This is a genomic window from Streptomyces flavovariabilis (genome assembly GCF_000725785.1).
Taxonomy (GTDB): domain Bacteria; phylum Actinomycetota; class Actinomycetes; order Streptomycetales; family Streptomycetaceae; genus Streptomyces; species Streptomyces hawaiiensis.
In genome coordinates, this window is the sequence record NZ_JNXD01000007.1 from 109,509 (window position 1) to 285,929 (window position 176,421).

At 71.7% G+C, this 176,421-nt stretch carries 156 protein-coding genes, 1 tRNA gene and 4 pseudogenes (1 of these 161 cut by a window edge); 92 read left to right on the top strand and 69 right to left on the bottom strand.

Annotated elements, in window-relative coordinates; translation table 11 throughout:
* Window positions 1–243 carry the 5' end (the start) of an aldo/keto reductase gene (locus IO24_RS0115060; protein WP_031135937.1) on the bottom strand. It extends 750 nt beyond the left edge of the window, so only the first 243 of its 993 coding nucleotides appear in the window; it begins with the start codon at window positions 241–243; the stop codon falls past the left edge of the window.
* Window positions 244–334: 91 nt separating this feature from the next.
* Window positions 335–1,009 (bottom strand): SGNH/GDSL hydrolase family protein, encoded by a 675-nt coding sequence (locus tag IO24_RS0115065; protein ID WP_031135939.1) that lies wholly within the window; start codon window positions 1,007–1,009, stop codon window positions 335–337.
* Between the two features lie 133 nt (window positions 1,010–1,142).
* Here IO24_RS0115065 and IO24_RS0115070 point away from each other — a divergent pair, with 133 nt between their 5' ends.
* Entirely contained in the window at window positions 1,143–2,114 is a 972-nt protein-coding gene (locus tag IO24_RS0115070; RefSeq protein WP_031135940.1) for a thiol-disulfide oxidoreductase DCC family protein, read from the top strand.
* Here IO24_RS0115070 and IO24_RS42975 read toward each other — a convergent pair.
* On the bottom strand, window positions 2,038–2,607 hold the full coding sequence (locus IO24_RS42975) for a MarR family winged helix-turn-helix transcriptional regulator (RefSeq protein WP_078899280.1): 570 nt from the start codon (window positions 2,605–2,607) through the stop codon (window positions 2,038–2,040). The two genes, IO24_RS0115070 and IO24_RS42975, sit on opposite strands and share 77 nt — an antisense overlap.
* Window positions 2,608–2,687: 80 nt before the next feature.
* Between IO24_RS42975 and IO24_RS0115080 the strand changes: the two genes are divergently transcribed.
* Window positions 2,688–3,146: an ester cyclase gene (locus IO24_RS0115080; RefSeq protein WP_199808836.1), complete on the top strand. Its 459-nt coding sequence runs from the start codon at window positions 2,688–2,690 to the stop codon at window positions 3,144–3,146.
* Between the two features lie 9 nt (window positions 3,147–3,155).
* On the opposite strand, the gene IO24_RS0115085 is transcribed toward IO24_RS0115080, so the two are convergent.
* Complete coding sequence (locus tag IO24_RS0115085) at window positions 3,156–3,929, bottom strand: TetR/AcrR family transcriptional regulator (RefSeq protein WP_031135945.1); 774 nt, start codon at window positions 3,927–3,929, stop codon at window positions 3,156–3,158.
* Between the two features lie 109 nt (window positions 3,930–4,038).
* Here IO24_RS0115085 and IO24_RS0115090 point away from each other — a divergent pair, with 109 nt between their 5' ends.
* The 5 genes from IO24_RS0115090 to IO24_RS0115110 all read left to right on the top strand — a co-directional run bounded on the left by IO24_RS0115090 (window position 4,039) and on the right by IO24_RS0115110 (window position 10,069).
* Window positions 4,039–4,998: a daunorubicin resistance protein DrrA family ABC transporter ATP-binding protein gene (locus IO24_RS0115090; protein ID WP_031135947.1), complete on the top strand. Its 960-nt coding sequence runs from the start codon at window positions 4,039–4,041 to the stop codon at window positions 4,996–4,998.
* Window positions 4,995–5,816: an ABC transporter permease gene (locus IO24_RS0115095; protein ID WP_031135949.1), complete on the top strand. Its 822-nt coding sequence runs from the start codon at window positions 4,995–4,997 to the stop codon at window positions 5,814–5,816. Before IO24_RS0115090 ends, IO24_RS0115095 begins: the two co-directional genes overlap by 4 nt.
* A 136-nt stretch (window positions 5,817–5,952) precedes the next feature.
* Window positions 5,953–7,473, top strand: a complete 1,521-nt coding sequence (locus IO24_RS0115100; RefSeq protein WP_031135951.1) for a cellulase family glycosylhydrolase — start codon at window positions 5,953–5,955, stop codon at window positions 7,471–7,473.
* A 226-nt stretch (window positions 7,474–7,699) separates the two neighbouring features.
* Window positions 7,700–9,310 carry an alpha/beta hydrolase gene (locus tag IO24_RS0115105; protein WP_031135952.1) on the top strand — a complete coding sequence of 537 codons (1,611 nt, stop codon included), beginning with the start codon at window positions 7,700–7,702 and terminating at the stop codon, window positions 9,308–9,310.
* 81 nt (window positions 9,311–9,391) lie between these two features.
* The gene (locus IO24_RS0115110) at window positions 9,392–10,069 is read left to right on the top strand and encodes a formylglycine-generating enzyme family protein (protein ID WP_031135954.1); all 678 of its coding nucleotides are present in this window, start codon (window positions 9,392–9,394) and stop codon (window positions 10,067–10,069) included.
* 11 nt (window positions 10,070–10,080) lie between these two features.
* Here the strand turns inward: IO24_RS0115110 and IO24_RS0115115 are convergent, their stop codons facing one another.
* Complete coding sequence (locus IO24_RS0115115) at window positions 10,081–10,677, bottom strand: TetR/AcrR family transcriptional regulator (RefSeq protein ID WP_031135956.1); 597 nt, start codon at window positions 10,675–10,677, stop codon at window positions 10,081–10,083.
* Window positions 10,678–10,803: 126 nt separating this feature from the next.
* On the opposite strand from IO24_RS0115115, the gene IO24_RS0115120 reads away from it, so the two are divergent.
* Window positions 10,804–11,679, top strand: coding sequence for an NAD(P)-dependent oxidoreductase (locus tag IO24_RS0115120; RefSeq protein ID WP_420823211.1), 876 nt, complete (start codon window positions 10,804–10,806; stop codon window positions 11,677–11,679).
* Between the two features lie 59 nt (window positions 11,680–11,738).
* Here the strand turns inward: IO24_RS0115120 and serC are convergent, their stop codons facing one another.
* Window positions 11,739–12,857, bottom strand: coding sequence for a phosphoserine transaminase (gene serC, locus IO24_RS0115125; protein WP_031135960.1), 1,119 nt, complete (start codon window positions 12,855–12,857; stop codon window positions 11,739–11,741).
* A gap of 72 nt (window positions 12,858–12,929) precedes the next feature.
* Window positions 12,930–14,279 (bottom strand): glycoside hydrolase family protein, encoded by a 1,350-nt coding sequence (locus IO24_RS0115130; protein WP_031135962.1) that lies wholly within the window; start codon window positions 14,277–14,279, stop codon window positions 12,930–12,932.
* A 209-nt stretch (window positions 14,280–14,488) separates the two neighbouring features.
* Between IO24_RS0115130 and IO24_RS0115135 the strand changes: the two genes are divergently transcribed.
* The 8 genes from IO24_RS0115135 (at window position 14,489) to IO24_RS0115170 (ending at window position 24,998) form a co-directional block, all read left to right on the top strand.
* Window positions 14,489–15,508 (top strand): LacI family DNA-binding transcriptional regulator, encoded by a 1,020-nt coding sequence (locus IO24_RS0115135; protein ID WP_031135964.1) that lies wholly within the window; start codon window positions 14,489–14,491, stop codon window positions 15,506–15,508.
* A 108-nt stretch (window positions 15,509–15,616) separates the two neighbouring features.
* Complete coding sequence (locus IO24_RS0115140; protein ID WP_031135966.1) at window positions 15,617–16,960, top strand: ABC transporter substrate-binding protein; 1,344 nt, start codon at window positions 15,617–15,619, stop codon at window positions 16,958–16,960.
* 94 nt (window positions 16,961–17,054) lie between these two features.
* Window positions 17,055–18,047: a carbohydrate ABC transporter permease gene (locus IO24_RS0115145; RefSeq protein ID WP_031135967.1), complete on the top strand. Its 993-nt coding sequence runs from the start codon at window positions 17,055–17,057 to the stop codon at window positions 18,045–18,047.
* Between the two features lie 7 nt (window positions 18,048–18,054).
* A complete protein-coding gene (locus IO24_RS0115150) occupies window positions 18,055–18,897 on the top strand; it encodes a carbohydrate ABC transporter permease (RefSeq protein WP_031135968.1) in 843 nt (280 codons plus the stop codon).
* Window positions 18,898–18,957: 60 nt separating this feature from the next.
* The gene (locus IO24_RS0115155) at window positions 18,958–21,885 is read left to right on the top strand and encodes an FAD-binding and (Fe-S)-binding domain-containing protein (protein ID WP_037667878.1); all 2,928 of its coding nucleotides are present in this window, start codon (window positions 18,958–18,960) and stop codon (window positions 21,883–21,885) included.
* A gap of 111 nt (window positions 21,886–21,996) precedes the next feature.
* Entirely contained in the window at window positions 21,997–23,130 is a 1,134-nt protein-coding gene (locus IO24_RS0115160) for a lipid II:glycine glycyltransferase FemX (protein ID WP_031135972.1), read from the top strand.
* A gap of 160 nt (window positions 23,131–23,290) precedes the next feature.
* Window positions 23,291–24,268 carry an EamA family transporter gene (locus tag IO24_RS0115165; RefSeq protein ID WP_031135974.1) on the top strand — a complete coding sequence of 326 codons (978 nt, stop codon included), beginning with the start codon at window positions 23,291–23,293 and terminating at the stop codon, window positions 24,266–24,268.
* A 127-nt stretch (window positions 24,269–24,395) separates the two neighbouring features.
* On the top strand, window positions 24,396–24,998 hold the full coding sequence (locus IO24_RS0115170; protein ID WP_031135976.1) for a DinB family protein: 603 nt from the start codon (window positions 24,396–24,398) through the stop codon (window positions 24,996–24,998).
* Between the two features lie 178 nt (window positions 24,999–25,176).
* Here IO24_RS0115170 and IO24_RS0115175 read toward each other — a convergent pair whose 3' ends face one another.
* Window positions 25,177–25,869 carry a hypothetical protein gene (locus IO24_RS0115175; RefSeq protein WP_234335213.1) on the bottom strand — a complete coding sequence of 231 codons (693 nt, stop codon included), beginning with the start codon at window positions 25,867–25,869 and terminating at the stop codon, window positions 25,177–25,179.
* 297 nt (window positions 25,870–26,166) lie between these two features.
* Here IO24_RS0115175 and IO24_RS0115180 point away from each other — a divergent pair, with 297 nt between their 5' ends.
* The 8 genes from IO24_RS0115180 to IO24_RS0115215 are packed head-to-tail and all read left to right on the top strand — an operon-like array spanning window position 26,167 to window position 36,225.
* Complete coding sequence (locus tag IO24_RS0115180; protein ID WP_031135979.1) at window positions 26,167–26,961, top strand: TIGR03084 family metal-binding protein; 795 nt, start codon at window positions 26,167–26,169, stop codon at window positions 26,959–26,961.
* Window positions 26,958–28,625: an acyclic terpene utilization AtuA family protein gene (locus tag IO24_RS0115185; protein ID WP_031135981.1), complete on the top strand. Its 1,668-nt coding sequence runs from the start codon at window positions 26,958–26,960 to the stop codon at window positions 28,623–28,625. Before IO24_RS0115180 ends, IO24_RS0115185 begins: the two co-directional genes overlap by 4 nt.
* The gene (locus IO24_RS0115190; RefSeq protein WP_031135983.1) at window positions 28,622–30,220 is read left to right on the top strand and encodes an acyl-CoA carboxylase subunit beta; all 1,599 of its coding nucleotides are present in this window, start codon (window positions 28,622–28,624) and stop codon (window positions 30,218–30,220) included. Before IO24_RS0115185 ends, IO24_RS0115190 begins: the two co-directional genes overlap by 4 nt.
* Window positions 30,221–30,227: 7 nt before the next feature.
* A complete protein-coding gene (locus IO24_RS0115195; RefSeq protein ID WP_031135985.1) occupies window positions 30,228–32,069 on the top strand; it encodes an acetyl/propionyl/methylcrotonyl-CoA carboxylase subunit alpha in 1,842 nt (613 codons plus the stop codon).
* Between the two features lie 44 nt (window positions 32,070–32,113).
* Window positions 32,114–33,244, top strand: coding sequence for an acyl-CoA dehydrogenase family protein (locus tag IO24_RS0115200; protein ID WP_031135987.1), 1,131 nt, complete (start codon window positions 32,114–32,116; stop codon window positions 33,242–33,244).
* A gap of 25 nt (window positions 33,245–33,269) precedes the next feature.
* The gene (locus IO24_RS0115205; protein WP_031135989.1) at window positions 33,270–34,838 is read left to right on the top strand and encodes a 4-coumarate--CoA ligase family protein; all 1,569 of its coding nucleotides are present in this window, start codon (window positions 33,270–33,272) and stop codon (window positions 34,836–34,838) included.
* Entirely contained in the window at window positions 34,835–35,569 is a 735-nt protein-coding gene (locus IO24_RS0115210) for an enoyl-CoA hydratase family protein (protein ID WP_031135990.1), read from the top strand. Before IO24_RS0115205 ends, IO24_RS0115210 begins: the two co-directional genes overlap by 4 nt.
* Window positions 35,557–36,225, top strand: coding sequence for a TetR/AcrR family transcriptional regulator (locus tag IO24_RS0115215; RefSeq protein WP_045296182.1), 669 nt, complete (start codon window positions 35,557–35,559; stop codon window positions 36,223–36,225). The genes IO24_RS0115210 and IO24_RS0115215 overlap by 13 nt, the downstream gene beginning before the upstream one ends.
* Here IO24_RS0115215 and pdxH read toward each other — a convergent pair.
* A complete protein-coding gene (gene pdxH / locus IO24_RS0115220; protein WP_031135993.1) occupies window positions 36,215–36,883 on the bottom strand; it encodes a pyridoxamine 5'-phosphate oxidase in 669 nt (222 codons plus the stop codon). The genes IO24_RS0115215 and pdxH overlap by 11 nt on opposite strands.
* A 286-nt stretch (window positions 36,884–37,169) precedes the next feature.
* Between pdxH and IO24_RS0115225 the strand changes: the two genes are divergently transcribed.
* Window positions 37,170–38,270 (top strand): citrate synthase 2, encoded by a 1,101-nt coding sequence (locus IO24_RS0115225; RefSeq protein ID WP_031135995.1) that lies wholly within the window; start codon window positions 37,170–37,172, stop codon window positions 38,268–38,270.
* A gap of 48 nt (window positions 38,271–38,318) precedes the next feature.
* On the opposite strand, the gene IO24_RS0115230 is transcribed toward IO24_RS0115225, so the two are convergent.
* Window positions 38,319–38,795: an HIT family protein gene (locus IO24_RS0115230; protein ID WP_420823210.1), complete on the bottom strand. Its 477-nt coding sequence runs from the start codon at window positions 38,793–38,795 to the stop codon at window positions 38,319–38,321.
* Window positions 38,796–39,278: 483 nt separating this feature from the next.
* Between IO24_RS0115230 and IO24_RS0115235 the strand changes: the two genes are divergently transcribed.
* The gene (locus tag IO24_RS0115235) at window positions 39,279–40,676 is read left to right on the top strand and encodes a PAS domain-containing protein (protein WP_031135997.1); all 1,398 of its coding nucleotides are present in this window, start codon (window positions 39,279–39,281) and stop codon (window positions 40,674–40,676) included.
* A gap of 21 nt (window positions 40,677–40,697) precedes the next feature.
* Here IO24_RS0115235 and IO24_RS0115240 read toward each other — a convergent pair whose 3' ends face one another.
* Window positions 40,698–41,453 carry an SIS domain-containing protein gene (locus IO24_RS0115240; RefSeq protein WP_031135999.1) on the bottom strand — a complete coding sequence of 252 codons (756 nt, stop codon included), beginning with the start codon at window positions 41,451–41,453 and terminating at the stop codon, window positions 40,698–40,700.
* 270 nt (window positions 41,454–41,723) lie between these two features.
* On the opposite strand from IO24_RS0115240, the gene IO24_RS0115245 reads away from it, so the two are divergent.
* Together IO24_RS0115245 and IO24_RS0115250 are read left to right on the top strand one after the other, a co-directional pair.
* Complete coding sequence (locus IO24_RS0115245) at window positions 41,724–42,416, top strand: iron-dependent transcriptional repressor DtxR (protein WP_031136001.1); 693 nt, start codon at window positions 41,724–41,726, stop codon at window positions 42,414–42,416.
* A 595-nt stretch (window positions 42,417–43,011) separates the two neighbouring features.
* Window positions 43,012–43,911, top strand: coding sequence for an alpha/beta fold hydrolase (locus IO24_RS0115250; protein ID WP_031136003.1), 900 nt, complete (start codon window positions 43,012–43,014; stop codon window positions 43,909–43,911).
* Window positions 43,912–43,928: 17 nt separating this feature from the next.
* Here the strand turns inward: IO24_RS0115250 and IO24_RS0115255 are convergent, their stop codons facing one another.
* From IO24_RS0115255 to IO24_RS0115265, 3 genes are all read right to left on the bottom strand, one after another.
* On the bottom strand, window positions 43,929–45,521 hold the full coding sequence (locus IO24_RS0115255; RefSeq protein WP_031136005.1) for a hypothetical protein: 1,593 nt from the start codon (window positions 45,519–45,521) through the stop codon (window positions 43,929–43,931).
* Window positions 45,518–46,309 carry an ABC transporter ATP-binding protein gene (locus IO24_RS0115260; RefSeq protein ID WP_031136007.1) on the bottom strand — a complete coding sequence of 264 codons (792 nt, stop codon included), beginning with the start codon at window positions 46,307–46,309 and terminating at the stop codon, window positions 45,518–45,520. Before IO24_RS0115260 ends, IO24_RS0115255 begins: the two co-directional genes overlap by 4 nt.
* A 137-nt stretch (window positions 46,310–46,446) precedes the next feature.
* Window positions 46,447–47,109 (bottom strand): bifunctional DNA primase/polymerase, encoded by a 663-nt coding sequence (locus IO24_RS0115265; protein WP_107062961.1) that lies wholly within the window; start codon window positions 47,107–47,109, stop codon window positions 46,447–46,449.
* Window positions 47,110–47,416: 307 nt separating this feature from the next.
* Here IO24_RS0115265 and IO24_RS0115270 point away from each other — a divergent pair, with 307 nt between their 5' ends.
* Complete coding sequence (locus tag IO24_RS0115270) at window positions 47,417–48,802, top strand: NsdA family TPR-like regulatory protein (protein ID WP_031136010.1); 1,386 nt, start codon at window positions 47,417–47,419, stop codon at window positions 48,800–48,802.
* A 201-nt stretch (window positions 48,803–49,003) separates the two neighbouring features.
* Window positions 49,004–50,881 (top strand): hypothetical protein, encoded by a 1,878-nt coding sequence (locus IO24_RS0115275; RefSeq protein ID WP_031136012.1) that lies wholly within the window; start codon window positions 49,004–49,006, stop codon window positions 50,879–50,881.
* Between the two features lie 46 nt (window positions 50,882–50,927).
* On the opposite strand, the gene IO24_RS0115280 is transcribed toward IO24_RS0115275, so the two are convergent.
* Complete coding sequence (locus tag IO24_RS0115280; protein WP_031136014.1) at window positions 50,928–52,241, bottom strand: ABC transporter substrate-binding protein; 1,314 nt, start codon at window positions 52,239–52,241, stop codon at window positions 50,928–50,930.
* Between the two features lie 117 nt (window positions 52,242–52,358).
* Between IO24_RS0115280 and IO24_RS0115285 the strand changes: the two genes are divergently transcribed.
* Both IO24_RS0115285 and purU read left to right on the top strand, forming a co-directional pair.
* A complete protein-coding gene (locus tag IO24_RS0115285) occupies window positions 52,359–52,859 on the top strand; it encodes an SCO4402 family protein (RefSeq protein ID WP_031136015.1) in 501 nt (166 codons plus the stop codon).
* A gap of 78 nt (window positions 52,860–52,937) precedes the next feature.
* Window positions 52,938–53,819, top strand: a complete 882-nt coding sequence (gene purU / locus IO24_RS0115290; protein WP_031136016.1) for a formyltetrahydrofolate deformylase — start codon at window positions 52,938–52,940, stop codon at window positions 53,817–53,819.
* A 104-nt stretch (window positions 53,820–53,923) separates the two neighbouring features.
* Here purU and IO24_RS0115295 read toward each other — a convergent pair whose 3' ends face one another.
* Entirely contained in the window at window positions 53,924–55,354 is a 1,431-nt protein-coding gene (locus IO24_RS0115295) for a zf-HC2 domain-containing protein (RefSeq protein ID WP_031136018.1), read from the bottom strand.
* The gene (locus IO24_RS0115300; protein ID WP_031136019.1) at window positions 55,351–55,932 is read right to left on the bottom strand and encodes a sigma-70 family RNA polymerase sigma factor; all 582 of its coding nucleotides are present in this window, start codon (window positions 55,930–55,932) and stop codon (window positions 55,351–55,353) included. Before IO24_RS0115300 ends, IO24_RS0115295 begins: the two co-directional genes overlap by 4 nt.
* A 362-nt stretch (window positions 55,933–56,294) precedes the next feature.
* Here IO24_RS0115300 and IO24_RS0115305 point away from each other — a divergent pair, with 362 nt between their 5' ends.
* Together IO24_RS0115305 and IO24_RS0115310 are read left to right on the top strand one after the other, a co-directional pair.
* Window positions 56,295–56,675: an STAS domain-containing protein gene (locus IO24_RS0115305; protein WP_031136021.1), complete on the top strand. Its 381-nt coding sequence runs from the start codon at window positions 56,295–56,297 to the stop codon at window positions 56,673–56,675.
* Window positions 56,676–56,843: 168 nt separating this feature from the next.
* Window positions 56,844–57,356, top strand: coding sequence for an EF-hand domain-containing protein (locus IO24_RS0115310; protein ID WP_031136023.1), 513 nt, complete (start codon window positions 56,844–56,846; stop codon window positions 57,354–57,356).
* 28 nt (window positions 57,357–57,384) lie between these two features.
* Here the strand turns inward: IO24_RS0115310 and IO24_RS0115315 are convergent, their stop codons facing one another.
* The gene (locus tag IO24_RS0115315; RefSeq protein ID WP_031136025.1) at window positions 57,385–58,887 is read right to left on the bottom strand and encodes a class I adenylate-forming enzyme family protein; all 1,503 of its coding nucleotides are present in this window, start codon (window positions 58,885–58,887) and stop codon (window positions 57,385–57,387) included.
* A gap of 89 nt (window positions 58,888–58,976) precedes the next feature.
* On the opposite strand from IO24_RS0115315, the gene IO24_RS0115320 reads away from it, so the two are divergent.
* The 4 genes from IO24_RS0115320 (at window position 58,977) to IO24_RS0115335 (ending at window position 63,417) form a co-directional block, all read left to right on the top strand.
* Complete coding sequence (locus IO24_RS0115320; protein WP_031136027.1) at window positions 58,977–60,173, top strand: amidohydrolase family protein; 1,197 nt, start codon at window positions 58,977–58,979, stop codon at window positions 60,171–60,173.
* Window positions 60,173–61,306 carry an acyl-CoA dehydrogenase gene (locus tag IO24_RS0115325; protein ID WP_031136030.1) on the top strand — a complete coding sequence of 378 codons (1,134 nt, stop codon included), beginning with the start codon at window positions 60,173–60,175 and terminating at the stop codon, window positions 61,304–61,306. Before IO24_RS0115320 ends, IO24_RS0115325 begins: the two co-directional genes overlap by 1 nt.
* Before the next feature lie 312 nt (window positions 61,307–61,618).
* Window positions 61,619–62,494: an acyl-CoA dehydrogenase family protein gene (locus tag IO24_RS0115330; RefSeq protein WP_078899285.1), complete on the top strand. Its 876-nt coding sequence runs from the start codon at window positions 61,619–61,621 to the stop codon at window positions 62,492–62,494.
* 443 nt (window positions 62,495–62,937) lie between these two features.
* Window positions 62,938–63,417, top strand: a complete 480-nt coding sequence (locus IO24_RS0115335) for an ATP-binding protein (RefSeq protein ID WP_031136034.1) — start codon at window positions 62,938–62,940, stop codon at window positions 63,415–63,417.
* Between the two features lie 468 nt (window positions 63,418–63,885).
* Here the strand turns inward: IO24_RS0115335 and IO24_RS0115340 are convergent, their stop codons facing one another.
* Window positions 63,886–64,812, bottom strand: a complete 927-nt coding sequence (locus IO24_RS0115340; RefSeq protein ID WP_031136036.1) for a cyclase family protein — start codon at window positions 64,810–64,812, stop codon at window positions 63,886–63,888.
* 104 nt (window positions 64,813–64,916) lie between these two features.
* Here IO24_RS0115340 and IO24_RS0115345 point away from each other — a divergent pair, with 104 nt between their 5' ends.
* The 3 genes from IO24_RS0115345 (at window position 64,917) to IO24_RS0115355 (ending at window position 68,233) form a co-directional block, all read left to right on the top strand.
* Window positions 64,917–65,831, top strand: a complete 915-nt coding sequence (locus IO24_RS0115345) for an SDR family NAD(P)-dependent oxidoreductase (protein ID WP_031136038.1) — start codon at window positions 64,917–64,919, stop codon at window positions 65,829–65,831.
* 204 nt (window positions 65,832–66,035) lie between these two features.
* Window positions 66,036–67,184 carry an acyl-CoA dehydrogenase family protein gene (locus IO24_RS0115350; RefSeq protein ID WP_031136039.1) on the top strand — a complete coding sequence of 383 codons (1,149 nt, stop codon included), beginning with the start codon at window positions 66,036–66,038 and terminating at the stop codon, window positions 67,182–67,184.
* Window positions 67,184–68,233: a Zn-dependent alcohol dehydrogenase gene (locus tag IO24_RS0115355; protein WP_031136040.1), complete on the top strand. Its 1,050-nt coding sequence runs from the start codon at window positions 67,184–67,186 to the stop codon at window positions 68,231–68,233. Before IO24_RS0115350 ends, IO24_RS0115355 begins: the two co-directional genes overlap by 1 nt.
* Here IO24_RS0115355 and IO24_RS0115360 read toward each other — a convergent pair.
* A complete protein-coding gene (locus IO24_RS0115360) occupies window positions 68,223–69,236 on the bottom strand; it encodes a GlxA family transcriptional regulator (RefSeq protein ID WP_031136042.1) in 1,014 nt (337 codons plus the stop codon). The genes IO24_RS0115355 and IO24_RS0115360 overlap by 11 nt on opposite strands.
* Before the next feature lie 71 nt (window positions 69,237–69,307).
* Between IO24_RS0115360 and IO24_RS0115365 the strand changes: the two genes are divergently transcribed.
* A complete protein-coding gene (locus IO24_RS0115365; RefSeq protein ID WP_031136044.1) occupies window positions 69,308–70,609 on the top strand; it encodes an MFS transporter in 1,302 nt (433 codons plus the stop codon).
* Window positions 70,610–70,623: 14 nt separating this feature from the next.
* On the opposite strand, the gene IO24_RS0115370 is transcribed toward IO24_RS0115365, so the two are convergent.
* Together IO24_RS0115370 and IO24_RS0115375 are read right to left on the bottom strand one after the other, a co-directional pair.
* Window positions 70,624–71,097, bottom strand: a complete 474-nt coding sequence (locus tag IO24_RS0115370) for a hypothetical protein (RefSeq protein WP_031136046.1) — start codon at window positions 71,095–71,097, stop codon at window positions 70,624–70,626.
* Window positions 71,098–71,181: 84 nt separating this feature from the next.
* On the bottom strand, window positions 71,182–71,826 hold the full coding sequence (locus tag IO24_RS0115375) for a CatB-related O-acetyltransferase (RefSeq protein WP_031136048.1): 645 nt from the start codon (window positions 71,824–71,826) through the stop codon (window positions 71,182–71,184).
* A gap of 256 nt (window positions 71,827–72,082) precedes the next feature.
* Here IO24_RS0115375 and IO24_RS0115380 point away from each other — a divergent pair, with 256 nt between their 5' ends.
* Window positions 72,083–73,204 carry a methyltransferase gene (locus tag IO24_RS0115380; RefSeq protein ID WP_031136049.1) on the top strand — a complete coding sequence of 374 codons (1,122 nt, stop codon included), beginning with the start codon at window positions 72,083–72,085 and terminating at the stop codon, window positions 73,202–73,204.
* A gap of 3 nt (window positions 73,205–73,207) precedes the next feature.
* Here IO24_RS0115380 and IO24_RS0115385 read toward each other — a convergent pair whose 3' ends face one another.
* The 4 genes from IO24_RS0115385 to IO24_RS0115400 all read right to left on the bottom strand — a co-directional run bounded on the left by IO24_RS0115385 (window position 73,208) and on the right by IO24_RS0115400 (window position 78,231).
* Window positions 73,208–73,810, bottom strand: coding sequence for a flavin reductase family protein (locus IO24_RS0115385; protein WP_031136051.1), 603 nt, complete (start codon window positions 73,808–73,810; stop codon window positions 73,208–73,210).
* A 57-nt stretch (window positions 73,811–73,867) separates the two neighbouring features.
* Window positions 73,868–74,659 carry an enoyl-CoA hydratase/isomerase family protein gene (locus tag IO24_RS0115390; RefSeq protein WP_031136054.1) on the bottom strand — a complete coding sequence of 264 codons (792 nt, stop codon included), beginning with the start codon at window positions 74,657–74,659 and terminating at the stop codon, window positions 73,868–73,870.
* Window positions 74,659–76,884, bottom strand: coding sequence for an acetate--CoA ligase family protein (locus IO24_RS0115395; protein WP_031136056.1), 2,226 nt, complete (start codon window positions 76,882–76,884; stop codon window positions 74,659–74,661). The genes IO24_RS0115390 and IO24_RS0115395 overlap by 1 nt, the downstream gene beginning before the upstream one ends.
* Window positions 76,885–77,025: 141 nt before the next feature.
* The gene (locus IO24_RS0115400; protein WP_031136057.1) at window positions 77,026–78,231 is read right to left on the bottom strand and encodes a flavin-containing monooxygenase; all 1,206 of its coding nucleotides are present in this window, start codon (window positions 78,229–78,231) and stop codon (window positions 77,026–77,028) included.
* A 247-nt stretch (window positions 78,232–78,478) separates the two neighbouring features.
* Here IO24_RS0115400 and IO24_RS0115405 point away from each other — a divergent pair, with 247 nt between their 5' ends.
* The 5 genes from IO24_RS0115405 (at window position 78,479) to IO24_RS0115425 (ending at window position 81,350) form a co-directional block, all read left to right on the top strand.
* Window positions 78,479–78,928, top strand: coding sequence for a hypothetical protein (locus IO24_RS0115405; protein ID WP_031136058.1), 450 nt, complete (start codon window positions 78,479–78,481; stop codon window positions 78,926–78,928).
* On the top strand, window positions 78,928–79,344 hold the full coding sequence (locus IO24_RS0115410; RefSeq protein WP_031136060.1) for a Zn-ribbon domain-containing OB-fold protein: 417 nt from the start codon (window positions 78,928–78,930) through the stop codon (window positions 79,342–79,344). Before IO24_RS0115405 ends, IO24_RS0115410 begins: the two co-directional genes overlap by 1 nt.
* Before the next feature lie 115 nt (window positions 79,345–79,459).
* On the top strand, window positions 79,460–80,086 hold the full coding sequence (locus IO24_RS0115415; protein ID WP_031136062.1) for a GNAT family N-acetyltransferase: 627 nt from the start codon (window positions 79,460–79,462) through the stop codon (window positions 80,084–80,086).
* Between the two features lie 98 nt (window positions 80,087–80,184).
* On the top strand, window positions 80,185–80,397 hold the full coding sequence (locus IO24_RS0115420) for a DUF4287 domain-containing protein (protein WP_031136065.1): 213 nt from the start codon (window positions 80,185–80,187) through the stop codon (window positions 80,395–80,397).
* Window positions 80,398–80,459: 62 nt separating this feature from the next.
* Window positions 80,460–81,350, top strand: coding sequence for a GNAT family N-acetyltransferase (locus IO24_RS0115425; protein ID WP_031136067.1), 891 nt, complete (start codon window positions 80,460–80,462; stop codon window positions 81,348–81,350).
* 3 nt (window positions 81,351–81,353) lie between these two features.
* On the opposite strand, the pseudogene IO24_RS46380 reads toward IO24_RS0115425, so the two are convergent.
* The 3 genes and pseudogenes from IO24_RS46380 to IO24_RS0115435 form a co-directional block, all read right to left on the bottom strand.
* A pseudogene (locus IO24_RS46380) lies at window positions 81,354–81,530 on the bottom strand (oxidoreductase); the annotation flags it as partial.
* 21 nt (window positions 81,531–81,551) lie between these two features.
* Window positions 81,552–82,229 carry a pyridoxine/pyridoxamine 5'-phosphate oxidase gene (locus IO24_RS0115430; protein ID WP_031136068.1) on the bottom strand — a complete coding sequence of 226 codons (678 nt, stop codon included), beginning with the start codon at window positions 82,227–82,229 and terminating at the stop codon, window positions 81,552–81,554.
* Between the two features lie 100 nt (window positions 82,230–82,329).
* A complete protein-coding gene (locus IO24_RS0115435; protein ID WP_031136070.1) occupies window positions 82,330–83,499 on the bottom strand; it encodes a thiolase C-terminal domain-containing protein in 1,170 nt (389 codons plus the stop codon).
* Between the two features lie 104 nt (window positions 83,500–83,603).
* Here IO24_RS0115435 and IO24_RS0115440 point away from each other — a divergent pair, with 104 nt between their 5' ends.
* Both IO24_RS0115440 and IO24_RS0115445 read left to right on the top strand, forming a co-directional pair.
* The gene (locus IO24_RS0115440; protein WP_031136072.1) at window positions 83,604–84,794 is read left to right on the top strand and encodes an acyl-CoA dehydrogenase family protein; all 1,191 of its coding nucleotides are present in this window, start codon (window positions 83,604–83,606) and stop codon (window positions 84,792–84,794) included.
* On the top strand, window positions 84,791–85,261 hold the full coding sequence (locus IO24_RS0115445) for a nitroreductase family deazaflavin-dependent oxidoreductase (RefSeq protein WP_031136074.1): 471 nt from the start codon (window positions 84,791–84,793) through the stop codon (window positions 85,259–85,261). Before IO24_RS0115440 ends, IO24_RS0115445 begins: the two co-directional genes overlap by 4 nt.
* 83 nt (window positions 85,262–85,344) lie before the next feature.
* Here IO24_RS0115445 and IO24_RS0115450 read toward each other — a convergent pair whose 3' ends face one another.
* Window positions 85,345–85,992 carry a TetR family transcriptional regulator gene (locus tag IO24_RS0115450; protein WP_167551612.1) on the bottom strand — a complete coding sequence of 216 codons (648 nt, stop codon included), beginning with the start codon at window positions 85,990–85,992 and terminating at the stop codon, window positions 85,345–85,347.
* Window positions 85,993–86,114: 122 nt separating this feature from the next.
* On the opposite strand from IO24_RS0115450, the gene kbpA reads away from it, so the two are divergent.
* The 3 genes from kbpA to IO24_RS0115465 all read left to right on the top strand — a co-directional run bounded on the left by kbpA (window position 86,115) and on the right by IO24_RS0115465 (window position 90,177).
* Window positions 86,115–86,837 (top strand): AfsK-binding protein KbpA, encoded by a 723-nt coding sequence (kbpA, locus tag IO24_RS0115455; protein WP_199808837.1) that lies wholly within the window; start codon window positions 86,115–86,117, stop codon window positions 86,835–86,837.
* Between the two features lie 193 nt (window positions 86,838–87,030).
* Entirely contained in the window at window positions 87,031–89,409 is a 2,379-nt protein-coding gene (gene afsK, locus IO24_RS0115460) for a protein serine/threonine kinase AfsK (RefSeq protein ID WP_031136079.1), read from the top strand.
* A 171-nt stretch (window positions 89,410–89,580) separates the two neighbouring features.
* Window positions 89,581–90,177: a hypothetical protein gene (locus IO24_RS0115465; RefSeq protein WP_031136081.1), complete on the top strand. Its 597-nt coding sequence runs from the start codon at window positions 89,581–89,583 to the stop codon at window positions 90,175–90,177.
* Between the two features lie 12 nt (window positions 90,178–90,189).
* On the opposite strand, the gene IO24_RS0115470 is transcribed toward IO24_RS0115465, so the two are convergent.
* Window positions 90,190–91,140: an alpha/beta fold hydrolase gene (locus IO24_RS0115470; RefSeq protein ID WP_031136083.1), complete on the bottom strand. Its 951-nt coding sequence runs from the start codon at window positions 91,138–91,140 to the stop codon at window positions 90,190–90,192.
* A 302-nt stretch (window positions 91,141–91,442) separates the two neighbouring features.
* Here IO24_RS0115470 and IO24_RS45965 point away from each other — a divergent pair.
* Window positions 91,443–91,810 (top strand): annotated as a pseudogene (locus IO24_RS45965) (zinc ribbon domain-containing protein); the annotation flags it as partial.
* Here IO24_RS45965 and IO24_RS0115475 read toward each other — a convergent pair.
* Genes IO24_RS0115475 through IO24_RS0115485 form a run of 3 tightly spaced genes read right to left on the bottom strand, consistent with a single transcriptional unit; the run spans window position 91,728 to window position 94,085 of the window.
* A complete protein-coding gene (locus IO24_RS0115475) occupies window positions 91,728–92,504 on the bottom strand; it encodes an enoyl-CoA hydratase/isomerase family protein (protein WP_031136085.1) in 777 nt (258 codons plus the stop codon). The pseudogene IO24_RS45965 and the gene IO24_RS0115475 overlap by 83 nt on opposite strands.
* Window positions 92,501–92,914, bottom strand: coding sequence for a Zn-ribbon domain-containing OB-fold protein (locus IO24_RS0115480; RefSeq protein ID WP_031136087.1), 414 nt, complete (start codon window positions 92,912–92,914; stop codon window positions 92,501–92,503). The genes IO24_RS0115475 and IO24_RS0115480 overlap by 4 nt, the downstream gene beginning before the upstream one ends.
* 10 nt (window positions 92,915–92,924) lie before the next feature.
* A complete protein-coding gene (locus IO24_RS0115485) occupies window positions 92,925–94,085 on the bottom strand; it encodes a lipid-transfer protein (RefSeq protein ID WP_031136089.1) in 1,161 nt (386 codons plus the stop codon).
* Between the two features lie 97 nt (window positions 94,086–94,182).
* Here IO24_RS0115485 and IO24_RS0115490 point away from each other — a divergent pair, with 97 nt between their 5' ends.
* Window positions 94,183–95,790, top strand: coding sequence for a FadD3 family acyl-CoA ligase (locus tag IO24_RS0115490; protein ID WP_031136091.1), 1,608 nt, complete (start codon window positions 94,183–94,185; stop codon window positions 95,788–95,790).
* On the opposite strand, the gene IO24_RS0115495 is transcribed toward IO24_RS0115490, so the two are convergent.
* From IO24_RS0115495 to afsR, 3 genes are all read right to left on the bottom strand, one after another.
* Window positions 95,780–96,706, bottom strand: coding sequence for an SMP-30/gluconolactonase/LRE family protein (locus tag IO24_RS0115495; protein WP_031136092.1), 927 nt, complete (start codon window positions 96,704–96,706; stop codon window positions 95,780–95,782). The two genes, IO24_RS0115490 and IO24_RS0115495, sit on opposite strands and share 11 nt — an antisense overlap.
* Before the next feature lie 178 nt (window positions 96,707–96,884).
* Window positions 96,885–97,061 (bottom strand): hypothetical protein, encoded by a 177-nt coding sequence (locus tag IO24_RS45650; protein WP_167551613.1) that lies wholly within the window; start codon window positions 97,059–97,061, stop codon window positions 96,885–96,887.
* Between the two features lie 216 nt (window positions 97,062–97,277).
* Window positions 97,278–100,334, bottom strand: coding sequence for an SARP-family global regulator AfsR (gene afsR / locus IO24_RS0115505; protein WP_031136094.1), 3,057 nt, complete (start codon window positions 100,332–100,334; stop codon window positions 97,278–97,280).
* Window positions 100,335–100,561: 227 nt separating this feature from the next.
* On the opposite strand from afsR, the gene IO24_RS0115510 reads away from it, so the two are divergent.
* The 6 genes from IO24_RS0115510 to IO24_RS0115535 all read left to right on the top strand — a co-directional run bounded on the left by IO24_RS0115510 (window position 100,562) and on the right by IO24_RS0115535 (window position 107,992).
* Window positions 100,562–101,806 carry an amidohydrolase family protein gene (locus IO24_RS0115510; protein WP_031136096.1) on the top strand — a complete coding sequence of 415 codons (1,245 nt, stop codon included), beginning with the start codon at window positions 100,562–100,564 and terminating at the stop codon, window positions 101,804–101,806.
* A gap of 14 nt (window positions 101,807–101,820) precedes the next feature.
* A complete protein-coding gene (locus IO24_RS0115515) occupies window positions 101,821–102,723 on the top strand; it encodes a TIGR03619 family F420-dependent LLM class oxidoreductase (RefSeq protein ID WP_045296199.1) in 903 nt (300 codons plus the stop codon).
* Window positions 102,724–102,732: 9 nt separating this feature from the next.
* A complete protein-coding gene (locus IO24_RS0115520; protein ID WP_031136100.1) occupies window positions 102,733–103,503 on the top strand; it encodes an SDR family NAD(P)-dependent oxidoreductase in 771 nt (256 codons plus the stop codon).
* A gap of 97 nt (window positions 103,504–103,600) precedes the next feature.
* The gene (locus IO24_RS0115525; RefSeq protein ID WP_031136101.1) at window positions 103,601–104,719 is read left to right on the top strand and encodes an LLM class flavin-dependent oxidoreductase; all 1,119 of its coding nucleotides are present in this window, start codon (window positions 103,601–103,603) and stop codon (window positions 104,717–104,719) included.
* A 94-nt stretch (window positions 104,720–104,813) separates the two neighbouring features.
* On the top strand, window positions 104,814–106,544 hold the full coding sequence (locus IO24_RS0115530; protein WP_031136103.1) for an N-acyl-D-amino-acid deacylase family protein: 1,731 nt from the start codon (window positions 104,814–104,816) through the stop codon (window positions 106,542–106,544).
* A complete protein-coding gene (locus IO24_RS0115535; protein WP_031136105.1) occupies window positions 106,541–107,992 on the top strand; it encodes an aldehyde dehydrogenase family protein in 1,452 nt (483 codons plus the stop codon). The genes IO24_RS0115530 and IO24_RS0115535 overlap by 4 nt, the downstream gene beginning before the upstream one ends.
* A gap of 6 nt (window positions 107,993–107,998) precedes the next feature.
* Here the strand turns inward: IO24_RS0115535 and IO24_RS0115540 are convergent, their stop codons facing one another.
* A complete protein-coding gene (locus IO24_RS0115540; RefSeq protein ID WP_031136107.1) occupies window positions 107,999–108,391 on the bottom strand; it encodes a nitroreductase/quinone reductase family protein in 393 nt (130 codons plus the stop codon).
* 99 nt (window positions 108,392–108,490) lie between these two features.
* Here IO24_RS0115540 and IO24_RS0115545 point away from each other — a divergent pair, with 99 nt between their 5' ends.
* Window positions 108,491–109,312, top strand: coding sequence for an endonuclease/exonuclease/phosphatase family protein (locus IO24_RS0115545; RefSeq protein ID WP_031136109.1), 822 nt, complete (start codon window positions 108,491–108,493; stop codon window positions 109,310–109,312).
* Here IO24_RS0115545 and IO24_RS0115550 read toward each other — a convergent pair.
* Window positions 109,309–110,817 carry a CehA/McbA family metallohydrolase gene (locus tag IO24_RS0115550; RefSeq protein ID WP_031136111.1) on the bottom strand — a complete coding sequence of 503 codons (1,509 nt, stop codon included), beginning with the start codon at window positions 110,815–110,817 and terminating at the stop codon, window positions 109,309–109,311. The two genes, IO24_RS0115545 and IO24_RS0115550, sit on opposite strands and share 4 nt — an antisense overlap.
* A gap of 228 nt (window positions 110,818–111,045) precedes the next feature.
* Between IO24_RS0115550 and IO24_RS0115555 the strand changes: the two genes are divergently transcribed.
* Both IO24_RS0115555 and IO24_RS0115560 read left to right on the top strand, forming a co-directional pair.
* A complete protein-coding gene (locus IO24_RS0115555) occupies window positions 111,046–111,894 on the top strand; it encodes an LLM class F420-dependent oxidoreductase (RefSeq protein WP_031136112.1) in 849 nt (282 codons plus the stop codon).
* A 269-nt stretch (window positions 111,895–112,163) separates the two neighbouring features.
* Window positions 112,164–114,749, top strand: a complete 2,586-nt coding sequence (locus IO24_RS0115560) for a bifunctional FO biosynthesis protein CofGH (RefSeq protein WP_031136113.1) — start codon at window positions 112,164–112,166, stop codon at window positions 114,747–114,749.
* A 22-nt stretch (window positions 114,750–114,771) separates the two neighbouring features.
* Here IO24_RS0115560 and IO24_RS0115565 read toward each other — a convergent pair whose 3' ends face one another.
* Window positions 114,772–116,181 carry a hypothetical protein gene (locus tag IO24_RS0115565; RefSeq protein WP_031136115.1) on the bottom strand — a complete coding sequence of 470 codons (1,410 nt, stop codon included), beginning with the start codon at window positions 116,179–116,181 and terminating at the stop codon, window positions 114,772–114,774.
* An 18-nt stretch (window positions 116,182–116,199) separates the two neighbouring features.
* The gene (locus IO24_RS0115570; protein WP_031136117.1) at window positions 116,200–116,670 is read right to left on the bottom strand and encodes a GtrA family protein; all 471 of its coding nucleotides are present in this window, start codon (window positions 116,668–116,670) and stop codon (window positions 116,200–116,202) included.
* Window positions 116,671–116,778: 108 nt separating this feature from the next.
* On the opposite strand from IO24_RS0115570, the gene IO24_RS0115575 reads away from it, so the two are divergent.
* Window positions 116,779–117,777 carry a glycosyltransferase family 2 protein gene (locus IO24_RS0115575; RefSeq protein ID WP_031136119.1) on the top strand — a complete coding sequence of 333 codons (999 nt, stop codon included), beginning with the start codon at window positions 116,779–116,781 and terminating at the stop codon, window positions 117,775–117,777.
* Between the two features lie 125 nt (window positions 117,778–117,902).
* Window positions 117,903–118,457 (top strand): hypothetical protein, encoded by a 555-nt coding sequence (locus IO24_RS0115580; RefSeq protein ID WP_078899282.1) that lies wholly within the window; start codon window positions 117,903–117,905, stop codon window positions 118,455–118,457.
* Here the strand turns inward: IO24_RS0115580 and IO24_RS0115585 are convergent.
* Window positions 118,450–118,959, bottom strand: coding sequence for a DUF2165 domain-containing protein (locus IO24_RS0115585; RefSeq protein ID WP_031136123.1), 510 nt, complete (start codon window positions 118,957–118,959; stop codon window positions 118,450–118,452). The two genes, IO24_RS0115580 and IO24_RS0115585, sit on opposite strands and share 8 nt — an antisense overlap.
* Window positions 118,960–119,060: 101 nt before the next feature.
* On the opposite strand from IO24_RS0115585, the gene IO24_RS0115590 reads away from it, so the two are divergent.
* Window positions 119,061–121,541 (top strand): tetratricopeptide repeat protein, encoded by a 2,481-nt coding sequence (locus IO24_RS0115590; protein ID WP_045296185.1) that lies wholly within the window; start codon window positions 119,061–119,063, stop codon window positions 121,539–121,541.
* On the opposite strand, the gene IO24_RS0115595 is transcribed toward IO24_RS0115590, so the two are convergent.
* The gene (locus IO24_RS0115595; protein WP_031136126.1) at window positions 121,525–121,716 is read right to left on the bottom strand and encodes a DUF397 domain-containing protein; all 192 of its coding nucleotides are present in this window, start codon (window positions 121,714–121,716) and stop codon (window positions 121,525–121,527) included. The genes IO24_RS0115590 and IO24_RS0115595 overlap by 17 nt on opposite strands.
* Entirely contained in the window at window positions 121,713–122,525 is an 813-nt protein-coding gene (locus tag IO24_RS0115600) for a helix-turn-helix domain-containing protein (protein WP_031136128.1), read from the bottom strand. Before IO24_RS0115600 ends, IO24_RS0115595 begins: the two co-directional genes overlap by 4 nt.
* 113 nt (window positions 122,526–122,638) lie before the next feature.
* Between IO24_RS0115600 and IO24_RS0115605 the strand changes: the two genes are divergently transcribed.
* From IO24_RS0115605 to IO24_RS0115615, 3 genes are read left to right on the top strand one after another with little or no spacing between them, the layout of a single operon-like run.
* A complete protein-coding gene (locus IO24_RS0115605) occupies window positions 122,639–123,088 on the top strand; it encodes an ATP-binding protein (RefSeq protein WP_031136130.1) in 450 nt (149 codons plus the stop codon).
* Between the two features lie 10 nt (window positions 123,089–123,098).
* On the top strand, window positions 123,099–123,338 hold the full coding sequence (locus IO24_RS0115610; protein WP_031136132.1) for a hypothetical protein: 240 nt from the start codon (window positions 123,099–123,101) through the stop codon (window positions 123,336–123,338).
* 11 nt (window positions 123,339–123,349) lie between these two features.
* Window positions 123,350–124,255, top strand: coding sequence for an amidohydrolase family protein (locus IO24_RS0115615; protein WP_031136134.1), 906 nt, complete (start codon window positions 123,350–123,352; stop codon window positions 124,253–124,255).
* Here the strand turns inward: IO24_RS0115615 and IO24_RS0115620 are convergent.
* Both IO24_RS0115620 and IO24_RS0115625 read right to left on the bottom strand, forming a co-directional pair.
* The gene (locus IO24_RS0115620; RefSeq protein WP_031136135.1) at window positions 124,245–124,676 is read right to left on the bottom strand and encodes a glutaredoxin domain-containing protein; all 432 of its coding nucleotides are present in this window, start codon (window positions 124,674–124,676) and stop codon (window positions 124,245–124,247) included. The two genes, IO24_RS0115615 and IO24_RS0115620, sit on opposite strands and share 11 nt — an antisense overlap.
* 36 nt (window positions 124,677–124,712) lie before the next feature.
* Window positions 124,713–125,552, bottom strand: coding sequence for a hypothetical protein (locus IO24_RS0115625; protein WP_031136137.1), 840 nt, complete (start codon window positions 125,550–125,552; stop codon window positions 124,713–124,715).
* 85 nt (window positions 125,553–125,637) lie between these two features.
* Between IO24_RS0115625 and IO24_RS0115630 the strand changes: the two genes are divergently transcribed.
* Window positions 125,638–126,423 carry an SDR family oxidoreductase gene (locus tag IO24_RS0115630; protein WP_031136139.1) on the top strand — a complete coding sequence of 262 codons (786 nt, stop codon included), beginning with the start codon at window positions 125,638–125,640 and terminating at the stop codon, window positions 126,421–126,423.
* 173 nt (window positions 126,424–126,596) lie between these two features.
* Window positions 126,597–128,165 carry a sodium:solute symporter family protein gene (locus tag IO24_RS0115635; RefSeq protein ID WP_031136141.1) on the top strand — a complete coding sequence of 523 codons (1,569 nt, stop codon included), beginning with the start codon at window positions 126,597–126,599 and terminating at the stop codon, window positions 128,163–128,165.
* A gap of 185 nt (window positions 128,166–128,350) precedes the next feature.
* Here the strand turns inward: IO24_RS0115635 and IO24_RS0115640 are convergent, their stop codons facing one another.
* From IO24_RS0115640 to IO24_RS0115650, 3 genes are all read right to left on the bottom strand, one after another.
* Window positions 128,351–129,466, bottom strand: a complete 1,116-nt coding sequence (locus IO24_RS0115640; protein WP_031136142.1) for an ADP-ribosylglycohydrolase family protein — start codon at window positions 129,464–129,466, stop codon at window positions 128,351–128,353.
* Between the two features lie 101 nt (window positions 129,467–129,567).
* Window positions 129,568–131,469 carry an MFS transporter gene (locus IO24_RS0115645; RefSeq protein WP_031136144.1) on the bottom strand — a complete coding sequence of 634 codons (1,902 nt, stop codon included), beginning with the start codon at window positions 131,467–131,469 and terminating at the stop codon, window positions 129,568–129,570.
* Window positions 131,470–131,630: 161 nt separating this feature from the next.
* Window positions 131,631–134,291, bottom strand: coding sequence for a D-alanyl-D-alanine carboxypeptidase (locus IO24_RS0115650; protein ID WP_031136146.1), 2,661 nt, complete (start codon window positions 134,289–134,291; stop codon window positions 131,631–131,633).
* 235 nt (window positions 134,292–134,526) lie between these two features.
* Between IO24_RS0115650 and IO24_RS0115655 the strand changes: the two genes are divergently transcribed.
* The 3 genes from IO24_RS0115655 to IO24_RS0115665 all read left to right on the top strand — a co-directional run bounded on the left by IO24_RS0115655 (window position 134,527) and on the right by IO24_RS0115665 (window position 136,779).
* A complete protein-coding gene (locus IO24_RS0115655) occupies window positions 134,527–135,282 on the top strand; it encodes a GOLPH3/VPS74 family protein (RefSeq protein ID WP_031136148.1) in 756 nt (251 codons plus the stop codon).
* Window positions 135,283–135,532: 250 nt separating this feature from the next.
* Window positions 135,533–136,390 carry a helix-turn-helix domain-containing protein gene (locus IO24_RS0115660; RefSeq protein WP_031136149.1) on the top strand — a complete coding sequence of 286 codons (858 nt, stop codon included), beginning with the start codon at window positions 135,533–135,535 and terminating at the stop codon, window positions 136,388–136,390.
* A 197-nt stretch (window positions 136,391–136,587) separates the two neighbouring features.
* Window positions 136,588–136,779 (top strand): DUF397 domain-containing protein, encoded by a 192-nt coding sequence (locus IO24_RS0115665; protein WP_031136151.1) that lies wholly within the window; start codon window positions 136,588–136,590, stop codon window positions 136,777–136,779.
* 106 nt (window positions 136,780–136,885) lie between these two features.
* Here IO24_RS0115665 and IO24_RS0115670 read toward each other — a convergent pair whose 3' ends face one another.
* From IO24_RS0115670 to IO24_RS0115680, 3 genes are all read right to left on the bottom strand, one after another.
* On the bottom strand, window positions 136,886–137,779 hold the full coding sequence (locus IO24_RS0115670) for a MerR family transcriptional regulator (protein WP_031136152.1): 894 nt from the start codon (window positions 137,777–137,779) through the stop codon (window positions 136,886–136,888).
* Window positions 137,780–137,850: 71 nt separating this feature from the next.
* Window positions 137,851–138,354 (bottom strand): glutathione peroxidase, encoded by a 504-nt coding sequence (locus IO24_RS0115675; protein ID WP_031136154.1) that lies wholly within the window; start codon window positions 138,352–138,354, stop codon window positions 137,851–137,853.
* A gap of 9 nt (window positions 138,355–138,363) precedes the next feature.
* Complete coding sequence (locus IO24_RS0115680) at window positions 138,364–139,356, bottom strand: ArsR/SmtB family transcription factor (protein ID WP_031136156.1); 993 nt, start codon at window positions 139,354–139,356, stop codon at window positions 138,364–138,366.
* Between the two features lie 75 nt (window positions 139,357–139,431).
* Here IO24_RS0115680 and IO24_RS0115685 point away from each other — a divergent pair, with 75 nt between their 5' ends.
* On the top strand, window positions 139,432–140,610 hold the full coding sequence (locus tag IO24_RS0115685) for an MFS transporter (protein ID WP_031136157.1): 1,179 nt from the start codon (window positions 139,432–139,434) through the stop codon (window positions 140,608–140,610).
* Window positions 140,611–140,617: 7 nt separating this feature from the next.
* On the opposite strand, the gene IO24_RS0115690 is transcribed toward IO24_RS0115685, so the two are convergent.
* From IO24_RS0115690 to IO24_RS0115715, 6 genes are all read right to left on the bottom strand, one after another.
* Complete coding sequence (locus IO24_RS0115690; protein ID WP_031136158.1) at window positions 140,618–141,094, bottom strand: MarR family winged helix-turn-helix transcriptional regulator; 477 nt, start codon at window positions 141,092–141,094, stop codon at window positions 140,618–140,620.
* Window positions 141,095–141,141: 47 nt separating this feature from the next.
* Window positions 141,142–141,825 carry a nucleotidyl transferase AbiEii/AbiGii toxin family protein gene (locus tag IO24_RS0115695; RefSeq protein WP_031136159.1) on the bottom strand — a complete coding sequence of 228 codons (684 nt, stop codon included), beginning with the start codon at window positions 141,823–141,825 and terminating at the stop codon, window positions 141,142–141,144.
* Window positions 141,826–141,959: 134 nt separating this feature from the next.
* A complete protein-coding gene (locus tag IO24_RS0115700) occupies window positions 141,960–142,760 on the bottom strand; it encodes an SAM-dependent methyltransferase (RefSeq protein WP_031136161.1) in 801 nt (266 codons plus the stop codon).
* A 130-nt stretch (window positions 142,761–142,890) separates the two neighbouring features.
* Window positions 142,891–143,385: a hypothetical protein gene (locus IO24_RS0115705; protein ID WP_051905913.1), complete on the bottom strand. Its 495-nt coding sequence runs from the start codon at window positions 143,383–143,385 to the stop codon at window positions 142,891–142,893.
* A 117-nt stretch (window positions 143,386–143,502) separates the two neighbouring features.
* The gene (locus tag IO24_RS0115710; RefSeq protein WP_031136165.1) at window positions 143,503–144,183 is read right to left on the bottom strand and encodes a polysaccharide deacetylase family protein; all 681 of its coding nucleotides are present in this window, start codon (window positions 144,181–144,183) and stop codon (window positions 143,503–143,505) included.
* Window positions 144,180–144,857, bottom strand: coding sequence for a glycoside hydrolase family 11 protein (locus IO24_RS0115715; RefSeq protein ID WP_031136167.1), 678 nt, complete (start codon window positions 144,855–144,857; stop codon window positions 144,180–144,182). Before IO24_RS0115715 ends, IO24_RS0115710 begins: the two co-directional genes overlap by 4 nt.
* Before the next feature lie 555 nt (window positions 144,858–145,412).
* On the opposite strand from IO24_RS0115715, the gene IO24_RS0115720 reads away from it, so the two are divergent.
* From IO24_RS0115720 to IO24_RS0115735, 4 genes are read left to right on the top strand one after another with little or no spacing between them, the layout of a single operon-like run.
* Window positions 145,413–145,838: a hypothetical protein gene (locus IO24_RS0115720; RefSeq protein WP_031136168.1), complete on the top strand. Its 426-nt coding sequence runs from the start codon at window positions 145,413–145,415 to the stop codon at window positions 145,836–145,838.
* 50 nt (window positions 145,839–145,888) lie between these two features.
* Entirely contained in the window at window positions 145,889–146,755 is an 867-nt protein-coding gene (locus tag IO24_RS0115725) for an ATP-binding cassette domain-containing protein (RefSeq protein ID WP_234335215.1), read from the top strand.
* Window positions 146,752–148,071, top strand: coding sequence for a hypothetical protein (locus tag IO24_RS0115730; protein ID WP_031136172.1), 1,320 nt, complete (start codon window positions 146,752–146,754; stop codon window positions 148,069–148,071). Before IO24_RS0115725 ends, IO24_RS0115730 begins: the two co-directional genes overlap by 4 nt.
* A gap of 14 nt (window positions 148,072–148,085) precedes the next feature.
* The gene (locus IO24_RS0115735) at window positions 148,086–148,736 is read left to right on the top strand and encodes a hypothetical protein (RefSeq protein WP_031136174.1); all 651 of its coding nucleotides are present in this window, start codon (window positions 148,086–148,088) and stop codon (window positions 148,734–148,736) included.
* Between the two features lie 142 nt (window positions 148,737–148,878).
* On the opposite strand, the gene IO24_RS0115740 is transcribed toward IO24_RS0115735, so the two are convergent.
* Complete coding sequence (locus tag IO24_RS0115740; RefSeq protein ID WP_031136176.1) at window positions 148,879–149,226, bottom strand: hypothetical protein; 348 nt, start codon at window positions 149,224–149,226, stop codon at window positions 148,879–148,881.
* A gap of 832 nt (window positions 149,227–150,058) precedes the next feature.
* On the opposite strand from IO24_RS0115740, the gene IO24_RS0115745 reads away from it, so the two are divergent.
* The 7 genes from IO24_RS0115745 (at window position 150,059) to IO24_RS0115780 (ending at window position 159,540) form a co-directional block, all read left to right on the top strand.
* Window positions 150,059–150,472 carry a hypothetical protein gene (locus IO24_RS0115745; RefSeq protein ID WP_031136178.1) on the top strand — a complete coding sequence of 138 codons (414 nt, stop codon included), beginning with the start codon at window positions 150,059–150,061 and terminating at the stop codon, window positions 150,470–150,472.
* A gap of 101 nt (window positions 150,473–150,573) precedes the next feature.
* Window positions 150,574–151,545, top strand: a complete 972-nt coding sequence (locus IO24_RS0115750) for a DUF3558 domain-containing protein (RefSeq protein WP_051905914.1) — start codon at window positions 150,574–150,576, stop codon at window positions 151,543–151,545.
* Window positions 151,546–153,254: 1,709 nt separating this feature from the next.
* Window positions 153,255–154,259 (top strand): ABC transporter substrate-binding protein, encoded by a 1,005-nt coding sequence (locus IO24_RS0115760; protein WP_031136182.1) that lies wholly within the window; start codon window positions 153,255–153,257, stop codon window positions 154,257–154,259.
* Window positions 154,260–154,353: 94 nt separating this feature from the next.
* Window positions 154,354–155,892: a sugar ABC transporter ATP-binding protein gene (locus IO24_RS0115765; RefSeq protein WP_031136184.1), complete on the top strand. Its 1,539-nt coding sequence runs from the start codon at window positions 154,354–154,356 to the stop codon at window positions 155,890–155,892.
* Window positions 155,889–156,983 carry an ABC transporter permease gene (locus IO24_RS0115770; protein ID WP_031136186.1) on the top strand — a complete coding sequence of 365 codons (1,095 nt, stop codon included), beginning with the start codon at window positions 155,889–155,891 and terminating at the stop codon, window positions 156,981–156,983. Before IO24_RS0115765 ends, IO24_RS0115770 begins: the two co-directional genes overlap by 4 nt.
* On the top strand, window positions 156,980–158,011 hold the full coding sequence (gene yjfF, locus IO24_RS0115775) for a galactofuranose ABC transporter, permease protein YjfF (protein WP_031136188.1): 1,032 nt from the start codon (window positions 156,980–156,982) through the stop codon (window positions 158,009–158,011). The genes IO24_RS0115770 and yjfF overlap by 4 nt, the downstream gene beginning before the upstream one ends.
* Window positions 158,012–158,109: 98 nt before the next feature.
* Window positions 158,110–159,540: a glycoside hydrolase family 43 protein gene (locus IO24_RS0115780; RefSeq protein ID WP_031136189.1), complete on the top strand. Its 1,431-nt coding sequence runs from the start codon at window positions 158,110–158,112 to the stop codon at window positions 159,538–159,540.
* A 1,241-nt stretch (window positions 159,541–160,781) separates the two neighbouring features.
* Here IO24_RS0115780 and IO24_RS45165 read toward each other — a convergent pair.
* Window positions 160,782–161,054: a hypothetical protein gene (locus tag IO24_RS45165; protein ID WP_157851256.1), complete on the bottom strand. Its 273-nt coding sequence runs from the start codon at window positions 161,052–161,054 to the stop codon at window positions 160,782–160,784.
* Between the two features lie 238 nt (window positions 161,055–161,292).
* Here IO24_RS45165 and IO24_RS0115785 point away from each other — a divergent pair, with 238 nt between their 5' ends.
* Complete coding sequence (locus tag IO24_RS0115785; protein ID WP_031136191.1) at window positions 161,293–161,613, top strand: GYD domain-containing protein; 321 nt, start codon at window positions 161,293–161,295, stop codon at window positions 161,611–161,613.
* A gap of 392 nt (window positions 161,614–162,005) precedes the next feature.
* Here IO24_RS0115785 and IO24_RS0115790 read toward each other — a convergent pair whose 3' ends face one another.
* A complete protein-coding gene (locus IO24_RS0115790; protein WP_338055572.1) occupies window positions 162,006–162,389 on the bottom strand; it encodes a hypothetical protein in 384 nt (127 codons plus the stop codon).
* A 152-nt stretch (window positions 162,390–162,541) separates the two neighbouring features.
* Here IO24_RS0115790 and IO24_RS40675 point away from each other — a divergent pair.
* From IO24_RS40675 to IO24_RS0115805, 3 genes and pseudogenes are all read left to right on the top strand, one after another.
* Window positions 162,542–162,948: pseudogene (locus IO24_RS40675) on the top strand (site-specific integrase); the annotation flags it as partial.
* Between the two features lie 1,053 nt (window positions 162,949–164,001).
* Window positions 164,002–164,571, top strand: coding sequence for a dihydrofolate reductase family protein (locus IO24_RS0115800; protein ID WP_031136195.1), 570 nt, complete (start codon window positions 164,002–164,004; stop codon window positions 164,569–164,571).
* A 10-nt stretch (window positions 164,572–164,581) separates the two neighbouring features.
* Window positions 164,582–165,523 carry a GNAT family N-acetyltransferase gene (locus tag IO24_RS0115805; protein ID WP_031136198.1) on the top strand — a complete coding sequence of 314 codons (942 nt, stop codon included), beginning with the start codon at window positions 164,582–164,584 and terminating at the stop codon, window positions 165,521–165,523.
* Window positions 165,524–165,528: 5 nt separating this feature from the next.
* Here the strand turns inward: IO24_RS0115805 and IO24_RS0115810 are convergent, their stop codons facing one another.
* Together IO24_RS0115810 and IO24_RS0115815 are read right to left on the bottom strand one after the other, a co-directional pair.
* A complete protein-coding gene (locus tag IO24_RS0115810) occupies window positions 165,529–168,258 on the bottom strand; it encodes an ATP-binding protein (protein WP_045296191.1) in 2,730 nt (909 codons plus the stop codon).
* A 73-nt stretch (window positions 168,259–168,331) separates the two neighbouring features.
* Window positions 168,332–169,474: a DUF2252 domain-containing protein gene (locus IO24_RS0115815; RefSeq protein WP_234335216.1), complete on the bottom strand. Its 1,143-nt coding sequence runs from the start codon at window positions 169,472–169,474 to the stop codon at window positions 168,332–168,334.
* Between the two features lie 47 nt (window positions 169,475–169,521).
* Between IO24_RS0115815 and IO24_RS40680 the strand changes: the two genes are divergently transcribed.
* Window positions 169,522–169,953, top strand: coding sequence for a helix-turn-helix domain-containing protein (locus IO24_RS40680; RefSeq protein ID WP_051905916.1), 432 nt, complete (start codon window positions 169,522–169,524; stop codon window positions 169,951–169,953).
* A gap of 182 nt (window positions 169,954–170,135) precedes the next feature.
* Here the strand turns inward: IO24_RS40680 and IO24_RS0115825 are convergent, their stop codons facing one another.
* The 6 genes and pseudogenes from IO24_RS0115825 to IO24_RS0115850 all read right to left on the bottom strand — a co-directional run bounded on the left by IO24_RS0115825 (window position 170,136) and on the right by IO24_RS0115850 (window position 176,161).
* Window positions 170,136–170,666 carry a GNAT family N-acetyltransferase gene (locus IO24_RS0115825; RefSeq protein ID WP_031136202.1) on the bottom strand — a complete coding sequence of 177 codons (531 nt, stop codon included), beginning with the start codon at window positions 170,664–170,666 and terminating at the stop codon, window positions 170,136–170,138.
* Window positions 170,651–171,721, bottom strand: a pseudogene (locus IO24_RS47850) (NsdA family TPR-like regulatory protein). Before IO24_RS47850 ends, IO24_RS0115825 begins: the two are co-directional and overlap by 16 nt.
* Window positions 171,718–172,899: an IS630 family transposase gene (locus IO24_RS0115835; RefSeq protein ID WP_244310216.1), complete on the bottom strand. Its 1,182-nt coding sequence runs from the start codon at window positions 172,897–172,899 to the stop codon at window positions 171,718–171,720. Before IO24_RS0115835 ends, IO24_RS47850 begins: the two are co-directional and overlap by 4 nt.
* 122 nt (window positions 172,900–173,021) lie before the next feature.
* The gene (locus tag IO24_RS0115840; protein ID WP_031136206.1) at window positions 173,022–173,840 is read right to left on the bottom strand and encodes an isocitrate lyase/PEP mutase family protein; all 819 of its coding nucleotides are present in this window, start codon (window positions 173,838–173,840) and stop codon (window positions 173,022–173,024) included.
* A gap of 191 nt (window positions 173,841–174,031) precedes the next feature.
* Window positions 174,032–174,104, bottom strand: a tRNA-Arg gene (locus IO24_RS0115845).
* Between the two features lie 179 nt (window positions 174,105–174,283).
* Entirely contained in the window at window positions 174,284–176,161 is a 1,878-nt protein-coding gene (locus IO24_RS0115850) for an IclR family transcriptional regulator domain-containing protein (protein WP_234335220.1), read from the bottom strand.
* Between the last annotated feature and the right edge of the window lie 260 nt (window positions 176,162–176,421).

Here is a 176,421-nt window from a genome sequence, read left to right on the forward strand (position 1 = left end):
GACGACCTTGTCGCGCCGTCCCTCGCCCTGGGCGAACCAGTTGCCGATGATGCTTTCGGTGCGGCCCTTGTTCTCGCCCCATCCGTACACATTGGCGGTGTCGAAGAAGTTGATGCCCGCGTCCAGCGCCGCGTCCATGATGGCGTGGCTGTCGGCCTCGTCGGTCTGCGGGCCGAAGTTCATGGTGCCGAGGACGAGCCGGCTGACCTTGAGTCCCGTGCGTCCGAGCTGCGTGTACTTCATGGTTCCCAAGCCAACGTCTTGAAGTGCGCTCCAAGCAAGCACGAACCCGGGCCCGGTGTCGGTCCTGTGCCGACGAGTTGCCCGAGGAGAGCTACTCCTCGTACGGGCCGGCCAGGTCCCAGCCCTGGTACATCGCCTCCGCGAAGGCCGCCGCGATCTTGTGTTCGCCGCTCGCGTTGGGGTGGGTGCCGTCGTAGGTGTCGGTGGCGACGTCGTACGACGGCGAGGGCGAGGCCAGCAGGACGGGGGAGCCCGGCTCGTCGAGGTCCGCGGCGGTCTTGGCGAGGAGTTCGTTGAAGCGGGCGACCTCGCCGGCGAAGGCGGCGTCCGACTGGGCGCGCACGTTCGGGGTCACCGGCAGCCACACCATCCCCACCCGGCGGTTCGCCGCCCGCGCCTCGGCCGTGAAGGCCCGGACGTTCTCGGCGGTCTGCTCGGCGTTCGTGTAGAAGCCCAGGTCGATCAGGCCCAGGGAGACCAGGAGCACGTCCGCGCGGCACGACCGCACCGCGTCGCCGATCAGCGGCGCCATGTGCTGCCAGCCCTCGCCCCAGCCGGCCAGGTGGGCACGCGGGAAGTCCGGTTCGGCGTAGGCGTACGACACCGGGGCTTCGGCGAGCTTGTCGTAGAGCGTCTCGCGGGGGCCGACGAGGGTGAAGGCGCCGCCGTAGGACCGGCACAGGTGCTGCCACAGCCGGTAGCGCCATGTGTGTTCGCCCGTGCTTCCGATCGTCATGGAGTCACCGACGGGCATGAACCTGAGCATCCGCTCATCATGGACGATCAGGTCGCCCGGCGGGGTGTGAGCCGGGCCACGCCCGATGGCCGGCCGTCCTCCTTGATCCCTCACGCACGGTGAAGCGCCGCTGAACCGCCCAGCGGGATGGCAGGCTTGGGGCATGCGCAGACCGTTCGCCCTTCTCGCCGCGGCCCTTCTCACGGGCGCCCTCGCCGTACCCGCCTCCGCCGCCGACGGCGACGAGAAGTTCACGATCAAGGACCCGCGCATCACCGAGTCCAGCGGCCTGGCGGCCTCCCGGCAGCACCCCGGCATCTACTGGACGCACAACGACAGCGACGACGGCGCGTACCTCTACGCCGTCGACAGCGCGACGGGCGAGACGGTCGCCACGATCACCATGTCCGGCGTGGGCAGTCCGCGCGACGTCGAGGCCGTTTCCGTCGGGCCGGACAACCAGATCTACGTCGGCGACATCGGGGACAACCTCGGCGGCACCTGGCCGTACGTCTGGATCTACCGGCTGCCCGAGCCGAAGAACCTGCGCGACCAGACGATCAAGGCCACGCAGTACGTGGTGAAGTACTCCGACGGCGCGCGGGACGCCGAGTCCCTCGTCGTGCACCCGAAGACCGGCCGGGTCTACATCGTCGACAAGAACGAGAAGGGCGGGCACCTGTACGAGGGGCCGGCCCGGCTCTCCCCCTCCGGGTCGAACACCTTCCGGCCCGTCGCGGCCGTCCCCGACCTGGAGGCGACCGACGCCACGCTCTCCCCGGACGGTGAACACCTCGTCGTACGCAGCTACTTCGGCGCGATCGCGTACGACTGGAACGGCGGGAAGATCAAGAAGAAGGAACGGCTCGGCGTGCCGTTCCTGGGGCAGGGGGAGTCCGTCACCTACACCGCGGACGGCGAGAAGCTGATGTACGGCGCTGAAGGGGCGGACAGTCCGGTGGAGCCGCAGGACGCTCCCGGCGGCGGGTCCGACTCTCCCTCCGCAAGCGGGAGTTCGGGCGCGTCCGACGGCGGGGGAGACGGGCTGAGCGGCAATCTCAAGACGGGGGCGATCGCCGTGGGCGTCGTGCTGGCCGCTCTGCTCGGCCTGCGGAGAATGCGGCGCCGGGGCTAGGGACACCCCCCTGGGGCGCCCCGGGCTTCCGCTCCCGCAGCCGTGCCGCCTGCGCGGATCCCACCTGGGTGGAGTGGCGCAAGTAGCGCTCGACCACGGCGAGTTCCACGTCGCTGAACTCGGCGAGGAGGTCGGCGAAGGCCCTGCCGGGGGCGTCCCACGCGGCCTCGGCCTCCGGTGCTCGCCGGGCGGTGAGGGAGACCCGGGTCCTTCTGCGGTCGTGCGGGTCAGGCTTCCTCTCGACCAGCCCCGCCCGCTCCAGCCGGTCGACGAGCCGGGTGGCCGATCCCGAAGTGAGGCCGGTCAGCTCGGCGATCTGCCCCGTGGTGAGGGGTTCGGGTTCGAGGCCGAGCAGGCTCACGCACTGCAGATCGGTCGGATGCAGTCCCAGCCGGTCCGCCATGGCCTGGTTGAACAGGGTGTACGCGGCGTGCTGCCGCCGGGCGGCCACGGTGACGGCCGCGAGCAGCCCCTCACGATTATCGATTGACACGGCTCGGCGTCCGCCCTTTCAATTCCCTGCGTCACGCAGATACTTCGTGACACAGATACTACTCCTCGAAGGAGCGCGGCATGAGCACCCTGTCCATGGAGCGGATGAACGAGCTGTACGGCCGCTGGACCGCGCTGTGGCGCGGCGACTTCAGTCATGCCGACGAGATCCTCGATCCCGGTTTCGTCGTGCACCAGGCACGGCCGGACGGCAGTGACTCGGAAGCGGTGACGGGCCCGGCCCGGCTGCTTCCCGAGATCGAGCAGACCATGGCGGTGTTCGGGGACGTCACCCTCGGCGTGGACGTCGGGCCGATCGTCCAGGGCGACCTGGTCGCGGCACGCTGGACGCTGCGCGCCCGCTACACGGGCGGCCTGGAGCACGCCACGGCCCCGGCCGGCACGCCGGTCGCCTTCAGCGGCCACGACATCCTGCGGGTCTCCGGCGGCAGGTTCGTCGAGTACTGGACCTGTACCGACGTGCTGGCCGGCCTCACCCAGCTGGGCGCCGTCTCCGGCCCCAACGGCCCGGCCCGGTGACGGCACCCACTAGGACCTGCGTGCCGCCACCAGCACGTCCAGCCCGTCCAGGATCCGCTGCAACCCGAACTCGAAGTGGTCGAAGTCCGTGCCGAAGGCGTCCTCGGAGAGTGACGCCATGACCGGGTAACGGCCCGACGCCATGGCCTTCTCCAGCATCGGCACCTGCGCCTGCCAGAACTCGGCGTCCGTCAGGCCCGTCCGGCGCTCCGCCTCCTGCTGGTACAGCTGCGAACGCGCGGCCCCTACGACGTACCCGTCGATCATGATGATCGCGGAGACCAGTTCGGGGTCGCTCAGCCCCATCGGGCGGATCAGGGACAGCACCTTCTCCATGCCGTCGAGGGCGCTCGGGCCGAGGATCGGGCGGGACTGGTTGACCTGGAGCAGCCAGGGGTGGCGGCGGTAGAGGGCGAGGGTCTCACGGGCCAGTGCCTCCAGGGCCGCCCGCCAGCCCCCGTCGCCGAGGTCGGCGGGGTTCCCGGAGGGGCGCTGCACCCGGTCCAGCATGAGGTCGAGCAGCTCGCCTTTGCCAGGGACGTACCGGTACAGCGACATGGTGCCGGTGCCGAGTTCGGCGGCGACGCGGCGCATGGAGAGTCCCTCCAGCCCCTCGGCATCCGCCACTTGGACGGCTGCTTCCACGATCCGGTCCAGGGTCAGGGTCGGCTTGGGGCCGCGACTGGGGCGGCGGCCGGTCTCCCACAGCAGTTCGAGGGTGCGGGCGATATCGCCGCTGCCGCTGGTCTCCGTACTGCCCGTGCCACTCGTGCCGCTCGTCATGGAGCCCAGCTTAGGTCCCCGGGCAAAAACTGGGTACGGTGTACGCGCAATCGGGTACGCTGTACCCAGTTCGGTGCCGACGGGGCGCGGACGCACGGGAGGGGGCGGCATGGACGGATACGCGGTGCGGGCCGAGGCGCTGGAGAAGAGGTACGGCGAGAAGCGCGCACTCGACGGCTTCGACCTGGCGGTGCGCGAGGGCACGGTGCACGGCCTGCTCGGGCCGAACGGGGCGGGTAAGACCACCGCCGTCCGCATCCTGTCCACGCTGGTCCGGCTGGACGGGGGCAGCGCGACGGTCGCCGGTCTCGACGTGGCCCGGCAGTCGCGCGAGGTGCGGGCCAGGATCGGGCTCACCGGCCAGTACGCGGCGGTCGACGAGGTGCTCACCGGCCGGCAGAACCTGGAGATGTTCGGCCGGCTGTTCCACCTGGGCGGCAAGCGGGCCGCTCTCCGGGCCACCGAACTGCTGGAGCACTTCGACCTGACCGACGCCGCAGACCGGGGCGTGGGCAAGTACAGCGGCGGCATGCGGCGCCGCCTCGACCTCGCGGCGTCCATGATCCTCGCCCCGGCCGTCCTCTTCCTCGACGAGCCGACGACCGGACTCGATCCCCGCAGCAGGGGCGAGGTCTGGGACTCCGTACGGGCGCTGGTGGCCGGCGGCACGACCGTGCTGCTGACCACGCAGTACCTGGAGGAGGCCGACAAGCTCGCCTCGCACATCACCGTCATCGACCAGGGGCGGGCCATCGCCGACGACACCCCGGACGGGCTGAAGACCCTGGTCGGCGGCGACCGTATCGAGGTCGTGGTCGCCGAGCGGTCCGAGATCCCGCGGGTGGTGAAGGCCGTCGCCCGGGTCACGGACGGCGAACCCGAGGCGGACGAGAGCGAGTTGCGGGTGCACGCCCCGGTCACCGACCGGGTCACCGCCCTCACCGAGGTCGCGCGGACCCTTCAGGACGAGGGCGTCCGCGTCGAGGACATCGGGCTGCGCAGGCCGAGCCTCGACGACGTGTTCCTGCGCCTGACCGGACACCGGACCGAGAAGGAGGCCGCGGCATGAGCGTCACCGACCTGAGCACGCAGACCACGCGGAGCGGTACGTACTGGCTGCTCGCCGACTGCTGGAACATCGTCCGCCGAGGCCTGACCCACTACCAGCGCCAGCCGGTCAACATCGCCTGGCAGCTGGGCTTCCCCATCCTGTCCGTGCTGCTCTACGGCTATGTCTTCGGCAGCGCCATGACGGTGCCGGGCGGCGGGGACTACAAGGACTTCCTGATGCCGGGCATGTTCGTGATGACCATGGCGTTCGGCTTCATCAACACGGCGACCGTCGTGGTCTACGACTCCACCAAGGGGGTCATCGACCGCTTCCGCTCGATGCCGATGGCCTCCTCGGCCGTGGTGGCCGGGCGCGGGGTCACCGATCTGATCGTGGCCTGCGCCGAGTTGGCCATCATGATGCTCACCGCGTTCGCCATGGGCTGGCGCCCGGACGGCGGCTTCGGCTTCCTCGCCGCGTTCGGGCTCCTGCTCTGGCTGCGGTTCGCGTTGATCTGGATCGGCGTGTGGCTCGGTCTGCTGGTGCCCAACCCGGAGGCGGCGGGCGGTCTGTTCGCGGTCGCCTTCCCGCTGACGATGATCTCCAGCATCTTCGTCGCGCCGCAGCTCATGCCCGACTGGCTGGGCTGGGTGGCGGCCTGGAACCCGATCTCCTCCACGGCGGCGGCGGCCCGGGAGCTCTTCGGGACGCCGGTCGGGGGCGGCGACTCCTGGGTGGAGCAGCACGCGCTGCTGATGGCCGGGGTGTGGCCGGTGATCCTGACGGCGATCTTCCTGCCGCTGGCCGTACGGCGGTTCCAGAAGCTGAGCCGATAGCGCTCACGGCGGTCGCACACCTCCCAGAGTCTTGACGTGCTCATGTTGCGCCAGTTCTCTGGGAGGTGCGCGGCATTATGGGAGCGCTCCCATCCTGTTCCGGGTGCCGTGCCTCCCCCCGAGAGGAAGCAGCCACATGTTCCGCACTCTGCGCAGAGCGCTGTGTGTTGCCGCGGCGCTCCTGTTACCGCTGGCGGGCGTGCAGTCGGCACGGGCCGATGTCGCCGCGGAGGCCGCCGGCGCCGGCTACTGGCACACCAGCGGCCGGCAGATCCTGGACGCGGCCGGGCAGCCCGTCCGTATCGCCGGCGTCAACTGGTTCGGCTTCGAGACCGCCAATCACGTGGTCCACGGCCTGTGGGCCCGTGACTACAAGAGCATGATCGACCAGATGAAGTCGCTGGGCTACAACACCATCCGGATGCCCTACAGCGACGACATCCTCAAGCCCGGCACCATGCCGGACAGCATCAGCCACGACGGCAAGAACACCGACCTGCGCGGGCTGACGTCCCTCCAGGTACTGGACCGGATCGTGGCGTACGCGGGCCGCTCCGGCCTGAAGGTCGTCCTGGACCGCCACCGCCCGGACGCGGCGGGCCAGTCGGCGCTCTGGTACACGGCGGCGGTCCCCGAGTCGACGTGGATCACCAACCTCAAGGCACTGGCGGCGCGTTACAAGGGCGACTCCACCGTGGTCGGCGTCGATCTGCACAACGAGCCCCACGACCCGGCCTGCTGGGGCTGCGGCGACACCTCCCGCGACTGGCGCCTGGCCGCCCAGCGCGCGGGCAACGCGGTGCTGTCGGTCAACCCCGAGCTGCTGGTCATGGTCGAGGGCGTGCAGTCGCACGACGGCGCCAACGGCTGGTGGGGCGGCAACCTGATGGGTGTGGCCCAGTATCCGGTCCAGCTGGACGTCCCGAACCGGCTGGTGTACTCGGCGCACGACTACGCGACGTCGGTGGCGCAGCAGTCCTGGTTCTCGGACCCGTCCTTCCCCGCCAACATGCCGGGCATCTGGGACAAGTACTGGGGCTACATCTTCAAGCAGAACATCGCCCCGGTGTGGCTCGGCGAGTTCGGTACGACGCTCCAGCCGGCGGTGGACCAGAAGTGGCTGGCCGAGCTGGTGAAGTACCTGCGCTCGACGTCGGCGCACGGCGCCGACAGCTTCCACTGGACGTTCTGGTCCTGGAACCCCAACTCCGGTGACACGGGCGGCATCCTGAAGGACGACTGGCAGACGGTCGACACGGCGAAGGACGCGTACCTGGCGCCGATCAAGGCCCCGGGCTTCGACCCCGGCACCCCCGGCCCCGGTCCGGGCGGCCCTGGCGATCCCGGCGGCTCCACGCCCACCTGCACCGCCGCCTACACCGTAGGCAGCGACTGGGGCGGCGGCTTCAACGCCGAGGTGAAGGTGACCAACGCGGGCACGCTGCCGCTGAAGTCCTGGAAGGTGACGTGGACGTGGAGCGGCTCGCAGAAGGTCACGAGCATGTGGAACGCGTCGCACACCCAGAACGGGGCGACCGTCACCGCGGTCAACGCGGCGCACAACGGGAGCGTGCCGGTGGGAGGTTCGGCGGGCTTCGGCCTGGGCGGTGCGCCCGGGGGCGGAGGCGCGACGGGTCTGAGTTGCACGGCGACCTGATCGCGGGGTGAGTGGGGCGCCCGGTGCCGGCCGGGCGTACCCATGCCGGTCGGCGTGTCCGGATTGCCGGAACTCCCCTTTTCTGAGGGGGGTCTGAGAGCAGACTATGACTCGATTCGGTCAAGTCTTGGTCGAATCCGTATGTGTGGCGCGCTCTTCCGAAACGATGCGGCACGGCCCGTGTCACTCACGGGCCCGACCCCCCTCACCGTTGCGAGAGAACTCCATGAGAAGAAGCGCAGCCGTACTGTGCGGCGTCACGGTCGTCCTGGCCGGGACGCTCGCCGCCGCCCCCGCCAACGCCGGCGCGTCACACTCCGCGAACACCGCCGCCCTGACGACCGCCGCGGCGAAGATCACATGGAAGAAGTGCGGTACGGACGACGCCCCGACACTCCAGTGCGCGTCGTTGAAGGTGCCGCTCGACTACGCGAAGCCGCGGGGCAAGCAGATCACGCTGGCGCTGTCCCGCGTGCCGCACACCGCGCCGAAGTCCCAGGGCCCGCTGCTCGTCAACCCCGGCGGCCCCGGTGGCAGCGGTCTGTCGCTGGCCCCGTTCGTCGCGTCGTCCCTGCCCGAGGAGGTCGCGGCCCAGTACGACGTCATCGGCTTCGACCCGCGCGGAGTGGGTGAGAGCCAGCCCGCCCTGGACTGCAAGCCGGGCTACTTCGACCCGGTCCGCCCTGACTCCGTACCCAGCACACCGGCCCTCGAGAAGGCCAACCTCGCGCGCGCCAAGTCCTTCGCCCAGGCCTGCGGCACGAAGTACAAGGACGTCCTGCCGTACATCGACACGGTCAGCGCCGTGAAGGACATGGACTCGATCCGCAAGGCCCTCGGCGCACCGAAGATCAACTACTTCGGCTACTCGTACGGCACGTACCTGGGCGCGGTCTACGCCAAGCTGTTCCCCGAGCGGGTGCGGCGCCTGGTGCTGGACTCCATCGTCGACCCGACCGGTGTCTGGTACGACGACAACATCCAGCAGGACTACGCCTTCGACAAGCGTCACAAGGCGCTCATGGCGTGGATAGCCAAGTACGACTCCACGTACAAGCTCGGCACGAACCCGAAGAAGATCGAGGCCAAGTGGTACGCCATGCGGGCGGCCCTGGCCAAGAAGCCCGCGGGCGGCAAGGTGGGCGCCTCCGAGCTGGAGGACATCTTCCTACCCGGCGGCTACAACAACGGCTACTGGCCCACGCTCGCCCAGACGTTCGCGGCCTACGTCAACAACCACGACACGGCCGCGCTGGTCAAGGCCTACGACAACATCGCGGCGATCGACGCCAGCGGTGACAACGGCTACAGCGTCTACACCTCGGTGCAGTGCCGTGACGCGTCCTGGCCGCGCGACTGGAAGCAGTGGCGCAAGGACAACTGGGCGGTGTACGAGAAGGCCCCCTTCATGGCCTGGAACAACGCCTGGTACAACGCACCGTGCGCGTTCTGGCCGACGAAGACGCTGAAGCCGGTGAACGTCGCCAACAGCAAGCTCCCGCCGGTGCTGCTGTTCCAGGCGACGGACGACGCGGCCACCCCCTACCAGGGCGGCGTCACCATGCACCGGCTGCTGAAGGGCTCCAGCCTGGTGGTGGAGCAGGGCGGCGGCAACCACGGCATCACGCTGAGCGGCAACGCCTGCCTGGACAAGCACCTCGCCACGTACCTGACCAACGGCAAGGTCCCGCACGGCAACGGCGTGGCCGACGCGGTGTGCAAGAAGACCGCCGACCCGAAGCCGCAGCCGGCGACGCAGAAGGCGCCGAGCACGCCGCAGCCCGCCGTCGCGGCGGTCGGTGACGGCCTGCGGGGAATCCTGGGGTCCGGGCGCTGAGCGCCTCGGTGACCCAGGCCTGACGGGACGACACGGGGGCACCCGGCGATACTCGCCGGGTGCCCCCTACTGTGTCCGGTCATGGGGGAACGCGTGAACAACGACATGGTGGCCGTCCCGGCGGGGTCCGTCACGCTGTCCGACCGGCGGACGCAGCGCAGTTGGACGGTCGGGGTCGCGTCGTTCCGGATGTCCGCGGTGCCGGTCACCCAGGCCTGGTACGCCGAGGTCACCGGCGGGCGTCCGAGCACGGCCCGGGGCGATCTGCTGCCCGTCGAGGGCGTGTCCTGGTGGGACGCGATCCGGTTCTGCAACGCCCTGTCCCGGGGCGAGGGCCTGACCCCGGCGTACGAGGTGCGGCCCGACGGCGGGGCCGCCGACTGGGACACCACCGCCGACGGCTACCGGCTGCCGACCGAGGCCGAGTGGGAACACGCCTGCCGCGCCGGCGGCACCGGCCCCCGCTACGGCCCGCTCGACGGGATCGCGTGGTACCGCGGCAACGCGGACGACCGCATCCACCCCGTGGGCGGCAAGCAGCCCAACGCCTGGGGCCTGTACGACATGCTGGGCAACGTCTGGGACTGGTGCTGGGACCTCTACGACGCCGAGGTCTACGGCACCTACCGGGTGCTGCGTGGCGGCGGCTGGTCCGACGAGCACTGGAGCTGCCGCGCCTCGGTGCGCCGCCGGAGCCATCCGACGTTCCGGATCGACGACGTGGGGTTCCGGGTGGCGCGCTCGCAACCGGGGGCGTAGCGCCGCGCAGGCTAGCGGTACGAGGCCACCAACCGCGCCAGATGGCGCCCCGCCGCCTCCAACGGAGCCTCGCTGCGGGCCACTTGAGAGGCCAGTTCGGCGCCTTCCAGGGTGGCGATCACCGTGTGGGACAGGTCGGCGGCGTCCGGAGCGGCGAAGCCTGCGGCGACCAGACTCTCGGCGACGACCGAACGCCAGCGGGCGAACGCCTCGGCGGCGGCCTGCTGGATGCCCGGGGCGCCGGCCGCCGTGCCCACGACGGTGGAGGTGACCGGGCAGCCGTCGAGCCAGTCGGAGTCGCGCAGTCCTCGGGCGAGAAAGGCGGCGAGGGCGGGCAGCGCCTTCTCCGGTTCCGGCTCCGCGTCGAGCGTCTCGCGCAGCAATTCGGTGAACTCCTCGTCGCCGAGGCGTACGGCGGCCGCTCCGAGCTCCTGCTTCCCGCCCGGGAAGAAGTGGTAGACCGAGCCGAGCGTCGCCCCGGCCTCGCGGGAGATCTGCTTGATGCCGGTGCCCTCGTAGCCCTGGCGCTGCATCAGGCGAGAGGCCGTCCGGACGATCCGTTCACGGGTGCCGGCGGTCGCGAGGTCGTGCGGGGCCCTGGTCTTCACGCCACCACTCTACCGAGCTAGAGCGATCGCTCTAGTCGCTGTGCTAGGTTCCTCTCTGGATAGAGCGTTCGTTCTAGTCGTCTTCGTTCCGCCGTCCCCGGGGAGATGTCCGTGAGCCCGTCCGCTGTGAGCACGCCGCCCGTGACCGTCCTCGGCCTGGGCCCCATGGGCCGCGCGATGGCCGGCGCCTACCTGGACGCCGGCCACCGGGTCACCGTCTGGAACCGCACCGCGAGCCGCGCCGACGACCTCGTGGCCAGGGGCGCGGTACGCGCCGCCACCGTCGAGGAGGCCCTGGCGGCGAGCGAGGTGGTCGTGCTGAGCCTCACCGACTACGCCGCGATGTACACCGTCCTGGAGCCCGCCGCCCCGGCGCTCGCGGGCCGGATCCTGGTCAACCTCAGTTCGGACACCCCCGAGCGGGCCCGCGAGGGTGCCGCCTGGGCGGCCCGGCACGGGGCGCGCCACCTCACCGGCGGAGTCCAGACGCCGCCGTCCGGCATCGGCTCGGCGGAGTTCGACACCTTCTACAGCGGCCCCCGGGACCTCTTCGAGCAGTACGAGGACGTCCTGAAGGTCCTTACGGGCACCGACTACCGGGGTGAGGACCCGGGCCTGGCCGCGCTGTACTACCAGCTCCAGATGGACCTGTTCTGGACCACGCTGACCGCCTGGCTGCACATGCTGGCGCTGGCGGACGCCAACGGCATCAAGCCCTCCGAGATCACGCCGTACGCGGCCGGGACGCTGGGCGGGATGGAGCAGTTCCTCGACTTCTACACGCCGCGCATCGAGGCGGGGCAGCACTCCGGTGACGTCGAGCGGATCTCGATGGCCGTGGCCAGCCTGGACCACGTCGTGCACACGGCGCGGGACTCGGGCGTGGATCCGGCACTGCCCGCCGCGGTGCTGGAGACGTTCCGGCGGGCGGCGGCGGACGGCGGGGAAGAGGACAGCCTCACGCGGCTGTTCGAGGTGTTCGGCCGGGGCGCGGCTGCCTGAGCGCGAGCGAGGGGCGCCCCCTGCATACGGGGCGCCCCTCGGTCACGTACGGGAGGAGGTCAGAGCTTCTCGATCACGTAGTCGACGCACTTGGTGAGCGCCTCGACGTCCGCCGGGTCGATCGCCGGGAACATCGCGACGCGCAGCTGGTTGCGGCCGAGCTTGCGGTAGGGCTCGGTGTCGACGATGCCGTTGGCGCGCAGCACCTTGGCGACGGCGGCGGCGTCGACCTCGTCCGTGAAGTCGATCGTGCCGATGACCTGCGAGCGCTTGGCCGGGTCGGTGACGAACGGGTTGGCGTACTTGATGTCCTCGGCCCAGCCGTAGAGCGTGCGGGCGGAGGTCGCCGTGCGCCGGACCGACCAGTCCAGACCGCCCTGGCCGTTGATCCACTCCAGCTGCTGGTTCAGCAGGAAGAGGGTGGCCAGCGCCGGGGTGTTGTACGTCTGGTTCTTGCGGGAGTTGTCGATCGCCGTCGGCAGCGAGAAGAACTCCGGGACGTGGCGGCCGGACGCGTGGATCCGCTCGGCGCGCTCGATCGCGGCCGGGGAGAAGACGCCGATCCACAGGCCGCCGTCGGAGGCGAAGGACTTCTGCGGGGCGAAGTAGTAGACGTCGGTCTCGCTGACGTCGACGGGCAGGCCGCCGGCGCCGGAGGTGGCGTCCACGAGGACCAGGGAGCCCTCGTCGGCACCGGCCACGCGCTTGATCGGCATGGCGACACCGGTCGAGGTCTCGTTGTGGGTGAACGCGTAGACGTCCACGCCCGCCTCGGCGACCGCCTCGGGGTGCGTGCCCGGGTCGGCGGAGATGACGTCCGGCTCGGCCAGCCACGGCGCGAGCTTGGCGGCCTTGGCGAACTTGGAGGAGAACTCGCCGAAGCTGAGGTGCTGCGACCTGTTCTCGATCAGGCCGTGCGTCGCGACGTCCCAGAACGCGGTCGAGCCGCCGTTGCCGAGGATCACCTCGTAGCCGTCGGGGAGCTGGAACAGCTCGCTGATGCCTTCGCGCACCTTGCCGACCAGGTTCTTGACGGGAGCCTGACGGTGAGAGGTGCCCATGAGGGAGGTGCCGGTCGCGGCGAGGGCGTCCAGCGCCTCCGTCCGCACCTTGGAGGGACCCGCGCCGAAACGTCCGTCCGCGGGCTTGATGTCAGAGGGAATCCGGATCTCAGCCACGCAGGGGAGCGTAGCCGTTTCCAGAAACGTGGGCGAAACGTCGTCCGTCGGGTGAGACGGGGTTTGGGCCGATCAGTGCGGCGCCGGGCCGGGCCAGACGGCCGAGGCGTCGTCGCGGTGCGGGTTCGGCAGCCGGAGGGGGCGGACGGCGACGGGGCGGGCTCCGCCCTCGGTGGTGGCCGTCCAGGGGGCGGGGCGGCCGGAGTAGCACAGGGTGGTGAGGACGAAGACGCCGTCGGCGTAGACCTCGACATACTCACCGATGGTCAGGATGCGCAGTGCGGCGGCGGGTTCCGGCAGGAGGGTCTCCCCGAGCACGTTGCCGTCCGGGCCGGTGACCCGGAGGTTCTTGCCGTCGCAGCCGACCGTGAGCGCGGGCCGGTCCCGGTCGGAGACATGCGTGCGCAGGGTGATCTCGGTGCGGCCGGAGATGCCGACGTCCCCGACCGCGTGCAGGGGGGCGTCGTACGTCTCCTCGCCGAGCCGGCGGTCCAGACCCGGCCACCATTCCAGGCGGGGCGCCGCGTCCTGCGGTATGACGAGGGACTTGGGCTGGGCGAGCATGCCGCGGCAGCGCTCGCCGGTGTCGGTGAGGCCGACGCGGCGCGGGGTGGTGTGCAGCACGACGCGGGCGCCGTCGGGGGCCGTGACGACGCGCGGGGCGTACGCGCCCGTCGGGCCGAGCGGACCGCGGCGGGTCCACGGGCCGCGCAGGCGCGGCGCGGTCCACGCCTCGAAGCCCCGGGTGGCGCCGACGGAGCCGAGCAGCAGCCAGCCGCCGTCGTCGAGGCGTTCCAGGACCGGGCACTCCAGTTCGTCGACGTCGCCGGGGGAGATCAGCGGCGGGTGGACGGTCCAGTGCTCCAGGTCGTCGGAGGTGGCCCAGGCGACGCAGCCGCTGACCTCGACGGGCAGGGAGACGTCGGCGGCGCAGACCACCATGACCCAGCCGTCGGACTCGTCGTCGCGTACGACGAAGGGGTCGCGCCAGCCCATGCGTTCGCCCGTGCGGTACCAGCGCCCGTCGGCCTCGACGACCGGCCCCGCGCCGTGGCGCCGCCAGCCGGTGCCGTCGGTGCGGTCGGAGTGGGCCAGGCCGACCGACTGCAGGGGCCAGCCGCCGGGGGTGAGTCCGGAGACGGCCGTGTAGAGCATCGCCATGCCGTCGCCGTGCGGGAAGGCGTGCATGGTCCACACCGCCTGCTGGTCGAAGCGGCCCGGAAGGCCGTTGCCGAAGGCCGTGCCCTGCGGCTCCCAGTGGACCAGGTCGGAGGAGGTGGCCCGGCCGTAGGAGGTCTCCATGCGCAGGTGGTCGAACTCGGCCGTCCACGGGCCCTGCAGGTGCAGCGCGGTGTAGGTGCCGTCCGCGTGGCGCAGAAGGTCGAAGTCGTTCACGCAGAGGCCGGGCGGCGCGTATCGCATGGACAGGTCCTGTCTGCCGACAGCGGCACTCAAACGCGTGCGCTGTGATCTTGCTGGGGGAAGTTCCTCTGGGAGTCAGTCGAAGTACATATGAACGCAAACGCTTGCGCAACAGGGTGGGCGGGTTTACGGTCTCGTCACTCCCCCTCACACCGACGTGTTCTCCGGGCCCCCGGGCACGCGGCGTGCACCCGATCAAGGAGCGTCCCGTGACGGTCAGCATCACCGATGTCGCCGAGGCCACCGGGGTCTCGGCCTCCACCGTGTCCCGCGCCCTGCGCGGCCGTCCCGGGGTGTCGGAGGAGATGCGGGCCCGGATCGTCCAGGCCGCCGCCGAGCTGGGCTACACCGCATCGCGCTCGGCGTCCAGCCTGGCCAGCGGACGCACCTACACCATCGGCGTCGTCGTCCCGTACGTCGGCCGCTGGTTCTTCGGCACGGTGCTGGACGCGGCCGAGAAGGTCTTCAGCGCCGCCGGCTACGACGTCCTGCTGTACAACCTCGGCTCACCGGAGGCACGCAAGCGCTTCTTCACCAAGCTGCCGATCCGCAAGCGGGTCGACGCCGTGCTGTCCCTGCTGATCCCGGACCCGGAGGAGGCCGCCGCCCTGTGCTCCCTCGGTGTGCCGCTGGCGACCACGGTCGGCGGCGCCCGGCCCGGGTTCACGGTGGTCGGCATCGATGACCGGGGCGGGGCGGAGAGCGCCGTACGGCATCTGGTGAACCTGGGCCACCGGCGGATCGGCATGATCTCCGGCGCCAGCGAGCCGCTGCACTGGACCACGCCCCTCGACCGCCGGCAGGGCTACCTGGACGTGCTGGCCGACGCCGGGATCGAGCTCGACCCCGCCCTGGAAGCCGACGGCGGTTACACGGTCGAGGGCGGTGAGCGGGCCATGACCGAGCTGCTGGCGCTGCGCCATCCGCCGACCGCCGTGTTCGCCCAGTCCGACGAGATGGCGATGGGCGCGCTGCGCGCCCTGCGCCGGCACCGGCTGAGGGTTCCGGAGGACGTGTCCGTGGTCGGCTTCGACGATCACGAGCTGTCCGAGGTGGTCGGGCTGACCACCGTGGCCCAGCCGGTCGCGGCCCAGGGCCGGGAGGCGGCCCGGCTGCTCCTGGTGCGTCTGGACGGACGGGACGCCGTGTCGCCGCGCCCCGTCGAGATGCCCATCCGTTTCATCCTCCGCGAGACCACCGCTCCGCCGCACACCGGCCGGCAGCGGTAGCACCGTCCGCCCTTCTCCGCCCGCCACCGGGACGCCGCTCCAGCCCGTCCCCGGCTCCCTCCCCACCGTCCGCGCAGCCACGCGCCCACCCCGCACGGAGGCACCACCATGATCACTGGTAACGCAAGACACCGTCGTACGGGCCTGACGGCCCTCGCCCTGCTGCCCCTGGCCGCACTGGCCGCCTGTGGCGGAGGCGGGGGCGGCGGCGACACCGCCGCCGAACAGGGCAGCGGCAAGGGCACCATCAGCGTCTGGGCCCACCAGGGACAGGCGAACGAGACGGCCGCGCTGCAGAACGCGGTGAAGTCCTTCAACTCCTCGCAGAGCGCCGTCAAGGCCGAGCTGAAGCTGATCCCCGAGAACGACTACACCAAGACCATCACCACCACCGACGCCTCCGAACTGCCGGACGTGCTCGAGTTCGACGGCCCGACGATGGCCAACTTCGTCTACAACGGCAAGCTCGCCCCGGTCGACGGCCACGTCTCCGCCAAGACCCTCGACAACGCCACCGACGCGATCAAGGCGCAGGGCGAGATCGACGGCAAGCACTACGGCCTGGGCATGTTCGACGCCGGCCTCGGTATGTACGCCAACAAGAAGCTGCTGGACGCGGCCGGCGTGAAGTACCCGACGAGCGCGGACGACGCCTGGACGGCCGAGGAGTTCGGCAAGGCGCTTCGGGCGCTGAAGGGCAAGGACTCCGACGGCAAGGTCCTCGACATATCGGAGCAGTACGGCCTGGCCACCGAGTGGGGCACCTTCGGCTTCTCCCCGATCGTCTGGTCGGCCGGCGGCGGCCTGCTGAAGGACGGCAAGGCGGAGGGCGCCCTCGACAGCCCGAAGGTCGTCTCCGCGTTCAAGACCTTCCAGTCCTGGAAGACGTACGTCGACCCCAACACCGACGGCAACGCCTTCGCCAAGGGCAAGGTGGCGCTGAGCTGGGTCGGCCACTGGAACTACCCCGCGTACAGCGAGGCGCTCGGTGACGACCTCGTCGTCCTGCCGCTGCCGGACTTCGGCAACGGCCCCAAGACCGGCCAGGGATCGTGGGCCTGGGGCATCGGCGCCGACAGCAAGAACGGCAAGGCCGCGGGCGTCTTCCTGGACTACCTGCTGAACGACACCAACATCGGCGCGATGACCAAGGCCAACGGCGCGGTCCCCGCGACCAGGTCCGCCCTCGCCAAGAGCGAGCTGTACAAGAAGGGCGGCCCGCTCCAGCTCTTCGCCGACCAGCTGGCCAAGCCGTGCGGCGACAGCGACATCAGTGCCTCCTGCGTCGCCGTCACCCGCCCGGTGACCGCCGGATACCCCACGGTCACCGCCAAGTTCAACACGGCCCTGAACTCGATCTACGGCGGCGCCGACCCCAAGGAAGCCCTGCAGAAGGCCGCCCGCGCCATCGACCGGGACTTCACCGACAACGCCGGCTACGAGATCCCGTAACCCGCAGGACGTATCGGCCCGGGCGGGCCGCCGTCGACGTGGCGACGCAGCCGCGTATCGACCGAGCCCGCCCGGCCGGGAAGAGGACCCTGTCGTGAAAACCGTGGAACCCGCGCACCCCGCGGCCCCTGGCCGGGCGCAGGCCGCCTCGTCCGCGCCCTCCGCGAAGCCCGCGCGTCCGGCGCGCGGCAACCGCGACCGGCTGCACGGGCTGCTGATGGCCGCCCCCGCCGTCGGCGGGCTGATCGCCTTCGTCGGCATCCCGTTCGGCTACGCCGTGGTGCTCTCCTTCTACAACGTTCGCCTCGGCTCGCCGCTGGAGCCCGCCTTCTTCGGCGTGGAGCACTACCGGCGGCTGTTCACCGACCCCGATCTGTCCGGCCCGTTCCTGCGGGCGCTGCTGAACAACCTGACCTTCGCCGCCGTCGTCGTACCGCTCCAGACGGGTCTGGCGCTGGCGCTGGCGATCCTGCTCAACCGCAAGCTGAAGGCCATCGGCCTGTTCCGGTCCTTCTTCTTCATGCCGGTGGTCTTCCCGATGGCGCTGGTCGCCGTGATCTGGCGGCTCATCCTCGCCCGCAGCGAGCAGGGCCTGCTCAACTCTTTGCTGGACACGGTGAGTTTCGGCAACTGGGGTGCCTTCGACTGGCTCGGCGACGGCCTCACCGCGATGGGCTCGATCATCGTGCTGTCGGTGTGGCAGGGCGTCGGCTTCCAGATGGTCATCCTGCTGGCCGGTCTCCAGCAGATCCCGGGCGAGCTCTACGAGGCCGCCCAGCTGGACCGGGCCTCCCGCTGGCAGCAGTTCCGGCACGTCACCCTGCCCGGCATCCGCGGCACCCTCGTGTTCGTGGCGATGCTGACCTCGGTGCTGTCCTTCCGGGTCTTCGACCAGGTGTACATCCTCATCCGCGGCGGCGGCCTGGACGAGGACGCCACCCGGACGGTGATGTACCAGGCCGTCACCACGGCCTTCGACCAGAACAACATCGGCCAGGCCTCGGCCGTCACGGTGGTGTTCTTCCTGATCGTCGTCGCCCTGACCATCGTCCAGCGCCGCGTCGTCCGGCCCGACCACGAGGAGTGACTCCACCATGGCCATCACCCCTGCGCCCGTACGCCGCGTCCTCGACTACACCGTCCTGAGCGTCCTGGCGTTCGTCTTCGCCCTCCCCGCGCTCTACCTCTTCCTCGGCAGCCTCAAGCCGTCGGACGAGGTCCTGAACGGCCTGTCCGGCTTCCTGCCCACCCACCTCTCCTTCGACAACTACGCAGCCGTCCTGGACAGCCTGAACTCCGACAGCACCGGCTACTTCTGGCAGTTCATGGGCGTGTCGGTGCTGCTGTCGTTCGTGGTGGTCACCGGCGGGCTGATCGTCAACTCGATGGCGGCCTACGGGCTGACGCGGCTGAAGTGGCGGGGGCAGAACGCCGTGTTCACCCTGGTGCTGCTGCTGATGCTGATCCCGTTCGAGTCGGTGGCGGTGCCGCTGTTCTACATGTTCAACGGCCAGCGCAACACCCTGTTCATCCAGGCCCTGCCGTTCGTCGCCAACGCCTTCGCGATCTACCAGTTCCACACGTTCTTCAAGAAGATCCCGCCGAGCATCGAGGAGGCGGCGCGGCTGGACGGCGCCGGGCCCTGGCGCACCTTCTTCGCGATCATCGTGCCGATGTCCAGGCCGGTGTTCGCCTCGGTCGCGATCCTCACCTTCCTCATCCAGTGGGGCTCCTTCCTGTGGCCGGTGCTGATGGTGTCCGACCCGTCCGTGCGCCCCCTGCCGCTGGAGATGAGCGTCTTCCAGGGCCAGCAGCCCCCGGACTGGGGCCAGATCCTCGCCTTCGGCGTGCTGCTGGTGCTGCCCGTGCTGATCGTCTTCGCGTTCTTCCAGCGCTGGTTCGTCGAGGGCGTGGCCAGCTCCGCCGTCAAGGGCTGACCCATCGAGGGGGCGGCGCCCCGGTCCGTCACTGTCAGTGGCCGGGTGCATGCTGGACGCATGACGGATGTCGGGGGTCTGGCTGCCCTTGAGGCGGAGCTGCGCCGGGTCGTCCGGGGTGACGTGGGTTTCGACGTCACCTCCCGGGCGCTGGTCACCATGGACGCCTCCAACTACCGGCGGGTGCCGCTGGGCGTGGTCGCTCCGCATGACGCCGATGACGTGGCGGCCGTCCTGGAGGTGTGCCGGGAGCGGGGGGTCCCGGTCGTCGCGAGAGGCGGCGGCACGTCGATCGCCGGGCAGGCGACGGGCACGGGCGTGGTGCTGGACTTCACCCGGCACATGAACCGGCTCGTGTCGCTCGACCCGGAGAGCCGCACCGCCGTCGTGCAGCCGGGGCTGGTGCTGGACCGGCTCCAGGAGGCCGCCGCGCCGCACGGGCTGCGGTTCGGGCCGGATCCGTCCACGCACAGCCGGTGCACGCTCGGCGGCATGATCGGCAACAACTCGTGCGGCTCGCACTCCGTGGCGTGGGGGACGACCGCGGACAGTGTCCGGGAGCTGGACGTCGTCACCGCGCGCGGTGAGCGCCTGCGGCTCGGGCGGCACTGGACAGGGGGGCCGGACGGGCTGCGTGCACTGGTGGAGGGCGAAGCGGCCCTGCTGCGCACCGGCTTCCCGGAGCTGCCCCGCCGCATCTCCGGCTACGCGCTCGACGCCCTGCTGCCCGAGCGCGGCGCCGACGTGGCCCGCTCCTTCTGCGGCTCCGAGGGCACGCTCGGCGTGCTGACGGAGGCGGTCGTACGCCTGGTCGAGGCGCCCCGAGCGCGTGCCCTGGCCGTGCTGGCGTACGCCGACGAGAGCGTGGCTGCCGAGGCGGCGGCCGGGCTGCTGCCGTACCGTCCGCTGACGGTGGAGGGCATGGCGGCGGACCTCGTGCCGTCCCCGGCCGCGCTGCCGCGGGGCGGCGCCTGGCTGTTCGTGGAGACCGGCGGGGAGTCGGCCGCGGAGGCACGCGCGCGTGCGGAGGCGGTCGTGCGGGCCGCCGACGTCGTGGACGCGTTCGTGGTGACCGACCCGGCCGGGCAGCGCGCGCTGTGGCGGATCCGGGAGGACGCGAGCGGGACGGCGACGCGGATGCCCGACGGCACCGAGGCCTGGCCGGGCTGGGAGGACTGCGCGGTGCCGCCCGCCCGGCTCGGCGCGTATCTGCGGGACTTCCGGGCCCTGATGGCGGCGCACGGGCTGCGCGGCACGCCGTACGGGCACTTCGGGGACGGCTGCATCCACGTCCGTATCGACTTCGACCTGCTGACGCCGCCCGGTGTCGCCCGTTTCCGCCGCTTCTCGGAGGAGCTCGCGGAGCTGGTGGTGGCGCACGGCGGATCGCTGTCCGGGGAGCACGGGGACGGGCAGGCGCGGGCGGAACTGCTGCCGAAGATGTACGGGGCCGAGACGGTGGGCCTGTTCGAGCGGGTGAAGGGGGTGTGGGACCCGGACGACCTGCTCAACCCCGGGATGCTCGTCCGCCCCGCGCCGCTCGACACCGGCCTGCGCTTCTCCGTCCTGCCCCGCGAACCGGTCGACGTGGCCTTCGGCTACCCCGCCGACGGCGGCGACTTCACGGCGGCGGTGCGGCGCTGCGTGGGCGTCGCCAAGTGCCGTACGGCATCGGTGTCCGGCTCGGGCGTCATGTGCCCGTCCTTCCGGGCGACAGGCGCGGAGGAGCACTCCACGCGCGGGCGTGCCCGGCTGCTGCACGAGATGCTCGCCGGTGAGGTGGTGACGGACGGCTGGCGCTCGGAGGAGGTCCGGGACGCGCTGGACCTGTGCCTGTCCTGCAAGGGCTGCCGGTCGGACTGCCCGGTCGGGGTCGACATGGCCACGTACAAGGCGGAGTTCCTGCATCACCACTACGCGGGGCGCCGCCGGCCCGCCGCGCACCACGTGATGGGCCGGCTGCCGGTGTGGCTCCGGGCGGTGGCCCGCACGCGCACGGCGCGGCTGGTCAACGCGCTGTCCGCGGTACGGCCCTTCGCATGGGCGGCCAAGCGGCTGGGCGGTCTCGCGCCCGAGCGGGAGATTCCGCGGGTGGCCCCGCGGACGTTCAGCCGGTGGTGGGAGCGGCGGAGGCCGCCCCGCCCCGCCCCGCGGGGAGACTTGGTCGTCCTGTGGCCCGACACGTTCACCGAGCACCTCTCGCCGGCCGTGGGACAGGCCGCCGTACGGGTGCTGGAGGCGGCCGGGCTGCGGGTGGCGCTGCCGCCGACCGTGCACCTGGCGAAACCGCCCGTGGGCGACGGCAGGACGGTCGCCCTGGACCCGCTGTCCCTGCTGCGCGGCCGGGGCCGGGTCTGCTGCGGGCTGACGTACGTCTCGACGGGCCAGCTGGACCGCGCCCGGGCCGTCATGCGCCGCACGCTCGACCTGATGGAACCGGTGCTGGAGACCGGCGCCCCGGTCGTGGTCCTGGAACCGAGCTGCGCCGCGGCCCTGCGCACGGACGTCCCCGAGCTGCTGCACGACGACCCGCGCGCGGCCCGGCTCGCGGCGCGGGTCCTCACCTTCGCGGAGACGCTGGAGCGCCACGCCCCCGGCTGGACGCCGCCGCGCGTGGACCGCCCGGCGGCCGGGCAGACCCACTGCCACCAGCACGCGGTGCTCGGCGACGCCGCCGACCGCCGGCTGCGGGAAGCGGCCCTGATCACCGGCGAACTGAGCGGCGGCTGCTGCGGCCTCGCCGGGAACTTCGGCTTCGAGAAGGGCCACTACGAGGTGTCCACCGCCTGCGCGGAGGAACAGCTCCTGCCGTCCGTACGGGACGCCCCGGACGGCACGGTGGTCCTCGCGGACGGCTTCTCCTGCCGCACCCAGCTGGAGCAGCTGGCGGGCGTCCGGGGCAGGCATCTGGCGGAGGTCCTGGCCGAGGCGCTGGACGAGGCGGTGGACGAGGCGCCGGACGGGGACCGCCGGCGAGGGAGCGGGTGAGGCGTTCGGGCCACGGCACGGGCGGACCCGAGTGTCTGAGCCGGGGGAGGGCGGGGGCCGCTCCTAGGCTCGCGGAACCAGGCACCGCCCGCTGCTCGAAGGAGCCCGCGCATGAGCGTCCGCGTCCAGCCGATCACCCGTGACGAGCACCTCGCGTTCGTCACGGCCCGCCGCTCCGCCAGCCACACCCAGATCCCCTCCTGGGGTGAGGTGAAGCCCGACTGGCGGGCGGAGAGCCTCGGCTGGTTCGGCGGCGGGCAGCTCGTCGGCGTGGGACTGGTGCTGCTGCGCCCGCTGCCCGGGCCGCGGGTGCCCGGGCTGCCGCGCTACCTCGCCTATCTCCCCGAGGGCCCGCTGATCGACTGGCACGAGCCCGGCCTCGACCGTCTGCTGGAGCCGATGCTCGCGCACCTGAGACGGCGGGGCGCCTTCGCGGTGCGGATGGGTCCGCCGGTCGTGGTGCGCCGCTGGAGCGCCGAGACGGTCAAGGCGGCGATCGCGGACCCGGCCGCCCGGCGGCTGCGCGACGTGCGGGCGACGTCGTACGAACCCCGCGCCGGCCAGGTCGCGGACAGCCTGCGCCGCATGGGCTGGCGGCAGACCGCACCCGGCGGCGAGGAGGGCTTCGCCGCGGGCCAGCCCCGGTACGTCTTCCAGGTGCCGTTCGCCGGACGCTCGCTGGAGGACATCCACGACGGCCTGAACCAGCAGTGGCGGCGCAACATCAAGAAGGCGGAGAAGGCCGGGGTGAAGGTCGTCCGCGGCGACCTGGAGGACCTGCCGGCCTTCCACGAGCTGTACGGCGAGACCGCCGAGCGGGACCGCTTCGTCCCGCGCCCGCTGCCGTACTTCCAGCGCATGTGGACCGCGCTGACCGCCGAACACCCGGACCGGATGCGGCTCTACCTCGCCTCCCACGACGGCGAGGTGCTCGCCGCGGCCACCATGCTGACCGTCGGCGACCACGTCTGGTACTCCTACGGCGCCTCCACCAGCCGCCGCCGCGAGGTCCAGCCGAGCAGCGCCCTGCAGTGGCGGATGATGACCGACGCGCACGAACTCGGGGCCGCCGTCTACGACCTGCGCGGCATCACCGACACCCTGGAGGAGTCCAGCCACCTGCTGGGACTGCTCCGCTTCAAGGTGGGCACCGGCGGTGAGGCCGTGGAGTACCTCGGCGAATGGGACTACCCGCTCAACCGGCTGCTCCACAAGGCGTTCGACCTCTACCTTTCCCGCCGCTGACGTCTCACAGCCCGAGACAGAGGCAAAAAGGGTTCACGCACCTGACGGAGTCCATTACCCTGGACTGTGCAGTGCATCCGGCTGTACGTTGAGTGCATCCGGGTGCACGCACCGCACACACGCACCACCCGGACACCGACCTCGAGTACAGGACCCGCCCGTGACCACGCCGGAGACCGCCACCTCGTCCCCGACCGCGACCGCGACCGCGACCGTGACCGCCGACGCCACCGCGCCGGCCGCCGGCCCGGGCCGGCTCGGTTCCCTCGGGCCCGTGGGCCTGGTGCTCGCGGGCGGGATCTCCGTGCAGTTCGGCGGCGCCCTGGCCGTGACGCTGATGCCCAGGGCCGGTGCCCTCGGGGTGGTGGCGCTGCGCCTGCTGGTCGCGGCCGTCGTCCTGCTCCTGGTCTGCCGTCCGCGGCTGCGCGGCCACTCGCGCACCGACTGGGGCACGGTCGTCGTCTTCGGCATCACGATGGCCGCCATGAACGGCCTCTTCTACCAGGCCGTCGCGCGCATCCCGTTGGGCCCCGCGGTGACCCTGGAGGTCCTCGGCCCGCTCGCCCTCTCGGTCTTCGCCTCCCGCCGCGCGATCAACGTCGTCTGGGCGGCGCTGGCCCTCGCCGGTGTCTTCCTCCTCGGCGGGGGAGGCTTCAGCGGCCTCGACCCCACAGGAGCGGCCTTCGCCCTGGGTGCCGGCGCCATGTGGGCGGCCTACATCGTCTTCAGCGCCCGTACGGGCCGCCGCTTCCCGCAGGCCGACGGGCTGGCCCTGGCCATGGCGGTGGGAGCGGTGCTGTTCCTGCCCCTGGGCATCGCCGAGTCGGGCACGAAGCTGCTCGACCCGGTGACACTGGGCCTGGGCGCGGCGGTGGCCCTGCTCTCCTCGGTGCTGCCCTACACGCTCGAACTCCTCGCCCTGCGCCGCCTGCCCGCCTCCACCTTCGCGGTCCTGATGAGCCTCGAACCGGCCATCGCCGCGACGGCCGGCTTCCTCATCCTCGACCAGGCCCTGAACGCTTCCGAGGCCGCCGCGATCGCCCTCGTCGTCGCGGCGAGCATGGGGGCGGTGCGCACACAGGTGGGCGGCGGACGCAAGAAGACGGTGGCGCTGGAGGGCACGGGCCTGGAGGGCTGACCGGCCCCCGCGCGGGAAGCGGCCTCCGGGCGGGAAGCGGCCCCCGCGCGGGAAGCGGCCTCCGGGCGGGAAGCGGCCGCCGTCCCGGTCCGGCCCGGTTGTCAGTGCCGGGTGCCAGACTGCCCGCATGACCGCACCGGATCCGAAGGCCGACCTGCTCCGCTATCTCCAGGACGCGCGTGACGCCCTGTTGTGGAAGCTCGACGGGCTCTCGGAGTACGACGTCCGCCGCCCCCTGACACCGACCGGCACCAATCTTTTGGGGCTGGTCAAGCACACCGCGGGGGTGGAGCTGGGGTACTTCGGCGACACCTTCGGCCGGCCATTCTTCGACGAGAACCCACCGCCCTGGTGGTACACGCGGGACGCCGAGCCCAACGCCGACATGTGGGCCACCCCGGACGAGTCGCGCGAGGACATCGCCGGGCTGTACCGCCGGGCGTGGGCGCACGCGGACGGCACGATCGCGGCGCTGCCGCTGGACGCGACCGGCCGCGTCCCCTGGTGGCCCGAGGAGCGGCGCGAGACCACGCTGCACCACCTCCTGGTGCGCGTGATCGCCGACACCAGCCGTCACGCCGGCCACGCCGACATCGTGCGCGAACTCATCGACGGGTCGGTCGGCCTGACGCGGGGCAAGGACAGCATGCCCCCGGGCGACCGGGCCATGTGGGAAGCCCATCGGCACCGGCTGGAGGAGGCGGCGAGAGAAGCGGGCAGGGCCGGCTGAGCCCACCGGCGGGCCGGGCCCGCGGCGGCGCCGAAGACCAGGGGCGTCCCCCACACCCCGGCTGCCCGGCCACGTCCGTCTCGGCGTGCGGCGCCCGGCCCTATCGCGGATACCGCGCCGAAGTCCCGAGTCCGCCCGGCACGCCCTCCGGGCGGACGACGGACGTCGCGGACAGCGCCTAGCGCACCAGCATGCCGCGCACCGAGATCCCGTAGTGCGCCCGCAGCCGCCGCAGCTCCCACAGACCCACCGCGGTCACCGACAGAGGCGCCCCGAGCAGGAACACCGCCCGCACCGGCCCCGGCACCCCCGCGTACGCCCCGGTGAACAGGTCGAGCAGCGTCATCTCCCACACCAGCGTCATGGCCAGCAGCGGCGGCATGGCCTGGTGGATGTCGGCCGTGCGGAACACGTGGAGCAGCGCCAGGCCGATGCCCCAGGCGATGAACGGCAGTACCCACACCAGGACGAGCACGACGACCACCCAGGTGACCACGGTCATCGCCGGGCCGGTGGCGAACCGCCCGTCGACGAAGCCGGTGAGCACCATCAGCGGGAACACGAAGACCGCGGCGATCAGGGCCACCATCGCGCCGAACGGCATCGCGGCCCGGCGCAGCAGATCCCGGCGGGCCGACGGGGCGGTCAGGGCCAGCAGCACGCCCACGGCGACAGGAAACGTGACGGACAGCACCAGCACGCTGTGCCATGACTGGTCGAGGCGGTCGTCGGCGACGTCCCGCAGGGAGCTGCCGACCTTGTAGCTCACCGTCACCCACACCACCGCGGCCAGCCCCACCAGCGTGCGGATCTTCTGCATACGGGCGACGAAAGCGTCCTCGACGAGGTCCGGCCGGGACGGCCTGAACACCCGGCGCGCGGTGTGGATGGGGCCGATCCGCCGCCGCAGTCGCGCGACGGGGCCGGGGGGGGGGGCGGCGCCTGCGGCGGCACGGGGTGGGGCATGTAGGGGTGCGGCACATGGGGCGGATAGCCACCCCCGGGCGGCGGCATGGGGGGCGGATACCCGCCCCCCGGCGGTGCGTACGGCCATCCGACAATTTCATGCAAGCACGCTTGATTGTTTCTGGTGCCGCTGCCATGCTCCTCAGCACCCCGCACCACCCCGCACCACCCCGCACACCGCCGTACCCCGAGGGGAGCGCCCGTGTCCGACCCGACGTCCGTGATCGACGATCTGCGCGAGGAGAGCGAGGAACTCGACCGCCTCGTGGCCGGGTCGGAACCGCAGCGGTGGTCGCTCGCGACCCCGGCGCCCGGCTGGACCGTGGCGCACCAGATCGCCCATCTCGCCTGGACGGACCGCTCGGCCCTGCTCGCCGTCACGGACGCCGACGGCTTCCACGCCCTGGTCGAGAAGGCTCTCGCCGCGCCGGGCTCCTTCGTCGACGAGGGCGCCGAACAGGGCGCCGCCCTCCCGCCCGACGCGCTGCTCACGCGCTGGCGCGACGGCCGTACGGCACTGGAGAAGGCCCTGCGGGCCGCCCCGGCCAAGGCGCGCTTCCCCTGGTACGGACCGCCCATGTCGGCCGCCTCCATGGCGACGGCCCGTCTCATGGAGACCTGGGCCCATGGGCAGGACGTGGCCGACGCCCTGGGTGTGGCGCGCCCACCCACCGACCGGCTGCGGCATGTGGCCTGGCTCGGGGTGCGGACCCGCGACTTCGCCTACGGCGTGCACGGCCTGACCCCGCCCGCCTCCCCCCTCCGCGTCGAACTGCGCGCCCCCTCCGGCGACCTGTGGACGTACGGCCCCGCGGACGCGCCGCAGCGCGTCACCGGTCCCGCCCTCGACTTCTGTCTCCTGGTCACCCAGCGCGCCCACCGCACCGGCCTGGCCCTGTGTGCCGACGGCCCCGACGCCGACCGCTGGCTGGACATCGCGCAGGCCTTCGCGGGACCACCGGGCGGCGGACGCCCGCCGAAGGAGGCCACGTCGTGACCCTCCGCATCGGCAACGCCTCCGGCTTCTACGGCGACCGTTTCGACGCGATGCGCGAGATGCTCACCGGCGGCGAGCTCGACGTCCTCACCGGTGACTACCTCGCCGAGCTGACCATGCTCATCCTCGGCAGGGACCGCCTCAAGGACCCCGCCGCCGGATACGCCCGCACGTTCCTGCGGCAGCTCGAGGACTGCCTGGGGCTCGCGCACGAGCGGGGCGTCCGGATCGTCACCAACGCGGGCGGACTCAACCCAGCAGGACTCGCTGACGCCGTACGGGGGTTGGCCGACCGGCTCGGCATCCCCGTGCGCGTCGCCCATGTGGCGGGCGACGACCTCACCGCCGCGCACCCCCGCAGCCTCGCCGCCCACGCCTACCTCGGCGGCTTCGGCGTCGCGGAGTGCCTGCGGGCGGGCGCCGACGTCGTCGTCACCGGGCGGGTGACGGACGCGGCCCTGGTCACCGGGCCCGCCGCCGCCCACTTCGGATGGACACCGCGCGACCACGACCGGCTCGCCGGTGCCGTGGTCGCGGGGCACGTCCTGGAGTGCGGAGCGCAGGCCACCGGCGGCAACTACTCCTTCTTCCTCGACGGCGACGTCCGCCGCCCCGGCTTCCCGCTCGCCGAGCTGCACGAGGACGGCAGCTGCGTCATCACCAAGCACCCCGGCACCGGCGGCTTCGTCGACGTCGGCACGGTCACCGCCCAGTTGCTGTACGAGACGGCCGGTGCCCGGTACGCGGGGCCGGACGTCACCGCCCGGCTGGACACCGTACGGCTGACCCGGGACGGGCCCGACCGGGTGCGGATCGAGGGCGTGCGCGGGGAGGCGCCGCCGCCCACCCTCAAGGTCGGCCTCAACCGGCTCGGCGGCTTCCGCAACGAGGTCGTCTTCGTGCTCACCGGCCTCGACATCGAGGCCAAGGCCGCCCTGGTGCGGGACCAGATGGAACCCGCCCTGCGCAAGGTCGCCGACGTGCGCTGGGAGACGGCCCGCACCGACCGGCCCGACGCCGGCACCGAGGAGACGGCGAGCGCGTTGCTGCGGCTCGTCGTCCGGGACCCGGACCAGGAGAGCGTGGGGCGTGTGCTGAGCGGGGCCGCGGTGGAGCTGGCACTCGCCGGTTACCCCGGATTCCATGTGCTGGCACCACCGGGGAAGGGCTCGCCCTATGGGGTTTTCGAGGATGTGTACGTCCCCCAGAGCGGAGTCGACCATGTGGCGGTCCTCCACGACGGAGACCGGGTTCCGGTGCCGCCGCCCCACGACACCCTCGTACTCGACGGCGTTCCGGAGCCTGCGCTCCCCGAGCCGCTGCCGCCCGGGCCGGTGACAAGGGCCCCCCTCGGCCTCGTCGCGGGCGCCCGCAGCGGGGACAAGGGCGGCAACGCCAACGTCGGGGTGTGGGCGCGCACGGACGACGCCTGGCGGTGGCTCGCGCACGAGCTGACCGCCGACCGGTTCCGGGAGCTGATCCCCGAGAGCCGCGAGCTGACCGTCGTACGCCATGCACTGCCGAACCTGCGCGCCCTCAACTTCGTCGTCGAGGGCATCCTCGGCGCCGGTGTCGCGGCCCAGCACCGCTTCGACCCGCAGGCCAAGGCCCTCGGCGAATGGCTGCGCTCCCGCCACCTGGACATACCGGAGGCCCTGCTGTGACCGTCCTGACCTCCGCGCTCGACCCGAGCGGTCCCGACCACCGGGCCAACCGCGAGGCCATGCTCGCCAAGCTCGCCGAACTCGACGCCGAGCACGCCAGGGCTCTCGCGGGCGGTGGCGAGAAGTACGTCGCACGGCACCGGGGACGCGGCAAGCTCCTCGCCCGCGAGCGGATCGAGCTGCTCCTCGACCCCGACACGCCCTTTCTGGAGCTGTCCCCGCTGGCCGCCTGGGGCAGCGACTACACCGTCGGCGCGTCCCTCGTCACCGGCATCGGTGTCGTCGAGGGCGTGGAGTGCCTGATCACCGCCAACGACCCGACCGTGCGCGGCGGAGCGAGCAACCCCTGGTCACTGAAGAAGGCCCTGCGTGCCAACGACATCGCCCTCGCTAACCGGCTGCCCTGCATCAGCCTGGTGGAGTCCGGGGGCGCCGACCTGCCGTCCCAGAAGGAGATCTTCATCCCCGGTGGTGCCATCTTCCGGGATCTCACCCGGCTCTCCGCCGCCGGCATCCCGACCGTGGCGGTCGTCTTCGGCAACTCCACCGCCGGCGGCGCCTACATCCCGGGCATGTCCGACCACGTGATCATGGTCAAGGAGCGGGCGAAGGTGTTCCTCGGCGGCCCGCCGCTGGTCAAGATGGCCACCGGGGAGGAGAGCGACGACGAGTCCCTGGGCGGCGCCGAGATGCACGCACGTGTGTCGGGCCTCGCCGACCACTTCGCCGTCGACGAGCAGGACGCGCTCCGGCAGGCCCGCCGCGTGGTCGCCCGCCTCAACCACCGCAAGGCGTACCGGGATCCGGGCCCCGCCGAGCCACCCGAGTACGACGCGGAGGAGCTGCTGGGCATCGTCCCCGGCGATCTGAAGAGCCCCTTCGACCCGCGCGAGGTCATCGCCCGCATCGTCGACGCCTCCGACTTCGACGAGTTCAAGCCCCTGTACGGGACGAGCCTGACGACCGGCTGGGCCGCCCTGCACGGCTATCCGGTCGGCATCCTCGCCAACGCCCGGGGCGTGCTCTTCAGCGAGGAGTCCCAGAAGGCCGCCCAGTTCATCCAGCTCGCCAACCAGCGCGACATCCCGCTGCTGTTCCTGCACAACACCACCGGCTACATGGTCGGCAGGGAGTACGAGCAGGGCGGCATCATCAAGCACGGCGCGATGATGATCAATGCGGTCGGCAACAGCCGCGTCCCGCACCTCTCCGTCCTCATGGGCGCCTCCTACGGCGCCGGCCATTACGGCATGTGCGGCAGGGCCTACGACCCCCGCTTCCTCTTCGCCTGGCCCAGCGCCAAGTCGGCCGTGATGGGCCCGCAGCAGCTCGCGGGCGTGCTGTCGATCGTCGCCCGTCAGTCGGCCGCCGCCAAGGGGCAGCCCTACGACGAGGAGGCGGACGCCGCGCTGCGCGCCATGGTGGAGCGGCAGATCGAGTCCGAGTCGCTGCCGATGTTCCTGTCCGGGCGGCTCTATGACGACGGCGTCATCGACCCGCGCGACACCCGCACCGTCCTCGGCCTGTGCCTGTCCGCGATCCACACCGCCCCCTTCGAGGGCGCGCGCGGCGGCTTCGGCGTCTTCCGGATGTGAGGCAACAATGATTTCCACCCTGCTGGTCGCCAACCGGGGCGAGATCGCCTGCCGCGTCTTCCGCACCTGCCGCGACCTGGGCATCCGCACCGTCGCCGTGCACTCGGACGCCGACGCCGGCGCCCTGCACGCGCGCGTGGCCGACGCGAGCGTACGACTTCCGGGGGAGGCGCCCGCCGACACCTATCTGCGCGGCGACCTGATCGTCGAGGCCGCCGTCGCGGCCGGCGCGGACGCCGTGCACCCCGGCTACGGCTTCCTCTCCGAGAACGCCGGCTTCGCCCGTGCCGTCCTGGCCGCGGGTCTGCGCTGGATCGGCCCGCCCCCGGACGCCATGGAGGCGATGGCGTCCAAGACCCGCGCCAAGCAGCTCATGGGCATCCGGCCTCTCACCGAGGTCACCGAAGCCGACCTGCCCGTGCTGGTGAAGGCGGCGGCGGGCGGCGGCGGCCGCGGCATGCGCGTCGTACGGCACCTGGCGGACCTGGACGTTGAGCTGGCCGCCGCACGGGCCGAGGCCGTGAGTGCCTTCGGTGACGGCGAGGTCTTCGTCGAGCCGTACGTGGTCGACGGCCGCCACGTCGAGGTGCAGATCCTCGCCGACACTCACGGCACGGTCTGGCCGCTCGGCACGCGCGACTGCTCCCTGCAGCGCCGCCACCAGAAGGTGATCGAGGAGGCCCCCGCGCCCGGCCTGTCCGCCGGCCTGGAGGACGAGCTGTGCGCCCTCGCCGTGCGGGCCGCCCGGGCCGTGGACTACGTGGGCGCCGGAACGGTCGAGTTCCTCGTCGCCGACGGCAGGGCGCACTTCCTGGAGATGAACACCCGCCTTCAAGTCGAACACCCCGTCACCGAGGCGGTCTTCGGCATCGACCTGGTGGCCGAGCAGATCCGCATCGCCGAGGGCCACCCCCTCGAAACCGGCCCGCCACGCGCGCGTGGCCACGCCGTGGAGGCCCGCCTGTACGCCGAGGATCCCTCCCGCGGCTGGTCCCCGCAGACGGGCACCCTGCACCGCCTCTCCGTCCCCGAGCCGGTCCGCCTGGACACGGGATACACCGACGGCGACACGATCGGCGTCCACTACGACCCCATGCTCGCCAAGGTCGTCGCCCACGCCCCCACCCGCACGGACGCCCTCCGCAAGCTCGCCTCCGCCCTGGAACGCGCCGTGATCCACGGCCCCGTCACCAACCGCGACCTCCTGGTCCGCTCCTTGCGCCACCCCGAGTTCACCGCGGCCCGCATGGACACCGGCTTCTACGACCGCCACCTGCCGGACCTGACCCAGCCGTCCCCCGACCCCCACGCCCCCCTGGCCGCGGCCCTCGCCGACGCCCGGGGCCGCTCCCGCTTCGGCGGCTGGCGCAACGTCCCCTCGTCACCGCAGACCAAGCGGTACACGGGGGCGGGCGAGGAGCACGAGGTCCGCTACCGGCACACGAGGCAGGGGCTGGAGGCGGAGGGGGTGCGCGTGGTGCACGCCGACCCGCGTCTCGTCATCCTCGAAGTGGCCGGGGTGGAGCGGAAGTACCACGTCACCCGCTACGGCAGCCAGGTCTACGTCAACACCACCGCTCTGACCGCCCTGCCCCGCTTCCCCGACCCCACCGCCCAGCACGCCCCCGGCTCCCTCCTGGCCCCCATGCCGGGCACGGTCGTCCGAGTCGCCGACGGTCTCACGGCAGGAACACCGGTGAAGGCGGGCGAGAGCCTCCTCTGGCTGGAGGCGATGAAGATGCAGCACGAGATCACAGCACCGGTGACAGGAACGCTGACGGCGTTGTCGGCTGTGCCCGGACAGCAGGTGGAGCCGGGCATGTTGCTGGCGGTCGTGCAGAAGACCTGAAGGGGCGCGGGGAACTGCGCGATCAGCCACGACGAAGGAGTCACATGGCCACGATCGAAACCGACGAGCACAAGGCACTGCGAGAAGCCGTCGCCGCACTCGGCCGGCGCCACGGCCGCGGAGGCGACACCGGGCAACTCTGGGCCGACGCGGGCAAGCTCGGCTACCTGGGCGTCAATCTCCCCCAGGAGTACGGAGGCGGCGGCGGAGGGATCTCCGAACTCTCCGTCGTCCTCGAAGAACTCGGTGCCGCCGGCTGCCCCTTGCTGATGCTGGTGGTCTCACCCGCCATCTGCGGCACGGTGATATCCCGCTTCGGCACGGCAGAGCAGAGACAGCACTGGCTTCCCGCCCTCGCCGACGGCACCCGCCTCATGGCCTTCGGCATCACCGAACCCGACGCCGGCTCCAACTCCCACCGCATCACGACCACGGCCCGGCGCGACGGAGCCGACTGGCTCCTCACCGGCCGCAAGGTCTTCATCTCCGGCGTGGACATCGCGGACGCGACCCTCATCGTCGGCCGCACCGAAGACGCCCGCACCGGCCGCCTCAAACCCTGCCTCTTCATCGTCCCGCGCGACACCCCCGGCTTCACCCGCCGCCCCATCGACATGGAACTCAGCGCCGCGGAGAAGCAGTTCGAACTGGTCCTGGACGACGTACGGCTGCCCGCCGACGCCCTGGTCGGCGACGAGGACGCGGGGCTCCTCCAGCTCTTCGCCGGTCTCAACCCCGAACGCGTCATGACCGCCGCCTTCGCGATCGGCATGGGCCGTTACGCCCTGGCGAAGGCCATCGGGTACGCCCGCGAGCGCACGGTCTGGGACACGCCCATCGGTGCCCACCAGGCCATCGCCCACCCCCTCGCCCAGGCGCACATCGACCTCGAACTCGCCCGCCTGATGATGCAGAAGGCCGCCGCCCTCTGCGACGCGGGCGACGACATGGGCGCCGGAGAGGCCGCCAACATGGCGAAGTACGCGGCCGGGGAGGCCTGCGTGAAGGCGGTCGACCAGGCCGTGCACACCCTCGGCGGCAACGGCCTCACGCGCGAGTACGGCCTCGCCTCGCTGATAACGGCCGCACGCGTGGCTCGTATCGCGCCGGTGAGCCGGGAGATGATTCTCAACTACGTCTCCCACCAGACTCTCGGCCTGCCCAAGTCGTACTGAGACGGCCCGCGCGCGAGGAGGAACCATGTTCCGCAGCGAGTACGCAGACGTCCCGCCCGTCGACCTGCCCATCCACGATGCGGTCCTGGCCCGGGCCGCCGAGTTCGGCGACATCCCGGCGCTGATCGACGGCACCGACGGCACCACCCTCACGTACGAGCAGGTGGACCGGTTCCACCGGCGCGTCGCCGCCGCCCTCGCCGAGGCCGGGGTCCGCAAGGGCGACCTCCTCGCCCTGCACAGCCCCAACACCATCGCCTTCCCGACCGCCTTCTACGCCGCCACGCGCGCGGGTGCCACCGTCACCACCGTGCACCCGCTCGCGACCGCCGACGAGTTCGCCAAGCAACTGCGGGACTCGGGAGCCCGCTGGATCGTCACCGTGTCACCACTGCTGGACGTCGCCCGCCGGGCCGCCGAACTCGCGGGCGGCATACGCGAGATATTCGTGTGCGACAGCGCGAGCGGCCACCGCTCCCTGATCGACATGCTCGCCTCAGCGGCCCCCGAGCCGCAGATCGCCATCGACCCGGCCGAGGACATCGCGGCGCTGCCGTACTCCTCCGGGACCACCGGCGTCCCCAAGGGCGTGATGCTCACGCACCGGCAGATCGCCACCAACCTCGCCCAGCTCCACCCGGCGGTCCCCGCGGCCCCCGGAGACCGGGTGCTGGCGGTGCTGCCGTTCTTCCACATCTACGGCCTCACCGCCCTGATGAACGCCCCGCTCCGGCAGGGCGCCACGGTCGTCGTCCTGCCCCGCTTCGACCTGGAGCAGTTCCTCGCGGCCATCCAGAACCACCGCATCACGGCCCTGTACGTGGCCCCGCCGATCGTGCTGGCCCTCGCCAAGCACCCGGCCGTCGCCCAGTACGACCTGTCGTCCCTGCGGTACGTCATCAGCGCCGCCGCTCCCCTGGACGCCCGCCTCGCCGCCGCCTGCTCCCGGCGCCTCGGCCTGCCGCCCGTCGGCCAGGCCTACGGCATGACCGAACTCTCGCCAGGCACGCACGTCGTCCCCCTGGACGCCATGAACGACGCCCCGCCCGGCACCGTCGGCAAGCTCATCGCCGGCACCGAGATGCGCATCGTCTCCCTCGACGACCCCGGCAAGGACCTGCCCGCCGGCGAATCCGGCGAGATCCTCATCCGCGGCCCCCAGATCATGAAGGGCTACCTCGGCCGCCCCGACGCCACCACCGCCATGATCGACACCGACGGCTGGCTGCACACCGGTGACGTCGGCCACGTCGACGGGGACGGCTGGCTGTTCGTCGTCGACCGCGTCAAGGAACTCATCAAGTACAAGGGCTTCCAGGTGGCCCCCGCCGAGCTGGAGGCCCTGCTCCTCACCCACCCGGGCATCGTCGACGCCGCCGTCATCGGCAGGTACGACGCCGACGGCAACGAGGTCCCGCACGCGTACGTGGTCCGCCTGCCGTCCGCCGCGGACCTCACCGAGGCGGAGATCATGATGTACGTCGCCGAGCGCGTGGCCCCCTACAAGCGGATCCGCCACGTCACCTTCATCGTCGGCGTCCCCCGCGCGGCCTCCGGCAAGATCCTCCGCCGACAGCTCAGGGAGAGCACATGACGCTGATCGCCCGCACCCGCGCGCGTGCCGTGGAAACCCTGTCCCTCGACTCACCGCACAACCGCAACGCCCTCTCGGCCGCCCTGGTCGGCGAACTGGCCGACGCGCTCACCGACGCCGGCGAGGACGGCGCCGTCCGGGCGATCGTCCTCACCCACACCGGCAACACGTTCAGCGCGGGCGCCGACCTGAAGGACCCCCCGCCACCCGAGGCACTGGCCGCCCTGCTGCGGCAGATCATCGAACTGCCCAAGCCGGTCGTGGCCCGGGTCACCGGCCACGTCCGCGCGGGCGGCCTCGGCCTCCTGGCCGCCTGCGACATCGCGGCCGCCTCCACGGCGGCCACCTTCGCCTTCACCGAGGTCCGTATCGGGGTCGCCCCCGCGGTCATCTCCCTCCCGCTCCTGCCCCGCACGAACCAGCGCGCCCTGTCCCGCTACTACCTGACCGGCGAACGCTTCGACACGGCGGAAGCGACAGCGACCGGCCTGCTCACCACCTGCGCCGACGACGTCGACACGGCCCTGGCCCCCATCCTGGAAGGCCTGCGCACATCCGCCCCCGACGCCCTGGCCGAGACGAAACGGCTGCTCACGGCTAGGGTGCTGGAAGCCTTCGACCGGGACGCTGCCGACCTGACCGCGCTCTCGGCCCGGCTGTTCTCCTCCCCGCAGGCCCGCGAGGGGATGACGGCCTTCCTCGAACGACGGGATCCGGCATGGGTGGTGTGAGTACGGTCGACCGTGCGGAGAGAGTCCCCAAGCAGGACCGCAGCCGTGCCACCCGGCAGCGGCTCCTGGAAGCCGCCGTGTCCTGCCTCGCCGAACACGGCTGGGCGGGCTCCACCGTCTCCGTGGTCGCCGAGCGCGCCGGGGTCTCCCGCGGCGCCGCCCAGCACCACTTCCCGACCCGCGAGGACCTCTTCACGGCCGCCGTCGAGTACGTCGCCGAGGAACGCTCCACGGCCCTGCGCGCCCTGTTCCCCGAGGGCGCGGCCGGAGACCGTCACGCCGTCGTCGCCGCCCTGGTCGACCTCTACACCGGGCCGTTGTTCCGCGCGGCCCTCCACCTCTGGGTCGCCGCCTCCAACGAGGAACAGCTCCGCCCCCGCGTCACCGAGCTCGAATCCCGCGTCGGCCGCGAGACCCACCGCATAGCCGTCGACCTCCTCGCCGCCGACGAATCCGTCCCCGGCGTCCGCGAAACGGTCCAGGGCCTGCTCGACATGGCCCGCGGCCTGGGCCTCGCCAACCTCCTCACGGACGACGCGGCCCGCCGGGAACGCGTGGTGGCGCAGTGGGCGGGGCTGCTGGAGGAGACGCTGGGCCGAGCCGGACCGGCCGCGCTCCCACACGGCCATGAGGACCCGGCCCGCCTCACGGACTGAGCCGCTCCACCCGCCAGCCCCCGTCCGCCTGCTCCACGTACCGCAACCGGTCGTGCAGCCGGTTCTCCCGGCCCTGCCAGAACTCCACCGTCTGCGGGGCCACCCGGAAACCGCCCCAGTGCGGCGGCACCGGCACCTGCTCGCCCTCCGGGTAGCGGGCGGCCAGCTCGGCGTAGGCGCCGTCGATGTCGGCGCGCGTGGAGATCACCGAGGACTGGGCGCTGGCCCACGCCCCCAGCTGCGAGCCGTGCGGCCGGGTCCGGAAGTACGCCGCCGTCTCGTCCCGGCCGGTGCGCCGGGCGACCCCCGTGACGATGACCTGCCGGGCCATCGGATGCCAGGGGAACAGCAGCGAGACGTACGGGTTCTCCGCCAGGTCACGGGCCTTGCGGGAGTCGTAGTTCGTGTAGAAGACGAAGCCCTGCTCGTCGAAGTGCTTCAGCAGCACCGTACGAGAGCTGGGCCGGCCCTCGGCGTCGGCCGTCGAGACGATCATGGCGTTCGGCTCGAACAGCCCGCCGTCCGTCGCGGCCTGTTTGAACCAGCGCGCGAACTGCTCGACGGGCGTGGCGGCCAGCTCGGTCTCGGAGAGCCCCTCCGCCCGGTACTGCTTGCGCATCGAGGCCAGATCGATGGGGACGTCGTCGCGGTCGGTCACCCGGTCATCTTGCCGTACGGACGGTGTCCTTCGTCACTGCGTGGCACTGAGTGCCGTGACCCCTCCCCAACGGTGGCACTCGGGGATATCGTTTCCGTGCCGTTCCGGTTGGGTGACCGCCAGTCGTACGGGGCATCACAGGGGCAGCCGGGCCAGGACCGCGAGTCGCCTTGCGCGACCGTGGATCCACTGGACGGCCGCCCGCTTCGCAAGCTGACTGACACATGGTTCGTCCGCCCCACCCCACGTCACACCATCTGTCACTTACATCACGAGGAGCCGCCTGATGTCCGACTTCGTACCCGGGCTCGAGGGAGTCGTCGCGTTCGAGACGGAGATCGCCGAACCGGACAAGGAGGGCGGCGCACTCCGGTACCGGGGCGTCGACATCGAGGACCTCGTCGGTCATGTCTCGTTCGGCAACGTCTGGGGCCTGCTCGTCGACGGCGCCTTCAATCCCGGCCTCCCGGCAGCCGAGCCCTTCCCCATCCCCGTGCACTCCGGCGACATCCGCGTGGACGTCCAGTCCGCCCTGGCCATGCTGGCGCCGGTCTGGGGCCTCAGGCCCCTCCTCGACATCGACGGGGAGCAGGCCCGCGAGGACCTGGCCCGAGCGGCCGTCATGGCGCTCTCGTACGTCGCCCAGTCCGCCCGCGGCCAGGGTCTGCCGATGGTTCCGCAGCGGGAGATCGACAAGGCCCGGTCCGTCGTCGAACGCTTCATGATCCGCTGGCGGGGCGAGCCGGACCCCAAGCACGTGGCGGCCGTGGACGCGTACTGGACGAGCGCCGCGGAGCACGGCATGAACGCGTCCACCTTCACGGCGAGGGTCATCGCGTCGACCGGCGCCGACGTCGCAGCGGCGCTCTCCGGCGCGGTGGGCGCGATGTCCGGCCCGCTGCACGGCGGCGCCCCTTCGCGGGTCCTCGGCATGATCGAGGAGATCGAGCGCACGGGCGACGCGGAGGCCTACGTCAAGAACGCGCTCGACAAGGGCGAACGCCTCATGGGCTTCGGCCACCGCGTCTACCGCGCCGAGGACCCGAGGGCCAGGGTCCTGCGCCGCACCGTCCGCGAACTGGGAGCTCCCCGCTTCGAGGTCGCCGAGGCCCTGGAGAAGGCGGCCCTCGCGGAACTCCACGCCCGCCGCCCCGACCGCGTCCTCGCCACGAACGTCGAGTTCTGGGCGGCCATCGTCCTGGACTTCGCCGAGGTCCCGGCGCACATGTTCACGTCCATGTTCACCTGCGCCCGCACGGCCGGCTGGTCCGCCCACATCCTGGAGCAGAAGCGCACCGGCCGCCTGGTCCGCCCCTCGGCCCGCTACGTGGGCCCGGGCACCCGCGACCCCCACGAGATCGAGGGCTACGAGACCATCGCCCACTGACCCGCCCGCCCACGGCCTCACCTCCCGGGGTGAGGCCGTCCGCGTGTCTCACCGGGCGAGCCGGTCCAGCTCCTCCCCGATCGCCTCTCGCACGGGACCGTGCCGCGCCCCGAGCGCGTACCGCTCCTCGCCCCACATCTCCCGCGGATAAAGCCACACGGGCAGCCGCACCCGCTCCTCGGGCTCCCAGTCGTACCGCGGCCACACATGCGCGTGCAGAAACCTGTCGGCGTTCCCGAGGATCTCCAGGTTGACCCGCCGGAACCCCGTCTCCACCCGCCGGCAGGCCCGCTCGACGGCTTCCCCCAGCCGGTCCATGCCGTTCAGGAACGCCAGCCGCCTGCTCCGCGGCAGCTCGGACAGCCGCTGCACCGATGGATCATCGGTCAGCAACACCGAGTAGCCGGGCAGGAACTGCACATCGCCGATGACCGCGAACCCGGCGTCCAGCCGCCGCATCACGGCCGGGTTCTCGCCTCGCAGGGCACTGCCGATCCGGTCGTCGCGCCACGCACCCACCACCATCGCCCCCCGGGAAGCCGCAGAAAAACGCAGACGACCCGCGAGTCTGGTTCCTCCTGAGAGGAGCCGGCCGGACGTACCGGCGACTCGCGGGTCGGGTGACTGCTGGAGATTGGGCCGGCTGCGCGCTTCGCTCACGCGCTGGTCCGGCACCGCACTGTGTGTGGTGTCGGGCCGCTAGCCCGCAGCCACCTCACGCGTCCGGTTCTCATACATCTGCCGAACCACCTCCCTTCTCGTGTACCTGGAACCCTAAGAAACCGGCCGGCCTCGGATCAACCGTTTTTCTGGGGCCGCGCGCGCCCGCCGTTGATCGACTGACGGCGGCCGGGCGGACTCCTGGGCGTTGACGTGGGGATTGCCGCCGTACAACGATTCCTTCAATGTTGTGGGAACTCGGTGTGCGCTGGGTCACGTTCCAGTTGAATGATTGCAAGGAGCGAACCGACGTGCCGTACGTGCGGACGCAGCCTGCAGGGGGTCCAGGTGAGTGCTTCCCGGCGTAGTGGGACCACCGACGAGCTGGGGCCGGACGAGCCCGAGCGGGAGAGTTCGGATGGTTCGGATCTGCTTGCCGCTTTGCTGGACGGGATGGACGCGGCGCTGTGCGCGTTCGACGCCGACGGGGTCGTGACGCACTGGAACCGTGAGGCCGGGCGGATTCTCGGCTGGAGCGCGGACGAGGCCGTGGGGCGGCGCGGGCTGGCCGGGTGGGCCGTGCGCAGTGCGGACGCCGAGGAGGTCGAGGGGCGGCTGCTGTCGGCGATGCACGCGCCGGGGCGGCAGGTCCACGAGTTCGCCCTGCTGACGAAGGACGGCGGGCGGGTGCTCGTCCGGACGCAGTCGGCGGCGGTGCGCGGGCCCGACGGAAAGCCCGCGGGCGTGTACTGCGCGTTCAGCGAGGTGCACACGCAGATCGATCTGGAGCGGTCGATCGCACTGAGCGAGGCGCTGTTCGAGGACGCCAGCTGGGGTGTCGTGCTGGTGGACGTCGACCTGCGGCCGGCCGTGGTGAACGCGCACGCGGCCCGGGCCCTGGGCACGGGCCGTACGTCGGTCCTGGGGCGCCCGCTCGGCGAGCTGCTGGCGCAGGGCGTGGAAGAGCTGGAGAGCGCACTTCAGTACGTGCTGGCACAGGGTGCGCCGCCCGCGCCCGCCGAGGTGTGGGTGAGTGTGCGCGCCTCGGACGGCGAGCAGCGGCGGTGCTGGCGCAGCGGCTTCCTGCGGCTGGCGTCACCGCTCGCGGAGGAGCCGGTTCCGCTGGGGGTGGGCTGGCTGTTCCAGGACGTGACCGAGGCCAAGCAGGCCGAGCAGGAGGCGTCCCTGCTGCGGTTCCGTACCCAGCAGCTGCACCGGGCGTCGCGGGCCGCCGCCGAGTGCGAGGACCCGGTGGAGGCCGCGACCATCCACCTGGACTTCGCCCTGGCCGGTTTCGCCGACCACGCGCTGATCGACCGGGTCGCCGGGGGTGCGCTCACCGACGCGGAGACCGAGGGACCCGTGCGGCTGGTCCGGGTCGCCGCCACACCGTCGGGGGCGCCGGGCCCGAGCAGGCTGGCCGGCCGCGCGGGCCTGCCCGTCCGGTACGCCGAGGGGCACCCGGCCCTGCAGTGCGTGGAGCGGGTGGGAGCCCTGCGCGCGAGCGCGGGCACGGCCCCGCCCGAGGCGGCCCGCGAGTGGGCCCTGGCCCGCCAGTGGCCCCCGGACGCGGTCCACACCCTGTGCGCGGTGCTGCGCAGCCGGGGCCGGACCCTGGGTGTCGTGACGTTCCTGCGGGGCGCGGGCCGCAGCGCCTTCGAGCGGTCCGACGCGATGTACGCGGAGGACGTGGCGGTGCGGATCGCGGCGGCGCTGGATCTGGCGGGGATGTCGGGCGAGGAGTGACAGGCGCCCGCCCCGGCCTGCTCAGTGCCGGTAGAAGATCCGGTCGCGGTACCGCTCCATCACCCGGGCGTTCCAGTCGTGGCCGCCGTCGACGTTCCCGGAGCGCAGTAGGGGCGGTTCGATGCCGCGGTCGGCGAGGGTGGTGGCCGTCGTCGCCATGACGGCCTGGAGGAGGGCCGAGGTGACGACCGTCGAGGCGGGGGCGAAGGGCGCCGGGATGTCGTCGTGGGTGAGTTCGGCGTCGCCGACCGCGATCTTCGAGTCGAGGACCAGGTCGCAGTGGTCCTTCAGGTACGTCCCGGAGGCGTGCCGGGACTTCGTCTCCGACGCGTAGGCGACCGAGGTCACGCCGATGACCCTGACGCCCAGGGCGCGCGCGTTCATGGCCATCTCCACGGGCAGGGCGTTGCGCCCCGACAGGGAGATGATCAGCAGGGCGTCGCCCGCGCGGAGCGGGGAGCTGTCGAGGACGGCGCTCGCGAGGCCGTCGACGCGCTCCAGGGCGGAGCCGAGCGGCGCGGGCATGACGTCGACGCCGACGACGCCCGGCACGGCGAGCAGGTTCATCAGCGCCAGACCGCCGGCGCGGTAGACGAGGTCCTGGGCGGCGAGGGAGGAGTGCCCGGCGCCGAAGGCGAAGAGCCGGCCGCCGCCCGCGACGGTGTCGGCGAGGAGCGTGCCGGCCGCGGCGATGCCGTCGGCCTCCTCGTCGCGGATCAGCCGGAGCAGGCCGATCGCGGCGTCGAGGAACTGTCCGGCCGGCGCGCGGTCGCTCATTCGGGGTCCCTTCGGGCTGGCCTGGGCGGCTTGTGTCGCGCATCACGGTGCGGTCTGGACCAGTGCGGTGTCAATACGGCCGTGAGTGCCGCGCGCCGCGCGCCGGGAAGCCCCGAAAGGAAAGTCCGTACCCTTGCCCCCGGGCGGGTAATCCCCGGCTTTCCCTCCCGCGGCCCGGTTGTCGGTGGTATCCGGCAGAATTGGGTGCAGGGCCAGCGCACACGCCGGTGAGCCGTCCAGCCTCCGGCAGATCTCATTCGAGGGGCACGTATGTCCGGACTGATCGACACCACGGAGATGTATCTCCGCACCATCCTCGAGCTGGAGGAAGAGGGTGTGGTCCCCATGCGCGCCCGTATCGCCGAGCGGCTGGACCAGAGCGGGCCGACCGTCAGCCAGACCGTGGCGCGGATGGAGCGCGACGGCCTGGTGTCCGTCGCCAGCGACCGGCATCTGGAGCTGACCGACGAGGGCCGTCGGCTGGCCACGCGCGTGATGCGCAAGCACCGCCTCGCCGAGTGTCTGCTGGTCGACGTGATCGGGCTGGAGTGGGAGCAGGTCCACGCGGAGGCCTGCCGCTGGGAGCATGTGATGAGCGAGGCCGTGGAGCGCCGCGTCCTGGAGCTGCTGCGGCACCCGACGGAGTCGCCGTACGGCAACCCGATCCCGGGTCTGGAGGAGCTCGGTGAGAAGGACGGCGCCGACCCGTTCCTGGACGAGGGCATGGTGTCGCTGGCCAGCCTCGACCCGGGCCCCGAGGGCAAGACGGTCGTGGTGCGCCGGATCGGCGAGCCGATCCAGACGGACGCGCAGCTGATGTACACGCTGCGGCGGGCGGGCGTGCAGCCCGGCTCGGTGGTGAGCGTGACCGAGTCGGCGGGCGGGGTGCTGGTGGGCAGCGGCGGCGAGGCGGCCGAGCTGCAGTCGGACGTCGCCTCCCACGTGTTCGTCGCCAAGCCCTGAGCCGACCGGCCCTGAGCCGACCGGTCGGCGTCGTCCAACTCCCGTCGTGCATGGGGTGCTTGTGGCGTTGGCGTGATCCGGACCGAATCCGGGGCCCAGTCCGCAGAACGGCAGCGCTCGTACGCTTCCCGTGCGACGCTGTCGCGTGAGGCATATGACCTGAGGGGCTCTGGGCCGCGGCTCGACAGCGATGTCACCCGGCCGGGGAGGGGGCGGGAGGATGTGCCGTGAGGACGTGGAGAGCCCCGGCGCCGTGTGGCGCCGGGGCCTGTCCTCCCCTGTGCTGACCCGGAGCCCCGAGCTCTCAGGGTCATTCCCCTCGGACCGTTTTCCCCGAGCGGTCCGCCTCCCGTTGAAGATCTCCCCTCGACAGCGGCGATCAATCCCCGGGAATGGTCACTCGAACGAGGGGTGTTGCCCGCGAGAACCCCGTCCTCGAAAGCGCATTCGATAGTCTGCGGGCGGCGCACGGAACACTTGCACCGACAGGTACGACGACAAGCAGGGCAGAAGGCACAACAGGCAGAACACGGTTCACAGGACCGGCCGGCTCGAGGGAGCCCCGGTCCGCGCGAAGCTTGGGGGGTGCCAGGACATGGCGCGACGCATCGACGTGACCGGGACGGGCGGCGTACGCCTGGCGGCCTGGGAGTTCGGCGATCCGCCCAAGACCGATCCGGCGCGGGACGGGCAGGGGGCGCACACCGGGCACACCGCACCGGAGGGCTCGCCCGGCGTGCTGTTACTGCACGGCCTCATGGGCCGCGCCTCGCACTGGGCGTCCACCGCCCGCTGGCTCTCCGCGCGCTACCGCGCGATCGCCCTCGACCAGCGCGGCCACGGCCGCAGCGACAAACCCCCGCAGGGCTCCTTCACGCGCGACGCCTACGTCGACGACGCCGAAGCCGCTCTGGAACAGCTCGGCCTCGCCCCGGTCGTCCTCATCGGCCACGCCATGGGCGCGCTGACGGCCTGGCAGCTCGCGGCCAAGCGGCCCGACCTGGTCCGCGGGCTGATCATCTGCGACATGCGGGCCTCCGCGCTCGGCGCCGCCTCGCAGCGCGAGTGGGACCAGTGGTTCGAGTCCTGGCCGCTGCCCTTCGCCACACTCGCCGACGTCCGCAAGTGGTTCGGCGAGGACGACCCCTGGGTGGAGCGGCCCAATCCGGCCCGTGGCGCGTTCTACGCCGAGGTGATGGCCGAGTCCCCGGACGGCTGGCGTCCGGTCTTCGACCCGGATCAGATGCTCCGCTCCCGCGAGACGTGGGTGTACGACGCGCACTGGGAGGAGCTGGCCCAGGTCCGCTGCCCCGCCCTGGTCGTGCGCGGCCTGGACGGCGAGCTGGGCCGCGCCGAGGCCCAGGAGATGGTCCGGGTCCTGCCCCGCGGCCAGTACGCGGAGGTCGCCGACGCCGGCCACCTGGTGCACTACGACCAGCCGGAGGCCTGGCGCGCCGCCATCGAACCCTTCCTGGACTCGCTGGCCGGCAACTGACGCCGCCCCGGGGCACGTCACCCCTTGCTGACCGCCGCGAGGATCTCCGGCAGCCGCCGGGCCGTCCGCGGAGCGGCCAGTTTCAGCCCCACAGCCGCGAGAGCCGCCCCGTACACCGTGCCCGCCGGCAGCAGCAGCCACGTCCAGTCATCGCCGTCGGCGCTCACGTTCAGCCAGATCGTGAGCGCGATGACGGGCGCGCACAGCAGGGCCGCCGCCATCATCCCGCCGAAGATGGAGATCCAGGCGAGCCCGGTCTGCCCGGGGGCGACGTTCTTGTAGCCCTCCTGCGGGATGGAGTAGGGGAAGCGGGCCGAGGTCCACGCCCCGGTCGCGAGCATCGCGCCGAGCAGCGCGAAGGACAGCCCCAGCGCCTCGGGCAGCCGCCGCCAGTCGCCGAGCACGGCGGTCGTCAGGACCGTCACGAGCGTGGCGTACGGCAGGGTGATCAGCAGCAGGGCGTACGCCCGGGCGCGCAGCTCGACGTAGGCGTCATGCGTCGAGGAGATCGTCATCGCGACCATCCAGAACGCGGAGGTGTCCTGCCCGAACTGGTTGTACATCTGGATGCCGAGCATCCCGGCGGCGAAGCACGCGAAGTACACCGACCCGGTGCCCTGCCAGGCGTTGAACACCGGCACGATCAGCCCGATGGCCAGCGACGTCACCCAGGCCGTCTTGGTCTTCGGGTCGCGCCACACGTACCGCAGGCTGCGCTCCATGACCGTGCCGGTACGGCCCGGGGGAAGCAGCCGCCCCAGCCCGGTCGACGACCGCTCCCGGGCGGCCGACCCGGCGCTCGGCAGGGTGGATCCGTCGGGAGAGGTCATCAGCCGGGTCAGATGCCGCGACCACATCGCGAGCAGCGCCACCAGCGCGCCGGCGGACAACGCCAGTTGGGCCAGGGCGACCCCGTACGACCCCTCGCCCACCGCGTGCACGGCCCCGATCGCCGAGGCCGGAGGCACCCACTGCAGCACGGCGGCCGCCGGGTCGAGTTCGCCCAGCCCCGACGCCCCGATCCGCTGCGCGCCGAAGTTGACGACCTGCGCCCCGATCGCGATGACGAGCCCGCTCAGCACCGCGAGGTCCCGGCCTTTGCGGCTGGTCAGCAGCCGGACGTTGGCGGCGGCGACGGCCCGCGCGAGGGCCACGCACACCAGCAGGGCCAGTACGACGGCGACGGCGCCGACGGCGAACGCCGCCCCGCCCCGCGCCACGGCGACCACGGAACCGACCAGCAGGCACAGCGTGAACAACGGCCCGATGCCCACCAGCGAGGAGGTGAGCAGCGCCCGCATCAGCGGCCGGGGCCGCAGCGGCAGCATCACCAGCCGGGTCGGGTCGAGGGTCTCGTCACCGCCGGGGAAGAACAGCGGCATCACCGCCCACCCGAGCCCCAGCACCGCCACCGCCAGCACGACCACCGACTCGGCGTGCGCGTGCCCGCGCAGCGCGATCAGGCCGATCAGCTGGAGCGCGGCGAACAGCAGGGCGAAGACGGCCGACGTGATGTAGGCGGCCTTGCGCCCGCCGGACTGCCGCAGCCCGTTGCGCAGCAGCGACAGCTTCAGCCGTACGAAGACGGGGGTGATCGCGTCGGCGCTCACCGGGACCCGCCGCCCAGCCAGTCGAGGTCGGACCCGGCGTCCCGGCTCTGCGCGCCGACGAGTTCGAGGAACGCCCGCTGCAGCGACGGCGCGTCCCCGCGCACCTCGGCGAGCGTGCCGGTGGCGCGGATCCGCCCGGCGGCCATGACGGCGACCCAGTCGCACAGCGACTCGACGAGCTCCATGACGTGGGAAGAGAACACGACCGTGGCGCCCGAGGCCGTGTAGCGCTCCAGGACGCCCCGGATGGTCTGCGCGGAGACGGGGTCGACGCCCTCGAACGGCTCGTCCAGGAACAGCACTTCGGGATTGTGGAGGAGAGCGGTGGCGAGACCGATCTTCTTGCGCATGCCGGTCGAGTAGTCGACGACCAGCTTGTGCTGGGCCCCGGCCAGGTCGAGGACGTCGAGGAGCTGCGTGGCCCGCTTGTCGACCTCGGCACCGGGCAGCCCGCGCAACCGCCCGCTGTACGCCAGCAGTTCCCGCCCCGACAGCCGCTCGAACAGCCGCAGTCCCTCGGGCAGCACTCCGATCCGGGCCTTCACCTCGACGGGGTCCCGCCACACGTCGTGCCCGACCACCTCGACGGTCCCGTCGTCGGGCCTGAGCAGCCCGGTCACCATCGACAAGGTGGTGGTCTTGCCGGCCCCGTTCGGCCCGACGAGCCCGATGAACTTGCCCGCGGGCAACTCGAGATCGACCCCGGCAACAGCGACCTGCTGCCCGAACCGCTTCCAGAGCCCCCGCACCCGCACCGCGCTGGTTCCCACCGCGTCTCCCTCCGTCACCCTGCACCCTACGGTGGGGGATCGCCCTTCATTCAGGGGCGCGGGACGCTGTCTCATATGCGGCTCCGCCGCGTGGGCGCGATCAGCCACGACGAAGCCGCAGCCGCCGAACAACGCGAAGCAGGCAGACGCGACGGCTACCGATCCCTGCCGCACGCGTAGGCCAACGGCGAGATCAACTCCTCCGCGTCCGGCAGCCACCGATTCGCCGGAGTCGGCCGGCAGGCCCACTGCACAGCCCCCCGGGACCCGAACCGCGTGGGCGGCGCGGCCACGTACGCCCCCTCGCCCAGCACGGTCAGGTCCAGCGACGACACCGTCCACCCCAGCTTCCGCACCAGATCAGGCACCTTCACCCCGGCCCCCGGGAGCACGAAGAACTCCATCCGCCGATCCGGTGTGAGCGTCACCGGCCCGAGCGTCAGCTCCATCCGCTCCATGCGCGCGAGCGCCAGGAACCCGGCCGTCTCCGGCACGGAGATCGCGTCGAACGTCCGCCCCGTCGGCAGCAGGATCGACGCGGTCGGCTGCTTCTGCCACATCCGCCGCGCGACCGTCGCACTGCCCGTCGCCTGCGTCGCCCAGTCCGGACGCGCCGGGTGCGACCCGGGCGCCGGACACGCCGCGTCACCGCAGGAGCAGCGCTGACTCCCGTCGACGGCTTCCAGCCAGGTGCCGGGGAACACGTCCCAGTGGCGCTCCTCGGCGTAGCGAACAGCGGTCTCCAGCAGCGATTCCCCGCGCTGCTTCGGGATCTGAGCGGCTTCGGCGCCGGCGATCGTCTCTTCCACGATGAACACAACTCTGGTCGTCACCAGGGGTTACGCCCACCCGTGTGCGCGGGGGAGAGCATCGCCCCTGTTCCCGGGGCGCATGGATGCATGTGCGGGGGCGCGCAGGAGGATCCGTGGCCGCGCGTGGGTAGCCAGACGTGGGGCCGGCACCTGCCGGTACCCCGGCATTCCTCACATGCCTCGCATTTTCGCCTGGTCGGCGGGGCATTGATCTTCACGGCCGGATCTCTTCGCCGGGACGCGAGGGACCCCGGCCGCGGAAGACACGTCAACTCGGTGCGTGGGCAGGCACCGCAGCCACAGGGGGTACGCCATGGCCGCAAGGCCGCTCGTCGCCCGGCAGCCGAACGAACGGCTCCAGGCGCTCATCCAGGAAGCCGGATGCTCCAACGCCGGCCTGGCCCGCCGGGTCAACATGTGCGGTGCCGAGCACGGCCTCGACCTGCGTTACGACAAGACGTCGGTGGCACGCTGGCTGCGCGGGCAGCAGCCGCGGGGCCGGGCCCCGGCGATCATCGCCGAGGCCCTGGGCCGCAAACTCGGCCGTACGGTCACGATCGACGAGATCGGCATGGCCAACGGCAAGAACCTCGCCTCGGGCGTGGGCCTCCAGTTCTCACCGACGGTCCTGGGGGCCATCGAGCAGGTCTGCGAGCTGTGGCGCAGCGACGTGGGGCGGCGGGACTTCCTGTCCGGTTCCTCCGTCGCGTCGTCCGCGCTGGTCGAGCCCAGCCGGGACTGGCTGATCTCCGCGCCCGACGCGCAGGTGTCGCGCTCGGCGGGGCCGCGGGTGGGGCAGTCCGACGTGCAGGCGGTCCAGGCCATGACGCAGGCGCTGGTGGACCTCGACCACCAGTACGGCAGCGGGCATGTGCGGCCGGTCGTCGTGCACTACCTCAACAGCGTGGTCTCGGGGCTGCTGGCGGGCTCGTACCGGGAGGCGGTCGGCCGGGACCTGTTCGCCGCGGTGGCCCGCCTCACGGAGCTCGCCGGGTACATGGCCGTCGACACCGGGCAGCCGGGCCTGGCGCAGCGCTATTACATCCAGGCGCTGCGGCTGGCGCAGGCCGCCGGGGACCGCGGCTACGGCGGGTACGTCCTCGCGGCCTCCATGAGCCATCTCGCCGCACAGCTCGGAAACCCGCGGGAGATCGCCCAGTTGGCGCGGGCGGCGCAGGAAGGGGCGCGGGGGCGCGTGTCGCCGCGGGCGGAGTCGATGTTCCTCGCGGCGGAGGCGCGCGGGCACGCCCTCATGGGCGACGTGCGCGCCGCCCACTCCTCGGCAGGGCGCGCGGTGAGCGCCCTGGAGGCGGCCGATCCCGCGGCCGGGGACGACCCGGTGTGGATCAGGCACTTCGACGAGGCGTATCTCGCCGACGAGTTGGCCCACTGCCACCGGGACCTGGGGCAGGCCGAGGCGGCGGCCCGGTGCGCGCGGGAGTCGCTGGACGGGCATCCCGAGACACGGGCGCGCCGCCGGGCCATCGGCTATGTGCTGTTGGCCACGGCGCAGGTGCAGCAGCGGGAGATCGAAGAGGCGTGCACCACCGGCATGAAGGCGGTGGAACTGCTGGAGGGGCTGCGATCCAACCGGGGCGCCGAGTACCTGGAGGACTTCCAGCAGCGGCTGGAGCCGTACCGGGACGAGGCGGTGGTGAGGGAGTTCGGGGCGCGTCTCGACCTGCAGGCGGCGGCATGAACACAGGGTCTGCGGATGCGTGAACGTGCGGCGAACGGCAGCTCGGCGCTCGGGAGGTGACATGAGCAGCGTGCCGTGAGCCGGTGGTGTTACCGCGCTCACAGGGCAGGAGGCCGGGCCCTGTGCTGCGTGGCACGGGGCTCTGGGGACCCGGTAGCGTGACCCGACGATTCACAAGGTCCCCCATTAGTAGGAGTCCCGGTGACGCAGAGTGGACAGGGCGAGGAGCCCTCGGCGCGCCCCGCGCGCGAAGGCATCGTGCTGCCCTCCGACGGTGGCGAACCCCTGCTGCCGGGCATGACGGGCGGACCGGATGACACCTCCGGCCGCCGGCCCGCCCCGCCCACGACGGGCGGGCCGCAGTCCTCGGCCCCCGCGGAGGGCCAGACCTGGGGCGAGCCGTGGGGTCCCGGCCGGCAGCAGACCCCGCCCCCGGCGCCGGACCACACCTGGCAGCCCCAGCCCCAGCAGTGGAGCGCGCCGGAGCCGCCCGCGTGGGACGCGCACGCCCCGGGCGCACTCCCCCCGGAGGGCACCCGGCCCCCGAGCCCCTACGCAGGCACACCGGCGAACCCTGACCCGTACGGCACGGCTCAGCCGCCCGCGGGCCACGAGGGGTACGACCCGTACGGCGCCCAGGGCGGAGGAGCCCCGCTCCCTCCGGAGGGCTCCGGCACGCACCGGGCCGGGCAGGCCGGGCCGCCGCAGCAGCCCGCTGCTGGGTACGGGCCCCCCACCGGGGGCGGCCTGCCGCAGGGAACGCCCGGATACGGGTATCCGCAGGGCGCCGACGCCTACGGCGCCCCGGCCGGGGGCGGTGCCCAGCCGCGGCCGGGATCCGGTGCGCACAGGGCCGGATCCGGCGACTGGCAGGTGCCGCAGGGAGGCTCCGGGTACGGATATCCGCAGGGGGCCGGCCTGCCGCCGGCCACCGGTGCGTACGGGCCCGCCGGCGGAGGAGCCCCGCTGCCCCCGCCCGCCGACGAGGGCGCCACCCAGTACATACCGCCCGTCGCGGGGGACGCGGCCGCCGCTGCCACGCAGTACCTGCCGCCCGTCGCACCGGCCGCCGACGAGGGGGCGACGCAGTACATACCCCCGGTGGGCCCCGGAGCGCTGCCGCCCGAGATGCCTTCCGGGGAGGACCCCGAGACGACGCGGTTCCTGGGGACCGGTCCCCGGGCCGGGGCGGGAGCCGGGCCACTGCCGGCCGCCTCGCATCCGGACGCCGAGGCGACGCAGTACATCGCGCCGGTCCCCGGCGGGGAGAAGCAGCCGCCCGCCGAGTTCGACAACCTCTTCCGCAGTGAGGGCGGTGCCGAGAGCCCCGCCGGGGCCACGCAGCAGATGCCCCGCATCGAGCAGCCCCAGCCGCAGTCACAGCCCTCGTACGGCGCTCCCGGGCCTTCCCACGCTCCGCCCGACGGAGGCCGGTCGCGCGGTGGCCGTGCCGGCTCGCGCGTACCCGTCATCGCCGCCGTCGGTATCGGCATCGCCGTTCTCGGCGTCGGCGCGGGCGCGCTGCTCGCCGGCGGAGGCGGGGGTGACGACGACGGCGGCGACAACAAGACCGTGGCCGCCTCCGCACCCGCGGCGGACGACTCCGCCTCCCCGTCCGCCGACCCGGCCCGGGCCCAGGCGGTCGAGCTGGACAAGCTCCTCGCCGACAGCGGCGACAGCCGCAGCACCGTGATCAACGCCGTCGCCGACGTCAAGGGCTGCGACAACCTTCCCAAGGCCGCCAAGGACCTGCGGGACGCCGCCAAGCAGCGCAGCGGGCTGGTCACCCGGCTCTCCGGCATCGAAGTCGACAAGCTGCCCGGCCACGCCGCGCTGACGACCGCCCTCACCAAGGCCTGGCAGGCCTCCGCCTCGGCCGACAACCACTACGCGGCCTGGGCCGACCAGACCGCCGGCAAGAAGGGCTGCAGGAAGGGGCAGGCCCGGCCCACCAACCAGACCCAGGCCGGCAACCGCGCCAGTGGGGTCGCCAGCGCCGAGAAGGCCAAGGCGGCCGGGCTGTGGAACGGGATCGCCAAGAAGTACGGCCTGACCGAGCGTCAGCCGACGCAGCTCTGAGAGATCCGGGAGAGCCGGCGCGGACGTGAACCGCTGAGCGGGGCGCTCAGTAGTTCACGTCGGCGTTCTCCAGCGTCCTGGTCGTGTCGACGAAACCCTTGCGTGCCGAGACCAGCCGCCCCTCCCGCACCACCTGGAGGGTCACGTTCGCGTTGACCAGGCGCGGGAAGCCCACGGCGGCGAGCTTGTCCTGGAACCGCCACCGCAGCGTCGGTGTGAGCCCGCCCGTGGTGACCTTCAGGCCGTCGTCCATGGCCTCCGCCACCGTGTCGGCGGACACCTCGCCGTCGCCGAGCGACTCGACGATCTGCCGCAACACCGTGTAGGCGATCCAGGTGGTCTGCACGCCGGCGTCCGCGGGGTCGATGCGGTTGTCGCCGAAGGCCTGCTCCCGGATCACCCGCTTCATGCCGTCCCAGCGCGGATCGCTCGCCACCGGGTACCAGCCGGTGATGTACGAGCCCTCGTAGGGGCCCGACGCTCCGCCGGTCGCGTCGATCGCCGTCTGGTCGACGCTGCCCAGCACGGTGGCCGTCCGTACCTCGGGGTAGTCCTCGCGGGCCCGCCGGAAGGAGTCCATGAAGGTGCCGTTGCGGTCCCCCAGGGCGGGCACCACACACCCGCGGTCCTCTGTGCCGGTGGTCGTCGTGCGCAGAGCGCGCTCGGCCTGGCCGTCGTACTCGGTGGCGTCCTCCGCCGCCCGCTGGTCGTTCGAGGCCCGATGCCCGCCGGCCTTGAGACCGGAGTCGAGCAGCGGGGGCAGCTGGTCGCCCGTGATGGTATCGGGCCGGATCAGCACGACGGGCCCGCAGTCGGCGGCGAGCGCGCTGCCCAGCCCGGCGAGCAGCGCGGGCTGGCCGCCGTTGACGGGGTAGGACAGGGGACTGGTGAACTCGGCGTTGGTGATGCCGTAGCCGCCTATGTAGGGGATGCCGGCGCCCTCGAGCGACGGGAAGAAGGAGTCCGCGTACTGGCTGTAGGATCCGACGACCGCGACCACGTTCTCCTTGGCGGCCCGCCGGGCGCACTTCGCGGCGGCCACGCTGTCGTTGTGGTCGTTGCAGGTCAGCACGTTCAGCTTGCGGCCGTTGATCCCGCCCTTGGCGTTGATCCAGCGGGCGTAGGCGAGGGCGAAGGCGGGCATGCCGGGCTTGTTGGTGGCCTCGGTGCTCTGCGGAGCCCAGGTCATGACGGTGATGGTGTCGGCCCCGACATCCCCCGTGGTGCCGGGGACGACACCGCATCCGGCGAGGAGCGACGCGCACGCGACCGCCGTGCCCGCGGTGAGGATGCCGTTTCTGGCGTGACGGGTGAGGAGGCCGGGGAGGAATGTGCTGCGAGTGCGTCGCCTGCCGGTCATGGTTCCGCACGATTCCGCCACACGGCTAACCCATGAGTGATCTCTGGTCAACAATTGGTGACGCGCAGGTGAATTGCGGGGGCCGGTGTGACCGATGTGGAGGGGAACGTACGATCGATGACCGTGCAAGCTTCGGAGAACTCTTCCCGTCGTGGCCGTCGCTCATCCACCATGGGCGGCATGCCTGCCAACGACATGCCGTGGTGGCGCTGGCGCAGCAACGTGCGCTCGGCGCTGCACATGCTCTCCGATCCCGGGTTCCAGCGGGACGTCTGGCTGGCCGGCGTGGACGGCTACGGCGACGTGACCGACGCGGTGTACCGGCTGGTCGAGGACACCTGGCTGGACCACTGGTCCGCCGAGAAGTACGTCGGCACGATCTTCCGCGACTCGCAGGAGGCGGCCCTCGTCGACACCGCGGTGCTGCGGGTGCTGCGGATCATGCACCAGGTCGGGCCGGACGCGCCGGTCGCCGCGTACCTGGAACACGAGGCGTGGCCGGAGGCGGTCCGGGCGGCCAGGGAGGCGCATGTGCGGCTCGCGGCGAGTGACGGTGAGGAGCCGGACTCGGCGCCGCGCAGCCTGGACGTGCTGCGGATCATGACGAGTCCCGCCTAGCCGTTCCTCGGTGACCGCCCCGGTCCGGCCTGCGGGACGATTGCCGGTGGTGTCGTTCCTTGTGGGAACCTGTCCTGCATGAACGAGCAGTCCACCAGCGCCGCGGTCCCGGCCGACCAGTACGTCCTCACCCTTTCCTGCCCGGACAGGAAGGGCATCGTGCACGCCGTGTCGAGCTACCTGTTCATGACCGGCTGCAACATCGAGGACAGCCAGCAGTTCGGCGACCACGACACGGGACTGTTCTTCATGCGGGTCCACTTCTCGGCGGACGCGCCCGTGACCGTGGAGAAGCTGCGGGCCAGCTTCACGGCGATCGGTGACTCGTTCCAGATGGACTGGCAGATCAACCGGGCCGACCAGAAGATGCGCATCCTGCTGATGGTCAGCAAGTTCGGGCACTGCCTGAACGACCTGCTGTTCCGGGCGCGGACCGGGGCGCTGCCGGTGGAGATCGCCGGAGTGGTGTCGAATCACACGGACTTCGCCGAACTGGTGGGGTCGTACAACATCCCCTTCCACCACATTCCGGTGACGAAGGACACGAAGGCCGAGGCCGAGGGGCGGCTGCTCGACATCGTGCGCGAGGAGGATGTCGAACTGGTCGTGCTCGCCCGGTACATGCAGGTGCTCTCGGACGACCTGTGCAAGGCGTTGTCCGGGCGGATCATCAACATCCACCACTCGTTCCTGCCGAGCTTCAAGGGCGCGAAGCCGTACCACCAGGCTCACGCCCGGGGTGTGAAGCTCATCGGTGCGACGGCCCACTATGTGACGGCTGATCTCGACGAGGGGCCGATCATCGAGCAGGAAGTCGAGCGGGTGGGGCACGACGTGACGCCCGAGGGGCTCGTCGCGATCGGGCGGGACGTGGAGTGCCAGGCGCTGGCGCGGGCCGTGAAGTGGCATGCCGAGCGGCGGATTCTGCTCAACGGGCGGCGGACTGTGATTTTCGCCTAGGAGCTCGGGTTGTCCCGTTTCGTGGCGGGTGCGGGTTTTGTGTGGTTGTTCGCGCCCACGCGGCGGAGCCGCATGTCAGACGGAGCCCCGCGCCCCTGAGTTGCTCACATCCTGCTCAGTGAAGCGGCTGCGAACAGGACGTCCCTGATCGCCTCTCTGTCTCCCACCTGGCCCGCCGCCGCCTCCTGCGGGGGGACGTGGCCGGCGGCCAGTCGGCAGAACTCGACGCCGTCCAGGGCCACGTGGGCCACCGCGTGCTCGGCGGAGCCCTTCGCCGCGGGGGAGTCCAGGGGGATCAGCCACTCGCCGCCGCCCGAGCCCTCGATCTCCAGGCGGAGGCTGCGGCCCGGTTCGCCCGCCGCGACCAGATGGCGGTGGTGGGCGGGGGAGGCCAGACCGGCCCGGCGGCGGTGGGCCAGGGCCGTCGGCAGCATCCGGGCCGCCAGGTCGATCATGCGGTGCAGATGGCGCGGCGAGGGTGGGGCGTAGGGGTAGTCGACCGCGTCGGCGATGTCCTCCGCGTGCACCCAGCACTCGAAGGCGCGGTCGAGCATGGCGTCGTGCAGCGGCAGTTCGAAGTCGCCGTAGGACACCGGCATCTTCCCCGTGCCGCCGCCCGTGAAGGACACCGTGCGCACGAGGCCGTGACTCTGCTCCCGCCAGGGCGCGCGGACGAAGCGGGTCGGCGGGAAGTGGGAGGCGCGCCAGAACGCCTCGGTGCGGGCCGCCGGGGTCGGGTGCGGCGACGGGACGTCGCCCAGCGGGTCGTCCAGGCCGAGCGCGACCGCCACCAGGCCGTCCACGCTGAGCAGATGCGCGATGACCCCGGCGACGGTGGTGCGGCGACTCGTCGACGCGTCGGCCCGGAACCAGCGCAGCCGTACCGGCGCGTGCCACTCGGCGTCGCCGAAGTCCTGCAGCAGGGCGTCCAGGCGCGCGGTCTCGGCGTCGTACGCGGCGGCCCAGTCCGGCACCGGGATGCGCGGCGGGCGCCGCTCCAGGCAGGTGTCCAGGACGCGGGTGCGCAGCCCCGGGTCCAGGTCGAGGCTCTCGGGGCGTTGCAGCAGGCCGACCGCCTCGCGCAGCCGCCGGGCCTCGTCGGCGCAGGAGCCGCAGTCGCCGAGGTGCTCCTCGACGGCCGCCGCCTCCTCGGCCGAACACGCGGCCAGCGCCCAGGCGCCGAGCAGGGCCTTCAGCACGGGGTGCTCGAAGACGGGCGGAGCGGGCGGCGGAGCCGTGAGACCGAGGTCCGCCGGCGCGGGCAGCGGCAGCCCGCCGTCCTCGACGGAGGCCCGGGGCATGGGTATCCGCGGCGGGCGCCCCGGCCCCGGGGCCTCACCGCGCTCGGGCCGGTCCGGCTCCTCCGGCCCGTCGGACCTGCCGGGACCCGAGGGGGTGCCGGAGCCGGGCCCACGCTCGCCGCCTGCACCCCGAATGCCGCTTTCGTCCCGGGTGTTGCCTTTCTCCTCGTGGCCGTTCCGGCCGTTCTCCCCCTCGCCGCCGTCGTACGCCTCGAACCGGTCCGGCCCGTTCACACCGCACCCCCGTATCCGGGCGGTGCGCCCGGGGCCTCGGTGTCGTGGGCGGTGGAGAGCAGTTGCAGGCCCAGGCGCAGGCGGCGGCGGGCCTCGTCCTCGGTGATGTCGAGGTCGGCGGCGGTCTGGCGGTAGTCGCGGCGCTGGAAGTAGGCCCGTTCCAGGGCCGAGCGCAGCGGGACGGGCATGGACTGGACGATGTAGTCGGCGCGGGCGGCGACCGAGGCGCGGCGCACCTTGTGCTCCAGTTCCTCCGCGGTGCCGGAGCCTTCGCGGGTGAGGGCGGCGGTCTCGGTGGCGCGCAGCCGCTGCACCGCCAGCCGGTGGGTCAGTGTGGCGACCCAGGTGCGCAGCGGGCCCTGCTTGGGGTCGTAGGAGTCGGGATGCTCCCAGACGTGGAGGAAGACCTCGCGCGTGATGCGGTCGGCGGCGCGTTCGTCGCCGAGCACGCGGTGGGCCAGGCCGTGCACGAGCGAGGCGAACCGGTCGTACAGCTCACCGAGGGCGGCCGCCTCCCCACGGGCGAGCCGCTGCTGCATCGTGCGGTCCCAGCGAGGCGGTACGTCCTTTTTCGCCATGCGGGCCCCTCACCCCCTGCTCGTGTCCCGCGCCCGTGCCTTGTCCAGCTTGTGCCCGACGTCTCCTCGAATGTAGTCGGCACGTCCGGTAGCGCACGCCCCTTTGTGGCAATGTGCGCCCCCTGACCGGCCGCAGGTGGTAGAGGGCGACCGGTGCTCGCACCGAGAGCCTTTGGGCTCGCGCCTACCCCACTGCCCTCCGATCAGACCTGACTGAAGAGGATCGAACAGGATCGAAGTCGACTAAAACAAGCCTCTTCCGCGGGGGATCCGTTTTTTGGGTTGTGTTTCAGGGAACGGCCGCTGGGCAGCCGCGCTGCAAGGAAGCGTAGGGACTGCTTCCGGTTTGGCGAGCGAGGGGCGTGGTGGTGACCTTCAAAGTGACCGGCGGCGAGCAGGGCGAATGGGCCGTGCTCCAGGTGTCGGGCGAGCTGGATCTGGTGACGTCGCCGGTGCTGCGTCAGCGCGTGCACGACGTCGTGGCCGAGGGGCACCACTGTCTCGTCCTGGATCTGTCCGAGGTGTTCTTCTGCGACTCCAGCGGCGTCGGCGTGCTCATCGCGGCCCGCCGGCTGATCCGCTCCTGCCAGGGCCGGCTGCGCCTCGTGCTGCCCGCCCGGGGCGCGGCCGACGGGTCCCACGTCAACCGGGTCCTCGGCGCGCTGGGCGTGCGCAGGCTGTTCGACGTGTACGGCGATGTGCACGCGGCCCTCGGCGACGAGGGCGAACCCCTGTCCGCGTGACGGCGCGATGACGCACGGTAGACCGAGTGTTGCCGTTCCGGCACGCCGTTGTCCCGGAATTCCCCCGGTCTTGGCACAAGTGACGTTTTCCCGCGCCCGAACGGCTCCCTCCGTCGTACGCTCCGACCCAGACGCACCCCACCCGACGTAAGGCGGCCCGAAAGAGACATGGTCAGCAGCGAGTACGAGCGCAGGATCGCCGCCCGGTTCGCCACCTTCGACCAGGACGGCAACGGCTACATCGACCGCGAGGACTTCTACGGCGCGGCCAAGGCGCTGCTCACGGAGTTCGCCGTGGCGGCCAGGTCCGACAAGGGGCAGGCCCTGTACGGCGGCGCCGAGGCCTTCTGGCAGGGCATGGCCGGGATGGCGGACCGCGACGGCGATCAGCGCATCACGCGCCAGGAGTTCGTCAACGGCGCGGTCAAGCGCCTGCGCGACAACCCCGACCGGTTCGCCGAGATCGCCCGCCCCTTCCTGCACGCGGCCCTGGACGTCGCCGACACCGACGGTGACGGCGCGGCGACGATCGAGGAGGTTGGCCGTGTCCTGAAGTGTCTCGGCGTCCCCGAGGACATCGCCGGGCCGGCCGTCGCCACGCTCGACGCGGACGGTGACGGCAAGGTCGGCGAGGCCGAGGTCATCCCGGCCTTCGCCCGCTACTTCACGGTGCCCGAATAGCCTGAACACGGGCGCGTGCCCGACGGCGTCACGTGCCCGCAAAGCGCTCGCGGAGCTTGTACTTCAGCACCTTCCGCAGGGTCTCGCCCCGCGGAAGGGCGGCCACCACCTCCAGCCGCTCCGGCAGCTTGTGCACCGACAGTCCCTCGGTGCGCAGGAAGTCGGTCACGGCGGCGAGCGTCAGCGCCTCGGCCCCCGGGGGCTGTTCCACCACCGCGCACACCAGCTCCCCGCGTGCCGCGTCCGGCAGCCCGATCACCGCCACGTCCCCGACCGCCGGATGCCGGTGCAGCAGGTCCTCGATCTCCTGGGCCGAGATGTTCTCGCCCTTGCGGATGATCACGTCCTTCAGCCGGCCGGTGAGGACCAGGTGCCCACTCTCCGTGAGACGCCCCAGGTCGCCGGTGCGCAGGAACCCGTCCCCGTCGAAGGCCTCCGCCGTCTGCCCCGGATCCAGATACCCCCGGCACACGGCCTCCCCGCGCAGCCGCACTTCACCGTCCACGATCCGGATCTCCATGCCCTGCGGCGGTCGTCCCTCGGTCGTCGCCAGCAGCTCGGCGCCGTCGTCCGGCGCCCCCATGGTGATCATCGGCACCTCGGTCATGCCGTACCCGTGGGTGAGCTGCACGCCCATCTCGCGCACCACGGCGTGGTACAGCTCCGGCGGCTTGGGCGCCCCGCCGCCCGCCAGCAGCCGCAGGGTCGGCACCACGGGCGCCCCGGGCCGCTTGCGCTGCTCGGCCAGGAACATCGAGTAGAACGCCGTCGACCCGCCCGCCATCGTCACGCCGTGCGCGCGGTACGCCTCCAGCGCCTCCGGCAGCGCGAACTGCTCGAACAGCAGCGCCGGGAAGCCGTACAGCAGCAGCATCACCGTGTAGTCGGGCCCGCCGATGTGGGCGTACGGGAAGGCGATCGAGCCCACGTCGTCCGCCGAGGGCCGCAGCGCGTGCGCCAGGCAGGAGCCGCCCGCGAGCAGCGAACGGTCCGTGTGCAGCACGCCCTTGGGGTCGGACGTCGTACCGGACGTCCAGTAGATCCAGCGGACGGCGGTGCCGTCACAGGGCGGGGGAGGCAGCACGGACGGATCGCCGTCGGGCAGGTCGTCGTAGGCCTCGAAGACGCCCTTCGCGCCCAGCCGGCGGGCCATCGCCGTGTGGTCGAAGCCGCGCCAGGTGCCCGGCACCGCGAAGAACTCCGCCTTCGACTCACGCAGCGCGAAGCCGACCTCGCGGTCCCGGTAGAAGGGGATCACCGGGGTCTGTACGGCGCCGAGACGGGCCAGGGCGAAGGACAGCACGGCCGTCTCGATGCGGGTGGGCAGCTGCCAGGCGACCACCGTGCCGGGGCGTACCCCCCTGCCGTACAGCCCGGCCGCGACCCGCTCGGCACGCGCGCGCAGCGCCTCGAAGGTGAGCGTGCGGCCGTCCTGGAGGAAGAGCGGCCGGCCGGGGGTGAGCGCGGCGCGGCGGGTGACCAGCTCCCACAGGGTGCGGGACGAACTCAGGGCGTGCGGGGTCTCGTTCACGGAATGCCCCTGCTCCTTGGCTGACGGGTCGTCAGATGGGATGCTAACTGACGCTGCATCAGATAAGTACCGTCCGGCGGAGGGGACCCATGGCGACCGAACTGCCCCGCATCATCAGCGTCGACGACCACGTGATCGAGCCCGCCCACCTCTTCGACACCTGGCTGCCGGCCAAGTACCGCGACCGCGGCCCGAAGCCACTGACCGCCGGGATCGGTGAACTCGCCTACATCGGCGGCAAGTACCGCATCACCATGGACCCGGACGGCCAGCCCACCGACTGGTGGGTCTACGAGGACCTGAAGTTCCCGTACAAGCGCAACATCGCCGCCGTCGGCTTCGACCGGGACGAGATGACCCTGGAGGGCATCACCCGGGACGAGATGCGGCGCGGCTGCTGGGATCCCAAGGCGCGGCTGGAGGACATGGACCTCAACCACGTCGAGGCGAGTCTCTGCTTCCCCTCCTTTCCCCGCTTCTGCGGCCAGACCTTCGCCGAGGCGCACGACAAGGAGGTCGCCCTCGCCTGTGTGCGCGCCTACAACGACTGGATGGTCGAGGAGTGGTGCGGCGACAGCGGCGGGCGGCTCATCCCGCTGTGCCTGATCCCGCTGTGGGACGTCGGCCTGGCCGTCGAGGAGATCCGCCGCAACGCCGCCCGCGGGGTGAAGGCCGTGACCTTCTCCGAGATCCCCACCCACCTCGGGCTGCCGTCCATCCACTCCGGCTACTGGGACCCGTTCTTCGCGGTCTGCGAGGAGACCGGGACGGTCGTCAACATGCACATCGGATCGTCCTCGCAGATGCCGGCCGCCTCCCCGGACGCGCCGCCCGCCGTCCAGGCCTCGCTCAGCTTCAACAACGCGATGGCCTCGATGATGGACTTCCTGTTCAGCGGGGTCCTGGTGCGGTTCCCCCGCCTCAAACTCGCCTACTCCGAGGGACAGATGGGCTGGGTCCCCTACGCCCTGGAGCGCGCCGACGACGTCTGGGAGGAGCACCGCGCCTGGGGCGGCGTCCGCGACACGATCCCCGAGCCGCCGTCGACGTACTACTACCGGCAGATGTTCTGCTGCTTCTTCCGCGACAAGCACGGCGTGGCGTCGATCGACGTGGTCGGCCGGGACAACGCCACCTTCGAGACCGACTACCCGCACGTCGACTCGACCTTCCCGCACACCAAGGAGGTCGCCCTCGACCACGTCAAGGGACTCGACGACGAGACCGTGTACAAGCTGATGCGGGGCAACGCCATCCGGATGCTCGGCCTGGACCTCGACCGCTGATGGACCTGTCGTACACGCCCGAGGAGGAGGACTTCCGGGCACGGCTGCGGGACTGGCTCACGGCGGTGCTCCCCGGTCTCCCGCCCGAGCCGTCCCCCGACGACTGGCCGGGCCGGCGGGCGTACGACCTCGGCTGGCAGCGCAGGCTCCACGACGCCGGGTACGCGGACGTCCACTGGGGCGCCTCCCCGACTCTGCGGCTGATCTTCCTGGAGGAGACCGAGAAGGCCGGCGCGCCCTATGTGGGCGCCGGATTCGTGGGGCTGCTGCACGCCGGACCGACGATCGCAGCCGAGGGCACGGAGGAGCAGCGGGCACGCTGGCTGCCGCCGATCCTGCGCGGCGAGGAGGTCTGGTGCCAGGGCTTCAGCGAACCGGAGGCCGGTTCCGACCTCGCGGCCCTGCGCACGCGCGCGTGGCGCGACGGCGACCACTACGTGGTGACCGGCTCCAAGATCTGGACCTCTCACGCGGAAGTCGCCGACTGGTGCGAGCTGTTGGTCCGCACCGACCCCGAGGCGCCCAGGCACCGGGGGATCACGTGGCTCGCCCTGCCCATGGACGCGCCGGGCGTCACCGTGCGGCCGCTGCGCACGCTCGCCGGGTCGGCCGAGTTCGCGCAGGTGTTCCTCGACGAGGTGCGGGTGCCGGTGCGCAACCGGGTCGGTGCGGAGAACGACGGCTGGCGCGTGACCATGGTGACGCTGTCCTTCGAGCGGGGCACGGCCTTCGCGGGTGAGGTCGTCGCCTGCCGCCGAGTCCTGGCCGAACTGGCCGTCGAGGCCCGAAGGAACGGCCGCTGGGACGACCCGGCACTCAGGCGCCGGCTGGGCAGGCTCAACGCGGAGTTCCGGGCGCTGTGGCGGCTCACCCAGTGGAACGTGAGTGCGGCGGAGGCGTCGGGCGGGGTACCGGGCACCGGCGGCTCGGTCTTCAAGCTCCGCTACTCGCACGCCCGCCAGGAGCTCTACGACGCCGCCGCCGAGGTGCTGGGCCCCGACTGCCTCGACCTGGACCGGCCGTGGACCCTCGACCGGCTGTCCTCCCTCTCCTACACCATCGCGGCCGGCACCTCGCAGATCCAGCACAGCATCATCGCCGAGCGCATACTCGGCCTGCCGAAGGGACGGTGAGGCGCCGTGCGGTTCCGCCTGACGGACGACCAGCGGGCGCTGCGGGACGGCGTACGCGGGGTGCTCGCACGGCATTTCGACGGACAGGTCCTGCGGGCTGCCGCGGAGGGCGCCGGTGGCGGTGGGGCCGGTGCGGGGGGCGGCGGCATCGGCGGTGAGGGGGCGGGCCGTTGCGGGGCGGGCGATGACGTCTCGGAGGGTGACGGAGCGGGTCCGGACGGGGGCGGCGGTGGCGGTGTGGGCGGTCCCCGGGCGGGTGGTGAACGGGCGGGCCGTTCCGGGGCGGCCGGCTCGGAGCCGGGCGGTGAGCGGATGGGTCCTTCCGGGGCGGGCGGTGATGACGCGGCGCGCGGTTCCGCGTACGCCGGTGCCGCGGGCGGTGGGGCGGCGGGCCGTCGTGGAGCGGGCCGTGCCGTCGGAGCGCCGCGGCTCGACCGGGGGCTGTGGCGGGTCCTCGGTGACCTCGGGTTCTTCGCGCTGCGGGTGCCGGAGGCGGACGGCGGGGTCGGACTCGGGCTGCCGGAAGCCGTGTTGGTGTTCGAGGAGGCGGGGCGGGTACTGCTGCCCGGGCCGCTCATCGCCACGCACCTCGCGGCCGGTGCCGTACCGGGCGCCGCCACCGGGGAGACGGTGGTGGCAGCCGTGGACGGCGGGCTCGTGGAGTGGCTGGCGGAGGCGGACGTCGTACGCGGGGACGCCACCGCAGCCGTGCCCCTGCGCTCACTCGACCCGCTGACGCCCCTGCACCGCGTGCCCGTCCGGGCCGCCGACCCCGTAGCGAGCCTCCTCACCGCCGCCGAGCAGCTCGGAACGGCCACCCGCGTCTGCGAACTGGCGGCGCAACACGCCCGGGCGCGCCAGCAGTTCGGACGGCCCATCGGGACCTTCCAGGCGGTGGCGCATCTGTGCGCGGGGATCTTGGTCCGGGCGGAGACGGCCCGCGCCGCGGTGTACGCGGCTGCCGTCACCGCCGACCCGGCCGACATCGCCGCCGCCCGGATCCTCGCCGACGAGGCCGCCGTGCGCGGCGCCCGCGACTGTCTCCAGGTGCACGGCGGCATGGGCTTCACCTGGGAGTCCGAGGTCCATCTGCATCTGAAGCGTGCATGGGTTCGAACCCAACGTGCGGGCGGAGTCACGCAGAGTGAGGAGCTGCTCGCGGCCGCTCTGGCGCCCGGAGCGACCTGACGGCCCGTCTGGCTGCGGTATCGCCGTACGCACTCCCGGAGATGTCGCGGATCGTGGCATACCGGAATTACGGAGCGTTGATATCGGCTTGTGTCCTCAGTGTGACTCGTTACGGCCTGGAGTCGATTGCCCGCTCCGGTACCTTGTGTGAGATGCGAGTGGCTCCGAGCGCAGTGCGACCCCGTGGCGCCGCCTGTTCGACTGCCTGCGGCGAGCGTCGCACAGTATGCCGCACGGGTACTCCTTCGCGCTGGAATATGCCCGAAGCGCTTGTTGGCGTGACTGTACGTCAACCATGCTGTCCCACAAGGGATTCACGTTCTGTGATCCTTGTCCCGGCCGTTGTTCTGGCCATGCAGAAAATGGCTACGATCGTGGCCCTCGTGAGGCGCGAGCCTAAGTGTCCGCCGGTTCGGATGGTGTGAGCGGTGCAGGTGCTTCAAGTGCAGCTGGAGATCCGGCCCGACCCCGCAGAAGTGGGGCGAGCCCGGCGGTGGGCCCGCTCGCGCCTGGCCGGGTCCGGCATACAGGCCGACGAACCCCTCGCCGAGACGCTGATCCTGCTCGTCTCCGAGCTCGTCACCAACGCCGTGGTGCACACCGGCCGTCCCGCCGTCCTGCGGCTGTCCCTGCCGCACGTGGTGACGGAGGAGTCCACGGTGCGCCTCGAGGTCGCGGACCGCAGTGGCCGGGCCCCCGTGCCCCGGTGCGCCGGCGACGAAGCGACCGGCGGCCGGGGTCTGGCTCTCGTCGACGGCCTCGCCGACCGCTGGGGCTGGAGCGTCGACTCCACCGGCAAGCGCATCTGGTGCGAGCTGGACCGGTGCGTGAAGTCCCCCGGCCTCACGGCGCCATGCGGCGGCGGCGCGGTGGCGTGCGGCGGCGGGGCGGCTTTCGAGGGTCTGGCGTACGAGGCGGTGTAGTACCGCCGCCCGTACGCGCCCCGCGAGGTGTGCGACGGCACATGCCGCGGGTGTGTGCGCGGGGCCGGGGCACGGATGCACGACGGGTCGGCGGGTTTGGTCAGGGCGTACGGCGATGCGCCGGGACGTGCTTCTGTGCGCGCCTGGGTCAAAAGCCGCATAAGTGTCGTACCCCCGAACGGGTGTTGACGGGTCGTGACTGGATGCTCACGCTGGTGGGCAGCGATTCGCCGTGAGGGGACGGCGAGGGCTTCGGTGGACGGCAGCCCTCGGCGAGTGTGAGTCGCGATTCGGCGTCGGCTCCCTTCAGGGCCAGGGAGCCGGGCGGGAGCGCCGGAGTCGGGTGGCGGCGCGCGCTGCCGTGCTCGGGGCGAGCAGCGCGGCGCCGCCATCCAGCTTCAGTGGGTGGCGGCCCGGCCGTGCCGGTCCGCCGGGCGTCCGGTTGGGCGGGTCCCACGGCCCGCCGGCCTACAGAACGGCGACGGGTGCCACCGGAGAGCCGGTCGCCCCCGTGAACGGCTCGGGGGTCGCCGTCAGCAGGAACGCGTACCGGTCCGCTTCTCCACAGGCTGTGGACAACTTTTCGAGATTCCAGTTCTGGCCCTGTGGCATGCCCATCTCCACGAGGTCGAGGGCGTGCACCGGCAGCCAGAGGTCCTCCATCTCCGGCGGGAACACCTCGAAGGTCAGGGTGTCGTTGGCGACGGCCGCGACATCGCGCGCGTGGAACCACTCCGGCGTCCGGATCGACAGTCCCGGCGACGGATGGGCGTAACCGTGGCGGTCCCCGGCCAGGCAGGCCTGGATCTGCCCGGTCCTCACGAGCACGACGTCCCCCGCCCGCACCCGCGTGCCGGCCAGTTCCTCGGCGGCGTCCAGGTCCTCGGGCGTGACGGCGTACCCGCCGCCGAGCCGGGCCGTGCCACGGGCCCGGGCGACGTCCAGCAGCACCCCGCGCGAGACGAGGTGCCGGACCGTGCCGATGCCGCTGAACCCGGCGCCGCCGTGCGGGGTGACGGTGTGCGCGGGACGGCCGTTGTAGAGCCGGCCCGAGTGCGAGACGTGGGACAGCGCGTCCCAGTGGGTGGCCGCCTGGAGTCCCATGGTCACGACGTCGTCGCTGCACGCGACCGTGCCCGGGCCGAAGATCTCCTGGTTGATCTGCACCATCGCGTGCAGGGGGTTGACGCGGCCGGGGATCATGCCGGTCTGCACGCCGTCCTGCTGGAGGGGCAGTGCGAGCGGGACCCGCCGGCCGGTGCGGACGGTCGCCGCGGCTTCCCTGACGACCTCGTCGGTGATCAGGTTCAGCGTGCCGATCTCGTCGTCGGACCCCCAACGTCCCCAGTTGTTCACGCGCTTGGCGATGTCGTGGAACGCGTCCGACAGCGACATGAGTCCTCCCCGGGGCTTGTCTTCCCGTATCTGACGGGCCGTAGAATTCGGAGAACGAGAATCTAACGGTCCGTCAGAAACCGTGGGACGGGAAGGGGACGGGCGTGGGGAACTTCTTGGCAGGCAAGGTCGTCGCCGTCACGGGCGCCGGGCGGGGCATCGGCCGGGCGGTCGCGCTCGCGGCGGCGGCCGAGGGGGCGAAGGTCGTCGTCAACGACTACGGCGTCTCGGTCGACGGCGCGTCACCGGCGAGCGAGGTCGCCCAGGCCGTGGTCAAGGAGATCGAGGCGGCGGGCGGAAAGGCCGTGGCCGTCGCCGACGACATCTCCACGATGGCGGGCGGGCAGCGGGTCGTCGACGTGGCGCTGGCGTCGTACGGGCGGCTGGACGGGGTGGTCTGCGTGGCCGGGATCCTGCGCGAGCGGATGCTGTTCAACATGACCGAGGAGGAGTGGGACCCGGTCGTCGCGACCCATCTGAAGGGCACGTTCACGGTGTTCCGGGCGGCCTCCGCGGTGATGCGGAAGCAGCGGTCCGGGACGTTGATCGGCTTCACCAGCGGCAACCATCAGGGGTCGGTGTCACAAGCCAACTACAGCTCGGCCAAGGGCGGGATCATCTCCTTGGTGCGCAGCGCCGCGCTGGGGCTGCACAAGTACGGGGTGACGGCGAACGCGGTGGCGCCCGTCGCGCGGACCCGGATGTCGGCGGGAGTGCCGATGGAACTGGCCGAGATCGGGGAGCCGGAGGATGTCGCCGCGCTGGTGGTGTATCTGCTGTCCGATGCGGCGGGGCGAGACGGGGTGACCGGGCAGGTGTACACGGTGGCCGGGGCGAAGATCGCGGTGTGGGCGCAGCCGCGCGAACTGCGTGCCGCGTATGCCTCCGGCGGTTGGACCGCGGAGCGGATCGCGGAGTTTCTGCCCGGGTCGGTGGGGGTGGATCCGATGCCGTTGCTGGAGCGGGTGCGGGAGATGGAGAGGGCTGCGGCTCGGGGGGAGCGGCCCAACGCCCAGTAGCCCGGGGGCGGGGGTTGTCCGGCGGGTGCGGGCCTCGTCGTGGCTTGTCGCGCAGTTCCCCGCGCCCCTTCAGGGCGTTGGTCCGCGGGCAGTCGTGCCGCCTGGGGCGGCACGGGTGGGCGCGGGCGGCACCCCGCGGCGCCGGGTTGCGCACCCGCCCCGCCTCAGCCCATCACCCAGTCACTTCGATCCAAGGCGGCGATCGTGGACTTCGGATTCGCTCGAGAGGACCAGGACTTCCGTGACGAAGCCCGGGCCTGGCTTGCCGAGAACGTCAAGGGCGAGACGGAACAACGCGTGTGGGAGCGCACCCTCGGTGCTGCCGGGTGGATCGGGCTCGGGTGGGGCAGGGACGGCTACGGGAACCGCACCGCCACCCTCACCCAGCAGGTCGTCTGGGCCGAGGAGTACGCGCGGTCGGCGGCGCCCCCGCGCTCCGGGCACATCGGGGAGAATCTGCTCGCCCCCACGCTCCTCGCCCACGGCACCGACGAGCAGAAGTCCCGCTTCCTCCCGCCGATCGCCGCCGGTGCCGAACTCTGGTGCCAGGGCTACAGCGAACCCGGCGCCGGATCGGACCTGGCCGGTGTCCGTACCGCGGCCGTGCGCCAGCCGGAGGGTCCTACGTACCGGGTGACCGGGCAGAAGATCTGGACGTCGCTCGCGCACGAGGCGGACTGGTGTTTCGTGCTGGCCAGGACCGAACCCGGCTCGGCGCGGCACCACGGCCTGTCGTTCCTGCTCGTCCCCATGGACCAGCCCGGCCGGATCGAGGTCCGTCCCATCCGCCAGATGACGGGCACCAGCGACTTCAACGAAGTCTTCTTCGACGGCGCGCACGCGGAGCACGTCGTCGGCGGCGAGGGCAACGGCTGGCGCGTCGCCATGAGCCTGCTCGGCTTCGAACGGGGCGTGTCCACGCTGGCCCAGCAGATCGGGTTCGCCGAGGAACTGGGCGCTGTGGTGCGCGCGGCCGTGGCCTCGGGCGCCGCGCACGACCCCGTCGTACGGGAGCGGCTCGTGCGGCAGTGGGCCGAACTGCGGACGATGCGCTGGAACGCCCTGCGCACGCTGGGGAGTTCCGTCGACCCGGGCGCCCCGAGCGTGGCCAAGCTGCTGTGGGCCGGCTGGCACCAGCGGCTGGGGGAGCTGGCGGTGCTGGTGCGGGGTGCGGCGGCAGGAGTGGGCCCCGCCGACTGGTCGGCCTCCGCGCCGTACGAACTGGACGCGGCGCAGCATCTGTTCCTCTTCTCCCGGGCCGACACCCTCTACGGCGGTTCGGACCAGATCCAGCGCACGATCATCGCCGAGCGCTTGCTCGGCCTGCCCAGGGAGCCCAAGGGGGCCGTGTGATGCGAGGCGTGATCTTCGACGGGAAGCAGGTCCGGGTCGTGGCCGACCTGGAGGTGCGGGAGCCGGGGCCGGGCGAGGTGCGGGTCGCGATCGCGGCGGCCGGACTGTGCCACAGTGATCTGTCGGTGGTGGACGGCACCATCCCTTTCCCCGTTCCCGTGGTGCTGGGCCATGAGGGGGCCGGGGTCGTGGAGGCGGTGGGTGGGGGCGTCACCCATGTCGCGCCCGGTGACCATGTGGCGCTGTCCACCCTGGCGAACTGCGGCACGTGCGCCGAGTGCGACCGGGGCCGGCCGACCATGTGCCGGCAGGCCATAGGGCGCCCGGGCCGGCCGTTCGCCCACGACGGCTCACCGGTGCACCAGTTCGCGTCGAACTCGGCGTTCGCCGAGCGCACGGTCGTCAAGGCCGTACAGGCGGTCAAGATCCCCGACGACATTCCGCTGACCTCGGCGGCGCTCATCGGGTGCGGGGTGCTGACCGGGGTGGGCGCCGTACTGAACCGGGCGCGGGTGGACCGCGGTGACAGCGTTTTGGTCATCGGGACGGGCGGCATCGGCCTGAACGTGCTTCAGGGCGCGCGGCTCGCGGGCGCCGGGCGGATCGTGGCCGTCGACACCGACCCGGCGAAGGAGGAGGCGGCACGCCGGTTCGGCGCGACCGACTTCCTGCCCTCGACCGACGGTGTGCGCGACCTCCTGCCCACGGGCGTGGACCACGCCTTCGAGTGCGTCGGCCGCGTGGAGCTGATCCGGCAGGCGATCGACGCCCTGGACCGGCACGGCCAGGCCATCCTGCTCGGGGTCCCGCCCGCCACGGCCGAGGCGTCCTTCCGCGTCTCCTCGATGTACCTCGACAAGTCCATCCTGGGCTGCCGCTACGGCTCCTCCCGCCCCCAGCGGGACATCGCCCTGTACGCCGGCCTGTACCGCCGAGGGCGCCTCCTGCTCGACGAACTGGTCACCCGGACCTACCCGGTCGAGGACTTCGAGAGGGCGGCGGCGGACGCGGAGGCGGGGCGGGTGGCGCGGGCCGTGCTCACGTTCTGAGGGCAGTGGCCGCGTCGTTCTCCGCCCGGAACGTGCGCCGGTAGGCGGTGGGCGTGACGCCGAGGGCCGACTGGAGGTGCTGGCGCATCGACTGGGCCGTGCCGAAGCCCGCGTCCCGCGCCACCTGGTCCACGGAGCGGTCGGTGCACTCCAGGAGGTGGCGGGCCCGCTCCACGCGCTGCTGGGTGAGCCATTGCCCGGGGCTGACACCGGTCTCCTCGCGGAAGCGGCGGGTGAAGGTGCGCACCGACATGGACTCCTGGGCGGCCATGTCGCGCAGCTGGATCGGCTCGTGGAGGCGGCCCAGGGCCCAGGTGCGGGCCGAGGTGGTGGTCGCCTGCTGCGGGTCGGGCACGGGCCGGTGGATGTACTGCGCCTGACCGCCGTCGCGGTGCGGCGGCACGACCATGCGGCGGGCCACGTCGTTCGCGACCGCCGCGCCGTGGTCGCGGCGCACCATGTGCAGGCACAGGTCGACGCCGGCCGCGACGCCGGCGGAGGTCAGGATGTCGCCGTCGTCGATGAACAGGACGTCCGGGTCGACCTCGATCTGCGGGAAGAGCCGCTGGAACCGGTCGGCGTCGGCCCAGTGCGTGGTGGCGGGGCGGCCGTCGAGGAGACCGGCGGCGGCGAGGACGTAGACGCCGGTACAGATCGAGGCGAGCCGGGTGCCGGGGCGGATGCGGGCGAGGGCGGCGGCCAGTTCGCCGGTGAGCACGCCCTGCTCGAAGACCGGGCCGAGTTCGTACGACGCCGGGACGATCACGGTGTCGGCGGTGGCCAGGGCCTCGGGGCCGTGCTCGACCTGGATGGCGAAGTCGGCGTCGGTCTGCACCGGGCCCGGCGGGCGGATCGAGCAGGTGACGACGTCGTACAGAGGGCGCCTCTCGGCGTCCCTGGGGCGGCCGAAGATGCGGTGCGGGATGCCCAGCTCGAAGGGGAGCAGGCCGTCGAGGGCGAGGACGACGACGCGGTGCGGGCGGAACTCCGTCTCACGGCTCATGGCCCGATCCTAATGAATGCTGTCCTTCGGGCCACTCGATGGAGTGCGGCGCGGATCGGAAGCTCTATGTCGTGACCCAGACAACCGAAGCGGCGGCTGTGCAGCAGGCGCCGAAGCCGACTCGTGCGCGGGTGCACCGCGCCTGGTTCGTCGCCGCCGTCACCTTCGTGACGATCATCGGCGCGGCCGCCTTCCGGTCCGTGCCGGGCCTGCTCATCGATCCGCTGCACGACGAGTTCGACTGGTCACGCGGCACGATCGGCGCCGCCGTCTCGGTGAATCTCGCGCTCTACGGTCTGACGGCCCCGTTCGCGGCGGCCCTGATGGACCGCTTCGGCATCCGCCGGGTCGTCGCGGTCGCCCTGACCGTGATCGCGGCCGGCTCCTGGCTCACCGTGTGGATGACCGCCGCCTGGCAGCTGATGCTGTGCTGGGGCCTGCTGGTCGGACTCGGCTCCGGCTCCATGGCGCTGGCCTTCGCGGCGACCGTCACCAACCGCTGGTTCACCGAACGGCGCGGCCTGGTCAGCGGCATCCTCACCGCCGCCTCGGCCTCCGGCCAGCTGATCTTCCTGCCCCTGCTGTCCTGGATCATCGAGCGCTACGACTGGCGCCCGGCGGCCGTGACGGTCGCCCTCGCCGCGCTCGCGGTCGTGCCGTTCGTGTGGCTCCTGCTGCACGACCACCCCGCGGACGTGGGCCTGAAGCCGTACGGCGCCGCCGAGTTCGTGCCCAAGCCCCCGCCCGTCCCCGGCGCGGCCCGCCGGGCCGTGAGTGTCCTGTTCTCGGCCGTACGCACCGGCCCGTTCTGGCTGCTCGCCGGTACCTTCGCGATCTGCGGCGCCTCCACCAACGGTCTGATCCAGACCCACTTCATCCCCGCGGCCCACGACCACCACATGCCCGTCCAGGCCGCCGCCTCCCTGCTCGCGGTCATCGGCGTCTTCGACGTCGTCGGCACGATCGCCTCCGGCTGGTTCACGGACCGCTTCGAGCCGCGCCGCCTGCTGGCGGTGTACTACGCGCTGCGGGGCGTGTCGCTGATGTTCCTCCCGCTCCTGCTGGGCCCCGCGGTCCACCCCCCGATGATCTTCTTCATCGTCTTCTACGGCCTCGACTGGGTCGCCACCGTCCCGCCCACCCTCGCCCTGTGCCGCGAGCACTACGGCGAGGACAGTGCGATCGTCTTCGGCTGGGTCCTCGCCTCCCACCAGGTCGGAGCCGCCCTCGTCGCCTTCCTGGGCGGCGTCGCCCGCGACACGTTCGGTACGTACGACGTGGTCTGGTACGCGTCGGGGGCGCTGTGCGCGGCGGCGGCGCTGATGGCGCTGGTGATCCGGAGGCGGGCGGAGGGCGAGGCGGCGGTGGCCTGAACCGGGCCCCCGGCTCACCTCGTCCGTCTGCCCTGCCGGGTGAGGCCCGTTCCGGCGGTGTGGCGGATCCTCTTCGTCCGGCCGCTGCCGGCCAGGATCCCGAGGGCCTCGGGGGCCGTCCCGGTGGCGATTCTGAGCTGGAGCCAGTCGGACGACGCGAGCAAGTCGTCCCGGTGCCAGGGCAACCGGAGCGCGATGGCCCGGAAGAGGGACCACTCCCGCAGACGCCGGGTCAGGAAGGGATGCGGAACCATGGCCCGGGCCATGGCCGCTGCCCACCCCTCCCAGGCGGGTTCGAGGCAGAGCTCCGCCGCCCGGCGGTCGAGGTGCCGCACCACGGCGGCCTTGGCCATCACCCGGTCCGGGTCGGCGAGGACGCGGCCGACCAGCTCGATCTCGCCGGTGTCGGTGACCCTTTCCAGCTCGGCCAGGTACGCGGCGAAGCGGGCGTGCTCGGCGGGTTCCCGGGTGGTGTCTTCGGGTGGCACAGGGCCGTGTGCCTTCCTGGTGTCCACGCGGAGGCCCTCGCCGTCCTGTGGCCGGGACGTGTCGGGCCGGGGCCGCTGTTCGCCCTACCGGGCGTTCGGAGCGGCCGCCTCCAGGTCGGTGACGGTGCCCGACATGATGGTCCGCACGTGTGTGGTGATGTGCTCCGCGGGCCAGTCCCACCAGGCCACCGCCAGCAGCCGGGCGATGTCCGGGGCGTCGTAGCGGGTGCGGATGAGGCGGGCCGGGTTGCCGCCGGCGATGCCGTAGTCGGGTACGTCCGTGGTGACCACGGAGCCGGTGGCGATGATCGCGCCGTGCCCGATCCGTACGCCGGGCATCACCGTCGTGCCGTGACCGAACCAGACGTCGTTGCCGACGACCGTGTCCCCTCGGTTCGGCAGACCGGTGAGCAGGTCGAAGTGGTCGGCCCACGAGCCGCCCATGGTGGGGAACGGGAAGGTCGAGGGGCCGTCCATCCGGTGGTTGGCGCCGTTCATGATGAACCGCACGCCCGTGCCCAGGGCGCAGAACCGGCCGATGATCAGCTTCTCCGGCCCGTAGTGGTAGAGCACGTTGCGCGTCTCGAACGCCGTCGGGTCGTCCGGATCGTCGTAATAGGAGTACTCCCCGACCTCGATCAGCGGGGACTTCACCAGCGGCTTGAGCAGCACCACCCGGGGCTGATCGGGCATCGGGTGCAGGATCGTCGGGTCGGCCGGCACAGGCATGGGCGGGGGTTCCTCATCGGTCGCGGGGCTGTGTCCGGCCCATGATCGTCACATCGGCCGCCCAGGGACACCCGATTTCGCCGCCGTCAGTGACGGCGGCCGGATCCGCGCCCGGCCTATCCTGAGGGCGGGAGCGCTGCTCCTTCTTGACTCCCGGCTCGGAAAGGTCAGTTGATGACACTCGGCATGGTCCTCGGTGACGTGATCGTCGTGGCTTCGCGCGTTCGCTCACGTTCGACCTTCCGAGGAGTCTGCCGTGTCCACGATCCACTGGGTCGAGGCTCAACCCCGTTCCGCCCGCTGGCACTCTGAGTCCGGGCTGCCCCTGCCCCGCCGGGTCGTCGTCGCCGACGACCGTATGCGGGCCGCCGTCGCCCACCGGCTGGCCTGCGAGGGCACCGCGCTGCTGTGGCGCGGGGATTTCCACAACGCCCGTCAGCTGCTGCGCGCGATGGATCGCCGGGTCGGCCGCAGCACGCCCGGTGTGCCGGGTTCCGCGGCCGAGGCGTTTCACGCACAACGCCGGTTCCGCGCCCACCGCGCGCGGGTGCTCGGCAAGGTGCTCGTCCTGCTCGAGGAGGACCACACCCTGGCGTTGCGTCGCGCGCCGGATGTGCGCCGGGCCTGCGACGAGGCCTACGGGCCGCCGACCGACGGGCCTTTCGCCGTCGCCCTCACGGAACTGCTGGGTGTGATCAGCGCCCGGGAGTGGCGGGAGAAAGGAGTGCACGTACCGGCGCTGGGCGCGCGGGTCCACCCGCACTACGGGGTGTTCGCGCCGACCCGGAGCGAGTACGTCGATCTCGTCGCCCGGGCGCCCTTGCCGTGCGGCGGTGCCGTTCGTACGGCGTTCGACCTGGGCACGGGCACCGGGGTGCTCGCCGCCGTGCTGGCCCGGCGCGGGATCGGGCAGGTGGTGGCCACGGACGTCAGCGCCCGGGCACGGGAGTGCGCCCGGGCGAACATGCGGCGGCTGGGGCTCACGGCGACCGTCCGCGTCACCGGGCCGGGCCTGTACCCCGACGGACGTGCCGGCCTCGTCGTCTGCAACCCGCCCTGGGTTCCCGCCAAGCCCGCCTCCGACCTCGACCTCGGGGTCTACGACGCGGGCGGTGGCATGCTCCGCGGGTTCCTCGGCGGGCTCGCCGGCCGGCTGGAACCCGGCGGTGAGGGCTGGCTCGTCCTGTCCGACCTCGCCGAACTGCTCGGGCTGCGCCGCCGGGAGGAGCTGATGGCCGCCGTGGAGGAGGCCGGGTTGCGGGTCGTCGGCCGGATGGACACCCGGCCGCGCCACGCGCGCGTGCGGGACACCGGCGATCCGCTGCACGCCGTGCGGGCCGCCGAGGTCACGTCACTGTGGCGGCTGGCGGCGGCGTGAGCCCTACAGGGGCGTCAGCCGCGTGAGGTGCCCTCGGTGGAAGAGCAGCGGGCCGGACGGCTCGTCCGCCGTGCCGAGGGCGTTCACCCGGCCGACCACGATGAGGTGGTCACCGCCGGTGTGGACGGCGTGGATCGCGCAGTCGATCCAGGCGACGGTGCCCGCGAGACGTGGGGAGCCGGACACCGGTGCCGCGTCGTACGGCACGCCCGCGAACTTGTCCGCGCCGCTGACCGCGAAGGCGCGGCAGAGTTGGCCCTGGCCGGCCCCCAGGACGTTCACGCAGAAGACCCCTGCCCGCGCGATACGCGGCCACGTCGTCGACGTACGGCCGACCATGAAGGCCACCAGGGGCGGGGTGAGGGAAAGGGACGAGAAGGACTGGCAGGCGAAGCCGGCGGGGGAGTCGCCGCCGGCGGCGGGCGGTGCCGTGATGATCGCCACGCCCGTCGCGAAGTTCCCGAGCACGCGGCGGAACTCACGCGGGTCGAGCGGTGCGCGCTCGTCCTCGGCGACACAGCGCAGATCGGGGCGCGGCAGCGCTTCGACGGGCTCGGGGGCGGGTGTGCGGTTCGACCTGAGGTAGCGGACGGCGGCTTCCGCCATCCCTGCTTGTCCCATCACACCCGCCATTGAAGCTGACGCCTCGTCAGATAGGAAGGGTCAGCGGCCTTCGAACTCCGCCCCCCGCCGCTCCACGAAGCTCCGTACGCCCTCCCGCGCGTCCGCCGTCGTCATGTTGATCTCCTGTGCGGCGGCCTCGGCGGCGAAGGCGGCGGTGCGGTCGGTGTCGAGGGAGGCGTTGACGAGCTGCTTGGTCAGGGCGAGGGCGCGGGTCGGGCCGGAGGCGAGGCGCTCGGCCCATGCGCGCGCCGTCTCCGCCAGCTCCTCGTCCCCGACGACCCGGTTGACGAGCCCGAGACGTTCGGCGTCCGGGGCGGTGAGCGCGTCGCCGAAGAACATGAGCTCTTTCGCGCGCTGCGGGCCGATGAGCCGCGGCAGGAGGTAGGCGCCGCCGCCGTCGGGGACCAGTCCGCGGCGTACGAACACCTCGATGAAGCGGGCGGATTCGGCCGCGAGGACCAGATCGCAGGCGAACGCGAGATGCGCGCCGAGGCCGGCCGCCGTGCCGTTCACGGCCGCGATCACCGGTTTCTCGCAGTCGAGCACGGCGGTGATCAGACGCTGGGCGCCGGTGCGCAGGGTGCGTGCGACGTCGCCCGTGACGCGTTCGCCGGCCGGGCCGGCGCCCCGGAGGTCCGCTCCGGCGCAGAAGCCGCGGCCCGACCCCGTGATCACGACGGCCCGCACCTCCGCCGTGGCGGACGCCTCCGCCAGCAACCGGATGATCTCCTCGCGCTGCCCGGGCGTGAGGGCGTTGAGGCTCTCGGGCCGGTTGAGGGTGAGGGAGAGGACGTGGTCGCCGGTCGTGTGCAGCACCGCGGACCGCGTCATCAGCGGCACACCGCCAGCGCGTCCAGCGCCACCGCGCCCTGCCCCTGCGGCAGCACCAGCAGCGGATTGATGTCCAGTTCCGCGAGCTGGTCGCCGAGTTCCAGAGCCATGCGCTGCACCCGTAGGACGACCTCGACCAGCGCGTCCAGATCCGCCGGCGGCCGCCCCCGGACCCCGTCGAGCAGGGCCCGCCCGCGCAGCCCGGCGAGCATGTCCCGCGCCTGCTCCTCCCCGAAGGGCGGCACCCCTACGGCGGTGTCGCGCAGCACCTCGACGAGCACCCCGCCGAGCCCGACGGTCACGGTCGGGCCGAACAGGTCGTCGTGGGCGACACCGACGACCATCTCGACGCCCTGTTCCACCATCTGGCAGACCAGGACGCCGTCCAGGGAGACGTCCTCGTAGCGGGCGATGTCGGTCAGCTCCCGGTAGGCGTCGCGGACCTGGCTGGCCGAGGTCAGCCCGATCTTCACCAGGCCCAGCTCGGTCTTGTGGGCGATCCGGGCACCGGAGGCCTTCATCACCACCGGGTAGCCCACGAGCCCGGCCGCGCGGACGGCCGCCGCCGCGCTGGTCACCAGCTGCTCGCGCGGTACCCGGATGCCGTACGCCCGCAGCAGCTGCTTCGCCGCGTGTTCGCTGAGCTGCCGGCCGGGCTGCATCAGGGCCTGGGCCTTGCGGTAGGACGGTGAGGGGGTGCGCGGGGCCTCGTCGAAGGGGGATCGGTAGGCGGCCGTGAAGCGGTGGTGGGCGAGGTGGGCGCGGACGGCGGTGAGGCAGTTGCCGACCGTGCGGAAGGTGGCCACGCGGGAGGAGCCGAGCAGGACCTCGCGGTAGACGGGTTCGGTGCCGACCGGCGAACCCCACACCACGCAGACGAGCTTGTCGGTCTGCTCGGCCGCGTCCACCAGGTCGCGGACGAGCCGGTCGCTGAGCGGCGGGAACGGCCCGGTGACCGGGCAGATCAGCACGCCGACCCCGGGGTCGGCGAGGATCGCGTCGATGATCTTCCGGCCGCGATGGTCACCGACCGGATGGCCGCCGTTGTCGACCGGGTTGGCGACGCTCAGGTACCCGGGTATCCACTGGTGCAGCTCGGCCTGTTTGGCCTCGGACAGGACCGGCAGGCTCAGGCCCGCCTCGGTGGCCAGGTCGGCGACGTGCGCGCCGGTGCCGCCCGAGATCGAGTAGACGACGACGCCGTCCGCGCGCGGCGGGCGGGCCCGGGCCAGGAGGGCGGCCGTGTCCTGGAGTTCGTCGAGCCCGTCGACCCGGATCACGCCGTACTGCCGGAGCGCCGCGTCCACCACCGCGTCCGCGCCGGTCAGCTTGCCGGTGTGGGAGGCGGCCGTGCGGGCGCCGGTCTCGGTGCGGCCGACCTTGACGGCGACGACGGGGACTTTGCGCCGGGCGGCCCGGTCGGCGGCGAGCAGGAAGGAGCGGCCGTCCTTGAGCCCTTCGAGGTAGCAGGCGATGGCGCCGACCTCGGGTTGCTCGGCGAAGTAGGAGAGGAAGTCGGCGCTCTCCAGGTCGGCCTCGTTGCCGGTGGGGGCCCAGTGGGAGAGGCGGATGCCGAGTTCCTGCAGGGCGAAGACGGGCCGGCCCTGGTGGCCGGACTGGGTGATCAACGCGATCGCGGGGCCTTCCAGGTCCTCGCGGAATTGCTCGAAGGCGTTGAGGTTGGTGTTGGGCCCCAGCAGCCGCAGCCCGGACCGCTCGACGGCGGCGGCCAGTCGCCGCTGGGCGGCCTCGCCCTCCGGCCCGGTCTCCGCGAACCCGGAGGCGAAGACGACCGCGAACCGCGCCTTGGCGTCGGCCAGTTCCTCGATCACCGGGAGGGGGTCGCCGACCAGCACGACGGCCAGATCGACCTGTTCGGGCAGGGCGGCGACGGAAGCAGAGCAGGGGATGCCGAAGACGGCCGGCCGGCTGGGGTGCACCGGGTGGAGCGTGGCGCCCACGCGTACCGCCCAGTCGGCCAGTTGCCGGGTGATGCCGGTGTTCGGGCGGCCCGCGGCGTCCGAGGCGCCGATCACGGCGACGGACCGGGGGCGGAAGAAGCGGTCCAGGTCGGGTGCGCCGGCGTGCAGCGGGCGCCCGCTGACATCGAGGTCACCCGCCTGGGCCGGCCTGCCGTGCACGACGGGCCCGGACCGCTCGCCACAGGCGATGGCCCGGGTCCGGCGGGAGTCGGTGGTGAGGGTGCCGTGGGTCGATCCAAGCATCGTTTCCGCCCGCTCCTGTGAGACAGCCGCTAACTGACGCACTGTCAGATTACTGAACTGATGCGACGTCAGGAACGGGGTGTGCCGGGCGAAGTTGTCGAGCGGACCGACTCGGGGGCGTCTCGCCGTCGGGGCGGGTGGTCAGCCCGGCAGGCGGGACACCCGCCCCGAGCTGTTTCTCGCGACGGCCTTCGCGATCTTCACCGCGTCGAGTGCCATCTCGCGGAGGTTGCCGCTGATCGGGTTGGTGAAGCCCGTGAAGTACAGGCCGGGGGCGGAACTCTGGGTGCGGGCGCCGTGGACGACGGGCCTGCCGCGGTCGTCGAGCACGTCGAGGTGGCCGACCAGGCCCTCCAGGGCGCGGACGTACCCGGTGGCGGCGATCACCACGTCCGGGGAGATCCGGCTGCCGTCGGCCAGCGCGACCTTGCCGCCGTCCTCGAAACCGTCCACGGCGGCCACGATCTCCACCGTGCCCTTGCGCACGGCGTCGATCAGACCGACGTCCTGCACCGGGATGGCCCCCTGCTTCACCCGCGTGTACAGCCCGGTGTCCGGGCGCGGCAGCCCGTGGGGCGACAGGTCGGGCAGAGCCACCTTGGCCTGCACCCGGGAGATCCGGTCGACCAGGCCGGCCGGCAGCCGGCGGACCAGGACGCCGCTGTACTGGGCGGCCCAGCCGACGGTCGAACGGCGCACGATGTGGGGGACGGTCCGCACGGCGAGCCGGACCCGGGAGGCGCCGCTCTCCACCAGGTCGACGGCGATCTCGGCGCCGGTGTTGCCGACGCCGACGACGAGGACGTCCCGGCCGGCGCAGGGCTTGCCGCTGCGGTACTCGCCGGCGTGCAGGAACTCGCCGGTGAAGGCGGAGCGGCCGGGCCAGTCCGGCAGGCGCGGGGTGTGGTTGTAGCCGGTGGCGACGACCACCGCCGCGCCGGTCAGTTCCCGGCCGCCGGTGGCGTGCAGCAGCCAGCCCGTGCCGTCGGGGGTGCGCTCGACGCGGGACACCTCGACGCCGGTGACGATCTCGAGACGGTGGTGCTCGGCGTACTTCTCCAGGTACCGCACCACGTTGTCCCGGGACACCCACCGCCCGAACCTGCGCGGCATCGGCAGCCCGGGCAGGGCCGAGAGGCGGCGGGTGGTGTGCAGGTGCAGCCGGTCGTAGTGGCGGCGCCAGGACGCCCCGACGTGGTCGGACTTCTCCAGGACGACGGCCCGTATGCCCCGGGCGCGCAGCGCGTACGCGGCGGAGAGCCCTCCGGGGCCGCCGCCGATGACGTAGACGGGGCGGTCCGGTGGGGGTTGCGCGGAGGCGGGTGTGGGGGGTGTGGAGTCGGCCATGAGCGGGAGCGTAATCACGGGACCGCTTGATGGGTCTCGGTCAAGACCGGAATTGGTTTCGGATTGATCACGGCTGTAGGCGCAGGGAGTGGGGCTCGTGGCGTACCGGGCCCGGTTGTGGCGGGGTGGTGATCGTTTCTGGCGCGAGCCGCGCGCGGCCTCCGGAGGGCGACCCTGGCGATCCGCCGGACGATGGGTGCTTGCGGGGGCCTTGTGCTCCCGAAGAACTGACGTACCGTCAGATTGCATGGACACGATCTGGCTCACCGGAGCGGAATGGCTGGCCGTGCTGCGGATCGGGCTCGGGCTGTGGTGGCTGGAGAGCTGGCGGCACAAGGACCGCAAGGCCTGGTTCGAGCGGGGCACCGGCATCGCGTGGGCGGCCGGCATAGCCGCCGAGCACCGCTGGAGCGCCGTCCGTTCGGGCTTCGAAGCGGCCGTCGCGCCGCATGCCCGCGTGATGGCGTACGTCGTCGTCTACGCGGAACTGGCGCTCGGGCTGGGCCTGATCACCGGCTTCCTCACCCCGGTCGCCCTGGCCGGCGGACTCCTCCTCAACGCCCTCTACTTCACGCTCATGGTCCACGACGTCGCCGAGCAGGGGCAGAACTCGATGATGGCGCTGATGTCGGTGGTCGGGCTGTTCGGGATGTCCTGGCAGACGTGGTCGCTGGACAGCGCGCTGGGGCTGTTCTGATGACCGGCCGCTTCGACCTGCCCGAGCCCGACACCTTCACGCGGACGTACTGGGACGCGGCCGCCGAGGGCAGGCTGCTGATCCGCCGCTGCGGGGCCTGCGGCCGGGCCCACCACTACCCGCGCGAGTTCTGCCCGCACTGCTGGAGCGAGGACGTGACGTGGGAGACGGCGAGCGGCCGCGCCACGCTCTACACCTGGTCCGTCGTCCACCGCAACGACCTGCCGCCGTTCTCGGACCGTGTCCCGTACGTCGCCGCCGTGGTCGAACTGGCCGAAGGGCCGAGGATGATGACGGAGATCGTGGGGGAGGGGGGCGACCGGGTCGGTGCGGACCCGGACCTGTCGGGCGGGACGGAGCTCGAGGTGGCCTTCCGGGAGGGCATCCCGGTGTTCCGGACGGTGACGAGGGGCTGAGCGGCCAGGCGAGCGACGGCCGGCGGCCCCGGACGGGACTCCGGCCGTGACGGGGGCGGCCCCGTTCTCCCCGTCACGGCGATCCGGATCACGGCCACGGGATTGAATGGGACCCATGGCCCCCATACGCGACCAGTCCCTGACCGGCCCCCACCCGGGTCTCCACGGCCACGGCCTCGTCCTGCGTCCCTGGGACGCGGGGTCGGGCGCCGACGTCGACACGTGGTTGCGCGGTCTGCGGGATCCGGACTTCCGGCGCTGGAACACCCCGTTGCGGCTGGTCACCGACCGGGCGAGCGCGCGGGAGTCGCTGCTCGCGCGGGCGCAGAGTGCCCTGGAGGGGACGTCGGTGTCGTTCCGGGTCGCGGACGCGCGCAGCGACGCCCCGCTGGGGCACGTCGGCGTCAACGAGATCCGGTACCACCTGAAGGTCGCCCGGGTCGGCTACTGGGTCCTCCCCGAGGCGAGGGGCCAGGGGGTCGCCACCCGGTCCCTCCTGCTCACCGCCCGCTGGGCGCTGACGGAACTCGGTCTGCACCGGCTGGAGCTGGATCACGCGGTCGGTCACGACGTGTCGTGCCGGATCGCCGAGAGGTGCGGGTTCTCGTACGAGGGCACCCTGCGCGGTGCGATCTTCCAGGAAGAGCGGCACGACGCGTTCCGGGACGCCCATCTGCACGCGCGCCTGGCCACCGACCCGGAGCCGGCGGACCCGTGGGGAGGGCAGGGCGCAGGCGTGTGACGCGCATCACTGCCGTTGGGTGATCAGTTCGTCCCGCCCCGCCGGTCATAACTGGCAACCGCACCACAACCGCAGAGAAGATGAAGGGACCGGCCGAGATGACCGCACCTGTGAAGGGCCCCGCCAGCTACTTCCCCTCCATCGAGAAGAAGTACGGCCGGCCGATCGCCGAGTGGCAGGAGCTCATCCGCAGCTCGCCGCTGACCCGGCACATGGAACTCGTCGCCTGGCTCAAGACCGAACACGGCCTGGGGCACGGCCACGCCAACGCGCTGGTGGCGCACACGCTGGCCGAGGACAGCGGCACGTGAGCCGACGGGGGCCCGCCGAAAAACCAGGAGAGCCCGGGAGGCCGCGGGCGGCACCATGAAACATGGACACCGTCACCCACACCGGCGCGGACAGCTGGTACCTCACCCATGACCTCGACGACTTCCTGACCCGTGCGGGCGCCTTCCTCCGTTCCCGGCCGGCGCTGCACACCGTGCCGCTGACGGTCACGGAGACCCTGCGGACGCGCGGCCGGTGCGTGTACGGGGACGGGGCACCGGAGTTCGGCGTGCTGGAACGGGCGGGAGAGGTCCGGGCGGCCTTCTTCCGCACCCCGCCGCACTGGCTGAACATCACGGCTCTCACCCCCGAGGACGCCGACATCCTCGCCGCGCGACTGGCCGCCCTAGGCCGGCGCCTGCCCGGCGTGAACGCGGAGTGCGGCACCGCAGCCGCCTTCGCCGAAGCGTGGCAGCGGCACACGGGCGCCCCGGCCGCCCTCCGTCAGCGCCAGCGGCTCTACCGGCTCGGCACCCTGACCGCACCCGGACCCGTACCGCCCGGCGGCCCCCGGACCGCCGTCGAGTCGGATCGCGAGCAACTCCTGCGCTGGCACGACGAGTTCAGCGAGGCCGTCGGCCTGGGAACCGTCCGCGACTCCGCCGAGTGGGCGGACGCCCGTATCGACAGCGGCGGCATCACCTTCTGGGAAACCCCCGACGGCGACGCTGTCGCCATGGCCGGCACCGGCCCGCAGGTCGCCGGCCAGGTCCGCGTCGCCCCGGTCTACACCCCCACCCACCTCCGCGGCCGTGGCTACGCGGGCGCCGCGACGACCGAGGTCAGCCGCGCCGCCCTGGCCGCCGGGGCGGAGGAGGTCCTCCTCTTCACGGACCTGGCCAATCCGACCAGCAACAGCCTCTACCAGCGCATCGGGTACCGGCCGGTCGCGGACTTCGAGGTGTACGACTTCACGCGGGAGACATGCCGGTAGGCCCTACGCGGCGGCGGCCCGGGGGACCACCTGGATGGTGAACGTGTGGGAGCCCGGGCCGTCGGCGATGCCCATGAAGAGCAGGGCGAAGTGTTCCTGGCCGCGGCCGTGGTGATGTTCGCCGATGTCCGGCTGGGACGAGGGGGGCCGGCCGAGGCCGGTGAGCAGGCGGCCTCTGGTGACAGCCGTCGACGGCTGTCCTCACGGCCACAGCAGCTCCCTTGACCATCCCTCCCCGTCCCGCTCCCCCTCCCGCCGGTAGCGGAGCCGGACGTGCCGTCGTCGCTCGTCCCCCTGGAAGAACTCCACCTCCTCGGCCCGCAGCCGGTACAGCGTCCAGGACGGCACCGGTGCCTCCGGCTCCCGTGACGCCCGTTCCCACGCCGACTCCGAGGCCCGGGCCAGGTCGTCCAGGGAGGGGAGGACCTCGCTCTGCCGCCCGGTCAGCGCCGCCGCCAGCGCGCCCGTCGAGCGGGCGTGCAGGTCGCCCTGGGACTCCCCGGACGGAGCCGCCGTCACCGGACCGCGCACCCGGACCTGGCGGCCCAGCACCGGCCAGTAGAAGCCGAGCGCGGCGTACGGACGGCCGGCGAGGTGCCGGCCCTTGCGGCTGCCGGCGTGGGACGCGAAGGACCAGCCGCCGGCGTCCGCGCCGTGCAGCATCACGATCCGCACGTCGGGCAGGCCGGACGCGTCCGAGGTCGCCAGCGACATGGTGTGCGGCTCGGTCTGGCCGGCCGCCACCGCCGCCGCGAACCACTCGGCGAAGAGGGGCAGGGGAGCGGCCGGGGCGGTGGCCGGCTCGAAGGAGGGCAGGTCCGTGACCTCGGGGTCCCAGACCCGCAGTGACCTCAGAAGCACGTGAAGATCGGTTGCCATGCCTCGATTGTCACCGCTCCGGTCTCCTCCGGCGGGGCGGACAGCGTGCGCGGCGGTGCAACGGGCCGTTCCCCGGGCCGCCCCCGGTGGCAGGCTCCTCTCAGTCCGCCCCCAGCACCACCGTCCCCGACGAGCAGAACCAGCCCCCGGTCCCCGAGGCCACCGCCAGCCGGGGCAGTGAGCCGTCGCCCCGCCGCACCTGCCGCTCCCCGCAGTCGCCGCGCACCTGCCGCACCGCCTCCACCAGCAGGAACAGCCCCCGCATCCCGGGGTGCTGCGCCGACAGCCCGCCCCCGTCGGTGTTCACCGGCAGCTCACCGCCCTCGACCCGCAGGCGCCCCTTCTCCACGAACGCCCCGCCCTCGCCCTTCGCGCAGAAGCCGAGGTCCTCCAGCGTCACCAGCGTCATGTACGTGAACGCGTCGTAGATCTCGGCGAAGTCGATCTCCGACGGCCGTACCCCCGCCCGTCCGAACGCCAGCCGCCCGCTCACCGCCGCCGGCGTCACCGTGAAGTCCGGCCACGCGGACATCGCCGCGTGCGAGACGGACTCCCCGGTCCCCAGCACCCACACCGGCGACGTACGGCAGTCCCGTACGTACTCCTGCGCCACCAGCAGCACGGCCGCCCCGCCGTCGGAACGGACGCAGCAGTGCAGCTTGGTGAAGGGGTCCGCGATCACGGGTCCGGCCAGGACCTCGTCGACCGTGACCGGGGTGCGGAACATCGCCTCCGGGTTGAGGGCCGCGTTGGCCCGTGCCTGCACCGCCACCTGCGCCAGCTGCTCGATCGTCGTGCCGTACTCGATCATGTGGCGGCGGGCCGCCATGGCGTACTTGGCGATCAGGGTGTGGCCGTAAGGCACTTCGAACTGCAGGGGGCCGCGCGTGCCGAAGGACAGCGTCCCGGTGCGGCGGCCCGCGCGTACGTCGGCCCGTGCCGTCGAGCCGTAGACGAGCAGCACCGCGCGGGCGTGCCCGGCCGTGATCGCGTCCGCCGCGTGGGCCGCCATGACCTCCCAGGTGGAGCCGCCCACGGAGGTGGAGTCGACCCAGGTGGGACGCAGGCCCAGGTACTCGGCGACCTCGACGGGCGCCAGTGTGCCGAGGCCCGCCGAGGCGAAGCCGTCGACCAGGGACCGGTCCAGGCCCGCGTCGGCCAGGGCGCGGCGGGCCGCTTGGGCGTGCAGGGCGTATGGGGTCGCGTCGTCCACGCGGCCGCAGTCCGAGAGGGCCACGCCGGCCACGGCCACTTTCCTCCGGGCAACCATAAATCTGACGGTACATCAGATTCGTGTGGGCGTGGCAGGGCTCTGGGCTTCCCTGTTCCGCCGCCCTAATATGACGGACCGTCAGATGCGGAGAGAGGTGCCCCATGGACGCCCGCTTCACCGACGAACAGGACGAGATCCGCCGCACCCTGCGCGAACTGCTCGACAAGCGGTGCGGTCCGGAAGAGCTGCGGGCCGCCGTCGACACCCCCGCCGGACACGACCCCGCCCTGTGGACCACCCTCGCCGAACAACTCGGCCTGCCCGGCCTGACCCTGCCCGAGGCCTACGGCGGAGCCGGCTGCACGGTGACCGAACTGGCCCTGGCCTGCGAGGAGACGGGCCGGGCCCTCGCCCCCACCCCCCTGCTCGCCACCGCCGTCCTCGCCGCCCCGCTGCTGCTCGCCCTCGGCACCGGCGCCCAGCGCGCCGAGCTCCTGCCGCGCATCGCCTCCGGCGGACTCACCGCCGCCCTCGCCGTACCGGGGCCGGCTCTCACCACCGCCCTCGGGCTCACCGGCCACGACCGGCGCGGGGACTGGGCGGGCGGGGGGCGGGCCGGGGGTGTACAGGCCCGGCGGGCCGAGGGCGGCTGGCAGCTGTACGGGCAGGTCGACCAGGTTCTCGACGGGCACCGTGCCCGGCTCCTCTTGGTCGCCGCGCACGCCGGCGGATTCGCCCGTTCCCGTGTGCTGCTCTTCCTCGTGCACGGGGACGCCGCCGGTCTCACCCGGGTACGGCGCACCGCCCTGGACGCCACCCGCCCGCAGGGTCGCATCCAACTGCGGAACACTCCGGCCGAGTTGCTGGGCGGCGAGGCCGTCGACGCCCTCCCCGCCCTCGCCCGGCTCGGTGAGACGGCAGCCGCCTGCCTGGCCGCCGAGGCCGCGGGGGCCGCCGGCCGCGTGCTGGAGCGGACCGTCGGGTACGTGGGGCAGCGCGAGCAGTTCGGGCGGCCGGTCGGCTCCTTCCAGGCGGTCAAGCACCGGCTGGCCGACGCGTACGTCCAGGTCCAGGCGGCCCGCTCGGCGGCCTACTACGCGGCCTGGGCCGCCGCCACAACCGCCGGTGCGGAGACGGCCGGCGGCCTCGCCCTCGCCCAGGCGCTCGAAGCGCTGCGCCGCGCCGCCGCCGAGGGGATCCAGCTGCACGGCGGCATCGGTTTCACCTGGGAGCACGAGGCTCACCTGTACTTCAAGCGTGCCGCGGGCGACGAGCTGCTGTTCGGGCCGGTGCACCGGCTGCGGGCGCACGCGGCCGACGCGGCACACGTCTTCGAGGAGGCCGGCCCATGAAGGGTGCGCGCGTGGTGCAGAAGGTGTCGTCGACCAGGGGCTTCGCGCGCGTGGCACCGCACGTGGTGCCCGCCCTCGACCGGGCCGTCCACCGGCTCACCAGGGGAAAGGTGCTGCTCAGCGCGCAGCTCCTGCCGGGTGTGGTGCTGACCTCGACCGGGGCGAGGAGCGGGCTGCCGCGCCGTACGCCCCTGGCCTGCATGCCGGAGGACGGCGGGCGCTGCTGGATCCTCGTCGGGTCGAACTTCGGGCGGCCGGGGCACCCCGCCTGGAGCCACAACCTGCTCGCGCATCCCGACGCGGAGATCAGCTGGAAGGGCCGGGACGTCCCGGTCACGGCCCGGCTGCTGGAGGGCACGGAGCGGGCGGCGGCGTGGCAGGCGCTGCTGGCGTTCTGGCCGCCGTACGCGGCGTACCAGGCGCGGGTGGAGCGGGAGATCAGGGTGTTCCGGCTCGTACGTCGCTAGAAAGCGCAACAGGCGGTGGTCCACCTGGGTGGACCACCGCCTGCCAGACAGGACTTGGGTACGTATGAGGCCGTTGCGCCGCGCTACTTCGTCGGCTTCCGGCCGGTGACGCCCAGGTGGACCAGCAGGGCGAGGTTCGGTTTCAGTTCGGCCTGCTTCACGCCCCAGGAGGAGAAGCCCTTCTGGTGGGAGGCGACGGCCGCGAGCATCGCGACGAGCGAACCGGCGACGGCCGCCGGGTTCACGTCCTTGTCGACCCTGCCTTTGGCCTGGAGCTCGGCGACGGCGTCCGCGAGGGAGTTGTTCACCGAGTTGAGGATCTTCATCCGGAGTTTGTAGAAGCGCTTGTCGCCCTCGGCGGCGCCGAGATCGACGACCCGCAGGATGGCGTCGTTCCTGCGCCAGAACTCCAGGAAGCCGTCGACGAGTTCCTGTGCCGTCTGCCAGCCGGCCTTGCCGGCCCAGGAGCGGCCCTCCAGGAGCTCCGTCAACGCGGCGCCCTCGGTCGCCATTTGCTCGGCGATCTCCAGGACGGCGCCCTCGACGTCCGGGAAGTACTGGTAGAAGGTCGCGGGTGAAGTGCCCGCTTTCCGGGCGACATCGATGACTTTGACGTCGCGGTACGGGGAGGAGCTGAGCATCTCGCTGAGGCAGTCGAGCAGCTTCTGCCGGGTCGCCTGCCCACGTCGGCCGGCCACGCGGCCGTCGACGGTACGCACTTGTCCTGTCATGACGTCAGCTTACCGAGGCGTGATCGGGGCGCGATTCGGCCGACTGCAAATGGGGTGTAAGGAAGTGCCGATGCTGGTGTGCCTGGTCTGCGGGTTGCGTCAGTCGCGGTTACGTTGGCGGCATGGCCGAAAACAGGGCATCGGTGTACGGAGAGGGCGTCCCCTGCTGGGTGGACGCGCAGCTCCCCGACGTCGAGGCGGGCAAGCGGTTCTACGGTGAACTTTTCGGGTGGACCTTCGAGGACTGGTTCGGCTCCTTCGCGCAGGCGCTGAAGGACGGCGAACCCGTGGCCGCGCTGGTCCGCAAAGTGGACGGCCGGCTGCCCACCGTCTGGACGGTGTACTTCGCCACCCCGGACGCGCCGGCCCTGGCCCGGCGCGTCCGGGACGCGGGCGGGCAGATCGTCTCGGCGCCGGTGCCGGCCGGGGAACTGGGCGTCACCGCGCTCGTCACCGACCCCGAGGGCGCCGTGTTCGCCCTGTGGCAGCCGGAGGAGCATCCCGGCTTCGGCAAGCGGCACGAGCCGGGCACCTTCGCCTGGGCCGAGCTGTACGCCCGGGACACCGAGGCGGCCAACGCCTTCTACGGCGATCTCTTCCAGGAGGCCCTGTTCGGACCGGACGCGAAGCCCGACTTCGGGCGCGCCCCCGTCTCCGACGTGTTCTCCGAGCGGATGCCGCCCCACTTCCTCGTGCACTTCGCCGTGGCGGACGTGGCGGCCGCGCTGGAGGACGTGAAGCGGCTCGGCGGGCGGGTCCAGGCCCCGCCTTTCGAGACCTCGTACGGCGAGGCCGCCGTCGTCACGGACAATCAGGGGGCGTCCTTCGCGCTGCTGCGCCGCTGAGCGGGCTTTGTTTGGTCATCGTTTGATCACTTTCATACCGAGACATCCCAATTGTCACCGGGTTCGCAACCAGGGCTCCGGCCAGGAAGAATCAGGGTGCGTGCCGCCATGGCGGTGCGGTGGTGAGACGCTGCACGGGGTCGCGTGGGACATGTGACGTCGGCGCGGCTCGTACGGGGAGGTGGCAGGCAGAGTGGTGGATCAGCTGACGCAGCACGATCCGCGGCGGATCGGGCCGTTCGAGGTGCTGGGACGGCTGGGTGCCGGCGGCATGGGGCTGGTCTATCTCGCGCGTTCGGCGTCCGGCCGGCGTGTGGCGATCAAGACCGTCCGGACGGAGCTGGCCGAGGACCAGCTGTTCCGGGTCCGCTTCACGCGCGAGGTGGAGGCGGCCCGCGCCGTCTCCGGCTTCTACACGGCCGCCGTCGTGGACGCCGACCCGCGCGCCGCCGTGCCGTGGCTGGCCACCGCGTACGTCCCCGCGCCCTCCCTCGAGGAGATAGTGAACGACTGCGGCCCCATGCCGGCCCAGGCGGTGCGCTGGCTGGCGGCGGGCGTGGCCGAGGCCCTCCAGTCCATCCACGGCGCGGGCCTGGTGCACCGGGACCTGAAGCCGTCGAACGTCCTCGTCGTCGAGGACGGGCCCCGGGTGATCGACTTCGGCATCGCATCGGGTGTCTCGAACACACGTTTGACCATGACGAACGTCGCCGTCGGCACCCCCGCCTACATGTCCCCCGAGCAGGCCAAGGACTCCCGCAGCGTCACCGGCGCCAGCGACGTCTTCTCCCTGGGCTCGATGCTGGTGTTCGCCGCCACCGGGCACCCGCCCTTCCACGGCGCCAACCCGGTCGAGACGGTCTTCATGCTGCTGCGCGAAGGCCCGGACCTCGAAGGGCTCCCGGACGAACTGCGGCCGCTCATCGAGTCCTGTATGCAGATGGACCCGACGGCCCGCCCCAACCCGGCCGACCTCCAGGCCCAGCTCGCCCCCCACCTCTTCGGCTCCGGCTCCGACGACAGCGGCACGGCCTCCGCATGGCTGCCCGAGCGGGCCGTGGGCCTGATCGAGTCCCGCCGCAACGGCCGCCCGGCCGGCAAGCCCGCTCCCGGTGCCGGCCGCAGCGGCGGCGGACGCCCCGCCCCCGGCCCGGCGCCCATCCCGCCCCCGCCGCCGCACGACCCGGTCGTTCCGGCGTCCGTGCCGGCGCCGGCCGGCGGCCCGGACACCGGCCCCGTCCGGCTGGCGGGCGGTCAGGTGCCCATCGGCCCGGGCCCGCGCGTCGCCGACGTCCGTGCCGCCGCCGTCAAGGCACCCCCGCCGGAGGCCGCCCTCGCCGCCTCCTGGTCCAAGCCCCGCCCCGGCGTCAACGGCACCGACCCCGCCGTGGGCCCCGCCGTCGCCGCGCCCCCGGCACCGGCCGCGCCGCCGGAGCAGTCCGGTGGCTGGCGGCCCTGGCGTTTCCGCATGTCCAACGACGTCTGGGGCACCCCTTCCGTCGCCGACGACCTGGTCTACGTCACCTCCTTCGAGGTGCACGCCCTGGACGTCGCCACCGGCCGCCGCCGCTTCAAGACCCGGGACGTCGCCTGGTCCATGGCCGTCGCGGACGGCCGTATCCACGCCTCCGACGGGCCCACCCTGTTCGCGCTGGACGCCCGCGAGGGCGGCGACCTGTGGCGCCTGCAGACGGACGCCTGGGTCTACTCGCTCAAGGCCGGCCGCGGCACCGTCGTCACCGGCACCCGCGGCGGCGGCGTCCAGGGCTGGGAGGCCTCCGGCGGTCAGAAGCTGTGGGAGATCACCGGCTGCCAGTCCGACTTCGAGTCCCCCGAGGCCGGGCCCGCCCTGCACGACGGCACGGTCTACGTGTGGCAGGACGCCCGGCTGCGCGCCCTGGACGCCCGTACCGGCGACGAGCGCTGGTCGTACCCGATCGGCGACGCGGCCTCCTGCGGCGGTGTCCCGATCCGGCTCACCCAGGCCGGCGACGGTTACGTGTACGTCTGCGCCGGCACCCGCGTCCTCGCGCTCGACGTGGCCGCCGGACATGTGAAGTGGCACTTCGAGGCCCCGGCCGTGTTCCTCTGCCCGCCCACCTTCGTCCCCGGCCCGGCCGTCACCGGCGGCGGCATCTACCTCGCCGACTACCTGGGCACGGTCTACGCCCTCGACGCCACCGACGGCCGCGACCGCTGGCGCATCGCCACCGAGGCCCGCTCCTGTGTCGACCCCGTCCTGGTCGCCGCCGGCCATGTCCACGTGGGCAGCGGCAAGGGCCTCTACACCCTCGACGCGGTCACCGGCACGCCCAAGTGGCGCTTCCAGGCGGGCGGCGACATCGTGGGCGCCCCCTCGGTGGCCGAGGGCCGGATCCACTTCGGCTCCACCGACCACCTGCTCTACACCCTGAAGGCCGACGACGGCCGGCTGCGCTGGAAACTCGCCACCGGCGGCGAGATCACCGGCTCCCCGGTCGTCCGGGACGGGGTGGTGTACGCGTGCAGCAAGGACCGCTGCGTGTACGCACTGGACGCGGAGAAGGGCACGGGCACGGCGCGCACCGCCTGACCGGCCCGGGGCGGCCGTCGTACCGGCGTACGGAAGGGGTGCTCCGGACGGCGGCCGCCGCTTTGCCGGGGAGCGGCCCGTTCACCGCTCCCACCCAGGACGCTACGCCGGGTACGCACCGGTCGCCACGCAGTGACATGCCCGTGACAGGTGATCACTACGCTGTCCGGCATGCAGATACGGGGGCGCAAGCTCAGGTTCACGGCGGTGCTGGTCCTGGTGGTACTGGCACTGACCGGTTTCTCGTCCGGCCGGGGCCGCGGCGGCAGTCACGGCGGCAGCGGCTCGGGCGGCGGCGGGTGCAGCAGCTCCAGCCAGGACCACGACAGTTCGAGGACGTCGACGTCGAGCGGTGGCTCGTACGGCTCGAGCGGCGGCTCGTACGGCTCCGACGACGATGACCACGGAAGCAGCGGCGGCGGCTCGTACACCCGCAGGCCGAACTACGGCTCCACGCCGACCTCCTCCTCCGGCTCCGGCAGCGGCAAGGCCCTGAAGGACGGCACCGCCAGGCTGATCAGCTGCGCCACCCCGGCGGCCCCCTACGCGACCGTCGAGGTCAGGAACCCCAACGGCCGCAAGGCCGCCTTCTCCGTCTCGGTCACCTTCGAGGACGCCCAGGGCATCACCGTCGTCGACCGGTACGGCGACGTCACCGTCCCCGCGAACGGCACGGCCACCGTCGGCGTCCGGGTGGGCGGCGGCGCGGGCCTGGTGGAGTCGGTCGACCACTGCGAGGTCGACGGCCAGGCCCTCGTCGACGACTGACGGGACCGGGTCTCAGTCCCGCAGCTCCGTCAGGAAGCCGATCAGCGCCTCGTTCACCTCGGTGGGCCGCTCCTGCTGCGTCCAGTGGCCGCAGCCCGGCAGCACCAGCGGCTTGCGCAGGTTCGGCATCAACTCGGGCAGCCGCTCGATCAGTTCGGGTGTGCCCGGGAAGGCCGGGACCAGGTCCCGGTCGCCGTACACGTACAGCGCGGGCGGGGACACCACCGCGCCCTGCCAGGGGGCGGTCAGCTCCCAGTTGCGGTCCAGGTTGCGGTACCAGTTGAGGGCGCCGGTGAAGCCCGGTTCGAAGCTCTCGGCGAGCACGTCGAGGTCCTCCTCGGTGAGCCACTCGGGCAGCACCTCGGGGTTGGGCGCGTCCGCCAGCCAGCCGCGCTCCAGGTCGTCGACCAGGGCCTGCTCGGGACGCCCGGCGTCCGGCGCGTCACCGGAGGCGGAGTACAGCAGTTTGCGCAGGGTCGTGCGGGTGTCGGCGGCGAACTCGGCGTCCGCGGCGCCGGGCAGGCTGAAGTAGTTCCAGTAGAAGCGGCCCTCGAATCGCTCCCGCATGGTCTCCAGCGGAGGCCGGTCCCCACGGAACGGCGGCGGCACGCTCAGTCCGGCCACCCCGCGCACCACGTCCGGCCGCAGCAGCGCGGTGTGCCAGGCCACCGGCGCGCCCCAGTCGTGCCCGACGACGAACGCCTGCTCCTCGCCCAGTGCGTGGATCAGTCCGACCACGTCCCCCACCAGGTGGAGGATGCTGTACGCGGCCACGTCCTCGGGGCGGTCGCTGCCGCCGTACCCGCGCTGGTCGGGAGCGACCACCCGGAAACCGGCCTCGGCCAGCGGACCGAACTGGTGCCGCCAGGAGTGCCAGGACTCCGGGAATCCGTGCAGCAGCACCACGAGCGGGCCCTCGCCCTGCTCCGCGATGTGCAGCTGTATGCCATTGACGTCGATCATCCGATGCTCAACCACCCCACGAGCATACGCATGTATGAGGAAACGACTTTTGCTGAGACTTTTACAAGAGGTCCCGGCGCTCATGCCGGGGATGAGTCCATCTCTCCCCCAGCCTTCGGCCGGGAGGTGCCCCGGCCGTATTCGGCGAGCGGAGACCCCTTGAGAAGCGAGAAAACTGACGCGCTGCGAGAGATCAAGCGCAAGGTCTGTGGCTCGGCGCCGGTGTGAGGGCTGACTCGAACACACTTGTTCGCATCGCGCGGAATTTGCGGTTGGATCTGATCTTTAGCCGCGAGCGGCAACAGATCTGCTCGGCCTGCGGATTCCGGGACGGCCCCAAGCCCTGCACGTCCGCAAGTGGACGTGCAGCGGATGCGGCACGGTGCACGACCGTGACCACAACGCAGCCCGCAACGTCCTCTTCGAAGGACGCCGTATCGTCGCCGCCGGACGGGCGGAGACGTCAAACGCCTGTGGAGCGCCGGTAAGACGGGCACGCGTGCCCGCACAGCGCGGTGAAGCAGGAAGCCCCCGGAAGGGTCACACAACTCAGGCCGGAATCCCTGGGCTTCAGGCCAGGGAGCACGTCAATCGCGCAACCGGTACTCCCGCGACCGCCCCGCGAACAGCCGGGCCTGCCGCTCGCCCGTCGCGTTCCCGAGTGCGATGAGATGCGGCGCCTGCGCGACCCCCTGCGCCCGCCCCGCCTCGCTCGCGGCCCACAGGGCGCGCACGGTCCCCTGCACCGCCTCGGTCGGATACCCGGCGAGGACGGCGGCGCACGCGGTCGCCGCCGCCGGCGCCTCGCCGTCCGCCACGAGTTCCGACACCAGCCCGACCTGGTACGCGCGTCGTGCCGAGATCCGTTCTGCCGTGCCCATCAACGCCATGCGCGCGACCTCCCCGTACGGCATGCGCTGCGCCATCAGGACGGTCTCGTAGGCGCTGACCATGCCGTAGGTGGTGTGCGGGTCGAAGAAGGAGGCGGTGGTGTCCGCGACGACGAACTCCGCCTCGCCGAGCAGATAGAAGGCCCCTCCGCAGGCCATGCCGTGCACGGCGGCGACGACCGGCTTCCACAGGTCGTTCGCCTTCGGCCCGATGCCGAGCAGCGGATCGTCCTGCGCGTACGGCGAGTTCGGCTGCGGCACGACGGCGTCCCGGTCGATGCCGGTGCAGAAGGCGCGCTCGCCGGTCCCGGTGAGGACGATCGCCCGCACGGAGTCGTCGAACCGCAGCTCGCCCCAGGTGGAGGCGAGTTCGTCGGCCATGGCGAGGTCGACGGCGTTGAGCCGCTCGGGCCGGTTCAGTGTCACGACGGCGACCCCGCTGTCCCGGTCGGCCCGCACGAGGACGCTGCTCATGACCGCTCCGGAACCCACTGGGGAAGACCGTCGTGGAAGACGGCCCGCACCCGGGCCCCGATGCGGATGCTCTCCGGCGGGAAGGCCCCGAGGGGCTGCCCGGCCCCGGTGACCAGGTTGCCCACCAGCCGGATGCGAGGCGCTTCGTCCAGCTCGACGACGACCACGTTGTACGGCGCCTGCGCGGCGTAGTCGGGCAGCAGCGGCGGATGGGCGACGACGTACGACCAGATCCGGCCCCGGCCGGACATCGGCCGCCACTCGGCGGCGAAGGACTGGCAGTGCGGGCAGCAGGGCCGGGGCGGGAAGCGGAGCTCGCCGCAGCCGGCGCAGGCCTGGACGCGGAGTTCACCCTGCGCGGCGTACTCCCAGAAGGGGGCGCCGTCGGTGTCGGGGACGGGACGCAGCATGAGCGGCTCCTCAACTCCTCAGCAGCAGGGCGGAGGTCGGGACCCCTTCCCCGGCGGTGACCAGACAGGCGGAGGCTCCCGGCACCTGTGCGGTACTGGTCCCGCGCAGCTGCCTGACCCCCTCGTTGATGAGGTTGAATCCATGCACATAGGCCTCGGACAGCCCGCCCCCGCCGGTGTTCACCGGCAGCAGCCCGCCGATCTCCAGCGCCCCGCCCTCGGTGAACGCCCCGCCCTCGCCGCGCCCGCAGAGGCCGTAGCCCTCCAGGGACAGCAGGACCAGCGGCGTGAAGGCGTCGTAGATCTGGGCGACGTCGACGTCCTCGGGGGCCAGGTCGGAGTGTTTCCACAGGTGCCGGGCGGCGCTCCAGGCGGGGCCGGTGAGGGGGTCGTCGTTCCAGTAGTTGACCATGCCGTGGTGCTGGGCGGGGAGCGACTGGGCGGCGGAATGGACGTAGACGGGCCTGTGCCGGCAGTCGCGGGCGCGCTCGGCGGAGACCACGACACAGGCCAGGGCCCCGTCGGTCTCCAGGCAGTTGTCGAAGAGGCAGAGCGGCTCGCTGATCCAGCGGGAGGTCATGTACATCTCGCGGGTCAGGGGCCGGTCGTACATGATCGCGGAGGGGTTCTGGTTGGCCCGGTTGCGGCAGGCCAGGGCGACGTTGAACAGGTGGTCCCGGGTGGCGCCGTACTCGTGCAGGTAGCGGCGGGTGAGCATCGCGATCTCGTCGGCGGGCCTCAGCAGCCCGTACGGCCGGGTCCACTGGGCCGGGGTCGGGAGCTGGACGGTCGTGTTGGTCCAGGGCCGGGGTCCGCTGCCCCGCTTGCGGGACCGCCAGGCCACCCCGACGCTCGCCTGCCCGGCGGCGACGGCCGCGGCGAGATGGGCGACGGTGGCGCACGAACCCCCGCCCCCGAAGCCCACTTTGCTGAAGAACGTGAGATCGCCGAAGCCGCAGGCCTTCGCCAGCTCCACCTCGTCCGTCTCCTCCATGGTGTAGGAGGCGAGGGCGTCGACCTCGCCGGGCGCGATCCCGGCGTCGTCGAGAGCGGCGAGGACGGCCCGGCAGGCGAGGGTGCGTTCGTCTTCCTGGAGCCGTTTGGCGAAGGGCGTCTGGCCTATGCCGACGAGAGCGGTGGCGTCCTTGAGGCCTCCCGATCCTGCTGCCATGCTGCGCGCACCTCCGGGGCCGAACGGTCGCTGACAGGCCGTCAGATTACAGATAATCTGACGGACAGTCAGCTCCTATGCGGTCGGGAGGCGTGCTGTGCGAGCGGATACGGCATGGGAAAGCGTTCCGGGCCTGGTCAAGGCGGCGGCCGAGCGGTACGCGGACGTCGAGGCGGTCGTCGAGGGCCGGACCCGCGTCACCTACGCGGAACTGGGCGCACGCGTGGAGCGCGCGGCGGCGGCCTGCCTGGCGACCGGCATCGGGCCGGGCGACCGGGTCGGCATCTGGGCCCCGAACACGCTCGACTGGATCACCGCCGCCCTGGGCGCCGTCTCGGCGGGCGCGGTACTCGTGCCGCTGAACACCCGCTTCAAGGGCGCCGAGGCGGCGGACGTACTGCGCCGCAGCGGCGCCCGGCTGCTGTTCGTGACGGGCACGTTCCTCGGCACGTCGTACGTGGCGTCCCTGCGCAGGGCGGCGGGGGACGGCCCGGGTACCGGCCCCCTGCCAGGCCTGCCGGACCTGAAGCACGCGGTCGTCCTCTCGGACGACGCCCCGGCGTCCTTCCTGACCTGGAAGGACTTCCTGGCCGGCGGGGAGGGGGCGGGGCCGGGGGACGTGCGGGAGAGGGCCACGGCCGTGCGGGGGTCCTGGCCCTCGGACATCATCTTCACGTCGGGCACGACGGGCCGCCCCAAGGGCGCCGTCATCACCCACGAACAGACGCTGCGGGCCTACGACATCTGGGGTGACCTGGCGGGTCTCACCCGGGGCGACCGCTACCTGATCGTCAACCCCTTCTTCCACACCTTCGGCTACAAGGCCGGGGTGATCGCCTGCCTGATGCGGGGCGCGACGATGATCCCCCAGCCGGTGTTCAACGTGGACACCGTCCTGGCCAACATCGCCGCCGAGCGGGTCTCCGTGCTCCCCGGCCCCCCGACCCTCCTCCAGTCCCTCCTGGACCACCCCGCACGGGACGCCCACGACCTCTCGGCCCTGCGCCTGGTGGTGACGGGAGCGGCGGTCGTGCCGCTGCGTCTGGTGGAGCGGCTGCGCACCGAACTCGGCATCGGCACGGTCCTCACGGCCTACGGCCTCTCCGAGGCGAGCGGCGTCGTCACGATGTGCCGGCGCGGCGACGACCCGGCGGTCATCGCGGCCACGTCGGGCCGGGCCATCCCGGGCACGCGGATACGGGTCGTCGACCCCGAGGGCCGGCCCCTGGCGCCAGGCCTGCCGGGCGAGGTCCTGGTGCGCGGCTTCAACGTCATGACGGGCTACTACGAGGACGAGCAGGCCACCGCCGACGTGCTGTCGCCGGACGGCTGGCTGCGCACCGGAGACGTCGGCGTCCTGGACGCGGCGGGCAACCTGCGCATCACCGACCGCCTCAAGGACATGTTCATCGTCGGCGGCTTCAACGCCTACCCCGCGGAGATAGAGCAGCTCCTGGGCCTTCACCCGGACGTGGCCGACGTGGCGGTGATCGGCGTACCGGACGCCCGGCTCGGGGAGGTCGGCCGGGCCTACGTCGTACGGCGCCCGGGCGCCCTGCTGACCGCCGACGACCTGATCGCCTGGTCCCGCAGGGAGATGGCGAACTACAAGGTGCCGAGAACCGTCCGGTTCGTCGCGCGGCTGCCGCGCAACGCGAGCGGGAAGGTCGTGAAGGGCGCCCTGCGCGACCCGGTCACCGGCTGACCGGCAGGGCCGGGGTGCCGGTGACCGACATCATCAAGGAGTACAGGGTGGTGTCGGCGGCGATGAACAGGCGGTTGCGCCGGGCGCCGCCGAACCGCACGTTGGCGACGGTACCGGGCACCAGGATGCGGCCGATGAGCGTGCCGTCGGGGTCGTAGCAGTGCACGCCCCCGGCCAGGGCGGCGGCCCACAGCCGCCCCTCGTCGTCGAACCGGATGTTGTCGAAGTTGCCCTGCGCGCACGCGGCGAAGACCTCGCCGCCGGCGAGGCCCGTCCCGTCCTCCTGGACGTCGAAGACACGGATGTGGTTGGCGACGCTGTCGGACACGTACAACTGCCGTTCGTCCGGCGAGAAGACGAGCCCGTTGGGCCCCTGGAACCCGTCGGCGACCAGCCGCACCTCGCCGCTCGCGGGGTCGACGCGGTAGACGTTCCGGGCCCCGATCTCGCTCTCGGCGCGGTGCCCCTCGTAGTCGGTGGCGATCCCGAACTCGGGGTCGGAGAACCAGATCGACCCGTCCGACTTCACCACGGCGTCGTTCGGGCTGTTGAGCCGCTTGCCCCGGAACCGCTCGGCGATCACCGTGACCGACCCGTCGTGCTCGGTCCGGGTCACCCGCCGGTTGCCCTGCTCACAGGTGATGAGACGGCCCTGCCCGTCCAGGGTGCTGCCGTTCGGATACCCGGCGGGGGAGCGGAAGACCCCCACGGCCCCCGTGGTCTCGTCCCACCGCAGCAGCCGGTCGTTGGGGATGTCGCTCCACACCAGGTACCGCCCGGCGGGCACGTACACGGGCCCCTCGGCCCACCGGCACCCTTCGAACAGGGTCTCCAGCCGCGAGTCCCCCGCCTGGCACCGGCCCGTCCGGAACCGCTCGTCGAGGGTCTCGTACAGATGGGGCTGCTCGCCGGGCATGGGATCCGCCTCCGCGCTGGAAAGGGTGATCTACGGGCCCCCACTATCGCGCGCCGGGGGCGGCTGCGCACTCCACGGGGCCGTGCGGGTCGTTCCGCTCCGACCGGCCTGCGGACACACCTCGGCCGCGACGGCTCCCCCTCCGCGCCGCCGCGGCCGAACCCCGTGTGGTGGTGGACTACTTCGTCGGCTTGAAGGGCTCCGACGTCGCGTGCAGGTCCTTGACCTCGAGCGGCTCCTCGGTGGCGTGCAGGTCCTGCTTCTTGACGGCGCCCTCGTCCGTGGCGTGCAGGTCCTTGGTCGTGAGCGGCTCGTCGGTGGCGTGCAGGTCCTGCGGCTTGAGCTCGTCGCCCATGATCGTCAACTCCCCTTGGCATGGATCAAGCAGTGAGGTCGGCGGGCCCGTCCGGCCACTCCCCCGAGGATGGCCGGACGGGCCCACCCGGGCCGCTCATCCAGGAACGTCTGAGCGAGGCCCGTGCGGTGACCCGTCTGCCCCCCGACGCGACGGATCAACTGCGTCCATGATGGCGTGGGGCGATAAACGAATGATGAACGCCCCGACGACGCCTCAGGCCGCCTGCACCGGGGACAGCAGCGCACGCACCTCGGCCGCCTCCGGCGAGCCCAGCTCCTCGTAGATCCCGGCGGCTTCCTGCCAGCAGACCTGGGCCCGGCCGGTCTGGCCGATGCCGCTGAGAGCGCGTCCGAGGACCGTGAGGACGTTGCCCCGCCGCCACTCCCCGCCGATCCCGCGCAGCACCGTGAGCGCCATCTCGGCATTGGCCGCCGCCCGGGCCGCACGCCGGGCGGCGAGATCCACCTCGGCCAGCCGGAACAGGCTCATGCCCTCCCAGAGGCGCTGCCTGCTGTCGCGGAACACCTCCAGCGCCTCCTGGAGCCGGTCGGCCGCCTCGTCCAGCTTCCCGCTCTGGGTGAGGGCGAGCCCGAGGGCGTAGCGGGCGTTCGCCCCGCGCATGGAGTTGCCCATGACGTCGTAGATGTCGATGCCCTCCTGGGCCAGCGCGACCGCGCTCCGGGTCCGCCCGGTCGCCAGGTGGATCCGGGAGAGGTTGCAGAGTGCGGCCGCCTCGCCCGGGCGGTCCCCCAGGGCCCGGAAGTGCTCGATGGCCCGGGAGAGGTGCTCCTCGCCGTCCGTGTGGCGGTTCTGGTACAGCGCGATGATGCCGCGCGCGTTGCGCGCCCAGCAGACGGGGAGCAGGTCGTCGGACTCCTGCGCGAGGCGGATGGCCCGTTCCGCCTCTTCCTCGGCCCGTTCGAAACGGCCGCTCACGTGGTGGACGTTGACGAGCGTCATCAGCGCCCGGGCTTCCGCCCGCCCGAGCCCGTGCGACCGGGCCGCGCCGACGAGCGCCTCGGCCGTCGCCTCGTACTCCCGCGAGTTGGCCCCCGACTCGGACAGGTCGTGCGCGGCCCACAGCATGTCGATCGCCCGGGGGAGGGTCTCCGGCTGCCCGGCGGACTGCCGTACGCACGCGAGGAGGCACATGGCCTCCGCGTACAGCCAGTCCTGCGCCGCGTGCCGGTTGCCGAACCGCAGCCCCGGATACGACGTGGGCTCCAGATGGTCCACGAGCCGGTCGCCCGGCCGCTCGATGGCGTACACGCCCGCCGCGGACGCCAGATAGAAGTCCAGCAGCCGGGACAGCGCCGACCACCGCTCGCTCGGGGGCAGTTCGTCCCGTTCCGCACAGGCACGCGCGTAGAGCCGCACCAGGTCGTGGAAGCGGTAGCGGCCGGGGGCCGCCGATTCGAGGAGGGAGGTGTCCACGAGGGACTCCAGCAGGTCCTCCGTGTCCTCGACCGGGAGGTCCAGGACCGCCGCCGCGGCGGCGAGGGAGATGTCGGGGCCGTCCGCCAGGCCGAGCAGACGGAACGCGCGGGCCTGGGCGGGTTCCAGCTGGCCGTAGCCGAGTTCGAAGGTGGCCTTGACGGCCAGGTCGCCGGCCTGGAGTTCGTCCAGGCGGCGACGCTCGTCGGCGAGCTTCGCCGCGAGGACCGACACCGTCCAGGTGCGGCGGGCGGCCAGGCGGGACGCCGCGATGCGGATGGCCAGCGGCAGGAAACCGCAGGCCGCCACCACGTCCAGGGCGGCCTTGCGCTCGGACGCCACCCGCTCCTCGCCCACGATCGTCGTGAACAGCGCCAGCGCCTCGTCCGGGGACATCACGTCGAGGTCGATCAGGTGGGCGCCCGCCAGGTCCACCATCCGCACCCGGGAGGTGACCAGCGCGGCGCAGCCGTCCGTGCCGGGCAGCAGGGGGCGCACCTGGGCGGCGTCCCGGGCGTTGTCCAGCAGGACCAGCACCCGGCGGCCGGCCAGGACCGAGCGGTACAGGGCCGCGCGCTCCTCCAGGGAGTCGGGGATCGCCGAGTCGGCCGTGCCGAGGGCGCGCAGGAAGGAGCCCAGGACCGTCTCCGGGTCCGCCGCCCGGGCGCCCGCGCCCTGAAGGTCGACGTACAGCTGCCCGTCCGGGAACGCCGCACGGGCCTGGTGGGCCACGTGCACCGCGAGGGTCGTCTTGCCGACGCCGCCGATGCCGGCCAGGGCGGAGACCGCCATGACCCGGCTCTCGGCGGAGGTGAGGATGCCGCCGAGTTCGCGTACGAAGGCGGAACGGCCGGTGAAGTCCGGGACCGTCGCCGGCAGCTGGGCCGGGCGGACCGGGGCCGAGGCCGGCTCGGGCGCCGGGGAGGGGGGCTCCGCCAGACCGGGGTCCGCCTGGAGGATCCGCTGCTGCAGCTCGCTCAGGCCGGGGCGCGGGTCCACGCCGAGTTCGTCGGCGAGCAGGCGGCGGGTGTCGGCGTACACGGCCAGGGCCTCGGCCTGGCGGCCGCTGCGGTAGAGCGCCAGCATCAGGAGCTCGCGGAGCCGTTCCCGGAGCGGATGGGCCGCGGTGAGGGCCGTGAGCTCCGAGACGGCCTCGGCATGGCAGCCCTGCTCCAGGTCCATGTCCAGGCGCGCTTCGAGGAGCTGGAGCCGCCACTCCTCCAGACGCACGCGCTGGGCCTCCGCGTAGGGGCCCGGCACTCCGGCGAGGGTCTCCCCGTCCCACAGGACGAGGGCGCGGCGCAGGGTGGCGCGGGCATGGCAGAGGTCGCCGGCGGAGCGGGCCTTCTCCGCCGCGGTCGCCAGGTCCTGGGCGACGGTGAGGTCCAGGGCGCCGTCGGCGAGACCGCGGACCGCGTAACCGCCGGACTCGCTGACCAGGGCAGCGGGGCCGGCGGCACCGGTGCCGCCCGACCGGCGTCCCTCGCCGCCCGGGTCGAGCACCTTGCGCAGGCGGGAGGCGTACGTCCGTACCGCCGCCAGTGCCTGCGAGGGCGGTTCCTCGCCCCACAGGGCGTCGATCAGCTCCGCGGCCGTGGCGGTCCGGCCCTCGCGCAGCAGCAGGGCGGCGAGCAGGGCGCGCTGTTGGGGGGACCCGGTGGCGACCGGCTCGTCACCGCGCCAGGCGCGCACGGGGCCGAGCACGCTGAAGCGCAGGGTCGCGGACATCGCCGGCCTCTGCGCGTCAGCCGTCGTCGCCGACTCCGGCGATGCCGGCGTGAAGTCGGGACGCCGCTGCTCCGGTACGCGCGGCACACCGTCCGGTACACCGTCCATGCAGTCCCCCTAGACATCCTGAGCAACCACGCCAGTTTGCCTTGTTGACGGCGGATACGTCAGCCGTGGGAGACACCGATCACAGGGCGGCGCACGGGAGTCCACCACGTCTGCACACTCTCTCCGCATGCGCTCGGGCCGGACCGTGTGGATCAGGCCATCAAGGCCGGAACCGGTCTCCGCGCACATAGCTGACGACCCGTCAGATCAGCGCTACCGTGAGCGGTATGGACACCCACGACGGCACCTTTCCGCTGATCATCTCCGTGGACGACCACACCGTGGAGCCCGCGAGCGTCTGGCAGGACCGGCTTCCGGGGAAGTACCGGGACGTCGGGCCGCGGATCGTCCGGGCTCCCGTGAAGGAAATGACCTTCCTCGGAGGCCGCTTCAAGCCGGTCATGGGGCAGCCCGGGGACGACGGCCCCGTCGGGGACTGGTGGGTCTACGAGGATCTGCGGCGGCCCCTGACCCGGCTCGACACCGCGGTCGGGTACAGCAGGGATGAGATCAAGCTCGAGGTGATCACCTACGAGCAGATGCGCCCGGGGTCGTACGACGTCACCGAGCGGCTCGCCGACATGGACGTCAATCACGTCCAGTCCGCCCTGTGCTTCCCGACGTTCCCGCGCTTCTGCGGCCAGACCTTCACCGAGGCGAAGGACCACGAGCTGGGCCTGCTCTGCGTACGCGCCTACAACGACTGGATGGTGGAGGAGTGGTGCGGCCCGGACGCGCACGGGCGGCTCATACCCCTGCCCCTCATCCCTCTGTGGGACGCCGAGCTGGCGGCGGCCGAGGTCCGGCGCAACGCCGCCCGCGGTGTCCGCGCGGTCGCCTTCTCCGAGATACCGCCGTACCTCGGGCTGCCCTCCGTCCACACCGACGGCTGGGATCCGTTCCTCGCCGCGTGCGACGAGACCGGCACGGTCGTGGCCATGCACATCGGCTCCAGCAGCCGCATGCCGTCCACCTCCGCGGACGCCCCGCCCGCCGTCGGCTCCACCATCACGTACGCCAACTGCTGCTTCTCCATGGTCGACTGGCTGATGAGCGGCAAGTTCGAGCAGTTCCCGAACCTCAAGGTCATGTACGCCGAGGGGCAGATCGGCTGGATCCCGTACATCCTGGAGCGGGCCGACGTGGTGTGGGAGGAGAACCGCGGCTGGGGCGGTGTCGCCGACAAGGTGCACCGGCCGCCGTCCGAACTGTTCGCCGAGCACGTCTACGGCTGCTTCTTCGACGACGCCTTCGGCCTGCGCAACCTCGACTCCATCGGCGTCGGCAACGTCCTCTACGAGACCGACTACCCCCACTCCGACTCCACCTGGCCCAAGTCCCGCGAGGTCGGCGAGGCGCAGATGGGGCACCTGGAGCCGGCGGTCGTGGAGCGGATCGTGCGGGGCAACGCCATCGAACTGCTCGGGCTCACCGCGGACGGCCTGTGGCCGGGCGGCGGTGGTGCACGGTGAGCCTGCGGTACGGGATGCAGCTTCCCGTCCAGTCGCAGAGCACCCTCTACGCCGAGGCGTGGGAGGCGGAGGCCGGACCGGAGGACCTGCTGGAGATCGCCCGTGCCGCCGACCGGGCCGGGTTCGACTATCTGGCCGGTTGCGACCATGTGGGCATCCCCCGCCGGCTCGCCGCCGCGATGAGCACCGTCTGGTACGACCCCGTCGCCACGCTCGCCTTCCTCGCCGCCGCCACCGAACACGTCCGGCTGCTCAGCCATGTCGCGATCGTCGGCCTGCGGCACCCCCTCCTCACCGCCAAGCAGTACGCCACGCTCGACCACCTTTCGAGCGGTCGCCTGATCCTCGGGATCGGCGCGGGCCACGTCCAGGAGGAGTTCGAGGCCCTGGGCGTCGACTTCCGCGGGCGCGGGGCCGTGCTCGACGAGTGCGTCGACGCCCTGCGCGCCGCCCTCGGGCCGGAGGAGTTCCCCGAGCACCACGGCAAGCTGTACGCCTTCGAGGGGCTCGGGCAGCGGCCCCGGCCGGTGCAGGACCCCGTCCCGCTGTGGGTCGGCGGCTCCTCGCCCGCCGCCGTGCGACGGGCCGCCCTCAAGGGCGACGGGTGGCTGCCGCAGGGGGATCCGAGGGACCGGCTGCCCGCGCAGATCGCGCGGATCCGGGAGCTGCGCGAACAGGCCGGTGTGCGGGGTCCGTTCACCGTGGGTGCCATCACCGAGCCGCTGTACGCCGGGACGCCCCGGTGGGACGTGGGGCGCCGGACCCTCACCGGTGGGCCGCAGGAGCTCGCCGAGTCGCTGCGGGCGTACCGGGCGATGGGCGTGCACCAGATCCAGGTGCGGTTCCGCAGCCGGAGCCGTACGGAACTCACCGACCAGATCGCGGCGTTCGGCGCCGAGGTCGCCCCCGAGCTGTGAGGAGTCCCCATGGGCAAGCTCGACGGACGGGTCGTCATCGTCACCGGCGCCGCACGCGGCCAGGGCGAGCAGGAGGCCCGGCTGTTCGCGGCCGAGGGGGCCCGGGTCGTCGTGGCGGACGTGCTCGACGACCCGGGCGAGGCCCTGGCCAAAGAGATCGGCGCGCGGTACGTCCATCTCGACGTCGGCCGTGAGGACGACTGGCAGGCCGCCGTCACCGCCGCCAAGGACGCGTTCGGTCATGTCGACGGGCTCGTCAACAACGCCGGCATCCTGCGCTTCAACTCCCTCCTCGACACACCCCTCGACGAGTTCATGCAGGTCGTGCAGGTCAACCAGGTGGGCTGTTTCCTGGGCATCAGGGCGGTCGCCCCGGAGATGGCCGACGGGGGCACGATCGTCAACACCGCCTCCTGCACCGGCCTGACGGGCATGGCCGCGGTGGGTGCCTACGCGGCGACCAAGCACGCCGTGGTCGGTCTGACCCGGGTCGCCGCCCTGGAGCTGGCCGGGCGGGGGATACGCGTCAACGCCGTCTGCCCCGGGGCCATCGACACGGCGATGTCCAACCCGGCCCGGCTGGACCCGGACGCCGACCCGGAGGAGACGGCGCGGGGTCTCGACCGGCTGTACCGCAAGCTCGTGCCGCTGGGCAGGGCCGGGCAGCCCGAGGAGGTGGCCAGGCTCGCGCTGTTCCTGACCTCGGAGGACTCCTCGTACATCACGGGGCAGCCGTTCGTGATCGACGGCGGGTGGCTGGCCGGCGTCAGCATCATCTGACGCTCCATCAGGTATTGACGCTCTCGGAGGCCGGTGGAACAGTCGGAGCCATAAATCTGACGTACCGTCAGAACTGACCGTGGGGCGGTGAACCTCCTTGGAATTCGGCATCTTCGTTCAGGGATACGTCGGCAAACGGGCCGAGACCGACCCGCTCGCCGAGCACAAGGCGCTGATGGAGGAGACCGAGTACGTCATCCAGGCCGACAAATCCGGCTTCAAGTACGCCTGGGCCTCCGAGCACCACTTCCTGGACGAGTACTCGCACCTGTCCGCCAACGACGTCTTCCTCGGGTACCTGGCGCACGCGACCGAGCGGATCCATCTGGGCTCGGGCATCTTCAACCCGCTCGCCCCGGTCAACCACCCGGTGAAGGTCGCCGAGAAGGTCGCCATGCTCGACCACCTCAGCGGCAACCGCTTCGAGTTCGGCAGCGGGCGGGGCGCCGGCTCGCACGAGATCCTCGGGTTCATGCCGGGCGTGACCGACATGAACCACACCAAGGAGCTCTGGGAGGAGACCATCGCCGAGTTCCCCAGGATGTGGCTCCAGGACGAGTACCAGGGCTTCACGGGCAAGCACTGGTCGCTGCCGCCGAGGAAGGTTCTGCCGAAACCGTACGGGCCGTCGCACCCGGCCATGTGGTACGCCGCCGGATCGCCGCCGTCCTACGCCATGGCCGCGAAGAAGGGGCTCGGGGTGCTCGGCTTCAGCGTGCAGAAGGTCTCCGACATGGAGTGGGTGCTGGAGCAGTACAAGACGGCGATCGTGGACGCGGAGCCCGTCGGGGCCTTCGTGAACGACAACGTGATGGTGACGACCACGGCGATCTGTGCGCCGACCCATGCGGAGGCCGTGCGGATCGCCGCGAGCGGAGGGCTGCACTACCTGCCCTCGCTGGTGTTCCGGTACCACGACACGTTCCCCCGGCCCGAGGGGTTCCCGGTGTGGCCGGAGACGCTGCCGGAGTACACCGAGGAGTTCGTGGAGGTGCTGATCGAGGAGGAGCTGCTGATCTGCGGGGACCCGGACGAGGTGCTGCGGCAGTGCGAGCGGTGGGAGCGGGCCGGGGCGGACCAGCTGAGTTTCGGGTTGCCGGTGGGGGTGCCGAAGGAGGAGACGCTGCAGACGATCCGGCTGGTCGGGGAGTACGTGATTCCCAAGATCGATACGGATCCCGTGCATCGGACTTCGCGGTTCCGGGGGATCGGCTGAGCGTCGTCGGCGGGTGCGGGTGCGGGTGCGTCGTGGCTGATCGCGCAGCTCCCCGCACCCCTCAAGGACATGCAGCTCAAGGAGTTGAGTGGTCATGCTCGATCACGTCATCAAAGGGGCGGTCGTCGTCGACGGGACCGGTGCGCCCGGCCGCACCGCCGACGTCGGCATCAAGGACGGCCGTATCTCCGTCGTGGGGACGGTCACCGAGGAGGCACCGTCGGTCGAGGACGCCTCCGGTCTCGTCCTCGCCCCCGGCTTCGTCGACCCCCACACCCACTACGACGCCCAGCTCTTCTGGGATCCGTACGCCACGCCCTCGCTCAACCACGGGGTCACCACCGTCGCGGGCGGGAACTGCGGGTTCACGCTCGCGCCACTGCATCCCGGCCGGCCCGGGGACGCCGACTACACCCGGCGGATGATGTCCCGGGTCGAGGGCATGGCGCTGGTGGCGCTGGAGGAGGGGGCGCCCTGGAACTGGCACACCTTCGGGGAGTACCTGGACGCCCTGGAGGGGCGGATCGCCGTCAACGCCGGGTTCATGGTGGGGCACTGTGCGCTGCGGCGGTACGTGATGGGGCCGCAGGCCGTGGGCGGGCAGCCGAGTCAGGAGCAGCTCGCCGCGATGGTGCGCTTGCTGCGGGAGGCCATGGACGCCGGGGCCTGGGGGCTGTCCACCACCCAGTCGAGCAGCCACTCCGACGGGGACGGGCAGCCGGTCGCCTCACGGCATGCGCAGCCCGCCGAGCTGCTGGCGCTGTCGCGGGCCGTCGGGGAGTGCGAGGGCACGCAGATCGAGGCGATCGTCGCGGGCTGTCTGGACCAGTTCAGCGACGCGGAGATCGACCTGTTCGTGGAGATGAGCGCGGTGGCGGGGCGGCCGCTGAACTGGAACGTGCTGACGATCGACGCGGCCGTTCCCGAGCGCGTGCCCCGGCAGCTCCTGGCGAGCGAGCAGGCCCGGAAGGCCGGCGGCAGGGTCGTGGCGCTGACCATGCCGATCCTCACGCCCATGAACATGTCGCTGGGCACGTTCTGCGCGCTGAACCTCATCCCCGGGTGGGGACCGGTGCTCGGGCTGCCCGTGCCCGAGCGGATCGAGAAGCTGCGGGACGCGGACGTACGGGCCGAGCTGCTGCGCCGTGCCAACAGCAAGGAGGCGGGTGTCTTCCGGCGGCTCGCGAACTTCGGGCGGTACGTCATCGGCGACACCTACAGCGAGGCGAACGCCGGGCTGACCGGGCGCGTGGTCAGGGACATCGCCGAGGAGCGCGGGCAGGAGCCCTTCGCGTGCCTGGTGGAGATCTGCGCCAACGACGGGCTGCGCACGGTGCTGTGGCCGATGCCGACCGACAACGACCCGGCGTCCTGGGCGCTGCGGGCTCAGACCTGGCAGCACGAGGACGTGCTGCTCGGCGGGTCCGACGCGGGCGCCCATCTGGACCGGATGTGCGGGGCGCCGTACACCACCCGGTTCCTCGGGGACTGCCTGCGGGGCCGGAAGCTGGTCGGTCTGGAGCAGGCCGTGAAGATGCTGACCGACGATCCGGCCCGGCTCTTCGGGCTGCGGGAACGGGGGCGGATCCGGGAGGGCTGGCACGCGGACCTGGTCCTGCTCGACCCGGAGCGGATCGACGCCGGCCCGGCCACCCTGGTGCACGACCTGCCCGGCGGCAGCCCGCGCCTGGACTCCCGGGCGCTGGGCGTGCGGGCCGTGTGGGTCAACGGGGTCGAGGCGATCCGGGACGACGTGGTGACCGGGGCCGTGCCGGGCCGGGTGCTCCGCTCGGGGCGGGACACGGAGACGGTGAGCACGAGGTGACGGCACGGCAGGCGCTGTTCGTCGGCGGCTCCTGGGCGGAGCCGGACGGCGGGCACTACGAGGTGATCGACCCGGCGACCGAGGAGGCCGTCGGATGGGCGCCGGAGGCCTCGCGGGATCAGGTGCTCGCGGCCTGTGCCGCGGCCCGCGAGGCCTTCGGGCCGTGGTCGCGCACCCCACCGGAGGAGCGGGCCGCGGTGCTCGCGCGGGCGGCGGGGATCATCACCGCCCGCCTGAAGGAGTACGCGTCGCTGGCCCGGGCCGAGACCGGCGCGACCACCGGCACGGCCCGGGCCATGCAGGTGGGCGTCGCCGCCGCCCGCTTCCGGCGCTACGCGCGCGTGGAGCCCGCCGAGTGGGCGATCCCGCCCCAGATCAACGAGGCCGGGCCCATGGGCAGGGCCGGTGTGCTGGGCGCTCTGGCCGTCCGGCAGCCCGTCGGGGTCGTCACCTGCGTCACCTCGTACAACAATCCCTGGGCCAACCCGGCCGGCAAGATCGCCCCCGCCCTGGCCATGGGCAACACGGTCGTGGTGAAACCGGCCCCGCAGGATCCGCTGTCGGTCTACCGGATGGCCGAGGCGCTGGAGGCGGCGGGTGTCCCGCCGGGCGTGGTGAACGTCGTGTCCGGCCGGTCGACCGGGGTCGGCGAGGCGGCCGTGGCGTCACCGGACGTCGACATGGTCAGCTTCACCGGCTCCACGGCGGTCGGGCAGCGCATCGCCGAGGTGTGCGGGCGCGACATGAAACGGCAGCTGATGGAGCTGGGCGGGAAGGGCGCGGCGGTCGTCTTCGACGACGCCGACCTCGGCTCGGCCGTCGCCGGTATCGGCACCACCTTCTCCTTCTACAGCGGGCAGATCTGCACGGCACCGACGCGGGTGCTGGCGCAGCGCGGGATCTACGACCGGCTGGTGGAGCAACTGGCGGCGTACTCGGGCCGGTTGAAGGTCGGGGATCCGCGCGAGCCGGACACCGTGGTCGGGCCGGTGATCTCGGCGGCGCACCGGGACCGGGTGGAGTCGTACATCGAACTGGGCCGGAAGGAGGGCGCTGTGGTGGTGGCGGGTGGCGAACGCCCGGATCCGCCCCGCGGCTTCTACGTCGCCCCGGCCGTCCTGGCCGACTGCACCAACGACATGCGCGTGGCCCGCGAGGAGATCTTCGGGCCGGTGGTGGCCGTGCTCCCCTTCGACGACGAGGAGGAGGGCGTCGCGCTCGCCAACGACACCGACTACGGGCTCATCGACTACGTCTGGTCGGGGAACGTGGCCCGTGCCTTCCGGGTGGCACGGCGGCTGCGAGCCGGCGGCGTCGGGGTCAACACCGTCGGACGGAACATGGAGGCGCCTTTCGGCGGCTTCAAGCGGAGCGGCGTCGGCCGGGACGTCGGCTCGTACGCCCTGCACGCCTACAGCGAGGTGCAGGCGATCGTCTGGCCGGGCTGACGCCTGTCAGGTGTCCAGATCCACCCGTACGGTCAGCAGGTTCGTCCCGAGGGCCCGCACCCCCAGGCCGTTGACCCGCGGCAGCTTCCGCAGCCGCGCCACCGGGTCGTCCTGCGGCATCAGACGCGCGGTGCCCTCGTGCCACCGCCCGCGGATCCGCACCCGCACCCGCGGATCGGCCTTGATGTTGCGCACGTACTGTGACCGTTCGCCGAACTCCGACACCAGCCAGAAGGAGCCGCCCTCGCGGCGCCCGCCGACCGGCGTCTGACGGGGCAGCCCGGAAACGCGGCCCGTCGTCTCCAGGACCGTCTGGAGGGGGAGGCGGCGCAGGAGCGGGTTGAGGCGGCGCTGGAAGGCCGTGGTCGCGCGAAACCTCAGGTCGGTGCGGCGGGACATCGTCGACGGGTCTCCTTCACACGCGGCTCTCACGGTTTCTGCATCGGTGCCTGCTTCAATGATCCCTGACGCGGCAACGAGGAGAGCGGGTGGCTGCGGATGCGGATCGTGACCTGGAACCTGTGGTGGCGCTTCGGCCCGTGGCAGACGCGGCAGAAGGCGATCCTCACGGCCCTGCGGGAGCTGCGGCCCGACGTCGTCGGACTGCAGGAGGTGTGGGCGGCCGACGGCGAGAACCTCGCCGAGTGGCTGGCCGGTGAGCTGGGCCTGCACTGCGCCTGGGGCGCCTCGCCCGCCCCGGAGCGCTGGCAGCGGCGGATCGGGGACCCCACGGTCGGCATAGGCAACGCCGTGCTCAGCAGATGGCCGGTCGTCGACCAGAACGTGCTGCCGCTGCCCGCCCCCGCCGACACGGACGACGGCCGCCTGGCCCTCTACGCCCGCCTGGCCGCCCCCGCTCACGAAGTGCCCTTCTTCACCGCGCACTTCAGCTCTGCCCTGCACGCCTCGGAAGTCCGCCGCCGGCAGGCCGCCGCGCTCGCCGGATTCGTCGCCCGGCACGCCGGCGACACCCCGTTCCCGCCCGTCGTCACCGGCGACCTCAACGCCTGGCCCGACTCCGACGAGATCCGCCTCCTCGGCGGCTACAAGACGGCCCCGGCCGTGCCCGGCCAGGTCCTCGTCGATGCCTGGGAGTACGCGGACCCGGCCGCGCCCTCCGCCACCTGGGACCCGGCCAACCCGCACGTGACGCCCGCCCGCAGGCCCGGCGTGCGCATCGACTACATCCACGTCGGCCCGCCCGGCCCCGGCGGACTCGGCCGCGTACGGGACGTACGGCGGGCCTGCGACGGCCCGGTCGACGGGGTGTGGCCCTCCGACCACGCGGCGGTCGTCGCCGACCTGGCGGACACGGCCTAGCGGCGCCCCAGGAAGACCGGGTTGGTGAACGCCGCCAGCGGCCCGGGGAGCGGCCCCGCCGCCGCCTCGTGGCGCAGTTCGGCCCGTACGTACGCCGCGTACGACGGTGTCGTCCGCCACTCCACCGTGCCGGAGCCGGAGACCGGCAGCGGGGCGCTGGTGTGGACGACGCCCTGGTCGGTGACGAGGCGGACCGTGCAGCGCGGGGCGCCGGTGACCTCCAGGCGGACGGTGACCGGGGTGTCGCGGTCCACGGTGAGCCGTTCGCCGATGCCCGCGTGCTCGCCGCGTCCGCCGGACGCCCGGAAGGACAGGGCGACCCTCGCGGACTCGGCGATGTAGGAACGCCCCGCCCGGATGCCCTCCTGGACGGCCTCCCGGGTCAGGTCGTCGGCGAGGACGACCGTCTGGGGGCTGCCCACCGCGTCCGGGGAGCGGTGGGCGTCGCTGCTGCCCATCGCCGGGATCCAGTCGCGCCCGTCCCGTACGGAAGCCACCAGCATGCTGTCCCAGTCGGCCAGGGCGACCTCGTCGTCGGGCGTGTAGGGGCCGTTCCACACCTCGATCGCGTCCGCCTCGCCGAAGCCGAACTTCCAGTTGCAGCCGATACAGGTGGCGTGCGGATGGGCCGGGACGACCAGGCCGCCGGCGCGGCGGATCTGGCGGGCGAACCGGCCGAAACGGTTGTCGCGGGCCCGGTAGCGCCAGTCGACGAAGGTGCCCGGGTCGGTGCCGAGCGCGACGACGTGCCCGTTGCGGGTGGTGACCTCCTCGCCCAGCATGACGAGCAGGTCCTCCCCGGCCACGTCGGCCCAGTGGGCGTGCGCCGCATGCGTGTTGTGCTCGGAGGAGTTGATGAAGTCCAGGCCGGCCGCCCGGGCCAGTTCCCCGATCTCGGCGGGGGTGCGGCGGCCGTCGGAGTGCCAGGAGTGCAGATGGCAGTCGCCCCGGTACCAGGCCCGCCCCCGGCCCTTCGCGCGCTCCGGCGGATACACCGGCCGGGCGGCCTCGCCCGGCCCGCCGTACGTCAGCGTGATGGTGATCTCGTACGACAGGCCCTGCGGGGCGACCGTGTACGGGCCGAGCGCGATGTGCCAGGTGCCCTCGCCCACCGGGCCGGGCAGGTAGCCGGGCGTCGCGTCGTCGGCGCGGACGAAGAACTCGGTGCGCGCCCCGCCCGACCAGCCGCGAAAGCCCCGGCCGCCGAGCTCGGTGCCGCGGTCGTCGAAGACGCCGATGTCGAGGGCGTTGCCCAGGGTGCCGGCCGGGACGGACGGCCGGTCGTAGGTGTAGGCGACCCTGAGCTCCCGGACACCGGCCGGGACCTCCACGGGCACGTACACGAAATCCGGCGAGCCGGGCGGCAGCGTGCCCCGCACGGTTCTGCTCTCCCGGTTTCCGCCGGCCGCTGAAGCGAAGCTCACGCTTCCCAAAGTAAGCGCGGCGGCCGCTCCCGTCGCGAACAGAGCGCGCCGGCCGAGCCCGCCGTGGCTGTCCTCGCACATGCTGCTGCTCCCCAGGTGTCGTCGGTGACATGGCATGGGTGGTGCGGGGGTGGTGCGTGCAACCCTTGTACTGAGCCGTGAACCGCCGTGCAAGGGAAGGGAATTGGACGGCGGTCAGCAGGAGAACAGGCAGCGGGTCCAGGTCACCGACCGGCGCAGTCCGTCGATCATCCGTAAGCCCGACCGGTCGGTATGGACAGTCCGGTCGCCCGCGGGTAGAGATGGGTCATGCGCATCGCCGTGACGATCTTCCTCACCGACGAGACGATCACCCCGACCCGGCTCGCCCGGGGGCTGGAGGACCGCGGTTTCGCCGGGCTGTACCTGCCCGAGCACACCCACATCCCCGTCGAGCGGACCACCCCGTACCCGGCCGGGGGCGACCTGCCGCCCGAGTACGGCCGCACCCTCGACCCGTTCGTGGCCCTCGGCCAGGCCGCCGCCGTCACCGAGCGGCTCGGGCTCGGCACGGGCATCACGCTCGTCGCCCAGCACGACCCGATCGACCTGGCCAAGCAGGTCGCGACCCTCGACCACCTCTCCGGCGGCCGGTTCACCCTCGGGCTCGGCTTCGGCTGGAACGTCGAGGAGGCCGACGACCACGGCGTGCGGTGGAGCACCCGGCGCGAGCTGGTCCGGGACCGGATGGCGCTGATGCGGGCCCTGTGGTCGCAGGAGCCGGTCGCCCACGAGGGCGAGTTCGGCAGCGTCCGGGCCAGCCACGCGTATCCGAAGCCCGTGCAGAAACCGCGCGGCCCGGTCGTCGGCCCGCGCACGCTCGTTGGCGGGGCCGCCGGGCCCAAGCTGTTCGCCCACATCAGCGAGTACGCCGACGGCTGGCTGCCGATCGGCGGCCGCGGCCTCGGCGAGGCGCTGCCCGTCCTGCGCACCGCCTGGGCCGACGCCGGCCGCGACCCGTCCGCCCTCCAGGTCGTCCCGTACGCCGTCCACCCGACTCCGGGCAAGCTCGCCCACTACGCCGACCTCGGCATCGAGGAGGTCGTGGTGCAGTTGCCTCCGGCGGGGGAGGCGGAGGTACTGAGGCTGCTGGACCGGTACGCGGCGTTTGTGGGGTAGTCGGCGTCTCGTCCGCCGGGCGGGGTGTGTGGCCGACTGCGGGTCCGTCGTGGCCGGTCGCGCAGTTCCCCGCGCCCCCGGAGGGAGGGCCTGCGGCCCCCTTCAGGGAAAGCACGGGGCGCAGCCCCGGCTTTCAGGGGCGCGGGGAACTGCGCGAGAAACCACCCACCACCCGCACCCGCCGACGACCCCGTACCCCCGAGCCGAAACGCGCCCCGCGACCTCGGCGCCGCTGTCTCGGCTGATCAACGCACTCGTATGCTCGAAGGATGACGACTCCCGCGACCCCAGGAACCGGCCCCACCGACAACTCCATGCGTCGCGCCCTGAAACGGGCCAGGGACGGCGTCTCGCTCGATGTCGCCGAGGCTGCGGTGCTGCTCCAGGCGCGGGGTGAGCAGCTGGAGGACCTGTCGGCCTCGGCCGCCCGGGTGCGGGACGCGGGCCTGGCGGCGGCCGGGCGGCCCGGCGTCATCACGTACTCGAAGAGCGTCTTCATCCCGCTGACCCGGCTGTGCCGGGACAAGTGCCACTACTGCACGTTCGTCACCGTCCCGGGCAGGCTGCGCCGCGACGGACACGGGATGTTCATGTCCCCCGACGAGGTCCTGGACATCGCCCGCAAGGGCGCCGCCCTCGGCTGCAAGGAAGCCCTCATCACCCTCGGCGACAAGCCGGAGGACCGCTGGCCGGAGGCGCGCGAGTGGCTCGACGCGCACGGTTACGACGACACCCTCGCCTACGTCCGCGCCATCTCCATCCGCATCCTGGAGGAGACGGGCCTGCTGCCCCATCTGAACCCGGGCGTCATGAGCTGGACGGACTTCCAGCGGCTCAAGCCCGTGGCGCCCAGCATGGGCATGATGCTGGAGACGACCGCGAGGCGCCTCTGGTCGGAGCCGGGCGGCCCGCACCACGGCTCTCCCGACAAGGAGCCGGCGGTCCGCCTGCGGGTCCTGGAGGACGCCGGGCGGTCCTCCGTGCCCTTCACCTCCGGCGTCCTCATAGGCATCGGCGAGACCTACGAGGAGCGCGCCGAGTCGCTGTTCGCGCTGCGGAAGGTCTCCCGCGCCTACCACGGCATCCAGGAACTGATCATCCAGAACTTCCGCGCCAAGCCGGACACCGCGATGCGCGGCATGCCCGACGCGGAACTCGACGAACTGGTCGCCACGGTGGCCGTCGCCCGCCTGCTCATGGGCCCCTCCGGCTGTATCCAGGCCCCGCCCAACCTCGTCGACGACGAGTACGAGCGGCTGATCGGCGCCGGTATCGACGACTGGGGCGGGGTCTCCCCGCTCACCATCGACCACGTCAACCCCGAGCGCCCCTGGCCGCAGATCGAGCAGCTCGCCGAGAAGTCCCGCGCCGCCGGTTTCGAACTGCGGGAACGCCTCTGCGTGTACCCGGAGTTCGTGCGGCGCGGCGAGCCCTGGCTGGATCCGCGGCTGCGCCCGCACGTGGCCGCGCTGGCCGACCCGGAGACCGGCCTCGCGCGCCCCGAAGCCCTGCCGGAGGGCCTGCCGTGGCAGGAGCCGGAGGAGGTCTTCGTGGCGTCCGGCCGCACCGACCTGCACTCCTCGATCGACTCCCAGGGCCGTACGTCGGACCGCCGGGACGACTTCGACGAGGTGTACGGCGACTGGGGTGCCCTGCGCGAGGCCGCCGCCCCGGGAATGGCACCGGAGCGCATCGACACCGATGTGCGGCAGGCCCTGCGCACCGCGGCCGACGACCCCACGAAGCTCACCGACGACGAGGCGCTGGCGCTGCTGCACGCGGACGGGCCGGCCCTGGACGCCCTCGCCCGGGTCGCCGACGACGTACGGAAATCGGCCGTGGGCGACGACGTCACCTACATCGTCACCCGCAACATCAACTTCACCAACGTCTGCTACACGGGCTGCCGTTTCTGCGCCTTCGCCCAGCGCCGCACGGACGCCGACGCCTACACCCTGTCCCTCGACCAGGTCGCCGACCGGGCCCAGCAGGCCTGGGACGTCGGCGCGGTGGAGGTCTGCATGCAGGGCGGCATCCACCCGGACCTGCCCGGTACGGCGTACTTCGACATCGCGCGGGCGGTGAAGGAACGCGTCCCCGGCATGCACGTGCACGCCTTCTCGCCGATGGAGGTCGTCAACGGCGCGACCCGCACCGGCATGTCCGTCCGCGAGTGGCTGACCGCCGCCAAGGAGGCCGGCCTGGACACCATCCCGGGCACGGCCGCCGAGATCCTCGACGACGAGGTCCGCTGGATCCTCACCAAGGGCAAGCTGCCCGCGGCGGACTGGATCGACGTCGTGACGACGGCCCACGAGCTGGGCATCCGCTCGTCCTCGACGATGATGTACGGCCATGTCGACCAGCCCCGGCACTGGCTCGGGCATCTGCGCACCCTCGCGGGCATCCAGCAGCGCACGGGCGGCTTCACCGAGTTCGTGACGCTGCCGTTCGTGCACACCAACGCGCCGGTGTACCTGGCGGGCATCGCCCGGCCGGGCCCGACCATGCGGGACAACCGCGCGGTCACGGCGATGGCCCGGCTGCTGCTGCACCCGTACATCCCCAACATCCAGACCAGCTGGGTGAAGCTGGGCACGGAGGGCGCGGCCGAGATGCTCCGCTCGGGCGCGAACGACCTGGGCGGGACGCTCATGGAGGAGACCATCTCCCGCATGGCGGGCTCGTCGTACGGGTCGTACAAGTCGGTCAAGGACCTGATCGCGGTGGCGGACGCCGCGGGCCGTCCGGCCAGGGCCCGCAACACCCTGTACGGGGAGGTCCCGGGGGAGCGGCAGCGGGCGGCGGCGGTCTCGGACGGGCATCTGCCCCAGCTGCTGCCGGTGCTGGACTGACCGACTGACGGCCAAGGACCCCTTACTGGCCCCCGGCGTCCGCCGGCTGCTGCGCCCGCACGGCGCGGCCGGCCGTGGCGCCGGGGCCGGCCGGCGGGGGAGTGGCCGTGCCCCGGCCCAGCCGGAGCAGCAGCAGACCGAGGGAGCAGGCGATCGCCGGCCAGTAGATGTAGCGGTAGTTCGTCGCGGGCATGATCGGCAGATAGCCGAGGATGTAGGCCGCCGAACTGATGCCCAGCGCCCGGACCGGCATCGCGAAGAAGCCCTTGCCGGGCCGGACGGCGAGCACGAGGGCGACCGCGAGCCAGAACCAGCCGCGGAACAGCCAGGGCAGGTCCCCGACCGTGCCCTCGACGTACGTGCCGAGCATGTCCTCCAGGCGGGGGTGCGCCACCTCGACGCCCAGGTCGTTGCGGGTCATCCCGGCCTTGTACGGGTAGTCGGTCTCGAACAGCAGGGTCGTGAAGAGCAGCAGGCGGTACTGGAGATAGTGCGGCACATGCCCGCCCATCTCCCGCAGCCACAGGGACGTGATCTCATCCGAGTCGCCGCGCAGCCCGTCCGCCGGGCGCTGGTAGCAGGCCCAGTAGGCGTCCGAGAGGGCGCCGACGCGCTCGCACTCCCGCGCGGAGGCCACGAGCCGGTCCCGCAGGGCGGGTGACACGTCCGCCGACCGAAGCTCGTCCACGCTCAGCACATGGACGAGGTCGTCGAGCATGATCTGCGCGCCCTGCTTGGTCTGCAGCGGCGCGGCGAACAGGGAGATGGCGGCGGCGGGCACGACGAGCCCGGCCACGAGGGCCGCCGTGCACGTCACCCACGTACGGCGTCCGGGAGTGCCCCACAGGGCGAGGACCAGCATGACGAAGACGGGGATCGCGGCGGCGAAGGCGTTCTTGCGCACCAGCATGGCGTAGGCGAGGAACAGCACGCCGAGCCAGAGCAGGCCCCAGCGCACGGCGGGGCGGGGGGCGCCGTCCCGCAGCAGCAGGCCGGTGAACGCGACCGCGCAGGCGGCGAGCAGCGCGAACGCCGCGTGGACGTCCTTCCACACCACCCCGACGAACGTCAGCACGAACGGAGTCAGGCCGAGGCCGAGCACGGCGAGGGAACCGCCCCGGCTCGCGGTCAGCCTCCACACGCACCGGGCCAGTACCCACAGCGCCGCCCAGAAGACGAGGCACTGGAGGACCAGCATGGACGCGATCGAGCCGGTCACCGCGATGAGTGCCCGCCACACCAGGCTCAGCACGGGCGGATGCCAGTCGGTCAGGGGCTTGTTCCCCTCGGCCTGGCGGAGCTGGTCGAGGCTGTCGGGACTCAGGTAGCCGGGGGTGAAGACGAGGATCGTGGCCAGGCAGCACACGGCGGCGACGGCGGCCAGTACCCAGCCCCAGCGCACCGCACGCGGCATCCATCCCATTTGTCCCATGTGCCGGATGCTAACGGTTCAGGGTGTGACGAAGACGTAGCGCCGGTACGCGTAGAAGCGGAACAGGGTGGCCAGCGTCCAGCCGAGGATGCGCGCGGTGTTGTCGCTGAGCGCCGAGTCCAGCCCGAGCAGCTGCCGGGAGGCGAAGACCGTGCCTGCGGTGATGGCGAGCCCGACCCCGTTCGCGACGAGGAACAGCACCAGCTCGCGCGTCACCTTCTCGCGGTGCTGGTCGCGGTAGGTCCAGTAGCGGTTGCCGGCCCAGCTGAAGAGCGCGGCCGCGGCCGTGGCGATGACGGACGCCTGCACGGGGGCGGTCCGCATCACCCCGCCCTCCGTGCCGCCGGGCAGGCCGAAGACGAGCAGGTTGTAGCCGCCGTTGTCGACGACGAAGGCCAGGGCCCCGACGGCGCCGAACTTGGCGGCCTCGCGCCAGATGCCCTTGATGGCGTCACGCGCACGCAGCGTCACAGAGTCGAGGACCGGCACACGGTGAGCGTAACGACCCGGCGTGCCCCCTCCGGTCAGGCGCGCTCATATCGCACTATGTCCGACTGTATGAGGTGCTGACTGTGTGAGGAACCGGTCGAGTGAGGAGTGGTCGTGGAACCGACGATCGCGTGTGTCGTGCCGTGTCACAACGAGGAGGCGGCCGTCGGCAAGGTGGTCCGCGACCTGTGCGCCGCCCTCCCCGAAGCCGTCGTCTACGTGTACGACAACGCCTCCACCGACCGCACCGTGGAGGTCGCCCGGGCGGCGGGCGCGATCGTCCGGGAGGAGCCCCGCAAGGGCAAGGGCAACGTCATCCGCCGCGCCTTCGCCGACGTCGACGCCGACGCGCTGCTCATCATCGACGGCGACGACACCTACGACGCCTCCCGCGCCCGCGACCTGGTGGACCTGCTCTTCGAGGGGCCGTACGACCAGGTCGTCGGGGCCCGCCGGGTGACCGTCGACGGGGCCTACCGGGCCGGGCACGCGGTCGGCAACAAGCTGCTCACCGGAGCGGTGCGGTCCCTGTTCGGCAACGACGTGACCGACATGCTCAGCGGTTACCGGGTCTTCTCGCGGCGCTTCGTGAAGTCCTTCCCGGCGCTGGCCAGGGAGTTCGAGACCGAGACCGAGATGACGATCCACGCGCTGCACCTGCGGCTCCCCACCGCGGAGGTGGTCGTGGACTACCGGGTCCGGCCCGCCGGCGGCGAGAGCAAGCTGCGCACCTACCGGGACGGCTGGCGCATCCTGCGGGTCATCCTCGACCTGGCGCGGCGCGAGCGCCCCTCGCTGGTCCACACCGTCCTCGCGGGCGTGCTCGCCCTGGTCTCGGTCGTCCTCGGCGTCCCCGTCATCGCCGACTTCGTCGAGACGGGCACCGTGCCCCGCGTCCCCACGGCGATCCTCGCCGCAGCGATCATGACCATCGCGGCGCTCGTGCTGCTCGTCGGCTACATCCTGGAGTCGCTCATGCACATGCGCCAGGAGCAGACCCGGCTGGTGCACCTCTCCTACCCGGCCCCCGTGCGCACCCCGCGCTACACGGCCCGGGGCGCCGGCACGGGCCCGGTCCCGGTCCGCAAGACCGCCGACGGTCCCTGAGGGATCCGAGGGGCCTTGAGCGATCCGAGGGGCCCCTGAGGGCGCGGGGGGAGCGGCGGGCGCGCAGTACGATGATCGGAACCCCGTTGCGGTGCGGGGTCCCGTGACTGAGGAGATGCGTGCCGGTGCCTGCCCGACTTCCTTCGTGGGCCTGGGTGACCGGGCTGACCGTGGGAGCGATAGCCGCGGTGACGGTCCTGGGCGTGCAGGCCGACCGGGGCTCGCACCCCACCGCCGCGTCGGCCAAGCCGAGCAGCACGGCCTCGGCGCAGCCCACGCCCACCGCGTCGGTCCCGGCGCGGGTGCCCGACGGCTCCGGCACCGGCCGGCGCGTCGTGTACTCCCTCGGCGAGAAACGGGTGTGGCTGGTCGACGCGAGCGAAGCGACCCGCCGTACGTTCACCGTCTGGCCGGGCTCGGTCAGCCCCGACCCGGGCACCTACACGGTGTCGTCACGCAACGCGGCCACGACCGGCTCGGACGGCGTCCAGATCGAGCACATCGTGTACTTCGCCGCGAAGTCCGGCGTCTCCGTCGCCTTCTCCAACGCGGTCGACGGTGCCTCGCCGCCGCCCGCCGCCTCCGGCACCAAGACGGGCGGAGTCAGGATGGGGAAGGCGGACGGCTCGGCACTGTGGGCGTTCGGCACGGTCGGCACGACCGTGACCGTGGTCAGGTAGCGGAGGTCTCGGTCCGCGGCGCCGACAGCTGGTTGACGATCAGCACGACCCCGCTGAACAGGAAGATGCGGGTCGCGGCGTCCAGCCCGTTCCAGCTCTTCGACTGCCACATCGAGAACCACTCGCCGCCGATCGCGATGAACCCGGCCCCGAACAGCAGCATCACCATCAGCAGCCCGTACGTGGACATCCGCCGGGCGCGCAGGTCGTCGCGTCTGGCCCACAGCCAGCTCCCGTATATGAGGACCAGCGCGGCGACGGTCTCCCAGACGATGATCCCGACGTAGGCGGCGTCCTGGAGCCCCTGGCTCGTGATGGCCCGCCACATCAGGTCCTCGTCCTTGAACGTGGTGTCCATGGCCAGCACATGCCGGACGAACTGCTGGTTGGTCCCGAAGTCGGTGATGTTCCCGAAGGCGACGAGCGCCATGTAGAGGGCGATGGTCGCGGTGAGCAACGTGGCGGCGAGCGACAGCGCGCCGCGTGATGTGGAGGTGGCCATGCCGATCATTCTCCCCAAGCCCGGCCGTCCGGTGTACCCCGCGGCCGTTGAGTGAGAATGGCGACGCAGGCCGACCGGGCGCGATGAGGGGAGACGTACGGATGGCGCAGGCGAGACTGTCCTTGCAGGAGCTGATACGGCAGCGCAGCCGGGCCGGTTTCGTCGGCCGCTCCGCCGAACGCGCCGCCTTCCGCGCCAACTTCGGCACCGCCCCGGAGGACGAACGCCACCGTTTCCGCTTCCACGTGCACGGCAACGCGGGCATCGGAAAAACCTTCCTGCTGCGGGAGTTGGAGCACATCGCCCGCGAACGGGGCGCACTGACGGCGTACGTCGACGACAGCGTGGGCAGCGTGCCGGAGGCGATGGCGGAGATCAGCCGCCAGTTCGCCGCCCAGGGCAGGCGGTTGAAGGAGCTGGACCGTCTGCTCGCCGCGCACCGCGAACGCCGGCACGAGGCGGAACTGGCCGCGCTGGCGGTCCTGGATGCGCAGCCGGAGGAGGCCGGACCGTCCGCGGGCGGGAGGATGGCGGCGCGGGCCGGGGTGGTCGCCGCCGGGATGGTGCCGGTGGTCGGTCCGCTGGCGGTCATGCTGGACGCGGAGCAACTCGCTCACGGCGCCGAACGGTTGCGCGCGAGCCTCATCGCCCGCTTCCGCAACCACGAGGACCTCCAGCTGGTCCTCGCTCCCGAGCAGGTGCTCACACCGGTACTCCTGCGCGAACTGTCGGACACGACCGCGCCGTGGATCGCCCTCTTCCTGGACACGTACGAGCGGACCGGCCCGTACCTGGACCCCTGGCTGCACGAGACGATGACGACGGACCGCCACGGCGCCGTGCCCGCCACGACGGTGGTGGTCACGGCGGGCCGGACCCCCCTGGCCCCGGTCCGCTGGGGCGGGTTGGCGGACTTCGTGACGGACCTCCCGCTCGCCCCCTTCACGGAGACGGAGACACGCGGCCTGCTGGCCGCCAAGGGCGTGACCGCCGAACCGGTCGTCGAAGAGGTGCTGCGCCTCACCGGCGGGCTCCCCGTCCTGGTCTCCACCCTCGCCGAGTCCCGCCCCACCGACCCGGACGACGTGGGCGACCCGAGCGGGACGGCCGTGGAGCGCTTCCTCAAGTGGGAGGAAAGCCCGGCCCGACGGGCCGCCGCCCTGTCCTGCGCGCTGCCCAGGTGGCTGGACGGGGATGTGTTCCGGGCGGTGGCGGAGTGCCCGGAGGAGGATCCGGAGCACGTGTGGGCGTGGCTGCGGGGGATGCCGTTCGTCACCGACCGCGACGGGGAACGCCTGCGTTACCACGACGTCGTACGGACACCGATGCTGCGCGCGGAGCGCCGCCGGTCCCCGCGGGGGTGGACGCAACGGCAGCGCGGGCTGGCGGAGTTGTTCGGAGGCTGGCGGGAGGAGACGGGGGCAGGCCGCGGCACCGGGGAACTGTGGGCGGACGAGGCGTGGCGGGAACTGCGGCTGGAGGAGACGTATCACCTGTTGTGTGCGGGGGAACGGGACGCGCTCCCCCAGGCGTTGCGGGACTTCGTCCAGGCGTGCGACGCGGGCGTGGCCGTGGCCGGGCGGTGGGCCCGAGCGCTGGTGGACGCCGGAGGGGACGCGGACGCGGAGGCGACGTCCCGGTGGGGGACCGAGCTGACGGCGGCCCTCGACACGGAGGGAATCACCGCCGCCCTCGGACTGCTGCTGCGCCGCGCGGGACTCGACGCGCCGACTCAGGCCAGGGCCCGGATCGTCCGGGGCGACGAGCTGCGCGGCGACGGCGCGTACGCGCAGGCCCTCACCGAGTACGACCGGGCCATCGACCTGGACCCGGAGTCGGCCGTCGCCTACCGGAACCGGTCCGGTATCCGGGGAGAACTGGGCGACCACGACGGGGCGATCGCCGACCTGGACCGAGCCGTCGCCCTGGAACCGGGCAACGCCTGGTACGTCGCCTTGCGCGGCGAACACCACCGGATCGCCGGACGTAACGCCGAGGCGATCCGGGACCTGACCGAAGCCATCCGCCTCGACCCCGCCCTCGAGTTCGCCTGGGCCTCCCGGGGCGCCACGCACGGGCGCGCCGGAGACCCGGACGCAGCCCTCGCCGACCTGGGACGGGCGCTGGACCTCAACCCGGACTACGCATGGGCCTTCGCCCGCCGCGCCCGCGTGTGGCGCGCGCTGGGCGACTCCCACCGCCAACTGGCCGACCTCGACCGGGCCCTCACCCTCAGTCCGGACTGGCCCTGGGCCCGCTGCGAACGAGGCGACGCGCTGCGGGTCGCGGGCCGCGACGAGGAGGCGGTCGCCGACCTGGACATCGCGCTGGCCCTGGACCCCGCGTACACGTCGGCGTACGCGAGCCGGGGGGAGTCCCTGGCCCGACTGGGCCGCCACGCGGAGGCCCTGGCCGACCTGAACAAAGCGGTGGAGATGCGGCCGGGTTACGTCTGGGCGCTGTGCCGCCGGGCCGTTCTCCATGCGGTCATGGGGCGTCCGGAGGAGGCCCGGGCAGATGTGGAGCGCGTGCGGGAACTGGACGCCGGGGCGGTGCCGGCGCTGGTCAGCGAGCTGCCGTGAACTCCAGGAACTCGGACCAGGCTTCGCCGGTGAACGCCAGCCGGGGGCCCCTCTTGTTCTTGGAGTCGCGGATGTGGATGGCAGGGGCGTGATCGGCGGATATGGCGACTTCGACGCAATCGGGCCCGTCGTTGCTGCTGTAGCTGCTCTTGAACCAGGCGAGTTCAGTGGTCACGTCTCGTCTCCCAGAACTTTCTCAATGAAGGCCAGGGACTCTCGGGGTGAGAGGGCCTGCGCTCGGATCATTCCATAGCGCATGTCGAGGATCTGGGCGTCCCGGGGCTCGCTGATCACGCGGCTGTGCAGCTGGGCTTCGAAGTGCCCCAGCGTCTTGCCGTCCTGGAATTTCAGGAGCCGAAACGGACCTGCCATGCCCGCGTGGTCCTCCCGGTCGGTCGGCATGACCTGGATCGATACGTGCCGCAACTTGGCGACTTCCAGCAGGTGTTCGAGCTGGTGGTGCAGCACCATTTTGCCCCCGACCGGTCTCCGAAGCGTCGACTCTTCCTGGACAAAGGTGATGAGGGGGCACGGTACGCGGTCGAAGACGGACTTCCGCGCCATGCGCGCGGCGACATGACGCTCGATCTCGTCCTCCGTGTAGGCAGGACTCTGCATGGCGTACAACGCCCGGGCGTACTCCGGTGTCTGGAGCATCCCGTTGATCTGGTGCGTGTCGTAAGCCCCGAGTTCTAGGGCCTCGTCCTCCAGTTTGGCGAGGTCCCGCACTTTCTTCGGATACCGAGCCCTCTCCACGTCCTCCTTCATCGCGGCGATTTTGCCGCCCGCGCCGAGTACCTCATCCGCCTTGTCGAGAAAGTCCGGCTTGGGGATGCGCCGCGCCCGCTCGACGGACGACACCATTTCCTCGCCGTAGCCGATGGCCGAGCCCAACTCCGCCTGTTTCAGACCCGCGGCCTCGCGCCACATCTTGATCTGCCGTCCGACCGTCCTGAGCACGGCCGCCGCTTCCTCGTCCTCCACGCCTTCCCCTCCTGACGTACGAGCCGTACGACCCCGTGACGCGTCCGGACAGTCACGCTCCGTACCGAGGTCGTTGCTGTTCAGAGTAGGGACGGGCGACCACGCTGGGTGACATGAGTCGGAAATCCCTCGCTGAAATCGGCACCCCCGTACGCCACTTCACGATCCAGCTGTCCGCCACTCGAAGAGGCGCTCGACTGGCTCGCCTGCTCGCCGAACGCCAGCTCGACGAGTGGGGCGAGACGTACGACGCCGCCGCACAGGTGGTGGCCGAGCTGGCCTCGAACGCGGTGCTGCACGGTCGCGTCCAGGGCAGGGACTTCCGGCTGGCCCTGAAGCTGCACGCCGACCGCACGCTCCGCATCGAGGTCACCGACGCCCGGGGCGACCGGATCCCACAGCTCCCGGGGCCGGTCGTGTACGACACGGAGAGCGGGAGAGGGCTGCGGATCGTCTCGGCGTACGCGCATCGGTGGGGTGTGATGGAGGCCCCGGCTCACGGCAAGACCGTGTGGGCCGAAGTGAGCCTGCAACAGGAGGACTTGCCCGGGCCGGTTGTCTAGGCTGAACCGGGTGTACGGACAGGTCAAGCGGCTGGAGCAGGGAAACCCCCGGCACGGCGAGACCCTGCGGTCGGCTGTCGAGGCGCAGCACGGCGTCTGGCCGCTGATCGCCGTCATGCGCGAGGCGATGCGCCGGGACTTGGGCGTGACGGAGGGTTCCGCAGCCGATCACGCGGCGGAGATGCCCTCCTACTACGGTGACTCCACCGCCCTGCTCCGCGACTTCGAGGAGCCGGATCGCACCCCGTGACGGAGATCGGCATGAGCGAGCAGCGTATGGCAACCGCCCGGCCCGAGGAGGCCGCTGAGGTCCGCCGGTTCTGGGACCGGCTCGGTCTTCCGGGGCTGATCGACGTCCACACCCACTTCATGCCCGAGCGGGTCCTGCACAAGGTCTGGGACTACTTCGACACCAACGGGCCGCTGATCGGCGGGCTTCAGTGGCCGATCACGTACCGGAAGGAGGAGGCCGAGAGAGCGGCCCTGCTGCGGGACTTCGGCGTCCGGGCCTTCACCTCGATGCTCTATCCCCACAAGCCCGGCATGGCGAGGTGGCTGAACGGATGGGCGGCCGACTTCGCCCGCCGCACCCCCGACTGCCTGCACACCGCCACCCTCTACCCGGAGCCGGACGTCGAGACGTACGTCCGCGAGGCCGTCGAAGCGGGGGCGCGGGTGTTCAAGGCCCATGTGCAGGTGGGCGCTTACGACCCGGCCGACGAGCGTCTCGACCCGGCGTGGGGTGTGCTGGCCGAGTCCGGGACACCCGTGGTGATCCACTGCGGCTCCGGGCCCGCGCCGGGCAAGCACACCGGCCCCGAGCCCGTCGCGCGGGTGCTGGCGCGGCACCCGGGGCTGCGGCTGATCGTCGCGCACATGGGCATGCCCGAGTACGAGGAGTTCCTCGACCTCGCCGAGCGGTACCACGAGGTGCGGCTGGACACGACGATGGCGTTCACCGACTTCACCGAGGGCTTCATGCCGTTCCCGCGCCGGGCCCTGCCCCGGTTCGACGCGCTCGGCGACCGCATCCTGCTCGGCTCCGACTTTCCCAACATCCCCTACCCGTACCTGCACCAGCTCCACGCCCTGGAACGTCTGGGCCTCGGCGAGGAGTGGCTCCGGGCCGTGTGTCACGACAACGCGGCCGGTCTGTTCACCCGGTGAGCTGCTCGCGCACCCACGCCGGGTCGGGATTGGTGTGCGGCCGGCCCGCCACGACGACGGTCGGCACGGTCTCGTCGCCCTGGTTGGCCGCCCGCACCACAGCGGCTCCGGCCGGGTCACGCCAGATGTCGACCCAGTGCAACCGGCGGGCCTCACGGCCCAGGCGGATGCGCAGCCGCAGGCAGTACGTGCAGCCCGGCCGCCAGTAGACGACCGGCCGGCCGTCGGCCGCGCTGCGCCGCTCCGCCTCCAGCGCGCCGACGGGCCGGGGGAAGACCAGCGGCGAGTGCACGCCCGCGAGGAGGAGGAACACCAGGAGCAGGACCACGGCCGCGCCGGTGCTCCCGCCGAGGATCAGCCCCGCCGCACCGGCCGAGCCGCAGAGCACCAGCAGGATCGGCAGGTTCCAGGCGCGCTTCATGAGAGCGAAGGGTAACCGCCGTGCGGTGTGCCGGGCTCAGCGCAGCCGGTCCACATACGTGTCCGTGCCCGGCACCGTCGGAATGAAGGGGGCCACCAGCTCCACCCTGCCCAGGCCCGACTCCGTCACCACCGCGTCGAGGTCCGTGAAGTGGGGGTCCCAGCACTCCCTCGGGTCCGACTGGAGGAACCACAGGAGCGTCAGGCGGGTGTCGACGCCCTCGACCTGCTTGACGTAGGTCATGCGGTCGCCGGGGAGCGGGGTCGGGCGGAAGAGCGTCACCAGCGCGGCCGGGGAACCCGCGAGGCGCCTGGGGAGGTGGCGGGTGCGCAGCCACTCCAGGAGCGGGGCGCGCTGCTCGGGGGTGTCCGACTCGACGACCTGGAGGACCAGGCCCGCGTAGGGGTGGTCGAGGGCGTGGACGTCACGGGGGCCGGCCGCTCCGTCGCGGTACACCGTCGCCTCGTGGTTCTGGAACGCCGTGAGGACGTGCGTGCGGTCGTGGTAGACGCGGGCGTCCCGGTTGAGGCGCTTGTTGATGGCGACCGTCCAGCGCATGTGGTCGTCGTAGCGGCCCGCGGTGATCCAGTACGTGGAGAGGTAGCAGCCGGCGGTGACCGGCTGGGCGATCGCCGACTTCTCGGGGTAGCGCAGGAGTTGGAGGTCCCGCGTCGCCACCCAGCGGCGGCCGGCGTACATCCATGGCATGGCCATCGCGCCGGCGTAGTAGTGGTCGTCCTCGTACCAGCGGTTGTACGCGTACTCGTGGCCGGGATGCGGCTCGACCATGGTGATGAGGGCGTGCCCGGGGTGGGTGCCGTAGGGGCCGACGGCGGCCAGTTCGGCGTACAGGTCGCTGCGGGTGTCCTCGCTCATGCCCTTCCCCTTCGTCGGAGGCAGGCTCATACTCTGACGCTCCGTCAGATAGAACGCCAGGGTCCGGGCCCGGGGAGGTCTCGCCATGTCACTGCTCGCGGGGAAGACGGTCGTCGTGTCGGGGGTCGGGGCCGGGCTCGGGCGGCAGGTCGCGGCGGCCGTCGTGCGGGACGGCGGGTGTGCCGTGCTCGGCGCCCGGACGGAGGCGAGCCTGGTGAAGACGGCCGCCGACATCGACCCCGGTGGGACGTGCACCGCGTACCGGGCCACGGACATCTGCGACGAGGCGCAGTGCGAGGCGCTGGCGGAGGTGGCGCGGGAGCGGTTCGGTGGGATCGACGCCGTCGTGCACGTGGCCGCGCTCGACAGCTGCTTCGGCGGGCTGGAGGACGCCGACTTCGACTCCTGGCGGTCCGTCCTCGATGTGAACCTGCTGGGCACGCTGCGGATGACCCGGGCCTGTCTGCCCTCGCTCAAACGGGCGGGCGGATCCGTCGTGTTCGTCGGGACGCAGTCGGCGGTGGCCGCCCCGTCGCAGGTGCGGCAGGCGGCGTACGCGGCGTCGAAGGGTGCGCTGACGAGTGCGATGTACTCGCTCGCGCGGGAGCTCGGGCCGTACCGGATCAGGGTCAACACCGTGCTGCCCGGCTGGATGTGGGGGCCGCCGGTGCGGGCGTACGTGCAGTACGCGGCGGAGTCGGAAGGTGTGTCGGAGGCGGCGGTGCTGGGCAGGCTGACGGACCGGATGGCGCTGCCGGAGCTGGCGACGGACGGAGATGTCGCGGACGCGGCGGTGTTCCTCGCGTCGGACCGGGCCCGGGCGATCACGGGGCAGTCGCTGCTGGTGAACGCGGGTGAGCTGATGCGGTGAGGGCGAATTCCGGCCACGCCCGCAGCCCATGTATCGGTTCACGTACATAAACTGAGGTCATCTCGCCGAACTATTTTACGGTCTCTTGACCTTCCCCTTGCTTGCCGTGCGCACGTCACCGAACCCAGAGTTCACATGCCTGACCCTGGCGGCAGCACCGTGGAAGGGGATTCATGAACGGTCTCGACTGGGCCGTGCTCATCGGCTACTTCGCCGTGATGGTCGCGATCGGCGTCTGGTCGCACAAACGCGTCGACAACGTCAGCGACTTCTTCACCGCCGGCGGCAAGATGCCGTGGTGGCTCTCCGGCATCTCGCACCACATGTCGGGCTACAGCGCGGTGATGTTCACCGGGTACGCGGGCATCGCCTACACCTACGGCGTCACGTCCTTCGTCACCTGGTCCTTCCCCATCGCCCTCGGCATCGCCATCGGGTCGAAGCTGTTCGCTCCGCGCATCAACCGGTTGCGCTCCCGGCTCCACGTGGCCTCCCCGCTGGAGTACCTGAAGAACCGCTACGACCTGAAGACGCAGCAGGCGCTGGCCTGGTCCGGAATGCTGCTGAAGATCGTGGACGTGGGCGCGAAGTGGGCGGCCATCGCCACACTGCTGTCCGTGTTCACGGGCATCAGCCTCAACCAGGGCATCCTCATCACCGGCGGCATCACGGCGATCTACTGCACGATCGGCGGCCTCTGGGCGGACGCGCTGACCGAACTCGGCCAGTTCATCATCCAGTTGCTGGCCGGCATCGCGATGTTCGTCGCGGTGTTCGTACGCCTCGACGACCACGGCGGCTTCTTCGGCGTCTGGGACTCGCCCGAGCTCCAGGGCCACGAGAAACCGCTGGTCGGCCCGTACGGCACGGTGTTCCTGCTCGCGTTCCTGTTCATCAAGCTCTTCGAGTACAACGGCGGCATGCTCAACCAGGCCCAGCGCTACATGGCCACGCCCAACGCCAAGGAGGCCGAACGGTCGGCCCGGCTGTCGGCGATCCTCTGGCTGGTCTGGCCGCTGGTCCTCTTCTTCCCCATGTGGATGTCCCCGCTGCTGGTCGAGTCACAGAAGCCCGACGGCTCCGACTCCTACGCGCTGATGACCGAACAGCTCCTGCCACACGGCCTGTTGGGGCTGGTCATCGTCGGCTTCTTCTCACACACCATGGCCATGTGCTCCTCCGACGCCAACGCCATCGCGGCCGTGTTCACCCGGGACTGCGCGCCGGTGATCTGGGCGCGGGCCCGGGCGTGGAACCAGAGCCAGGGCCTGCGGGTCGCCCGCATCGCGACGGTCGTCTTCCTCGGCCTGTCCATGGCGGCGGCGACGCAGGTCAACTCGCCCGCGTTCAAGGACATCATCACGGTGGTCATCAAGTGGGTGGCCGGTCTGATGGGCCCGATGGCGATCCCGATGATGCTGGGCCTGCTGCGCGCGTTCCGCCGCTCCGGCCCCACGGCGGCCCTGGCCAGCTGGTCGATGGGCCTGCTCGCCTTCTGGCTGGTGAACTACCCGATCAACTGGAACGTCGAGGGCGGTGTGCCGCTCCAGTTCCAGGTGTCGATCCCGCTGGCGGTCTCCCTGGTCCTCTACATCCTCATCGGCTACATCAGGCCGGAGGACACCCCCGAGCGGCTGGCGATCATCGAGCGGATCAACACGGACGGGGACGGCGCGGCATCGGCCACGATCCCGGTACCGGCCGGCCCCACGGACGAGGTGGTACGAACCGCCAGGGAGTGAACCCAACCCCCACGGCCGGGCCGCCCCTGCCGCGTATCCGCCGCCCGGCCCACCGAAGACCCACCGGGCGGCGGATCTCGCCGAGGGGCTGCCGGATGTCTCGCCAAGGCGTGCCGGGTGACGGACCCCGTCGCAGGGCTGCCACCCGGCGTTCCGCATGGACACCGGCCCCTGCGGTCGACCGGTCAGGCTCTCGGGTAGCGGGTGAGCCAGCCGGGGGAGGAGCCGGCCGGGCCGTGCAGGGCGGGGCCCTGAGTCATCTCCATGGCGAAGTCGTCGGCGAGCTCCAGAATGGTGGGGCGGCCCTCCAGCTCGGCCAGCCAGGCCGGGGGCAGGGCGGTCTCCCCGTGCAGGGCACCGAGCAGGCCGCCGGTCAGCGCGCCCGTGGCGGCGGACGGTCCGTCGTGGTTCACGGCCAGGCACAGCCCGTGCCGGACGTCGGCCGCGACCAGCGCGCAGTACACGGCGGCGGCCACGAGCCCCTCCGCCGTACCCGCCCCGCTCAGCTCGGCCACCCGCTCCGGCCCGGGCATGCCCTGCCGCACCGCACCCAGCGCATGCTGCAACGCGTCCGACACCGGCTGGTGCCCCGGCCGGGCGGCCAGCAGCCCGAAAGCCCGCTGCACCGCACCGTCGAGGCTCTCGCCCAGCGCCAGCGCATGCACGATCACGGCGTACGCACCCGCCGCGAGCGAGGCCGTGGGATGCCCGTGGGTCTGCGCCGCGCACTCGACGGCGAGCTGGGCGACCAGCTGCGGCTCCCAGCCCACGAGCAGCCCGAAGGGGGCCGACCGGGCGGCGGCCTCGGGCCCGGCCTCACCGGGATTCTTGGGCGCCTCCGGAGTCCCCATGGTCTCGTCGCCGAACCCCAGCAGCAGCGCGCGGCTGGGGTCCCGCCGCGCGTACAGCCACTCCTCCCGCGCCAGCCACCCGTCTTCCTTGCGCCGCTCGTCGGGCCCCCAGTCGCGCTGCGTGGCGGCCCAGCGCAGATACGCCCGGTGCAGATCGGTCGGCGGATGCCAGGCACCGGTGTCCCGCCTGACCTGGGCCCGGATCAGCCCGTCGACGGAGAACAGGGTGAGCTGCGTGAGGTGCGTGACGGCGCCGCGTCTGCCGTAGGCGGGAGCCAGGTCCACCAGGCCCTCCGCCCCGTGCGCCTCCCGGATCCCCCCGATGGTCAGCCGGTCGACCGGCGTCCCGAGCGCGTCTCCCACGGCCACGCCGAGCAGGGTCCCGCGCACCCGGCTGCGGAAGTCCTGCTGCTCTGTACGGCCCCAGACGGCACCGGCAGTCGCACCCACCTAGACCTCCCCGGGGCACCGTCCACACGTACGACAGCTCAGCACTGTAATCGAACGCGAACGGTCGCTTCAGAGGAGCCGCGACGGACCGGGAGACCGGCTCAGCGCAGCTCCTCCGGGCACGGCGTCCCCCGGGGGAACTGGTACGGCGCCGCCAGACGGTACGTGCCCGCCTTGGGGGCCAGCAGTTCGGTCCACTTGTCGCCCTGCGCGTCCTCCTCCGTCTCCGCGAGGCAGCCGTTGACGTTCACGTACGTCTTCGGCTCGCCCTCGGGACGGTTCCTGGACTCCTCCGTCTCCTGCGGCGGCTTCAGGCTCTTGCCCTCCGCGTCGACGATGCTCAGCCACGGCGAGTACGGGATGCGGACCAGGATCCGGCCCGCCTTCCTCACCTGGAGGACCATCTCGCCCTGCTCGGCCCGGTCGACCACCGCGTTCGGCTCGGCCAGCGAGGTCGGGGCGCTCACCCTGAACAGCTGCCAGGTGTCGTTGCCCCAGATCTGCGTCAGATACGGCAGCCCGCGCCGCACCAGCGCCCGCTCCCGCTGACCCCCGTCGCCGTCCGGCTCGCCCTTCGGCAGCACGACGTAGTGCACCGCCCAGCGCTTCAGCCACTCGTGGTAGTTCGCCGAGTTGAGGGTGTCGTCGTAGAAGAGGGGGTTGCGCTCCATGTCGGCCTGGCGGTTCCAGCCGCGGGCCAGATTGACGTACGGGGCGAGCGCGGAGGCCTCGCGGTGGGAACGGGCGGGGACGACCTCGACCCGGCCCTTCTCGGCGCCGACCTGCTGCAACTCGTTGACGAGCGGTGCCAGCTCACGCGACCAGGACGCCGCCGGAGCCGTGTGCACGATGTCGTCGACCGACTTGAAGCCGATCCACACGCCGAAACCGCAGAGCGCCACGACGATCACGTACCACTTGCGGGTGTGCGGCACCGCGAACGGCAGCGCGGCGACCAGCACCACCCCGGCGAACAGCATCGCCAGCCGTGTGATGTTCGAACCGATCTGGGAGCTGATCAGCCACACCAGCACGACCCCCAGGCCGTACACCGCGGCCGTGAGCCGGACCGTCTTCCACTCCCGCGGCACCAGCAGGCAGGCGAGGACCGAGAACGCGAGCGGCAGCAGCACCGAGCCGATCATCATCGGCTGCGTGCCCGAGAACGGGAACAGCCACGCCGACAGCGCCACCACCGCGGTCGGCGCCAGACCCAGCGCCCACGCGCCCGGCCGCCGCTTCTGCAGGAACAGCGCCACCGCCACCAGGCCCACGAACAGGCCCGCGACCGGCGACGCCATGGTGGCCAGCGCGGCCAGCGGCGCCGCGCTCAGGGCCTTCGCCCAGCGCTTGTACCGCCACCGGTACGGCCAGCAGAACACGACGGCGACCGCGCCGAGCGCGAACATCATGCCCAGCCCGAACGTCACCCGCCCGGACACCGCGTTGCAGAACAGCCCGAACACGCCCGCCAGCGACGCCCACAGCGGGTTGAGGACGGAGCGGCTGCGCAGGAGGAGCAGGGTCAGCAGACCGGCCGAGACCGTCCCCGCGATCATCATCGTCGTCCGCACGCCGAGCACCGACATCAGATACGGCGACACCACGCTGTACGACACGGGGTGCATCCCGCCGTACCAGGCGAGGTTGTACGCCGAGTCCGGGTGCCGGCCGACGAACTCGGCCCACGCGTCCTGCGCGGCCAGATCGCCGCCACTGTTCGCGAACGTGAAGAACCAGAGGATGTGCAGCGCCGCGGCGAGGCCCGTGATGGACAGGATTGGGTGCCGCAGCATGCGCTCACGCAGCGCCAGTACGGGGGCGGGCCACTCGAACCGCGGCCCGCCGTCACCGCCGGGTGCGCCGGTGCCCTCCGTCGTGCCGTCCGCCGCCGTGCCGTCTTTCGGCGCACTGTCTTCCGGTGGTTCGGGCAGGCGTATTCGCGGGCCCGATACCGAGCCCGGTTCGGCGTCGTCTGCGCGTGTCGGCTCCGCAGTGGCCACTCGAAGGCACTCCCCGTGTCCCGTCTTCTGTTCTCGGCTTCCGCCGCCGCGCCGCCGCGAGCGGCGGGCCTGTCCCGATTCGGGACGCTAGCACGCACCCCGCCGGGCGGCGCCCGGACGGGCCGTTACCGGCGGAGTGCGGTGGTGCGGGGCGCCCCGGGTCAGCCGAGGCGCGTGAGCTTGGCCGCGAAGTCAGGCTCCACCAGGTCCTTCTGGAGGGCGACCGGGACCTTCACGGCGCTGGTGGTGCCGTCGCCGACGGTGAGCGTGCCCACCTTCGTGCCGGTCTTGGCCGTGTGCGGCAGGTCGTCCCCGGCGAACGTCAGCTTGACGGACAGGCCCGCCCAGCCGACGGCCGTGACGTCCTCGGTGACGGCGACCGGTGTGCGGCCGCCGAGACCGTCGTCGGCGTACCCGACGATGTCGCCCTTCTTCAGGATCGTCGCCGACTTCAGCGCGCCCTGCGCGGCCCGGATCAGCTTGTCGCCCTCGTGGAGCGCGGCGCCCAGGATCGTGTTGTCCGGGCCGCCGGCGGGCTGGCGCACGACCGCGCCGATGATCCGGCGGACCTCGCCGTTCACGTCCTTCCGGGCCGAGAAGACGAGGTTGCCGAGGGCCGACGTGGTGGTGCCGGTCTTGATGCCGGTGACGTCGTTGTAACCGACCAGGCGGTTCCAGTTGTCGTGCTTCGTGCCCTTGTAGTCGACGTACGACATCATCGTCGCGACCTCGCGGAAGGCGGGCTGCTGCATGGCGGCCTTGGCGAGCTTCACCTGGTCCACGGCCGTGGAGACGGTCGTGTTGTTCAGGCCCGACGGGTCGGTGTACGTCGTGTTCTTCATACCGAGGTCCTCGGCGGCGTCGTTCATCTTCTGCACGAACGCCTTCTCGGACCCCGCGTCCCAGCGGGCGAGCAGCCGCGCCACGTTGTTCGCGGATGCGATCAGGATGCTCTCCAGAGCCTCCCGCTCGGTGAGCTTGTCACCCTTGGTGACGTCGACGGTGGACTCCTGGCCGGCGTCGGACTGGTCCTGGGCGGCCTGGTCGATGAGGATCTTCGGGCCGTCCTCACCACTCTTGAGCGGGTGCTCGCGCAGGATGAGGTAGGCGGTCATGACCTTGGCGACGCTCGCGATCGGCACGGGCTTCTGCTCGCCGGAGGAGCCGAACGTGCCGATGCCCTGGACGTCCAGCGCGGCCTGGCCGTCGGCGGGCCAGGGGATGTCGACCTTGCCGCCCTCGAAGGTGTAGCTGTCCTCGGCGGTGAGCTCGAGGGTGGGCGCGGGCAGCGGGCGCACGCTCTGCACGACCGCGAAGACGACCACCAGCAGCAGCACCAGCGGCGTCCAGATCTTCACCCGCCGGGCCGCCGTCCGCAGCGGGGTCTCCGGGGGCGGCGGGGTGTTCGTCAGCTCGGCCAGCAGGTCCAGGGGCGGCCTGGGCGGCAGCGGCTGCTGCGTGGTCCGCTCGGGGCCGACGGTGGGGACGGGCGCGGTGGCGTCGGCCGGGGCGGCCGGCTTCCTGGCCGCCGCGTCGTCCAGCGGCTTGAGCGCGACGAACTTGCTGGTCCGCTCGGCGTCCTTCTCCGGAACGTCCTTGGTACCGCCCCCGAGCTTCAGCATGGTGGTGGGCTGATCGACCGGGGGCCGCACGGCTTTGAAAACGGCGGTGGGCTGGTCGACGGGCGGTTCGGCGGGCGAGCCGCCGGCGTCGTCGTCCGACTCGCCGGAGCCACCGGCCCCGCCCTTGCCCCCGACACCGGCGCTCTTGGCGTCGCCGTCCTTCGGCGCGGTCTTGGCATCGGCGGCTTTCGGCGCGGCCTCGGTCGCGTCGGCGGTGCCCGCGTCGGTGTCGGCGGCCTTGGCGGCCTGGGCGTCGTTGTCGGCGTGCGGGTCCGCGGGTTCGGGGGCCTCGTCGTCGGCCGGCTTGCCCGCCTTGGCCTCGTCGGCCTTCGCGTCGGCGCTCTTCGGCGCCGCCTCGGCGTCGTCGGAGGCATGTGCGTCCGCGGGCTCCGGACTCTTGGCGGCGGTGGCCTTCGGCGCGGCCTCGGCTGCGTCGGGCTTCGCGTCGGCGGTGCCCGCGTCGGGGTCGGGGTCGGGGTCGGCGGTCTTGGCCTCGTCCGCCTCGGCCTCGGCGGTGCCCGTCTCGGCGGCTTTCGGCGCGGCCTTGGTGCCGTCGGAGATGCGCGGGTCCGCGGGTGCGGGGGACTTCACCTCGGCGGTGCCCGCGTTGGAGGAACGGTCCGCCTCGGGCTCGTCGGCGTCGCCCTGGCCCGCCTCGGAGCCCTCGGGCGCCGCCTCTGCGGCTTCCAGGCCGTCCCGGGCGTCCGCGTCGGCCTCCTCGGGCTTCTCCGCGCCCTCGGCGTCCCCGGCGGCAGCAGCCTCCCCGTCCCCGTCCGCGGACGCGACCCACGCCGCGACGGCGTCCCTCAGCCGTCCGTCACTGCCCTCGGCGCCGGAGGACCCACCGGCCTCGGGCCCCTCGGGATCGTCGGAGCCCCCGGCGGAGCCGGAAGCACCCTGCCCCGCGTCAGTCGCCGCGTCCTCGGTGCCCGAGCCGCTCTCGGCCCCCTCGGCCCCCTCGGCGTCCGAGTCACGCGCAGCGTGCTCGGCGTCCTTCGGTTCCTCCGCCGTCCGTGTGGACAGCACGCGGGTCGCCGTATCGGCACCGCCTCGTGCCGAGGACCTCTCCGGGTCCCGGGCCACCGCGAGCCGCGGGTCGGCGGCTTCGCTCCTGGCCTCCGGAACCGGACTCGCGCTCCCCGACGTCCTTCGTGCCGACGACTCGCGCTGCTTCGACCTGTCGGGGGACTCGCCCGCCACCGATGCCTCCTCCTCGCGCCGCACGCCCCGCGTGCGCGTACCGAACCGTGAACCGCCGCCCGTGACACCGCTCCGGCGCTGTCCGAACCATGTACCAGTGTCCTGTGTGCGGGCCAAACCCATCCGGTAGACGAGAACGACATACTTACTGGTTCCACTACGAACCGGTCACGCACCCTCGACAGACCAATGTGAGAGGGGTCACCCTGTCTTTCATCCACGCGGGGAGGCATGGATGGGCAGGAGCCGCAGAACACTTCCGGAGGAGCTTCTGCTGCTGGCGTTGGACCCGACCACGGGTACCACCGCACAGCCGCAGTCGCTCGACCTCGGTCTGGCCGGAGCACAGCTAGTGGAGCTGGCGCTGGCCGGACGGATAGCCCCAGACGGGGATCGTATCGCCGTGGTGGCACCACGGCCGACTGGAGATCCGACACTGGACTGCGCATTGGAGTTGCTGCGAAGGCGTGGCGCTCCCGTGCGTGCCGTCCACTGGATTGGCGGGCCGCGTCTCGGGCTCCGCCAGACCTACCTCTCGCATCTGGAGCGGTGCGGCATGGTGCATGCCGTGGCCGGCCAGATGTGCGGAGTGCTGCCGACGACTCGCTACCAGGCGACGGAGACCGAGATCAGCCGGGAGATCAGGGCCCGGCTGGACTCCGCGATCCGCACCGGCGTACCGCCGGACCCGCGGACCGCGGCACTCGCCGCCCTCGCTCACGCGGTCGGCCTCGGCAAGCACCTGTACCCGGGGAACGAGGGACGCTCCTCTCGCTCCCGGCTCAGGGACCTGATCAGGCACGACCCCATGGGCGGCCTCGTCGCGCACGCGGTGATGGACGTCCAGAACGGCGTCGCGGCCCAGCCGCGCCGCAGCCCGGCACCGTCCGGCCGTCAGGCCGCCGGCGGAGCCAGGCCCGCACCGGAACCCGCCCGCGGCGTTCCGATGCAACCGCGCCACGGAAGCATGGCGCGCGTCGCGGCTCACTGAGCCGCACCGCACCAGCAAGGCCTACGACCGGCACACGCACCACGGGACCCACGAACCCGGTCACGGGAGCCGCTGTCCGAGCGGGGCGGAGAGAGCGCACACTCTCTCCGCCCCGCTCGGCGTGCCGTGCCCGAACTGGCGTGTACCCGTCGCATATCCACCGTTTCCCAGCGGTAGTAAGCACCTTGGTGGCAGTCTGCTCAACAGCAGATACGCAAAGTAGAGGCACGCAGCCGGAGGTGCACGTCCCGTGGCGTCCAATGTCAATCCCACCGTCAGGCGGCGCCGGCTGGGCCAGGAGCTCCGCAGGCTCCGTGAGCTCAAGGGCATGACGGCCGAAGAGGTGGCCGAGCGGCTGCTGGTGTCGCAGTCGAAGATCAGCCGGCTGGAGAACGGGCGGCGCAGCATCAGCCAGCGCGACGTCCGCGACCTGTGCGGGGTCTACGAGGTCGAGGACCAGCGCATCGTCGACTCGCTGATGCAGATGGCCAAGGACTCCCGGCAGCAGGGCTGGTGGCACGCCTTCGGGGACATCCCCTACAGCGTCTACATCGGCCTGGAGACGGACGCCGAGTCGCTGCGGGTCTACGAACCCCAGATCATCACGGGCCTGTTGCAGACCCGTGCGTACGCCGAGGCCATCATCCGCGGCGGTTCGCCCGAGGCATCGGAGGCGGACAACGACAAGCGGGTCGAGGTCCGGCTGCGCCGGCAGGGCCGGATCACCGCCGACACGGAACCGCTGCGGCTGTGGGTGGTCCTGGACGAGGCGTCCCTGCACCGGATCGTCGGCAGCCGGCCGGTGATGCGCGAGCAGTTGGAGCACCTCATCGAGATGTCGCAGCTGCCCCACATCACCGTGCAGGTCCTGCCGTTCGAGGTCGGCGCGCACGCCGGCATCAACGGCCAGTACTCGATCCTGGAGTTCGCCGACGCGGCGGACTCGAGCGTGGTCTACATCGAGGGCGTCACCAGCGACCTGTATCTGGAGAAGCCGCTCGACGTGCAGAAGTACACCGTGATGTACGAGCACTTGCGGGCCCAGTCGCTGAACGTGGACCAGTCGAGGCAGCTCATCGAGCGCCTGGCGAAGGACTACGCGCGCTGAGCCGCCGCCGGAGGATGACCTTCTGTCGGGCAAAGCGCGGGATGCTACACCCCTGACACGCCTGACTGGAAGTATCCCCTGGAATATGCCACCCAGTCGAGTGAATGGCTGCTCTGAACGAGGATGTTGGCGAGTAGCGTCGATCACGCCAACCACCAGCACGGGTTGGCGTAAACGCAACTGGCAACGGAGCGAACATGGCAATTCGTCTGGGCACCACGGAAACGTGGACGACGTCCTCCTACACCAACAACAACGGCGCGTGCGTGATGGTCAGGTCGACCGTCGACGAGGCCCTGGAGCTGGGGGACACCAAGATCCCCGAGGGCCCCAAACTGGCGTTTCCCGCCGACGCGTGGAGCGCCTTCGTGGCCTCGGTCAAGGCCTGACCCCGCGATCGACCGCACCACAAGCACCACCGACAGAGCCCTCTCGACCAGTATCGCCGTCCTTGCCGAGAGGGCTCCGCTTGTGCCCGCGGGCCCCCGAAAGGGATCAGCTCACCGGGAACGCCACGTCACACACCGGGTCCTCGGGTCCCGTCGACGCCCAGTCCGCGAAGTAGAGCTCCCGGCAGGGGCCGGTCGCCGTCAGTCCCTCCGTCGCCATCCACTCCTCCACCGCCTCGAACGCGGCCAGGATCTGCGGATGCGCCACCTGCGCCTTGGTGATCCTGGTGTACGCCAGCCGCCGGGCCGGTTCCACCCGTACCGCCGTCGCCCACGCCCGGCCTCCCCCGAGCTCTCGGCTCCGCTCCGCCCAGGCCCGGGCCGCCGCCTCGTCGGCCACCGGCACGCAGGCCTCCGCGGGGCCGTCGCTCTCCATCGACACCTCCGCGTGATAGGCGACGTACGGCACCCCCGCCACACCCCCGCACTCCCGGGCCGCCTCCTCCAGCCGGCCCAGCGCCGCCCCGATCCACGCCGGCAGCTCGTCCGCCAGTGTGTGCCGCTTCTCGGAGATCACCACCTGCGCGGGCGTCTCCACCGTCTCGACCCTGAACTTCCCGTACATCTCGGAGCTCCTCCCCGACAGCCGTCCACGGAGGTACTCGGCGAGCGTCCGCTGCCCCGCCACCCGCGCCTCGACATCCGCCCAGTACGCGCCGAGCAGTCCGGCCGCCGCGGGCCCGTCGCCCGCCCCGACCACCTCGGCGATCCGGGCGAGCGGCATGTCCAGCTGCCGCAGCATGGCCACGAGCCGGGCCCGTTCGACCTGGCCGGCGCGGTAGTAGCGGTAGCCGGTGGCCTCGCCGACATGCGCCGGCGCCAGCAGGCCCAGCCGGTCGTACAGCCGCAGGGCCTTCGCCGACAGGCGGGCGCGCGCGGCGAACGCACCGATGGTGAGCAGTTCCTGATCCGGTCCGTCCACCACGGCATCCTCCGTCATCGGGCGGCTCTTCCGCCCGATGACGGAGGACGCTCGGGCCTGCCCCAGGGGCAAGGTCAAGCAGCGGGCCGTCAGGCCAGCTGGGCCTCGATCGCCGCCACGACCTCCGCCGAGTCGGGCTCGGTCTGCGGCGAGAAGCGGGCGACGACCCGGCCGTCGCCGCCGATGAGGAACTTCTCGAAGTTCCAGCGGATGTCCCCGCTGTGCCCCTCGGCGTCCGCGAAGCCGGTCAGACGGTCGTACAGCGGGTGCCGCCCCTCGCCGTTGACCTCGACCTTCTCGGTCATCGGGAACGTCACGCCGTACGTCGCCGAGCAGAACTCGGCGATCTCGTCGGCGCTGCCGGGCTCCTGCCCGAGGAACTGGTTGCAGGGCACGCCGAGGACGGAGAAGCCGCGCTCGGCGTACTGCTCGTGGAGCTTCTCGAGGCCCGTGTACTGCGGGGTCAGGCCGCACTTGGAGGCGACGTTCACCACGAGCACCGCCTTGCCGGCGAACTGGGACAGGTCGGCCGGACCGCCCTGCAGCGCACCGATCTCGACGTCGAGGGGAGAGGAACCGTTGGTAGTCGTCATGCTCGGAGCCTAGCTCCGGTGGGTGCCGGGCCGGTTGCGGGCCTCGGTCGCCTCCACCAGCACCTGCCCCGCCGCCGTCCGCGAGTACAGCACCGACCTGCCCGCCCGCCGCCGCTCCACCAGACCGGCGTCCAGCAGCACCCGCAGATGCCGTCCGACCGAGCCGAGCCCCTGCCCGGTCACGGCGACCAGTTGGCTGGTGCTCAGCGGCGAGCCGAGCCGCACCAGCACACCCGCGCGGGCCGAGCCGAGCAGCGCGCCGAGGCTCGCGGGCACGGGCCTGCCGCCGGGGTCGGCGAGCGCCCCGGCGCACGGGTAGACCAGCGCGTACCGTTCCGTCCCCTCCCACGCCACCCAGCCGATGCGCTGTGTGGTGATGGGCACGAACACCAGCTCGGCTCCGGACAGTTCGCGCGGCGGGTACTCGTGCGCGTTCACCTGGAGCCGGTTCTCCCCGAGCCACTGCGTCCCCGGCCGCAGGGTGTCCAGCGCGCTCGCCCAGCCGCCCCGGCTGACCTGCGCGGTCCGTGCGACCACATCGGCTTCGAGGATGCGCCGGCGGTGCGGCCAGTACGGCCGCACCGCCGTGTTCCAGACATACGTCAGAAGGTCCGCGGCGCGCTCCGGGAGGTCGTCGCGGTGCAGCCGAGCCGGGACGGGGCCGCGCAGGGAGACGGTGAGGTCGGTGCGGGCCGCGTCCGGGTCGGCCGCCCGCACGCGCGCGACCGCCTGCTCGAAGGTCTCCCCGTCACGCGGGGCGGGGGAGAGGAAGTCGGCCGTCCACTCCCGCCCGATCCCGGCGCGGATCAGCCGCGCGGTCACCGGGTCCCGCGCCAGCCGCCGCCGGTACGCCGGCAGATGCGCGTCGAGCCACCGCCGCTCCCCGGGATGCGCCGCCCGGGCGGCCTGCAGCAGCCGCAGACTCGCGAAGGCCTCGGCGAACGGCGAGATCACGAACCGGCTCCCGGCCAGGGTGTCGGCGTTGATCTGCCACCAGCCCATGAGCCGCCCCTCCACGAGGTTTCGCGTCCGCGCGAAACAATAACCACGCGAGCAGGGGCGTCGAAGACTCCGCGTATGCGCAGCTACCGCGATCTGTTCCGCACGCCCGAGTTCACCCCCTTCTTCCTGGCCGCGTCGGCGCAGACAGTCGCCCAGACCATGGGCGGACTGGCCCTGGGCACCCTGGTCTACCGGGCGACCGAGTCACCGCTGCTGTCCGCGGTGAGCATGTTCGGCTCGTCGCTGGTGCAGGTGCTGGGCGCGACGTTCCTGCTCTCCGCAGCCGACCGGCTGCCGCCGCGCGCGGCCCTGACGGCCCTGCCCCTGCTCTTCGCCGCGGCCACCGCCGCCCTCGCCCTGCCCGGTCTGACCGTCTGGGCGCTCTTCGCGATCGTCCTCGCCAAGGGGCTGGCGGAGTCGGTGGGCGGGGGAGTGCGCTGGGGCCTGCTCAACGAAATCCTGTCCAAGGACGGCTATCTGCTCGGCCGCTCGGTGTTCAACATGATGAGCGGCCTCATGCAGATCACCGGTTACGCGACCGGCGGTGTCCTCGTGGCCCTGCTGTCCCCGCGGCTGTCCCTGTCGGCCGCCGCCGGCCTGTACCTCCTGGCGGCCGTCGTCGTCCGCCTCGGCCTGACCCGCCGCCCGCCCCGTGCGACGGGCCGCCCGTCGGTGTCGGTGACCTGGCGCGCCAACGCGCTGCTCTGGTCCTCCCCGTCCCGCCGCCAGGCCTATCTGGCCCTGTGGATCCCCAACGGCCTGGTCGTCGGCTGCGAATCCCTCTACGTGTCCTACGCCCCCGACTCCGCCGGCATCCTCTTCGCCTGCGCCGCGCTGGGCATGCTCGCCGGGGACGTGCTGGTCGGCCGCGTGCTCCCGCCGGGCCTGCGCTCCCGCCTGGGCTTCCCGCTCCTGCTGCTCCTGGCTCTCCCGTACGTGCCGTTCCTCCTGCACCCGGCGGTTCCGCTCGCGGCGGCCGCGGTCACGCTGGCCTCCGTGGGGTTCGGCGCGAGCCTCGTGCAGCAGGAGCGCCTGGTGGCTCTGACGCCTGACGACCTCACGGGCCATGCCCTGGGGCTGCACTCGGCCGGGATGCTCACGATGCAGGGGGTGGCGGCGGCGCTGGCGGGATCGCTTGCCCAACTGACCTCCCCGGCCGTGGCGATGACGGCGATGGCCATGGGGTCGGCGGGAGTGACGCTGCTGCTGATGGGTGCGGCGAAGCGGGAGGAGTCGAGGACGGTGAGCTGCTGAGGGGAGCTCAGGACGGCGGGCCGGAGTCCCTCCCGGCCTCCACGAACACCTCGGGAACCTCGTTGTCCACCACGACCCGTGACAGCAGGGCGGCCAGCCGGTCCCGCTCGGTGCCGCTCAGCCCGGACGGCAGCGCCTCCATACGACGGCAGGTCTCGGCGTAGAACTTCCCGGCGAGCGCGGCCCCTTCGTCCGTCAGCCCCACCCGCACGGCCCGTCCGTCACGCGGGTCGGCCTCCCGCCGTACCAGTCCTCGCCGCACTGTCCGGTCCACCAGCCCGGTCAGGCTCGACTTCGCCAGCCCGAGCGTCTCGCCGAGTTCGCTCATCCCGTACGGCCGGGACATCAGCACACACAGCAACTGCCCCTGCTGCGGCGTCAGTCCGTACGCCCGGCCGGCCTCCGCGTACACACCGTCGACCAGGAACGCCGCGCGCACCAGCGCGGCGACGACCCCCACCTGCCCGGCTGCCCCGTTCCCCATCGGGTCAGGGTACCGACCGGTCAGTCCCCCTGCCGGGGGTGTGCCGGTCACTCTTCGTCCGGGGCCTCGCCCTCGATGAGGCGTTCGGCGATGTCGTCGGCCCACTCCTGGGCCCAGCGGCGCAGCCCGGCCACGGACGGGGCGTCGAGGCCGTGGACGGTGAACGCCCTGTCGTCGAGCCAGTCCGTGCCGGTCAGCCGGGCCTGGAGGTCGGTGAGGTCGAAGGTGTCGGGGGCGTGGCGGCGGCCGAGCTCCTCGAGTTCGGGCCGGCTCCAGCGGGCCGAGGCGGCGTGTACGTCGACCAGGTCGCGCGCGAGTCCGCGGTCGGCCAGGTCCCGCACCCGGGTGCCGACGAGGTCGTCGAGGGAGAGCGCGGGCCCGAGCTCCGTCTCCACGGGCGGGCGCCACAGCACCTCCTTGTGCAGAGCGACCTCCCACTCCACGCCGCCGGCCGCGTCGGTCACGAGGAACTGGGCGGACAGCGGCCCGGTCTCCAGGGTCTGCACGAGCCAGCCGCGTCCGACCAGCCCGGACCGGACGGCGTCCGCGATGACCTCCATCGCGGCCGGGTGCTCCGTGGCGGCGTCCACGTCCCGCCCGGCCCGCTCCACGAGCCCGTGCGCCAGCACCGCGTATCCGCCGGCGAGGACGAGGGAGTACGCCTCGCCCACCGCGAGCAGATCACCGAGAAGCCGGCCGGCGGGCTCGGGGACGGGGGGAGGGGCGGCCATGCCCTGATTATCGCGTGAGGGCGGGCGGGGGCTGAGGTGACCGACCCGGACGGGTGACGGACGGGAGCCCGTCCCCCTCAGGGGCGCGGGAAACCGCGCGACCGGCCCCCACGACGCCGTACCGGACCACGTACCTACGGCTTGCGCCCCACACCGCAGTACGCGTCCACGGCGGCACCGGAACCGGCGTCGCCGGAAGTCTCCGGTCGCCACTCGGGAACCCTCACCACGCCGGGCTCCACCAGCTCCAGCCCCTCGAAGAACCCGGCGATCTCGGCGACGGTACGGACGTGGTACGGCACCGCCCCACTCGCGTTGTACGCCTCGGACGCGGCGATCATGCCCTCACTGGTCGCGGTGCTGTCGCTGATCACGAGGTGGCTGCCGGCGGGCAGCCCGGCCATGAGCCGCCGCACCAGCTCGCGGGCCTGCTCGTGGTCGGCGACGTGACCGAGGGTGTTGAGGATCATCAGGCCGACCGGCCGGGAGAGGTCGAGTGTGCCGGCGGCTGCCTTCAGGACGGCCTCCGGGTCGTACAGGTCGGCGTCCAGGTACGCGGTCCTGCCCTCCTTGGTGCTGGTGAGCAGGGCGTTGGCGTGGGCCAGCACGATGGGGTCGTTGTCGACGTAGACGATCCGGGCGTCCGGTGCGACGCGCTGGGCCACTTCGTGCGTGTTGTCGGCGGTGGGCAGCCCGGTGCCGACGTCCAGGAACTGCCGCACGCCCTGCTCACCGGCCAGGTATTCGACGGCCCGCCCCAGGAACCGGCGGCTCGTGACCGCCACGTCGACGAGCCCCGGGAAGATCGACTTGATCTGGTCGCCGATCTCGCGGTCGACCTCGTAGTTGTCCTTGCCGCCGACGAAGTAGTTCCAGAAGCGGGCCGAGTGCGGCTTGGAGGTGTCGATACGGTCGCGCAGGCTGTCGTCGGACACGGTGGGACCTCCTGGGGGGGCGGGGAAGGGGGACCGGCCCACCAACCTAGGTGAACCTCCGCCTGGAGTACGGCTGTTGCACAGCCCACGGCCCGCCCGCCGTGCGATTCCGGCCACGGCCGGCCGGGTGCTACACCCCGCGGGAGGCGACACCGCCCATGTCTGTGCCGCCGAGTCCGCCCTCGTGCCCGGGGCGTTGGGTGACCAGCCAGAACGCCCACGCCAGGGACCACAGCAGCAGCCCGGCGGCGATCGGCGTACCGAAGATGATCAGCAGTCCGGCTCCGATGTTGGCCCCGATGCCCCCCGCGGTCAGGATCCGCCACCCCACACCGGCCATGAGCCCGAGCACCACCAGCGGTCCGAGTACCCCCCACCACCGCCGGTCCATCGCCCCACGCAGCGAGCTCCGCACGAGCACCGCCGCACCGGCCGCGGCCAGCACCAGCGCGAGTCCCCCGGCTACCGCGGCCACGCCGTCCCCGATGTCCCACGGCTGGAACGCGTAGTCGAGTTCACTGGCCGGCAGGCCGTCGTGGTTCTGCTGCCCCATCAGTCCCCAGGCGGCCACCGGCACCCCGCCGACGAGCGCGGCCCCGGCCGCCTTGATTCCCCGATTCGTCATACGCCCAGGATGGCGGGGCGGTACGGGGGGCGTCATGAGCACGCGTACTCAGGTACGCCCTGTGTGCCCGAGACGCCCGGGCGGCGCGACGGCCCCGGGGCCGTCGCGCCGGTGTGCTCAGCCGGGGGCCACCGCGCGGCCCGACTGGGGGGAGATCATGCCTGCGCAGAGGCCGCGGGATGCCAGGCCCTGCGCGATGCGCGGGACGGCGGCCAGGGTGTTGGCGGGCCCGTCGTGCATGAGGATGATCTGGCCGTCGGTGAGTCGGGCCGTGGACCGGACGATCGCGTCGCTGCTCGCGCCGTTCCAGTCCTGGGAGTCGACGTGCCAGAGGATCTCGGTCAGGCCGTGCCGGGCCGCGACGGACTTCACCGTCGCGTTGGTCTCGCCGTACGGCGGGCGGAACAGTCTCGGTGTGCCGCCTCCCGCGTTCCTGACGGCCTGCTGGGTGCGGGAGATCTCCGAGTCGATCTGCGCCTGGCTCAGCCGGGTCAGGTGCGGGTGGGTGTAGCTGTGATTGGCGACCCACATGCCGGCGGCCACCTGCGCCCGGACCAGGGACGGGTTGGCGGCCGCGTGCTGGCCCTGGTTGAACATGGTGGCCCGCAGCCCGTTCCGCCTGAGGGCGTCGAGCAGCCTCGTCGTGGTGCCGGACGGGCCGTCGTCGAAGGTGAGTCCGACGTAGCCGGTGCAGGCGGCGGTGCGTGCCGGGGCGGCGGTCGAGGTCATGGTGGTCGTGACGGTGAGAACCGCGGCCGCAGCCGTCGCCAGGACGGTCAGCGCGCGTTTCGTCGTCACGGCCCCACCCTGATGCTGGAGCTGCCGCTGCTCCGGTATCCCTCGGTCGCCATGATCATGTAGTACTTGAAGCTGCCCATGGGCATCCCCGCCCGGGCCCACGCGTCGAAGTGGTTGCCGGCCGTGATGGTGCCGCCCGTCCGCTTCGACTGCCGCACGCTCCAGTACTGGTCGAAGGTGCGCGTGCCCTCGACGGACGGGGCGTTGTAGCGCGTCGTCTTGTAGATGTCGTACGTACCGCCGTCGCTGTTGACGGTGCCCTTGTACGTGCCCGTGGGCCGGTAGGTGCCCCAGTTGTCGACGATGTAGTACTCGACGAGCGGGTTCGCCGTCCAGCCGTAGAGGGTCAGGTAGGCGTTGCCGGACGGGTTGAACGTGCCCGAGTAGTTCACGGTGCGGCGGGCGCCGGTGCTCCAGCCCTTGCCGGCGACGAAGTTCCCGGTGTTGCGCCATGAGGTGCTGTAACTGCCGCCGGACGACAGGGTCATGGAGACCGTTCCCGGCGCGTCCGTCCAGAACGAGTAGTAGTAGCCGTTGTCGGTGCCGGTCTGGTTCCTGGTGATGACGGTGTCGGCGTAGGCGGTGCCCGGCATGATGAGGGCCGCGACGGCGACCAGCAGCATGGTGCAGGTGCTGCTGATGAGCAGCCGGAAGCGGCTGGCTGACTCCTTCATGGGGTGCTTCCTCCTCGTCCTCGTGGGGTGGGTCGATGGGGGAGCTCTGTCCTCGGGAGTGTTGGCCGGGCCCTGACAACTGTCAATAGTTTCGGCGGGTGTTGCGAAAGGTTCGAGGCTGCCTGTTTCTTGTCCGTGCCGGATTCTTGCTGCTCACACGGCAGTTGCCGCCCCCAGTGGACAAAGTCCCGTACTACGTCCGGTCCTTCATGTAGCGGGGGTTTGGATTCCGCTCCACGAATGTTTCGGAACACTTCCGGAGCCGGGGATCGTCGGCAGCCGATATGAGCGGCTCCTGCTCCCTGCGCGGGGGACGGCCGTGGGCGGCGGCGCCCGCGGCCGTACCGGGCGATATGAACAGGTGCGAAGGCTTTCCGTCCTTCACCTCATCGGCCGGCCGTTCGGGGACCGCGCGGCGCCGTGACCGTGGGCGGCCAGGCTCACGACAGCGAGTGATCGCAAGTGAATATCGCGTGATCTTGTGCACAGACAGATGGCGGTCGGTACACCTAGTGTCACCAGCGACCAATTGGCCCTACACAGGGGGAAGTTCACATGCAGAAGCGTCGGATGACGTTCAAGCGCAGGTCGGCTGTCGTGTCAGCGGTCGCAGCGTTCGCGGTTGCCGTTCCGGCCGTCAGCGCCCTGGCCGCGGAGATCTCCGGAAGCCGTCTGACGTTCGCGGTCGCCACCGCCGGCAGCGCCGAGGACAGCAACCGCTGGTCCGGTCCGGGCTCCGGCCACGTCAAGGCCTGCGGTGACGTGCCGGTCAACGACTCGCGTACCTTCACCGCCTCCGTCTGGCGGGACATCTCGCTGTCTCCCGACCCGCAGATAGCGTCGGCCTCGCGCAGCTACTCGCAGGGCTACGGCTGCGGTTCCTACAAGAACACCAGCACCTCCAACAAGTACTACACGCAGGTAAGCTGGGCCGCCGTTCCGGGCAGCCGCGGCGTCGGCTTCGCGGCCGCCGAGAACTGATCCGGCCCGAACACCAGCAAAGAACCCGTACCGACGGAACCAGGAACACTGTGTCCCTTGGCAACGAGCCCGCCGCGACCGACTCCCCGTCGGCCGCGGCGGGCGCCCGGCCGACCAAGCCCACCGAGCAGGACCGACCGGCCGGGGAAGCCGGCCTGACCCCACCGGCGGAGACGATCGCGGCGGTCGAGAAGGTCACCGTCCGCTACGGGGCGCTGACCGCGCTGGACGAGGTCTCGCTCGGCTTCCCGACCGGCGTGACCGGACTGCTCGGTCCCAACGGTGCCGGCAAAAGCACCCTGCTGTCCCTCCTCAGCACCGCCAACCGCCCGGACGAAGGCACCGTCACGCTGCTGGACGCACAGGCCGCGGCGGGCGGACGCAAGGCCGTGCGGCGCATCCGCGAGCGGATCGGCGTCCTCCCCCAGTCCTTCGGCTACTACCCGCGCTTCACCGCGCTGGAGTTCGTCGAGTACGCGGCCTGGCTGCGGAAAGTCCCGTCCCGCGAACGGCGCGACCGGGCCCGCGAGGCACTGCGGCAGGTCGCCATGGACAAGCACGCCGACCGGCGGATGGGGGACCTCTCCGGCGGCATGCTGCGACGCGTCGGCATCGCGCAGGCCGTGGTCAACCGACCGGCACTGGTACTGCTCGACGAACCGACCGTCGGCCTCGACCCGGCGCAACGCGTCGGCTTCCGCGAACTCATCAAGGGGCTCGGAGAGCACTCCGCCGTCGTGATGAGCACACATCTCGCCGAGGACGTCGCCCACACCTGCGACCGGATCTCCGTACTCTCCGAGGGCAGGGTCCGCTTCGACGGCACACTGGGCGAACTGTGCGCGCTGGCCGGCGAGGACGGCACCGTGGAATCGGGCTATCTGCACCTGGTCGGCGCCGAGGGGACGGCGCTGTGATCCGCATGCTGTGGACCGAGATGCGACGCGGCGAATCCAGGTGGATCGCCGCTCTGATGACGGCCGTCGGCGCCTGGTACTTCCTCTCCCCGGACACGGCCACCAGCGACTGGATCGGCTGGTGGACGCAGACCGCCGTCGAGGTCCAGATCTTCGCCGTGATGGTGATGGGACCGCTGGTGAGCACCGGCGCCGCCTGGACCGCGGGCCGCGTACGCCGCCACCGCACGCTCGCCTGGGCGGAGACGACGGCCCGCAGCGGCTGGGAGCAGACCTTCATGGTCTGGCTGTCCGCCATGGCCTGGGCACTTCCCGTGTACGCGCTCTTCGCGGTCATGGCCTTCTCCCGCACCGCCGGAGTCAGCGCGGTCACCGAACCCGCCTGGTCACCGCTCGTCATCGGCGCGGCCATGGTCGGCCTGCAGACCGCGGTCGGAGTCGTCGTCGGTGTCCTGTCCCCGTCCCGCATCGCCGTCCCCTTCGTGGGCCTCGGCTGGTACGCCGCCCTGGTGGGCCTCGCGCTGTTCGCCGGCGAGCAGCGGTCCGCGATGCCGTGGGCGCTCGTGCCCGCACTCGACGTGCACTGGGACATGGCCTTCCAGCCGAACGCCGGCCGGCTGCTGACCGGCGCCGTGTGGTGTCTGGCCTGCGGCCTGCTGCTCCTCGCCGTACCGGGCCTGCTGCGCGGGCGGGCCGTACGCCCCGCCCTCGGCACCCTGCTGTCGGTGACGCTGGCGGCGGTCCTCGCCGCCGGGGCACTGTTCACCTTCCGCGCCCCCTTGCCCGAGCTGTACTGGGCCGTGCGGACCCCTCAGCCGGAGAAGCCGGTCTGTGCCACCGAGAGCGGCGCCACGGCCTGTCTGTGGCCCGCCGACCGGCACCTGCTGCCGGAGGTCGAGGTCGCGCTGCAACGGGTCCATCGCTCCGTCGGCTCGGTCCCCGGCCTCACCCGCACGTTCTACGAGCGCGGCCTCACCGCGCCGGCCGGTCGCGCACCGACCGCCGAACTGCCCGTCTACGTACCGGGCATGACCCGGGACGGGATGACCCAGGACATGCTCGCCGCGTCCCTGCCACAGCCGCCCGCCGGCTGCTCCCCGCACCCGCTCAAGGAGATCGGGGACTACCCCGGCACCTTCCTCTTCGAAGCCGTGGTGCGCCACCGTGCCCAGGCGCAGAGCAGTTACTGGGGCGACACGTTCGCCGCCGCTCTCGAGCGTTTCCTCAAGGCGCCGAAAGCCGAACAGGACCGGTGGCTGAAGGCCGCGGCCGAAGACATCCGGGCCTGCCGCCCCGTCCCCGCACCGCCGCGGTGAACGGCGCCGACCAGATGAAGAGTGCCTCCTCCGTCGCCTCGCCGGGCCTGCGCGCCCTCCTCGCCTACGGCCGCAGCCGCAACGTGCCGCGCGCGGCGCTGGTCGCACTGGTCGTCGCCGTCGCGGCCACCGTGTACGCCGGCCAGCAGGTGCCGCTGCCCCAGCTGCGCCATCTGACGGACTACAGCGTGCCGTTGGCGGCCGTCGTGCCCGTCGTCCACGCGGTGGTCCTCGCGACCACGACGTTCTCGCCGATGGCCGACCTGGAGCACACCGCGGCCCAGCCGATGCGCCGCCACCGGGCGGTCCACATGACCGCCGTCCTGCTCTACGCGACGCTGCTGGCCGTCCTGCCGATGGCGGCCGGCGCGTCCGCCGAGGTCACCGTGGCCGCCGTCCGCAATGTCGCGGGCTACCTCGGACTCGCCATGATCGGGGCCCGCCTGTTCGGCAGCGGCCTGGCCTGGCTCCCACCGCTGGCGATGTTCGGCCCCACCCTGCTGGCGGGCGTGCGCTGGGACAACACCCCGGAACCGTGGGCCTGGTCCATTCACGGGCCCCACAGCACCCCGGCCGCCATCACGGCCGCCGTGCTGTGCGTTGCCGGCCTGTGCCTGGCAGCCACCACGACGCCGCGCCGCGCGGAGCGAGAAGAGCAGGGGTGACGGGGTTCGGTGACGCACGGAAACAGCCGGTCGTCGTAGTGGCCCGGGGTACTCGGGTCCGGCGTGAGGGCCGGTGTGCGAGATTCCCGCGGTGCTGTCCGCGCTGCTCCGCGCTCCGCAGCAGCGCGGAGTCAGCGGCCGCCTAGAGCTGGAGCAGCCGCTGGGTGATCTCCCGGTACTGCCTCAGCGCGTGCCGGAGTTCGTCGGACTCCGTTCCGGGGGCCTGGTCCTGCCATCCGGCACGCAGGAGACGCCGCCGTTCCGCGAGGGCGTCCACGAGCTGGGCGGTGGCTTCGTCGTAGGCCTTCTCGGCCTCTTCCAGCGCCTCGCGCGGAGTGTCGGCGAAGGTGTTGAGGGCGTGCCGGAGGCGCAGGAGGATCTTGTCCCTTTCGGTCGGCGGGAGCAGCGGCTCTGGGCCCGGGGCGCGGCGTTCGGCGGGGCCCCGGGTTTGGCCCGCGGGCTGCTGGGCGCGTGTCTGGTCGTACATCATCGGTGCTTCCGTTCCGCCTGACGGCGTCCTTGGTGTTCTCGACGGCCTGTTTCAGGCTTCCGAAGACCCGGTCGATCCTGCCTCGGCGCTGCACTCGCCTGATGCGGGTGACCTGGCCGAGTCTTCCGTGACCCTGCCCTTCATCATCGTCTGCGCCGTGTTCCTGACCGTCCGTGCAACGGTCGTCATGGCCGCCTCGCTGCTGTCCTGTAGGTGGGTTTCCTGGGGGGTCTGGGCGAGGCGGGTGGGGCGGATGCTTCGCCGTGTGTCCGGGAGTGGCATGGTCCTGCGCTGTACCGCCAGTCAACGTCCGGCGACGGTCCGTGTCAACGCGGTGGCCACGCGATCCGGCCTGCCTCCTTTCGGAGCGTGCGTGAGTACGGTGGAGAAGGCGAGGTCTCTTCGCCGTCAATGGCGGCCCCGGCCAAATTCGCCCCTGCGTCCCCAGGCTGCATAGCCTCTCAAGGCATACGACCCTCGTGCGGACAGGCCATACAGGGCACGCCCTTTCGCAGGAATCATGCATTCCACATCGACTCGATATGCGCGAAGGTCACCCTGCCGGTTCCCCTCCCGGTGAGAATAATGGCCCGATCAATGCCATATTTCTCGCCAACTTCCACGACACGGGGTGCTGACCAGAAGAAGCTGCCTAATGTCTCGGACGGGACTGGAAGCTCGAAAAACCGTTGACATGTCCTAATCATCAGACCTATCTTGATCACTGAGCTCCGCGGTTAGTCAACGCCCAGGAGTTCATGTACCACCCCGGGGGGCGTGGAACCCTCCCTTTCTCGCGCCGGTAAGTCCGGCAGCGACTGAGAGGAGTGACATGAGGTTCAAGAGAGTCGTTTCGACCAGTGCCGTCCTTGGTGGCGTTCTCGCCGCGGGGCTGGTCACGGCTCCGCCGGCGGCCGCCGTAGCGTCCGATTGCAAGTCGGGTGAGGTCTGCCTTTACTACAACTCCAGCAGCTATGACTTTGGAGCGGTGTTCATCCAGCGCTACGACGTCGCCGACTACTCGGGCCGCTACTTCAGCAGCGGCTACCACGGCAGCGCCGGCTCCGGGACGGTAGTGAAGAACCATGCCGCTGCGGTGGACAGCTGGCAGCCGTACAAATTCGTGGTCTATTACAACAGCAGCTACAACTGTTCAGTCGCCTGCCAGACCATTCTTCCGTGGGAGTCGAAAGACCTGAACTCCAGCCTGAAGAACAACAACGCCTCGGGCCGCGTCGAAGGCTGACCGGAATCATTCCCAGTGCGCGCTGGTCTTCAGCCATTTGCACATGGCAAAAGACCAGCGCGTGCACGTACCATATCCGCCGGCCCTCATGAGAAGAGCCCATGACTGTGTTCTCGCGCGTCTGCCGCCCCCTCCGCCATACCGGCGTATTCCTCGTCGCCGTCCCCCTCCTGCTGACCGGCTGCTCCAGGTCCGGTGAAGGGGAAGAGGGCTCGGCCGCCGCGGAGAACAGCGTTCCGGACGTCTCCGCAACCCCGGTCCTCCAGTCGGCCAACGACAAACCGCTCCCGCTGGACGCCTACCTCCTTACCGGCGATCAACTGGAAGCCCTCACGAAGGCACAGAGCTCCCTCGTGTCCCAGTGCATGAAGCGCTTCGGACTCACCTACTCCCTGCCGTCCGTCACCGCCCAACCGAACGACGAAGGGCCCAAGACCCGCATCGACGGCCGTTACGGACCACAGGACGCGCAACGGGCCGCCCAGTGGGGTTACCACCCCGAGGGCGGCGCGCCGAAGGGAGACGGCGTCCCCTGGGGCAAGCCCGGAGGGCAGGAGACCCCGGAGGCGATGACCGCCCTGCGGGGCACCAGCGACAAGGCCAAGAAGTACGGTCCGGGCGGGCAGGAGATCAACGGTCGGAAGGTTCCTGATCACGGCTGCCTCGGCGAGGCCGCCAAGACGCTCACCGGCAAGGCAGACGGTTCGATCGGTGACCACCAACTCGCGATCGACCTGAAGTTTCAGACGCTGGAACGCTCCCGGCAGGACGAACGCACACAGGCGGTGTTCCGCAAGTGGTCGGCCTGCATGAAAGAACGCGGATTCTCCTACAAGGATCCACTGGATGCCCTGGGGGACAAGGCGTGGAGCAAGACGCCCATGCCGACCCAGCGGGAGATCCAGGTAGCCACCGCCGACTCCGAATGCCGCAAGGAACACAACGTCGTGGGGGTCTGGTACGCGGTCGATTACGCGTACCAGAAGCAGGCAGTGGACGAAAATGCGGAGGTACTGGACTCCGTGGGCAAGAACATCGAGGCCCGAATGAAGGCGGCGGATCAGGCGAGCTGACAGGCGACACGGTGGCGACCGACTGGACCAGACGGGACGCGGTCACTGAGGCGTCATTACCGGCAGGCCGGCCAGCGGGACCCGGCGACGGGGCAACCGCGTCCGGCCGAGAAGACACACGCGACCAAGACTGACGCCCAGCGGCCGGGACCGGGCCATCGCCGACCGACTCGGTGCCATGATCCGGGGCGGTGGGGGAGGGGCCTCAGGTCCCTCAGGAGAGGACGCCGAGCGGACCCAGTGGCACGCGTGTGGCACGGCGCCTGGAACGGCTAAGGGCCGGCTTGGGAGGAAACCCTTCCTGAGCCGGCCCTTCTACGTGTGCCCCGGCAGGATTCGAACCTGCGACACCCGCTTTAAGGAGTTTCCCTGGGGCGAGGTTGTGACCTGCGGAAACGTCGACTGCCGGGCGCCTGGCCCGGGGAAGCACCCCTCCGTGGTTCCCATGTGTTCATGGGGCTTCCCGGCCTCATGTGTGCTGAATCCGTATCGCGAGGGCGCCCGGCGTCACAGACTGCGACGTGCCCGTCCGCGCCCGCTCGCGCGGCGGATCGCCAGGCATGCGCTGGTCATGGCAGGCGAGACAGCGTCCGGAGCTGAATCCGGTTGTGCAGCCTCAGCCTGCGCCCGATGCCCCGCTCCTCAGGTGCGCACCGTGCGATGAGGGGCGCCGCCCCAAGCCGAGCCGTGCCGTGGTCCGGGCGCGAGGCGTCCGGCGTTCGCGATCCCGTCCCGTGGGCGGTAGCAGGCAGGGACGGGTCGCACGGACCGCGGTGCTGCCGGATGTGTCGCCGTCATGACGGTGCCCTCATTTCGCGGCTCCGACCCGGACCAGCGTGCAAGGAGGCCGCTAACGGGCCGATCGTCCGGGATATCGCACAGAGTTCGATACTTCGTTCAGCGATCGAAAGGTATGGCCCTGCCTGCCGAGCGTCAATATCTCCGCCGAAGAAGGCGCTTTCGCGCGCCGGGCGACCGGCAGGCCGTCACCCTCGCCCGCTGCCCCGCGTTACCCAAACGTGATGGCCTGCTTCTCGCGCAACCTCTTGACCAGGGGGGACGGCGGGCGCTCATATGACCTCCCCATCACTGACCACTTGAGGGAGGTACGGCCGTGGCACATCCGGCGCACAGCAGCACCTCCCTGGCGGGTTGCGGCCAACGATTAGACCGCACCTCTCCTTGCGAAAGCCGGGCGAAGTGAGCGCCCGTACTCCCTGCGACGCCGCCGGGTCCGGGTTCGCGCCCCGGAGCCGGAGTTCTCGGCACCTCTGCTGAGCGCGGTCCGCCAGGGCCTCTTCGCAGTGGCGGAGTGAAGCCGCGCCCTGCTCCTGGAGCCGTCGAGGAGTGGAACGAGGGTGCGGCCCGACCGGAGCACCTCCGGTCGTCATCGAGCCCGGACCCGTCGCCCGCGTCGGCCGGGCGACATCAGCGCCACGACCACTTCGCCGGCCCCTCCCCGATCCCGCCCTGCCCGCCGATCTGCTCCTCCGGTGCCGAGCACCTCGCCGGCTCCCCGCCCTCTGCGTCCGGCCGTTCCCGGCCGCACTCCACCCTGACCACCCTCTGACGGCACGCGCCACGCATGTTCAATATTTCGAACGTTGGTCGGTCCGCAGAACGGCATCACCCCCTGGTTTCCGACGGAACGTCAGAAGCCGCAGCAACCGAGTCCCCTCCCCGGGCCGGCTCAACGAAGGAGATCAAGCATGCTCAGCAGAAGAAACTTCCTCACCGCCGCGGTCGGTGTGGCGGCTGCGACCGGACTCGCGGCCTGCGCCAAGGAGGACGGCAACACCGCCGCCGCCGCCGGCAGCGGCAGCAAGGCGATCACCCTCGGCTTCTCCCAGGTCGGCTCGGAGAGCGGCTGGCGCACCGCCAACAGCGACTCGGTGAAGTCGGCCGCGAAGGACGCGGGGTACACCCTCAAGTTCTCCGACGCCCAGCAGAAGCAGGAGAACCAGATCTCCGCGATCCGCAACTACATCGCGCAGAAGGTCGACGTCATCGCCTTCTCGCCGGTGGTCGTCACGGGTTGGGACGCGGTGCTCAAGGAGGCCAAGGCCGCGAAGATCCCGGTGGTCCTCACCGACCGCTCCGTCGAGACCTCCGACGACTCCCTGTACGTGACCCTGGTGGGCTCCGACTTCACCGACGAGGGCCGGCGCGCCGCCAAGATCCTGGAGAAGGTCCTGGAGAAGGCAGGCCACAAGGGCGCCGTGAAGATCGCCCAGCTGGAGGGCACCACCGGCGCCGCCCCCGCGATCGAGCGCGCCAAGGGCTTCAAGGAGGTCATGGACGCGGACCACGCGGACGACTGGAAGGTCGTCGTCAGCCAGACCGGTGACTTCACCCGGGCCGGCGGCAAGCAGGTCATGGCGGCCTTCCTCCAGTCCAACCCGGACATCAACGTGCTCTTCGCGCACAACGACGACATGGCCATCGGCGCCATCCAGTCCATCGAGGCGGCCGGCAAGAAGCCCGGCAAGGACATCCTCATCGTCTCCATCGACGGCGTGAAGGACGGCTTCGTCGCCATGTCCGAAGGCAAGATCAACGCAATCGTCGAGTGCAACCCGCTGCTCGGCCCGCAGTTGATGGAGGTCGTGAAGAAGGTCAAGGACGGCGAGACGGTCGAACGCTGGATCAAGACCAAGGAGAGCGACTTCATGCAGGACCAGGCCAAGGACGCGCTCCCCACCCGCAAGTACTGACCGACCGTCCCCACCGGCGGGAGCCTCCGGCCGGCCGACATCCCTCGGCCGGGAGGCTCCCTGCGGACCTGGACCATTCACGAGGAGCGCTGCCATGGCAGAGCCGCAACCCGTCCTGGAGATGACGGGCATAGTCAAAGGGTTTCCGGGGGTACGTGCTCTGTCGGGCGTCGACTTCCGGCTCTTCCCCGGCGAGATCCACGCCTTGATGGGCGAGAACGGTGCGGGGAAGTCCACCCTCATCAAGGTGCTGACGGGCGTCTACTCCCTGGACGGCGGCACGATCACCCTGGACGGCGAATCCGTACGGTTCGGCAGCCCGCTGCAGGCGCAGCAGGCCGGCATCAGCACGGTCTACCAGGAGGTCAACCTCTGCCCCAACCTGTCGGTGGCGGAGAACATCTTCATCGGACGCGAACCCACCCGCGCCGGCCGCATCCAGTGGAAGCGGATGCGCAAGGAGGCGGCGGAGCTGGTCGACCGGCTCGGACTCGACATCGACGTCGCCGCGCCGCTGTCCTCGTACCCGTTGGCCGTGCAGCAACTGGTCGCGATCGTACGGTCGGTGGGCACCGGAGCCCGGGACGGCGCGGGACTCGGCACCAAGGTGCTGGTCCTCGACGAGCCGACCTCCAGCCTCGACCGCGACGAGGTACTCGAACTGTTCCGCCTGATGCGGCAGTTGAGGGACGAGGGCGTCGCGATCCTGTTCGTGTCGCACTTCCTCGACCAAATCTACGAGGTCTGCGACCGGATGACCATCCTGCGCAACGGCACCCTGGTCGGCGAGCACCTGGTCCGCGACCTCGACCAGGTCGGGCTGATCGAGCTGATGATCGGCAAGGCCCTGGACCAGCTCGAGGAACTGCACGAGCACCAGATGCGCTCCGACGTCGGCGACACACTGGTCAAGGCCGAGGGGCTCGGCCGCACCGGCGGGGTCGCCCCCTTCGACCTGGAGATCAACAAGGGTGAGGTGCTCGGACTCGCCGGCCTGCTGGGATCGGGCCGCACCGAACTCGCCCGGCTGCTGTTCGGAGCCGACCAGCCCGACAGCGGCAAGGTGACCATCGGCGGCAAGCAGGTCTCGATGAGCGCCCCGAACGACGCCATCGAGGCCGGTGTGGCGTTCTGCTCGGAGAACCGCAAGAGCGAGGGCCTGGTCCCCGACCTGACGGTGCGCGAGAACATCATCCTCGCTCTCCAGGCGGCCCGCGGCTGGACCCGGCCCATCCCGGCCTCCCAGCGCGACGCACTCGTCGCCACGTACATCAAGGCACTGGACATCCGCCCCGCCGACCCGGAGGCCCGCGTCGGCCGGCTCAGCGGCGGCAACCAGCAGAAGGTACTGCTCGCCCGCTGGCTGATCACTCAGCCGAAGTTGCTGATCCTGGACGAGCCGACGCGCGGCATCGACATCGGCGCCAAGACGGAGATCCAGAAACTGGTGGTGTCCCTCTCCGAGGACGGCATGTCGGTGCTGTACATCGCGGCCGAACTGGAGGAGGTGCTCCGGCTCAGCCACACCATCGGAGTGCTGCGCGACCGCCGGCTGGTGGCGCGGCTGACCAACGGGCCGGAGATCACCACCAGCAGGATCCTCGAGACCATCGCGAGCGGAGAACACCAGTGACCACCACCTCCCGCTGGCGAGCACTGACGCATCACCACCTGTTCTGGCCGGTCGCGGTCCTGATCGCCCTGTTGCTCGTCAACGTCCCCTTCACGCCCGACTTCTTCTCGATCAACATGACGGACGGCCACCTCTACGGCAGCCTCGTCTCCATCGTGCTGTTCGGCTCACCGCTGATCCTGGTCGCGGTCGGCATGACCCTGGTCATCGCCACCGGCGGCATCGATCTCTCCGTCGGTGCCGTGGTCGCCATCACCGGCGCCCTGACCTGTTCGTACATCAGCGACCAGGCCGACCAGAACACCTTGTCCGCGGTGTTTCTGGCGATGGGCATCGGGCTGGTGGCCGCGGTCGTCTGCGGTCTGTGGAACGGCTTCCTGGTGGCCAGGATGGGAATCCAGCCCATCATCGCGACCCTCATCATCATGGTCGCGGGCCGAGGTGTCGCCCAGCTGATCACCGACGGCCAGATCATCACCATCAACAGCGAGCCGTACAGGCTGATCGGCGGCGGCTACTGGCTGACCCTGCCCTTCTCCGTCTTCGTGGTGGCCGCGGTGGTGGCCGTCACCGTGGCGCTGACCCGCCGCACGGCGCTCGGCCTGCTGGTCGAGTCGGTCGGCGGCAACGCCGAGGCCAGCCGCCTGGTCGGCATCAGGTCCACGCGCATCAAGATCATGGTCTACATGTTCTGCGCGCTGTGCGCGGGCATCGCGGGCCTGATGATCAGCTCCAACACCTCGGCCGCGGACGGCAACAACGCCGGTCTGTGGATCGAACTCGACGCGATCCTCGCCGTGGTGATCGGCGGTACCTCCCTGCTCGGCGGCCGGTTCTCCATCGGCGGCACGGTGGTCGGCGCCCTTGTCATCCAGACCCTGACCACCACGATCTACACCATCGGCGTGCCGACCCAGACCAACCTGGTCTTCAAGGCCGCCGTCGTCATCGTCGTCTGCCTGCTGCAGTCCCCGAAGTTCCGGGCCAAGGTCTTCGGCGCGAAGGGCCCCAAGGGCCCGCGCCGGGACGCCGCCCCGGTGGAGCCCGCTCCGGCGGCCGACGCCGCCCCGAAGATGGAGGTGTCGCGATGAGCGCGACCGCCCAGACCCCCAAGGCGGCTCCGCGCGGCAGCACCGCCTCCCGTGCCCGTGCCGCGCGCCTGCTCGGCGACCGGCGTCTGCCCGTCCTGGTCACGGCCGCCCTGTTCATCGCCATGTACGTCGGTGGCCTCAGCCGGTACCAGAACTACGGCTTCGCCGAACCTCAGGTGTTCCTCAACCTGTTCATCGACAACGGCTATCTGCTGGTCGCCGCCATCGGTGCCACCTTCGTCATCATGTCGGGCGGCATCGACCTGTCCGTGGGCTCGATGATCGGCTTCACCACCATGTTCACGGCGTGGCTGGTGGAACGCCAGGGACTGCCGCTGCTCCTGGTCGTCCCCCTCGCACTGGCCGTAGGCGCCTTCGGCGGCTTCCTGATGGGCTATGTGATCCACAACTTCGAGATCCAGCCCTTCATCGTCACGCTCGCCGGGCTCTTCCTCTTCCGCGGGCTGTGCCTGGTCATCAGCAAGGAGTCCATCTCCATCAGCGACGCCTCGGTGGGCACCCTGGCCCAGACGCGAGTGTCGCTCGGCATGGGGGAACTGTCGATCGGCGCCCTCGTGGCCCTGGTCGTCCTCGCCGTCGCCTGCTACGTGCTCCACTACACCCGCTTCGGACGCCGTGTGTACGCCATCGGCGGCAACGAGCAGTCGGCCCTGCTCATGGGCCTTCCGCTGGGCGGCACGAAGATCGCCGTGTACACGGTGAGCGGCTTCTGCTCGGCCCTGGCTGGTCTGCTGTTCATGCTCTACATCCAGTCGGGCGACCCGCTGCACGCCGTCGGCATGGAACTCGACGCCATCGCCGCCGTGGTCATCGGCGGCACCCTGCTGACCGGCGGTTCCGGGTATGTGCTGGGCACGCTCTTCGGGGTGCTGGTGCTCGGCCTGATCAAGAGCGTCATCACGTTCGAGGGGACGCTCAGCTCCTGGTGGACGAAGATCGCCACGGGAGTGCTGCTGTGCGCCTTCATCCTGATCCAGCGGACCATGACGGCACGCCGGAAGACCTGACGGGCACTGCTGAGAGCCGCGACGGCGGCAAGTGAGTCGACGCCCTCGGCGCAGCGACGGGGGCACCGGAAAGTCAGACAAAGACAGGGGAAATGCACATGCGCGCGCTTCTCTCCAGGCTGTCGGCGATATCGCTCGCCGCCTGCCTCCTCTTCACAGGCCAGGCCCTGACCACACCTGACCGGGCCGCCGCCGCCGACCCGGGCTACCTGATGACGCACTTCATCGGGGAGGGTTCGACCGGTCAGCAGATCTACTTCTCGCACAGCACGGACGGCCTGAACTGGAGTGACCTCAACGGCGGCGGGATGACCCTGCGTTCCACGGTGGGAACGCGTGGGGTGCGCGACCCCGCACTGGTCAGAGCCCCCGGCGGTGACAAGTACTGGATCATCGCGACCGACCTGTGCATCGGCTGCGGGCAGTCATGGGACGACTCCGTGAACAACGCCAGCCGCAACCTCGTGGTGTGGGAGTCCACGGACCTGGTCACCTGGTCGCAGCCGCGGCTGCTCAACGTCGCCGGCGCGATCCCCGACGGGCGCAACGCCTGGGCGCCGGAAGCGATCTGGAACCCCGAGACCAACGACTACGTCCTGTACTGGGCGACGAACGCGACCCGGGACGGCGTGCTCAAGCACCGCATCTACTACGCCCGCACCACCGACTTCCGCACCATCACCACCCCGCAGCTCTACATCGACCGCCCTGGCACCCAGAACATCATCGACACCCAGATCGTCGAGGTGCCGTCCGGCGTCGGTGACTTCCGTTACGTACGAGCATCCGGCGACGGCCAGATCACGCTCGAAGGCAGCAACTCGATCCTCGGTACGTGGACCAACCTCGGCAACCTCTCCGGCATCGGCCTGACCGGCTCCCAGGTCGAAGGCCCGATGTGGATGAAGTTCAGGGACCGCAACGAGTGGACCCTGTACCTCGACCAGTACGCCTCCGGACGCGGCTACATGCCGGTCACGACGACCAACCCCTCCGCCGTCGGCACCTACCGGCTCCCGGCGTCAGGAAGCTACAACCTGGGCGGGACGAAGAAGCGCCACGGCTCGATCCTCAACCTGACGGCCGCCGAGGAGAGCCGCGTGCTCTCACGCTGGGCCAACACCCCGGCCAAGCGGCTCCAGTCGTTCAACTTCCAGGACCGGTACGTACGGCACGCCAACTTCGACGTGCGCATCGACCAGAACGTCACGGGCCCGGACGCCCAGTTCCGGCTGAGGCCCGGCCTGGCGGGCTCGGGCACCGTCTCCTTCGAGTCGGTGAACTTCCCCGGCCACTTCCTGCGGCACTCCAACTACGACTTCCAGCTGGCCTACAACGACGGCACCACCCGGTTCGCCGCGGACGCCACCTTCCGCCAGGTCGCCGGCCTCGCCGACCCGACATGGTCGTCCTTCCAGTCGTACAGCCACCCCGACCGGTACATCCGCCACTACGCCTACGAACTCCGCCTCGACCCGATCACCACCACGACGGCCCGCAGCGACGCCACCTTCCGCGTGACGAACTGACTCACGCCGACAGGCGATCCCATGAAGTGACGCGCCCAAGGCCTGCGCGAGGTCCCTCGGCCATGGCGGGGCCGCAGGCGGTTGTGTCCGCGGCGCCGCTCGGGTGTTGGGGGCAGGGCGGGTTGCCGTACCGGAGGCCGCGTCCGTTGGTGCCGACATGGACGCGGCCGTGGCTGCCGGGGCCGCCGGGGCTCTTCGACACACCGGGGAGTGCAGCACATGGTCAACGGCCGTGACCGTGTGGCATGACCGTGATCATGCGAAAGGGCCAGTTCGAGAGGATCAAGCCTCTGAACTGGCCCTTAGCTCTGTGCCCCCGGCAGGATTCGAACCTGCGACACCCGCTTCAGGAGTTCGATCCGTGCCCGCACCGGCTGCCGTCACCAACTGGTGCGGCGGCCAGGCAGAAGCGCTGGCGTATGCCTCCGTCCGGCGTCGTTGATGTCAGCCGTGGATGTCAGAGGCCTTTATCCCGTAGACCTCCTAGAGGCCTTGTCACTGGAGGTCATACACGCCCCTAGCAGGGCTACGGGGGTCGTGCGGGGGCGTTGCCGGTCGTCTAGGGGATGCTGCCTTCACTGCTATCCAGCTCACGGGTCCCCCGCCAAAGGCTCCCAACGGGCGGCTGTTGCAACGCAGACCGGATAGACGCTAACGTCCCCATGTGCCTCCCCGAGTCTCCCGGGGCACCGGTAATGAGCATAAGCCGCTTTGACGGTCGGGAGAGCGCAGACGAGCGACTGCGTAGGGCATCAGAGATTGGCTACGGCCGTCTCCTGGTGCACCTGCGCGCCGAGACGGTCACCTCGAAGTTAGGACCGTCCGAAGATGAGCGCTCGTGACTGCAAGTCGCACTACGTTGCAATCATTCTCCTCGCGTCTGCTGTCTGTGCACTCCTCGCCGGAGTGGTGGCGATGGCCTGTGGAGAGGAACCATGGCCATCAATTCGCTGGGGGGCTGCTGCGTTTGCTGGCGCCTTCGCTGTTGCAGCACAGATGGCGAAATTCCTCGGCTGGTTTGGTTCCCAGGAGGGCAGCTGATCCGGACGTCGGGGAGTGGTCCTCAGCTTGGGAAGCTTGGGTTCTTTGGCGACAGTTGCTGAACTGACCTGAGGCGGAGCGGTGTCGGAGGCCTGGTCTCGCCTGGGGCGAATTCCCGCGGTTCCCCGTGGTTCCCCACCACTTCTGGCATATGAATGGCACGGGTCGTTCGCCTCGAACAGCGCTCACTCCCTGGAGGCTCAACCAAACAGCTCCAATCCGTTCCAGCCGCGTTCGCCGCCTGCCGCCCACGTATCCAGTAGCTGCCGGGCCTCGGTCTCAGGAGCGGCCAGCCAGACAGTCTGTGAGCCGCCGTGTGTCGGGGCGCCGGCCTTATTCCAGTCGACCCGGCCCTCGCTGCAGCAGGCGCACAGCATGTGGAAGCTGCTTGCCGGTTCGGCGCCGAAGTCATGCGCGAAGAATGAAGCCACCAGGGCGTCGACGTCGGATGCATCCGCTGCGTTTACGGTCACATGCAGCGCTACGGGGTCGCCGAGCGCCTGGCCCGCGAGTCGATTCTGCTGTCGACGATTTTGTGCTGGTGGTCGTGCGTGTCGGCGAGCTGACCCGCGCCTTGGCCGGGGCGTAAGCCGTATGGCGGCGGACCTCGCGGCGCGGACGCGGAGGAATAAGGAGAATGTGGATGAGGGTGATTACCGAGACATACGCGACAGACGCGAGAGCCATGCGAGACGTGAAAGGCGGAAACCCATGCCGAAGTATCTCTTCAAGGTCAAGTTGACCGTGGACGGACTGAAGGGCCTGCTCGAAGAGGGCGGCACCACGCGCCGTGAGGTCGTCGAGCGCTTGGTTCAGAGCATGGGCGGCCGGCTCGAATCGGCGTACTGGGCACTCGGCGAGGAGGACTTCTACCTCACGGCGGACCTGCCGGGCAACACCTCCGCCGCGGCCCTGGGGCTGGTCACATCGGCAGCCGGTGGCGTGCGCACCAACACGGTCGCGCTGCTGACGGCCGAGGAGATCGACGAGGCGGTCCACCAGGAGGTGGATTACCGGGCGCCCGGCGCCTGAGACGTCACCCGGTGGGCATCGCCGAGCCGCTGTGGCCGCCTCGGAGCCCGTATGGGCCACGCGGTGACCGCCTCACCGGCCAGGCGATCGGGGCCGCCCTACGCTATCCCCGTCGAGGGGCTAGCAAGTCAAGGCCCTCGGTTTGGAGCATGAGTTGGGTGTGCTAGGGCGTGTGGTCGACGGAGTCTCCGTGGCCGAGTCAAGCCGTCAGCGATCTTGAAAACCGTTCGTCGCAGCGATGTCGCCGTGGATTCAAATCCCACCGCCTCCGCAGATGGACGGCCCCTGACCAGGTAAATCGGTCGGGGGCCGTTCTCTCGTGCGCCGTCCGTCAGCCACCGTGGGCCCCGTCATAAGGGGCCTTCAGCATGCGGTTGCTGAGGTCAGCTCTGCTACTTCAGGGCAGCAAGGCCCCTCTGCAAATCGTCGAGGTTCATCACCGGCTCAAATGTGACCTCCGCGCCCATCTCCTGGAAGAACGGATCGGCGATGGAGGGCAACTGCGAGGTGTCCTGCATGTCGAACACGAGAATCATGGAGCGCCCGCCCTCAGGGGTGAAGTAGGCGGCCTCCGGCTTCAGCCGCTCCATCACTGACTTCAGCGAGTTGGGCATCGCTCCGCCCTTCGTCACCTGATTAGACATCTGGGTGTCCATGCGGGCCTTCATCATCATCCGCATCGCACGCTCTCCTCGCGCACCGCGACCTGCGCGGTTCCGTCCGCGCTCGCTGGGATCCGGTGCATCCAGCTCAGCTTCACCTCCGTTGATCACCATCCGCAACATCTCCTACGCCCTACGTGACGCCAACGGAGAGATGGGCGTTGCTATGCGCAGACATCCACGAGGTCGGTGGAGTCTCAATGGGCGAGTCAAGAGCTGTCTTCTTGCCCTGGGTGTTGTCGGGGATCTTGGTGAGCTGGGATTTCACGGTGGCGGAGGTCTTCGCCATCGCCGACTCGATCGCGCCGCGCTACCGGCTGCTCGTGCTCCTGGCCGCCTTCACCACCCTGCGGTTCGGGGAACTGGCGGCCCTGCGGCGCCGTGACATCGACCTGGGGGGATTGACCGTCACCGTCCGCCGCGCTCAGGCCGAGCTGCAGAACGGCCGACTCTTCGCTCACGACCGAGCTGCACCTCCACGACCTGCGCCACACGGGCAACACTCTGGCCTCCACGGCCGGGGGGCCAGCACGCGGGAGCTGATGACGCGCATGGGGCACAGCAGCTCTCGGGCCGCGCTGATCCACCAGCACATGACCAGTGACCGTGACAGGGCTATCGCTGACAAGCTCGGGGCATGATCCGCGACGGCGGGGGAGGGGCCTCCGGCTGAGGGTGTGGACTCCGCGTGGACTCTAGTGGCACGCCTGTGGCACGACCCCGAAAACGACGAAGGGCCAGCCTGGGAGGAAACCCCTCCTGAGCCGGCCCTTCCCTGGCTGTGCCCCCGGCAGGATTCGAACCTGCGACACCCGCTTTAGGAGTTTTCCCTGAGTGAGCCTGTGACCTGCGGAAACATCCCCTGCGGGATGTCTGGCCTGGGAAACACCCCTCCGTAGTTCTCGCGCGTTCACGGGGTTTCCCGGCCTCATGTGTGCTGGATCCGTTCCGCCAGCAGCTTCTGGCGGGGGATCGGCTGCTCATGCAAGTGCTTGCACGGGGCGGCCTGGCCTCTTGCCTCGAAGGCCGAGCCGAAACATGGTCCAGGGATGCGCCCTCTGCTCTCGTCCGGTCACGGTTCTGTTTGCAGCCCCGGGAACAGGGTGCGAGCGCGGTGGGGGTCGGGAGCAATGAAGAACCCCGTCGGCAGTGACGAAGTTCGCGTCAGGGTCTGCCTGTTCACACACGAAGCTCGCATCCTGACCAGCGGTGGAACTGCTGTGCGTGATCCTTCTGAACGGTGCCATACGCCGGTGAAGCGGCAGTGCGGCCCGGCCCTGGCCTCAATGTGCGCCCACGTCTCCCCATGCCCGTCCGACCGTGACCGGTCAGGTTAAGTCGAGGTACCCGATGCCGGTCTGGTGTGACCGGCCTAGCGTTCATGACGTCACCCGACCGACACCAGGCGGCAGGCTCTTCGGCCACCGCTCCGGAACCCATGCGATCTGACGCGTCAGCCAAGTGTCAAGGAGTTGCGATGCCTGCCGAGTTCACGGTCCCGCGGGTCCACGCCCACCGAACCTCGTTCCAATCCCCGCCCCGACCCCGTGGCCGCACCAGGCACAGCCCGGTGCGGTGTACGGCGCGCACCACCTGCACGGGGTTTGCAGCCCAGCCACAGGCGTGACTCACGCGATCCGGGCGTTCCAGCACCTGTCGCGTTCGCTCCGCCGGACCCGTATGCCCCCTCTGCCCATCCGTAGCGATCAATCGAAAGCGGGCTCACATGCGTCAGCTCACCTATTACATCGCCTCCAGCATCGACGGCTTCATCGCATCCCCGGACGGCCAGTTCGACTTCTTCGCCTTCGAGGGTGACCTGGCGGCCGCGGTCCTGGCCACATACCCCGAGACCATGCCGTCCCACGCGCGCGAGCCGCTGGGGGTCGCCGACGTGGCGAACAAGAAGTTCGACACGGTCCTGATGGGCCGCGGCACCTACGACCCCGGTTTGGCCATCGGAGTGACCAGCCCCTACTCCCACCTCAAGCAGTACGTGTTCTCCCGCACGCTGACCCGGCTCGACCCCGACGTGGAAGTCCTCTCCGGTGACCCGGTGGAGTTCGTCCGTGAGCTCAAGCAGCAGGAGGGGATGGACATCTGGCTGTGCGGCGGCGCAAGGCTCGCCGGTCAGCTGATGGGTGAGATCGACGAGCTGATCATCAAGCGCTACCCGGTCGTCCTCGGCTCCGGCATCCCGCTGTTCCACGCTCCCTTCGAACCGGCCGAGTTCACCCTCACCGGCTCCCAGGTCTTCAACACCGGCGTGTCGATCACGACCTACGTCAAGCAGTAAGGGAGGGCACATGTTGATTCGTCCCACGACCGAGGCTGACCTCGATCGCATCGTCGCCGTGACGGTCGACGAACCCGTCGGCTGGATCGACGCCGACCGTTATCGCGATGAACTCGGCCGGGGAATGTACCGGCCGGAGTGGACCTGGATCGCCGAGGACGGCGACCGGGTGGTGGCCCGGGCCCTGTGGTGGGGACAGTCGTCCAGTGAGCACCCGGTCGCCCTGGACTGCCTGTACGTCGACGCCTCGGTCGTCGACCGCACGGCCGTCGCGGCCGAACTCCTCGCCGCCGGCCTGCGGGCGTTCGCCGAGCAGGGCGCGCGCAAACTGCCGCTGTACATCCTGACGTTGCCGAACGCCTGGCGTGAGGACCCGGCCGCCAGCGCCGCCCTGGCCTGGCGGCGCGAGGCGGTGCTGGCGGCCGGTCTCACGGACGAGGTGGAACGGCTGCGCCTGGAGTGGAGTCCCGGCTCCGGGGTGCCGCGCTCCAGCCGCCGGCTCACCTTCGCCGAAGCCACGGACGAGGAGTTCCTGGAGGTCTTCCGGCGCATCGCCCAGGGCAGCCTGGACCGTGAGACCCGCAGGAACCTGGCGGCCAAGGGCGCGGCCGCCACCGCCCGGGACGAGATGGACTTCTACCTGGGCTGCCCCGGCAAGCGCGAGTGGTGGCGGCTTGCGCACACCGCCGACGGAGAGATCGCGGGCCTTGCGATCCCATCGGCGACGCCCTACCACCGCAACGTCGGCTACCTGGGAGTCGTCCCGGAGTTCCGCGGCCGGGGCTACGTCGACGACGTGCTCGCCGAGATCACCCGGGTGCACGCGGAGGCGGGCGCCGAACTGATCACCGCCACTACGGATACGGGCAATGCGCCGATGGCCGCGGCCTTCGCCCGGGCCGGCTACCGGACCGCCGAGATCCGGATGATCTACTCGGCGCCCGAGTCATGAGGCCGTCATGAGGCAAGGAGCGAGGCCAGTTCGGTGCGGGAACTGATGCCGAGCTTGGGGAAGGCGCGGTAGAGGTGGTGCCCGACCGTGCGAGGGCTCAGGAAGAGCTGCGCGGCGATCTCGCGATTGGTCGCCCCGGTGGCGGCGAGCCGTACGACCTCGCGCTCCTGCGGGCTCAGCCGGCTGAGCCGTCCGTCCGTGGGACCGGCCGGGTCATGGGTCTCGCCCGCGGCCCGCAGTTCCGCACGGGCCCGTCGGGCCCACGGCTCGGCGCCCAGCTTCTCGAAGGTCTCCAGCGCCTCGCGGAGGTGGGCGCGGGCGTCGATGTTGCGGCGCAGTCGGCGCAGCCATTCCCCGTGGACGAGCTCGGTGCGGGCCCGTTCGAAGTCGCCGCCGTCCGCGTGGAGACGTACGGCCCCCGCGAAGTGGTCCTCGGCCTCGCTGTCCGGGCCGGTCAGGGCCGCGCAGCGGTGGGCCATCGCGGCGACGGGCGGCCGGCTCACGGCAGCCGCCCAGTCCGCGAGTCGGCGCGCGGGCTCCTTCGCCCGCTCCGGATGGCCGGCGCGCACCGCGGCTTCGGCGAGGTCGGGCAGCAGGAACCGGGCGAGCAGTGGATGGCCCGCTTCCTGCTGCGCCGCCTCAAGATGCTCCAGCGCCGCCTGCGCCCGCCCGAGGCCGAGTTCGAGCAGCCCCAGTGCCCACAAGGCATTCGCCGTGCCCCGCCCGACGCCGCGCGGGCGGGTGTATTCCAAGGCTTGCTCCGCCAGGGAGCGGGCCTCTTCCTCGCAGCCCCGGGCGGCGGCGAGCGTCGCCAGTACGGCGCGCAGATGGGCGGCTCGGTGGGCCAGATCGTAGTAGTCGGCGAGCCGGAGTCCCTCGGCGGCGTGCGCATATGCCTGATCGAACCAGCCGAGCGCCAGTTCGGCTTCCGCGAGCAGGTGCAGCGTGGTGGGCAGCCACCCGCTGATGCCCTGCTCGCGGCAGCGGGCGACCGCTGCGGTGGCGATCTCGTGCGCCTCCGTGTGGTCGGCGACCAAGTGGCAGTAGATCCCGGTCATCAGCTGGTCCATGAGCCCACTGCCGGGCAGCCGACAGGCCCGTACGAGTTCGCGCAGGGAGTCCAGGGCGCCGGGCACCTCGCCGTTGAGCAGGAGGGCGGGCACGGCCAGCACTGACAGGTCCGGACCGCGGGCCGCGATCTCGCCTATCAGGGCGGCGTTCCCCGAGGAGAAGGCCGCGTGGACCGCGTCGGTCAGGAGGGAGGCGAGCTTGTCGGGGCGACTGGGCGCGATGACGTCCGCGCATTCGCCCAGGATGCGACCGGCGGTCGCCGGGCTGCCGCAGCCGAGCTCGACGACGGCTCGCACGCGGGCGAAGTCCGCCGCCATCCCGGGATCCTGCAGGGGAAGCGGCACCTGGTCGGCCAGGGCACCGCAGCGCTCGTCCTGGCCGGCTTCGCCGGCCTTCTGGGCCGCGCTGATCAGGAGCCGCGCCCGCCGCTTCGGGTCCTCGGTGAGCTGGGCGGCCCGCTCGTAGGCGGCGGACGCGGACGCCATCGCCTGGCGGCTGCCGGCCCACTCGGCGACGTGCTCCAGTTCGTCGGCGACCCGTTCGTCCGGGCCCGTCGCCGCGGCGGCCAGGTGCCAGGCGCGCCGGTGCGCGTGTCGGGCGGTGTCCAGCGTCGCCGCCAGCGCTTCGTGGGCGGCGATGCGCCGAGCGAGCGGGGACCCTTGGTAGGCCGCATACCGGACGAGGGGGTGCCTGAAGCGCAGCACCTCCCCGGACAGGGAGACGAGCCCGGCGCGTTCGGCGGGCTCCATGTCTTCGATCGCGGCGCCACACCGGCGTGCCGCGCTCAGCACCAAGGGCAGATTCCCGGTGTCGTCCGCCGCGGACACCACGAGCATGGTCCGGGTGGCTTCGGGAAGGCGGCCGATCTGCCCCGCGAGGGCGTCCTGCAACCGGCCCCGCAGCGGGGACGGCGCCTCGGGCAGCGCCAGCGGGCCTAACTGCCCGGCCCGCTGGGCCGGGGTGAGCGCGGTTGGGAGCTCGATGAGGGCGAGCGGGTTGCCCTGCGCCTGGTCGATGATCCATTCCGCGACGTGCGGCGGAAGACCGGAGATCAGCGCCGCGGCCGCCTCCCGGTCGATCCCTTCGACGTGGAGCAGGGGAAGGCCCTTCGTCAGGCTGCCATGGGCCCCGTCGCGCGCGGCGAAGAGCATCACGGCGCCCTCGGCGCGCAGCCTGCGGGCGACGAAGGTGAGTACGTCTGCGGACGGCCGGTCGAGCCACTGCACGTCGTCGACCAGGCAGAGAAGCGGGGCCTCGGCGCCGATCTCCGACAGCATCGACAGCACAGCGAGACCGACGGTGAAGCGATCACGCACCGCGTCGTCGGTGAGTCCGAAGATCGCTCGCATGGCTGCTGCCTGCGACGTCGGCAGCCGGTCGAGGACGTCAAGGACGGGCAGGAACAGCTGGTGCAGTCCGCCGAAGGCGAGCTCCATCTCGGACTCGATGCCTTCGACACGCAGCACGCGCATGCCGTCCGCCCGCTGGGCGGCATAGTCGAGCATCGTGGTCTTGCCGATCCCGGCCTCGCCGTGAAGCAGCAGACTGCTGCTGGCTCCCTGCCGACAATCGGTGAGCATCCGCTCTATTCGCCGCTGTTCCGCACTTCGTCCCAGCAACGCCCGCCCCCGCCGTCGAGTCTGGCCACGCCCCGTCGACGCCATTAGTACCAGGGCAGAGCCAACCACGGTCCATCAGCGGTGCTGTCAGAGGTCGGTGTCGGCGGCCCCTCCCGAGTCAGGCGGCCGGCAGCTCCTTCGCGGGGAGTCGGCCCGCGCGCACGGCGTCGACCAGGGCCTGGTGGTCGCGTTCGTTCTGGTCGGCGTATGCCTCGGCGAATGTGGCGAGTGCCCGGTCGAACGAGTCGCCGCTGCCCAGGTACGCGGCGATCGCGATGCGGTCGCCGGACCGGGCGTGGGCACGAGCCAGGGTGGTCCCGCACAGTTCGCCGAACGCCCGCATGTCCTTCGGCCGCATCCTCTCCGGCATGGCGATGCCCTTCCAGTCGCGCAGCTGGCGGACGTAGAAGTCGCGTTGCCTGCCGTCGATTCCGTCCACCCGCTCCCAGCCGAGGAAGATGTCGCTCGTGGCCTGCATCAGCCGCTGGCCCGAGACCACCCGCTCGCCCTGGTTGGTGTACCGGCTCGTGCCGACGTGTTCGGCGAGTACGGAGGTGTCGGCCTCCTTGGCCTGGAGGAAGAGCGGGTCCTGGTCGTCCCGGCCGAGGAGGAGGAAGATCCAGCATCGGGTGCCGACGCTGCCGACGCCGACCACCTTGCGGGCGACGTCGGCGAGTCGGTAGTCCTCCAGGAGCGTGCGCCGGTCGGAGGCGAGCGTGCGGCCGTACCGCTCGACCAGGCCGCGGAACTGGCTCTCCGGTGCGCTGCGTTCAACGTCGGGCAGCAGGTCGCCGGCTGGGATGAGCAGCGGGGGATCCGCCGCGATCCTGGGCTTGCCGTCGACCGTCTCGGTGAGCTTGTCGAAAGTTTGGAGGCTGTCGCGGGTGCGGGCTTTCGCCATGGCACGGGCCAGGTTCTTCCGACCGCGCTTCGTTGCGTCGAGTCGGCCTGCGGCCAGGGTCTCGAGGAGGTCCGCGTCGATCTTCGCGTACCAGACGTCGAGGTTGCCCGTGCCCGCGAAGCGGATCATCGCCTCGCGGTAGGAGCGGACCGTGGCGCTCACGATGCGGGCGCGCTCGGCGTCGTCGAAGCCGTTCGCCCGGCCCGCGATGACGAGACTCGCCGAGAGCCGTTTGATGTCCCACTCCCAGGGCCCGGGCAGCGTCTCGTCGAAGTCGTTGACGTCGAACATCAATCGCCGTTCCGGCGAGGCGAGCAGACGGAAGTTCAGCAGGTGCGCTTGCCTGCCCACTGCGTCCATGCGGGACTGCGCTCACTCGGCTTCCCCGGCCGGCCGATGGCTGACCTGTGGCGGGCCGCGGACCTGGACGCGAGCACCGGGGTGACAGCCACGTCATCTCCTGGGCCGTCGGCGCCGTCGACTCCGTGGAGATCCTCCTGCTGACCGAACAATGGTGGGGGCTCCCGGCCCGCGCCTACACACCGACCCGCGGATGGACCGACGCTGGCATGGACGCCGGCTTCGCCCGACTGCGGAAACGCGGGCTCATGACCGCCGACGAGAAGCTCACCACCGCCGGCCGGGCATTCCGCGAAGAGATCGAAGTCCGCACCGATGAGCTCGAACTACCGCTGCTGGCCGCGCTCGGTGACGACCTGGACGAACTGCTGGAGCACCTCGACGCATGGTCCCAGACCATCATCGACGCCGGCTCCTACCCCCAGCGGATCGCCGGTGTGTACCACTCGGCGGCGGACCGCACTTGGGCTCCGGGCTGACCATGACACTGCCGCCGGGACCTTCGGGAACACGGCCTGATCGTGTACGGGCTTGATCGCACGTCGCACGGTTTCCGTAGTGCAGGGGCCACCGCTGGTCGGGATGATCAGGCGTGGCGTGGGCGATCGATTTGCCCATGCGCGTTAGCCCCGCACCAAGCTCGCCCAGCAGATGAAGGCACTCAGCCTCGAAGGTCCCTGACCATGACCGCATACACAGGAGAGTCTGCGAACGGCTGCTGCTCCCCGGTCTTGGCGTATCCCCACGTTTCGTATAGCGCCTGCACCTTGGGGTGGGTCACGTCGACCAGGAGCACGGCGAGGTCCTCCGTGCGTTCCTTCAGCAGCGCCTCGTGGAGTCGTTCGGAGATGCCCTGCTTGCGCCAGCCAGGGCGCACCATGACCTCCGAGACGGCGTAGGTGGAGCTGTAGCCGTTGTTCGGCTCGTAGTCGGTGGAACGCCACCATTCGCGGCCTGGGGCGAGGGGGGCGCCGTAGGCGAAGCCGACCGGCTCGTCCGCGTCGTACGCCACGACGCAGGAGAAGCCGTCCATGCCGGTCCAGTGGTCGACGAACCAGGCGAAGCGCTGGTGGAAGGGGTCTTCCATCTGGTCGGCGTAGGCGTCGGCGTGTACGTCGATGAGCATCTGCCGGAAGCCCTCCGGGAGGCTTCCGTGCTGGAAGTGACGCAGGTCGATCACGCTCGACTCCATTCAGTTCGCATGCGGTCTGCCCAGTCTCGTGCGTAGGAGGCGGAGGGGGCCAGGACGAACAGGCCCCGGTGGAAGTCGCCGATGAGGGTGCGCATGCGGCCGGGGAGCGTGCCGCCGTCCATGATCGTGAAGACGTCGGCGGCGGTGGTCGTCGCCTGCTCCGGTTCGCCCTGGTGGAGTTGGGCGAGGGCGAGTTGGGCGGTTGCGAGTGCCCTGTTGCGGCGGAAGGCGGTCGGGATCCGGGCCAGGGCTCGGTGGGCCATGGCTTCGGCGAGGGTGTGGCTTCCGCTGTTGTAGTGGACGACGGCGGCGAGGTGATCGAGTTCGGACTGGCCGTAGAAGGCCGTCCAGCGAGGGCGCTCCCGCTCCGGCGCCTTGAGGAAGGTGTCCTGTGCCCCTCCGAGGGACCGCACGGCAATGCGGCCGTCGCCAAGGGCTGCGTAGGCGAGGGCTGCGCGGACCCGGCCCAGCGAGTCGAAGAAGGGGTCTCAACGGGCCGCCGAGGAGGCTTGTGCGGCCTGGGCCGCTGCGAGGGCTTCGGGCCAGTTCTGGCGTTGGTAGGCGAGCATCGAGAGGTTGACCCACACGCGCATTTCGGTGGGGCCGTCCTGGGAGAGGCCGGCGTAGGTGGAGGATTCGTTCAGGTACCTCTGCGCCTGGTCGAGGTTGCGGGCGTCGATGCAGGACCAGGCCGCGATGGTCGTGTACTCGGCGGCCAGAGCGTACAGGGCACGGCGGACGCGTTCGCCGGCGTTGCGTTGCTGCAGCTCCAGCACGCCGGTGCGTCCCTTGAGGGCGGCCTTCTCGAGCTCCGCGTGTCCGCCCTGGCGGTCGTCGGCCTCGACGAGGGCGTTCATCCCGGCGGCGGCCCGAGCGACATCCGACATGCCGACCGCGCGGCGCTGAGTCACCAACGGAACGGCGGCGGCTGCGGTCCCGGTGGCCGAGGCGATGAACGTGCGACGCCGCACGGGGTCCTCCTGCGGGTGGTGCATGGTGCGTGGTGCGCTGAACCCTAAGTGGTCGTCTCCGGAAATCCTTCGGGGGTTGATCATGCTGTCAGTGCGACGGAGGATTGTTCTGGGTGATCGGAGGTGTGCCGGTCGAGCCTGGCCAGCAGATCGTCCAGGTCGGAGGTGGTGAACTTCCACTGGAATGGCTGTGCCGTGGCGTTGTAGCGGTTCTCGAAGTCCCGGAGCCGACCCCTGACTTGGGTCAGGTCGGTGAAGTCGTTGGGTTGGACGACTTTGCGCTGGACGACAGAGAAGTAGATCTCCACTTGGTTCAGCCAGGAGGCGTGGACGGGAGTGTGGACCATGACCGCGTTCGGGAACGCCGTGGTCAGCCGGTCGGCGGCCTTCTTCCCGCGGTGGGAGGAGCCGTTGTCCACGATCCAGAACACGCGTTTCGCGCTGGCGTAGGGCTCCTGACTCATGACCTGAGTGACCAGAGCCATGAACGGCACGATTCCGGTGGTTTCCTCGCAGCGGCCGAACACCTTCGCCTCACGGACATCGTAGGCGGCGAGGTAGGCCAGGGCTCCGCCGCGCCGGTAGGTGTGGTTGACCCGCATTGCTCTGGCCTGGCCGGGGGCGAGGCTGGGGTGGCAGCGGCAGCGGGCCTGGACGGAGGTCTTCTCGTCTGCGCTGATCACGTACTCGTCGTCGCCCAGCGCGATGCCCTCGAAGGTGCGGGCATACAGGTCAAGGACGCGCTGGGCCCTGGGACGGAAGTCCGGATCGGTGATGAAGATCCAGGAGTGGTGCTGCCACGGCTTGAGCGCGTCGGTCTTGAGCCAGCGGCGCACGGTGGAGGCCGATAGGAAGGTGACGATGCCCCGTGTGATGGCCTCGCGGGCCAGCTCCGGACACGACCAGCGCGACAGCGGCACTCCGCTCTCGGCAGGCAGCCGGCAGGCCAGCGCCTTCACCTCGGCGGCCTGCACGGGCGTGAACGAAGACGGCCGACCGGATCGTTGACGGTCCCGGAGCCCGGCAAGTCCCTGCTCGGCGAAGCGGTGCCGCCAGCGGCGTACCGTGTCGAGGTGCAGACGCGTCTCCCGCGCGATGCGGGCGTTGGAGCGGCCGCGCGCGGCGTGCAGCACGATCTGCGCCCGTACCCGCTGCCGGTACTCGCTCTTATGGCTCCAGGCCATCTTCTTCAGCCGCTTGCGGTCGGTGGCGGTCAGAAATATCGGACAGGCGGCGGCAGCAGGCACGGCCAGAGAAGCCAATCAGAAGAAAAGAATCATGACAGGGCGCGGCCTGCCGCACCCGCGCACCGGCACACCACACGCCCTGCCTGATGGCTCGGGCAGGATGGCCGCCCTGGCCGCATCGCCCGACTCGACCAGGATCAGCGGGGGTCGGAGAACAGCGCGTCGAGTTCCGGGAAGGCCATGCCTTCGGCGAGGGAGTCGTAGCCGCCGGTGCCGAAGAGATCCTGCGCGGCGCGGCGGGCGGCAGCGTAGGCGACCTGTGCCACGCCCGATCCGAGACTGACGCGGGCCACGCCGAGGGCGCCGAGCTCGGTAACGGTCGGGGTGCCGGGGCCGGCCATGACGTTCAGCGGTACGGCGATGTCCCTGGCCAGTGCCGCAATGGTGGCGGTGTCGGTGACGCCGGGGACGAAGATGCCGTCCGCGCCCGCATCGACGTACATGTGCGCCCGGGACAAGGTTTCCTTCAGGCGGGTGTCCGGGGCAACAAGCCCGGACACGAAGGTGTCGATTCGGGCGTTGAGGAACAGGTCCGCGCCTGCCCGATCGGCGGTCTGCCGGGCCGTAGCCAGTCGTGTTGCGAGCTCTGTCGGCGGTCGGGTGCCGTCCTCGAGGTTGACGCCGACGGCGCCCGCCGCGAGCACCCCGGCGACGGTCTCGGCAACGCCGGCGGCGTCCTTGCCGTACCCGCCCTCGATGTCAGCGGTGACCGGAACCGCGACGGCAGCGACGATTCGGCCGATCAGTTCCAGCGCCTGGTCCCGGGTAAGGATGTCGCCGTCTGACGAACCCAGTGACCAGGCGACGCCGGCACTGGTCGTGGCGATCGCGGAGGCACCCGCAGCCTCGATGACGCGGGCGCTCGCAACGTCCCAGGCGTTGGCGAGCGCGAGAGGTTCAGTTGGGGCGTGCAGAGAGCGGAAGAGGCGGGCGTTGTCCGACTGTGTGATGGTCATGCGCGCAGTCAAACATCGACTGCTGCCCGCCTTCTGGCAAGAATCCGACTCAGACGTCGGCCCCACCCGCGGTATCTGGCGCACCGACATCCATGGACCTGGCTCTGGAGTCAACCCCCGAAGGACTTCCGGAGCCAACCACTAAGGGCCAGCCTGGGAGGAAACCCCTCCTGAGCTGGCCCTTCTGCGTGTGCCCCCGGCAGGATTCGAACCTGCGACACCCGCTTTAGGAGAGCGGTGCTCTATCCCCTGAGCTACGAAGGCAGTGGCAGTGGACGCGCGCAGCGACGTGCCCGTGGTCCGGGAGGACCACAGGCGTCAGCGTACCGGATGCGGGTCGGACGGGTGTGGGGGTCAGGTCAGGGATACGAGGCGGGAGGGTGCGGAGAGGGCAGGCCAGGGCCGGTCCGGGTCGGGCGGGTGGGTGCGTGTGGGGGAGCCGGTCAGGTCAGGGGGACGTTCGTGAAGCGGGCTGCTGTGTGGAGGTCCGTCTGGATGCGGCCGGCTGTCGCGGTCAGTTCGGGGAGGAGGTGCGTCACGCACTCCTCCGGGGTGCGGCGGCTCGCGTGCATCGCTGTGTTCAGGGCCGCCACCACCCGGCCCGACCGGTCTCGGATCGGGACGGCGATCGAGCGGAGGCCCTCTTCCAGTTCCTCGTCCACCAGGGCGTAGCCCTGGGAGCGGACCGAGGCCAGGGTCCCTTCGGGGAGGTGCTCGTCCGTGATCGTGCCGGCGGGCGCGTCCGCCAGCAGGACCCGGCCCAGTGCTGTCGCGTAGGCCGGCAGGCGCGTGCCCACCGTGATGTTCACGCTCATCACCCGTGCCGTGGCCACCCGGGCCGTGTACTGGATCTCCTCGCCGGAGTCGGACAGCACCGCCAGTGACGTCGACTCGTGGATGCGGGACGTCAGGTCGGCCAGGTGGGGCCGGGCGATCTCGGGGAGGGAGGTGCGGGACAGGGGCGGGAAGCCGAGGGAGAGGACCCGGGGGGTCAGGGTGAAGGTGCGGCCAGCCGGGGCTACCAGGCCCAGGTGTTCGTAGGTGATCAGGGCTCGGCGGGCCGTCGCCCGGGCCAGGCCCGTTGCCTGGGCCACCTCCGTGAGGGTCAGTTCCGGCCTGCCCTCTCCGAAGGCGGTGAGGACCGTCAGGCCCCGGGCCAGGGATTCGATGAATTCGCGGCCCAGTTGCTGCTTGGACGTGCCCGTCCAGAGCGCCAGGTCCGAGGGGGGCGGGCCGGGTACGGGGGGTGGGGTGCGGCGGAGTTCGCGTTCCATGTCCGTCACCGCGGACCGCAGCCTCCGGAGCAGCGTCGTCCGCAGGTGGTACGCGGTGTGACGGCTGGTGTGGCTGACCACGCTCGCCACGCTCGCGATCCGGCCGTCCGCTCCTGGAGTCCGGACCGGTACCGAGATCGCCACCAGGCCCGGTTCGATCAGCTGGTCGTCCACGGACCAGCCGTTCGCGGACGCCTCTGCCGTGCGGCGTGCGAACGTCTCGTCGTCCCTCCGGTCCGCTGCGTACGTGCGTGGCGGTACGGCCGTGAAGGAGAGGTCTCTCGGGTCCGACGCCCTGCGGTCCCGCCAGTGTTGCCAGTCCGTGGCCGTCCACTCCGTCGCGAACAGCGGGCCGGGGGCGGTGCGTTCGGCGGGGAGCAGGTCGCCGATGCGGAAGCTGAGGGACATCGCGCGGCGGCGGGTCGCCTGGTGGATGAAGCGGATGCCGTCGCGGTCGGCGACAGCGAGAGACACCGACTCGTCCAGTTCGTCGGCCAGGGCGTCGGCGTGCGGGGAGAGCAGAGCGGGTAGGCGCAGGGCCGACATGTAGGCGTTGCCCAGCTCCATCAGGCGGGGGGACAGGTGGACGTCCCGGCCGTCGAAGCGGACGTAGGCCATGCGGGCGAGGGTTGCCGTGATGCGGTCGACCGTGGAGCGGGCGAGGCCGGTGGCCCGTTCCAGGCCGCTCAGGCTCAGTGTGCCGTCCGCCTCCGTCAGCTCCCGCAGTACCGCGATGCCGCGGATGAGGGGAGTGACCGCCTCGGCGGGGGCCCCTCTCTCGGCGACGGCGGCCGCTGTACGACCGGCCACCGGTACGTCCTCCCGGGCGACCGGGGTGCCTTCCTGGGCGTCCCGGGCGCCTCCCCGGGCGACCGGTGCGCCTCCCCGCGCGACCGGTGCGCCTCCCCGCGCGACCGGTGCGCCCCTCCGAGCGGCCGAGCCGGCCGTCCGGGCCGCCGAAGAGGTCGTTCCCTCGCCCGGCGGCCCCTTCTCGTCGGCCGGCGGGGCGGACCCCTCCGGGGTCTCGGGCATGGGCTTCGCTGGCATCGGCTCTCCGGTACGGCGCTCGCGACGGTCGCGGCAGGCCCACCGTAATCCGGAAATCCGTGGCCCGGCGGTCGGGAGGGGCTCCGGTGCATCGTCCGTACTCCCTACCGCCCGCCCGGACTCGCTACCGTTCACCCCCCTCCCTACCGCCCACCCGTACTCCCTGCTGGCCGCCCCAACTCCCCACCGCCCACCCCTACTCCCTCCCCACCGCCCACTCCTACTCCCTCCCCACCGCCCACCCCTACTCCCTCGTCACC

Coding starts and splice junctions, on each gene's coding strand:
- IO24_RS0115065 (WP_031135939.1), bottom strand. CDS start 1,009: ATGCTCAGGTTCATGCCCGTCGGTGACTCCATGACGATCGGAAGCACG.
- IO24_RS0115070 (WP_031135940.1), top strand. CDS start 1,143: ATGCGCAGACCGTTCGCCCTTCTCGCCGCGGCCCTTCTCACGGGCGCC.
- IO24_RS0115080 (WP_199808836.1), top strand. CDS start 2,688: ATGAGCACCCTGTCCATGGAGCGGATGAACGAGCTGTACGGCCGCTGG.
- IO24_RS0115085 (WP_031135945.1), bottom strand. CDS start 3,929: ATGACGAGCGGCACGAGTGGCACGGGCAGTACGGAGACCAGCGGCAGC.
- IO24_RS0115090 (WP_031135947.1), top strand. CDS start 4,039: ATGGACGGATACGCGGTGCGGGCCGAGGCGCTGGAGAAGAGGTACGGC.
- IO24_RS0115095 (WP_031135949.1), top strand. CDS start 4,995: ATGAGCGTCACCGACCTGAGCACGCAGACCACGCGGAGCGGTACGTAC.
- IO24_RS0115100 (WP_031135951.1), top strand. CDS start 5,953: ATGTTCCGCACTCTGCGCAGAGCGCTGTGTGTTGCCGCGGCGCTCCTG.
- IO24_RS0115105 (WP_031135952.1), top strand. CDS start 7,700: ATGAGAAGAAGCGCAGCCGTACTGTGCGGCGTCACGGTCGTCCTGGCC.
- IO24_RS0115110 (WP_031135954.1), top strand. CDS start 9,392: ATGGGGGAACGCGTGAACAACGACATGGTGGCCGTCCCGGCGGGGTCC.
- IO24_RS0115130 (WP_031135962.1), bottom strand. CDS start 14,279: ATGCGATACGCGCCGCCCGGCCTCTGCGTGAACGACTTCGACCTTCTG.
- IO24_RS0115140 (WP_031135966.1), top strand. CDS start 15,617: ATGATCACTGGTAACGCAAGACACCGTCGTACGGGCCTGACGGCCCTC.
- IO24_RS0115150 (WP_031135968.1), top strand. CDS start 18,055: ATGGCCATCACCCCTGCGCCCGTACGCCGCGTCCTCGACTACACCGTC.
- IO24_RS0115155 (WP_037667878.1), top strand. CDS start 18,958: ATGACGGATGTCGGGGGTCTGGCTGCCCTTGAGGCGGAGCTGCGCCGG.
- IO24_RS0115160 (WP_031135972.1), top strand. CDS start 21,997: ATGAGCGTCCGCGTCCAGCCGATCACCCGTGACGAGCACCTCGCGTTC.
- IO24_RS0115170 (WP_031135976.1), top strand. CDS start 24,396: ATGACCGCACCGGATCCGAAGGCCGACCTGCTCCGCTATCTCCAGGAC.
- IO24_RS0115195 (WP_031135985.1), top strand. CDS start 30,228: ATGATTTCCACCCTGCTGGTCGCCAACCGGGGCGAGATCGCCTGCCGC.
- IO24_RS0115200 (WP_031135987.1), top strand. CDS start 32,114: ATGGCCACGATCGAAACCGACGAGCACAAGGCACTGCGAGAAGCCGTC.
- IO24_RS0115205 (WP_031135989.1), top strand. CDS start 33,270: ATGTTCCGCAGCGAGTACGCAGACGTCCCGCCCGTCGACCTGCCCATC.
- IO24_RS0115210 (WP_031135990.1), top strand. CDS start 34,835: ATGACGCTGATCGCCCGCACCCGCGCGCGTGCCGTGGAAACCCTGTCC.
- IO24_RS0115215 (WP_045296182.1), top strand. CDS start 35,557: ATGGGTGGTGTGAGTACGGTCGACCGTGCGGAGAGAGTCCCCAAGCAG.
- IO24_RS0115225 (WP_031135995.1), top strand. CDS start 37,170: ATGTCCGACTTCGTACCCGGGCTCGAGGGAGTCGTCGCGTTCGAGACG.
- IO24_RS0115230 (WP_420823210.1), bottom strand. CDS start 38,795: ATGGTGGTGGGTGCGTGGCGCGACGACCGGATCGGCAGTGCCCTGCGA.
- IO24_RS0115240 (WP_031135999.1), bottom strand. CDS start 41,453: ATGAGCGACCGCGCGCCGGCCGGACAGTTCCTCGACGCCGCGATCGGC.
- IO24_RS0115245 (WP_031136001.1), top strand. CDS start 41,724: ATGTCCGGACTGATCGACACCACGGAGATGTATCTCCGCACCATCCTC.
- IO24_RS0115250 (WP_031136003.1), top strand. CDS start 43,012: ATGGCGCGACGCATCGACGTGACCGGGACGGGCGGCGTACGCCTGGCG.
- IO24_RS0115270 (WP_031136010.1), top strand. CDS start 47,417: ATGGCCGCAAGGCCGCTCGTCGCCCGGCAGCCGAACGAACGGCTCCAG.
- IO24_RS0115280 (WP_031136014.1), bottom strand. CDS start 52,241: ATGACCGGCAGGCGACGCACTCGCAGCACATTCCTCCCCGGCCTCCTC.
- IO24_RS0115285 (WP_031136015.1), top strand. CDS start 52,359: ATGACCGTGCAAGCTTCGGAGAACTCTTCCCGTCGTGGCCGTCGCTCA.
- purU (WP_031136016.1), top strand. CDS start 52,938: ATGAACGAGCAGTCCACCAGCGCCGCGGTCCCGGCCGACCAGTACGTC.
- IO24_RS0115300 (WP_031136019.1), bottom strand. CDS start 55,932: ATGGCGAAAAAGGACGTACCGCCTCGCTGGGACCGCACGATGCAGCAG.
- IO24_RS0115310 (WP_031136023.1), top strand. CDS start 56,844: ATGGTCAGCAGCGAGTACGAGCGCAGGATCGCCGCCCGGTTCGCCACC.
- IO24_RS0115320 (WP_031136027.1), top strand. CDS start 58,977: ATGGCGACCGAACTGCCCCGCATCATCAGCGTCGACGACCACGTGATC.
- IO24_RS0115325 (WP_031136030.1), top strand. CDS start 60,173: ATGGACCTGTCGTACACGCCCGAGGAGGAGGACTTCCGGGCACGGCTG.
- IO24_RS0115330 (WP_078899285.1), top strand. CDS start 61,619: ATGGGTCCTTCCGGGGCGGGCGGTGATGACGCGGCGCGCGGTTCCGCG.
- IO24_RS0115340 (WP_031136036.1), bottom strand. CDS start 64,812: ATGTCGCTGTCGGACGCGTTCCACGACATCGCCAAGCGCGTGAACAAC.
- IO24_RS0115355 (WP_031136040.1), top strand. CDS start 67,184: ATGCGAGGCGTGATCTTCGACGGGAAGCAGGTCCGGGTCGTGGCCGAC.
- IO24_RS0115360 (WP_031136042.1), bottom strand. CDS start 69,236: ATGAGCCGTGAGACGGAGTTCCGCCCGCACCGCGTCGTCGTCCTCGCC.
- IO24_RS0115375 (WP_031136048.1), bottom strand. CDS start 71,826: ATGCCTGTGCCGGCCGACCCGACGATCCTGCACCCGATGCCCGATCAG.
- IO24_RS0115385 (WP_031136051.1), bottom strand. CDS start 73,810: ATGGCGGAAGCCGCCGTCCGCTACCTCAGGTCGAACCGCACACCCGCC.
- IO24_RS0115390 (WP_031136054.1), bottom strand. CDS start 74,659: ATGACGCGGTCCGCGGTGCTGCACACGACCGGCGACCACGTCCTCTCC.
- IO24_RS0115395 (WP_031136056.1), bottom strand. CDS start 76,884: ATGCTTGGATCGACCCACGGCACCCTCACCACCGACTCCCGCCGGACC.
- IO24_RS0115400 (WP_031136057.1), bottom strand. CDS start 78,231: ATGGCCGACTCCACACCCCCCACACCCGCCTCCGCGCAACCCCCACCG.
- IO24_RS0115405 (WP_031136058.1), top strand. CDS start 78,479: ATGGACACGATCTGGCTCACCGGAGCGGAATGGCTGGCCGTGCTGCGG.
- IO24_RS0115410 (WP_031136060.1), top strand. CDS start 78,928: ATGACCGGCCGCTTCGACCTGCCCGAGCCCGACACCTTCACGCGGACG.
- IO24_RS0115415 (WP_031136062.1), top strand. CDS start 79,460: ATGGCCCCCATACGCGACCAGTCCCTGACCGGCCCCCACCCGGGTCTC.
- IO24_RS0115420 (WP_031136065.1), top strand. CDS start 80,185: ATGACCGCACCTGTGAAGGGCCCCGCCAGCTACTTCCCCTCCATCGAG.
- IO24_RS0115425 (WP_031136067.1), top strand. CDS start 80,460: ATGGACACCGTCACCCACACCGGCGCGGACAGCTGGTACCTCACCCAT.
- IO24_RS0115430 (WP_031136068.1), bottom strand. CDS start 82,229: ATGGCAACCGATCTTCACGTGCTTCTGAGGTCACTGCGGGTCTGGGAC.
- IO24_RS0115435 (WP_031136070.1), bottom strand. CDS start 83,499: ATGGTTGCCCGGAGGAAAGTGGCCGTGGCCGGCGTGGCCCTCTCGGAC.
- IO24_RS0115440 (WP_031136072.1), top strand. CDS start 83,604: ATGGACGCCCGCTTCACCGACGAACAGGACGAGATCCGCCGCACCCTG.
- IO24_RS0115445 (WP_031136074.1), top strand. CDS start 84,791: ATGAAGGGTGCGCGCGTGGTGCAGAAGGTGTCGTCGACCAGGGGCTTC.
- IO24_RS0115450 (WP_167551612.1), bottom strand. CDS start 85,992: ATGACAGGACAAGTGCGTACCGTCGACGGCCGCGTGGCCGGCCGACGT.
- kbpA (WP_199808837.1), top strand. CDS start 86,115: ATGGCCGAAAACAGGGCATCGGTGTACGGAGAGGGCGTCCCCTGCTGG.
- IO24_RS0115465 (WP_031136081.1), top strand. CDS start 89,581: ATGCAGATACGGGGGCGCAAGCTCAGGTTCACGGCGGTGCTGGTCCTG.
- IO24_RS0115470 (WP_031136083.1), bottom strand. CDS start 91,140: ATGATCGACGTCAATGGCATACAGCTGCACATCGCGGAGCAGGGCGAG.
- IO24_RS0115475 (WP_031136085.1), bottom strand. CDS start 92,504: ATGAGCAGCGTCCTCGTGCGGGCCGACCGGGACAGCGGGGTCGCCGTC.
- IO24_RS0115480 (WP_031136087.1), bottom strand. CDS start 92,914: ATGCTGCGTCCCGTCCCCGACACCGACGGCGCCCCCTTCTGGGAGTAC.
- IO24_RS0115485 (WP_031136089.1), bottom strand. CDS start 94,085: ATGGCAGCAGGATCGGGAGGCCTCAAGGACGCCACCGCTCTCGTCGGC.
- IO24_RS0115495 (WP_031136092.1), bottom strand. CDS start 96,706: ATGCCCGGCGAGCAGCCCCATCTGTACGAGACCCTCGACGAGCGGTTC.
- IO24_RS45650 (WP_167551613.1), bottom strand. CDS start 97,061: ATGGGCGACGAGCTCAAGCCGCAGGACCTGCACGCCACCGACGAGCCG.
- afsR (WP_031136094.1), bottom strand. CDS start 100,334: ATGGACGGTGTACCGGACGGTGTGCCGCGCGTACCGGAGCAGCGGCGT.
- IO24_RS0115510 (WP_031136096.1), top strand. CDS start 100,562: ATGGACACCCACGACGGCACCTTTCCGCTGATCATCTCCGTGGACGAC.
- IO24_RS0115515 (WP_045296199.1), top strand. CDS start 101,821: ATGCAGCTTCCCGTCCAGTCGCAGAGCACCCTCTACGCCGAGGCGTGG.
- IO24_RS0115520 (WP_031136100.1), top strand. CDS start 102,733: ATGGGCAAGCTCGACGGACGGGTCGTCATCGTCACCGGCGCCGCACGC.
- IO24_RS0115530 (WP_031136103.1), top strand. CDS start 104,814: ATGCTCGATCACGTCATCAAAGGGGCGGTCGTCGTCGACGGGACCGGT.
- IO24_RS0115540 (WP_031136107.1), bottom strand. CDS start 108,391: ATGTCCCGCCGCACCGACCTGAGGTTTCGCGCGACCACGGCCTTCCAG.
- IO24_RS0115545 (WP_031136109.1), top strand. CDS start 108,491: ATGCGGATCGTGACCTGGAACCTGTGGTGGCGCTTCGGCCCGTGGCAG.
- IO24_RS0115550 (WP_031136111.1), bottom strand. CDS start 110,817: ATGTGCGAGGACAGCCACGGCGGGCTCGGCCGGCGCGCTCTGTTCGCG.
- IO24_RS0115555 (WP_031136112.1), top strand. CDS start 111,046: ATGCGCATCGCCGTGACGATCTTCCTCACCGACGAGACGATCACCCCG.
- IO24_RS0115560 (WP_031136113.1), top strand. CDS start 112,164: ATGACGACTCCCGCGACCCCAGGAACCGGCCCCACCGACAACTCCATG.
- IO24_RS0115565 (WP_031136115.1), bottom strand. CDS start 116,181: ATGGGACAAATGGGATGGATGCCGCGTGCGGTGCGCTGGGGCTGGGTA.
- IO24_RS0115585 (WP_031136123.1), bottom strand. CDS start 118,959: ATGGCCACCTCCACATCACGCGGCGCGCTGTCGCTCGCCGCCACGTTG.
- IO24_RS0115590 (WP_045296185.1), top strand. CDS start 119,061: ATGGCGCAGGCGAGACTGTCCTTGCAGGAGCTGATACGGCAGCGCAGC.
- IO24_RS0115605 (WP_031136130.1), top strand. CDS start 122,639: ATGAGTCGGAAATCCCTCGCTGAAATCGGCACCCCCGTACGCCACTTC.
- IO24_RS0115615 (WP_031136134.1), top strand. CDS start 123,350: ATGAGCGAGCAGCGTATGGCAACCGCCCGGCCCGAGGAGGCCGCTGAG.
- IO24_RS0115620 (WP_031136135.1), bottom strand. CDS start 124,676: ATGAAGCGCGCCTGGAACCTGCCGATCCTGCTGGTGCTCTGCGGCTCG.
- IO24_RS0115625 (WP_031136137.1), bottom strand. CDS start 125,552: ATGAGCGAGGACACCCGCAGCGACCTGTACGCCGAACTGGCCGCCGTC.
- IO24_RS0115630 (WP_031136139.1), top strand. CDS start 125,638: ATGTCACTGCTCGCGGGGAAGACGGTCGTCGTGTCGGGGGTCGGGGCC.
- IO24_RS0115635 (WP_031136141.1), top strand. CDS start 126,597: ATGAACGGTCTCGACTGGGCCGTGCTCATCGGCTACTTCGCCGTGATG.
- IO24_RS0115655 (WP_031136148.1), top strand. CDS start 134,527: ATGGGCAGGAGCCGCAGAACACTTCCGGAGGAGCTTCTGCTGCTGGCG.
- IO24_RS0115665 (WP_031136151.1), top strand. CDS start 136,588: ATGGCAATTCGTCTGGGCACCACGGAAACGTGGACGACGTCCTCCTAC.
- IO24_RS0115670 (WP_031136152.1), bottom strand. CDS start 137,779: ATGACGGAGGATGCCGTGGTGGACGGACCGGATCAGGAACTGCTCACC.
- IO24_RS0115675 (WP_031136154.1), bottom strand. CDS start 138,354: ATGACGACTACCAACGGTTCCTCTCCCCTCGACGTCGAGATCGGTGCG.
- IO24_RS0115680 (WP_031136156.1), bottom strand. CDS start 139,356: ATGGGCTGGTGGCAGATCAACGCCGACACCCTGGCCGGGAGCCGGTTC.
- IO24_RS0115685 (WP_031136157.1), top strand. CDS start 139,432: ATGCGCAGCTACCGCGATCTGTTCCGCACGCCCGAGTTCACCCCCTTC.
- IO24_RS0115690 (WP_031136158.1), bottom strand. CDS start 141,094: ATGGGGAACGGGGCAGCCGGGCAGGTGGGGGTCGTCGCCGCGCTGGTG.
- IO24_RS0115695 (WP_031136159.1), bottom strand. CDS start 141,825: ATGGCCGCCCCTCCCCCCGTCCCCGAGCCCGCCGGCCGGCTTCTCGGT.
- IO24_RS0115705 (WP_051905913.1), bottom strand. CDS start 143,385: ATGACGAATCGGGGAATCAAGGCGGCCGGGGCCGCGCTCGTCGGCGGG.
- IO24_RS0115715 (WP_031136167.1), bottom strand. CDS start 144,857: ATGAAGGAGTCAGCCAGCCGCTTCCGGCTGCTCATCAGCAGCACCTGC.
- IO24_RS0115720 (WP_031136168.1), top strand. CDS start 145,413: ATGCAGAAGCGTCGGATGACGTTCAAGCGCAGGTCGGCTGTCGTGTCA.
- IO24_RS0115735 (WP_031136174.1), top strand. CDS start 148,086: ATGAAGAGTGCCTCCTCCGTCGCCTCGCCGGGCCTGCGCGCCCTCCTC.
- IO24_RS0115740 (WP_031136176.1), bottom strand. CDS start 149,226: ATGATGTACGACCAGACACGCGCCCAGCAGCCCGCGGGCCAAACCCGG.
- IO24_RS0115745 (WP_031136178.1), top strand. CDS start 150,059: ATGAGGTTCAAGAGAGTCGTTTCGACCAGTGCCGTCCTTGGTGGCGTT.
- IO24_RS0115750 (WP_051905914.1), top strand. CDS start 150,574: ATGACTGTGTTCTCGCGCGTCTGCCGCCCCCTCCGCCATACCGGCGTA.
- IO24_RS0115760 (WP_031136182.1), top strand. CDS start 153,255: ATGCTCAGCAGAAGAAACTTCCTCACCGCCGCGGTCGGTGTGGCGGCT.
- IO24_RS0115765 (WP_031136184.1), top strand. CDS start 154,354: ATGGCAGAGCCGCAACCCGTCCTGGAGATGACGGGCATAGTCAAAGGG.
- yjfF (WP_031136188.1), top strand. CDS start 156,980: ATGAGCGCGACCGCCCAGACCCCCAAGGCGGCTCCGCGCGGCAGCACC.
- IO24_RS0115780 (WP_031136189.1), top strand. CDS start 158,110: ATGCGCGCGCTTCTCTCCAGGCTGTCGGCGATATCGCTCGCCGCCTGC.
- IO24_RS0115785 (WP_031136191.1), top strand. CDS start 161,293: ATGCCGAAGTATCTCTTCAAGGTCAAGTTGACCGTGGACGGACTGAAG.
- IO24_RS0115790 (WP_338055572.1), bottom strand. CDS start 162,389: ATGGTGATCAACGGAGGTGAAGCTGAGCTGGATGCACCGGATCCCAGC.
- IO24_RS0115800 (WP_031136195.1), top strand. CDS start 164,002: ATGCGTCAGCTCACCTATTACATCGCCTCCAGCATCGACGGCTTCATC.
- IO24_RS0115805 (WP_031136198.1), top strand. CDS start 164,582: ATGTTGATTCGTCCCACGACCGAGGCTGACCTCGATCGCATCGTCGCC.
- IO24_RS0115810 (WP_045296191.1), bottom strand. CDS start 168,258: ATGGCGTCGACGGGGCGTGGCCAGACTCGACGGCGGGGGCGGGCGTTG.
- IO24_RS0115815 (WP_234335216.1), bottom strand. CDS start 169,474: ATGGACGCAGTGGGCAGGCAAGCGCACCTGCTGAACTTCCGTCTGCTC.
- IO24_RS0115825 (WP_031136202.1), bottom strand. CDS start 170,666: ATGGAGTCGAGCGTGATCGACCTGCGTCACTTCCAGCACGGAAGCCTC.
- IO24_RS0115840 (WP_031136206.1), bottom strand. CDS start 173,840: ATGACCATCACACAGTCGGACAACGCCCGCCTCTTCCGCTCTCTGCAC.
- IO24_RS0115850 (WP_234335220.1), bottom strand. CDS start 176,161: ATGCCAGCGAAGCCCATGCCCGAGACCCCGGAGGGGTCCGCCCCGCCG.